The sequence below is a fragment of the Nocardia sp. CS682 genome (assembly GCF_004634405.1).
Lineage (GTDB): Bacteria > Actinomycetota > Actinomycetes > Mycobacteriales > Mycobacteriaceae > Nocardia > Nocardia ninae.
The window spans coordinates 5,436,412-5,667,097 of the sequence record NZ_CP029710.1 but is presented as its reverse complement, the minus strand read 5'-3'; the positions used below and the strand labels follow the sequence as shown (position 1 = coordinate 5,667,097).

Genomic DNA, 230,686 nt, shown 5'->3' with positions numbered 1-230,686 from the left:
CGGATGCCGGTAAATCCACTCGCGCACCATGGGAACCTTGACCACGTCGAGCAATGTGCGCAGGTTCCGTTGCACGGCGTAGAAATCGCTCCCGGCGTGCACGGTGGCGATGTCTTCCGGCGGGATACCACCCTCGAAGTACGTGATCGTCGCGCCGATCGGGTTCATCGGCAGCATGTTTCGCGCTATCTGTCCCGGTGGGATATCCGCGAAAGGTGTCGCCAAGTCGTTGCCGAAGTCGCCGAGCCCGCCCCACCAGTCCGGATCACCCGGGTCCTTTTCTTCCTTTGGTCTGCTGCCTTGTTCGCCGCGCCATTCGGCTCTGGTGGGATCCACCGCATGCCATTGACCGCTGTCGTCTTGCCAGCGGACGAGCAGCAGCCCGGGATTACCGTTGATCCAGCGGCTGGCGGTGCGCTCCATGGCCGGACCGCGCATCGGCACCTGCTGCCACGAACCGTCCGGCTGGGTGACAACCTGCCGGTATTCGATGCGTGGCTGGCGCATCATCGCATGTGCCACAACGGGTTCGGTAAGGATGGCGTGAGCGAGGTCCCGGTCGTGCCCGGCCCGCGGGTTGTCGAACTCCGCGCGCGGACCGAACACGATGATTCGCGGCCGCTCGCCGAAGACGATGCCGACCCGGTCGTTCACCATCCGGCCGCCCTCGGCCGCGATCAAGTCGCGCCACAGGCCGGTGACCCTGGCCATCTCGTCCTGCAGCCTGCCCATGGCGTTGTCGGCCGCGAGCACGTCGCGCGCGGCGTCGTGCAGCGCGTCGAGCAGGCGGTGGCGCTCGACGGACGCGTCGGTGTTGTCCGCGATCCGGTTCCGGTGCTCCCGCAGCGTTTCTTCCAGCTGACGAGGGTGCGGGCCGAGATCCGACTCCGGAATCCCGAGCTCCCGTGCCAGATCGGCCATCATCGAGCGCCGCGCCTGGACGTCGCGGGCGATGTCGGCATGCTCGCGGGCCATCCGATCGAGGTCGCCGGTGAGATCGTCGGCGGAGGGTCGATCGCGGCCCACGCCTTCGTCGTGTAGTTGCGCTAGGCGCGCGTCCTTGTCCGCGACGGCCCCGTCGAGGCGGTTGAACTCCGCGACCGACTCGACCAGTTGGCGGATCGCCCGGTTGTGCTGTTCCACGTCGGCCCGCGAAACGGGTTCTCGCACAAACTGTTCCGGGGAGTCCAGCGTGCCGGGGATCCGGGTCCGCCGCGTCCTGGCCTCGTCGTAGAGTTCGAGCACCCTGCGCTCGAACGCGTCGCCGGACAGCTCCCGGATGCCGAGGGCGGCGGCCCGCTCGTCGCGCCTGGCTCTGGCCGATTCGCGTTCCCGCGCCAACTCACGCCGCTCGTCGAGCAGTCGGTCGTACTCCGCCGACGGGGTCTCGCGTCGAAGGGCCGCTTCGTGGTCCGCGGCCAGCCGCGCCAGCTCGCTATCGATCCTGGCGATCTCGGAATTCCGGTCGACAACCTGGTTGGCCAGCTGCTCCAGCTGGTCGATGCGCGCAAGCTCGCGCGGCATCTCCTCGCGCACCTCCATGGTGCGGCCCCGCAGCTCCTCCAGGGTGCGCTGCAGGTGGTCCGGGTGCAAGGCAATCCAGTCGACCGCCGATGAGACGGTGAGTCGCCCCGCCAGCTCGTTGCGCTGCTGCAGCAATGCGTCGCGTTCGGCGACAACACGATCACGCTCAGCGTTCAGCGCGGCCTGACGCGCCTCGATCGCGTCTTCCGGTCGCGGTGTGCCCTCGGCCGGTGTCGGCTCCTCGCCGGGACGGCCGTTGTTCGCGCCGTCCTCACCCGGGTCTCCCACTGGCTGTGGTGATTCCGGCGGTTTCTTGCCGCCGCCGGCGCCTGCGGCCTCCGGTGCCGGGGCCGAATTCTCGCGCGGCCATACCTTCACATCGCCCTGATGCGGGACCTCGCTGCTGGGTTCCGGCTTGTTGCCGTCCTCCGGCCGGGCACCCGTCGGCTCGTTGACAGCCTCCGGCGAGGGCTCGGCCGCGCGAGGCAGCACTCCGTCGGCGATGTCGCGGGAGAACTCCGCGCGCATCGCCAGCATCTTCGCCGTCCACTCTGCGTGGTCGGCCCGCATCTGCGAAGCCCAGTCGACGGGTTCGATATCCGCGATCCGCCGCATCTCCACCGCGTGCTCGGCGGCCATCCGCGCCCGCCATTCGGCAGTCTCGGCCCGCATGCGCGCGGACCACTCGTCGGTGGTCTCACGGCGGCCGCTGTCGTCGCCCGTCGCGTCCGGGTCGCGCGGCGGATCGGCCGCCATCCTGGCCGGCGCGTCGGCGGCCGGATGCGGCGCGCCTTCGGGCACCGGAATCCGTTGTGGCCGAGCGCTATCCGCCGGCGGCCCCGTCTCGGCGCCCGGCAACCGTGGGGCCAGCGCGTCGGGGCCCAGCTCCGCCAACTCGGTCAGCAGCTTGTGCATGACCTTTGCGGGCTCGCTCGCGCGGTCGCCGTTCAGTTCGACGTCGCGGAAGGCGTCGGCGACGGCTTCGCCCGGGTTGAAGACGCCGTTCGCGTCGAAGCTGTAGCGACTGAGCTGGCTCAACCAATTGTCGTAGCCCGCTTTGGTATTGGGGAGTTGCGGGTCCTGTGCGGCCAGCTGCTTGTAGTGGTCCTGCAGAACCTGGTCGACATAGGTCAGCGAGTGCGGGTCACTCGGATCGATCGGTCGCAGACTGGCCCGCTGGCCGTGGAAGTCCACCACGTGGCCGTATTCGTGCAGGATCATCTGGAAGACCGGGCGATTCGTGAGGGACTGGTCGAAACGTCCCTTGTTCACGCCCAACTGGACTTCCTGCCGGAAGGTATCCAGGCTGCCGACGAAATCCCTGCTGATCTTTATCGATTGGGCGTACCGCGCGCCGGTCTCCGGGTTGATGGCCGGCATGACCTGAGCCAAGGTCCGGTGACGGAACGGTCCGATGCCGACACTGTCCAGCGCCACGTGCGGGTACTTGGTCCGCATTTCGACGATGCCCCTGGCGATTTCGCGCGCCACTGCGGGATCGACACCGGGTTGGTCGAACCCGTACACCAGCAGGCCAGTGTCCTTGGCCAGTTCCTCGCCGACCTGCGTGGCATCCATCGGCGTCCACTTGTCGACGATGGACGACTCCGGTTGACCGCCGTCGGGACGGTCCGCGTCGTCGATCACGTCGAGCGGGGCCGCCGGATCGCGCGGCGTCAGCTGCGAAGAGGACTCGCGGTCGCGCGCCAGGTGATCGGCCGACATCTTCGCCGGATCGTCCGCTGCCGGACGCAACCTCGGTTCGGAGGGCGGATCTTTCGGCCCGCGATCGCTCGATCCGTTCTCGTCGGCCCGAGGCGGGCGTGAACCCGAATCATTCTGCGCGCCAAGATCTTCAGGGCCACGACCATTCGTCGACGCGGCGTCGACCGGAGCAGCCTCCGCCGGTTTGATTACCAGGTAGCCCTTCTCGCGCGCCTGCTGCTCGCTGAAAATCCCGGCGACATCCTTGACCTTCGGGATCGGGCTCTGTCCCTCGTGCACATCGACGAGCTTCATCAACCCCTCGGGCGTGGTGGCCGCGACGTCGAGATCGCTATCGGCATGGAACGGCGCACCCGACTTCTCCGAGACGCCCGTCTGCCGACTGCCGAAGATCACCAGTGGCTCACCGGTCTCGGCGACCGAGCGCCGTGCGGCGTCCAACATTTCCGGCGTCACGCCGGGACCCGGTTCACCGATCACTTCGACGTCGGGGAGATCCGCATCCTGCCGTCCGCCATCGATCCGGTCGGGTTCGGCGGAATCGGCGGGCGGTGACTTGTCGGCGAGTTCGTGGCGCGGACTTCCGGTGCCGTCATGCTGCCTGCCGTCGAAGGCCTCGCCGATTCGCCGGTCGAGAACGGGCGCCTCGGCCTCGGCCAGCAGGCGGGCTCGCTCCACCGCGCTGAGGCCGTTCTCCGGCTTGCCCTGCCCGTCGAACACGATGGCGCGGGTCCCGCTCAGCTCCCGCGGCACCCGCGGCGGATAGCCGTGGTCCGCCAGCCCGGCACCGACGTCACGGATCACGATCTGGCCACCCTCGTTGACCATCAGGTACGCGTGCGCGCCTACGCCGTGATTGTCCCGGTAACCCGCGTAGGAATCGACCACCAGCGCGGACGCGCCTTCACCCAGGGCGAGCAGCCGTTTCTGAAGAGTGTCGTGCGTGGTGGTTTCCAGACGACCACCCGCTGCGGCCATCAGTTCCCCGGCGGTCATCCCGTCGGGGCCAATTGTGCGCTGCGGCATCTGAATATCGCGGTCGCCGTACATGGCACGAAGTTCTGCCAGCGAGAATTCGCCACACCGGCCGCGGCGGTCGTCCGGGTGATTGAACGCATCATCGGCGGCACGGTGCTCGGATTGGAAGCCGCCCAGATTGTCCATCGGAACGGGAACGCCTTGACGATCCAGATCGAATCTGGTGATCGTTACCTCGCCCTTCATCGAGGTGTGCGCCTTGTAGTACTCGACCTCGAGGGTGCCGTCGCGGTGCGCCTTCAGCAATTCCTCTTTGGCTTTGAGGAAGGCCTTGCCCTCGTCACTGTCGGGGTCGAGGCCGCGCTCGCGCATCTGCTCGGCAGTCTCGTTGAGAATCTGCTTGAGGTTCTTGTCGACGGCGAGCGTGCTCCGCAGATACTCCGGGGAGCCCTGTTCAGCGCGCCCCCAAGGAGTTTCTGCACCCTGCAGATCTGAGCCGACACCCTTGGCCTCGATCACCACCAGCTTGGGCGGGGGGCCGGGAACGAACATGGCACGGTCGACCGAGAAGTTGCCGTCCCAGGCGTCGGTGAACGGGCTGATCTGCACCGCCCCGTCGGGCATTTGGCCGAAGGATTGCGCGCCCAACTCACCCAGCAACTTCGACGTCTTGTTCATCTCGACGCCGAGGTCGTTGTATTTCCTTGCCTCGCTTGCCATTTCGTTCAGGCGCTCGAGCTTGGCCACCTTCTCCGCGTCGGACAGGTCGGAGGCCAGGATGTCTTTTTCCAGCGTGGCGAGCTGGGTCTTGAGGTTGCTTTCCGCCACCTTGTGGACATCGGTCTTGCCGTTCTCATTCCGCAGATCGAACTCGTCCAGGTACGGCTCGAGTACCTTGCGTAAGTCGTCACGTTCTTTGCCCTGCCGTTGCCTTTCAGCAGCAGCATCAGCCAGATCCTTGATGATCTGCGGGTCCGTGGGCGTGTGCGGCTCCGGTTGGCCGGGTTGCGCCCGATGGACGTACTCCCGGCTGGCATTGCTGTTCGGGTCGTGGGTGTAACCCTTGCGATCGCGCAGCTGGTGCGGATAATCATCGCCGCGCCAGGTATCGGCCCGGTCACCGAACTTGTGCAATTTGCCGTCGGGCGTGCGGTAGTGGTCGGGTAGGTCGCCGGGGCGGCGTAGGTAGCCGTCCGAATCGCGATTCATGCCCGCCGGGACCGGCGCATCGGCCGGATGCTGGGGCGGCATGTCCGGGCCGGGCGTATTACCGATCCGGCCCGTATCGGCGAGATCGTCCGGGACGGCGAGCAGTTCGTCCCTGATGCGGGTGGGCACCTTGTCGACCGGCGTGCCGTCCGGCTTGATCATGATGGCGCTGACGCTGTCCAGGTCCCTCGGCGTCAACGGCGGGAAGCCGTGCTCGGCCCCGGTACCGGGGTCGATCACCTTGATCTGGCCGCCCTCGTTCACCATCAGGTACGCGTGCGCGCCGACGCCGTGCTCGTCGCGCGGACCCTGATAGGTGTCGACGACGAGTGCCGTTGCGCCGTCGCCCATTCGCAGCAGCCGCTGCTGGATAGCGTCGTGGCCGCCCTCGAACTGGCGCAGCTGCCCGCCCGCCGAGCCGACCAACTCGCGGGAAGTCATACCGTCGGGGCCGATTGTCCGCTCCGGCAAGCGAATCCGATCGCCGAACATTTCCCGGAGACGACGCAGCGAAAGCTCGGCGCACCTGCCGCGGTTCGGGTCGTCGGGACGCAGATGCCCCGCGTTCTCGTTGTCGCCGTCACGCCGTGGTGTGCCGTCGCCGTCGGCTCCGGGCTGTCGCGGTGCGGCGCCATCGGCACCCGAGCGCGGGTGTGCGGGCGCGTTGGTGTCGACGACCGGGATGATCTGCACATCGTCGGGGCGTGGGCGGCCGTCGGCGTAGTCGTCGGAACGCGGGCGATCGTCGGCGTCGGGACGCTGCGCCGGATCCGCATCACCCGGCTTGTTCGGCGAATCAGCTACTGGATCAGCGTCATTCGCCCGCGGGCGACCCGCATCGTCGCCACCGCGCGGTTCGGCACCTACTCGCGACCGATCCGATTGCGGCGCATCGTCTTCCGGCTTGTTCCTGGCGTCTGGGTCGTCCGAATCCGTTCGTGGCGACGAACTTTCGTCCGCATCGGCACGCGGACGCGGATTATCGTCCGAATCGGTTCGCGGAGACGGGCTTTCGTCTGCATCCATCCGCGGACGCGCGCTATCGTCCGAATCCGAACGCGGCGGCGAACTTTCGTCCGCATCCGGTCGCACCGGGGCGCCTTCATCCGAACCCGGGCGGACCTGAACATTCCCGTCGCCCGCGCCGACGACCCGCTCCGGCGACCTGGGCACCTCGGCACCGCTGGACTCCGCTCGAATACCCGGAGTCGAATCACTGCCTGCCCGAGCAGGATTCGCGTCGGAAACGCCTGCGCGCGAATCCCCCCGCGGACGATCGGCACCGGGCCGGTTGTCCGACGTCGCTGCCCGCGAATCGCCCGCCTGCGGCCGAGCCTCGCTACCGCGCACCGGATCGGCACCGCCCGGACGACTCGCCGCGTCACTACTGGGCCGCGCCGTCGAACCATCGCTGCTGGACCGAGCCGCTGAACCGTCCGCACCGGGCCGCGCCGCCGCACCGTCGCCGCCGGGCCGGGCCGTCGCCGCCTCGCCGCCGGTACGAGCCGCAGGGGCGTCACCACCGGTTCGGCCGATATCGCCCGAACTATGCACTGGCGCAACACTTCCCGGCTGCGTACCGGTGTTCTGCGGCGACGTCGTCGATCGATCGGTGCCGCTTCCTGTCTCATTGGTACCGCTGTCGTGCGCGCTGCCACCGTCAGCAATACTGGCCCGGCCACGGTCGCCACCGTCGGCCCCGGCTGTGTCGACTCCGGCGCGCGGCTCCGAGCCGCCCCGGCTCTCCGAGGCGCCGCTCTGCTGCTGCCCGGCATCACCGGACCGGCTCTCCGAGCCGCCGTGCTGCTGTCCACCGTCGGTACCGCGACTCTCGGACCCGCCCTGTTGCTGGCCGGCGTCGCCCGCGCGACTCTCCGATCCACCCTGCTGCTGCCCGGCATCGCCCGCACGGTGCTCCGACCCACCCTGCTGCTGTCCGCCGTCGGCGCCGCGACTCTCCGACCCGTTCGTCTGCTGCGCGGCGGGGTCGGCACTACTGCGCGGCTGGTTCGGATCGCCTGCGCGAGAAGAGTTTTCGTCGCCGCGCGCGGTGCCGTCGTCGGGACGGGCGGAGGAGCCGTCCCCGGCGCCACGGTTACCTGCACCGCCACCTGCAGCGTTCTCACCGCCGGTCCCGGTGCCGCTAGTTCCCTGATCTCCTTGTCCCACAGCACCATTGGGCTGCGTACCGACGCCGTTGACGCCGGCGGGTTGCATACCGGGGCCACCGTTTGTCGTGCCGGGGGTGCCGAGTCCGTTCTGCCCGAGGCCCGCGTCTCCGATCCGCGGCCCGTTGACCGGACCGACGCCAGTCGGTATGCCCATGCGGTTGAAGTGAAAGCCGGTGGCGCGCCCCTTATTTCCGCCCGACATCGCGCCGTTCGACAGGCCTGCGGTGATCATTCGTGGATCGAAGTTGCTGAACGCGGCGCCCCAGCCGTTGTTCATCACGTCCATCGCGAATTGCGGGACGAACCCAGCGACCGAACCGGCGAGGCCCGCGCCGACTCCGGTGATCATGCCGTTCATCCCGCGGCCCAAATCGAAGTGCTTCAGACCGGCGCCGACCAGCTTGGCGCCACCGGCACCGCCGAGCGCGCCTGCTGCCGAAGAGATCGCGGTCGTCCTGACCTGATCCCAGTTGATGTCCTTGCGGTTGCCCTGTTCCTTCTGGATCCACTGGATCCCCAAGTCCTGGATGGTTCCCAGCGCGAGGTCGAGGGCGATGTGGCGGAAGATGAACTTGGCGGTGGCGGTGATGGCCATCTTGATGACGTGCTTGGCGGCCGCCATCAGCGAGGTCCGCGCAATCATCCGGATCGCTATTCGGGTCGCGGCGATGGCCGCTAGCTGGACGGCGGGCGCGGTGGGCGGAAACAGCCACGCCGCAGCGAGTTCGATCGCCAGCAGCCCCAGCGAGGACCACATCATCCACTTGGCGTACTCGATCTCGGTACCGAGGCCATCCGCGGATTCGGCGATCTTGTCGAAGAATTCGGCGAGCTTCTTGAGATTGTTGTTGGCCTGATCTCCGCTCGCACCGGTGCCGTCGCGCATCTTGTCGAACGCGCCGGCGATCTCGATGCGCGCAACGCCCTCGGGGTACGCATTGAGCGCAGCCTGTTTCGCCGCGTTGATGTCGGCCATGATGCCGCGCAGCTCTTCGGCGCCCTTGCGCCAGTCGTCGGCCAGCCCTCGCATGCCGGTCTCGGAGCCCTCGGGCCAGTCGCTACCGGCGACCCACCCGAGAGTTTCGAGCAGTCCGTCCCAGAAGTCCACCTAGATCACCAACCGGAATCGGTGACCCCACGCTTCCGGGACTTCACATTGTCGAGCGGCTCGACGTTGCTGAATGTCATGGCGGCGCTGTCGGTGTCGGCAGCGGTGGCGCGCTCCAACGAATCGGGTTTGCTCATCGGGGCGTGGGTCGGCGCGGGCATGTGGCCGCTGAGGTCCGGCATTCCTTCCACCAGATCCGACAGCTTCGGCAGTCGCGCCCGCTCCTGCTGGAACGGCGCGAGCAATTCTTCGGACTGGCGTCGCACATCGGCGGTGGCCTCTTGCGCCGCCTGGGTGACAGCGCGCGCCAATTCCGCGTACTCCAGGTCTTCGACGCCCCGACCGAACTTGGTCTCGATGACGGCGCCGTCGGCGTTGACCACGACGGTCACCCGGCCACCCCTTACCGAGGCCTTGCCGATCAGCGCGGTGCGCTGTTGTTGCAGTCGCGCGATGGACTGGAGCTGCGACTGCACCTCTTCCATCAGGTCGGCGACGTCTCCCCGCGAAAAATCGTGTGCCACGGTTACCGGCCCTTACTCACTTCTTGAAGCTATCGCCGTTGCGCTTGTCCAGTTCGGTCTGCAACTGGTCGGCAACCTTGCGCTGAGCTGTGGCCGTGTCCTTGAAGGTGGTCCCCATGCCGGTGGTGCCGTCGATGAGGTTCTTCCTGGACGACAGGTATCCGTCGGAACCTCCGGGGCCGTTGGCGAACTGGTTACCCATCTTGTCGTCACCCCAGGGGGCGCCGCGACCAGCGATCGCCGCGGACAGGTTGCTGACCGCAGTGCTGATCCGGTCGCCGACGTGGGCCGTCTTACCCGCGGCCTTGCGGAACTCGTCGGGATCGACCTCGAATTTCTCCGCCACAATGCACCCTTTCCCGCAGTGCGAGGGACGCCAACCCCCGGCTCGATCCTGAAATCATTGGCGGAGTTCATGATCAATTCACCCGGTCTCCGCCGCCAGTCAATAAACCGTAACACCATCGCTACTGGTGGACCACTCCAACCGAGCACCCCAGTACTGGGGGCACGCGGGTGCGTGTGGTCCGCCCGCAACCACTGTGATCAGGCGTCTACCTGGCCATGTCGCCGCTGGAACCGCTGCTCGAACTCGGCGATGTACAGCGACGGCGCCACCGAGGACGACGACTGTTCCAGCACACCATCGTCGGCGATGTAGAACAGCGCCCGGCCGATAGCTATCTCACCCGGCGCGGTCGGCACGTACACCATCCACCCGATGCTGAGCCGATCCGCGCGCAGGCCGTCCACCGGGTAGCGGGACACGTCCATGCCGCTGTCGACGATGAACTGCCGCACCCGGGCGATCGCGTCCTCCTGCGGCATCGGCTCGGGCACCGTCATCGTCACCCCGGCCATGGTCAGCTGGTAGAGGGCGCTGTCGATGTCGAAGGTGCCGTCATCGCCGAAGACATCGACCAGGGTGGAGCGGGTGACGACGCCGATCTCCGCGGCGGACACCAGGTTCGCGACCGCTTGGCGCTGGCGCGGGCTCGGCGATTCCGCGATCAGCCCGGACACGATGTCGGTCACGGAGTCCGGCGACCACATGCCGGGTACCGCGGCGCTGAGCTCGTCGGCGGGCGGCGACATGCCGCGATACCAATTGCCGCCTTCCCACCAGTAGCAGAACGTCAGCAGGCCGTTCGCCGCCCGCGGGTTCAGCACCGGATCGGCTACCCACTCGGGTGCACCCGCGTACAAGGCGGGCATCGGTACCCCCCGGTTGTAGACCGCGTTCAACTCCGGTGCGTTCCACACCCCGCCCGACAGCACGGCCCGGCCACCAGGCAGCGCGTACAGGGTGGAGCCGCTGCGCTTGGAACCTTCGAACACGCTCAGTGCGGGCAGAACTCGCGGGCCGAACGACGATCCGGCCGCGACGAAGCCCGCGGCGATCACCGCCCAGCGGGCCCACAGCAGCGGGAACGCCGGGAAGTCCGTGGCCGCCAGCGCCCCGCGCCTGCCCGCCTCCCGATCCGCGCGGGCCTGGATCGCGGCTTGCCGCGGTGCTCGCAACTGTCGGTCCCCGTGCCCGATGTAGGCCGCCAGCCACACCGGCAGCACCTCCCGCGGATACACCTCTAGGTCGGCGCGGTAGATCTCCGGCGCGAAGAGTTGTTCATCGGGGAACGGTTCGTCGCCGTAGTCGTAATCGACCTCGACCTGACCGGTGTTGGTGAGCGTCATGATGTAACGCCACCACGGTCCGTCGCTGAGCTGAGCCGACAGGTGCCGGTGCTGACGGACCAGGGCCAGCACCTCCTCCGTCGGGTAGGCCCGCGCCATGCGGTCCTCGTCGTCGACGAAGACGGCCAGCGCTACCTCGGCCGTGACGGTCACCGCGAAGACCGCCTCCATCCGCGTCCAGCCTTCCGGACCGTCGGCCGCCAGCACCCGGACGATCTGATGGCTGATCGCCGTGGCGAGCTCGGCGGGATCCTCGATCGGCGGCGGTTCGGCGCCGGCGAGGGTGAAACCGACATCCGGCTCGTCCGCCGCGGATTCGTGGCCGACCTGCTCGCCGGGTTCGGCGCTACCGGCCGACTCGTCGAAGGGGGCCAGGAACTGCTTCATGAAAGCCGTTTGGGCAGCGGTGGTCTCGTCACCGGGCTGATCGGGATCCGGGGCCGACTCGTCGCGGGGCCTGTCGTCCGGAGCCTGGTCGTCTGGACTGGTCACGTCGCGGAAATCTCCTCATCTGCACACCCGGACGGCGGCTCTACCCACCGAACAGCGACCTGCCCGAAATGGGAAGACCGCCCGCCACCATCCTGGCACAGCGGGCAGCGTGGCGAGCGGCGAACATCAGGGCGGTCGGCGGCCGCGGAACGGGATGCTTGCGGTGGGTCCGGTCAGTCCAGCGGGGGGATACCGAGCAGCGGCAGATCCAGCTTGCGGTTACCCGCGTTGCCGTTCCATGCCTCGTAGTAGAAGTCGGCGAGGTCGGTGACCCGGAGGGCGTCGCGCAACCCGGTCACCACCATCGATGCGAGCCGCTGGTAGGCCGCCGAGTCGATCGGCCACGCCGAATCGAACCACCAGTTGCCGCTGTGCGCGTCGTCGGGCTGATGCCAGCCCGCCTCGGCGAGCAGTCGCTCTCCCGCCTCGCCCGCGCCCTTGTCCTCGTCGAGCCAGTCGTCCCCGACCACTTCGGCGAACAACTTGGTGTCGGACTGGAGGAACTGCGCATACCTCGGCACCTCGGCCGACTCGTCGGACTCGATAATTTTCACCACCGCGCCCGTGGGCAGGGTGGCCAGATGCTGCGCCAAGCCCTCGGCGAACTGATCCCAGTCGGTCAACTCTGCCCCTGCTCCAACGCGACCGCTTCGTCATGAGCGGTGAGCCACGAGTTGGCGACCAGCGCCAGCTCAACCGAGACCGCCAGGTCTCGGAGCACGAGCGAGGATTGTTCTCCTGCCCAGCGGATCTCGGGAGACGCACCCGGAATGCGCGTGGTGGGTTCGCCGATCGCACCGGTCAGCGCAGTGGTTATCCGGACGAACTCGTCGAGTATCCGAGTTTTACCGGCCGCGTCCTCGGCCACGAAATCGGTGACCCGGACCATGAGCTCCATCGCCAGGCCGTCGCGGCCCTGCACCTTTCCACTGCTCAAACCGAACCCGGCATCGAGCATGACCCACTCCGGCCGCGCGGTGATGACCTTCCAGCCGAAAGTCGCCGCCAACTGCGGTACGTCGTCCAGGGGCGAGGGCCAGGTCAATGACCGCAACCGGGTAGCCAACTCGACAATCTCAGCGTCGGTCAACGCGCGCCATTCCGTCATGCGATCACCCTAGCCGTGCGGTCGGACCTCGTCTTTTCTGCGCGATCGACTGTGCCACAACACGTAACCACGCACAACAAGCCAGGGGCGGTCCCAGCTAGGCCGAGAGCGGGTCCCGCTCGGCCTCCGCACGCTCGATATCGGCGACGAACCGCGCGACCTCGGTCAGGGCGGCGCGGGCCTCCGGCATGACCCGATGGCCCACCTGGAAGACGTGGAACATGCCTGGCCACAGTTGTACCTCGCAGCGGCCGCCTGCGGCGCGTTGCGCGGCGCCGTAGTGCTCGGCGTCGGCGCTGAGCATTTCGCTGGCGCCTGCTTGCAGGAGCATCGGCGGCAGGTCGGGGCCGACGTGGGCCGCCACGTTCAGTCGGGGGTCGTCGAAATGGGCTGTGCCGGTGTAGAGGCCGGTCATTCGGGTGGCGAGGGTGAAGGACATGAATGCGTCCCTCACCTCGGCGCGGCGGGCGTCGGCCAGTGCCCAGGTCGAATCGACCAGGGCCGAGAAGCCGACAAGAGCCTTGGGTTGGGGTAGGCCGAGTTCGCGCAGCTGCACGCACAGGCCGAGGGCCATGTGGCCGCCCGCCGAGTCGCCCATGAGCACGATGTCCTGGGCGGCGTGGCCCTGTTCGAGCAGCCAGAGGTAGCCGTTGAGCACGTCGTCGTGGGCGGCGGGGAATCGGTGTTCCGGAGCGCGGCGGTAGCGCAGGGTGAATGCGGAACGGTCCAGCCGCCGGGCCAGCTCGGACACCAGGCCCCGATGGGTGGCCGGGCTGCAACCGACGTAGCCGCTGCCGTGCAGGTAGTAGATCAGTGACTGACCCGGCCGTGGCACCGCACCGACCCACTCCCCCATGGCGCGGCCACGCGGGCCGGGGACATCGACCGGTGTGGTCGGCAGTGTGCGGTCGAACCAGATCCGGCAGGCAACGGCCAGACCGAGCCGCGCGCCGGCGACTCCGTACCGGTTGGCGGGCAGTCGGGCGCCCAGCGGGCGGAGCGTGGACTGCATCGCGAAGATCACGCCACGACTGGCCATGGACACCGGATCACCTTTGATCATCTATAGATTGAAGCAATATCGGTGGTTGCTGGCAATAACGGTTACAGCAACTCGGCAGAGTGCACAAAAGCGGGCGCTAACTGCTGTGTTGTGGCACATGACGGGCGTATCTTTTCGGCCGTCATGTGCCCCGGTAAGTCACGCGAAGATGGTGGCGCGGCGGGTCGGATCGGCGACGATGTCACGGACCAGCAAGCCGAGATCCATGTCGGCGGGCAGCGACCGGTAGGTCGATGTGGCGGCCACGATGCCCGCGACGCTGACAACGAATCTGGTGTTGCGCTGATCTGCGGGGTACCAGTCGACGGTGACCGGGTCGTCGAGATCGATGTCGCGGTCACCGATACGCAGGGCCAGCCTGCCGTGGTGGCGGTACAGCACCACCGGGACTTCGCCCAGATCGCCGTAGACGCCGCCGAGGCGACTCATGTCGGCGGGGGTCGCGCGCAGCGCACCGGTTGCCGGATCGAACTCGGCGAACACGCCGTAGCCGACGTAAGGACGCACGACAATCGTTGTGCCGCTGCGGTTGTCACTGATGTACGACCGCCGGCCATAGCCGTTACGACTGCCGTTGCCACCCGCCTGCGGTGCACCACTCATGGGCGGCAGCGGAGCGAAGGGTGGCGCTGGCGGCAGCGACGATCCGGGTGGAATCAGCTCGGCCGGTGTCGGATTCGATGACCCCGGTGGCCACGGTGGCGGGGAACCAGGCGGGGCGGATAGATCCGGGGACGGGGTCGACGGGTGCGGAGATGTCGTCGATGGTGGTGCCCACGCTTGAGGAGGCCCGGGTTGCTCCGGTGCCTGCGGCAGGTTCGGCAGCTCGGGCGGCACAGGCAGGTTCGGTCGATTCGACAGCTGCGGGCCGGCAGGCGAATCCGTTGGCAGCGGCACCTCGTACGGATTCGGCGAACCGGATGGCTGCGGTGGGTGCGGCAGATCCGACGACACCGGAGTCTGGGGCGGCACCGGCAAACCGGGTAGGCCCGGTACCTGCGGCGACACAGGCGAACCCGGCAGAAACGGTACGTCCGGCAGCTCATGCGGCAATGGCAAACCCGGCGGCAGCGGCGGGCGCGGTACCTCAGGCGGCACCGGCACCTGAGGCGGCGATGGCAGGTCCGGCGGGGCAGGCAAATTCGGCGGCACCGGCGGCGGCACAGGCAGACCCGGCGGCACCGGAACCTGCGGCGGCAACGGCAAATTTGGCAGGCCCGGTACCTGCGGCGGCACAGGCGAACCCGGTGGCAACGGCAGATCCGGCAGCTCCGGTACCTCAGGAAGCACCGGCACACCCGGCGGAACAGGCACATGAGGAGGCAGCGGCAGGTCCGGTGGGACAGGCAAATTCGGCGGCACCGGCAAATTCGGCGGCGCAGGCAAATCTGGCGGCACCGGCACCTCGGGAGGTGACGGCAATTCTGGCAGTTCTGGCAACTGCGGCGGCACCGGCAGATCCGGCGGCACCGGCAAGTCCGGCGGCAGCGGCAGATCTGGCGGGTCAGGCAAATTCGGCGGCACCGGTGGCCACGGAGGCAGCGGCGGGCGCGGAGGTTCGGGCGGTACCGGTGGACGCGGAGGCACCGGCGGCTGCGGAGGTTCGGGCGGTACCGGTGGACGCGGAGGCACCGGCGGCTGCGGAGGCTCCGGCGGTACCGGTGGACGCGGAGGCACCGGCGGCTGCGGAGGCTCCGGCGGTACCGGCGGACGCGGAGGCTCCGGCGGTACCGGCGGACGCGGAGGCACCGGCGGACGCGGGGGTTCGGGCGGAGTTGGTGGTTGTGGTTGCGGGTCAGGGACGGGCCATGGTTTCGGGGCCGAATTCAACGGCTCGGGGAATTCGAACTCGTAGTCCCTGGGCGGGTGCGGGATGTGCGACCTCAGTGCCCGGCCGGGCAACTGCGGAATGGGGCGCGAATCTCCTTGGCTGGTATCGGATTCCGGGGGTTCGCCAGCGTCTCCGCGATTCGTACGTGGATCGCCCCCGGCGGGTTCGGGTCTCGGAGCGGATTCGTCTGCCGATCCTGGCGTGCGCTGGGAGGGGGCGGGATCTGTCGCGGATTCACGGTTGGCGGTCGGGTCAGTGTTGTCGACCGACGGATCGCCGCCCGCAGCAGGATCCGGGTGCTGCGACGGAACTCGGGTCGTTGCCCCGTCCGGGTCGGTCTCGGGCTCCCGGCTAGCTGACGGCTCGGAGTTGGTGGCCGAAGGATCCTGGCCCGCGGCGGGCTCCGGATGCACCGGTGGGACGCGGCCCGCCGATCCCGTCGGGTCCGGCGGCGGGTCCTGTGGTGGGACGGCGGTTGTGGGTGGTTCTTCCTCAGGTCCATGGGAGTCGCGCCGCGCGAGTTCGTCGAATTTGGCGGATATTTCGCGGTGTGCGTCCTCGAGGTCCGCCATCAGGCGCTGGTGTTCCCCCTGGGCAGCGAGGTCGTTGCGGATCTGTTCCAGGTGGTCCAGGACTCGCCGCAGTTCGGCATCGGCGGCGTCGGCATGACGCCGGTAGGCCTCGTCCACCTTCGCCAGCTCACGCGCCAGCGCCGCATCGATTCCGGACTTCGGGTCGGCTGAATCAGGCTCTGGCCCAACGTTATGGGTATCGAGTTGCCCTGCGAGCTCGCGACCGATTTGCTCCAGATGATCGAGCACCCGCTGCAACTCGGCGTCGGCCTCCGCCGCGTGACGCCGATACGACTCATCGACGGCGGCCAACTCACGCGCCAACGCCTCATCGATCCGCGACGGCGGGGCAGCCGAATCCGACTCCGGCACAACGTCATGCCCGTCGGTGCGACCGGATATTTCCCGTCCGACCTGCTCGAGACGATCGAGTACCCGCTGTAATTCGGCGTCGGCTTCATCCGCATGACGCCGGTACGCCTCGTCCACCTTCGCCAGTTCACGCGCCAACGCCGCGTCGATCCGCGACGGCGGGGCAGCCGAATCCGTCTCCGGCACAACATCACCCGCGTCGGGCCGACCTGCCAAATCGCGACCGACCTGCTCGAGATGGTCCAGTACCCGCCGCAGCTCAGCGTCGGCATGCTCCGAGTGACGCCGATACGACTCATCGAGGGCGGCCAACTCCCGCGCCAACGCTTGATCGATCCGCGAGCGCCCGTCCGGTTGCGTGTCCGAACCGGATCGGTCGTCGCGTACTTCGGGTTTGCTGGTGGGCGGGTCCTCGGGTGCAGGCAGCGGCGTCTCCGCCGGACGATCGGGGTCGCTGGGTGGACTCTCCGAATTCGGCTGTCGCGCAGCGCTATCAGCCGTTGCGTCCGCTTTCGTCCCGGGTGCCTCTACGAGTGGCTGACCGTTGCCACCCGGTCGTTCGCCGGCACCACCTGATCCGGGTCGGCGGGGCGGCGGATCACTCGGGTTCGAGGTCGGGGCGGGCCCGTTCTCGCCAGGTCCACCCGACGGAGGCGGCGTGGTGGAACCGTCACCGGGACGCCCGGTCTCGTCGCTCGACCCGAGGGACTCCGGTGCTCGGTAGAACTCCGCTGCCAGGTCGGCGAGATCCCGAATCTGCGCCGCCCGCGCAAGCACCTCGTCTCGCATCTTCGCGATTTCCGCGGCCAGCTCGGTGGGGCTCAGCCCCTCGTGCTTCTCGATCTTTCCATCGCGGTACGCCTCGTACACCTTGCGGAATGTGGCGTCATCGGCACCGGCGAGATCGACGCCGACCAGCCGGGCCCAGTCCCGGTTGGGGTCGGGTCTGCTGCTCGCGGGGTCGCTGTCGCGATCCCAAGCACCGTCGCCGTCCCGTTGTCCCGGGTGGTCCGCGAGCGTCTGCCCGAAGTCGAGCGGATCCCCGGAACTCAGTGCGTCGCGGATGATGTCGCGCAGCGCGTGGATCGCGTCTGGGTCGTGCACCGGCGGCTCGCCGGTCACCCGCGGATCGGCGGACAGGTCACCGCGCGGCACGTCGGAGTATGGGTCGCTCCTGATCAGTGCGTCCGCGTACTCGGTGAGCGCGTCGGTCAGCAGCTCCTGTTTGCCGTCGCGTTCCATCCGGGCGAGCAGCTTGCGCAGCTTCTTCGGATCCAGGCTGTTCGAGTCCAGCCCGTGCACCAGGCGGCCGGCTTCGTTCTTGGTGTACTTCGGCGGGAACAGCTCCGACGGCGCCACGCCGAGCCGCTGCGCCAGCTGGTCGCGGGCGGCGACGAAGGCGGCCGGGTCGAGATCGCGGAGTTGCTTGGCGTAGGCGACGAGGTCGGCTACCTGCTGTGCCCGCAACGCATTGCGGAAGTCGCTGTCGGTCAGCCCTTCCGCGAGGCGCTGCGGGGTCAGCTCCGCCTCGGGAATGCCGAGGCGCAGGGCCAATTGGCTACGCGCATCACTGACGTCGTTGAAGGACGCGATGTCGTTCATCGAGCGCGCGAAGTCGGCGAGCGCCTCGATCTGCCCGGCGCGAACGGCGTTGTCCAGCTTCAGATCCGCGATCGTCTGCGCGAGCCGATCGGGGTGCAGCGACTCCGGGCCGAGCCCGAGTGTCCGCGCCAGATCAACGAGCTCCCCGAGGATTTCGGCGCGGGGTCGCGGCGGTGCTTCCGGAGCATCCCCGACGGTCGGTTCACTGCGCGGTACGTCGGCCGGGTCGAGCACGACGGGCCGCCACTGACCGTCGCTGTCGCGCAACAGGGTTACCGCGAGCTCGCGGCCATCGATGGTTTCCCGATGGTGGTAGACGTCGGGAGTATCGACCGGGTCGAGGTAGATCCGACCGGACCGGTCCGTGCGCGCGGAGTGGTAATCCACTTGGACTTCACCGCGATCGAGCGCCTGCGCGAGGTCCGGGTTCTCGGCGAGCGCTCTGGCCAGTGCGGCGGAGCGATCCTGCTGCCCATCGATGACGACGAGCCGATCCGGCACGCCCTCGCCGACCGGGATGCGGACGACCTGGTCGCCGTACGGCTGCCCGATGGGCGGCTGATCGTCCGATCGGGGATACAGGCGGAACTCGGCGGCATCGGCGAATTCGGCGACCCGCTCGGCGCGTGCCTGGTTCTCAGCTCGCAGTTGGTCGAAGAGCTGCGTGCTGAGCGTGTCCAGGTCGAGCCCGAACATCTGTGCCCAGGTAGACAATTCGTCCCGGAGCTGATCGCGGCGCAGCGCATGCTCGAAGAACGCACGCGGTCCTTGGTCACGACCGAGTTCGTCGTCCTCCGGCCCGATATCACCCCATTCCTTCAGTGGGTCCGCGCCATTACCGACCGGAGTGTAGTTCTGCACGCCGGGCGAACCGTTGAAGGCCGCATTGATCTCTTTGAGGAACCGGCCCATCGGGTTTTCGTCGAAGAAACTGACTTCGTCGGCATAAGGGACGGGCTGACCGGCTGGGTCCGGCTCGCCGCGTCGGACAGGACGCTGGTCGGACTCGTCGAAATCGTCGTCGTCGAGAAGGAAGTCCTCGTCGTCGTCCTCGTCGCGCCTGCGGGCGTCGGGCCCCTCGAGTTCGCCGGGCGGCCGATTCCGCTGCTCACCCTCGCCGAGCGCCGGTCGCGAATCTCGGCCTGCCACATCCGCTGTGGTGTACGGACGAGTCTGTTCCTCGTTGTAGCGCCGGTACGCGTCCGCGAGTCCTTCGATCGCCGCGGCTTCGCGCAGCGTGCGGTACTCCTGCTCGTCGATGAGCCTGCGGACCGTCGCCGGATCCTCGTCGGGCAGATCGAAGCCGAGCCGAGCCGCCAGCTCGGACAGCGACTCGTTTTCCGGTGGCGACCCATCCGGCTCGGCCACCGGCTCCGGCGGCGGGGGCGGTTCCTGCTCGAGTGCTCTGGCCTCCTCCTCGGAGATCAGCCCCAGCCGTTCCATATCGTCGACGATCCGCTGACGCTGATCCGGATCGGCAACGGTGAGTGCGTCTTCGAGGACGGATCTGGCTTCCTCTGCCGAAATCCGTTGCACTTCATACAGATCGGTGATGGTCTGCCGAACCAGCTCAGGGTCGGCGTCGCTGACCCAGAACCGGTACTCCGCACCGTCAGCAGTGCGCGGCGCTACGTAGTCACCCGCCGCGTCGGGAACGCGTCCCGACAGCTGTCCCAGAATGGGGACGTGTTCCCGGTTCAGCCACATCGTCGCGCCCTCTTTGAGGATGCGAGCGACGTTGGGTGCGCCGCCCGATCCTTCCGGAGAGGGGGCGGGCCCCATGGTCGGGACGTCCGGGTTGGGCAGCGGGGTCGGGGCGGGGGCCGGGGGCGGCGGATCGAACAGGCCCGGCGCGGCGACGGCGCCATCACGCAGGGCCGTTTGTCCGCGACCGTCCTCACCGGAGCCGGACGGGTATTTGGGGTTGTCGCCCTGATAGCCGCGTACGTAGGTCCGGTCCCGAAAGCGTTCCCACGCGTTGCGAACTCGGGATTTCTTCTCGACTTCACCCGAGGCCTCATGCCGAGCAGGCGGGTCACTCTCGTCGGCGGGTACTGCGCGCCAACGATCTTCGCCGTACGGATGCAGCGCCAGCGGCACCGGTTCACCGTTGATGTCGAGGGTGAGCGGATGGGCGTTGTCGGCCACCACCACCGAGTCCGGTTCCAGCACGGCGGGTTCACCGGAGTCGTTGTCGTGCTTCGGTTTCGATGACGAGTCGTCGCCGGGGTCACCGGGAGAAGCGGGCGGTTCGATGGGTGGCTTCCGCCCGCCGCCGTTCGAGCCCGAGGCCGGTTCGACGGGTCCGCCGTCCGGCGCGGGGGGCCGTTGCCCGACGTCGACGTTGCGCAGTGCCGGTTGCCGTGGCGGCACCTCGGCATCCGCGCGCTGCTGCGGAATTCCGTTCTCATCGAACAGGATCGTGCGCGTGAGCTGCACCGGATAGTCGGAGCCCGGCAGGATCGGCGGGAAGGGGCGTGGAAGTCCGACCGTCGGATCGTGCACCACGATCTCGCCGTTCTCCTTGACCAGCACGTAGGCGTGCGCGCCGACATTATGCTCGTCGACCTTGCCGTACACGTCCACGACCAGTGCGGCCACCCCGTCGGGGCGCTCGATCAGGTTGCCGTCGGAGTCGAGAACGAAACTTCCGTCCGGCCTCGTCTCATACATCAGCGCGTCACGAATCTCGTTGTGATTCGCTACATCTAGCAGCGGCGCTTGAGCCGCCTGCTCGATTTCACGCTGGGACACGCCATCCGGGCCGATCTCCCGGGTCGGCACTTCGATCACCGAGCTGCCGGTGAGCCTGCGGATCAATTCGAGACTGCGCACCGCACAGTCGCGCGGATGGTCGGCGTGCGACGGATCAGGTTGCGCGGCGTCGCCGTCGTCGTCGGAGCGTGCGACGGTCTCGGGGTGGGCGGTCCGATCCGATCGCGGCGCGGACTCCGCGCCCGCGACCGCCGCCAGCGGCAGCAGGGCGATCGCGTCGAGAGCCGACGGATCGCCCGCATCTCGAGGTTGCGGACCATCGGCGGGTACCGCGGACTCAGGGTCGACCATCTGCCGTATCGGCGCGGAGCCGTCCGCCTCGGCGCGGAGGCGCGGGGGCAACTGACCGGTGGACTCGGACTGCAGCGCCGACCGGTGGTCTGTGCCGTGCGCCGCCGTGTCTGCGAGGCCCGTGCGGCTCGACTCTGCGGCGGAGTCGGTGCCGTCCGCGCGGAGGTCGCCGGCCCGAGGTCGATCGCCCACCGGGCGGGGCTCGCCGGCAGGGCGGCTGTCCGGGGCGCCAGCCCGCGGTTCCAGACCCGATTGCGTGCGCGGTTGCTCGACCCGAGGTGCGTCGGAACCGGTCTGTGCGCGTAGGTCCGGCGATGCCGTGCGAGGAACATTGGACGATGCTGGGGTGCTCCGACTTTCGCCACCACTGGCGGGATTCGCCGTGGTCGGCTGCGCGGGAGTAGCTGCTGGGTTTGCGGTGGGTGCGGCATGGGCCGGTGCGGTGGTGGCCAGGCCGTCACCGACGTTGTTGTGCACCGAAACCGGGTCATTGCCGGTAGCTGCCGCGTCGATCAGACCGTCGGAGCCTGCCCCGCGCACGGCATCCGCCTCCGGCGCAACTCCTGCCCGCTGCGTTCCCGCGTCGGCCGAATCCGACTGTGCGGCAATATGGTCGACACTCGCGGGTGCGCCATCGATGGATCGTGTACTGCCATCGCCAGCCCGCGGTTGATGTTCACCGGCGGAACGGGTGTCCGATGTCTGATCCCCAGCGGCGCGGTCTTCTCCCCGGGATGTGTTGTCGCTCGACCGATCTGCGGCATCGTTCGGTGCGGCATCGTCGGTCGATCCCCTGCCGTCGCCCGACCTATCGGTTGTTCCGGTGGCCTCGCCCGAGTCCCGGCCGTTGGCCGCGTCCGCTCCAGCCTGCCGCGCACCGGCATCTCCCTCGGCGCCCCTGCCGTCGGCATCCGAAGTTCCGGCGGGCCGGATCGTGTCGTCACCCGCGGCACTGCGGCCATTGTCACCCGCCGATCCCCGGCCGTCGCCACCTCCGGCGCCCCGGCCGTCGCTGCCGGCCCCAGTCCGGCCATCGTCACCTGACGTGCCTCGCCCGCTGCCATCCCCAGCACCAGCTGGCAACCCGGCACCGTCGGTCCGAAGCCCCACGCGCGCACCGTCATTCGAGCTCGAACCGTCACTGCCCGCCGTGGTGAAGACATCGTCGAACCGGGACCCGAAACTGGACCTGTTGAACATCTCCGGCCGCATGTTCCCCCAAGCATGCTGTGCCCCAACCTTGTTCACCGCCGACATCGCGCCATTCGAGGCGCCCGCAGTGAACATCCGCCAGTCGACCTGCGTGTTCTTCAGGTTGTCCCACGCATCCCCCCACCCGTTCTGGGCGGCGTCTATCCCGAACTGCGTGGCGGTCGCGGCGACGAAACCCGCTCCGGCACCGACCAACCCGGCGGCAGGCCCGGTGATCGCGGCACGCATCCACGGCTTCATTTCCGCGCTGAGCTTGTTGCCGAGCCAATCGCCGAATGGGCCTGCCGCCGCACCGCCCGCGGCCGAGCTGACGGCGGTGACCGCCACCTGCTCCCAGTTGATCTCCTTGCGATTCCCCTGCGATACCTGCCACTGCTGGACGCCGAGCTCCTGCAGTGTGCCGAGCACCGTATCGATCGCCACGTGCCGCAGCATGAATTTCGCGAACTTCGACGCGACGAGCTTGCCGACGTGCCGGATGATCGCGGCCACCACCCGCTGGCCGATGATGCGCACCGCCACCCTGGTGATGCCGATCGCGGCCGCCTGCACCGCGGGCGCGGTGGGCGGAAACAGCCACGCGGCAGCGAGTTCGGCGGCCAGCAGGCCGAGCGAGCTCCAGTACATCAGCTTCGCGTACTCGATCTCGGTGCCGACGCTGTGCGCGGATTCACCGATCTGGTCGAAGAGTTCGGCCAGCTTCTGCACCGACTGGTCCTGGTCCGATCCATCGCCGGACCGCATGCTGTCGAAGCCCTTGATCATCTCTTCGACGCCCTCGCCGACCGGGTAGGCGGTCAGCGAGGCGCTCTTGGCCGCGTCGATATCGAAGAGCACGGCGCGCAGCTCGTCGGCGGCGGTGTGCCAGTCCTGGGCCAGCGCCCACATCTGGTCCTCGTTGCCCTCCGGCCACTCCATGCCGACGATCGGCTCTAGCCATTGCAGCGCGCCAGGTAGTTCGATCATGTTCGGTTATCCCGCTGTCAGCAGCGCGACACGGTATCCGGGCCGCCGCAGGCGACGATCTCGGCGACCGGACGCGCTTCGGCTTGCCCGGTCCTCAGCTGCGCACGAAGCGTGGGTCAGCTGAAACCATCGCGGTTGCCGCGCTCCATCTTTTCGAGCAGCTTGGCGCTCTTGGTCTGGCCGGTGGAGAAGTTGCCGAGCGAACCTGCGATGTTCTGCGCGCCCATGATGATGTTGTCCCGCGACGAGGTGTAGCCGCCGGAGCCATCCGCCCCGTTCGCGAAGCTGCGGCCGAGTGTGTCGTTGCCCCAAGGGTTGCCACGGGAGTTGATCGAGGACTGCAAGGTGTTCAGTACCCCGTTGATCCGGTCGCGTGCGTCTCCGGTCTTCTTGGCCGCCTTGAAGAACAGCTCCGACTCGTACTGGACTTTGTCCGCCACCGCGTTCCCTCCGCGTACGTGCGGTCACCCGCACCCACTTCAGCTCGTACGCCTCCGACGATGACAGTCGATAGCAACTCCCCTGTTGCCCGCACATGAACGGAGAGTGCCGCGACAGTTACATGCAACAGGTGGGTACACCTAGCCGTCGATCCAGCGAAATGTGCTATACGCGTTGATGTTCGGCGAGCGGCCGCGGTGGGCCGAATAGTGCGGGTAGCTGCCGAGGTCAGCGGAGGAATCGAGTTCACGGCCCGGTTAATTGCCGCATGCGCTGTCGACTTGGCCGGTGGCCCTGCCGAAGCGTTGGCGCACAAGATGTTGCGGCCCGCTGAAGTGGCGTCGCGCAAGACGTTGCAGCTGCTCGACCCGACAAGCGAATACTCGGTCATCGGAAGAGTTATCAGTTGGCACTCGAGAACCGGCCGACGACGGCGCGGTCACGTAATCATTAGGAGCGCCGGCGAGCGCGGCACGCCGCAGCCGGAGAGCGGACACTCGCGCGAGCGGCCCGGCCATAAGGTTCCGGGGGCATGCTCAGCTTGGCGTCGCTTTGCGCATGCCCCCAGATCCCAACCCCGACGCTACATTGAACAACGTACCGCTGTCCAGCGGCAAGTTATAGGCGCGCTAGAGCCCTCGGGTAAGCCCGCTTCTTCTCACTGACCCGGGAACTCGTCAGCCAACTCGGGGATATCGCGCTCGAGATATTTGGCGACGAATCGATCGACCAGTTCGGCCGCCACCTGACCAGGCACAACCCGAACGGCGGCAACACGCTCGGCGAGTTCGGCCCGATCCGCCGACGTGCGCCCCGATTGCCGGAACGCCCGCCACGCCGTGCGCTCGAACCCGTCTACGAAACGACGCGCGATCCGGTCGCAATCGCCGCGCAACCGCTCGACCTCGTCGAGCACCTGGGCCGGTGGCGCACCCGACGCCGCCAACTGCTGAGCGATCCGAACGAGCTGATGATCCGCCACGCGATAGGTGGCGGCGTCGAGCGGCTCGTACATACCGGACGCGACGACCCGCGCGAGCCCCTGCGGAACATCACGGTACAGATCCGCGAGTTCCGTTGCGGCAATGACCATTTCACTGACCGCAGGAGGCGCATCGGGGTGGATCGGCACCGCGGTCTCGGTCGGCATCGCGACATGCGCGAGGGCCTCCGGTTCCGGAACGCCGAGGATGTCGCCCAGGTCGTCGCCGCGATCCCACGCCTCGAGCAGTTCCCTGATGCCGTTCAGCTTGATGCCCCGATCCAGCAACCGGCCGATGGTGCGCACCCGGTTGAGATGGTCGGACCCGTAGAAGCCGGTGCGCCCCTTCACCTGCGGGGGCGGCAGCACCCCACGCTCGTGATAGACGCGCAGGCTCCGCACGGTCGTACCCGCCTCACGCGCCAGCTCGTCGATCGTAAACTCCGTACCCGCTGCCATATCTCAAGGAAACCACACCGAAACGTGGGTTGATCCCTGGTCCGAGGGTGCGGTACTTCACCATTACGCCACAGCCATGGACCGCAGGCCGTTCGCTGAGCCCGCTCTCCCGAGCCGATGTGCCGAGCGAAGCCGTCCGAAACAGTTTGCCCTCCGATAGCCGTTAGCTCTCGCCAGATGACGATCTCGTGTCCTCAGATGACAATCATGTACGTCTATTGAACGTGCCGTTATTTAACGGTACGTTATTGAGCGCTATGACTGCCGTCACAGGAAAGGCCACGCATGACTATCGTTCGACCTCCCTCAGCGACGCAGGAGCAGGCCGCGCGGGCGCTACACGCCGAGGATGTGGGATATCACAGGGCGCTACGCCCACGGCAGCTACAGATGATCGCCATCGGTGGCGCGATCGGCACCGGGCTCTTCCTCGGCGCGGGCGGGCGGCTGAAGGAGGCCGGGGCGGGGCTTTTCCTGGCGTACGCGGTGTGCGGCGTGTTCGTGTTCTTCATCCTGCGGGCGCTCGGTGAGCTGATCCTGCATCGACCGTCCTCCGGTTCGTTCGTCTCCTACGCCCGCGAGTTCTACGGCGAGAAGCTGGCGTTCGGGGTCGGCTGGATGTACTTCTTCCACTGGTGCATGACCGGCATCGTCGACATCACCGCGATCGCCACCTATGTGCACTACTGGGGCAGCCTGCAGGTCATCCCGCAGTGGACCATCGCGCTCATCGCGCTGGCGCTGGTGGTGAGCATCAACATGGTGTCGGTGCGGTGGTTCGGCGAGATGGAGTTCTGGGCGGCGCTGATCAAGGTCATCGCGCTCATGGGCTTCCTGATCGTCGGCGCCTTCTTCCTCGCGGGCCGGTTCCCGATCGAAGGCAACAACACCGGCATCAGCGTGATCAGCGACAACGGCGGCCTGCTCCCGAACGGCCTGATTCCGGTCGTGCTGTGCACCACCGGCGTCATCTTCGCCTATGCCGCAGTGGAATTGATCGGCACCGCGGCCGGTGAGGCGGAGAACCCGGAAAAGATCATGCCGCGCGCCATCAACTCGGTCATCGCCCGGATCGCGGTGTTCTACGTCGGCTCGCTGGTGTTGCTCTCGCTCCTGTTGCCCTACACCGCTTTCAAGCCCGGCGAGAGCCCCTTCGTCACCTTCTTTGCCAAGATCGGCATCGACGGTGCGGGCACGATGATGAATCTGGTGGTCCTGACCGCGGCCTTCTCCAGCCTCAACGCCGGGCTGTACTCGACCGGCCGGATTCTGCGGTCGATGGCCATGAACGGCAGCGCGCCCAACGTGGCGGCGCTGATGTCCCGGCGCGGCGTGCCCTACGTGGGCATTCTCGCGACCGGCGCCGTCGCGCTCGTCGGTGTGGGACTCAATGCCCTGGTCCCGGAGAAGGCCTTCGAGATCGTCCTGAACATGTCGGCTCTCGGCACCATCACGGCGTGGGCGGCGATCGTGCTCTGCCAGCTCAAGCTGTGGCAGTGGTCCCGCGAGGGACGGCTGGTACGACCCGCCTTCCGCCTGGTCGGCGCGCCGTACACGAGCATCGCGACGCTGGTGTTCCTCGCCGCGGTGGTGCTGCTCATGCTGTTCAGCAACAGCGACGTGCAGCGCGGCGCCGTCATCGCGATGGGCGTGATCATGGTTCCCGCCCTCGTCGGCGGCTGGTTCCTCGCGCGGCGCCGGGTCTTGCATGTCGCGGCGATCCGCGTCGGCTTCACCGGCGCGTTCCCGGTGCTGGCCGAGCGCCCACTGGAGCACCGCGACCACCGCATCGCCGATATATCCGGCGCAAGCAACGGCACGACACCGCACGATGAGGCAGAATCGCGCTAAGGCCGACCTGTCCCGCCCCGCTCCGCAGCTCGGCGACCCACCGGGGCTGCGGGGCGTGGCGGTGTCGGCCCGATGTTGTCTTCGTGGGTGTTGAGAGGGTCGAATGCCGGACTTCAGTGGCTCCGACGATCCTCTCCCCGTCGCCCGCTCCAGCACACTGATTCGCGACCCCACCGAAATGGCGTACCGAGCCACCTTCCCCTGGGCGACCCGACGGGTATCGGCGACCGAGGCGTGGTCATCCGACGACGAGGATTCGATCTCCTCGGAGGCCGAAACCCGCTCCAGCCGCAGCGTTCGGTCCCGCAGTGTGCGCAGGCTCAGCGCGGGGCTTGTCGAGCTACCGCGGGTGTCGCTGGTCGACCCGGCCACCGCGATGCTGCGCAATCCCGAAGTGCCCGAGGACAAGCGATTCTGCTGGAAATGCCAGAAGGCCGTCGGCCGCTCGGCCGACAACGGTGACGGCGCAACGGCGGGCAAGTGTCCCCGCTGCGGCTCACCGTTCAACTTCCGGCCGCTGCTGGCCCGCGGCGATCTGATCGCCGGTCAGTACGAGGTGCAGGGCTGCCTCGCCTACGGCGGGATGGGCTGGATCTTCCTGGCCCTCGATCGCAATGTCAGCGACCGTTGGGTGGTCTTGAAGGGGTTGCAGAACCCGCTCGACTTCGAAGCCCACGTGGTGGCGCTGGCCGAGCGCCAGTTCCTCGCGGAGATGGCGCACCCGGGGATCGTGAAGATCTTCAACTTCGTCAAACACCGGTCCGCGGAGGGCATTCCGTGCGGGTACATCGTGATGGAGTACGTGGGCGGGCAGTCGCTGAAGACGATGCTCGATCTCCGTGCGCCGGAACGCATTCCCGTCGCCGAGGCGATCGCCTATGTGATGGAGGTGCTGCCCGCCCTCGACTACCTGCACTCGTTCGGCCTGGCCTACAACGACCTCAAACCCGACAACATCATGGTCACCGAGGACGAGGTGAAACTCATCGACCTCGGCGCGGTGGCGGCCAGGGAATCCGGCGGCAGCCTCTACGGCACGCACGGGTACCAGGCCCCGGAGTTCACCCAGACCGGCCCGACCGTGGCCTCCGACATCCATACTGTCGGACGAACATTGGCCGCGCTGACCCTGGATATGCCCACCGAACCGCGCGGCCCGAAACTCCCCGGCATTCCGTCGGCGGACGAAGAACCGGTGCTGCGTCGTTATCCGTCGTTCGAACGGCTGTTGCGGCGGGCCACCGATCCCGATCCGGCACAGCGCTTTCCCTCCGCGTACGCGATGTACCGCCAGCTCGCGGGCGTGCTGCGCGCGGTCCTTGCCGAAGACACCAACCGCGAGTATCCGCAGACTTCCGCCGTATTCGGTTCACCGCGTGGCGATTTCGGTATCGACACGCTGATCCGGCAGAACGTCGGCTTCGTCGACGATGCCCATCGCCTGCCCGTGCTCGATACCGCGAGCGTCGTCGCCGCGCTGCCGGTGCCGTTGATCGACAGCGAGGATCCGAGTGCGGAGTTGCTGTCGCCGTTGTTGCACGGTGATCCGCGGCAAGCGCTCGACACACTGCGCCAGAGCACCGCCGACATGAGCGCGGGAGTCGTCGGTACACCCGAAAGCTTCGACCTCGAAGGGACATTGACCGCGGTGCGGGCGCACCTCGACCTCGGGGAGGTCGAGCAGGCGCGGGAAAGCCTGGCGCGCTTGCGGGCCGACTATCGCACGGACTGGCGGATCGACTGGTACACCGGCATCACCGAACTGTGTAGCGCCGAGTACGAACCGGCGTACGAGCATTTCGATCGCGTGCACTCCATGGTCCCCGGTGAGATCGCGCCGCTGCTCGCGCTCGCCGCCACCGCCGAGCTCCTCTTGCAGACGCAGGAGAACCCCGGCGAGCCGGATCGGTGGCACCGGGCGGCGACGGAGCATTACCGCTCCGTCTGGCGAAATACCCGCGGTGTGGCGAGTGCCGCGTTCGGTCTGGTGCGACGGCTGGCCGTCGACGGGGATATCGCCACCGCCGTCGCGACGATGCAGCAGGTGCCGGATTCCTCGCGGCACCACAATGCCGCCCGGATGACCGCGTGCCTGTTGCTGGTCACCAGACCGGTGGACGAGCTGACCCAGGCCGACCTCGATGCGGCAGCGGCGCACCTGCACGCGCTACCGGACGAGCCGCGCCTGATGCAGTTGCGGGCGATAGTCCTCGGCGCCGCGCTGGCCTGGTTGAACAGGGGTGGGCGACCGGAAGCGCCCCCCACCACGATCCTCGGCTTCCGCTATACCGAGGCGGGTCTGCGCGGCGGACTGGAGTCGGTGTTGCGCGCGGTAGCGCGCACGACACCGAATCGGCTGCATCGCTATGCACTCATCGACTTGGCCAACGAGATTCGGCCTCGTTCCCTGTGGTAGCCGAGGCGCACTGCTGCCACTGCCCCGCCGCGCGGCATGATCAATGGCTGTGCGCGTCCTACTGCAACGAGTGACCTCAGCCCAAGTGAGCGTCGACCACGACATCGTCGGCCGGATAGATCCGACGGCCTCGGGAGTTCCGCACGGGCTCGTCGCCTTGGTCGGCGCCACGCACGGCGACACCGAGTCGACCGCGAAGGCACTCGCCGACAAGGTATGGCGGCTGCGGATTCTCGACGGCGAACGCTCCGCCGCCGACCTGGCCGCGCCGATCCTGGTGGTCAGCCAGTTCACGCTCTACGCCGATACCGCGAAGGGCCGCAGGCCGTCCTGGAACGCGGCCGCGCCGGGTCCGGTCGCCGAGCCCCTCGTCGAGGCGTTCGCCCGAGCGCTGCGCGAACTCGGCGCGACGGTAGCCACCGGTCGATTCGGCGCGCACATGCATGTCGAGCTGGTCAACGACGGCCCGGTCACACTGCTGCTGGAAGGTTGAGCGACACCACCGGTCCGAAGCACACCCCACCCACAGCACCCGCAGAAGATCCTCGTGCGCCGAGCCGGTAACCGTGACAGACTCGTGCGCAGAAGGTGCGGGTGGCGCGATGCCGCCGGTTAGCGGAGGATCATGCTGGAAACGAGGGACGCGATGGATCTGGACGCGCTGGAGCGTCGGGTCGCCGCGGATCGGTATGCGGCGCTTGATCGTTCGATCGAGGCGGATCTGCGACTTGCCACCTCGCTCGCCGATCTGGCGAAGGGCTTCATCGCCACCAAGACCGACGGGTCGGTACGAGACCGGACCAGGGACGCGCTGGCGCCCGCCGAAGAGGCGGTCGGTATCCGGCTGCGTTTGCTGTCCACCGGACAGGTGCTGAACGCACGCCTGGCGGGCGAGTTGAACGAGGCGTTGCGGTCGGTCGAGCTCGCGGCCAGGCACAGCGGTCGCCGGGAACTTGCGACCACCACCATCCGGCGCGCGTGTGACGCGTACCGGCAAGTGGCACGCATCCATCCGGAGGTCGCGGGACTGTGCGCCGACGGGCTGTCGAAGTGTGGCGTGTGGCTCGGGCGCCTCGATCAGGACGCCGCCGTCGCGGCCACCGAGGAGGCGGCCCGGATTCGCGCGGCGCTGGCGGCGGCGAATCCGGAGCTCTCGGGCAAGTACCTGGCCAGCTTGAGCACGCTGCTGCGGACCCTCATGGTTGGCCGGTCCCGCAAACAGGCCCTCTCGATGTATCGCGAGCGGTATTCCGCATTCACCTCGATGAGCATGTCGATCCGGTTGCGCGCGTGCGGGATTCAAGATCTCGATCTGACCCCGAAGTCGTACAAGGCGCTCGCGGAGCTCGGTTGCCGCACGCTGGAGCAGGCCGGACGGCTGACCCAGCAGCAGATCCTGTTCAAATCCTCGGGCGATCTGTCGACCGTCGAGGAACTCAACTGGAAGCTGGCCCTCGTCGGTCTGCGCCCGCTGCTGCCCGGCGCGGAGCCCGACCCGCCGTCGATGCCGGTGCAGATCGGCACCAGTTTCGGGGCGCTGAGCGTGTACTGCCCGGTGCCGGATGCGATCGCGCAGATCCGCGCGGCGATCATCGGCGCGTACGCGACCGACGACGCCTATCCGATGGATCGAGCCAGTTACCTCGGTGAGCACGAACAACATTGGAAGATCACCGACGCGGAGGTCAACACCGCAGAGCAGCTCGGCGACGACGTGGTGCTGATCGATCAGCCCTACGGCGGCTGGGTGACGGTGATGAGCCTGAATTGGGAGCTCACGCCGGTCGGCAAGCATCCGCTCGCGATGCGACTGTCCCAGGACTGGCCGGTGGCCGCGATCACGGTGACCGAGCACGTCGCCTACGAGCTGTGCTGGTACGAACACGGCGCGGCGACCCAGTACGCCGCGCTCGGCCGGCCGGCCGGGCAGGCGCCGCTGGATAAACCGTTGGCGCCGTTGGACTTCAAGATGCTGGCCGATCTGAACGCCGACCGCGCCAACGAGACGAAGCTGCGTGCGGCGTTCGGCAACACCCAGATGTTCGCCAACCTCACCTATCTTCCGTCGAGCGGTCTCCGGCAGATCAGCGCGACCACCCCGCTCGCCGAGCACGGTGATCGCGTGTTGTTCTTCCGTACGACGCCGTGAGTGGTCAGCGGGCGGTGTTCGGCCGCATCGGCTGAATGGTCGAGTTGCGGCCCCAGATGAACCACACCACCGGGCCGAGGAATGGGAACGCGAGCATCAGCAGCACCCAGATCGCTTTGCCGGCGGCCTCGTAGTTGCTGGACCGTAGCGCGCTCACCACTCCCGCGATGAACAAGACGAGGGCGCCGATCGCGACGGCGACGGCGAAAGCACCGAGGGCGATAGAGCCCGCCATCTCGGCGGTGCTGGCCAGGGCCGGGGCGGAAGCTAGAGCAATCGTTGTCATGCTCATCAGCGTAGGGACGAGCTCTCCGCAGCGCATCGGTGACTAACCCTGAATTTGCTACGCCCTCCTGGATCACGGTGTACGCCTCGGGGATGACTCGGGGTGCGACGTCGGGGTGGGTGCATGCCCGCTTCGGCATCAGGGTCGCCCGAAAATCAAGGATTAAAGTACCTCGGGTTCGCAATCTTGCGCCGCGCGCCGACGCCGGGAATCCAGTGGCGGCGGGCAGCTCCGTGCATCTGCACGTCAACCTGGCAGACGGCGCGAAACTCCTAGGCAAACTTCTCGAGAACTAATTGAACGGAACGTTTATGCCCTGCCATGGAGTGCTCTACTGAGATCACGTCCGAACGGTGTTGTAGGTCACCCTCAGTGTCCATAACGCACCAGCTCGGGCGGCTTCACCAGACACACGATGCTAGTCGAGGCTCTTCTCATGGACCAACTGGCGTTGGCGGAAACCCCAGCCGCCCGATGCGCCTATTACCGACACACCTGCGACCTCCCTGCCGGATTCCTTCCGGAGATCGGCCGGATCATCGTCCGCGCCGGATTCGTCGGCGCGATAACCATGCCCGCCGCGCTCGGTCAGCAGGTCCACGACGATTTGATACATCATCGAAATCCATTGGGCCCCGTCATCTCTCATGTCCGCTCGAAGCGCTGGACCTTCCTGGTCCGGCCGGATCTACCCGACGACGTACGGCTGTTCGCGGAACTGTTCCGGCTCAACGTCTCGATCGTGCCGATCGGTGGTGAGATCGCGCTGCCCTCGCCCGCCGATGTGCACGCCGGGTATCGCGAGTGGATTGTGGCGCCGGAGAACCGCTTTCGGCCCTCCGGCACGTCGATCGTGGACACCGTGCGCTCGTGCCGGAACACGGGTATCCGATGACGACGGGCCAACTTCCCGCGAAACATCAAGTGCTGCAAGCGTGCCGAGGTGAGCACCCGGAGAACAACCCACTTTTGCGGTGCGCGCACGAACTGACCACGCTGCACGAACGCAGGCTGGGCGCGGGTCGTGAGGTCACCGACGAAATCGACGCGCTCCGAGCGAGTTTGGTGCGCGACATCGACCGCTGGATCACCGTCCAGCTGCCGCCCGCGCACGGTGCCGCACACGTGCACACCGAGACGGTCGGTGCCGTGATCGACCGACTCGCCCAGTTCACCGCCAACGCCTACGCCGCGCTGGCGAGTGCCTCCGAGTGGGACCTGTGGGACGCCTGGCAGCGGCTCGCGGAATTGGCCGTCGGCTACGACGACCTGGCCGCCGAGGTGTCCGCGGGCGTGCGCCGGTTGCCAGGCGCGTCGTAAATCTCGCACGCGCGGCGGCAGCCCGGACTTAGGGTGGGCGCATGGGGAATACGACTGATCGAGATGCGAGCAAGCGTGCCCTGCATGCGCGGCGGGCCTCCTCCTTCGGCGCCCACGCCATGGACTACGCCGAACACCGGCCGGACTATCCCCAGGCGGCCATCCGGTGGGCGCTGGAGGCGGTGCCGACCGTACCGGCGCCCATCGTCGTCGACCTCGGGGCCGGCACCGGCAAGCTCACCGAGGGGCTGCTCGCCGCAGGCGTGTCGGTGATCGCCGTGGAACCCGACGACGGCATGCGCGTCGAGCTGATGCGGCGACTGCCGGGGGTGCGTGCGCTGGAGGGATCGGCGGAGGAGATTCCGCTCCCGGACAGGTCGGTGGACGCGATCGTCGCGGGGCAGGCCTTTCACTGGTTCGATCAGCAGCGCGCATTTCCGGAGTTCGCCCGGGTGTTACGCAAGCGTGGGACCTTCGCGGCGCTGTGGAACACCGACGACATGCGGGTGGACTGGGTCGCCGAATTGGGGCGGGTCGCCCGCTCGGACGCGTCCGCCCCACCGCCGGAACTCGGCGACGCGCAGCTACCCGAGCACGCACTGTTCGAGATCTTCGAACGCGCCGAGTTCCCGCATACCCAGCGGCGGACCGCGGAGTCGCTGACCGCGACCATCGGCACCCATTCGCACACCCTGGTGGTGTCACCGCAGCAACGAGCCGAGGTGCTGCGCCGCGTCACCGAATACCTGCGCAGCAGGCCGGAGACGGCGGAGGGCGAATTCGACCTTCCCCTAGTGACTTTGGTGCTGCGCGCCGAACTTCGCGACAACTGAGCGACTTCTGACGATCTTTCGCGCCGCCGGTGTCGCCGCCAAGCGACTACCTGCCGCAAGGGAATTCGCACACCACACACACTTTCCCGAGGCGCGTGCTCGTCGCGCTGCGGGTGACGCGGGCCCGAACCGCGTGGTGCGCCAACCGTATTCGAGTAGTGGCCTACTCGCGTCGCCCCCACCCGCCCGGACATACGCTTTCAGCAGAGTTCAGGTACCGGAGAAAGTCAGAGTTCAGGTACCGCGGGATCAGGCACAAATGTCGACCTGATTCGACACCGAGCAACGCCGCTCGGCACAACGTCACGGTCGAGCGCAGCAGGCGCAAGGAACGACGACACCGATCCAGCGACGCAGCTGGGTATCGTCCACGATTCGGTAGCGGCAGCAATGTGCCGCAGGCGAATCACGAGGCGAGATCGTCCAGCGGGGGCCGCCACCCCCGCCGGCGTCGGTGCGCATCGACTCCTCGCCGCGCGTGTCACCGGCCGCCAGTGTCTGGCGCAACTGTTGCGCCGCCCGACCTTCCGCGTGGAGGGGCAGGAGTCGAGCGGCGCCTATAGTCGGCGCGCCCGCACTCCGCCTACTCCGGGCGGAGGGTGAGGATGCGTGGGCCGTTCTCGGTGACGGCGACGGTGTGTTCCCAGTGGGCGGCGCGGGTGCCGTCGACGGTGACCACGGTCCAGTCGTCCTCGAGCACCTGGGTCTGTGTGGTGCCGAGGGTGAGCATCGGTTCGATCGCGAGGACCGAGCCGACCACGAGTTTCGGTCCCTTGCCCGGGTCGCCCTCGTTGGCGAGGAACGGGTCGAGGTGCATTTCGCGGCCGATGGCGTGCCCGCCGTAACCGTCGACGATGCCGTAGGCGCGGCCGTGCTCCTGCTCGGCGGCGCGGGTGCCCAGTTCGATGGCGTGGGAGACATCGGAGAGCCGGTTGCCGGGCAGCATCGCCGCGATGCCGGCCTCCATGGAGAGCTTGGTCGCTTCGCTGAGCAGCCGATCGGCTTCGATGATGTTGCCGACGCCGAACGTCCACGCCGAATCACCGTGCCAGCCGTCCAGAATGGCGCCGCAGTCGATCGAGACCAGGTCGCCCTCGGTCAGGATTTCATCCGCGGTCGGAATCCCGTGCACCACACGGTCGTTCACCGACGCGCAGATCGAACCGGGGAAGCCGTGGTAGCCCTTGAAGGACGGCACCGCACCCGCATCGCGGATGAGCTGCTCGGCGACCTCGTCGAGTTCGAGGGTGGATACCCCCGGCTTGGCGGCCGCACGCACGGCGACCAAGGCGCGACCGACGATCGCGCCCGCCGCGGCCATGGCATCGAGCTCGCCTGCCGTGCGGAACGGCACGACCTTCTTTTTACGGTTGAAGACCATTCGGCCTCAGTGTCCCAGCGCACGCAGTGCGCGCGCGTTGACCTCGTCGACCTCGCCGACGCCGTCCACCGAGACGACCAGTCCGTCGTAGTGCTCGAGCAGCGGCTCGGTCTCCTCGCGGTACACCCGGAGCCGGTTGCGGATCACGTCTTCGTTGTCGTCGGCGCGCCCGCGGGCGAGCATCCGCTCGACGACGGTGTCCTCGGCCACGACGAAGCACAGCACCGCGTCGAGCTTGGTGTCGATGTCCTTGAGGATCTTCTCCAGCGCGTCGGCCTGGTCGACCGTGCGCGGGTAGCCGTCCAGGACAAAGCCGTTCGCGGCGTCGGGCTCGTTGACCCTGGCCTCGACCATGCGGTTGGTGATGTCGCTCGGCACCAGATCGCCTGCGTCCATGTACTTCTGTGCTTCACGGCCGAGCAGCGTCTGCTGGCTGATGTTCGCGCGGAACAGATCCCCGGTGGAGATGTGCGGGACGCCCAGTTTTTCCGACAGGAGGACGGCCTGGGTGCCTTTGCCGGCACCCGGCGGACCGAGCAGTACAACTCTCACTTGAGGAACCCTTCGTAATTTCGATTCATCAGCTGACTCTCGATCTGCTTCACCGTGTCCAGGCCGACGCTCACCATGATCAGCACCGCGGTGCCGCCGAACGGGAGGTTCTGGGTATTACCGGAGGCACCGATGTCGAGGAACAGATTCGGCAGGACAGCTACGAGACCGAGGTAGATCGAGCCGGGGAGGGTGATGCGACTCAGCACATGATTGAGGTAATCCGCGGTGGGCTTGCCGGGGCGGTACCCCGGGATGAAGCCACCGAACTTCTTCATCTCGTCCGCGCGTTCCTCCGGGTTGAAGGTGATCGCGACGTAGAAGTAGGTGAAGAACACGATCAGACCGAAGTAGATCGCGATGTAGACCGGGTTGCCCGGGTTCACCAGGTATTTGGCGATGATCTCCTGCCACCAGCTCGGGTCCGGGTTGTTCGTCGAGGACGTGAGCTGGGAGACCAGGTTGGGCAGGTACAGCAGGGAGGACGCGAAGATCACCGGGATGACACCGGCCTGGTTGACCTTCAGCGGCAGGTAGGTCGAGGAGCCGCCGTACATCTTCCGGCCGACCACGCGCTTGGCGTACTGCACCGGAATGCGCCGCTGGCCCTGCTCGACGAAGATGACCGCGGTGACGATCGCCAGCGCGGCGACACACACCAGCCCGAAGACCAGACCGCCGCGGCTGTCCAGGATGGACTTGCCCTCGGTCGGGATGCGGGCGGCGATACCGGCGAAGATCAGCAGCGACATGCCGTTGCCGACACCCCGCTCGGTGATCTGCTCGCCGAACCACATGACCAGCGCGGCACCCGCGGTCATCACCAGCACGATGATGATCATGGCGAAGATGCCGTTGTTGGAGATGATCTCCTTGTCGCAGCCCTGCAGCAGCTGGCCACGGGAGGCGAGCGCGACGAGGCCGGTGGCCTGCAGGACCGCGAGCGCGATCGACAGGTACCGGGTGTACTGCGTCATCTTGGTCTGGCCGGACTGGCCTTCCTTGCGCAGTTCCTCGAACCGCGGGATGACGACGGTCAGCAGCTGGATGATGATGCTCGCGGTGATGTACGGCATGATGCCGATCGCGAACACCGACAGCTGCAGCAACGCGCCACCGGAGAACAGGTTGATCAGCTGGTAGATACCGGCGTCTTCACCGCCGGACACCTGCTTGACGCACGCCTGCACGTTCTTGTAATCGACGCCGGGGGACGGCAGCGCGGCACCCAGACGGTACAGCGCGATCAACCCCAGCGTGAAGAGAATCTTCCGCCGTAAGTCCGGAGTCCGGAAGGCCGATACGAAGGCGGAAAGCACAGATCCTCCTGGCGAACGACATGGTCAGGACATGGAAATTTCAAGCAAACCCCAGATCCGACGAATCGGCATCTGGGGACGCTGAAAACCATGACGAGGCTTGGCAGACAACAACTTGAACTCTAACAGTGGCACCGGACGAGCTTTCACTCGTCCGGTGCCATTGATTGTCAGAGTACCGTCAGCCCAGCTCGGTGACGGAGCCACCGGCCGCGGTGATCTTTTCCTTGGCAGCGCCGGTGACCTTGTCGACGGTCACCTGGACCGCGACGCCGATCTCGCCGTCGCCGAGGACCTTCACCAGCTGGTTCTTGCGAACCGCGCCGGCGGCCACGAGCTCGGCCTTGCCGACCTCGCCGCCCTCGGGGAACAGCTTGGCGATGGCACCGACGTTCACGACCTGGTATTCCGTGCGGAACCGGTTCGTGAAGCCCTTGAGCTTGGGCAGCCGCATGTGCAGCGGCATCTGCCCACCCTCGAAGGCGGCCGGGACGTTCTTGCGTGCCTTGGTGCCCTTGGTACCACGGCCCGCGGTCTTACCCTTGGAACCCTCACCACGGCCGACCCGAGTCTTCTCGGTCTTGGCACCGGGCGCGGGGCGCAGGTGATGCAACTTGATGGTCATGTCAGACCTCCTCAACTGTCACGAGGTGGCGCACGACGTTGATCAGGCCACGGTTCTGCGGGTTGTCCTCGCGAACCACGGTCTGCCGGATCTTGCGCAGGCCGAGCGTGCGCAAGCTCTCACGCTGGTTCTGCTTGGCGCCGATCGTGCTCTTGATCTGGGTTACCTTGAGATCCGCCATTACCTGGCACCTCCCGCAGCCTGGGCGCGCGCACGCAGCATGCCCGCAGGGGCAACGTCCTCGAGCGGCAGGCCACGGCGAGCCGCGACCTCTTCCGGACGCTGCAGCATCTTGAGCGCCGCAACGGTCGCGTGCACGACGTTGATGGCGTTGTCGCTACCGAGCGACTTCGCCAGAATGTCATGGATACCAGCGCATTCCAGCACGGCACGCGCCGCGCCACCGGCGATCACACCGGTACCGGGCGAGGCCGGACGCAGCATGACGACACCGGCCGCCGCCTCACCCTGAACCGGGTGGACGATGGTGCTGCCGATCATCGGGACGCGGAAGAAGCTCTTGCGAGCCTCTTCGACACCCTTCTGGATGGCCGCCGGAACTTCCTTGGCCTTGCCGTAGCCGACGCCGACCAGACCGTTGCCGTCACCGACGATCACGAGGGCGGTGAAGCTGAAGCGACGACCACCCTTCACGACCTTGGAGACGCGGTTGATCGCGACTACGCGCTCGAGCTGGTTCTTCTCGGCCTGCTGGTCGCGGCGGTCGTTGCCACCGCGGCGGTCGCGGCCGCCACCACGCTGGTTGTCGCCGCCACCGGCGGCACCATTCTGCTGTCCGGCGGGTCCGTTGCCGCCGTCACGCCGTTGACGTCCCGGCATCAGACGTTCCTTCCGTTGGTCTTGATCATCAGAACTTCAACCCACCTTCGCGAGCAGCGTCGGCGAGCGCCGCGATGCGGCCGTGGTAGTCGTGACCACCACGGTCGAACACGACGGCCTCGACGCCGGCGGCCTTGGCACGCGCGGCCAGCAGTTCGCCGACCTTCTTGCTCTTGGCCGACTTGTCGCCGTCCAGCGCACGCACGTCGGCCTCGATCGAGGACGCGGCGGCGATGGTCTTGCCGATCGAATCGTCGACCAGCTGCGCGTGCAGGTGCCGCGAGGAGCGGTTGACCACCAGGCGCGGACGCTCGGTGGTGCCTTCGACCTTCTTGCGCAGACGGAAGTGACGGCGGGTCTTCGACAGACGACGCGTCGTGGACACGTCCTTGCCGCGCGGCTTGCGCTTGGCGATCTGGTTTTCGGTTTGCGCCATGATCACTTACCCGTCTTTCCGACCTTGCGGCGAACGACCTCGCCGGCGTAGCGGATGCCCTTGCCCTTGTACGGGTCGGGCTTGCGCAGTCCGTGGATCACAGCGGAGATCTGACCGACCGCCTGCTTGTCGATACCGGACACGGAGAACTTGGTGGGCGACTCCACCGCGAAGGTGATGCCCTCCGGCGCCTCGATCGGCACCGGGTGGCTGTAACCCAGAGCGAACTCCAGGTTCGAGCCCTTGGCCTGCACGCGGTAACCGACGCCGAAGATTTCCATCTTCTTCTCGTAGCCCTTGGTCACGCCTTCGACCATGTTGGCGACGAGGGTACGGGTCAGGCCGTGCAGCGAGCGGTTCTGGCGCTCGTCGTTCGGGCGGACGACCTCGAGCTGGCCGTCTTCACCCTTGGAGATGGTGATCGGCTCGGCAACGGTGTGCGACAGGGTGCCCTTGGGCCCCTTCACCGACACGCGCTGGCCGTCGATGGTGATCTCGACGCCGGCCGGAATTGCGATGGGCTTCTTGCCAATACGCGACATTTGTCCTACCTCCCCTTACCAGACGTAGGCGAGGACTTCCCCGCCTACACCTTGCTTGGCCGCCTGGCGATCGGTGAGCAGACCGGTCGACGTGGAGATGATCGCCACGCCGAGGCCGCCCAGGACCTTGGGCAGGTTGGTGGACTTCGCGTACACACGCAGACCCGGCTTCGAGACGCGGCGCAGGCCCTGCAGGCTGCGCTCACGGCTGGGGCCGTACTTGAGGTCGACAACGAGGGCCTTGCCCACGGTCGCGTCCTCGGTCCGGTAATCGGCGATGTAGCCCTCGCGCTTGAGGATCTCGGCGATGTTCGCCTTGAGCTTCGAGTGCGGAGCCTTCACCTGATCGTGGTACGCCGAGTTGGCGTTGCGCAGACGAGTCAAGAAGTCCGCGATCGGATCAGTCATGGTCATGGTTAGACCTCGACACCTTTCTCGCTACGGTTCCCATGCAACACCGGCGAGCACAAGGCATACCGATCGTGGGCCTACAGCAATTGGGCTGGTCCGGTCGACGCTTGTCGACCGGAGTGAGTTCTCTGAACGAGTTCTCGGTGCCAGGGCGGGCCACACGTCGATGCAATGCACCAAGACATGCAGGCACAGTTGTGCCCAGGCAACCGGTCTAGTGTAGACAACGCCCAGCTGAGACCCAAATCGGGGTGGAACTCGACTCACCAGCCCGTGATACGTTCTCACCGTGCGCAGCAGCCCTGAGCAGATGCACACCACCGCGGACCGGATGGCGGCGAGAGCCGAAGAGTTCTGGACGGACATCGACGCGTTGTCCAAGCAAGCCGCCACGCTCATGGCATCGGACTGGATCGGTGAGGCGGCCGAGACCCACGCTGCGTTATGGACCGAGTGGGTGGATTCCGCTCGTAAAGTCGCGGTCGCGCTGAGCGAGGACGCGGTCCTGATACACCAAGCCGCGAACGCCCTCACGAAGGCGGATCAGGCCAACGCGGACGACCTGACGTATATCCGATTCAACCTGGATGATGCGTAATGGCGTCATACAGGGTTGACACCGACCAGATCCTGGCCCTCGTCGCGAAAGCCCGGCTGATCGGCCAGCAAATCGAGCAACGCATCGCCGACGTCGAGCACGAAGTGGCCGACCTGCATATCGAGTGGCAAGGCAGTGCCGCCGAAGCGCATCGCGCCAAACACGACACTTGGCAACGCGAAATGCAGGACATGAAGTCGGCTCTCGCGGACCTCGAAACAGCCGCCAGAGCGGCACGCGCCAGATACCTGGCCAACGTCGAGCACAACAAGGGGATGTGGCCCTGATGGCGCCCATCACCATGAATGCGAACCTGCTTTTCGACGCTGCACGGCTGTACGAAACAGCCCGAAACAATGCCGACAGTGTGGTCAAGACCCTCGCCGCGGCACTCGACAAAGACTGGGGCTGCGCGGGGAGCGACAGCGCTGGCCGCACCTGGGCGAGTAGCTACGACCCGGCCGCCTTCAGCGGAGTGAGCGGCGGAACAAATATCGTCAACGCCTTCGGCAAGTTGCACGATCTTCTCGCCTTCACTGCGGTAAATCATGCCAACACCGAGAAGCTCAACAAGACGCCGCCAGAGACACCCGATCCCGATCCCGCAGTTCTTCCCGCCGCAACCTCTCCGACGTTCAAGGGCGCATTCGGCGGTGACACCGATCCTCCATTCGGCTGGGAGATGATCAGCAGTTGGCTGCAAGGCCATACCTGGCCGAACGGCGATCCGGACAAGTTGCGCAGACTCGGCACCGCGTGGCGAACCGCAGCCACAGGACTGCGCGAGGCCAGCGATGGGACCGGGCAAGCCTGGGTGAATCTGGAAGAGAACGCATCGGAAGAGCTGCCCCAGGCGCTCGCCCAAATGGACGCGGTATTTACCGCCGCCGATAACGTCGCAACGCAATACGAGAATCTCGGTCGTGCATGTGACGATTGGGCACAGCAGATCGAGGACGCCCACCGCAAGATCCTTGCCATCCTGGCCGGGGCTATCGGTGTCGGCCTCATCGCCGGCGTGGTGGTCGGCTTCTTCACTGCCGGCACCGGCGCAGTGGCTACGACCGCTGCTACCGGTAGCTCCGCAGGCGCTGCCGTCGTCACCGTGTTGATCGCGTTCGATGCTGCAGCGGCTCTCGCAACGGGCGTCACCGTCGCGGCAGGTGCCGCAGCCATCGGCGTCGCCACCGACCTTCAGCCCCTCCTCGAGGCCAATCCGACCCAATTCAACGCCAGCACAAATGCGGGCGGGAACAGCCACAAGTATGTGCCGCCACCGAAAGGTGGGCTGCCCGGGTTTCCCAACGCACGCCCGGTCAAGAAGGTCGGGCCGCGGTACAGACAGCGATGGAAAGACGACGAGGGCAATCTCTACGAGTGGGACTACCAGCACGGTGCCGTCGAGAAGTACAGCAAGAACGACAAGCACCTGGGCGAGTACGACGCCAATTCGGGTGCGCAGAATAAACCCCCAGAGGCCGGCCGCAAGCCCGGAAGGTAAGTTATATTTCGGCTGGAGAATGCGATTGAGCCGCAACCCTTGGAGAGCATGTGAACTACCTGGAAGCCTACGACAAGAAGACCGGGACGTTGGTCGTCGAGTATCCTCTACACGATTTAGAACTTCCGACCCTGAAGAAGATGCTAGGCATAGAAGAGGGCATAGAAATATTCGGCTACGACGTTTCCCCCGCACAGGCAACAGCACTCGGAAGATATATACACGAGCCGTTCACGGTAGACGAAACATGTGATTATCAAGTCGGTTTCTATCGAGAGTGATGCGGAAAGCCTATCCGGATAGGTCGGAACTCAGGAGCCATCGTGGATTACTTGGACCAGTGGAACGACGAGCAACGTCGCGCAGCAGCCGAATGGCGCAGCAAAAATGAAGCTCTTCAACACTCTCTAGCACAGATCGCGGTCCGCACCGCATCACGCAACGGTGAGCTCAGCGCCACAGTTGACGGACACGGCAACGTCACCGATCTTCGCCTCACGCCGCAGGCATTGCGGCTAGGTGAGGTTCAACTGCGGCGACTACTCCTAGATGCGATACAGAACGCCCAATCCGACGCACGGAGGCAAGCCGCAGCCGCTGCACGCCCCTACACCGACGACCCAGCCAACGCAGACGCAATGACCTTCATCCGCAAGATACTGGACGGCGACGCACCGTCACTTTGATCCAGAGCCAGTACTGGGACGAATCAGCTGTCTAGATGAGTGTTGATCACCAGGCCCACTCGCGCTGTCAACTCGTCCAACGACTCCGACGGCTTGCCTCCCGCACAAGATGACCGGACCGGCGCTCGGGGCTCGACACGAAGCACGTCGGCCACGGGCGCGAGGAAATCGGCCGAGGCAACCTCATGGCCTTTGCCGCTCGATCGGCGCCGAGCTTTGCGCCGGTCACCAACACGGGTCTACTGGCAATCTTGCAGCTCATTGAGCGCAACAAGATCGCAATGCACCAGCACGCGGGCAGCTTGCTGACCAGCAGCGCCACGGATACGGGATCCAGCAACCTCTAGAGGACACCTCAGCGAACGTCACGTGACCTCTATTGCGCAGAGATGGAGCTGCGCACACTGGTTGAGTACTCCCGACTGGCGTAACACTCCGAACGCGGGTCACGGTGTACCGACCGAAAGATCTGAAACATCGTTGAGGAGGAACCGCGGGTGAACGTCATGGTCGAAATGACTGCCCTGACTCTGAACCGCCCCACCGCCGAGGCCGGCGATATCGAACGCGCCGCCTGGTACGAGGCGAAAGCCAATCTGCACACCTACCTCGCCGGGCAAGGCGGCTCCGATGCTGCGCGGGAGACCGCACTGGCAGTCAGCGCGCACCAGCGCTCGCTGGAACTGCTGGGTCAGCAGAACTGAGTCCCCTGCCGTAAATCGCCAGCGGTCGCCACGCGCAATCAGACGTCCAGATGCGTCTTGATCGCCGGGGCGACTCGGGCGATCAACTCATCGAGGCTTTCCGAGGCGATGGGCTCTACCCGCAGGATGTAGCGCAAGTAGGCGATGCCGAGGAGTTGGGCCATCGCCAGGTCGATCCGCAATTCCGCATCCGGGCTAGGTAGTGCCGCCGCGATCTGGGCGTACACCTGGCCTTGGATGAATTGCCGCACCAGGTTGGCGGAATCCTCATGTGTGGCTGCGCCGCGCAGGATCGCCGACAGCGGGGCGCGGGTTTCCGGGCGGTCCCAGGCTTCGAAGAACACCCGCGTCAGCCGCTCCCCTATCCCGCGCGGGTCACCGGCGGTGATCCTGGCCGCGAGGTCCGCGGGCTCGAACGGCCAGCCCATCGTCGCGCGGAACAAGTCCGCTTTGCTGCCGAAGTAGTGCCTGATCAGCGCCGGATCAACAGCGGCTTCCGCAGCGATCTCACGCACCGTCGTCTTGTCGTAGCCGGCTTCGGCGAATCGGCGGCGCGCCGTCGCCAACAGGACTTCCCTGGTATCGGCCTTGCCGGGCCGTCGTCCAATCGGAGGCATGGTGCCAGAAACTCTACAAGCGTTGATTTCCAGTCGCCCGCAGAGATACGCTGAGAGCAGTAATTCCACAACTGAGGAGTTCCTGGAATGCCTGCTCCACGCTGGCTCGCCCGCGCCAACCGGGTAGGGCTCAACCGGATCACCAGGTTCATCGCACCCTGGCCGCCGGGCTGGGCAGTGGTGATACATCGTGGACGCAAGTCCGGTCGAACCTTCCGGACACCGCTATGGGCCTTCCGGCGCGACAACAGATACGTCATCGCACTGACGTACGGCCCCGAATCCGATTGGGTACGAAACGTTCTCGCCGCCGGAGGATGCCAACTCGAGTCCAGACGGCGCTCCTACGAGGTCGACAACCCCCGCGTGTACCGCGACGAAACCGCCACCGACATGCCGCCATTCATCCGCTTCATGCTCCGCCGAGTACTTGCAGCCCCACACTTCCTCAGCGTCGACATTCGCCGTGAACTGAAACGCTGAACATCCGCGCCACAGCAATCAGCAACTACCCCTCCGGTTCTGCCCGATTCACCGAAGCGGCCATACCGCGCCTCATCGAGCCATCGACAATCTGAGCGCTCTATCGCAAAACTCTCGTTGTTCGTCAGTGTCGGCGAAGATTTCCTTACCGCCACGCTCGAGCAGGACGATAGAGGGAGCCAGGACACCTTCGACCAGAATCTTGAACACCTGATGCCCCGTGCTGATGTATGTTTCAAACATTAGCTTCACAAGTTTCTCAAAGGCATCGATGTCGACATCCCACATATCAGAAGAAACCGGATTGAGCCCGGTAGGCACCCCCAAAACGATTCCCACATCCTCAAGCATTCGGACGTACAGGTCGCCCACCCGCAGGGACGGACTCCAAACCGTCTCACCATCGATATCGAAAACGTAGCTCAATACGGCCTCTCGAATCTATGTGTGTCACGCTATCCACCCTCGGCTCAGCGAGCCAAGGATACATCGGTAATCCGAATCGGATACACCTCGACCGTAAGTTCTCCAGTCAGATCAGTTCCCGAAGTGGATATTCTGATGATCCCGGCGCTCTCGACGGATATCCTGGTCACCTGTTCACGAAAAAAGTCAGCAAGGAGCACCGAGTCCTGAGCCCATCGCACACGGGCAGATCGGGCTATAACGTCGTAGGATAGCTCCAGCCCGTTCCGGTCGTCGACGACAATATCCACTACAAAAGAAGCGACTGTTCCCGCAACAGCTACGCGCTTTGCCCCGAAGATTTCGAGAAGTTCCGACTCCTCCGGTTCGATGAACTCATAGTCGGACATCTATCATCCTCTCATTTTCCGCAGCGTTGAGATTCGTCGTCAATCGAGACGCTGAGCCTAGAGCCACCTTCCATAGCCTATGGGACGCGGATTCAGTCGGTCTCAGAGATTCGAAACTCCGGCTCTGCACTGCTGTGAATCTGCACTCTTCCCCAATCGCCTATCGCCGTATATACGCCATCCGAGCGGGTCAAGGAATCGATGTTTCCAAGGTCCATGGTACCGGTTGCATCCTTATATTTCTGGAACGAGCGATCGACCCACTCGACACCGCGCACTTCGCTGAAAACTAGATCGCCGTCCGCGTAGCAATACTGGTCACCGGCCGCAGGCGGATGATAGTGCGGATGTTCAGGCGCCAAGACCGCTTCGAGCACAAACCTGAACTCGGAAGCACTCTCGACAATGTCCATAACGTAACTATCCTCCAGATAGAGGCCAGCAAGATTTGGAAAGTCTACATATTCTTGCCCCACGGCAGTTCCCCCGATAAATCGATGTTTGGCTAGCTTCTGGACTCAGAACTCTGCTGTTCACCGAATAGCTACGATCTATATTCGTGGAACTCCCACCTGGCGAGTTGACCAATCGCCAAGGCCAACTCCCGCCATGTTGGTCGTTCGATGTCCTTCAGAAAGTCTTCTACGTAGCGCTTGATCAGTGCGGGATCGATTCGCTCGAGCACCAACAAGTAGCGACTCGAGTCCGGATCGCTCGGATCTACGACCGAGTCACGTGCCTCCGGTGTGCACACCATGAGATCAAAAGATTCTTCGCCGGGGCCGCCCGCTGGGCCGACCATCAGCTGCACGAACAGCACGTCGGAGGGCACCGGGCCTTTCTCCAGGTCCGCATCCGGACTGTGGAGGTGTTTCAGTTCAGCCTTCACGGCATATTTGTGCGGTCACGGGGCCCACCCTTTTGAATCTCGAAGGCCTGTCGCAGGAAGTCGACGAACGAGTTCGCCAACCGTTGAGTTTCCGGGAGTCCCTCTTGGTATGCGTACACAGCTTCCGAGCCCAGATCGAAATAATACACCTTATAGCCCTGATGGTGTCCGATAAAGAAGCGATTCTGCAAAGTCAGCGCCTCCGCCGGCCCGCTGCTTATATCTGCTGCCGCCTCGTTAGCCTCCAGCAATGAGGGAAAGAAAAGGTCGGTTCCCATGAAAAAACTTCCAGCACCCCTGCCCAGTTTCTCCAGGAATGCCAGATATTCGTCCGGAATCGGAAATCCGTCCGGAGCACTTGATATAACCTCAGCGACCTCTTCAGTGGTACAGCCAGCGATCTGGTCAACCGTTGCGAACCCGGATCCGATTAGGTCCCGACATAGATCCAAGACGGCTTCAGTGACTAGCATATGACTTCCACAATTGTTCTGAGGATTCTCGCTGTCGCTCATTTACCAGCACCTAAAGGAGCGAGTGCACTGCGGCGTTTTCTCGTCCTCTGTTGGAGCTCAGATCGCGGACTGTGACCAGGATGGTAAATCTCGAAAAATTCCATGCCATAGTCATTCTCGTATGCATGCGAAGACTCAACTTCGATAACCGCAGAGTCCGTCACTGCCCGATAGAGCAGAACGGCATTCGCCGGTGATTCGGGTGCAAGTTCAATCCCGACGGCTTCACCGACATCTTCAACCGCACTCAAGGTAAATCCTTCCAATGGCCAGTTGACCTTCCGCCCGCCTCCACAATTCGGGATAATTTTCATATTGTCAATCAGTATCAACTGAGGCTGTCGGCAATGCTTGAAAGAATCTGCGCAAGCAGAAAGTCATTCGAGCAGGTCGATCTCATGTGCGAACCACTCGGACGGCAAGCCTGCCTTGAAAGTAGACTCGATCTGCTGATAATTCATCACTAACGGATGCGAGAATCTGACTGCGTCAATTTCTCCGAGATGCCCCCGATCGACGACTTCGTCATCGACGTAGAGAAGTCTATCCGAATATTCGAGAGTCGGATCTACCTTTTCGAGCCGCACACGGGGATGAACGCCTTCCCGATACCATCTTGTACCGGGCGCCTCAGCGCGGAGCCTTCCAACGTAAGGCACTCCCCCCATCAAGCACAGGAGATATTTCTCCATGTCGGCGAAGCTGCGAAGCTCACCGACCGGGCTAGGGAGATTGCGCTCATCTTTCGTCAGAAGCCAGCCATCTCCAGAACCAGCAACAACCCAGCTGAGTCCACCGATGTCTAGATACAGTCGAGCGCCTTCGGATCGCGGCGTGTTGGCAAGCCAGAATTCATACTCTGGATCAGCTCCCGGGATTCGAGTTCGACCGAGATCCTTGCCTTGACTGCGTACCGAGGCAGCCTGCCATTCGTACCAACTGCGCACTACTCGCCGCATATCCGACGGGAATATCCGTAGATCAATCGCTGCGTGCGTCAAAACATTTGTCCTTTTCTGCTATAAACTCGAAGTCACACGACCGCTCATCAGATCAGATATCCACAAGCTATTAGATCCGCCACGCTTCCTTCGACCTCGGGACTCTTCGACTTCAGGATCCGATATTGGATCCCGCCGCCCTCCTCGCCGAACCATGAAGCTACCTTCGATTCCTCGATAGTCCACCCCGGTGGGAGCTTTGCACCGGGTGCCACTTCGTAGGTGTTGTATGCCTTGGTTGCGAGCGTGTCCGGCGGCAGCGAACGTGCGGTCAGCGGGGTCCCCTCCGGCGACAGCCAAGACCCATATTCCGATCCGTATCGATCGATCTTCATTCCTGCAGGAAGATCGACATCCTGTTTTGTCCCGGGAACAGCATAATCTTTCCCTGGATACTTCCAGTTGCCCGGCTCGCCATACTTTGCAACGTACTCCGCATCCGTGAGATTCTCTCCGGAGGGATAGGTCTTCCTTGCTCCTGCCTTGCTTGGCAGCTTGGATCGCAAGCGTTCATAAAGGTCTTTGACGGCTTGCTTGCCCTTTGCGAGAGCAGCCTTCGCATCTTCGGCCAACCCCTTGAGCTGCAATGCCTTCCGTGCTCGCCAGGCGGTAACAGTTGCTTTGATCTTCACTGCCCAGCGTCGAGCCGACTCGACAGCTTTGGCGCCTGCGATCAGGCCGCCGACGCCGGTGAGGCAGGTGGCAACTACGGTGACCGCTACGTTGATCGCGGCTTCTTGGATGATGGCTTCGATGAAGCCCTTGACCTCGTTGCGTAGTTCTTCGATCGATTGCTTGTAATCGAGGCAGGTCTTGCTGATCTGCTTGCATGTGTCGAGTAGGGCTCCGATGGAGGTCTCTAGGGTCTTCAGGTCTTCGCGGACCTGCGCCGCGTCCTTGGAGGTCACTCCGTCGAAGAGGCTGGCCGAGATCGTGATTTTGTCTTTGGCGTTGGTGTTCTGGTAGATCGTGCCGAGCCGATCCCAGGCGTCGGCCGCTTTGGTGAGTGTGTCGGTGTTGCCGTCGGGGAGGGGGCAGTTGATGGCGTCTAGTACCTCGATGGAGGTTTTTGCCAGGCCCTGGGGGGTTCCGCCGGCGGCTGATGCGGGGAGGGCGTAGGGGCCGAAGGTCAGTGTTGATGGTGCGTCGGCCGGGCGGTCGGGCTGGGCTGTACCTTTCAGCGCGGCATCGGATTTGGCGTGTTCGAAACCGAGGTCGTTGAGGGCGGTGCCGTAGGCGCGCAGGGTCGAGAAGGTTTGGTCGAAGAAGGATACGGTTTCGCGGGCCGACTCGTCGTAGGAGGTGGCCCAGGCTCGGCCGTCTTCGTCTCGGCCTGCCATTTGCCCGCAGCTGTTGAGTTCGGCGAAGACGTATTTGAAGCTGTCGTTGAGGGCGGCGGCGGCGTCGAAGCAGTTGGTGGCGGCCTGGTAATAGACCTTGGGATCCACCTCGAGTTTCTCGGTCATATGCCGAGAATCCGGAGGGTTTGGGAGGCGGCGTTGGTGTAGCTTTCGTGGGCTTTCTTCAGCGCCTCTTCCAGGGTCGCGAGCCCGTCTTGCATGTCGGTGACACCTGCGGCCCACTCGGTATGCGCTTCGCTATAGGCCACTGCCGCCGCGCCGACCCACACTCCCTCGACTTCCTTGGCCTTCGCCTCCAGCTCGGCCAAGCGATCGGCGACGGCCGCCTTGTATGCGCGCATACGAGCGGCCAACTCCTCGATTTTGGCGAGGTCGACCGAGAATGCTGGTGTCTCACCGGTCATCAGATGCCCCGATCAAGGCAGGTCCAGGGAGCTGAGGCCGGCGGCGTAGGACTGGTCGGTCGTGCGGAGGGTTTCGGCGGTGACCCCGAGCTTCTCGGCCAGCTCGAACAATGCGTCCCACACCTGGTCCGCACCCTCATGGAACTCATCCCACGCGGCGGTGAAAGCGCCTGCGTTGTTCCCCGCCCAGCTGTCGATCGTGACCTTCGTGTCGGTGACCAGCGACGAATACCCGGACTTCAACTCGTCCGCGATCTGGTAGGCCATCCGCCCCAACGCTTTCACCTCTTCGGGCTCGACCGACAGCGACGATGGATCTCCCATGGGCCCACTCCTCTCGATGGTGACGCAGGCGGCGGTTTGTCCCCCGTTTCTTATCTGACGCACCAGGCGTCGCCGCGGTTCCGTTGGATTCGTCCCACACCGCGAATAAACGCGCAAAGGCACGGCCTCCAGCGGAGGCCGTGCCTTTGTACAGGTTCCCGCTTACGCGGGCGCACTCACGAAGAGCGCAAGCTCACCAGGAGCTCTTGTGCACGCCCGGGAGCTCACCGCGGTGCGCCATCTCACGAAGGCAGACGCGGCAGAGGCCGAACTTGCGGTAGACCGCGTGCGGACGACCGCAACGCTGGCAGCGGGTGTAGGCGCGAACGGCGAACTTCGGCTTGGCCTCAGCCTTGATCCGCAGTGCTTTCTTGGCCATCGTCAGTTCTCCTTGAACGGGAAGCCGAGGTGCTTGAGCAGGGCGCGGCCCTCTTCATTGTTCGTCGCGGTGGTCACGACGGTGATGTCCATACCGCGCGGACGGTCGATGGAGTCCACGTCGATCTCGTGGAACATCGACTGCTCGCTGAGGCCGAACGTGTAGTTGCCGTTGCCGTCGAACTGCTTCGGCGACAGGCCGCGGAAGTCGCGGATACGGGGCAGCGCGATGGAGACCAGGCGGTCCAGGAACTCCCACATGCGATCGCCACGCAGGGTGACCTTCGCACCGATGGGCATGCCCTCACGCAGCTTGAACTGCGCGATCGACTTGGTCGCCTTGCGGATCTCCGGCTTCTGACCGGTGATCAGCTCCAGGTCCTTGACGGCACCGTTGATCAGCTTCGCGTCACGGGCGGCGTCGCCGACACCCATGTTCACGACAACCTTGACCACGCCGGGGATCTGCATGACGTTGGCGTAGTTGAACTCGCTGTTCAGCGCGTCCTTGATCTCGGCGCGGTAGCGCGCCTTCAGACGCGGCTGGGTCTGCTCAGAGGTAGTCATGTCAGATGTCCTTCCCGTTGTTACGGGAGATCCGGACCCGCTTGCCGCTCTCCTCGTCGGTCCGGTAACCGACGCGGGTCGGCTTGCCATCGGAGTCGACGATCATCACGTTGGACACGTGGATCGGAGCTTCCTGGGTCACGATGCCGCCCGAAGAGGCGCCGCGCTGGTTGGCGGAGTTCGCGACGTGCTTCTTGATCCGGTTCACGCCCTCGACCAGGATGCGGTTGCGCTCGGGGTAGGCCTGAATGACCTTGCCCTTGGCGCCCTTGTCCTTACCCGAGATGACGAGCACGGTGTCGCCCTTGTGCACCTTCATGTCAGAGCACCTCCGGGGCCAGCGAAACGATCTTCATGAACTTCTTCTCGCGCAGCTCGCGGCCGACCGGGCCGAAGATGCGGGTGCCACGCGGGTCGTTGTCCGCCTTGATCAGCACGGCCGCGTTCTCATCGAACTTGATGTACGAACCGTCCGGGCGACGGCGCTCCTTGGTGGTGCGCACGATGACGGCCTTGACGACCTCACCCTTCTTGACGTTGCCACCGGGGACAGCGTCCTTCACGGTAGCGACGATGATGTCGCCGATACCGGCATAGCGACGCGACGAACCACCGAGAACGCGGATGCAAAGGATTTCCTTCGCGCCCGTGTTGTCGGCGACGCGCAGTCGCGACTCCTGCTGAATCACTTCAGCTCCTCCTGGACCTGGATGTATACGCACGCCGGATTGCCGACCCGACGGGCATGGTCAGTTGCCCTCCGGACGCGCGCCTGCCAGCGGTTTCGTGGCTCTGAATGTGCAACTCGAGAACCAACCACTGGGGGTTCACTGCCGGATTGCGGGCATAGCTCCCGCAGGCAACCGGTCTAGTGTAGGTGAATCCCCAGGTCGTTCCCAAATCGGGGGTCGGTCGGGAATCCAGGGGGTGCGGACGCGCACCTGGAAACTCGGGCTAGCAGGCGGGCGCCACTACCCTCGGATCGAGCAAGATCAACGAAGCACCGTTCGGCTCGACCGTACCGAAAAGGGGATGCTCTTGAGCTCGTCCGCTCGTCTCGATCGCCGCGCCTTCCTGCTCGCCCTGGCGGCCGCGCCCGCGGCGGCGGCGTTGGCCTCCTGCTCCCAGCAATCACAGGTCTCGGATGTTCGGCTCACCGGCGTCGATCTGGCGGGCGCGAATCCGGCGGTCCGTCCCCAGGACGACCTTTACCGCCACGTCAACGGCGCTTGGTTGCGCGACTATCGGCTGCCGCCGGACAAGTCGTCGTTCGGGTCGTTCGACGAGGCCAACGACCGCACCGAGCAGCAGTTGCGCGGCATCGTCGAGGGCATCCGCGATCCCCAACCGGGTTCGACACAGCAGCAGATCCGCGATCTGTACGACGCCAGGCTCGATCGTGACGAGATCGAGCGACTCGGCACAACGCCTGTGGCGGATCTGCTCGCGGCGATCGACGGCGCGGCGACGAAGGCGGACCTCGCTCGCGTGATGGGCTCGCTGCCGATCGCGGGGCTGATCGGGTTGCAGGTCGTGGTCGACCAGAAGAACTCTGCCAACTACATCGCCATGGTCAGCCAGTCCGGCATCGACATCAATCTGGACGAGCAGTACTACCGCAAGCCCGAGTACGCCGAGCAGCTCGCGGCCTACCGCACCTATCTGGAACGCATTGCCGCGGGCGCGAAACTCACCGATCCCACCGGTACCGCGCAGCGGGTGCTCGACCTGGAGACCCGGATCGCCGCCGGCTACTGGGACAGCGTCCGCGATCGGAATCCCGACACCACTTACAACCTGCTGAGCTGGGCCGAATTGACCAGGCTCGCACCACAATTCGACTGGGATCCGTGGCTGGCGGGCAGCACCGACCGACCCAAGCAGCTCTTCGACAGCATTGTGGTCCGGCAGCCGTCGTTCGTCACGGCCGCAGGAAACCTGTGGGCCGAGGTCGACATCGATCGGTGGCGTGAGTACCTGCGCATCAGTGTCGTCAAGGAATTCGCCCCTTACCTGCCCAAGGCAATTGCCGACGCCGCCTTCGATTTCGTCGACAAGGCACTGCAAGGCCGCGATCAACGCCAGGAGCCTTGGAAGGACGGCCTCGCGACGGTCAGCCTGTATCTCGGCGAGCCCTTCGGCAAACTGTATGTGGAGCAACACTTTCCAGCGCAAGCCAAGGATCGGGCCAAGGCGCTGGTGGCCGATCTGATGGACGCCTACCGGCAAGATTTCACCAACTCGTCGTGGATGTCGCCGCCGACCAGGCAGGCGGCGCTGGCGAAGCTGGACAAGATCGTCGCCAAGATCGGCTATCCGGACAAGTGGATCGACTACTCCGGGGTGAAGATCACCAAGGGCAAACTGGTCGAATCTTTGCGTGCTGCAAGGGCTTTCGAGGTCAACCGATCTCTCGGCAAGCTCGGCACACCGGTCGATCGGGCCGAGTGGGGCTTCCCACCCCAGACGGTCAACGCGATGTATGACCCGACCGCGAACGAGATCACCTTCCCCGCCGCCATCCTGCAGTCACCGTTCTTCGACGCCGATGCCGCATCCGCGGTCAACTTCGGCGGCATCGGCGCGGTGATCGGACACGAGATCGGGCACGGCTTCGACGACCAAGGCGCCAAGTACGACGGCGACGGCAATCGACGCGACTGGTGGACACCCGAGGACATCGCCGCTTTCGAAGCCAAGACGAAACAGCTGATCGAGCAGTACAACGCGCTGGTGCCCGACGGCTTGGATCCGAGCAAGCACGTCAACGGCGCACTGACCGTCGGGGAGAACCTCGCCGACCTGCGCGGTTTGCAGATCGCGCTCGCCGCATACCGTGCTGCCGCGCAGCGCGACGGTATTGAACAGGACCTGAAAACCGTGTTCCTGTCCTGGGCCAGGATCTGGCGGCAGCAGGCGACCAAGCAGACCAAGGAGCGGCTGCTCACCATGGACGTGCACTCGCCCAACGAGTTCCGCGCCAATCAGGTGGTCCGCAATATCGCCGACTTCTACAGCACCTTCGGCGTCGTGGCGGGCGACAAACTGTTCCTCACGCCGGACCAGCGGGTCACCCTGTGAGATGGGGCAGCCGGTAGCACCGCGGGCGGGTAGCCTCGGGCGAACAAATTGCGCCTGACGAGGATGCGGCGGACCGCATCGGGAGAGGAATCCGCGTGACACGTCTCGGACAGCTGGACCGTCGTGCCTTCCTGATCGCGCTCGGGGCGGTGCCGGCCGCTGCCGCGCTCGCGTCCTGCGCGAGCGATACCAAGGAGACGAGTAAAGCGCTCACCAGCGTCGACATGGGTGGCGCGGACGAGGCGATCCGGCCGCAGGACGATCTGTACCGCCATGTCAACGGGAAGTGGTTGCGCGAGTATCAGTTGCCGCCGGACAAGACCTCCTTCGGCTCCACGAGCGAGGCCTTCGAACGCACCCAGCAGCAACTGCGCGAGATCGTCGAAGGCATCAAGGATCCCAAGGATGGATCCGAGGAGCAGCAGATCCGCGACCTGTACGACGCCAGGGTGGACTGGGACACGATCGAGCGGCTCGGCATGACGCCGCTGGCCGGGCTGTTCGCCAAGGTGGACGGCGCGGCGACCAAGGCCGACCTGGCGAAGGTGATGGCCGAGTTGCCGATCAGCGGTTTGATCGGACTCGGTATCGGCACGGACCGGAAGAACTCCAACGCCTACATTCCCTCGGTCGGCCAGTCCGGGCTAGGGCTCGGCGAGCAGTACTACCGCAAGCCCGAAAACGCCGAGGTGCTGGCGCAATACCGGGTGTTCCTCGAACGCATCGCCGCAGGAGCGGGTTTCGCCGATCCCGCCGCGATGGCGCAGCGCGTGTTCGATCTGGAGAAGCGCATCGCGCCCGCGCATTGGGACAATGTGCGCAACCGCGATGCCGACGCGACGTACAACCTGTACAGCTGGAAAGACATGGTCGCTCTCGCACCGGGATTCGACTGGGACCCGTGGCTGGCGGGCAACACCGACCGGCCGAAGCAGCTGTTCGACACGATGGTGGTCGGCCAGCCGTCCTTCATCACCGCGGCGGGACAGCTGTGGACCGAGGTCGACATCCCTACCTGGCGTGACTATTTGAAGCTCAGCGTGCTGCGCGAGTTCGCACCGTTCCTGCCCAAGGCGATCAACGACGCGAACTTCGAGTTCAAGGGTCGCGTGCTCAACGGGCAGGAAGAGCGACCGGAGCGCTGGAAGTACGGTGTCGGCATCGTCGATGAGAAACTCGGCGAGCAGCTCGGAAAAGTGTACGTGGAGAAGTACTTTCCCCCCGAGGCCAAGCAGCGCGCGAAAGAAATGCTCGACGATGTCATCGCCGCGTATCGGGAGAACTTCACCAACTCGTCCTGGATGTCGCCCGCGACCAGGGAGGCGTCCCTGGCGAAGCTCGACAAGATCGATCCCAAGATCGGTTACCCGGACAAGTGGGTCGACTATTCGAAACTGAAGATCACCAAGGGCAAGCTGATCGAATCATTGCTCGCCATCAATGAATTCGAGGTCAAGCGCGCGTTCGCCCGGCTCGGCGGTCCGGTCGACAAGACCGAATGGGGAATGTCGCCGCAGACGGTGAATGCCTACTACTCGGCAAGCTCCAACCAGATCGTCTTCCCCGCCGCCTACCTGCAGCCGCCGTTCTTCGACAAGGACGCCCAGGCCGCCGTCAACTTCGGTGCCGTCGGGGCGACCATCGGCCACGAGATCGGCCACGGCTTCGATGATCAGGGCTCGAAATACGACGGCGACGGCAACCGGCGCGACTGGTGGACCCCCGAGGACCGGGCCGCCTTCGACGCCAAGGCCAAGCAGCTCGTCGACCAGTACAACGCATTGGTGCCGGAGGGGCTCGAGCCTAGCCAGCACGTGAATGGTGAACTCACCGTCGGCGAGAACCTCGCCGACCTGCGCGGTTTGCAGATCACCTTGGCGGCGTTCCGAATCGCCGAAAAGCGGCGCGGCATCGACGATCCCGACTACCGCACCATGCTGCTGTCCTGGGCCCGCAGCTGGCGCGAGAAGCAAACCGAGGAACTCACGGTCCGCTACCTCTCGATAGACACCCACTCCCCCAACGAATTCCGCTGCAACCAAGTCGTGCGTAACCTGGATGAGTTCTACCGCACGTTCGGCGTCAAGGAGGGTGACAAACTCTTCATGGCGCCGGATCAGCGCGTCACCTTCTGATCGCCGACCGACGTGACCATTGGTCCGGCACGCGGCCGGGGGCGGCAACATTTCGACTTGTTCGCCGCCCCCGGTTCAGACAACGTCAGAAGCATCCGGTGCTGGCTGTGCTCCAGCTTTCGTGGCAGCCAGAGCTCCACGTAGACCAGGCTTCTTGAATCGTCGGGTCAGTTCTGTCGGCCTTACCAGGGGTTTCCAGCTTCTGAAGATCAAGAATGTTTTTCATCACACCTCCTCCCAGGTGTCATAATTTCCTCCTCCACACCGACAACGGACTTTTCGTTGTCGCCTGCGGTATCCGGGCCGACCGATCGTCGCTTCTTCGGTCCAGGCCAACGCGTTTGTTCAGACTTTGTCCGGATGCGCGATCGGCAACCAGCTGTGCATCGTCAGGTCGGGGGCCAGTGCCGCCAATACGCCCGCGGACCCGGTCGAGTAGTCGGCAACCAGTCGCCGAGATCCATACCCCGATGTCAGCATTCCGCCTCCTGCATCGATGAAGGTGAACATGTCGAACTTCGCCGCTGGGGCCATGCCGACGGGCATCCCTAGCGCAGCAGCCATCTGTCGATCCGCAAGCACCAGGCCTGCCATCCCATCCAGCAAGCCAGGGCACAGGCAGGTACGCACCGCACACGCCAGTCGGATCCGCTCTAGTACCGAGCTGAACGAATCATCCAGCTCGACGCCTGCTTTCGCACACATGGCCACCGCCAGTCCGACGCCTGCGGAACCGGAACCGAGATACGGGTAGAAGTTGCCATTTTCACGCACCTGCAGTGATCCATCCGGCGCTTCGACCAGTTGCGCTATTGATCTGTCGAGCAGCCGTACAACGAGCTTGCGATACTTCTCCCCGTCTCGCCCTGATTGTTTCAGGACGAGCGCAAGCGCCACCGCGGCGCCGGCAAGTCCATCGAACAGGCCTGGCCTGGGCGCCTCACTGTCGAGTTGGCCATAGCTCGCAGCCTCCAAGTGCTTCATCGCACGTGCCGCAGGAGCGTCTGCAGTGGTGTAGCCGGTGCGGCACAGAGAATGGAGCCCCAACGCAATTCCCGCCAATCCGTCACCGAGGCCCACGTCCAGGGAATCCAGGGCCACATCGGCAATCAAATCGCCGACCAGTTCCCGATGGCGCCCCATCTCATGCAGCGCGCATGACATCCCGAGACGACCGAACAACAGGCTGTAATCCGAAGTTTCCAGCACCGCAGCAACATTCACAGCTGAGGTATGCGCTTGCCTGCCGGGCCGTGCCATGTGCCTACTCAGCATCAGTTCGACACCGAGCGAGCCACTGGCAATGTTTACACCGCCGTTCTCATCGAATTGGTGGGGGCCGCCCGGGTACGGGTGGTCGCCGTCGAAGCGGTGGGATCGAACGATCCCGCCGATGAGTTCATTCGTCAGATGCTGTGCCGAATCGGCACCGGTGCTGGGAATCGAGACCCGCAGAAATTCTCTATCATGTGCCACTGATGCACTCAACGGCCCACCGAGATTTCCATCGAGCAGGTCCACCCACTCAGCGATCTCTCGCCCGAACACCTGCAGAATGTATGCGCGCTGCCGAATCCATATCTCATCGGTGATGGCGGGCAACGGCGTCAGCGGGCTGAACATATGGACAATAGTCCGCATCAGCGCGTACCGATCCTGCTGTTGCCTGGAGCAGCGCAGTCTAGGGATGAATCCCGGCGTTGCCATTGTCCGGATATTGTCACTGAACAGCGGCTTGGCAAGTTCGAAGTCGATGAGCGAAACCGCGAGGTCGTCGCCGATCATGATGTTTCGCGGCTGTAGGTCTGTTATCGCGATTCCGACCTCGTGTACCCGCTCCACTATCGAAGTAAGTGACTGACCGATTCGTACCGCCTGAGCCGCATAGTCGGCGACGTCGAAACGCTCCGAGTACGGATAGTGGGCCGCAACCCACTCATACAACGAGACTCCGTGTACGTATTCCATTTCCATGAAGGTGTGGTCGCCGACCGTCAGCAGCCGGTACGCGTCGGCAACTCCGTCGACCGACGCGAGTGCTGTTAATGCACGGTATTCATTCCCGAGTCTGGCGACCGCATCGTCTCCATTGCGGTCTACCGCTACGTGTGCGCGAGCCTCCTTCAATACCACCTCGGTGAGATCATTCGACCGACGTGCCACATAGACCCCGCCGCAGTTCGAGAAATGCAGCGCGGTATCGACGATAAACGGAAAAGCTTCATTACCGGCGTCGACGCGTTTTGAAATCGATTTCTTCAGGAATTCTGGTATGCGACCGGCTACGGGTGGCACGAAGTACGGCAGTCGCTGGTCCTCCGCCAACCCGCCGCCAGCGTCCGTTATCGTATGCACTACGGCACCATCGACCGTAGCCATTCGGCTGACAAATCCGCCATATCTAAGAAACACCGGCGCCGAGTCCCACCTGACATCGGACAATATATACGGGCCGTCGAACGAACTCAGCATGGATTCGAGATCATTCAGTATTGCGTGCAATTGTGACGGACGCGGATAGATCGTAATGAATTTTCCCGACGAATTACGTGGCGCATATTTGGCATTAGCCTTCGAGAACGCGCCTCGATCGGGCAAGTATTTGAAATGAATATGCGCTTCCATACAATACGCCGAGATTATTCGAAGTACATCTTCGCACTGTTCCGGAACAGAGCTGATGTGGATCTTCCACCCCTGGTCCGGCGGCCGGGGGGCAGTATCCGGAGGCGGACTGCAGTGAGTCCATCCGTTACTGTAGTTCGTCCGCCAACCCGTATCGACACTGGCGACGAAAGCAGTGTCACCATTGAGTTCGTGCGGATCCGAGTAGTACAGCCCATCTGCATCGCCGCAGAAGGCTTCGATGTTTCGCAGGTAGTTGCCGTGCGGCACCGCGAGCCCCTCCCCCTGGATCCGTCACCGAATCCATCGTGAAATGTCTACCGTCGGCGAGGCCGTTCTCGCGCCAGGCCTCGCCGACGGCCTTTGGTCATCTTTTCGGCGCCGACAGCGTAAAGGTCGACTCGAGATCACCGTTTGTCGCCTCGGTGGTCTTCAGCAGCCCGATCTCACGGTCACCGAAGACACTCATTTCGGATAATGTTGATGAATCGTAGAAGAACATCGAAGCAGCCACTATTGCTAGCATCAGCGCTTCTAGAGAATCCCGGCCCGACGATGCGGACTCGATGTCACGTGCCCCAGCCATGCCGCTGATCGAAAACCGGCAATTCCATGTAGCCCCCGAGCAAGTCGGCCGGAAGAAGACCAGACTGACCGGGCCGGAGCTCGTGTCAACGACCCGCTCGGCGATAATATCGGCGAGCCGATCCGGATTCTCATCCATCATTTCCTATCCTTTCAGACACTCCCGCAAATTTCCAAGGGCAGCGTGATAGCAAGGCGCGGGATCGCCGCCGTTGGCCGCGATCGAGTCACAGGTTGCCAAAGTACTTTCGTAGAGAGCGTAGCAGTCATCGTCTCGCGAAGCAGCCGACGCAGTAGGCGCCGACATTACCAGTGTCGCAGGTACCGATAACGTCAATGAAGCTGCTCCCAGCACAGCAGCCAAAAGCATCTTGATTCGATTATTCGATCTCATGATTCGGATATTCCCATCTCGTCGTCAAGCATAGATGCGGCCAATTTTCATAGCCAGATTCCCCATTCAGGTATCAGAACGCAGTAGCTCCACCCCCCTGGAAATATCGCCGGATCAGCTTTTTTGGCGCTACACCGTAGTCGTCGACAGACAACTTCATCAGCATGACTGACAGTTGCCTGAAACGGCTCCGCGGCAGGCGGTTCCAAAAAAGCGCGCGCTAGCCGGCCAAGCCGCCGATCGTTGAATCCAAGTAGTCCCCTCCGATGAACACGACCGATGGCCGATACCGTCGAACGCCCCACGTTCGATATGTTTCTTCGACCCCCGTCTTTACATCGAACTCTATCAGACCTCCGCCAAACTTCAAGCAGGACAATGCCTTCGAGCTCCCGCGATCCAGGGACACCATTCAAGATCAACGGATCTGCGGTCTAGCTGCGAAAGCTGCCCCAGTTGTTGTGCACTCCTTGCAATTTCGTGAAGATGACGTACGCTGCAGCCAGTAGCAAGCGCACCTGCCGCTCAGCAGCGGGACAACGCGCGAGGGGGCCGAACATGAGCTACAAGTCGACGCTGCGATGTACGGATTTGTCTGTTGTGTCCACCATCGTCCCGATCGACCTGTGCCATGGAACAAAACAGGTCGGAGGGGAATGTCATGCGGAATCTGTTGTGCCTCTTGGCTATGAGCGGCGCATTTAGTACTGTCGGGCCCGACCCGGCGGCAGTCGAGTCCGAGGTCAGCCGCGCCGAGTGCGAAAACAACGGCGGCGAAGTGGTTCCCGGCGCGATGACGCCCGGTTTCTGCCTCGGAGGTACCTACGACACGTGGCCGATAGATCCATCAGATCATTCGCTCTGACAACACGTCCATGCACCGACTCCGGCAACCGCGCGGATGGAGGTACCGATGAGGCATGCCACGTCGACACGATTCGACAGACGGACCCTGCTGATCGCCTTGGCGGCAATCCCCGTGTCGGTCACGCTGATGACGGGATGCTCCGGAAGACCACAGAACGGCTCCGGCTCAGATCTGGAAGAAGTCGACACCATGGTCCGGCCCCAAGACGACCTCTATCGACATATCAACGGCAGGTGGTTACGGGAGTATCAGTTGCCGCCCGACAAGAGCGCCTACGGCACCGGGTTCGAAGTCGCCGACCGCGTCCAGCAGCAACTCGAGGCGATCATCGATACGATCCGAGATCCGGCACCCGGGTCCGACCAACAAAAGATTCGCGACTTCTACGACGCATGCCTGGACACCGAAGCCGCTGAACGCCTCGGCCTCACACCCATCGCGGACCTACTCGGCAGCATCGACGGTGCTGCCACCAAAGGCGACCTGGCGCGGGTCATGGCGTCGATTGCTTTAGAGCTTCCGTACGACAACGCACTCGCTGCGTGCAGCCTCTTCGCCATGGTGGTGTTTCCGGACAGCAAGGACTCGGCCACCTATCGTCCACAGCTGGGCCAAGCCGGCTTGCGATTCAAGGCTTCGTTCTACCAATCGCCCGCCATGGCCGACCAACGCTCGGCGTATCGGGTTTTCCTCGAGAAAATCGCTCGATCAGCTGGCTTCGCCGATCCATCGGGGATGGCAAGGCGAACTTTCGACCTAGAGGATCGGATTGCCGCAGCGCACTGGGACGAGGTGCGCAACCGCGACGCGTCCGCGACCTATAATCCCCGCAGCTGGCAAGAACTCATCGAGATGGGCCCCGGTTTCGAGTGGGACTCTTGGCTAGCCGCCTACTCGGACAAACCCAGCCTTTTCAGCAAGATCGTGATCGCTCAACCCTCCTACATTACGTCCGCAGCGCGTCTATGGTCAGAGGTCGATATCGCCGAGTGGCGCGACTACCTACGCCTGGGGGTTGTCCGAGAGTTCGCCCCACACCTGAATCAGGAATTCTCGGATGCGAGTTTCGACTTCTTCGAGCGGACCCGCGGCGGTCAGACCCAGCGGCCGAGGGACGAGGAGACGGCGCTGGCCACGGTCTCCACATATCTCGACCAGCTGCTCGGCAAAGAGTATGTAGGACAACACTTCCCACCCGCGTCCAGGGCGCATGCCGATGAGCTGATCGCGAACATCGTGTCGGCATACCGAGAGAGCTTCGCGCGCGCCGACTGGATGTCCCAAGCCACCCGCGATGCCGCCATAGCAAAGCTGAACAAGCTCACCATCAAGACCGGATACCCCGATACCTGGCGTGACTACGTCGAGCTGAGCATCACCGCAGGCCATCGAGTCGCCAATATTCGAGCGACGATGCGGCACGAGTGGAAACAGATGTTCGCCAAGCTCGGCGCCCCGGTCGACAAGTTTGAGTGGAAGATGGCGCCGCAGGAGGTAAATGCCTCCTACGACTGGAACAACAACGCGATTCTGATCCCCGCCGGCATGCTCCAACCGCCGTTCTTCGACCCTGACGCAGAGCCTGCGATGAACTACGGCGGAATCGGCGCGATAATCGGACATGAAATCGGACACGGTTTCGACGATCAGGGCTCCAGGTTCGACGGCGACGGCAACCTGCGGGATTGGTGGACGCCCGCCGACCGCGCCGCATTCGATGAGCGTGCTGAAGCTCTAATTGCGCAATATGACTCGTTGGTGCCGAGCGGGCTCGGACCTGAGCACCACGTCAACGGCGCGCTCACCGTCGGCGAAAACCTCGCCGACCTACGCGGACTCACGATGGCACTGGCGGCATTTCGCCGAGCCGAACGTTCGCGCGGCAACGAGACACCGGACTACACGAATGTCTTCCTCGCGTTCGCCCGAGCCCGGCGCGCGAAGCTTCGGCCGGAACAGCAGATTCGCCAATTGGCAGCGGATCCGCACGCGCCCAACGAATTTCGCTGCAACCAAGTGGTCCGTAACATCGACGAGTTCTACACGGCCTTCGACGTCAAAGAAGGAGACGGGTTGTTCCTCCCCCCTGATCGGCGCGTTATCCTCTGACACCCGACTGCCAAATGTGATCGTCGTGTGCGACCAGGTGTCCTGCGGCTCCGCGAAAGCAGTGTCCGATTAGCGCCGGTCCCGGCCGCCGGACCTGGACACACTGGGCGCATGACGCGATCCACCACTGCTCCGATGACCGTGTTGACCAGCATGTATGCGGCCGAGGCGCAGTACATGGCGGCGGGTGGACCGGGCAGTGCCTCGTTCGAGCTGCTCGCCCCGTACTTCGCCACCGACGTGGTGCTGCATCAAGCTGCCGGATTGCCTTACGGCGGAACATGGCATGGGCATGCCGGGATCGAGCAGTTCTTCCTCGCTATGGCGCGCACTTGGGAGATCTTCGAACTGCGGGAACAGCAGTTCCTGGCAACCGGCGAGAGACCGGTGGTGCACACGCTGGTCCGCGCCCGCGCACGCACCACCAGGCGGGAACTCACTTTCCCTATCCTGCAGACGATTACGATCACCGAGGGCCGGATTTCGGAGGTCCACCCGTTCTACTGGGATACGGCGGCTATCGCAGCGGCCTGTACGCCCTAGTCGAAGGACCGCGCCCTTCCGCGTAGAACTGATTGCGCCCGACAGGGTTTCATCTTCGATGAAGTTCGATCAGTGCGCGGGTACCGGCGCAGCCTGGGCGAGCTCGTCGGCTTCGGCGAGTTCGGCTTGCTCATCGTGCACGTACTTGTCGCCCGCGCAGAACGAGGCCGCGGCGGCCAGGAACATCATGATGGCGGCGGCGACGAAGACGACCACCAGACCGGTGTGGAACGGCCCGGTGAGCAGATGCGGGAAGAATTCCTGGCCGGTGAGGGTGTCGGCGTGCACGCCGGGTTTGGTCAATTCGCCGGTGGGGCCGAGCAATTCCTGGATCGGGTTGAAGCCGAGGAACGCCGCGAACATGCTTGCCACCGGCGGCATCGCGGCGACCTCGGCGGCGGCGCCCACGGAAACACCCTGGGCACGCAGGCCGGCGTCCAGGGCCGAGGGCAGGCTGGCGGCGAGGCCGACGACCATGAGCGAGAAGAAGATTCCCATGGACAGCGCGTTGCCGCCGTTGAACAGGGTGCCGCGCATGCCGGACGCCGCACCGCGTTGCGCGGCGGGCACGCTGGACATGATGGCCGCGGTGTTGGGCGAGAAGAACAATCCGCTGCCGACGCCGTTGATCAGGATGATCGCGGCGAACACCCAGTAGTTGAAGTCGACGGGGACGATCAGCAACAGCAGGAAGGTGAGTCCGGCGAGGAACGCACCGCCGGTGGTGAACGGACGTGAGCCGTAGCGATCCGACAGCCAGCCCGAGAGCGGCCCTGCCGCAAGGAATCCCACGGTCAGCGGCAGCAGATAGATACCTGCCCACAGCGGGGTCGACTCGAAGTCGTAGCCGTGCAACGGCAGCCAGATGCCTTGTAGCCAGATGATCAGCATGAACTGCATGCCGCCGCGGCCGATGGAGACCATCAGATTGCTGAAATTGCCGAGCCCGAAGGCCCGATTACGGAACAGCGCGAGGTGGAACATCGGGTCGGCGACCTTGCTCTCCACCACGCAGAACACCCCGAGCAGCGCGATGCCGCCGAGCACCGACCCGAGCACCCACGGACTGGACCAGCCGGTGGCCTGCCCGCCGTAGGGCTGTATCCCGTAGGTGATGCCGGTGAGCAGCGCGGTGAGCCCGAGTCCGAAGGTGATCGTGCCCGCCCAGTCGACCTTGCCCGCCGTCCGGATGCCGACCTCGTGCAGCGAGCGGTACGACCAGAACGCGCCGAACAGCCCGATCGGCACGCTCACCCAGAACACCGCGCGCCAATCCCACTCCGACAGCACGCCACCGATCAGCAGTCCGAGGAAAGAACCGGCGACGGCCGCAACCATATTGATGCCGAGCGCGGTTCCGCGCTGCTTCGCCGGGAAGGCGTCGGTGAGGATCGCGGCGGAATTGGCGGTCAGCATCGCGCCGCCGACGCCTTGAATCACCCGCCAGACGATGATCCACATGGCGCCCGCGCCGCCGTGGAACGGATCGAAGGACAGCGCGAGCGCGCAGAGCGCGAAGACCGCGAAACCCAAGTTGTACACGCGAACTCGGCCGAACAGGTCGCCGAGCCTGCCGAACATGACGACGAGCACCGCCGTCGCGAGCAGGTAGCCCATCAGCATCCACAGCAGGTATCCGACGTTGCCCGCGTCGAGCGGATTCAGCCCGATACCGCGGAAGATCGCGGGCAGCGAGATCAGCACGATGGACGAGTTGATCGCGGTGAGCAGCACCCCGAGCGTGGTGTTGGTCAGCACGATCCACTTGTAGCGCGGGTGCTCCCGGTCGTACCGCAGCCTGCGGCGGATGGTGCTGACCTCGCCCAGATCGAGATCGGTGGATGGAAGCGTCACGGCGGCCCCTCGCAGATCGTTATCTCCGCAAACTATATAGTTAGCCGATCTAACCATCAAGAGGGCCGGGGTCGGCCGACGGGCTAGATAGGTTAGCCTTGGCTGAATTACGCTGGCGGTAGCTCTACCGAACCGGCTGAGATCTTCCTCGAAGGGGGCCACATGATGGAGTCTGTTCGGACCTCACGCTGGGCCAGAGCGACGATGGCCACCGTCGTCGCCGCGCTGACGCTGGGCCTGGCCGCCTGCGGTTCGTCGAACGACGAGGCCGGTTCCGGCGGTGAGCCGGTCACCATCACGCACGCCCGCGGCTCGACCACGGTGCCGGGCACTCCGAAAAAGATCGTCGCCCTCGGCAATCAGTGGCTCGACACCACGCTGGCGCTCGGCGTGACGCCGGTCGGCTACGTGGACAATGTCGCCGCGGTATCCAAGAGCACGCCGCCGTGGGCGCCGAAGACGTTGGACGCGGCGAAGGCCCTGAACACGGTCGGGAATGTGGCCGAACAGGTGGCGGCGCTGGAACCGGACCTCATCCTCGCCGACCCGTTCATCGCCGATCAGAAGACCTATGACGAGCTCTCCAAGGTGGCCCCGACGCTGCCCGCGCTCGGGAAGGACGCGGTGACGCCCTGGCCGGACCTGGTGACTGCGCTCGGCAAGGTGCTGCACAAAGAGGACGCCGCCACCAAGGTGATCGCCGACGTCGACAAGAAGATCGAGACAATCGTGCAGGCCAATCCGGGACTGAAGGGCAAGACCTTCGCCAGCACCTGGCTGGCCAGCGCCTCGCAGCTCATGGTGCTCACCGATCCGAACGACGGCTCCAGCAAGCTGTTCACCCAGTTGGGCATGAGCATCCCGAAGAACCTCACCGACCTGCCCGCGAACCAGGGGCGACTGGCGCTGTCCCCGGAGCGGGTCGACGAGATCACCGCCGACCTGGTGCTCGCCGGCTACTCCCCCGGCCTGGACGAGAAGTACCGGCAGCTGCCCGGCTACGCCGACCTGCCCGCGGTGCGGAAGGGCTCGATCGTGTTCCTCACCACCCAGGAGATCAGCGCGATCAACCAGCCGACCGCGCTGTCGGTGCCCTACATGCTGACCAAACTGGAGCCCGCCTTCGCCACCGCGGCGAAATAGTAAGCGCTACCAGCACATCGGATCGACAAGCGGAGGTCAGCGGTGTTGTCCGCCGTCACTTATCCCGAACAGACCAGATACGCACTGCGCGAAGGCGTCACCTGCCTGACGACCCCAGCGGGGGCGCTGCTGCTCAACCCGCCGCGCAACGAGAAGCTGTCCGGTCTGGGCAGTGGACAGCTGCAGGCACTGCGCACGCTGAACCAGGGGCCTGCGACGGTCTCGGAACTGTCCGCCGGTTCGGGCACCGAGGATGTCGCCGGGCTGATGGGCAGGCTGACCGACGGCGGCTGGCTGTCGGTCACCGTGCGCGACGGCGGCCGCAATCTGTACAGCATCCGGCCGTTCGGACAGCCGCCCGCGCGGCCCGCCACCCGGCTGCCGTGGCGCGCGACCCTGTCGAAATTCGCCGTGCTGCACCGTGACTCGGATGGTTTCGTGCTCGAGCACCCGCTGTCCTGGTGTGATGTGCGGATCCACGATCCGAGGCTGCTTTCCCTACTGGACGGTTTCGGCGCGGCCGAGTCGCCGCTGCCGGTCTCGATCAAGTCGCAACTCGCGGCCGATCTGCACTGGTGCGGGTTCCTCGTCGCGGATCCGGAGGACGAGGAGCGCGACTTCGCCACCCGCAGTTGGAACGCCGCCGACCTGTGGTTCCACCGGCGCAGCACGCTCGGCGAGCGCACCGTCACCTGGGATCAGTTCGGCCCGACGAAGTGGGCCAAGGACAGGTACCCGCAGCCGCCCGCACGCAAGCCGGACTATCCCGGCGAGCCGGTGCCGCTCGCGACACCGGACCTCGCCGCGCTGCGGGCCGCGGATCCGACGCTGACGGCGGTACTCGAGGACCGGCGATCGACCCGGGCGTTCGACGACGCCGACCCGATCACCCGAGATCAGCTGGGCGAGTTGCTGTATCGGACGGCACGCACCCGCGGTGTCCGAAGTGCCGGTCCCGGTGAGGAATTGGCGTCGCGCCCCTATCCGTCGGGCGGCAGCGTCTACGAACTCGAGCTCTACCCGATCGTGCGACACGTCGACGGGCTCGCGCCGGGCATGTACCACTACGACTCGTTCGACCATGTGCTGCGGCCGGTCGCCGACCTGGATTCGCCTGCGGTGCAACGGTTGCTGCGCGCCACCTCGGCGACCCTCGCGGAAGGCGCCGAACCGCAGCTGGTGCTGCTGCTCGCCGCGCGATCGGGGCGCGTCATGTGGACCTACGAGCAGGTGGCCTACGCCAGCATCTTGAAGCACGTCGGCGTCGTCATGCAGACCGTGTACCTCGCCGCGACGGCGATGGGGCTCGGCGCGTGCGCCCAAGGGTTCAGTGACACCGCCGCTTTCGCCGTCGCGGCTGGGGTGGACGAGCTGACCGAGTGCGCGGTCGGCAGCATCATCGTCGGCTCGCCGGCGCGGGATCGCTGATCGCGGCGCGAGCCCGCGGCCACTGGCGCGCCAGGTCGAGCAGGTGGGCGAGCTCAGATCGCATGTCCCGCGCCGATATCTGGGGGAAGCGCGCTGGTCGCGCGCCCGTCGGCGCGATCCCGTCCATGCGGGCGCGGGCCGCTCGGGCGATCTGCATCGCGTAGGTCTCCTCGGATGCCCCGGGCAGCTCGTCGGCCGACAGATGCGGTTTGAGATGCAGCAACGCGTCCCTGATCTCCACCGTTGTCCGGTACAGCCGCGACTCGGGCTCGCGCGGCCCCGGCCCGGCGGGCAGTACCACCTCGGGCACCGCCGTGGTGAGGTCGCGCCACAACGGCTCCAGCCTGCGCAGCTCGCGGCCGGTCCGGTCCCAGCCGATGCGCGCCAGTATCGCGTGGACCAGCGGTACCCCGGTCACCAGCGCGAGAAGCACACAGAACAGGCATGACACCGGACTCCACTCGGTCGATATGTAACCCGGTGGTTTGCCGTCGAAGGCGCGCAGCACGGCCAGGCCCGAGCCGAAGAACCACCCGGTCGTCAGCATGAGCAGACCGATGTAGGGAATGCGCTTCAGCAGCGAGTTCTCTACGCGAAGATCGCGCACACAAGCACGCGTGATGTATGCGCCGGACACGAGCAGCGGCACATTGAACACAGCCAAACTGACTATCGCGCGCAGCCAGAAGCCCGCGTCGGTACCTTCCGTCCGTCCGACGAGCGCCGTCGCGATACCGGCTACCACGGCGGCCGCGTCGTAGATTCGCTGGCGCTCGCGCGCTTTAGCCGGATCGGCGTCGGCGAATAGCCTTGCCAGACCGTACAGATCGGCGATGGCCAGCACCGTGCAGCATAGATAGAGGTGAATCGCCAGCTCTTCGTAGCCGATGGCGTCGAGGCACTGGTGCACCACCGAGCCGATCGATATCCACGAGATCGCCCGATTGACCCGCCGCGAGGCGGGCGTCGGCTCGATGACCAGCCATCGAGCCAAGGTCACGGCACACAGCAGTGCGATCGCCGTGATGATCATCGGCGTCGGTGCCGGCGCTGTCACCGGCGCGGGCAGTGTCATCGGTGCGCTCCATTCAAGTGCGGCACACCGATGCGAGCGCCCGGCCACACCCTTGCCAATTCCAGCATTCGCTCGAGGTCGGTGGCCCGGTCCCGCGCGATCGGTTCGTTGCGATCACCGACCGATACCGGCACCACGGGTTCGTGGCCGCGCAGCTTGTTGTCCGCGGCATGCGCTATCCGCGCGGCATAGCTGTCGACGGACTGCGGCGGCTCCTCCCCCGGCGGCATGTACAGCTTCAAATGTTGCAGTGCGTCCTGAATCTCGATCAGCCTGCGATACAGCCGCGACTCGAAATCCCGGCGCACGGGGCCCTGGTCCAGCACGACGCCGGGCACGGCCGTCGTGAGGTCGCGCCACAGTGGGAACAGGCGACGGTAATGACGACCGGTGCGGTCCCACCCTGCCCTGGCCAGCAGCGCGTTGACCACCGGGACGGCCAGCAACGTCGTGATCACGAACATGCTGAAGCACGAGGCCAGCGTCCAGTCCGCGCTCGGACTGTCCGACGGTTGTCGGGCGAGGACCTGCACCCCGGAGGCGCCTGCACAGTAGAGGCAATACACCGCGACCAGGAAAAGTGCTGAGAACACAAGACGTTCGCGGGTTGTCGCCGTCGTCACCCGAAGATCACGCACGGTAGCGCGAATGATGTTGATCGACAGCGCGGCGACCGGGATGTTGAACATCGCCCAGAGCAGCGGTGACTTCCAGCCGAAGCCCGGTGCCGTTGGGTCCACCTGCCGACCGAGGAACACGACGATCACAGCACCGACAACCGCGACGGCGTCATACCCGCGCTGTCGATGGCGGGCGGTAGCCGGATCGGCACCGGCGAGCAGGGCCGCAATGCCGTAAGCACTGGCGACCGTGACCGCACCACAGGCCAGAAACACCCGATACGTCAGGTCCGCGAAGTCGGTGCCTTCCCCCCACTCCACAATGGCTGCAGCCCCGGTCTGCCAACTCAGCATCCGGTTGACCAACCGATTGGTCATCGACTCCCGCACCAGCAGCCAACGGGCGACCACCACGACGAACCCGAACCCGATCACCGAAGCCGCGAACCAACCCGGTACCGGCGGAGTCATCGGTACCTCCTCGACCTCTACCTCGGATAGCTCAGCGGCAGCCGATCTTACGGTATTCGGATTGCGGGGTTGATCTAGCTGAAGCGGGCGCTGATCAGGTCTCCAGCGCGTCTGCCAGGGCGATTACGGCGCGTTGCCAGAGGGTGGCGAGGTGATCGGCTTCGGCGGCGGTGAACAGGGCGGTGCTCCAGCGCCAGTTGGTGGACAGCTGTGGGCCCTCGGGCGTGGTGCCGATGCCGGAGATGACGTCGAGGGCGTAGCGCAGGGGTAAGTCGGGTTCGGGGTCGAGGGGTAGGGCGTCGTTGCGAGCGTCGGTGATCACCGACCACGACTGAGTCGCGTTGCCGCTCAGGTCCACTCGGCCCAGGTAGTTGAACTCGATCTGCGGCTCCGGGGCGGCTACCAGTTCCGGTGTTCGGGTGCTGTACCGGAGCAGGCCGTAGTCCGAGCCTGCGGCGGGAATCGAGGCGAGTTGTGCGGCAACCGAATTCAACAGCGCACGGGCCGCGGCCGGATTCGCCGCTGCCTGGGCGACATCGATCGAGACGGCGCCGACGCCGAGGCGCACCGGGAAGACGCTGGTGAACCAGCCGAGGGTATTCGTGGTGTCGGTGCCGAGCAGGTCGTCCGCGCGACCATGCCCCTCCAACGCGATCAGCGCGCCTGCGCTCGCATCCTGATTGCGCTCGTTGCGCCAGCTCGCCACCGTGATGGTCAGGGCCGTCAGCAGGAATTCGCGGACGCCTTCCTCCTTCGACAACGAGGCGAGGATGCGCGCGGTGACAGGGACGGGCGTGACCGCCGGCGTGACGCGCAGGGTAGACCAGGTGTCGGCGGTCGGCTCCGGAAGTCGTTGCCCCAGTACCGGATCGGGTGCGCTGACCTGATTCACCCAGTAGTCCTGCTGCGCGAGCACCGCAGGGTCGGTCGCGCGCTCGGCCATCAGCTGCGACCACCGGAGATAGGAAGTGAACTCGGGAAACGGCTTCGGCGTGGCCCCGGATTCGATGGCGGCCCACGCTTCGCCGAGGCCACCGAGCAGGATGTGCCAGGAGACCACATCGACCGCGAGATGGTGCACGGCCAGCAGCAAAATGTCGCCGTCGTGCGTACCCGTGAACCACACGGCGCGGACGAGAGCGCCGGTACGCGGGTCGATCCGGTCCACCGCGGCGCGGGCCGACGCCGCGATCAACGCATCGAGCTCCGCGTCGGACGTCGTCGGGCAATCGACGCGGTCGACGACATCGGCCGCCGCCACGACGCCCGGCGCCCGGGTCACCAAGCGGGGACCGTCCGCGGTATCGACGAGTTGTGCGCGAAGCGTGTCATGACTGTCGAGCAATGCCTGCAACACCGATTCCACTGCCGTGCACGGGATCCCGGTGGGCAGCCGCAACAGCGCGGTCTGGGTGAACCGGCGGAAGTTGCCGTACTCGTACATCCACGACACCACCGGCAGCGGCGGTACCGCACCGTAGTCGGCCGCCTCGGTGCTCGCCGACTCGGCTGTCGCGGCATCGATAGCGGCGCCCAGCTCACGAATCGTCGGGGTGGCCAGCACCATGCGCGGACTCACCGCGATGCCGTGGCGCCGCGCCTTGTTGACGAGAGAGATCGCCACGATGCTGTCCACACCGAGCGCGAAGAAGTCCTCGTCCACGCCGGGCGCCCGGCCGTCGAGCAACTCGGCGAAGACCTCGCACAGCGCGTGCTCGGTCTCGGTGACCGCGGCGCCACCATTGTTCGGCCCGCCGGACAGCGCCGCTTCGGCGAGCCGGTTCAGTGCATGACCGTCGAGCTTGCCGTTCGAGTTCACCGGTAGCCGATCGAGCACGACGATCCGCGCCGGAATCATGTACGCGGGCAGGCGTTCCGCGAGAACGACCCGCATCCGAGCCGGATCGAGATCTCGGTTCGGTCGGCCGACAACGAAACCGGCGAGACTCGCGCCACCGGCGCGGCGGACGACGGTGACCGCGGCGGTATCCACACCGGGTAGCTGACGCAGTGCGGTGTCGATCTCGCCGATCTCGATGCGATAGCCGCGGACCTTCACCTGCGCGTCGGCGCGGCCGAGGTAGCCGAAGCCGCCGTGCGGCAGGCGACGGACCAGGTCGCCGGTGCGATACATGCGCTGCCCCGGCCGTAGCGGGTCCGCGACGAAGCGATCGGCGGTGGTTCCCGCCCGGCCGACATAGCCTCGGGCCAGCTGGCTTCCGGACAGGTACAACTCGCCGACGACACCGCGCGGCACCGGCCGCAGCATGGAATCGAGGACATAGCCCGACATTCCGGCGGTCGGCCGGCCGATGGTCGGCGTCTCGGTGGCCGCGACGGCGGCGACCACCGCCTCGACGGTTGTCTCGGTCGGCCCGTAGCAGTTGTATACGGCGGTCCCGGTGAGCGCCCGCAGCCGAGTCCAGAGCGCCATATCGATGGCTTCACCGCCGAGTGCCAGGACCGGAAGTTCCCTTTCCAGCAGGCCCGCCGCACTGAGCTGCGCGAACATCGACGGCGTCGTGTCGATCATGTCGAGGTCGTGGCGAGCCATACCCTCGACGAGCAGGTGCGCGTCGCGCATTTCGTCGGCGTCGAACAGGTGGATCTGCTGACCCGCCAGCAGGCCCACCATCGGCTGCCACGAAGCGTCGAAGCTGAGCGACCACGCATGCGCGATCCGCAGCGGACGACCGAGCCGTGCCATCGCGGGGCGGTAGCAGCGGTCGTGGTGGTCGGCGAAGTAGCCGGTCAGCGCGGCATTGGTGCCGACAACGCCCTTCGGCTCGCCGGTGGAACCGGAGGTGAAGATCAGGTACGCACTGTGCGATGGCGAACGGTACACCTCCGGCGCCGCCGCGGGACGTTGCGAAATGCGTTCCGCCACTGCCGGATCATCGAGCACCAAGGTGTCGACCGAGTATCTGTCCACCAGGTCGAGGGTGCTGCCGACGACGAGAGCCGACGCGGGACGCGCCTGACGCAGAATCGATTCGATCCGCACCGTTGGCAGCGAAATATCCACCGGCACATAGGCCGCGCCGGCAGCGAGCGTCGCGAGGATGCCGACGATGGACTGGGCCGATCGCGGCAACGCGAGCGCCACAACAGCTTCCGGCCCGACGCCGCGTTCGGCCAGCTCGCCGGCCAAGCGGCAGGCCGCTGCGTGCAACGCGCGGTAGGTGTACTGCTCTCCTGCGCCCGTGGTCAGTGCCGACGCATCCGGCGTGCGTTGGACCTGCCGCTCGAACAGTTCCCACACCGTCGACTCCACGGCCGGCGCGGAATGGGTGGTAGACGAACAGAATTCGTCCCGTTCGGCGTCGGTCAGAATGTCGAGCGCGTCAGGTGTCGCGTCGCCGATATCCGGGAGCTGCCGCAGTACCGAGAGCAGCCGGTCGCCGATCTCGGCGGGACTCAGGTGCGGCAGCGCCGCAGGCACCGCCTCCACCAGCACCACCAGGTCACCGTCGCTGAGATGCGAGACCACCGTCAACGGATAGTGGGCCAGACTCTCCATCTCGATCGGACGGAAACACGTGCCGTCCGACGCCGTCACGGTGTTGATCGCGTCGCCGATCGGCGCGTTCTCGAATACGAAAAGCGTGTCGAACAGCGCACCGTGGCCCGCGATGCGCTGCACGGACGACAGGCTGAGATAGCCGACGTCGCGCATGGCGGCGGATTCCCGTTGCAGCGCCGCGCATTGCTCGAGCACACTCGTCGAGCGATCCAGCCGGTGGGCGACCGGAACCGTATTGATGAACAGGCCGACCATGCCCTCCACACCGGTCAACTGTTCCGGCCTGCCGGAGATGGTGGTGCCGAACACCACGTCGCGGCGGTCGGTGAGCCTGCCGAGCACGACCGTCCAGGCGAACTGCACGGCGGTGTTGAGTGTCAACCCGTGCGCGCGAGCCCACTGCTGAAGGCGCGCGGTCTGTTCGGGTGGCAGCGTGAGTCGCGTCGTCGCCGGTACATCGGTACCGGCGACGGTACCCTCGGCAATCATCAACGGGCCACTGACTTTGCGCAGATACTCGGCCCAGCGGCCCAGCGCCGCGGCGCTGTCCTGGGCGGCCAGCCACCCGATGTAATCCCGATACGGCCGCGGCGCGGGCAGCGAATCCGCGGACCCACCTGCCTGATACACCGCGAGCAGCTCGGTGAAGAACACTGCGACCGCCCAGCCATCCATCAGGATGTGATGCGCGGTCAGCAGCAGCCGCCGGCGGGGCGTGCCGTCGCCCGGCACGGTGAGCAGCAGAATACGCAGTGCCGGACCATGATTCAGATCGAACGGCCGCCGCCGCTCCGATTCCGCGATCGCATCGAATTCCGTTGGTAGCGCCGCCTGTTCGGCCCATGGCAGCTCGGCCCGAGTGGGCACGATCTGCACCGGCTTCGGCACCTCCCGATCCCAGAACGAGACACGCAGGTTCGGGTGCCGGTCGAGCATGGCCTGCGCACTCGCGCGCAACAGCGCCACGTCCACCGGTCCGTCGATGTCGACGACGAATTGCATGGTGTACAGATCGATCTCAGCACCGGTCAACCGCGACAGCGAGTAGAGCCCCTCCTGCAGCGGGCTGAGCGCGAGGATGTCCTCGATCTGCGGCGGCGCCGTCACGACCGGGCCTGCCACGACGCGGTCAGTGCGGCCAGCGCCTCCGCGTCCAGACCAGACGCACTCATCGGCGCGTGCGCCACCTGCCCGTGCTGCGCCGGATCAGTGTCCTGCGCAGGTTGTTCCGCGGCCGCGTCGAGCGCGGCGGCCAGCTCGGCAATGGTCGGATGCTCGAATACCAGCTGCGGCGTGAGCGGCACGCCGAGCGCCGCCGCGCGGGCGGACCACTGAATGGAGATCACACTGTCACCGCCCAGTGCGAAGAATCCGTCGTCCGCCGCTACGTCGGTGATCTCCAGCAATTCCTCGAGCAGCGCGATCAACGTCTGTTCGGTCTCCGTCCGCGGCCCATCGCCCGTTGTGCGCACCGCTGTCGCCGCGGCCGGTACCGCGGCGACCGGCGGCGCGAGCAGCCGCGCGAGGTCGGACTCCGGCAGTATTCGCAGGTCGGCGACGGCGGTGTCCGCAACGGTGGCGTACGCGTCCAGCGTCGCGGCTACCGCGTCGGCGATCAGCTGGGCGGTCTCCGGGTCGTAGAGGTCCGCATTGACAACGACCCGGACAGCCAAGCCGCCGCTCGGCGTCACCGTGAAACTCAGATTCAGATCCAGGAACGAGATGTCGAAGTCCACCGGCAGGACGGTGGCCGTGGTGCCACCGGAGCCGGTGAGGTCAAGGGTCGCCGGTGCCCAATCCGCGCCGCGGAAGTGGATCATGCTCTGGAACAAGGGATTCCGTGCGCGCGACCGTGGCGGGTTGAGCGCCTCGACGAGTCTCTCGATCGGCAATTCCTGATGCCCGTGCGCATCCAGCACGACATCACGGCTCCTGATCACCGTGTCGCGCAGGGTCGGCCGGCCGGACAGGTCGTTGCGCAGCACCACCATGTTCGCGAAGAGACCGATCAGGTCCTCGATCGTCTCGTCGACCCGGCCCGCCACCGGGGTGCCGAGTGGGATGTCGCTGCCGCCGCCGAGCCGGTGCAGCACCGTCGCGACCACCGCCGAGTAGACCATGAATTCGCTGGCGCCGCACTGTTCGGCGAGCGCCGTCAATCCATCCCGGCGCGCCGGCGGCACCGTGAACGTCACCACCTCGCCGCGCTTGCCGAGCACCGGCGGACGCGGGCGATCGTGCGCCACCGCGATCTCGTCGGGCAGACCCGCCAGCGCGCTACGCCAGTAGTCGAGCTGGGACTGTCCGAACGCACTCGGGGTGCCTGCCGCGCCCGGGTCGAAAGCATCCCGTTGCCACAGTGCGTAATCGGCGTACTGGACCGGCAGCGGTGCCCACTCCGGCGCCCGTCCGGCGTCGATGCGCGCCCGGTACGCGGTGACCAGATCCGCGAGGAAGACGCCGAACGACGCATGATCGGCGACCATGTGATGTACCAGCAGGGACAGCACGTGCGTTTGCGCATCGACCTCGAGCAACCGCACCCGGATCAGCGGCTCACCGTCCAGCGCGAACCGATACCGGGCGATCTCGGCCAGCTCGGCATCGATGCGATCCGCGTCGATCCGCGTGATCGGCACCGGCACCTCGGCCGCCGGGTGCACGAGTTGGTGTGGCACACCGCCACTTTCGGGGAAGGTGGTACGCAGTGCCTCGTGCCTGGCCACCACGTCACCGACCGCCGCGGTCAGCGCAGCATGGTCCAGCGGTCCGTCCAGCCGGACCGCGAAGGGCAGGTTGCCTGCCGCACTCGGGCCCTCCATCCAGCACTGGAACCACATCGCCAGTTGCGAGTACGACAACGGAAGCAGGCCTCGGCGCGGTCGTCGCTCCAGCAGCGGCCGGACCGAGATCGTTGCCGCCGAGCGGCTTTCGGCGGGTTCATCGAGTTCCATGGCATCGAGATCGATGTCGAACTCGGCGCGGAACTGTGCGACCAGCCGCTCCGCCAGACCCGCCGACGTCGGGGTGTCGAAGGCGACGCGCACATCGAACTCGACCCCGAATTCGGCGCGGATCTGCGCGACCAACCGGGCGGCCAGCAACGAGTGGCCGCCGAGTTCGAAGAAGGAATCGTCCGCGCCCACTCGGTCGAGCTTGAACAGTCGCGCGAAGATCGCGCACATGCGCCGCTCGGTGGCCGTGGCCGGTTCCCGGTAGCGGCGCTCCACGGCAGGCGTCGGGTCGGGCAGCGCGCGCTTGTCGAGTTTGCCGTTGATGGTCAGCGGAATCTCGTCGATCACCGCGAACGCGCGGGGCACCATGTATTCCGGCAGTACGGCCGCCGCATGCAGCCGCAGCTGCTCCAGATCGATACTCCCGCTGCCGGTTTCGGCGGGCGCGGGAACCAGGTACGCGGCGAGCATGGGGCCGACCGCGGGATCGGCCACCACCGTGACAACGCAGTGACCGACCGCCGGGTGGGTACTGATCGCGGCCTCGACCTCGCCGAGCTCGATCCGGAAGCCGCGCACCTTCACCTGCTCGTCGGCCCGGCCGACGAACTCGATCTCGCCATTGCTGTTGCGCCGGGCCAAATCCCCGGTGCGGTACAACCGGGCACCCGGCGCGAACGGATCCGCGACGAATCGTTCGGCCGTCGAGCCGGGCCGGTTCAGGTAGCCGCGCGCGAGTTGCGCACCGCCCAGATAGATTTCGCCGACCACGCCGGTCGGCACCAGCTGCAGCGCCCGGTCGAGCAGGTACACGGCGACGTTCTGATTGGGCACGCCGATCGGCACGATCCGGGTGCCCTGCGGTCCGTCCACCGGCATGTGCGTCGCGCACACCACCGCCTCGGTCGGGCCGTAGTGGTTGCGCAGCTCGGCGTCGAAAACACCGGCGAACTTATCGGCGACCTCACCGGGCAGTGCCTCACCGCCGACCGGAACATGGCGCAGCGCCCGCCATTCGCTCACGTCGGGCAGCAGCAGGAAGGTGCTCAGCATCGACGGCACCATGTGCAACACCGTGACACCGCAGCGGGTGATCAACTCCGCAACGTAGGGAATGTCGCGGAAGGCATCGCGTTTCGGGATCACCAGCCGCGCGCCGAGCGTCAAGGTCACGAAGATGTCCAGCAGGGACGCGTCGAAGCTGACCGACGACGACTGCAGCAACCGATCGTCGGCGGTCATGCTCCATTCGGCGACGAAGGCCGCGAGGTGCTCGGCGATGGCGGCGTGCGCGACCGGGACACCCTTGGGTTTCCCGGTCGAGCCGGAGGTGTAGATGACGTAGGCGAGGTTGCCGGGGCGCAGCGGCCGCACCCGGTCCGCATCGGTCGGATCGGTATCCGGCAGGCCGGTCGCGGCCATCTCTGCGGCATCCAGTTCGACCCGGCCGAGCACCAGGCTCGGCGCGGCGTCGGCGACGAGGTAATCGATGCGCTCGTCCGGATAGGCCGGGTCGATCGGCAGGTAGGCGGCGCCCGCCTTCAGCACACCGAAGACCGCGACGACGAACTCGACCGAGTTCGACAACCGCAATCCGACGGTCTGCTCGGCACCGATACCTTGACCGATCAGCCAATGCGCCAAGCGATTCGAGCGCCGATTCAATGCGGCGTAGTCGAGTTCGAGGTCGGCGCCGCCGCGCGCGCCGGGCGCGACGATTGCCAGCGCGTCCGGGGTCGCGCGCACCCGTTCCTCGAACAGCGAAACGAGCGTGGTCTGCGGGGTCGGCACGATCGCACCATGCGAAAGCGCCAAGATCGTGGCGCGATCGTTCGGACCGAGGATATCGATGTCGCCCAGGCTGCGGTCCGGGGAAGCGAGCGCGCTGTCGAGCAGCTGCACACAGTGGTCGAGCAGCTGCTCGACCAGCATCGATTCCAGCACGGCCACTTGATATTCGGCCTCGAGGTAGGCGCCCTCGGGTTCCAGCACGACGGTCAGGCCGAGCGGTACCTGCGCGACCTGGCCGGCCAGCTCCAGCTGGGTCGAGTCGATGCCGTCGAAGGCGAAGCCATCCGCGCTCTTACGCACGCTGAAACCCAGACGCACCAGCTGCTCCAGCCCGTCGCGGCCGCTGACCCGGTCCGGGTTCGCTTCGCGGACAACACGATCGATGCCGATACTCTGATGCGCGAACGCGCCCGTGCAGGCCTCGCGCACCGCGGCAACGAAGGTGGCGAAGGTTGTATCGGCGCTGATCGTAGCGCGCAGCAGCAGGGTGTTGCCGAAGTAACCGATGAGCGCTTCGGCCGCCGCGGTCTCGCGCACCGTGACTGGGACCGAGACCAGGAAATCCGTTGCGGCGGTGTACCGATGGATCACCGCGTCGAAGGCGGCGAGCCACACCATGAACGGGGTGGCCGCATGCGCCCTGGCAAAGGCCTCCACCCGGTCGACCAGCGCGCCCGGCAGCGCCAGGGTACGGCGTTCGGCCTGCTTGGCCGAGCCGGAGCCGGCCCGCGCGTTCCCGGGCAGCTCCAAGGCTTCCGGCAGCGGACGCAAGGTTCGGCGCCAGTATTCGAGGCCTGCGTCGTCGCCCGCGGACACGGCGGGCATCGCGACATCGACGAACTGCGCGCCGAGCTCGGGCAGCGGCGCAGCACCGTTGTATGCGGCGTTGAGCTCGGCGAAGAAGACAGCCCACGAGTTGTCGTCCCAGGCGATGTGATGCACCACCAGGACCAGAGCGAACTCTGCGTTCCCGGTGCGTACCAGCGACATTCGCAGCGGTGGCTCCGCGGTCAGGTCGAACGGCCTGCTGAACTCCCGCCGCGCGAGCACCTCGAGCCTGCTCGCCCGGCCGATTTCGGGCAGGTCACGCAGATCGTGCACCTGCCACGCCATTTCGAGGTCCGGACGGACAACCTGATAGGGCTCGCCGTCGGCGTCCACGCCGTAGGTGGTGCGCAGCACCGCATGCCGTCCGACGACCGTCGCGACCGCGGCGCGCAGCCGCGCCTCGTCCAGCGCACCGCTCAGCCGGTAGGCGACACAGATGTTGAGGGTGACGTCGTCGGGATCGCGCGTCTGCAGAAACCACATGCGCCGCTGGCCGGGCGAGAGTGGCTGGGGTACGCCGGGTTCCGCCCGCCGCACCGGGGCGGCGGCGACCGGCGCCGCGGCAAGGCCGCTTTCGGCGAGGCGCCGGCGCAGCAGCTCCTTGCGCCGGTCCAGCGCTGTCGTCAGCTCGTTGTTCGACATGCAATTCCCTCGCTCAGACGTTGCTATCGGCCATCAGGCGCACGACGTCGTCCAGCGACGCACCGCCCAGGATCGCGGCCACCGGAAGATCGCGGTTCAGTTCAGCCTGCACCCGCTTACGCAGATCCAGTGCTTGCAGGGAGTCGAGGCCGAGGGCGATCAGCGGGACGGATCCGTCGATCACGTCGGAATCCGCTGCCCCCATTACTTTTTCGAGTTCGATGCGCATCTGTGTGGCCAACGATGGGGCGTTCGCCGCCACGGTGGCGACCGGTGCCACGGCGGCGACCGGTGCCGCAGGCTCGACCGGCGGTGCGGCGGACAGCGCAGGTACCAGCCCGGCCACCGCCGAACCGTGTCCGTACACGCTCAATATCTGGTGCAGCAGCGACCAATCCGCTGAACAGACCACCGCGTCGCCCGGCTGATCGGACAGCCCCGCCGCGACGGCGGCAGTCGGTTCCATCGGGATCACGCCCGCGCTCGACACCCGGGACGCACCGGCCTCGTCCAGCTGGCCCACCACCTCCCACAGGCCCCACTGCAACGAGACGCAGTCGATGCCCTGCGCCCGCAGCCGGCGCGCGGTCACGTCGAGCATCCGGTTCGTCACCGCGTAGAGGATCTGCCCGCGCCCGCCCATGGTGGCCGCGAACGACGAACACAGCACCACCCGGCAAGCCTCGATCCGGGCTACTTCAGCCAGCACGTGATCGAGGCCGACGAGCTTCGATCGAGCGGCAGTCGCCACCATTTCCGCAGTGATGTCGGCCAATTCGGCGTCGACATAGTTGACCGCAGCATGGATCAGCAGGCTGACGGGTCGGCCCGCGCTGTCCTCGGCGTACCGGCGGACAGCCGCCGCATCGCTGATGTCGCAACGGGCGACGACGATCTCGGCGGTACCGAGACCTCGGATCCGGTCCAGCTGGCCTGCTACCGCCTCGGACGCACCGGTGCGGCTCAGCAGCGTGATCCGCGCGGCCCCGGCGCGGACGTAGTGTTCACAGAACCGCAGCCCGAGTTGCCCGGTGCCGCCGACGATCAACACGTGCTCGAGGTCCGCTGCGGCTCCCGGCGCGGACGTATCGGGCCGCAGCCGCTTGACGTAGGTGCTGCCCGCGCGCAAGGCCAGCTCGGGCTCGCCTGCGGTATGCAGCGCGCCGATGATCCGGATCGCTTGCTCGGCAGCCGCTTCCGTGGCCGCGAGGTCGAGGTGGCGCAACCGCACCTCGGTGTACTCGGTAGAGACGGCGCGGAATCCGGCGCTGACCGACCCGTGGAACAGGTGCGGCGCCGGATCATTCGGCACGACGGCTTCACCACCGACCGTCACCAGCCAACATTCGGTACCGGGCCGCAAGCTCGGCAAGCCGTGCGCCCATGCACTGCCGGCGAAGAAGTCGGTGAGGTCGGCGACCGAACCGGCGCTGTCGGTCTCCGGCATCGGTGGCAGCAGCACCACCGCGGTATCGAACTCGCCGAGCGCTGTGCCGTCGACCGCGGCAGCGGTCGCACCGTGCCGGTCTGCCGCGGAAACCATGGCGGACACCAGCTCTGCGCACCGGCCGGTGTGGTCGATCAGCGCGATGCTGCGTGGCGGAACCAGCGATCGACGGTCCAGCCGCGCCCAGTGCTCGACCAGACGTAGCGGCTTCGGCGGCTCGTTCGGCACCGATGGCTCGGCTCGGGCGGCCGGGTCGGCTGGGTACGGCGCCCACAGCTTCTTGGGATTCATCCGCGTTGCCGGGAAGTCCCGCAACGGCAGCGAGACCGTGGTCGAGGTGCGCAGCGCCGCCCACCGGTAGTTCAGATCGTGCACCGCGACGGTAGCCAGATTGCGAGTGAACTCACCGAGTCCCGTCGCGGTGCGCCGCGACGTGCCGAGCACCTGCACGTCGCGTGGGGGCAGCATCGGATCGCGCGGAACCAGAGTCAGGTTCTCCTGGACGGCCAACTGCAACATCGGGTGCTCGGAGATCTCGATGAACATGTCGATGCCGTCGGTGGCCGCCGCGACGATGGCCCGGTCGAACCGGACCCGGTTGCGCAGGTTCCAGTACCAGTACTCCGCCTGGGCCAGATCGGGGGTGATCGGCTCGCCGAGTGTGGCTCCGTAGCAGGGGATCTCGGCGGGGGCGAAGTTCGGGCTGCTCAGTTCGTTCCCCATGAAGTTGCCGACCTTGCGGCCGATCTCGACCACCATGGAGGTGTGCGCCGGGTAGGCCACCCGGATCTCCTTCGCGAACTGCCCGCGCGCGGTCGCGGTGGCCACCGCGTCGACGATGGTCGCCCGGTCACCGGAGATGGCCAGGATGTGTGGCGAGTTGACCACGGACAGCTCAGCCCAGCCGGAGTGCCTGGCCAGCAACGCTTCACAGGCTTCGCGATCCATCCCGAGCACGGCCATCGAGTAGCCGTCCGGCCCGAGCTGATCCACCAGCATGGCCCGATGGGTGACCACCAGCACCGAATCACGCAGCGTCATCACACCGGAGACCGCGCCGGCCGACAGCTCGCCCTGGCTGTGGCCGATCGTCGCGGCCGGGCTGACCCCGGCCGCCTGCCACATCGCGGCGAGGCCGGTCATCTGAAACAACAGCGCAGGCTGCACCACCTGGACGGTGTCCTCGAACCGGCCCTCATCGCCGAGCAGGTAGTGCAGCGGCTGCGCGTGGCCGTATCGGTCCTCGAAGATCGTCGCGCATTCCTCGATGGCCGCGCGAAACGTGGGCGAGCAGTCGTAATAGAGCCGCCCCATGCCGGGGCGCTGACTGCCCTGACCGGGAAAGATGAAGCCGATGCGATGCGCGCGAGCCGCCCCTGCCGTCGCAACCACTGCCGGATGCTCGGCTCCGATGGCGATCGACCGCACCGCGTCGCGGAGTTCCTGGTGGGTGGTCACCATGGCGAGCGCGCGCCGTCGCCGGGCGACGCGAGTGCGAAATATCATGTCCGCCACCCGATCCGGGGACACGGCGGGGTGTTGCTCGAGGTAGGCCAGCAGCGCCGCGGCCTCGGCGCGCAACCCGTCGTCGGTATCGGAGGACAGCAGTACCGGGATGGTGCCGTCCGGCAGTCGATAGTCAGACATCGGTTTCCTCCAGCACGGGCATCGCCAGGATGGCGTGCGCGTTGGTACCCGCGACACCGAACGAGGAGACGGCGCCGTAGCGGACACCGGCTACCGGTTCCCAGGTCTCGACGTCGGTGGCGAGTCGCAAGCTCGTTGCCGCCCAATCGATCTCGGTGGTCGGACGGTCCGCGTGCAGACTCGGCACGACGGTGCCGTTCGCGCCGCACAGCAGCACCTTGATCAGGCCGAGCATCCCCGCGGCCGCCTGGGCATGCCCGGCGTTCGACTTGACCGAACCGAGCCACGGCCCGTCGGTGCCGCGCTCAGTGGTCCCATAGGTTTTCGCCAGCGCGGTCAGCTCCAGCGGGTCGCCGACCGGGGTGCCCGTGCCGTGGCCCTCGATCACCCCGACCGCGTCCGCCGCGATCCCCGCCGCGGCCAAGGTGTCGCGGATCAACCGCTCCTGTGCCTGCGCGCTGGGCACCGCGATCGGCGCACCTTTGCCGTTGTGATTGATCCGCGAGCCGAGCAGACGCCCGTAGACGCGGTGGCCGAACTGCCGTGCCCGCGACTCGCGTTCCAGCACAACCACCCCCGCGCCTTCGCCCCAGAGCGTGCCGGTCGCGTCGGCGGCGTACGAACGGCAGTGGCCGTCGGCGGCGAGGGCGTTGTTCTTCGAGAATTCGTAGAAGGCGGCGGGCGAGCCCATCACGCAGACGCCGCCCGCCAGTGCCCACTCGCATTCGCCCGCGCGGATGGCCGCGGCGGCCTGATGGACTGCGGTCAGCGACGACGCGCAGGCGGTGTCGACACTGATCGACGGGCCGATCAGGCCGAGCGAGTGCGAGATTCGGCCTGCCACCGCACCGAGCGCCGAGCCGGTGACCCGATACCCGCTGAAGTCGTTGACCTCCGCCGCACGCGGGCCGTACTCGCTGGCGGATACGCCCATCCAGCATCCGGCCGAATCACCATCCAGCGCACCGGGATTGATCCCAGCGTGCTCTAGCGCCTGCCAGGCGACGCGCATCGCGACCCGCTGCTGTGGATCCATCGCGACCGCTTCCCGTGGCGTGATGCCGAAGAACATGGGGTCGAATTCCGTTGCACCGGTGAGAAACCCACCGGCATCACGGACATCGCTCCAGCCTTCGATATTTCCCAGCGCGAGAACTTCCGCTATCGGCCATTCCCGATCGCGCGGAAATCGTCCTATCAATTCACGGGACTCGACAAGTACTTCCCACAGCCCGGACAGGGTATCGATACCGCCCGGCGCCTCTACTGCCATTCCGACGACGACGATCGGATCATCCGTGCTCGAGGTACTCATCATGTCCTTCGTTCGACCGCTAGGCGATCGCGCTGGTAGCCGACACAAGCAATTCAGCGATGCCGTCGATATGGTCGTTCAGGTAGAAATGTCCGCCGGTGAACACGGTCACCTGGACATCCGCGCGGCTATGGGCCGACCACGCATAGAGATAGCGCGGCGTGATGAACGGGTCCTCGTCACCGCCCAGCACCTGGATCGGCGCATCGATTCGCACGTCCGCCGCACAGGAGTAGGCATCGAATGCCCGGTAGTCGGCCTTCATGACCGGCAAGGCCAATTTCATGATCTCCCGGCTGGCCAGCACCTCACCGCCGGTGCCGTTGAGCACGGCAGCATGGTCGAGCAATGCTTCGTCGTCGTCCGGATGGTCGGGCAGTTCAGCGACCTTCGCGGGCGCGGCCGTCGCCGAGGGCACCAGAAGCCGGACATTCATGCCCGCGGCCTCGGCCAATCGGACGAACTCGAATCCGACGATCCCACCCATGCTGTGCCCGAAAACGGTGATCGGCAGGCCACGGTTGTGCACCGAAGCCCGAAAGGCCTCGAAGGCGCCGGCCGCGATCTCCGGCAAGGTCGCCAGCGCCGCCTCACGGGCGCGATCCTGACGACCAGGGTATTGGAAGATCACCACATCGAAATGTGCACTGAGCCGCTTGGCCATCACTCGATAAGCAGAGGCGCCGGTACCCGCGTGCGGAAAGATCAGCAGTGGCGGTAGTGAATCAGAGCTCGGCGCCTGGAATTGCCGCAGCCAACCGAGTTCCCGTGCCATGCCCTACTCCTACCCATCGCGGATATTGCACCGGCGGTCGTTACCACGCGACGCGCACACGACCCGAAATGGCCGCCACGCATTAGCGAGACGTCCGATGCTGCCGAAATACTCGGTACGCCAGAGAAATCGCCAGTTCGGTGCGATATGGATGACGCCGCGTGCCCGGCCGGCCCAATCTTGCAGCGTCAGCTTAGCGTAGGCTACCCTAATGGCGATAGTGACTTAGGTAACGGACGAACGGAGCACCATGCCGAGGAATGGAACGGGGACGCCGTACGTCTTTCCCCGCGAGCTGACCGACATTTCCGACAGTGTTCGCGAAGCTCCCGAACCGGTGGTGCCGAGTTTCTCCGAGCCCTATTCGCTGCGCCTGATCGACCCGGACAGCGCCGACCCCGAGACGCTCGCCGAATGGATGGCTCGCCCGCATCTGCTCGAGACCTGGGAGCAGCCGTGGTCGGCGGACCGGCGGCGGATCGACAGCAGGGCGCAGCTGGCCGGAACCTACTCGCGGCCCTGCATTCTCGGCTTCGATTTCGCCGCCGTCGATCGACCCGACCTCGGCCGTAGGGATGTCGCGTATGTCGAGCTGTACCGCGCCGCGAAGGACGAGATCGCCAAACTGTACGAAGCCGACGCACTGGACATGGGCTTCCACATCGCCACGGCGGACCCGAGCCTGGTGGGCCGGGGCGTCATGTCGACGTGGATCGGCCGGCTGGCCACCGAGGTGTGGCGCGCCGAGCCGCAGTGCCGACGGCTGATGTGCGATCCCGACTATCGGAACCTGCCGATGCGTAAAGCGTTGCAGAAGAACGGCTGGAGCCATCTCGGCGAGTTCGACATTCGCCCCGATCGCCGGATCTCGCTGCACACCCTCCCGCGTGAACCCGGGGATATGCCGGCCCTGCGGCGCTGACCGCGTAGGCACGGCCGATCCTTACCGAACCACCAGGCGCCGGGCACCGGATCCGGCACGAGCCGGCTCCGGGCTCAGCACCCGATCCGAAAGCTCCCCCAGGCAGCTCAGATTCGGAAACCCCGGCCCCTGCGCGAGTGCCGCGAGGTTGGGCAGATACAGCTTCGACGCCAGCCCGGACACCGCCAGGTCGTAGCCGATGGACGACTCGAGCCGCGACTGGGTGAGCGGGCCGCCGACGGCGAGCTCGAGTAGATCCGTTGCGTAGGAGTCGAACAGCTCGAGGAACCACAACGGCTGGCCGCCGGTGGCATCGATCGCCAGGTCGAAAGTGTGCACCTGATCCGCGCGCAGTTCGTTGCGCAGGGTGACGGCGACCCCGTCCGCGTGGTCGGCGACGCGCACCACTCGGCCCTGCAGATGATGGACTCGGTTGTCCCCCAGCAGGTTTTCCTGCACCCGCACCGAGAAGACGCCGCGGTCGGTGCGGCGGATGACATCTCGGCGCTCCTGCATGCTCAGCGCCGCCCATTTGCTCGGATCGCTGAAAAGCGCGTTCTCGAAATAACTTTCGCCCCGGGTATAGATGGTCGCCATCGGCGAGATCACCGAGATGGTCAACATTTCGTGCCGGACCAACTCGTCCAGGGCGGACCCGGCCGTCTCGCCGCCGCCGATCACTGCGGCCCTGGACGCCGCAGGCAGTGCGCGACGCCCGGCGAGTTCCCAGAACTCGGCGATACTGAGGATGCGCGAGTGCTCGGCCAGCGTCCTGGTGCTGCGCCCCGGCCCGGTGATCATCAGCCCGTCGGCGGTCAGCTCGGTGTCGCGACCTTCGGCGTCGGCCACCGAGACCGACCATCCGTTGTCCCCCTGCCGGATCGACCGCACCGTGCCGATGACCAGGTCGAGGTCGATCGCGCGGGCGACCCACTGCAGGTACCTGGCCCAGGTGTGGTGGTGCGGACTCGGGCGCCCTCGATCGATCCACTCGGCGAAGGTGCCGTGCTCGACCAGGAACGAGGTCCAGCTGAACTCCTTCATAGCCGCGTTGATGGCCTGGTTGCGACCACGTGCCCAGGTCGAGCGATACGGGAAGCCGATGTCCTTTTCCGGGCTGGTGCCGAGCCGGTGCTGCCCGTCGGTCCAGCCGCCGCTGGGGAGCCAGTTGCCGCCGACGGCATGCGCCTCGACCACCACCACCCGCGGTGCAGGCAGTCCGAGATTCCGTAAGACGTGCGACTTCGCCGCCACCGCAAGGGCTTTCGGCCCCGCGCCGACTACCAGAAGTGTTTCCACCGGTTCTCCACTCTCGCGCGCAGTGTCATTGAGGTTGCGTTCGCGCCCACAACGACAATCCCCACCCAGCTATGTTTGCGTAGGCTTACCTTATATTGCGAGAGGGTCGGCCGCACAGTGGCATCACACGAAACGATTGGATGGACAGAATGCTCCGCACCACAACAAAGAAGTCTGCGTCGTTGATCGCGCTCACCGCAGCAACTCTCATCGGCGCCTTCGGCTCTGCCGCGACCACGGTCCCCGCAGCCGCAGCGCCGATCGTCGCCCCGATGCATGCCAGCGCACCCGGCCCGGGTGAGCTGAAGGCGAAGCTGCAGGTCGTTCTGAACACCGGCGCGGGGCGGGCCGCCCGTGCCGCCGAACTCGAAGCAGGCGAGGCAGGCCTGCCGCTCGCCGATCAGGTCGGCACCGCCATGGCGGCCACCCCGCCCAGCTTCCGGTGGACCATCCTCGGCCCGGTGACCGTCAACGGCGATATCCTCGGCGCCACCCTGCAAACCGCGGTCGATGGCTATGACCCCTTCCATTTCGATCTCACCTGGAAGAACATCGACGGCACCTGGAAGCTGACCCGCGAGGCGCAATGCACCATCGCCAGCGTCGCTTTCCTGCCCTGCACCGTGTAAATAACTGCGCTACAACGGAAATGGCCTCCCGCGCACCGGAGGCCATTTCCGGCTGCCGCAGTGTGGCCTACGACACACGAGATTACCCGATATTATTAGGTTAGCCTTACCCACATGGGTAGAGGATTCGAAGGCTTGATGCTGAAGGCGTGGCGCGCCGAGGACTACCGACTCACCGTCACGTCGACCGAGACCATCACGGACAAGTTCGTGCGGCTCGGCTTCTCCGCCGGGGGGCTGCTGGAAGACCACGCCGTTCATCCGACGCAGTGGGTCCGACTGTGGATTCCCAACGGTGAGAAGGAACACCAGCGGGGCTACACGCTGGTCGACCCGGATCCCGCGGGTGACCGCTTCTGGATCGACTTCGCGATACACAACGGCCCGGCCGCCGTCTGGGCGCAGAACGCGACTGTGGGCACCCAGATCGATGTGTCGGTGCTCGGTTCGGACTTCCAGCTACCGGATCCGATGCCGAGCGAGTTCGTCGTCTTCGGCGACACGGCGTCGCTGGCCGCGATCAACTCGCTGCTGGACGCGATCGGCGACACCCCGGCCCGCGTGTGGCTGGAATGGCAGTACGAGTCCGACACGACGCTGCCGGTACGGAACAAGCCGCAGCACCAGGTGACTTGGCTGCAGCGCGTCGACAACGGGCGACTGCTGCGCGAACAGGCGCAGCGGCTGGAGATCCCGAAGGACGCGTTCGCCTGGGTGGCCTGCGACGGCCACACCACGCGTTCGATCGTCAAGTCGCTCAAGACGACCCACGGCCTGCCCAAGACCTCGATCAAGTCGCAGGCCTACTGGAAGTAGATCGCCGGCGGTATCCGACGGGGTAGCCACTCATCCCCGAGGATGACCTCGATCGCGACCAGCTGTCGACGCGCACGCGGCAGTAGTTGCCGCACGCTGGTACTCAGGGCCGGTCCCGCGGACATCCGCACGACCGGCGCCGGAGTGGAGGTCAGCGACGCATGTCGATCATGGATGTTCTGCTGGCGCTCGGTGCCATCGCATTCGCGGTGACGGCGGTCGCGTCCCGGCGGGTCGCGCGCCGGGTGGCCCCGGTGGTGGTGCCGGTGCTCGTCGTCGGCTGTGTCGTCCAGTGGTGGGTCGAGGAGTTCTACTGGCAGTTCGCGCCGACGTATGTGCTGATCGCGGTGACGGGCGGACTCGTTGTCGCGCAGGCGAAGTGGCCGGGCGACGCGACGGCGACCCGTGCGCGGCGGTTACCCCTGGTACTGGCGCGCGGTGGTGTCGGGGTACTCATGGTGCCCGCCGCGCTCGCCTGGTCGGTGGTTCCCATCCCCGACCTGCCGCGACCGACCGGGCCATATGCGGTGGGTACCGAGATCTTTCGCTGGGTCGACCGGGACAGGCCGGAGCCCGCAACGGCTTCGGCCGACGATCAGCGCAATGTCATTGTGCAGGCCTGGTATCCGGCGGATCCGGCGGGCAACGGTCGACCCGCTGTGTATCTCGACGGGCTGAATCAGCTGCCGGAGCAGGTCACGGTGCTGCCAGGCCTACTCATGCGCGGCTATCACCGCGTCGATACCCATGCTCGGCTGAACCTGCCGGTCAACCCGGACCGGGCCCGCTGGCCCGTCGTGCTGTTCTCGCCCGGATACGGTGCGCCGCGCGCCTTCTACACCGGATTGATCGCCGATCTCGCGAGCCGGGGCTTCGTGGTGCTCGCCGTCGATCATCCCTACGAGGTCGCGATCACCGAACTCGCCGACGGCACCATCGCGACGCCACGGCAACAGTTCCCGGACAACGACCCGGACGGATCGCGCTATATGAGCGGTCAACTCGATGTCCGAGCGGCGGATCTGCGCTTCGTGGTCGATCAGCTGCGGCGCCCGGATACGTGGGGGCCGCGCCTGTCCGGCCGCCTCGACACCGAACATGTTGCCGCCGTCGGTCACTCGTTCGGTGGCGCGGCCGCGGCGGCCGCGCTGGCCGGCGACCCCCGCTTGGCGGCCGCGGCGAATATCGACGGCACGTTGTACGGCACGCTGCCCCAACGGTCGCTGCGGAAGCCTTTTCTGTTGGTGCAGAGCGATTATGCGGAGACGGACCACTCCGAGCAGTTCCTGGACGGCAACGGATCATTGCTCGCCCGGTCCACCGCGCCTGGCTTTCGGTTCGAGATCGCCGAGGCCAACCACTACAGCTTCACCGACGCACCGCGCTTCCTCGCCGATCCGGCCCGGTTCCTGGCGGCGCAGTTGATCGGCGGCGCGCGTGGGCCAAGGGAAACTCAGCGGGCCACCAACGACATTCTGGTGGCGTTCCTGCAGGAGCCGCTCGGGGCGGGGCGTGCCGATCCCGGTGCTGCGGCGGCACGCTACCGGGACATCCACGGCGGGCCGGTGCGCTGAACGCCAGAACCCTTGCGCCGAAATCGAGTCCGAGCGGTTGGCGTCGGCGGCGGCTCAGACCCCCGCGGGTTCCAGCCGCCATCCGGCCGCGCGGGAGCGTTCGTTCCAGAAGTCGGCGTAGCGACCACCAGCGGCCAAAAGCTCACTGTGCGTGCCGCGTTCGACTATCCGACCGCCGTCCAGGAACAGGATCTGGTCGGCGTGCGCGATGGTGGCGAGCCGGTGCGCGACGACGATGACCGTTCGGTCCCTGGTGAGTTCGTGCATGCCGCGCACCACCACCGCTTCGCTGTGCGGGTCGAGCGCGCTGGTCGCCTCGTCCAGCAGCACGATCGGGGCGTCCTTGAGCAAGGCGCGGGCGATGGAAACCCGTTGCCGCTCACCGCCGGACAACGCCGCACCACCCTCACCTACCAGCGTGTCCCAGCCGTCCGGGAGCCGTTCGACGATCTCGTCGACCCGCGCGGCTTCGGCGGCCCGGCGCACGTCGGCGTCGGTGGCGTTCGGTTTGCCGATGCGGATGTTGTCCGCCACCGACTGGTCGAACAGGTACACATGCTGAAAGACCAGCGACAGCTGGTCCAGCAACGTCTCCGAGGGTTGTTCCCGCACATCGTGCTCGCCGACCACGACTCGGCCGGCGTCGACGTCGTAGAACCGGGCCACCAGCCGCAGCAGGGTGGTCTTACCCGCACCGCTCGGGCCGACGATCGCGGTGGTGGTGCCGGCGGGCACGCTGAACGTCAGGTCGGTGACGACCGGCTCCCCTGGCCGGTAGCCGAAGCTCACCTCGTCGAACACGACTGCCGCAACGCCGGGCGTCACCGCGGTCTTCGCCTCGGGCAATACCGGTTCCGCGAGCAGCGTGCCGACCCGATCCGCGGCCGCCGCGGCGGAGCGCAGCGCATTGGCAAGCTGCGCAGCCTGATTCAGCGGTTCGATGAACCGGGAGCTCACCGCGATCAACGCGATGGCGGCGGCCGCTGAGATCGCGCCCTCGGTCATCCGGCCCACGGCGACGTAGACCAGGATGAGAAAGACCGCCTGCACGAACAAGCCGAACACGATCAAGCCGGGCACCGTCGCGAACATGAGCCGCGAGAGCGCGGACCGCTGCCCGAGCAGCGCCGCCTCCAGCGCACGGTTGCCGGCCCCGACCGCACCGAAGGCCCGCAGCACCGGCTGTGCCTGCGCGAACTCCAGCACCCGCGCGTCCGCTTCGGCCGCGGCCGCGTGCATCCGCGCATCGGAGCGGGTGTAGGCCCGGTTGGCCAGGCTGTTGATCGCGTACAGCACGGGCGCCGCGAGCAGCATGGCGACCGAGATGCGCCAGTCGATGAACAACATGCCCACCGCGACACCCAGTGGCACCAGGATGCTGGTGATCACCTTGGTCAGCAGATAGGCGACCAAACCCTGGATTTCCCGGACATTTTCGACGACGATCCGGGACAGCACGCCCGCACTCTGCGACTCGAACCAGCCGAGCGGCAAGGCGTTGAGGTGATCGCCCAGCCGGGTCTGCAGTCCGCGCTGCATGCCGACGCCGATGCGCAGGCCGATCACGGCCTGCACGAAGCCGAACACGACGACGGCCGAGACCGCGGCCACCATCCACAGCGTCCACATCCAGGCGCGGGCCAGATCGTCGTCGAACAATGCTTCCAACACCGGCACGAGCAGCAGATAAGCCGCCGCCTGGCTCAGCGCCTGTGCGACGATCGCGGCGAGCAGTTTCGGGGTCAGCGGATCGAATTCGGCTGGTACCAGCCCGAGTACCTTGCGAATCATCAGTGCTCCTCCGTCTCGGCGAAGGCGATCGCACCGAGGGCCGCCTCGTTGATTTCCCACAGCCGCTGATAGGTCCCGCCCGCGTCGCGCAGGGTGCGATGGTCGCCCTGCTCGACGAGTCTTCCGTTCTCCAACACCAGGATTCGGTCGACGCCGGTGATGGTGTGCAGCCGGTGCGCGATGACCAGGACGGTGCGCCCGGCGACCAGCACCGCGAGCGCGTCCTGCACCGCCGCTTCGGATTCCGGGTCGGCGAAGGCGGTCGCCTCGTCGAGCACCAGCACCGGTGTGTCGGCCAGCAGCGCGCGAGCGATCGAAAGCCGCTGCGCCTCACCGCCGGACAGGACGGCGTCGACCCCGATCTCGGAGTCGTAGCCGCGCGGCAGCGCCGTGATGCGGTCGTGGATCTGGGCGGCGCGGGCCGCCCGGGCCAATGCCGCGTCGTCAGCGTCCGGCCGGGCCAGCAAGAGGTTGTCGCGGACGGTGCCGCCGATCAGCCGAACGTCCTGGAAGACGAAACCGACGGTGCGATACAGCTCTTCGGTCGAGTAGTGCCGGATATCCCGGCCGCCGATGGTGATCCGGCCGGAGCCGACGTCATAGAACCGGGGCAACAGCTTTGCCAGCGTCGACTTGCCCGACCCGCTCGGGCCGACCAGCGCCGTCAGGGTGCCCGGTGTGAGTTCGATGTCGATGTCGCGCAGGACATCATGGTCTGTGCGATAGCCGAACGTGACGCCCTCGAAACGCACGACACCGGCCGGGCCGGCTGCCGGCTGATCCGAATCGGGTGCGTCCGTGGGCAATTCGGGCGTCTGCTGTAGCTCGTGCAGCCGGACGGCGGCGGCACCGGCGGTGCGCAGCGCCTGCGTGCCGTACCCGAGCCCGAGCAGCGCGCTGCCCAAACCCAGTCCGACCAGCAGGAATGGCAGCACATCCACCGGTTCCACCCAGTGCAGGCCGACGCCGACGAGGCCGGCCAGCACGATCACCAGCATCACGAAGACCGGCGCGACCACCAGATCGGAGCCGGATTGCAGCCGGATCATCGGGGTCTTCAACCGGTCGAGGCTGGCTGCCTGACCGTCCACCGCCTCCTGGAATACGCTGTGCGCCTTGCCCGCCTGGCCGAACGCCCGCACCACCTGGATGCCGTCGACGAACTCGATGGTCGCCTCCTGGGTGCGGCGCTCCCAGCGGTTGTAGACCGTCAATCGGTCGCGGGCGTCCTGATCCAGCATCCTGCCGTAGGTCACGGCATACGCGACCAGCGGAACGAGCAGCACCAGGGCGAGCCGCCACTCGACGGTGAACAGGTAGCCGAGGGTGACGAGCGGGACGGTGAGCGCACCGACGAACTCCAGTCGCGCGTGCGCCACCAGGTAGTGCAGCGCCTCGACGTCGTCTTGCAGCAGCTTCTTCACCGCACCGGCAGAGCGATCGCCGAACCAGCCCAGCGGCACCCTGGTCAATTTGGCCGCGAGCAGCCTGCGCAGCGACAGCTGGTAGTCCGCGTCGACCAGATGCGACCAGGTCAGCGCCGCCGCTTGCAGCAGGCCACGCACGACGAGCACGACAACGGCAACAAGGAGCAGCCGCCAGACCCGATCGGTATCGACCTGGTCGGCCAGCAGTTCCCGGCAGGCCTCGACGATCAGCACGAACGGCAGCACGGTGCACACCGAGGCGATGGCCACGATGACGCTCGCGAGGGTGAGCGCCCGTCGCACGGGCGCCAGGATCTCCTTACGCGCCAACGCTTCCGCCTTCTTGCGCGCTTGCTGTGCCGCGCGCGGCGGCCGGTTCCCCGTCTCCGCCACGGGTAGCGGCGCGACCTCCACCGTCATAGTTCGTTGCCTCTCGCCATCATCAGTGCCTCCCCCGAACCGGCTCATCGTCACACAGCACGAGCCAAGAAGATAGGTTAGCCTAACTTTGCTGGAATGCGGGTTTGCCGACGGTCGGCTATCGCATAACCGGCAGCACCGTGCTCGGACTCCGCCCGGTCGCGGCCTCGATGAAGTCGACCGGGTCGGGCACGGCGGCCAACACCTGCGCGACGCCGCGCAACGTGGCCTGCGGCACCGGCGGGCCACCGATCGCCGCGATCAGATCGAGCAGGTGCACGGTGACGTCGACGATGGCCACCTCGAGCAATGCCTGATAGGTCACGGCACCGAGGTGCGGATGCGGCAGCACGGTGGCCGGGTCGATAGCGCCGAGTTCCGCCAGCGCCCGCGGGCCGTCCTCGGCGAAGCGGCGCAGCAGTGCGTCGGTGTCGATATGCTCCGCCGTTTCACTGGCCTGCACGGCGATGTCGTCGGCTGCTGTGTGCGCTAAACCGCCGGGGGCGTTGAAGATTCGCAGGATCTCCGCTCCGTTTTCGGCTGCGGGCGGGCCCGTCACCCTGGCGTCCCGCATCGTTGCCATGATCGCGGGATCGGGCGCTACATGCGCGAACAGCGCGCGCACCGACCAGCCGGGCAGTCGTGTCGGCGTCGCCCATTGTTCCGCTGTCAGAACGGCCCCACGTTCGGCCCATGACCGCCAAAGTTCGTCCAGCATCTCGGTGTTCATTCGACCTCTTTCAGAAATGCGCGCGTTTTATCGCCGAATAGCTTGTCGCGCTGCGGACTTGCTCCGGTTACCTGCGAAAACGGTTTCGTACACAAGGCTTTCCGATGCCCATCGCCTCGGGGAACGCTCCATGAACAGCGGCTCGACCAGGCCCGATAGCGCGGATACATGGCTAGCTTTCACCATACGGAAACACCACATTGGAGTCGTGAATATGTTTGTTACACGGATCATTTCCACAATTTCGCCGTGTTCTGCCGACCCGGGCGCGCTGACACCGGATCAGGCCCACCGCGCCATGCAGGTGCATTTGAACTGCAGCGTGGATATGTGCCGAATGCGCCGCCGAGCACGCCGGACGTTGGTGGAAGCCCGGCGGATGGTCCTCGACGAGCGAGCGACGCCGTAGCCCGATTGCGCACCCACCCGGGACAGTCCGGGACCGCGACGGCCGAAATGCGCCGATCAGGAATCGTCCCGGCTGTCGCGGCGTTGTCCCGAGCATGACCACAACGGCCTCCGAACGATCCGCTGCCGCCCCCGTCGTCGACCCGAGCACCCCCTTCGGGGCCAAGGTCGCCGAGCGCCTCGCCAAAGAACCCGTCATCTGGCTGACCACCGTCGGGGCGTCCGGCACACCGCAACCCAACCCGGTCTGGTTCCAGTGGGGCGACGACGAGTTCCTGCTGTTCAGCAAGCCGGACCAGGCCAAGCTGCGCAACCTCGCCCGCAACCCGCGCGTTTCGCTGAACTTCAACGCCACCGAGTGGGGCGGCGATGTCGTCGTGTTCACCGGGACCGCCCGCATCGATGACGTGGCCGCCACGCCCGACGAAATCGCTACGTACACAGCGAAATACACCGACGGCCTGAAGGACATCTCGATGACCGCCGAGCAGTTCTTCACCGAATACTCCGCTGTGGTCCGGATTCGCCCGGATCGCCTGCGCGGCTTCTGAATTCGCGCCGGTCATGTTCGAGCCCGCACCGCCGTCGGCCGCCTGGCAGCATCGCGGCGCGCGCACCGGTTTCGAGATCGCCTACTTCAAGGTGACCGAGAGCGGCGTGCAGATCGACGGCTGCACCACGGCGGTCGAGGACGGCCGCGCATGGGCGGTGGACTATCAGCTCACCCTCGACCCGTCGTGGCACACCCGGCGAGCCAGGGTCGCGACCCGGCGCCCCGGCGGCTGGCACACGGTCGCGCTGGACACCGATGGTGCGGGCAATTGGACGGTCGACGGTTTGCCGCAGGCCGGCCTGAGCGGTTGCCTCGATGTCGACCTGGCGGCTTCGGCACTGACCAACGCGTTCCCGGTGCACCGCCTCGGCCTCGACGTCGATGCGACGACCGATGCGCCGGCGGCCTACGTGCACGCCGTCGGATTGGAAGTGACCCGGCTGGAGCAGGTCTACGGCCGGATCGCCGACGACGGTCCGCACCAGCGGTTCGCCTACCAGGCACCGCAGTTCGATTTCCGTTGCACGCTCACCTATGACGAGTCCGGTTTCGTCCTCGACTACCCGGGCATCGCGGTGCGCGCCCACTGACCCGGGAGCGCGCGGCGAAACCCCCGGCGACTAGGGTCGATGCCGATGAGAAGGCGGCAGCAACCGCCGTTGCCGAAGCGGCACGGCCTGGACCCGGCCCGGCTCCGGCTGCCGGAGGACGGCGACTGGGCGACGATTCGCGACCATTTGGTCGAGCGACTGCCAAGGGTGGATCCGGCCCGGATCGATGAGTTGCTGCGCGACGGCGGGATCGTGGATCTCGACGGCCCGATCGGGCCGGACGCGCCCTACGTTCCCGGCGGCGCGGTGTGGTTCCACCGCGACCTGCCGGTCGAGACGCCGGTGCCGTTCGACCTCACCATCGTGCACCGCGACGACGACCTGCTCGTCGTGGACAAACCGCACTTCCTCGCGACCATTCCGCGCGGCCAGCACATCCTGCAGACCGCGCTGGTGCGGTTGCGCCGCGACCTCGAGCTGCCGGACCTGATCCCGGCGCATCGGCTGGATCGGGTGACGGCCGGGCTGGTGCTGTTCATCATCAACCCGGCGCGGCGCGGGGCGTATCAGACGATGTTCCACAAGCGGACCGTCCGTAAGGAGTACGAGGCGATCGCGCCGTACGATCCCGCGCTGAGCCTGCCGCGCGTCGTGCGCAGCCGGATCGTGAAAGAGAAGCACGTGCTCGCGGCGCAGGAGGTCGACGGCGAGCCCAATGCCGAGACCTCGATCGAGTTGGTCGAGCACCGCGACGGGCTCGGCCGGTATCGGTTGCGCCCGTTGACCGGTCGGACCCATCAGCTGCGGCTGCACATGAACGGCCTCGGCGTCCCGATCCTCGGCGACGACTTCTATCCGGTGCTGACCGACAAACCGGTCGACGACTTCACCCGACCGCTCCAGTTGCTCGCCGCGTCGCTGGAGTTCACCGATCCGATCAGCAACCTGCCGCGCCGGTTCGAGACCACCCGGAAGCTGCAAGCCTGGACCGATCCAGTGGGATGGGCCGGCTGACAAGCACTGGCAGTCAGCCGGCCCGGGGCGCCCGCCGCGGTGGCTCAGGCCACGTCGAGCGCGGCTCCTGTAACTGAAACAAGTTCTAGTCACAGTAACCGGTGCGACGCGCCACCACATCGAGACCGATGAAACCGGCCGATTCGGGTATCCCGACCACAAATGACCGACCACGCGGCGGGACCCGCGCCCATCCGTACACTGGGCGGGATGCTCGCACAGGACCTCGCGGAAACCACGCCGCCCCGCCACAAATTGCATGCATATGCCGACGTGGCCGTGGTTGTCGTAGTCCTGGCGGGGACCAATCTGATCGCGCACTTCACCACCGCCTGGGCCAGCATTGTGACCGTCCCCGTGGCCGCCCTCGTGCTGCTGGCGTTGATGCGCCGCCGCGGCATGAATTGGCATGAATTCGGCCTCTCCCCCCGGCACTGGCGACGCGGCACGCTCTACGCGCTCGGCGCGGTCGGCGTGGTGCTCGCAGCGGTGGCCATCGGGGCGGCGCTGCCGATCACCCGGCCGTTCTTCCTGGCCGATCGCTACGCCACCATCTCCGGCGCGCTGATCGCCTCGATGATCGTGATCCCCTTGCAGACCGTGATTCCCGAGGAGCTCGCATTCCGTGGCGTACTGCACGGCACACTCGATCGGGTCTATGGCGCGCGCGGCGTCTTCGCCGCGGGATCATTGCTTTTCGGGTTGTGGCACATCGCCTCGTCGCTGGGTTTGACCAGTAGCAATCGCGGACTTTCCGGATTCGTCGGCGGGGGTGTCCTCGGGCAGATCATCGGCATTCTGCTCGCCGTGGTCGCTACCGCGGCCGCCGGTGTCGTCTTCACCTGGCTGCGCCGGCGCAGCGGCAGTTTGCTGGCGCCGATCGCGCTGCATTGGTCGGTCAATGGTGCGGGCGCGCTGGCTGCTGCCATCGTTTGGCATACAACTATGAATTGAGCAGCTGTGCTGGTCGATCGGGTGCACACCCTTCCCATCACACGCGCTGACGAAATCGCGCACGTCGCTTAGGAATTCCCCACCCTGCGTGCCGCCGTTTTAGACCCCATTTCAGCCCGAACCCAACGGCGTGTTGCTTCAAGCGGCGTGTCACGCGAACGTCCGAGATATTCGCACTGGTTTTCGAGCGTCGGCATTGACCTCGGCCGGTGGCCGGTTTAGCCTCATTGCGATCACACATACGTTCGAGCAAGTAGGTCTGTTGACGATCTGCTCCGGGAAGGCTCGCGATGCGCGACGAACAATCCACCGGTAGTTCCGAGATCGCCGCGTTGGCGCAGCGGGTCGAGACGGCCCGTGGCAAATTGCCGCTGCAGCACGACACGGCGCTGTTCGAGGTGTTGTCCGAGAGGGAGATCGGGGCGGAACGCGAGCTCGCGGAATGGGTTCGGGCGCAGCGGCGTAAGCAGCGACGACGGGCGGTCGAAGCAGAGCTGGCCGCGGAGAAGCGAGATCGCCGGACGGCGGCCAAGATTCGGCGGGCCGACGAGGCGGACGAGCGGTGGCATCGGCGGGCGCTGGCCGCACGCAGGCGGGTGTCGAGCGAGGACGCGCGACTGGCCCAGCTCTACCGGCGCGCCGAATGGTCGTCGCGGGCGCTGATCGCCGTCGTCGTGCTCGGCATGGTGTGGGCGGGTGTGAACGTGCAGCACAATCTGGTGCCCAGCGGCGACATGTCCGATCCGCTGTACTGGTTGAGCTACGGGATCGAGGCGATGATCTCGATTCCGATCATCACCATCATGGTCGCCGCGACCACCGCCGCCCGCTGGGGACGCGAGCTCGCCCGCGGCAAGGTGATCTTCTTCGAGACCGCGCTGCTCGGCACCACCATCGCGTTGAACGCCGGGCCGCATCTGGCCACGGGTTCGTTCGGGCGCGCCGCGGAATACTCGATCGCGCCCATCATGGTCGGCGTCGTGATCTGGTTGCACGCGTGGGTTTCCGCGCGCTATGCGCTGCTCATCGATGGTGCGCCGGTGGTGGACCGGGACGTGCCGGTTCGGCACCGCGTCAGCGAACGGGATTCGCGCGTCGGGCTCACCGTCGATGCGCCGGATGATCGGCGGTGGTTGCTCGGGGGAGTCGATTCCTACGAGGCGACGGTCGCTGCTCGCGTGCCTGGAGCCGAACGAGTGGACGCGGGATCGATGGGTGTCGATCGGCAGTCGGCGGAACCGCGGAGCGCTGAGCCGGAGCCGGCGACCAGCAGTCATGCGGTGTCGTCGTTCTCGGCCGACACTGCCCAGCGTGGGCCGTATGCGCCCGCTGAAGGCTCTGGGCCCGCGCTCAACGGGCACGCCCCGCGCTCGGTTTCGGCTGAAGATCAACGCGAGTCTGCTCCGGCACCGGTAGCGAACCATTCCGCCACCAACGGCCAAGTCACCACCAACGGCCGTGTCGCAGCGCCGTTCTCGGCTATCAACGGCCATCCACTGCCCGTCGAGTTGCGCGACCCGCGTACCGCACCGCCCATCAACACTGCAGGCTCCGCGCCCAACAGGTCTGTGCTGCACGCCGATTCGGCCGACAGCGCACCTCGGGACGCGGTCACCGACGACGAGCGCATCACGTCAACGCATGGTCGGCCGGTCAACGGCGCCACACCGCCCAACGGCACCGCACAAACCATCGACCACTCCGCTGACGGTGGTCATGTCGCACGGCCGAACGGGCACACCCCCCAAACCAGCGGCCATGCGTTGACCAACGGTCATGACGCCACCGACGGTCACGCCATTCCCGACGACGGCCGGCCCACGTCAACGAATGGTCGGCCGGTCAACGGCACCGCCCGCACCACACCCCTCAGCGGCGACACCGCACACGTCAACGGCCGCACCGTCGACGGCGGCCGGACGCCGACGAACGGGCAGGCCACGCACAACGGGCACGCGATGCCGCTGTTTCCGATCGACGATATGCCGCGTGAACCCGCCGATTCCGGACCCACCGCGCCGGCACCCGGCCCCATCGCGGACGCGTCGCTCGGCGACGAGCCAGAAGAGCCTCACCCTGGTGACCCCATTCGGAAGGCCGCAGCAACGATCGCCGACACTGTCGCACAGGCGATCTCCGGGGAAACGGTTTCTCGCCCCACGACCAGCCGCCGAAAGTCGGCCTCCTCCAGCATCTCCGATGTCGAGATCGAACAACTCGTCTTCGAGGAGAACCCTGAACCGCCGCGCCCCAGCCAGCGCACCGAGCCTGCCAGTATTGTCGGGCGCGCTCCCTTCGCGGACATCGAGCCGGAGCTCCCCGACGATGCGGACGAGATCGATGAGGACGACGAAATCACCGCTCTCGCACACGAGATCGCACGTCGCGGAATGTCGAATCTCTCCGTCGAGCAACTCGCCGAGATCCTTCGTCTCGCCGACGAATCCTGGTTGACGCCGGGCATCGCCAACGAGGTCGGCGTCTCCCGTGCGGCCGTAGCCCGCGCGGTGGAGGCGGGGATCAAGGTCCGCCGTCCCTTCGCCATCAGCGGCTGATCTCGCGCGGGTTATTCTCGCTGGACAGCAGCAGGGCTGCCCTCCGGAGTTACCAGAGGGCAGCCCTTTTCGTTGCGGTTACCGGTGCTCGACCATTTCAGGCACTGCTCGGCACGGTCAGCGTGCGGTCGGTGCCGTCACCTCGTTGGTGTCGTATGCTCCCCGCTCCGCAGACGTACCGGGCTTCTCGTCACCATGCCCCGGCCACCACGCTCGGTGCCCGAGCAACGCCGTCAGCGCCGGGGTGAAGAACATCGCCATCACGAAGGCGGCGATTCCGATGCCGACCGAGATGGCGAACCCCATCTGCGAGAGAACGTTGTTGCCCGCCAACATCATCGAGGCGAAGGTGCCGGCGAGGATCAGGCCTGCGGCCGCGACCGTCGGACCGGTGTGCTGCACACCGAGCGCCGCCGCTTCCCGCGTATCGCGCCCCTCCCTGGCCTCTTCGCGCAACCGGGCCACCATCAGGATGTTGTAGTCCGTGCCGAGCGCGACCACGAACAGGTACATGATCACCGGCAGCGTGAAGATCAGGCCGGTCTCCCCCTGGATGTGCTGGAACACCAGCACCGCGGCGCCGAGCGTGGCGGCGAAACCGAGGAACACCGACGCCATCAGATACCACGGCGCGACCAGACTGCGCAGCAGCAAGGCCAGCACGATCATGATCAGGATCGCCGCCACCGGGAACACGATCGCGTAGTCGTGGTTCATCGCGTCCTGGAAGTCGACGAAGATCGCCGTCATCCCGCCGACGGCGGCGGTCGTGCCTGCCGGCGCGGCCGCGTGCGCGGCGTCGCGCAACGGATTACGGACCGTCTCGATCGCGGCATCCGATTCCGGTGCGGAGGTGAGCGTCACCTGGAAGTTGGCGGTCGCCTTGTCCGCGGACAGCAGCGGCTCCGCCACCTGGCCGACGCCGGGCACCGCGATCAACGCCGTCCGGTAGGTCGCGAGCTGATCGCTGGTCAGCGCGCCATTGTCGGCCCGCAGCAACACGTCCGACGGCTGGGTGGCGCCGGCGGGCATGCCCTTGAGCAGTTCCTTGTTGTAGACCACCGATTCGGACGCATCCGAGGTCGAGCCCGAACTCAGATCGAAGGTCGGATTGAAGCCGACGGCCAGGATGCCCAGCGCGACGAGCACACCGCCGGAGACCACCGCGAAGGCGGCGGGACGACGGCCGAGAGCCGCACCGAGCGCCGCGAAACGCGCGCCCTTCGGCTCCGCCTGCCACGCCTTCGACGGCCAGAACACCTTGGTGCCCAACAACGAAACCACGGCGGGCACCAGGGTGAGACCGGCCAGCAGCGCCACCGCGACCGCGATGGCGAGCGCGGGACCGAGCGCCCGGAACATGCCCAGCGTGGACAGGGTCAGTGCCATGAACGCGATGATCACCGCGGCCGCCGCGGAGGTGATGGCCTCGCCGACCCTGGTGACGGCGCTGACCATGGCGGTCTTCGGATCTTCCCCCGCGCGCAGCCGTTCCCGGTAGCGGAACATCAGGAACAGGATGTAATCGGTGCCGACACCGAACAGCACGACCAGCAGGATGGCGTTCACCGAACTGTCCACCTTGAGGTCGAAGGCCTCGGCGGTCATCGCGATCAGCCCGCCGACCAGACTGGAGACGGCGCCGATGGTGACGATCGGCAGCAGCGCGATCACGGGGCTGCGGAAGATGATCAGTAGCAGCACGAGGATCAGGACGATCGTCGCGACACCGATGATGGCCATGCCCTTCTCGCTCGACTCCATCTGATCCAGCATCTGCGCCGCCTGACCGGTGACGCCCGCCTTCAGCTCGCCGCCTTGCACTTGCGTCTTCAGCGCGTCACGCAGCGCCTTGACCGCGTCGCTCTGGGTCGTGTCGCCCGCGCTGGTCACCTTCGTCAGCTGCACCGCGATGACCTGGATCAGCCGGTTCTCCGACGGCGGAATCGGCTGTAGCCCGGTGACATCCTTGATGTTGGCCGCGGTGAGTTTCGCGCCGATGGACGCCACCGCGGCGGTGTCGCTATCGCTCAACTGTGCTCCGTCGGAGCGGGCGAAGACAATCAGCGCCGCGGGCGCCGCACTCTGCGGAAAAGCCTGCTGTTGCATGTCGAGTGCCTGAATCGACTCGTAATGCGAAGGCAGGAAGTCGGATTGGTCGGTGGTCGATTTGAGCTGCGGCGCCGTCGCCACCACACCGACGATGATGAGCAGCCACAGGCCGATCACCTTCCACGGATGGTGCACGACCAACTGCCCGAGTCGAGCAAACATGGGAATGCGTCCTTTCGGTATCCGAGCCGCCGCTCAGATGTCGAGATCCTCGATAGGGGGGTGCGCGGAAGTGTCGGCGAGTGTGCGGAAGATCTTGGCGGGCACCCGCTCCCGCAGTTCCTCGAACGAATCCACCACCTCCAGCGTGCGGTCGCCCCAACTCTGATTGTCCAGGTCCACCCCGCCACGCCAGTTCTTCTTCTGCATCTTCTTCAATTCCTTGACCCAATCGGCCACCACCGAAAAATCGGTCCATTCCGCACTTTGCTTGTGCACCACGTACTTCCCCTTGCGGCTCGAATAAACCCGAACCAGTTCGACCCCCGCCTTGGTGATCTGCGTCGACTCCCCCAGCCGCCGCCCGACAAATCGCTGCACCCGCCCACTCCCGGGACCCACCTTCACTACGACTTCCCGAAACCCCTCCGGGTCCGCCTTCTCGAAGTCGACACCCCCCTCGACCACAACCGCCTGCACCGATTCGTTACTCATGACGACTCCATCCATACGTAAATGCGCATGCACGCATCGATCCAGAACCGGCGGACCCCTCATTCGCCCCGTCGGCCCAGATCCTCAGTCTCGATTTCCCCGGGCCACTGCGCATCAGCACCCGTCGCGACCACTATATGTAGATGTATACGTATAACGCAAGACCCGGTGCAAACCTGACCTCACCACCGATCACCACAGGGCAGCGGGACCTCGCTCCCCCACGGCACGGGGGCTACCGCAGCGGAGCGGAAGATACGCGAAAAATGCTTGCGACCAGCGAATTTCGGACGACGGACCACTGGAACCCCCACGCTGAGACGGGCATTCAGCCACTCATGGCCGAACTACCGGCAGTCACAACGGTTCAGCCGAACAGCTCCGATCGGAGGCACAACTCGACAGCGGCCGCTGAGCGCGACCTCATGCCCACCGGCCGAGATTCAGGCGCCGACTCGACTCGGCTGTTTGTCGACGGCTGGGTGGCGGCGGTGGTGCAGGGCGAGCAGGAGCGGGATGCCGAGGCCGATGCCCAGGCCGAGGGCGGCTGCGGCGCCGAAGCCTGCGGGGAAGCCGCCCGCGTCGATGGCGATACCTGCCATGGAGCTGCCGATGCCGTTGCCGAGGGTCAGGGCGGCGCTGTGCCAGCCGATGGCTTCACCGCGGCCGCCCTCGGGAACTATTCGGCTCATCTGATCGATGGAGGCGGTAATCGTTGGGGCGCAGAATAATCCGGCGACCAGGCCGGTGATGGCGAGGGAGACGGGGCCGACAGCGAAGGCCATCGGGAGGGTGACGGCGCCGAGGGCCGCGAGCAGCAGGTAGGTGGAGATCTTGCGGTGCAGCGCACCGTAGGTGAGGCCGCCGACCACCGAGCCGAAGCCCCAGACCGCGAGGACGACGCCGAGCCATTTCTGCGCGTCGAATTCGCGGATGGCCGAGACGAAGGTCAGTTCGGAGCCGGCCAGGACGGCGATCGCCGCGCTCGCGCCGACGCACAGGGCGACGAATTCGAGGCGGAACCAGCTGCGGCGCGGGACGGCGACGGCGTTCGCGCGGTCGGTGTCCTTGGCGGAGCGCAGTGGTGGATTGCGCACCCAGAGCAGGATGCCGGCGAGCACCAAAGTCATTTGCACGAAGAACAACACCATCGTGGTCGACCAGATGCTGGCGGCGGCGACACCGACGATCGGCCCGACCATGAAGGCGCACTCGACCGACACCGATTCCAACGCGAGCGCCGGCTGCCGGTTCTGCTCAGTCGTCGCGGCGATGACCGCCTGCCGGACCACGGTGAAGATGGGGACGTCGAAGAGTCCGGCGATCGCGGCGAAGATGAGCAGCGGCACGTAGTCGACGAACGGCGCGATCGACCAGCACACCGCGCCGACCAGAATGGACGGCGCGACGGTGCGGCGCAGTCCGAATCGATCGAGCAGCCGCCCGCGCCACGGACCGCTCAGCGCGATGCACACGGTGGCGACGGTGCTGAGCACACCGGCCTGCACGTAGGAGCCGTGCAACGTCTGCACGACGTGGAGTGCGAGCAGCACGGCCCCGGCGAAGAACGGGATGCGTACCAGCGCCCCGAGCAGCAGTACGTTGCGCACATCCGCACTCGCCAAAACCACCCGATAGGACCGCACCGACCGAGCTTGTCACGCCGCACCGACAAGCCGCTACCGATTTATCCCATGAATTCCGCCGCTGCTGCGTGCTGCCCAATGGTCAAGCGGTAGTTCACCTTTGCGCTCGGCCGTCGAGTGGGTTCAGCCGGTGAGACCCGCGCGGTCGAGCAGGTAGTCGGTCATCGGTTCGTAGTATTCGGGGAAGACGCCGTCGTCGAGCGGGACGGTGACGGCGATCTTGCCCTCGGCGCGGCCCGCGAACAGGGCTGGGTCGTTGGAGTCGGCGAACCCGACGGTGTCGATGCCCGCTTCGCCCGCGGCGCCGGCCCAGCCGTGGTCGGCGATGACGAGGTCGGGCCAGGGGTGCGGTTCGCGGCGGTCGCGCAGTTCTTGCAGCATCGCCTGCATGGGGTTCGGGTCGTGGGTGTGCTGCAGTCGGCCGCCGGTGCTGAGCGCGGCAACACCTGAGCTGTAGACGATTTCGCGAATCCGCGAGCCGTTCGCGGTGATGACGGGGTACGACCACCCCGCGGCGGGGGTGAGCACCTCGCATCCGGCGGCGCGCAACGCGTCTTCGACTGCGCGGTAGACGCCCATGAGCGGCCCGGGGTGTCCGGTGGCCAGCAGCACTGTCTCTCGAGCGCGCGCGGCCTGCCCGATTCGGGCACCCATCTCGTCGAGCGCCTCGATGGTCAGGTCCACGCCGATGGTGTCGGCGCCTTGCCGGTGCCGCGGGTCGGGATTGACGCCGCACAGCCGCGCCATCATGTCCAAGGTCTCGTCGAACGTCCAGTCCTTCAACGCCAACCCGAATTGGTAGCCGGGATCCTTGGCGACCATTCTTCGGTAATGCGCCAGGTTTCCCTCGCGTGGCGTCGCGACATCGCCCGCTATCCGAGTCTGTAGCAAATGCTTACGCAGCAGCGCCCGGTCGTATGGCTGCACCAACAATCCCACCTCCGCATCGGCCGGCACTGCTACCGAGGCCAGGTGCTTCGACGCAGTGTTCGCCGTCAACACGACACTACAAGGACGGGCGCGACCGGCAACCGCAGTACGCGCCCTCCTGACTGTCCAACCCTCGCCGCGATCTCCTGCGGGTCCGGATCTGAGCTAACCCGCTGGTTCGAGGAAGGGGTTGCGCACCTCTAGCCCGAGGAAGCTGCGGCCGTGTTGAAGATCTTCCGACAGTATGTATTTCGCGCCGGACCGGGAAGCGGCCTCGATGATCAATGCGTCCCACCACGACACCGTGTGCGTCTCGGCTAGAAATGAAGCGTTCATGATCACCAGCGGGTCGGTGTCGCGCGCGCACCATTCGCTGTAGGTCGCAATGACCCGGCGGGCCTTCGCTGGACTCATCCGTGGCGTCAACTTGCGCGTCGCAACGTTGTAGAACTCCTGCAGCACCTGGGTGCTGAGCAAACCGACGCCGCGACGCCACAGGTCCGTGAGGACGTCTCGAGCGATCCGGTGCCGTTCCCCGGCCTCGATATCGTGAGCGTAAATGAGGATGTTGGTGTCGATGAAGGTGCGCTCGACCGCGATCACGCGTACCTCCGCTCCCCTCGGTCGTACAGCTCCTCTCGACTCCAGGTGACACGCCCTCCGTGCCCTTCGGCCTCGGCCATCAGCTGGAGCGCCTGCTGTTTGGCGTACTCGTAGCGCTCAGCGTCCTGAGCGATCTCGCGCAGGTACTGCGTCACCAGCGCGCTGACCGACGTGCCCCGTTGTACCGCAATCACCTTCGCGGAGGTGATCACCTCTTCATCGAGCTGGATCGTCAGATTGCGTTTGGACATGCCACATGTATACCACGTGGCCCACGTGAAAGTAACGTGGAGATCGAGTTGCCCGGGAAACGACGAAGGCCCGCCTCCCAACCGGGAAGCGGGCCTTCGCCTGACAGCTCGAAAAGGCCTACTTGGCCTTCTCCAGCACCTCGACCAGACGCCAGCGCTTGGTCGCCGACAGCGGTCGGGTCTCCATCAGCTGGACGCGGTCGCCGATGCCGGCGATCTCGTTCTCGTCATGCGCCTTCACCTTGGAGGTGGTGCGAATGATCTTGCCGTAGAGCTTGTGCCGGTTACGGTCTTCCAGCTCGACGACGATCGTCTTGGTCATCTTGTCCGAGACAACGTAGCCAACTCGAACCTTGCGGCTGGCGCGCTGCTGCTCTTTCTGTTCGCTCATGCCGCATCTCCCTTGTCAGCGGGTCCGGAGGCCAGACCGAGCTCGCGCTCGCGCATGACCGTGTAGATGCGCGCGATCTCGTGACGAACCACGCGCAGCCGACGGTTGTTGTCCAGCTGACCCGTCGCCATCTGGAAGCGCAGGTTGAACAGCTCTTCCTTGGAGTCGCGCAGCTTCTGCACCAACTCTTCTTCGGTGAGCTCGCGGAGCTCTGCGGCCGGTGTTTCGGTAGCCATCAGAACTGCTCCTCCCTGGTCACGATCCGGCACTTCATCGGGAGCTTGTGCATCGCGCGGCGCAGGGCCTCACGAGCGATCTCCTCATTGGGGTAACTCATCTCGAACATCACGCGGCCGGGCTTGACGTTCGCGATCCACCACTCCGGCGAACCCTTACCGGAACCCATGCGGGTTTCGGCAGGCTTCTTGGTGAGCGGGCGATCCGGGTAGATGTTGATCCAGATCTTGCCGCCACGCTTGATGTGGCGGGTCATCGCGATACGTGCCGACTCGATCTGCCGGTTGGTCACGTAAGCAGGCTCCAGCGCCTGGATCCCGAACTCGCCGAACGCCACCGAGGTGCCGCCCTTGGCCATGCCGGAACGACCGGGGTGGTGCTGCTTGCGGTGCTTGACCTTACGAGGCATCAGCATTGCGTCAGCCCTCCTGTGTCTCTGCCGGAGCGTCCACCACCGCGGTGGCGGCGCGCCCGGCCTCGGTGCTGGTCGCCGTGGTACCGGCGGATCCGGAGCGACGCGGGCGAGACGGACGCTCGCGGCGCGGGCGATCACGATCGCCTGCCGGAGCGGCCGCGGCGGCGAGCTCACGCTTGCCACCGACGATGTCGCCCTTGTAGATCCAGACCTTCACGCCGATGCGACCGAAGGTGGTCTTGGCCTCGTAGAGGCCGTAGTCGATGTCGGCGCGCAGCGTGTGCAGCGGCACCCGACCCTCGCGGTAGAACTCCGAGCGCGACATTTCGGCGCCACCGAGGCGGCCCGAGCACTGCACGCGGATGCCCTTGACGTTCGGCGAACGCATGGCCGACTGGATGGCCTTACGCATCGCACGACGGAACGCCACGCGGTTGGACAGCTGCTCGGCCACGGCCTGAGCAACGAGCTGCGCATCCGATTCGGGGTTCTTGACCTCGAGGATGTTCAGCTGCACCTGCTTCTTGGTGAGCTTCTCCAGCTCGGCCCGGATGCGATCGGCCTCGGCGCCACGGCGGCCGATGACGATGCCCGGACGAGCGGTGTGGATATCGACACGGACGCGATCCCGCGTCCGCTCGATCTCCACCTTGGAGATGCCCGCCCGCTCCATGCCGGTGGCGAGGAGCTTACGGATGGCGACATCTTCCTTGACGTAGTCCGCGTACTGCTTGTCCGCGTACCAACGCGACTTCCAGTCGGTGGTGATACCGAGGCGGAAGCCATGGGGATTGATTTTCTGTCCCATTTACTTTGCCCCTCCCTTCCGGCGGTTGCGAGTTGCTCCACCGGCGGTGGGGATGCTCTCGACCTCGATGGTGATGTGGCTGGTGCGCTTGCGGATGCGGAACGCACGACCCTGGGCACGCGGCTGGAACCGCTTCATGGTCGCACCCTCGTCGACGTAGGCCGTCGAGATGACCAGGGTGGCCGGGTTCAGGCCGAGGTTGTTCTCGGCGTTCGCCGCGGCACTGGCCACGACCTTGGCAACTGGCTCGCTCGCGGCCTGGGGCGCGAACTTCAGGATCGCCAGGGCATCCTCGACTCGCTTGCCGCGGACCAGGTCCACGACGCGACGGGCCTTCATCGGGGTCACGCGAACGTGCTTAGCCGTCGCGCGTGCAGTCGGATTCTGAGTGTCAGTCGTCATCGCCGCTTGCTCTTCCGGTCGTCCTTGACGTGGCTCTTGAACGTCCTGGTCGGCGCGAACTCACCGAGCTTGTGCCCGACCATGTTGTCCGAGACGAACACCGGCACGTGCTTGCGACCGTCATGGACGGCGAAGGTGTGGCCGATGAAATCGGGGATGATGGTCGAACGACGCGACCAGGTCTTGATGACCTGCTTCGTGCCCTTTTCGTTCTGCACGTCCACCTTCGCGAGGAGGTGGTCGTCGACGAACGGGCCTTTCTTGAGGCTGCGTGGCATTTCTTACCTCCTCCTTCAGCGCTTGTTCTTGCCGGACTTGCGGCGGCGGACGATGAGCTTGTCGCTCGGGCGGTTGGGCTTGCGGGTACGGCCTTCCGGCTGTCCCCACGGCGAGACCGGGTGGCGACCACCGGAGGTCTTACCTTCACCACCACCGTGCGGGTGGTCGACCGGGTTCATCACGACACCACGGACGGTGGGGCGACGGCCCTTCCAGCGCATACGGCCGGCCTTGCCCCAGTTGATGTTCGACTGCTCGGCGTTGCCGACCTCGCCGACGGTGGCGCGGCAGCGCACGTCGACGCGGCGGATTTCGCCGGAGGGCATACGCAGCGTGGCGTAGGAGCCTTCCTTACCGAGCAGCTGGATGCTGGATCCGGCCGAACGAGCCATCTTCGCGCCGCCACCCGGACGCAGCTCCACCGCATGGATGGTGGTACCGGTCGGGATGTTGCGCAGCGGCAGGTTGTTACCCGGCTTGATGTCGGCCGTGGGGCCGGACTCGATCGGGGTGCCCTGCGCGATGCCCTTGGGCGCGATGATGTAGCGCTTCTCGCCGTCCACGAAGTGCAGCAGCGCGATGTTCGCGGTGCGGTTCGGGTCGTACTCGATGTGCGCGACCTTGGCCGGGATGCCGTCCTTGTCCAGTCGACGGAAGTCGATCAGACGGTAGGCCCGCTTGTGGCCGCCACCGCGGTGCCGGGTGGTGATGCGACCGTGCGCATTACGACCACCCTTGCTGTGCAGCGGACGGATCAGCGACTTCTCGGGGGTCGACCGAGTGATCTCAGCGAAGTCCGAAACGGACGACCCGCGGCGACCCGGGGTTGTCGGCTTGTACTTACGAATTGCCATGAGTTCTTCTCTTCTTTCTGGAGTCCCAGGCGCTTACGCGACCGGGCCTCCGAAGATCTCGATGGGCTTGCTGTCGGCCGAGATGGTCACGAGCGCGCGCTTGGTGTTCTTGCGCTTGCCGTAACCGAAGCGGGTCCGCTTGCGCTTGCCCTGACGGTTGGCGGTGTTGACGCTGGTAACCGTGACACCGAAGACCTTCTCGACGGCGATCTTGATCTGCGTCTTGTTGGAATCCGGGTGCACGATGAAGGTGTAGGTGCCTTCCTCGATGAGTCCGTAGGACTTCTCCGAGATGACCGGCGCCAGCAGGATGTCGCGGGGGTCGGCGATGGTGGTCACTTGCTCTCCTCCTGTGCCGCCTCGGCGGGGCCGTGCACGAAGGCGTTGAGGGCCTCCACGCTGAACACGACCTCGTCGCTTTCCAGCACGTCATAGGTGTTGAGCTGGTCCGGCGCGATCGGGTGCACGAACTCGAGGTTCTGCACGCTCTTCCAGGCCGCGATGTCCTCACGTCCGAGGACGAGGAGGAACTTCTTGCGGTCCGACAGCTCCGCGAGGAAGCTCTTGGCCGTCTTGGTCGACGGGTCCTGCCCGGCAACCAGTTCGGTGATCACGTGGATGCGCTCGTTACGCGCCCGGTCCGAAAGTGCTCCACGCAGTGCGGCGCGGATCATCTTCTTGGGGGTGCGCTGGCTGTAGTCGCGCGGCTGCGGGCCGTGCACGACGCCACCACCGGTGAACTGGGGCGCGCGGGTCGAGCCCTGACGGGCGCGACCGGTGCCCTTCTGCCGGTACGGCTTCTTGCCACCACCGCGGACTTCACCGCGGGTCTTGGTGGAGTGCGTGCCCTGGCGGGCCGCGGCCAGCTGCGCGATGACCACCTGGTGCATCAGCGAGATGTTCGCGGTCGCGTCGAAGATCTCCGCGGGGAGATCGACGGTGCCATTGGTCTTGCCGCCCAGTTCCTTGACCGGCAGGGTCAGGTTGGCCTTCTTTTCGAGGCTGGTCATGCGTGCGCACCACCCTTCACTGCGCTCTTGACGATCACGACATTGCCGCGACGACCCGGGATCGCACCCTTGATCAGCAGCAGGCCGTTTTCGGCGTCGACCTTGTGAACCGAGAGGTTCTGCGTGGTGACGCGGTCATTACCCATGCGGCCCGACATACGCATGCCCTTGAACACGCGGCCGGGGGTGGCGCAGCCACCGATGGAGCCGGGGCGACGGTGCACAGCCTGCGCACCGTGCGAAGCGCCCTGACCGGCGAAGCCGTGCCGCTTCATGGTGCCGGCGAAGCCCTTGCCCTTGCTGGTACCCGTCACGTCGACGTAGGTGCCCTCTTCGAAGACGTCGGCGTTGATCTCCTGGCCGACCTCGAAGGTGGACGCGTCGGCGACGCGGATCTCGGCAACGTGGCGACGCGGGGTGACACCGGCCTTGGCGAACTGGCCGGAGACCGGCTTGTTCACCTTGCGCGGGTCGATGGCGCCGAAGGCAACCTGGACGGCGCTGTAGCCGTCGCGCTCCACGGTGCGGATCTGGGTGATCACGTTCGGTCCGGCCTTGATGACGGTCACGGGAACGACGCGATTCTTCTCGTCGAACACCTGGGTCATCCCGAGCTTGGTGCCCAGGATGCCCGCCGCGGGCCTGTTCTTGTTGTCAGTCATATCTCCAGTCCCCGTCACTGAATGTTGACGTCGACGCTGGCCGGGAGGTCGATGCGCATCAGCGCGTCGACCGTCTTCGGCGTCGGGTCGAGGATGTCGATAAGCCGCTTGTGCGTACGCATCTCGAAGTGCTCGCGCGAGTCCTTGTACTTGTGCGGCGAACGGATGACGCAGTACACGTTCTTCTCGGTCGGCAACGGCACCGGCCCGACGACACGGGCCCCAGTGCGGGTCACCGTCTCAACGATCTTGCGCGCTGACGCGTCGATCGCCTCGTGGTCGTAGGCCTTGAGCCTGATGCGGATCTTCTGTCCCGCCACGCTAAGTGTCCTTTTCTCCGCTTATACCTTCGTGATCCGGAAGCTGGCTTCCGTACCACCCTCAATTTGCACAGCCCGAACACACGAAGACGTCTCACGTGAGACCACGACCGAGCACGCATGCTTCGGTCCTCGCCGCTGTTCATCTGTCATGGTTCTCCGGTCCACGCGGTCGGGCGTGTCGCCCATCCGCTCATTCTTCGGCACTGGATCGAACTTCATCTCAGGCCTGGAATCGTGTTCCCGGACGTACCCACACCGGATGAACCGGTGAGGTACACGATTGGTACTGCTCGCCTTCCCTAGCCATCCCGTCTCAACTCGGAAACAGGCACGGCCCGGTGCAAGGCAACCCGAACAGTATGCCCGACGCGCTCGGCTACTTCAAATCCGGCCCCCGGGAACGGCTCCGCCCAGGTCATCGGCGTGACGGCCAGGCAACAACGGCGGCGGCCGTGCCGATTCCGAGGAACCAGCACGGCCGCCGCCGTTCGCCTGTTCGACCGATCCGACCCCACCCGCCGGAGGCGGATCAGGTCAGCGCAGCACCTGGACGATCACATACTTCGAGCCGTCGTAGAGCGCCGGATCGACCACGGCGAGCGCGATCGAACCACTGCGCGTGGCGGCCGCCTCCGCGGTGACGCCCGAGAACTCGAGGTCGTCGCTGTACTGGATGCCGTCGATCAGCTCGCCGCCCTGATAGACGGAGTCCTCATCGAGGTAGAACAGCCCGTCGGTGGTCAGCGGGCCGTTCAGCACACCCATGAGCGGACTGCGCTGCAACGCGACCGTCTCATTGTGATCGAGTTCGAGGCCGAGATAGATGCCGTCCTGCGGCGCGATGACCGGCGTGACGGCGGCAGCCTGGCCCGCCCCTGCGGATGTCGCGATGACCGCGCCGCCGAGCGCGATACCCAGCGCGGCGACGATTGTGCGGATACCCATGCTCGAGAACTCCCAGTTCCCCTCTACGCCAACAGGAATGGCGTCGGCCCCCAGTCCCGTCACCGATCGACGCAACGGATAAACATAGCAATTCGGACAGGCGACCAGATAGCCCCCGAGCCCGCTGTCACAGTGATTTGGGGCACACTCGACAGACCGAACTTACTCAGCAGTAAGATGAGCGCATGACGAAAGCGACCGCGACCTACCGCAGCTGGCAGAAACTGCCGGACAATCGGCTCGGCCACACGCTGTTCTCGCTGGGCATGGTGGCGCGGGTGCCGTACTTCGGCACGGTGCTGCCGAGCGTGGTGCGACTCGAGCCGGGCCTGTGCGAGGTGACCTCGCCGAAGTGGTTCGGCATTCACAACCACCTCGGCACCTACCACGCCATCGCCGCCTGCAACCTGGCCGAGGTGGCCATGGGCATGCTGAGCGAGGCGACCGTGCCGGAGACGCACCGCTGGATCCCGAAGGCGATGAACGTGCAGTACCTGGCCAAGGCCGAGACCGGCCTGCGGGCCGTCGCGAAGCTGCCGGAGGTCCCCGACTTCGCGGCGATCACCGAGGGCCGGGACCTGATCATTCCGGTGTCGGTCTACGACAAGCACGGCCTCGAGGTCGTGCACGCCGACATCACCACCTGGATCACACCGAAGTAGCCGCACCAATTTTCAGCAGGGCAGCGGCCGGTTGTCGTTCGCCAGCGCGCTGAGCACCGCCGCGGCGGCACGCGGATCCCCAAGCAGCCCACTGTGATTCGCGATGTCGGCCGGGCAGCCGTCCTGCAGCCAGATATTGCGGTTGGCACCGGTGGGCGCGGTGAGCAGCGCGGTCTCCTGCGGGGTGATGATCTCGTCGGCGCGGGAGGCGAGGGCCGTGTACCGGACACCGGGCACGGTCTCGCCTCCCGCGTTCAGCCGGTTCAGCAGCGGTGACCCAACCACCTGCTGCTGACCCGGAGTTCCGAAGACCTGGGCGGCGATCTGCGCGTTCTCCAAACCGATCGAGGCCAGGTCGGGGTAGTTGTCGCGGAGTCCGGCCCAGGTAGAGCCCCGATACGGGGTACCGAGCGTGATCACCTGGGTCACCGCGGCGGGGCCGTGCGAGCGCAGGTACTGCCGGATCACGTTGCCGCCGGTGGAGTGACCGACCAGCGCCACCTGCTGCGCGCCGGTGGCTTTCTGCACGGCCTGCACGACGTCGCTCAACTCGGTCGCCATCCGATCGATGTCGGCGACGCCGTAGATGGTGCGGCCGAGCACCGCGGCGCCGACCGGGCCGATACCCACTGCACTGGAACCGGCTTGGCCGCTGACCACGTCACGCAGGCCCGGGGTAGGGCCGAGATTCGCCGCGAAGACACAGTGGCCCTCGGCCCGCAGCAGCGGTGCCAGCATCGCGAAACTGTTGGCCGCGTCGGTGCCCGAACCGTGGACGAGCACGACCGGCTGCGGGTGCACCGCCAACGGGCGGCAGGCCCAGTCGTTGGCGCCGGCGAAGGCCGGGATCGGCGGGGCGGCCGCCGCGGCGGGCGCGTGCAGCACCGCCGCGCAGGCGGCAGCGAACATCAGGCCGGCGATGCGCGCGGCCTGTTTGCGAATCCACATCTCAAATTCCCAACGGAGCAGACAGCGCGGGCCACGAGTTCTTCAACGCGTCTTCCCAATATCCCCAGGAATGGGTGCCGTCCGGGTGAATGTCATACGTTGCCGGAATACCCAAAGTATTCAGGCGGGTCTGCATATTGCGTGAGCAGTAATTGGTCGCCGCCTCGATGGCGCCGCCTTTGATGAGCTGGGCCGCGATACCGTCGACACCGGGCAGCGAATACTTGCCGTTCAATTCATCGTATTTTCCGGGGATACCGCCGCCGCTGGAAATGTAGATGGACTTGCCGCGTAGCCCCTCGGCCTGCACGTACGGGTCGTTGGCCGCCCAGCGCGGATCATTGGCCGCGCCGTACATGTTGGCCAGCTTCGCCCAGCCCCAGGTCTCCACGGTGAGCTTCATGAACTCCTGGCCGACCGGGTCACTGATCTGCGCGCAGCCGCTGTAGGCGGCGACGCTGGAGTAGAGGTCGCCGGTGGTCGCGGCGAGCGCAAGCGTGGTGGTGCCCGCCATCGAGAGGCCCGCGATGGCATTGCGCCCGCTGGTCGCCAGATATTTATCGATGAGGGGCGGCAATTCGCGTGTCAGAAAGGTCTTCCACTTCTGCTTGCCCAGGCGCGGATCGTCGTTGATCCAATCCGCGTAGTAGCTGAACATGCCGCCGATCGGCGAGACCACGTGCACATTCTTGGTCGAAAGGAACTGCAGCGCATCGGTTTCCGTCTCCCAGGTGACGCCGTCCTCGCCGCCGCCGGCACCCTGCAGCAGGTAGAGCACCGGCCGGGGCACGCTGGTGTCGGCCGCCCGCTGCGTCTCCACCTGGATATCGCGGTCCATGGCCGCCGAGTGAATTGTCAAGGTGAGCTTTCGCGCATCGTGCTCTTGCACCGCAACAATTGCGGACTCCGCGGGCGCACCGTGCGCCGATGCCGGCATAACCGCGAATACAGCCGCACCGGCTGTGACCGCGAGCACACCAAGCCTACGGAGGGTATTGCCACTCATGATTCCCCTTCTCCTGAACGCGGAAACCACCCGCGTCCGGCACCGAGACTACGGTGTGACACAGCACTTTTTCATCACTGAAGTTGCAGGGCCACCAATTCTGGGGGCACCGTGAAACACAATTCTCGGACTGCGCGCTTTCACCGTGTTCGGTTTAATGCGAGACCCGATTTCCGGGGGCTCGATGCGCGCGGACAGTTGCGTCGGCCCGGCCGCAGCGGATTGAATGCCCTCATGGGTGTCAGCGCGGTCCGAGATGTCGACGTGTGTGTGGTCGGGCTCGGTCCGACCGGCCGGGCGCTGGCGCATCGTGCGCTGCGCGCAGGGCTCAGCGTGACCGCGGTCGATCCGCGGCCCGATCGGCTGTGGCCGCCCACTTACTCCTGCTGGGTCGACGAACTGCCGGACTGGCTGCCTGCGAGCGCGATCGCCAGCACCATTTCGCAGCCCACCGTCTGGACCAAAACCGCACTGCGCATCGATCGCCCCTACTGCGTGCTGTCGAAAACGGGCCTGCGCGAGGCACTCCCGCTCGACGGGGCCACCGTACTGACGGGGCGCGCCACCCAGGTCGACGCGCACGTCGTCACCCTCGCCGACGGCACGACGGTGACCGCGGCGACGGTTTTCGACACACGCGGCCTGCCCACGCTCGGCCGGCGCCGGGCCGCCAGCGCGCACGGCATCTTCGTCGCCGCCGAGACGGCCGCGCCGATGGTGGCCGAGGGCGAGGGACTGCTGCTGGACTGGCGACCGGAGAACGGCGCGGGCCCCGACGAGCCGCCGTCGTTCCTCTACTCGGTGCCGCTCGGCGACGGCACGGTGATCTTCGAGGAGACCAGCCTCGGCCTGCGTGGCGGCATGCCGCAGCACGAGCTGCGCAAACGGACCCTCAATCGACTTGCCGCGCACGGCATTCGGCTCACCGGCACGGAGCCGACGGAGGCCGCGCACTACCCGCTCGATCAACGACCGCCGAAAAAGGGCGTCGCCCAGGCCATTCCGTTCGGCTCACGCGGCGGCATGATGCATCCCTGCACCGGCTACAGCGTCGCCGACTCGCTCGCGCTGGTGGACACCGCGATCACCGCGCTACAGCAGGGCCGCGACCCGGTCGCCGAACTGTGGCCGCGCCGCGCCCGATTGGTGTACTGGATGCGGATGCGCGGGCTGTGGGGACTCGGCCGGCTGACCACCGAGCAGTCCATCGCCATGTTCGACGCGTTCTTCAACGCCTCGCCGCGCGGACAGCGCGCCCTGCTGTCCGCACACGACGACTACACCGCCCTCGGCGCGGTGCTGTTCAACACCGTCGCGCACACCTGGCCGTTCCACTGGCGCTACGACCTGGTCGGCTGGACCAACCGCAATCGCTGGCTGGACTACGACTTCGATCAGGCGCCGGTCTCGGCCGCCCGTCGATAGCCGCGCACCGCGGGGTAGGCGAACACCACGATCAGGCCGAGCGTCCACAGCACGGTCTTCATCAGCGGCTCGGCGACCGGCCCGCCGTAGGACAGGCCGCGCATCGCGTCGATCGCACAGCTCATCGGCTGGTTCTGGATCGTCGATCGCAACCAGACCGGGTAGGCGAATGCCGGGGCGAAGCCGGTGTTGAAGAACATCAGCAGCGTGTTGATGATGCCGATGATGTTCACCAGCATCACGCCCTCGGTGACGGTGGCCAGCGCGGTGACGAGCACGGCGAAGGCGATACCGAACAGCACCGGGATGCCGATCAGCGCGAGACCGGCGAGCGGGCCCTGGTTGAACCGGAAGCCGAGCAGCAGCCCGACACCGACGACGAACAGGGTGGTCACCAATACCCGAACCGCTTCGGCCAGCAGGCGTCCGGTCAGCCCCGCCGCCCGGTGGATCGGCATGGTCCAGAACCGGCCGAGCAGACCGGACATCTTCTCGCCCTTGAAACCGAGCGCGCTCACCACCGCGCCGGACATCGCCGCGACCAGCGTGAGCAACGCCATCTGCGCGTAGATGCTCGGCTGGCCGGTGTAGTTGGTGATCGACTTGCCGAGCACGATCTTGAACATCAGCAGCGTGAGCGCCGGGTACACCAGCGTCTGGATCGTGGTCGCGGGATCGCGCGCCCAGACCAGCAGCAGCCGCTTGCACTGGATCAGGCTGTGCGTGAACCAGTTGCGCAGCGAGTTCTCCGGTGTCGCCGCGACCTCGGGAAGCGGTGTCTTCCAGGAGATCTTGTCGGTCTCGTCGATGGGCGCCATGGTGGCCTCTACCGAACTCATGATCGCCTCACGCTTGCCCAGATCGACAGTGGGATGAACACGAGCGCGAGCCCGATCACCCAGGTCAGCGGTACCCACAACACCTGCCACGTGACACCGCCCGCGGCCATGTCACGCAGTGCGAAGGAGAACTGGGAGATCGGCTGATTGCGCACGAATCCCTGAATCCAGTCCGGGAAGCTGCGTTCCGGAACGAACCCGCAGGACAGCATGCCGAAGATCAGCGTGGGCAGGGTCAGTGCCTGACTCAGCGATTCCGGGCTCTTGGTCAAACTGCCGAGCGCGTCGGCGCCGAGCGCGAGCGTGGTGCCGACCGCCAACGAGAACACGCAGAACAACACGGCCTGCCCGAAGCCTGCGACGAAGCGGAAGCCGATCAGGTAGCCGAAGATCAGCGCTGCGGTCAGCGAGGTGACCGAGCGAACCAGCCCGGCGGCGATCCGCGCGGACAACGGAACCAGCATGCCGATCGGCATCGTCTGCATTCGGGTACTCAGCCCGGTCAACGCTTCGAACGCGGCCAGCTGTGCATTGGACATCATGGTGAAGGCCATCGTTTGCAGCACGATGATCGGCATGACGTACTGGGCGTAGTCGATGCCCTGGAACTTCATCACGAAGCGCAACGGCAGATAGAACCCGAGTGTGAACACCAGCGGCGTCACCACCGCGACGATCAGTTCGCCCTTGGTGGCCATGGTCCAGACGATGCGGCCGGACAACGCGCGCCACTGCGCGAGCGAGGACAGCCGAGCCTCGGGTAGGTCCGCGAACAGTGCGGCCGCGTCCGCGGCCCGATCAGGGGCGGTAGCCGTTGTCACGCCGTCCCACCCGAACGTCCGGTGATGGACAGGAACACGTCGTCGAGCGACGGTCTGCGCAGCGCGATGTCGGCCAGGTCGATGCCCGCGCTGTCCAGGCGACGCAGCGCCTCGGTCAGCGTGGCCGCACCCTCGGGGGCCGGGATGGAGAGCCGGTCGCCGCCGTTGATGTCGGCGAGTACCGCGGCGGGGACGAGGTCGCCGAGGGCGGCGGCGGTCGAGCGCAGCTGCGTCGGGTCCAGCGGGACCACCTCGCAGTAGCTGCCGCCGGTCTTCTCCTTGAGCTCGTCGGCGGTGCCCTCGGCGATCACCGTGCCCTTGTCGATGACGATGATGTTGTCGCTGAGCACGTCGGCTTCCTCGAGGTACTGCGTGGTCAGCAGGACCGTGATGCCCTGGGCCTTCAGCGCGTTCACCAGATCCCACACCCCCTGACGGCTGCGCGGGTCGAGGCCGGTGGTCGGTTCGTCGAGGAACACCACCTCCGGTCGCACCACCAGGCCGCACGCGATGTCGACCCGGCGGCGCATGCCGCCCGAGTAGTGGCGCACCGCCCGGCGGCCCGCGCTCACCAGGTCGAACTCCTCGAGCAGGGTGTCGGCGCGCTTGCGGGCGGCGCTCTTGGTCAGGCCCATCAGGCGACCGAACAGTTCCAGGTTCTCCCGGCCGGAGAGGTTCTCGTCGAGGGCGGCGTACTGACCGGTCATCATGATCGACCGGCGCACCCCCGCCGCGTCCTTGAGCACGTCGTGCCCGGCGACCACGGCGGTGCCGGAGTCCGGGCGCAGCAGCGTGGACAGGATCTTCACCATCGTCGTCTTGCCCGCACCGTTCGGACCGAGGATGCCGAGGACGGAGGCGCGGTCGGCAACGAAGCTGACCCCCTGCAGTGCATGCACATCGCCGAACGACTTCCGGACGTCCGTCACCCGGACCGCTGGCTCACTGGCATGCAGATCTGCTTGGTTCAAGCTCGGCATCAACTCTCCACTATCGGCAATTGCGACGACTCGGGGCCGCCGGAGCGCGCGCGTATACGTCCCGATAAATGATCCGTAGCGCTTGGCGTGATGTTACCGGCATGCAGGATTCACACCGGGCCGCCCGCGCGGTACCCAACAGGACCGCGGAATAATTGTGTCCTTACTCACACTCGCCGATATCCGTCCGGCGCGGCGCAGATCGGCGCTGGTGGACCGTGTCAAGGGCAGCGTGGCGGCAGCGGACGAGCCTTGTCGGTCCGGCGCGGCGACCATAGTCTGCTAATCGGGGGAACACTCACTCGTCCGCGGCGGCCGCTCCACCGGTGGCCCGCACGCCGATTTCGACACTGCGAGAGGTGATCATGGCCGAGTCCGCGCAGCCACGAGTGGCGGCGCAGCCGGGAGGATCTGGCCGATCGAACGTGCTGACGTCCTACGACCCGCGCACCGGCGAGACCGTCGGCAACTACGCCGTCATGGGCGCCGGTGAAATCAATCGCACCGTGCGCGGCGCCCGTTCGGCCGAAAAATGGTGGGCCGAACTGGGATTCAGTGGGCGCAAGCGCTTGCTGCTCGACTGGAAGCGCGACATCACCCGCCGCGCAGGCGAATTGGTCGAGATCCTGTCCGAGGAGACCGGGAAACCGGAGGCGGACGCGGCGATCGAGGTGATGCTCGCGGTGGAGAACCTGGACTGGGCGGCCCGGAACGCGGCGCGCGCGCTCGGCAGGCAGAAGCTCGGCTCCACCTGGCTGACCCGCAATCAGCGTGCCTCGGTGGGTTACCTGCCGCTCGGCGTGATCGGCGTGCTGGGCCCGTGGAACAACCCGGTGTTCACCCCGATGGGGTCGATCGCCTACGCGATGGCCGCGGGCAACACCGTGGTGTTCAAGCCGCACGAGCTGACCACCGGCGTCGGCGTCTGGCTGGCCGACAGCTGGACCAGGCTGGCGCCGAATCAGCCGGTGCTGCAAGTGGTTACCGGCGATCAGGCGACCGGCGCCGCGCTGTGCCGGGCCAAGGTGGACAAGATCGCCTATGCCGGTTCGGAGTCCGGCGCGCGCGAGGTGATCGCGCTGTGTACCCAGACGATGACGCCGGTGGTCGTGGAGCGCACCGGCAAGGGCAGCATGATCGTGCACGTCGACGCCAAGCTCGACGACGCCGCCGAGGCCGCGGTGTTCGGCGCGATGGCCAATGCCGGGCAGAACGCCACCGGCATCCAGCGGGCCTACGTGGCGGAGTCCGTCTTCGACCGGTTCCTGGAACTCGTGGTCGCGCAGGCGGCCAAGCTGCGGCCCGGCGCGGACAAGCGCGCGTCCTACGGTCCGATGATCCTGGAGTCGCAGGTCGAGGTGGTGCGCAAGCAGATTCGCGACGCGCTCGCCCGCGGCGGTCGCGCGGTGGTCGGCGGACTGGATTCGATCCGCGAGCCGTATATCGAACCCGTCGTGCTCGCCGAGGTGCCCGAGGAGAGCCTGGCGATCACCGGCGAGGGCATCGGGCCGGTGCTGGTGGTGAACAAGGTGACCAGCATGGCCGAGGCCGCCCAGCGCATCAACGCGGTGGGCAACGATGTCGCGGTCTCGGTGTTCACCAGGGACGTGCACGAGATCGAGGCCTTCGCCGAGCACCTGCGCGTCGGCGTGGTGACCATCAACTCCTCGACCGCCTACGCGGGCATCCCCGCGCTGCCCTTCGGCGGCGTCGGCGAGTACGGGCAGGGGCACAGTCACGGCGATCAGGGGCTGCGGGAGTTCAGCCACACCTTGGCCATCGCCCGCAAGCTTTATCAGGCGCCGGTGAACCTGTCGACGTTCGATCGCCATCCGCGCCATCTACGTTTGGCCAGGACCATCTTCCGCATCCGACACGGTCGCCGCGCCTGAATTGCCGCGCAGTCCTTGACTTTCCGCACCGCGACTCGATGTGCGGGACGTCGGCAGGTCTGCGTTTACGCCTTGGAACCGAGCAGGACGGCTTGCATCAAGGCGGTGACCCGAGCCAATTGCGCTGGGCGGGAGTCGAACCGGAGCAGACGACCTACGTCGATCACCTGACCGATGGCGGCGTGCACCCGGAACCGAGCCTCGACCGGGTCACCGTCGAGCAGGTTGGCCCATTCCAGCACGTTCTGGCGTTGAATGGCGCGCAGCTTGTGCTGCTCAGCTTGCGGCAGATTGCTGAATTCGGCGTAGTAGACCGGCATGATCTCCGGCATCGCGAAGGTCAGGCGGGCCTGCCGCTCGGCGATCCGGCGTACCGCGTCCTCGCGACTGGTGGCCTCGGCCAGCGCCTCGGTGATCGCGAGGGCGACCCGATCGCCGGTCCGGTAGAACGCGGCGGCGAGCAGGTCGGACTTGCTGGCGAAGTAGCGGTACACGCTGGAGGCGTTGATGCCGACGGCCGCGCCGATCTCCTCGATGCTGGCCTCGTGATAGCCCTGCCTGCCGAAGATCCGGATCGCCTCGGTGAGCAGTTGTTCGCGCTTCGAGGACACCGGCAGGCCCCGCGTGACGGGTCCGGGATCCGGTTCCGGCGGGGCGGGCGGCAACTCGGCGCGCAGGATCGCCCACGACATGTCGTGCAACAGCGGCAGCAGCCTGGCACCGGAGAGCGCACTGCGGTGCGCGGAGATGCTGGCGATCGCGCTGAGCACCGCGGCCGCCAGCATGGCGACATCCGCGGGCGGCGCCGCCGGGCGCAGCAGTGCGATGGGCTCGGCGAGCGTGCCGTTCAAGTCGTCGTAGATCTGCCGGATCCGGACTCGATCTTCGCGTTCCAGGTAGCGCCGCTCCCAGCGGTACAGCCCGGCCTCGCGGCGGATCTCGATGGTGTGTTCGCTGATCGCCCGGATCAGTGCGTCCAGCCGTTGCTCCGGCGCCAGTTCCGTGTCGTCCGCGGCGCGGGCCACGTTCAGCAGGTGGCGCGCGCCCTCTTCGGCGGCCGCGACGAGCAAGGCGTACTTGTTCGTGAAATGCCGGTACAGCGCGGGCCCGGAGATCCCCACTTCGGCGGCGATCTCGTCCACGCCGACCGGGTAGTACCCGCGATCGCTGAACGCGCGCGCGGCTGCTCGGATGATCTGTACCTTGCGATCCTTGGGCCTGCGGCGCACCGGGCTCGCCGCGGTACGACCGCCGCCACCTGCCGGATCGGTGCGCGATGTCGTCCCGCCCGTCTCCCGGCCACCGCCGCCCACGGAATCGCTGCGCGATGCCGGCACGTCGGCATCCGGCCGCGCGGAAGCGAGGCCGACCTCGCTGCGATCCGCGACCATGCACCTCTCCGTTCTCCGGCGGCGCCGCTGGTTGACAGCGCCCGACAATGGAACCTAAGTTAACCACAATTCGCAAAGTTAACCAGTATTCATGGCAGGGTAACCGCTGAGTTCCAGCGTAGGAGCAGACATGAACAACACCGATTCTGCGGCATCAGTCGCGTCCTCCGCGCCGGCAACGGGCTTTTCGGCGGTGCACGACGGCAAGGTGCTGCGGGTGACGATCACCAACCCGAAGCGCAAGAACGCCGTCGACTACGACACCATGGTCGCGCTCGGGGACACCTTCGTGGCGGCCGCTGCGGACCGCTCGGTGCGGGTGATCGTGCTGACCGGCGAGGGCGGCGATTTCTGCACCGGCGCCGACCTCTCGGCCACCGCGCGCGAGGCCCAGCGCGGCATCACCCCCGACATGACCATGGATGCCGCGAACCGTTTGGTGAAGGCCATCGTCGACGCCCCGGTCCCCGTGATCGTCCGCGTCAAGGGCTCGGCGGCGGGTGTCGGCGTGGCCATCGCGTTGGCCGCCGATCTGGTCTACGCCAGCGAGGACGCCTACCTCCTGCTGGCCTTCATCAACATCGGCCTGATGCCCGACGGCGGCGCGGCCGCCATGATCGCCGCAGCGGCGGGCCGCCCGCTCGCCGCGGAGATGGCGCTGCTCGGCGAACGCCTGCCCGCCACCGCCGCGAAGCAGGCAGGCTTGTTCACTGCGGTGGTCCCCGAAGCCGAACTCGACGCGAAGGTCGAAGCCGCCGCCGCCAAGCTCGCCGCAGGCCCCCGCCGCGCCCTCGAACTCACCAAGAAGGCCCTCAACCAAGCGACGCTGACCTCCCTCGACACCGCCCTGGCAGCCGAAAAGTCCGGCCAGACCGAACTATTGACCTCCCCCGACTTCATCGAGGGCGCCACCGCCATGCTCACCAAGCGCAAAGCGGTCTTCACCGACTGACCCACCCCACTTCGCACTCCCCCACCGAGCACCGGACGTACGAACATCGGATCCCCTCCAGAGCAACTGATTTCGCAAGCACACGGGTAACTCCCCGGGCACCGGCCAACCCAACCCACACCCAACCGCCGGTCGCCGACGCGACATCCAACGCGCACGTGTCCGGCCTGAAGTCCCGGAGAGGCGGACAGAGCTAGGCTCTTGCCTCATGGGCTACCTGGTTACCGGGGCAACTGGGTTCATCGGTCGGTTCCTCATCCCCGAGCTGCTGAAACGCGAGGGTGTCATCCACGTGCTGGTACGGCCGGGCGCCGAGTCCGCCGACCGGTTCGCCTGCTGTGCCCGCGAATGGGATGGTGCGGATCGGGTGCTACCGGTGCCCGGCGACCTCGGTGCGCCCGGGCTGGGTATCGACCCGACGTGGCTGGCCGCGCATCGCGGCGCGATCGACCATGTCTTCCACCTGGCGTCCAGCTACGACCTGGCGGAGCGGGCCGACGGCACCCGGCACGTGGTCGATGTCGCGGAAAGCTTGAAAGCCGGTCTGCTCCATCATGTCTCGACGGTGGAGGTGGCCGGTTCGGCCGAGGGCCTGTTCACCGAGGACATGTTCGACGTGGGTCAGGTGTTGACCACGCCGACGCAGCGGGCCAAGTTCGAGGCCGAGCGGATCGTGCGCGCGGCCGCGCTGCCCTGGCGGATCTACCGGCCCTCGATCGTGATCGGCCACTCCCGGACCGGTGAGATCGACCGGATCGACGGCCCCTACTACTTTTTCCGGCTGCTGCGCATGGGTGCGCAGTTGCCGCGCATCCTGCCGGTTCTGGTACCCAAGCTCGGCGAAACCAACATGGTCCCGGTCGATTTCGTGGCGCGGGCGCTGGACCACATTGCGCACCAACCGGGCTCGGACGCGACGACCTATCACCTGGTCGATCCGCGCAGACAGAGCGTGGCCGAGGCATTGAACCTGTTCGCCGACGAGGCGGGCGCGCCGCACCTGGTCGAGGTGATGCCCAAGCGCGCGCTGGACATGGTGTTGCAGGTGCCGGGCGCGAGCTGGGTGCTCCCCCGCGTCGGCGTTCCGCAGGATGTGTTGGAGCACAGCGAGTTCAGCTGCTGGTTCGACTGCCGCAACACCACCGCCGCCCTCGCGGGCACCGACATCAAGGTGCCGCCGCTGGCCGGTTACGCGCCGCTGATCTGGAAGTACTGGATCGAGAACTGGGTCTGACGCTCGACGCCGAATGACCCGGCGGCCGTGCGGCTTTCAGGCGCCGGTGAGGGTCAGATAGATCAGCGCGACATTGAGCGCCGAGATGATGGCGGCGATCAGCCAGGCCAGTGCGGTGGTGACCCGATGGTTGACGTCGTTGCCCATCAGGACTCGATCGCTGGTGAAGCGCACCAGCGGAATCAGCGCGAACGGGATGCCGAAGGACAACACCACCTGGGAAATGATCAGCGCCCGAGTGGGATCGATGCCGACGGCCAGGATCACCAGGGCCGGGATCAGGGTGACCAGGCGGCGCACCATCAGCGGGATCTGCTTGCGCAGCAGGCCCTGCATGATCATCGCGCCCGCGTAGGCGCCGACCGAGGTCGAGGCCAGGCCGGAGGCGAGCAGGCCGATGGCCAGCAGCAGCGCCGCGACCGGTCCGAGCGCGTCGCCGACGGCGGTGTGCGCGTCCTGCAGCGTCTCGATTTCCCGGTCGCGCAACGTATTCGCCGCCATCAGCAGCATGGCCAGGTTCACCGTGCCCGCCAGCACCATGGCCAGCGCGACGTCCACCTTCGTGATCTTGAGCAGCCGCACCCGCAGCGGGCCGGGCGCCGGGTGTCCGTGCCGGTCCCTGGCCAGGCCGGAATGCAGGTACACCGCGTGCGGCATGACCGTCGCGCCGATCATGGCCGCGGCGAGCAGCACGCTCTCGGCGCCCTGGAACCTGGGCACCAGTCCGCCGAGGGTGCCGCCGACCGAGGGCGGTGAGATGAACACACTGGCCAGGAAGCCGATGGCGATGACCGCGAGCAGCCCGGTAATCACCCGCTCGAACGGCCGCTGGCCGCGGCGGTCCTGCACCAGCAGCAGACCCATCGACACCACACCGGTGATCACGCCGCCGACCAGCAGCGGCAACTGGAACAACAGGTTGAGTGCGATCGCGCCGCCGACCACCTCGGCGAGGTCGGTGGCCATCGCGACGGTCTCGGCCTGCCCCCAGTAGCCGAGCCTGGTCCACTTGCCCGACCGTTCCCGCACCGCTTCCGGCAGCGACATGCCGGTCACCAATCCCAGCTTGGCGGAGAGGAATTGGACGAGACCGGCCATCACGTTGGCCATCACGATGACCCACACGAGAAGATAGCCGAACTGCGCGCCGGCGCTGATATTCGACGCCACATTGCCGGGGTCCACATAGGCGATCGCCGCCACGAAAGCCGGCCCGAGCAGGAGGCTGGCCGCACGGGCCCGCTGGGACACAGACTTAGCGGACTCGACCGTCGTTGCACTCACGGAACAAGATTTTACGGGTTCCCAAACTTTTTGGTTAGCCCTACCCTAAAAGCCGACCGCCTGGTCATACCCGAAGGTATAACCAGGCGGTCAGTCCGTATTCAGTTGGTGAAGCTGAAGCCTCAGATGCCCAGGCCGCGGGCCAGCACCGGCCACGACAGCTGGAACTCGTCGCGCCAGTAGCCCCACGAGTGGGTGCCGCTGTTGCGGAAGTTGTAGGTCGCCGGGATGCCGAGCGAATCCAGCTTCCCCTTGAGGTTGTTCGTGCAGAAGTTGGTGCCCGCCTCGATCACGCCGCCGATGATGATCTGGTTCGCCAGACCGTAGGCGCCGGGCAGCGCGTACTTGCCGTCGAGGGTGTCGTACTGGCCGGGCAGGCCGTTGCCGGTGGAGATGTAGAGGTCCAGTCCGCGCAGGCCCTCGGCGTGCACGTACGGATCGTTGGCCACCCACTCCGCCGAACCCTGCGGGCCCCACATGTTGTCGGTGTTGCCGCCACCCCAGGTCTCGACGGTCAGCTTGACGAACTCCGAGCCGACCGGGTCACTGGTCTGCGCGCAACCGCTGTAGGCCGCGGCCGCCTTGTACAGGCCCGGCTTGGCGATCGGCAGCGCGAGCACGGTGGTGCCCGAGGTGGACAGGCCCGAGATCGCGTTCACGCCGTTGGTACCGAGCGCGCCGTCGATCAGCGGCGGCAGCTCCTCGGTGAAGAAGGTCTTCCACTTGTTGCGCCCGAGCGCCGGGTCGTCCTTGATCCAGTCGGTGTAGTAGCTCCACTTGCCACCGATCGGCTGCACCACGTTGACGTTCTTGTCCGAAAGGAACTGCAGCGCATCGGTCTTCGCCTGCCAGGAGGCGTCGTCCTGGCCGCCGCCCGCGCCGTTGAGCAGGTAGAGGGTCGGGCGCGGCACCGAGGCGTCGGCCGGGCGCTGGACGTCGATGATGACCTTCTGGTCCATCGCCGCCGAGTACACGTACAGCCGGATGTTGCGCGCATCCTTGTACTCGGCCTTGGTGATACGTGATCCGTCCGGGGCGGTCGGGTTGGCGAGCAGACTCTTACCCTCGATGATCGGGTCGGCTGCCGACGCGGTGGTCACGCCGAGACCGGTCATCACTCCCGCAAGGACCGCCGTGGCCGCGATCGCCGCGGCGGCACGTAGGCCGCTGCGCCGGGTCTGTCGACGTATCAATTTCGCACCTTCGCTTCGTCTCGAGATTCCATCTGCATTCCCCACGCGCCTGCGGTGGATGCCCTGGACACACCACGGCAGACCATACGGCTTATGTAGTCGCGGCAAAAGAGGTGATCGTTACCGCAGGGTTGCCCCATCATGCCTGAACTACCCCTGTTCCTGCGCGTCCGACCCACCTTCGCACATACCTAGTGCGCCCGCGGGTCGAGCAGCTCGGATAGGCCCGGACCGATCTCGGCCAGCGCCTCCGGCGTGGTCATCTGATCGTGTGCGACGCCGACCGGGTGATCTTCGACACGGCCGTCGACGAACGGTTGCCAGTTGGCTGCCGCGGTCTCGTGCCCGGCCGCGCTGTAGTAGTCGAGCCTGCCGCGGAACACCTCGGGGCGATGCTCGGCGATGAGCTCGGCCGACCGCACCGCGCTGCGGTAGATCCGGCGCACCCGCTCCGGCGTGAGCACGGCCATGTCCGGCGGGATGGTGGCGTGCAGCGCGGCGAGCGCCTCGTCGCTGAGGTCGTGGATATCGCCCTCGGTGGGCAGCAGCGCGTCGGCGCCGATACCGAGCTCGCTCAACGCCTCCCGGATCGCGGCCCGGAAGTCGGTGACATCGATGTCGGGATGGCTGTCCAGCATGGCCAGCAGCGCGACCTGTTCGCCTGCGGCTTGCAGTTCGGTCGCGACGGCGTGCGCGAGCACACCGCCGAGCGACCAGCCGAGCAGCCGGTACGGCCCGGCAGGCTGAACGGCGCGGATCTCCGCGACGTACCGGCTCGCCATCTCGGCCAGCGACGCGGGCAGATAGCCGTCTTCGGTCAGCGCGGGCGACTGCAGACCGAAGATCGGCCTGCTGGCGGGCACGTAGCGGGCCAGACCCGCGTAGCACCAGGACAATCCGTACATCGGGTGGATACAGAACAGCGGCTCGGCGGCCGCCGTGTCGTGCGGCACCCTGGTGCGGATCGGCAGCAGCACACCGAGCGCCGCGTTCGAGTCCAGGTCGTAGTCGTGGTCCCCGGCCAGCGCCGCGAGGATGCGGGTGGCCAACGCGCCGGGGGTGGAATCGGTGAAGAACCACTGCACCCGGACCTCGGCGCCGGTGAGCGTGCGCAGCCGGCTGACCGCGCGGGTGGCGACCAGTGAATTGCCGCCGAGATCGAAGAAGTCGTCGTCCAGGCCGACCCGTTCGACGCCGAGGATCTCGGCGAACACCTCGACGATGGTCCGCTCCAGCGGGGTCGTCGGCGGCCGATACGGGCGGGCGGCGAGTTCGGGGACCGGCAGCGCCTTACGGTCGAGCTTTCCACTGGCGTTGAGCGGCAGAGCATCCAGCACGACGAACGCCGACGGCACCATGTACGACGGCAGCGCGCCGCGCGCGTGCAACAGCACCGCGGTCTGGTCGACGGTCTCCCCCGGCATGGCGACCAGGTAGGCGACCAGCCGATCACCCGATGGGCCGCCGACGAGGGAAACGGCGGCGTGGCGCACCGATTCGTGGCCGAGCAGCACGGTCTCGATCTCGCCGAGTTCGACGCGCTGACCGCGCAGCTTGACCTGGAAGTCGCTGCGCCCCAGGTACTCCAGCGCGCTGTCGCGCCAGCGGACGATGTCACCGGTGCGATACAGGCGCGTACCGCCCTCGTGCGCGACGAAACGCTCCGCGGTGAGGGCAGGAGCACCGAGGTAGCCGCGGGCCAGCTGTACGCCCGCGATGTACAGCTCGCCGGCGGCGCCGGGCGGCACCGGGCGCAGCTGCCGGTCGAGCACGTAGACCTGAGTGTTGGCCACCGGCGTCCCGATCGGAACCGCCAGTCCAGCAGTGCCTTCCACCGGGTAGTCGGTCACCACGGTCGCCTCGGCCGGCCCGTACCAGTTCACCAGCCGGGTGTCCGGAATGGTGTCGGCGAAGGTCGTCGCGGTCTCCGCGGACAGCGCCTCACCCGCGGCGAACACCCGGCGCAGGCTCGGGTAGTCCGCCGCCGAATCCGGCACGAGGAAGGCATCCAGCATGGACGGCACGAAATGCACCGTGCTGACCGCGTTCTCGGCGATGACCTTCGCCAGATACACCGGATCGCGGTGGCCGTCGGGCTCGGCGACCACGATCGAGGCACCGGTTTGCAAGGGCCAGAACAGCTCCCAGGTGGAGATGTCGAAGGTGATCGGCGTCTTGTGCAGCACCACGTCGCCGGTGTCGTGCGGGTAAGCCCGCTGTGCCCAGCGGAACTGGTTGACCATCTGCCGGTGCGTGATCACCACGCCCTTGGGGCGGCCGGTGGAGCCGGAGGTGTAGATGACGTAGGCGACGTTGTCCGGGTGCACCCCGATGTCCGTGCGCGCGACCGAATCCAGCGGCAGGTAGAGGGTATCCACCGCGACGACCGCGATATCGGTGTCGGTCACGAAGGCATCGCCGGTGGTCAGCACGCAGGATGGGGCGGCACTGGCCAGCACGTATTCATTGCGCTCGGCCGGGTGATCCGGGTCGATCGGCAGGTAGCCCGCGCCCGCCCGCAGCACGGCGTAGATGGCGACGACCAGCTCGACACCGCGCCGCATGGCCACGCCCACCAGCGATTCCGGCCCGACGCCCCACCGGGCGATCTCCGCGGCCAGCGCGCGGGAGCGCAGGTCGAGCTCGGCATAGCTGAGCGTGACGTCGCCGTAGCGCACCGCGACCGCGTCCGGCGTGCGGGTCACCTGAGCGTCGAACAGCGACAGCAGCGTCGCGTCGTCCAGCAGCTCCGGCACCTCGGTGGCGTTGCGGGCGGCCAGCTCGGCCCGCTCGCTGTCCAGCAGCACGTCGATGTCGGCGACGCGCGCCTGCGGGTTGGTCACGAAGCGGCGGATCAGCGCCGAAAGCCGTTGCGCGAGCGCCTGTGCCGCCGTCTCGTCGAACAGGTCGCGCAGGTACTTCACCGAGACCCGCAGCTGACTGTCCAGCACCACCATCACGGTGAGCGGGTAGTGCGTGCCGTTGACCGCGCCGACGCTGGTGACGCTCATGCCGTCGATGGCGCTGGCCTTGTCCAAGCCGTCCCGGTCGACGGGGAACGATTCGAACACCACCAGGGAGTCGAAAAGCCCTTCCACGCCGACGGTTTCCTGAATATCGCTCAGCCCGAGGTAGTGGTGGTCCAGCAGCCCGGCCTGTTCGGCTTGCAGCTGGCGCAGCAGCCCGCCCAGGGTGTCGGTGGCGCCGAGGCGCACCCGCACCGGGATCGCGTTGAGGAACAGCCCGACCATGCTCTCGACGCCGTCCAGCTGCGGCGGCCTGCCGGAGACGGTGGCGCCGAAGACCACATCGTCGCGATCGACGCTGCGCCCGATCAGCAGACCCCACGCCGCCTGCACGACCGTGTTCACCGTGACGCCGAGACCCGAGGCGAGCCGGGTGAGCGCGGTGGTGTCGGACTGCGCCAACTCGAAGCCGACTTCGCCTACCCCGGCCGAGATTTCGCGGCCCGGATCGACCGGCGCCAGCGGCGTCGGCTCGGTGATCCCGCTCAGCGCGGCCCGCCAGGCTTCGCGCGCGGCGTCGGCCTTCTGCGCGACCAGCCAGGCCAGGTAGCCCCGGTAGGACGGCACCTTGGGCAGGTGCCGGGAGTTGCCGCCGAGCGCGTAGAGCGTCAGCAGGTCCTTCATCAGCAGCGGCATCGACCAGCCGTCGATCAGGATGTGATGGCTGGTCACCAGCAGGTGGTACGTGCCGGTGGCGGGGCCGTCCGCGGTCGCGGGATCCGCTGCCGCGGAACGGATCAGCGCGAACCGTAGCAGCGGCGCGGTGCGCATATCGAAGTGATCGGCCAGGTCGGCCGCCTTGATCCCGGCCAGTTCTTCGGCAGCGGCCTCGGGGGCGAGCTGACCGAGATCGATGTAGCGCCACGGCACTTCGAGCGAATCCTGCACGACCTGCAGTGGATTGCCCGCGTCGTCCTCGGCGAAGGCGACGCGCAGGTTGTCGTGCCGGTCCAGCACGGCCTGCGCGGCGGCGTGCATCCGTCCGGTGTCCACCGTGCCGCCCAGGTCGAGGACGAACTGGGTGGTGTAGACGTCGACCGAGGACTCGGCGAGCAAGGCGTGGAACAGCATGCCCGACTGCAGCGGCGTCACCGGCCAGACGTCGGTGAGGGTCGGGTAGGCGGCGGCGAGCCGGTCGATGGTGGGCTGCTTCAGCCGAACCAGCGTGAAGTCCGACGGCGTGTAGGTGACCCCGTCCGCCCGCAGCCCGTGCTCGGCCAGCCCGCCCAGCGCGTAGATCCAGTGCTCGGCAAAGGTTTTCACCTCGTCCGCGGCGAATACCGAGGCGGCGTAGTCGAACCGGGCCACCAGGCCGTCGTCGGCGGCGTCGACGGTGAGGTCGAGCAGCAGGTCGTCGGCCGGGGTGTCGGTGTGCACCCTGGCCGGGCGCAGATCCCGGTAGCGCACCGCGAATCGGCCACGGCCGAGCTCGCTCAGTTCGGCGGCGGTGTCCGCGTTGAGGTAGCGCAGCAGCCCGTAACCGACACCCTGCGAGGGCACCGAGCGGCGCAGCTCCTTGATCTGCGCCAGCGCGGCCCCGGCGGCCGGACCGCCGACGAGCGCGTCGTCGGCGTCGATCCTGGTGAGCCGCAACGGAAGCGGGTACTCGGTGGTGAAGCCGCCGACCATGCTCTCGTCGGCATCGGTCGCGGACCGCTCGTCGGCGGACAGCCGGATCACCGAACCGAGTGCCCGGGTGACGGATTCGCCCGCCGAGGTCTGCAGCGCCAGCGCGACCGCGGTCAGCAGGACGTCGTCCACGGTGGCGTGGTAGGCCGTCGCCGCGGCGACCACCGCGGCGGCACCCTCCGCGGTGATGGCCAGCGAGACCCGGCTGCGCACCCGCAGGTCACGCCCGTCAGCAACGTTCCCCTCGGGGACGGTCGTCAGAATCCGCTCCCACCAGCCCAGCTCGCCGACGGTGCGCAGATCGTGCGCCTTGGTCGAGAGCGCGCGGATGAGCACGCCCAGACCGGATTCCGGCGCCGCGGGCGCGGCGTGCCTGCCGCGGCTCCAGGCCGCGGTGAGCTGATCGACCATGGTCCGCCACGAGATGTCGTCCACGACAAGGCCATTGGCGACGACGATCAGCGTGGACCGGCCTTCGGGGCCACCGGTCAGCACGAAGTGGATATTGCGGCCTTGTTCGGGATCGAGCGCCGCGGCCGCGGCCTGCACTACATCGTCGATGGGCAGTGTGGTTTCGCCGTGCTGCGCGTCGAGCCTGCGGAACGCCTCGCCGGTGCGTTCGTCGGCGGGCGGAATCCGCAGCACCGGGGTGTCGCCCGAACGGTCCAGCCGCACCCACAGCATCGGATGCTGATCGAGCACCTTGCCGACCGCGGTGTGCACGGCTTCGACGGCGCAGCTCTCCGGCACGTCGAGCGCGATGGCGCGTACCTCGACGCCGGTGTCGAGCAGCCGGGCCGCGTGCGGCGTCAACGGCAGATCGCCGGACTCGTCGCCCGGCCCGTCCTCGACCGTGGCGGCCTTGGCCAGCGCCGCGACGGTGCGCAGCTCGAAAACGTCACGCGGGGCGAAGGTCACGCCGCGGCCGCGCGATCGCGACACCACCTGGATGGAGACGATGCTGTCGCCGCCGAGGGCGAAGAAGTCGTCGTCGAGGCCCACCCGGTCGATGCCGAGCACCTCGCCGATCACCTCGGCGATGGTCAGTTCGGCGTGGGTCTGCGGAGCGCGGTACGCGGTGGTCTCGAGTGCGGGTTCGGGCAGTGCGCGCCGATCCAGCTTGCCGACCGGCGTCAGCGGGATCTCGTCCAGCACGACGATGGCGGTGGGCACCATGTACTCCGGCAGGACGGCGCCGAGTTCTTCGGTCAGGTCCGCGACATCGAGCGTGACGCCCGTGGCGGGCAGCACATAGGACACCAGCATCGTCGCGCCCGAACCGGATTCCCGGCCGAGGGTCACCGCGAACTCGACGCCGGGCTGCGCGGTGAGCGCGGCGTCGATCTCGCCGAGCTCGATCCGGAAGCCGCGCACCTTCACCTGGAAGTCGTTGCGGCCCACATACTCCACCACCGGCTCGCCACCGGAACGGGCCCAGCGCACCACATCGCCGGTGCGGTACAGCCGCTCGCCGGGCGCGCCGTACGGGTCCGCGACGAACCGGCTCGCGGTCAGCCCCGGCTTGGCGTGGTAACCACGCGCCAGCTGGATACCGCCCAGATACAGTTCGCCCGCAACACCTTCGGGCACCGGGCGCAGCCTGCGGTCCAGGACCAGCGACCGCATGCCACGGATGGGACCGCCGATGGTGACCGGCTCCCCCGGTCGCAGCGGGTCGCTGATGTTGGTCATGATCGTGGTCTCGGTGGGGCCGTAACCGTTGTAGAACCGCCGGTTCTCGGCGCCCGCCCACCTGGCGACCAGGTCGGCGGGCACCGCTTCGCCGCCCGCCACGATCGCCTGCATGCCCGCGAGCGCGTCCGGGTCGAGCGAGGCGAGCACCGAGGGCGTGAGGAAGGCGTGCGTCACCCCTTCGGCCCGGATGAGGTCGGCCAGTTCGCCACCGCCGAAGGTCAGCGGCGGCGCGACCACCAGTGCGCCCGCCGAACCGAGCGCGAGCAGCAGCTCCAGCATCGAGGCGTCGAACGACGGCGAGGCGAAAGCCAGTGCGCGGGTCGACTGGTCGAGTCCGTACCGCTCCACCTGTTCGGCGCTGAAGTTGGCCAGGCCCGCGTGCGTGACCACCACGCCCTTGGGCAAACCGGTGGAGCCCGAGGTGTAGATCACGTACGCGGCGTTGCTGCTCCGGATGGGGCCGTGCCGTTCGGTGAGGCTGATCGGGCGGTCCGAGCGGGACGCGACGTCGAAGGTGAAATCGCGATCGTCGAGCACGAACCAGGGACGTCCACCCGCCATGGTTGGCAGCGCGCCGAGCTCGGCGGTGAGCGTCACGCCCAGTGCCGCACCGGAATCGGCCACCATGTGCGCGATGCGCTCGGGCGGGTAGGTCGGGTCGATCGGCACGATCGCCGCCCCGGTCTTGGCGATCGCCCACAGCGCGAGCAGGGATTCGACCGAGCGCCGGACCGCCAGCGCGACCAGCACATCCGGGCCGGCGCCGCGATCGATGAGTGTGCGCGCCAATTGCGAAGAGGCGGCGTCGAGTTCGACGTAGCTGAAGGACCGGCCACCGACGACCAGGGCGGCGCCGGTGGGATTCCTGGTGACCGCCGAGGCCATCAGTTCCGGCAGGCTGCGCGGCGCCACGGCGTCGCCGCCCGAGCGGGTCACCAGCTCGGCCCGCTCCGACTCGTCCAGGATCTCCAGGTCGCCGACGGCGGTGGCCGGATCCTGCGCGACGGCGGCGAGGATGCCGCGGAAGCGGCGACCGAACTCGGCGACCGTGTGTTCGTCGAACAGGTCACGGGCATAGGTGAATTCGGCGGCCAGGCCGGCTTCGGCGCCCGCCTCGGTGCGCTGTTCGCGCACGGTCAGCAGCAGATCGAACTTGGCGGTGTCCGCGGCCGGGTCCAGCGCGGCGAAACTCAGGCCGGGCAGCTCGAAGCTGGTGGCGGCGAGGTTCTCGAAGGACAGCGCCACCTGGAACAGCGGGTGGCGACCCGCGGACCGCTCCGGATCGAGCACCTCGACCAGCCGCTCGAACGGGGTGTCGGAGTTGGCGAAGGCACGCAGGTCGGTCTCCCGGTTGGCCCCGAGCAACTCGGTGAAGCCGAGATCGGCCGCGACCCGGGTGCGCAGCACCAGCGTGTTGACGAACATGCCGATGAGATCGTCGAGTTCGGGCTCGCCGCGGCCCGCGATCGGGGTGCCGATGGCGACGTCCTCGGTGCCGGACATCCGCGCCAGGAACACCGCGAGCGCGGTGTGCACGACCATGAACAGCGTCGCGTTGTGCTGCTTGGCCAACCCGACCAGCGCGGCGTGCACATCGGCGTCGACGACGAAATCGGTTTTGCCGCCCGCGAAACTCTGTGCTGCGGGCCGCGGTCGATCGGTCGGCAGGTTCAACTCGCCCGGCAGATCGGCGAGTTCGGTTGTCCAGTAGGCGAGTTGGGCGCCCGCGAGGGACTCGGGGTCGTCGTCGCTGCCGAGCACGCTGCGCTGCCAGAGCGCGTAGTCGGCGTACTGGATCGGCAGCGGCGCCCAGGAGGGTGCCTCGCCACCGCTGCGGGCGGCGTAGGCCAGCATCAGATCTCGGGTCAGCGGACCCATCGACCAGCCGTCCGCGCTGATGTGGTGCGCGACGAACACCAGGACGTACTCGGTGGCCGCGAGCTGGAACAGCCTGGCGCGGAACGGCACCTCCATGGTGACGTCGAAACCGGCGGCGACGATGCGCTGCACCTCGTGCGCCACGCGCTCCTCGCCGATCTGCGCGGGGGCCAGATCCACCGAGACCTCGTGCGGCGCGAGGACGCGCTGCTCGGGGCCGTCCATCGTCTCCGGATAGACGGTGCGCATGATCTCGTGGCGCGCGACAAGGTCGGCGACGGCCTGCTGCAACGCGTCGACATTCAGGTCGCCGGACAGCCGGATGGCGGCCGGGATGTTGTAGACGGCGGCGGAGGTGTCGAACTGGTTCAGGAACCACATCCGCTGCTGGGCGGAGGACAGCGGAATGTGCTCGGGGCGCGGCTGGGCGACCAGCGGAGTGCGGGTGGTCTCGGCCGTCGTGTGCTCGACCTTGATCGCGAGTCCGGCCACGGTGGCGGCCTCGAACAAGGCGCGCACGGGGACGCGGGCATCCAGCGCGGCCCCGATGCGCGCCGCGACCTGAGTGGCCAGCAGGGAATTACCGCCGAGGGCGAAGAAGTCGTCATCGGCCCCGACCCGCTCGACACCGAGCACCTCGGCATACACCGACGCCACGATCTCCTCGATCGGCGTCGACGGAGCACGGAACACCTGAGCCTCGAACTCCGGCTCCGGCAACGCCTTCCGATCCAACTTGCCGTTCACATTGAGCGGCAACGCATCCAGCACCACGAACGCCGACGGCACCATGTACGACGGCAACGCCTCGCCCAGCACCGACTTCACCTGCGCCACATCGAGACCGGCGTCCTCGGACGCCTCGCCGTCGGCGGCTTGGGCGGCGAAGGCGGCGGCCTGGACGGCGAACGAGCCGGCGGGCCCGGCCGGAGCGACCGGCTCGGCCCGGCCGACCAAGTAGGCGACCAGACGATCACCGGTCTTGGGATCGGACTTGGCGACCACCGCGGCCTGCGCGACCTCCGGCAACGCCAGCAGCGCGGCCTCGATCTCGCCCAACTCGATGCGGAAACCACGGATCTTCACCTGGAAGTCGGTGCGGCCCTGGTAGTTCAGCTCGCCGTCGCGGTTCCAGGCCACCAGGTCACCGGTGCGGTACATGCGCTCGCCGGGCTGGAATGGATTGGCCACGAACCGATCCGCGGTCAGATCGGCCCGGCCGAAGTAGCCGCGGGCCAGCTGAGCGCCCGACAGGTACAGCTCACCGAACACGCCGACGGGCACCGGGCGAAGTCGCGAATCCAGCACGTAGACCTGGCTGTTCCACTCGGGCGCACCGATCGGCACGGAGCCGTGGTCGGCCTCGGCCACCCGATGCTGGGTGACCGACACCGCGGCCTCGGTGGGGCCGTACAGGTTGAACAGGTCCGCCTCCGGCCGCGTAGCCAGGAACCGCTGCGCCAGCGCGGCGGGCAGCGCCTCGCCGATGGCGAGCACGCGCCGCAACGGCGACGGTGCCGGCGCGGACTCGGTGCCGGTGTGCACCAGCAGCGCGTCCAGCATGGACGGGACGACATGCAGCGTCGTCACCGCTTCCCGGGTGATCAGCTCGTTGAGGTAGGCCGGATCGCGGTGCCCGTCCGGCGCGGCGATCACCAGCTTGCCCGCGCAGGCCACCGCCGACCAGAATTCCCAGACCGAGAGATCGAAGGTCGCCGCCGTCTTCAGCAGCACGGCGTCGCGCTCCGACAGACCGAATTCGGCCGTCTTCCACTGCAACTGGTTGGCGATCGCGGCGTGCGAGACGGCAACACCCTTCGGGCGACCGGTCGAGCCCGACGTGAAGATCACGTAAGCGGTGTTCGCGGGCCGCAGCGGCGCGCGGCGTTCGGTGTCGGCCAGCGGTCCGCTGGGGAAAGAGCTCAGCACGAGCTCATCGATGGGCACCACGGGCGCGACCTCGGTGTCGAAGTCGGCGTCCGCGTTGGTGAGCACGCACACTGGTGCCGCGGTCTCCAGGATGTAACCCGTGCGCTCGGCGGCCTGATCCGGGTCGACCGGCACATACGCGCCACCGGCTTTGGCGACCGCGTACATGGCGACGACCAGGTCCACCGAACGGCGGAAGGCGAGCGCCACCCGCGATTCCGGCCCTACCCCGATCGAGATCAGGTAGCGGGCAAGGCGATTCACCCTGGTGTCCAGCTCGACGTAGGTCAGCTCGTGCCGGGCGCCGTCGGGCAGGTCGGCCACTACGGCGACGGCCTCGGGCGCCGCCGCCAGCACCGCGCGCTGCAGGAACCACGGCAGCGTCACGGCCGCGTCGACCTGGTGCGCGGTGTCGTTCCAGTGGGACAGAACCGCGTCGCGTTCGGCGGCGGCGAGCAGGTCGATGTCGCCGACGGGGATCGTGGCGTCGGCTACGACGGCGGCGAGGATGCGCGCGAGCCGCTCGGCGAAGCCCTGCACCGTCGCGGCGTCGAAAAGATCGGTGGCATAGGTGAAGAACCCACCCAGGCCGGTGGGCGTGCCGGACTCGTCGTAGCTGTCGCCCACGATCAGGTGCAGATCGAACTGCGACACATCGAGATTCGCGTCGACGCCGGTCACGGCCAGGCCGGGTAGCTCCAGCGCGGTGCGCGCGATGTTCTGGAACGACAGGCCCACCTGGAACAGCGGGTGATGGGCGGTCGAGCGGGGCGGGTTGAGCACCTCGACCAGCCGCTCGAACGGGATGTCCGCGTGCGCGAACGCCTGCAGGTCGGTATCACGCTGCCTGGCAAGCACATCGGTGAACGCCGCGCCGCCGTCTACCGTGGCCCGGAAGACCACGGTGTTGACGAACATGCCGATCAGGTCGTCGAGTTCCCGCTCGCCGCGGCCGGCCACCGGGGTGCCGATCGCGATGTCGCCGGAACCGGACAACCGGGCGAGTAGCACCGCCAGTGCGGTGTGCACGACCATGAACAAAGTCGCACCATGCGCGCGAGCAAGTTCCACGAGACCGGCATGGGTGGCGGCATCGATCTGCACGTCCACCCGGGCACCGGCCATCGACGCGATGGCAGGCCGCGGCCGATCCGTCGGCAACTCCAGCAGGTCGGGCAACCCCGCGAGCTGCTTGCGCCAGAACAGGATCTGCTGCGCGGCAATCGATTCCGGGTCGGCCTCGGCGCCGAGCACCGCCCGCTGCCACAACGCGTAGTCGGCGTACTGCACCGGCAACGGATTCCACCCGGGCGCCTCGCCCGCGGTCCGTGCGGCGTAGGCGACCATCACGTCGCGCACCAGCGGGCCCATCGAGGATGCGTCCGCCGCGATGTGATGCACCACCACCGCGAGGACGTGATCGGATTCCGCGGTGCCGTCGGTGATCTGGAGCAGGCGCACACGCACCGGCACCTCGTCGGTCACGTCGAACGGTGTCGACGCGAGGGCATACACCTCGCCGGGCACCTCGGCCGCGGCGACGGGATGCGCGGTGACGTCCAGCTTCACCCGGCTCGCGGGCAGCACCACCTGGATCGGGCCGTCCGCGTTCTCCGGGTACACGGTGCGCAGCACTTCGTGCCTGCTCACCACGTCGTCGAGGGCCGCGCCGAGGGCCGCGACGTCCAGCGCACCGGTGAGCCGCAAGGCGAACGGCAGGTTGTAGGCCGCCGATCCCACCGCCGCGTCGCCGTCGGACTGGTTGAACCGATTGAGGAACCACATCCGCCGCTGCGCGAGCGACAACGGCAACTGGTCGGGGCGGGCGATGCTGCCCAGCGGCACGCCGCGCGCGCCGTGCGTCTGCGAGTCGATGGCGGCGGCCAGCGACTGCACCGTCGGCGTCTCGAACAGCGTCCGCACCGGGACCCTGGCGTCGACCGCGGCACCCAGCCGGGCCACCAGCTGGGTGGCGATCAGCGAGTTGCCGCCGAGGGCGAAGAAGTCGTCGTCGGCGCCGACCCGGTCGAGGCCGAGCACCTCGCCGAAGACCTCGGCGACGATCTCCTCGACCGGCGTTGCCGGCGCCCGGAATTCGCGCGCGGTGAAGGTCGGCTCGGGCAGCGCCTTACGATCCAGCTTTCCGCTCGGGTTCAGCGGGAAGGCATCCAAGGCGACTATGGCGGTCGGAATCATGTAGGCGGGCAGCGTTTCCCCGATCGCGGCGAGCAGTTCGGCCTGCTCGACCCGCTGTCCCGGCACGGCGACGACGTAGGCCACCAGCTGATCGCCCAGCGTGGACCGGCTGACCAGCGCCACCGCCTGGTTCACCGAAGGCTGGGCCAGCAGCGCGGTCTCGATCTCGCCGAGCTCGATGCGCTGGCCGCGGAACTTGACCTGGAAGTCGGTGCGGCCGAGGTATTCCAGCCGATGGGACCGACCGGCGGTGCGGTCGCGCCACACCACCAGGTCGCCGGTGCGGTACATGCGCTCGCCGAAGCCGAACGGGTCGGCCACGAACCGATCCGAGGTCAGATCGGCGCGCCGGACGTAGCCGCGGGCCAGCTGATCACCGGACAGGTAGAGCTCGCCGGGCACCCCGGCCGGGACCGGGCGTAGTCGCCCGTCGAGCACGTACACCCGAGTGTTCCACTGCGGCAAGCCGATCGGCACCGAGCGGGTATCCGACCCGTCGGCGGGCCAGTAGGTCACCGATACCGCGGCCTCGGTCGGGCCGTAGAGGTTGTGCACCCGCGCGTCCGACACCGCGGCGAACGCGGCGACGGTCTCCGGCGGCAAGGCCTCGCCGATCACGAAGACGTCCCGCAGGGTCGGGCAGGCACCCGCCGCCGTGTGCGCGGCGAACACGGTCAGCATCGACGGCACGAAGTCGGTGACGGTGACCCGTTGCGCGGCAATGGTTTCCGCGACATACACGGGGTCACGATGCCCGTCGTGGGTAGCCACGACCAGCTTCGCGCCGACACGCAGCGGCATGAAGAAGCCCCACAGCGACACGTCGAAGGTCGTCGCGGTCTTCTGCAGGTAGACATCATCGGCGCCGAGCGGGTACTCCGCCAGCATCCACTCGATCTGGTTGTTGATCGCCGCGTGCGAGACCGCAACGCCCTTGGGGCGTCCCGTCGAGCCCGAGGTGAAGATGACATACGCGGGATGCTGCGGCAGCACCTTGCGCACCAATTCGTCGTCGCGGACCGGTGCGCTGTCGAAGGCGTTGGTATCGACCGTATCCAGGGTCAGCACCGTCGTGCCGGCGGGCACCTCGACCGCGTCCTTCGACGTGGTCACCACGCAGGCGGGTTGCGCCGTATCGAGGATGTGCGCGATCCGCTCGGCCGGGTGATCCGGATCCAGCGGCACATACGCGCCGCCCGCGGTCACGATCGCGTACATGCCGACAACGAGGTCGAGGGACCTCCGAATCGCCAGTCCTACCAGCGACTCCGCACCGACGCCCTGCGAAATCAGCAGCCGGGCAAGCTGATTGACCCGCTTGTCGAACTCCGCGTACGTCAGCGTCGCGGAGCGACTCGATGAGGGGTGTTGGCCGGGCGACGGGTGGGCGAGCTCGGTGCCCTCGTAGGCCAGCGCGACAGCGTCGGGATATGCCGCTGCCGTCCGCCGGTATCCGTCGAGCAGAAGTTCGGGCGCGACCGCGTGCCGAGTCTCGTTCCAGCCGACGAGAATCCGCGCCAGCTCATCCGGCTCCAGCAGATCGATCTCCCCGACCGCGCGATCCGGATCGGTGCCAACGGCCGCGAGCAGGCGCTCGAAGCGTTGCGCGAACTCCGCGACGGTCGTCTCGTCGAACAGATCCGTGGCATAGGTGAACTGCGCCGAGAACCCGTCCTCGGTCTTGGGCACCACGGTCAGCTGCAGGTCGAACTTGGCCACCGCGCCGTCGAATTCGACCGCGTGCGCGGACAAGCCGGGCAACTCGACGTGCGCCTTGCTCATGTTCTGGAAGAACAGCGCCACCTGGAACAGCGGGTGGTGGGCCTGCGAGCGCACCGGATCGAGCACCTCGACCAGCCGCTCGAAGGGTAGCTCCGCATGCGAGAACGCGGCCAGGTCCGTCTCTTTGGTCGCGGCGAGCAACTCCGCGAACGAGGCGCCGGGAGCGATCGGCGTGCGCAACACCAGGGTGTTCACGAACATGCCGATGAGCCCGTCGAGCTCGCGCTCGCCACGGCCTGCGACCGGGGTGCCGATGACGATGTCGTCGGTGCCGGTGAGCCGGGCGAGCAGTGCGGCGAACGCGGCGTGCACCACCATGAATTCCGAAGCGCCCGCCCGCTGGGCCAGCTCGGTGAGCCCGCGATGCACCTCGGCGGACACCTCGAAGGTGTACTCAGCTCCGGCATTCGAGGCGATGGCCGGGCGGGGCCGGTCAGCGGGCAGGTCCAGTCGATCCGGGATGCCGGCCAGCGCCGCGCGCCAGTAGGCGATCTGCGCGGCGGCCACCGAGTCCGGATCGTTCTCGTCGCCGAGCACCTCCCGCTGCCACAGCGTGTAGTCGGCGTACTGCACCGGCAGCGGCGGCAATGCGGGCGGTGCGCCGTTACGCCGAGACAGGAAGGCGCCGAGCAGGTCCCGCAGGAACGGGGCGACCGAGGCGCCGTCGGCGGCGATGTGGTGCACGACCACGACGACCACGTGTTCGCTGGGCGACAGTTCGGCCAGTGCGACGCGCAGCGGCACCTCGGCGGCCACATCGAACCCGGCCAGCGCGAGGCCGCGCAGCCAGTCCGCCAGCTCGTGCTCGGCGAGCGGCTTCGGCGCCAGGTCCGGAACGGCCTGTGCCGCAGGGAGAACCACCTGGTAGCCGGTGCCATCGATGGCCGGATACACGGTGCGCAGCGTCTCGTGCCGTTCGATCACATCCATGATCGCGGCTTGCAGCGCCGATACGTCCAGCGCGCCGGACAGCCGGACCGCGATCGGAATATTGTTCGCCGCCGACGCGGTGTCGAACTGATTCAGGAACCACATCCGCTGCTGCGCCAGCGACAGTGGAATGTGTTCGGGCCGTTCCATCGGCGCGAGCGCGCGCCGGTCCCCCGCACCCTTCAACGACTCCATCCGCTCGGCAAGGCCTGCGACGGTGGGTGTCTCGAAGATGAGTCGCGCGGGCACCCGAGCGGACAGGGCGGTGCCGAGCCGGGCCGCTGCCTGGGTGGCGATCAGCGAATTGCCGCCGAGTTCGAAGAAGTGGTCGTCGGCGCCCACCGGGGCGCCGGGCCCGAGCAACTCGGCGAAGACGTCGGCGACCAGCTCTTCCAGCGGGCCGACCGGTGCGCGGAATACCTTGGTCTGCAGGCGTGGTGCGGGCAGCGCGGCCCGGTCGAGCTTGCCGACCGGCGTCAGCGGGATCGCGGCGATCACCATGACCACCGTCGGCACCATGTGCGCGGGCAGGCGCTGCTCGGCGACGGCGGCCAGCTCGGCGGCGTCGGCGGCCATTCCTGGCGCGGAGTGCACGTAGGAGACGAGAATCGTGGCGCCGCTGTCCAGTTCATGGCCGACGGTGACCGCGAAGTCCACCGTCTCGTGGGCGGCGAGCACCGCGTCGATCTCGCCGAGCTCGATGCGGAAGCCACGAATCTTCACCTGGAAGTCGTTGCGGCCCAGATACTCCAGCTCGCCGTCCGCAGTCCAGCGGACCAGGTCGCCGGTCCGGTACAGCCGAGTGCCGTTCGCGTCGAAGGGATTCGCGATGAAGCGGGCCGCCGTCAGCCCGGCCCGGTCGTGGTAGCCCCTGGCCAGCTGCGCGCCGGTGATGTACAGCTCGCCGACCGTCGCGCCGGTGACCGGCACCAACTGCTCGTCCAGCACGTACTCGGTGACCGCGCGGATCGGCCCGCCGATCGTCACCGGCGCGTCCGGGGCCAGCGGCGCACTGATGTTCGTCATGATCGTGGTCTCGGTGGGCCCGTACCCGTTGCAGAACTCCCGGACCCGCTTGCCGGACACCGGTACCACCCAGCGCCGCACCAACTCCGGCGGGCACGCCTCGCCACCCGCGACGACCACCCGCAGCTCGTCCAGCCCGGCGGGATCCACCGAAGCGAGCGCCGCGGGCGTGATGAACGCGTGCGTCACGCGTTCCCTGCCGATCAACGCCGCGAGTTCCTCGCCGCCGAACACGGTCGGCGCCACCACGACCATGGTGGCCGCGCCGCCGATCGCGAGCAGCAGCTCGAGCACCGACGCGTCGAACGACGGCGACGCGAAATGCAGCGTCCGCGAATCACTCGTCACCTGGTAGCGCTCGCGCTGCTCGTCGCAGAAGCCGGACAGGCCGGCCTGGGTGACGACGACACCCTTGGGCGTCCCGGTGGAGCCCGAGGTGTAGATCACGTAGGCCGGATGCTCGGCGCGTAGGGGGCGTACCCGGTCGACATAGGTCACCGGGTCCGCGGGGAACTGCTCTAGCCACCTGGCGCAGTCGGCGGTGTCGATGGCGAGCCAGTCGACCCGGTCCGGCAGTTCGTCGCGCACCTCGGCGACGGTCAGTCCGCAGACCGCGCCGGAGTCGGCGACCATGTGCTCGACCCGGTCGGCCGGGTAGTTCGGATCCACCGGCACGAAACCGGCGCCTGCCTTGGCCACCGCCCAGACGGCGACCACGGACTCGATCGAGCGCGGGATGCCGACGGCCACCAGGTCCTCGGGGCCGACGCCACGGTCGATCAGCAGCCGTGCCAGCCGGGTGGACCGCTCATCGAGGTCGGCGTAGCTCAGCTGCGCCAGCGTGCCGGTGGCGTCGGCGAGGACGACACCGATGCCGTTCGGGTTCGCCTCGACAGCCGTGGCCATCAGCTGCGGCAGCGTGGTGACCCTGGCTCGTCTGGTTCGGGTAGGCCGAACTCTGGCTGGGCGGGTCATGCGCACACCGCTGCGCGCGCGTCGTCATACCACTGCCCGACCGACCGAACCATGGAGATGCCTCACCCTGCCTGTTGTCGCCGCACACACGCCTCGCTGGCCCCACCCCCATGGACATCGAATGCGCGCATACCCATCGTTACCGACCGCACCGGCGCACACCGAACACAGCCCTCGCGATCTGTGCCACAGACCGCTCCCCGACCGCGCGAAACGAGCGCCGGGAACGATTATTCCCTGCCGAGGCGCGATTGGTGATCTCACCTCGGCAGGGGCCGCTCAGCTCGAGGTATCGAGCAGAACGGCCAGCTGAGCACCGATGTCGGCCAGCGCCTCCGGTGCGGTCATCTGCGCGTGCGTCACCCCGATCGGCCGGTCGTGCACCGCACCCGTGACGTGCGGAGCCCAGTCGGTCGCAGTGGCGCGAAGCACATCCGCGGGATCGGCCACGGCGGCGCTGAAGTACTCGAGCGCGCCGTGGAATACCCCTGGACGGTGCTCGGCGATCAATTCGGCCGAGCGGACCGCACTGCGGTAGATACGACGCAACCGGTCGGGGGTCAGGGCGACCAGTTCCGGCGGGATCATCGCGTGCAGCGCGGCCAGGGCCTGGTCGCTCAGGTCGTAGATGTCGTCCTCGTCGGCGATCAGGTCGCTGCCGAGCCCGAGTTCGGCCAGCGCGCCGCGCACCGCCGCGCGGAAGCCCGCGACGTCGGGGTTCGGGTGGCTGTCCATCATGGCCAGCAGCGCGACCTGCTCGCCGTCGGCCTGCAGCTCGGTCGCGATCGCATGGGCGAGCACGCCGCCGAGCGACCAGCCGAGCAGCCGGTACGGCCCGTGCGGTTGCACGGTCCTGATCTCGCTGACGTAGCGGTGCGCCAGCTCGGCGATCGAGGCGGGCAGGTCGCCGTCCTCGGCCAGCGCCGGTGACTGCACGCCGTAGATCGGCTGGTCGGCGGGCAGGAACTGAGTGAGCCCCGCGTAGCTCCAGGCCAGGCCGTACATCGGGTGCAGGCAGAACAGCGGCGCCGCGGCGCCGCCGGTGCGGATCGGCAGCAGGACCTGCATCGCGGCGTCGGCATCGGACTCCCCCGCGGTGTCGACCCGCGCGACGAGGCCGGCCACCGTGGCGTCGGTGAAGAACCACTGCACGCTGACCGTGGCGCCGGTGGCCTCGCGCAGCCGGCCGACCGCCTGCGCGGCCAGCAGCGAGTTGCCGCCGAGTGCGAAGAAGTCGTCATCGAGCCCGACCGTCTCCGCGCCGAGCAGATCTTCGAAGACCTGTGCGACCGTCTGCTCCAGTGGCGAGCTCGGTGCCCGGAAGACGGTGCCGCTGACGAATTCCGGAGCGGGCAGGGCCTTGCGGTCGAGCTTGCCGTTCGGCGTCAGCGGGAGTGCGTCGAGCGCCACGATCGCATCCGGCACCATGTAGCCGGTCAGGAACTGCGCGGCCTGGGCACGGACGGTCACCGGGTCGATGGCGCTGGCGGCGACCACGTAGCCGATCAGCCGATCGCCGTTGCCGTCCGAACGGACCAGGGCGACAGCCTGATGCACGCCGTCGCACCGCAGCAAGGCCGCCTCGACCTCGCCGAGTTCGATCCGGAAACCGCGCAGCTGCACCTGCTGGTCACTGCGACCGGCGTATTCGAGCTGCGCCTTGTCGCCGCAGTCCCGCCAGCGGCCGACGTCGCCGGTGCGGTACATGCGCGAACCGGGCGCGCCGAACGGATTTGCCACGAAACGGGTCGCGGTGAGGCCGGGCCTGCCCAGGTAACCGCGGGACAGTTGCGCACCGACGACGTGGATCTCGCCGGGCACGTCCAGCGGGGTCGGATGCAGGCGCGGGTCGAGCACGTAGGCGTCCAGACCGGGAATCGCGCGGCCGATGACGCTGGCCGGATTGTGCCGGTCCCGCTCGTCCAGCGGCAGGAACGACACGTGCACCGTGGTCTCGGTGATGCCGTACATGTTGACCAGACGGGTTGCCGCGCCGTGCCGTTCGTACCAGCGCTCGAGCTTGCGCAGATCCAGGGCCTCACCGCCGAACACCACGTAGCGCAGCGCCAGCGCGTCCGGCTCGGCGGCCCGGTCGGCCTCCACCAATTGGTAGAAGGCGGACGGGGTTTGGTTCAGCACCGTCACGCGTTCGCGAATCAGCAACTCGCGGAACTGTTCCGGCGACCGCGAGGTCAGGTAGTCGACCACGACGACGGCGCCGCCGTGCGCGAGACCACACCACAGCTCCCACACCGAGAAGTCGAAGGCGAACGAGTGGAACAGCGTCCAGACGTCGTTCTCGTCGAACCGGAAGAGAGTCTGGGTGTTCGCGAACAGCTCGACGACATTGCGGTGCGCGACACCGACGCCCTTCGGCACGCCGGTCGAGCCCGAGGTGTAGATGACGTAGGCCAGATTGTCGGGGTGCAGCGGCGCGAGCCGGTCCGCGTCGTGGATGGGCGCGTCGGCGAACGCCGCTGTCTCCTCGAACAAGACGACGGGCAGGTCACCGGCGGGTACCGCGGCGCGTTCGTCCAGCGTGGTCAGCACGCAGACCGGGGCGGCGTCGGCGAGCATGAATTCCAGCCGCTGCGCCGGGTAGGTGGAGTCGATCGGCAGGTAGGCGGCACCGGTGGCGAGTACACCGAGCAGCGCGACCGGGAGGTCCTCGGTGCGCGGAACGGCAACGGCCACCAGCGATTCCGGGCCTGCGCCCTGGGCGATCAGTGCGCGGGCCACCTGGTTGGCGCGGCGTTGCAACTCACGGAAGGTCAGTGTGCGGTCACCGAACCGGATGGCGATGGCGTCCGGGCGACGCCACACCTGATCGGCGATGAGGCCGGGCAGCGTGGCGCCGGGCACCCAGGCGCCCAGCGAATTCCATTCGTGCAGGACCAGTTCGCGTTCACCGGCGGCGAGCAGGTCGATATCGCCGATCACTACCGCGTCGTCGGCCGCCACCGCCGCGAGGATGCGGCGGAAACGGTCGGCGAAGTTCTGCACGGTCGCGGCGTCGAACAGGTCGGTCGCGTAGGTGAGGACCGCCGAGATGCCTTGTGTGTCGGGCTGTTCCGCGACCGTCAGTTGCAGGTCGAACTTGGCGGGCTGAACCTGCGGGTCGATGCCGGACACGGTGAGTCCGGGCAGCTCGAGCGAGGTCTGCGCCAGGTTCTGGAAGACCAGCATCACCTGGAACAGCGGATGCCGCGCCGCGGAGCGAACCGGATCCAGCAACTCCACCAGGCGTTCGAACGGCAGGTCGGCGTGGCCGAAGGCGGCCACGTCGGTTTGCCGGACGTCGGCGAGCAACGCGTCGAAGGTGGCGCCCGGCTCGATCTCGTTGCGCAACACCAGGGTGTTGACGAACATGCCGATCATGTCGTCGAGTTCGGCCTCGCCTCGACCGGCCACCGGGGTGCCGATGGCGATGTCGGTGCTGCCGGACAGCCGCGACAGCAGGACGGCCAGCGCCGCGTGCACCACCATGAACAGGGTCGAGTTGTGCTGCTGGGCAACGCGTTCGAGGGCGGCGTGCAGATCCGCGTCGATGTCGAAGTCCAGCGTCGCGCCCCGATAGGACGCCGTGGCCGGTCTCGGGCGGTCCGCGGGCAGGGCCAGTTCGTCGGGCAGCGCGGCCAGCGCGGTGCGCCAGTATTCGGCCTGCTGGGCGATCAGGCTCTGCGGGTCGTCCTCGGCGCCGAGCACGTCGCGCTGCCAGATGCTGTAGTCCGCGTACTGGACCGGCAGCGGCGCCCAGGCCGGTGCCTGGCCGCCGGTGCGGGCGGCGTAGGCCAGCACCAGGTCGCGGGTCAGCGGGCCCATCGACCAGCCGTCGGCGCTGATGTGATGGGCCACGAAGACCAGGACGTGGTCGGCGGTGTCGGCGACATCGAACAGCTTCGCGCGGAACGGCACCTCGGTGGTGACGTCGAAACCCGCTGCGACGACGCGATATACCGCGTCCGGCACGTCGGCCGCGTCGATGCGCGCGGGCGCGAGATCGACCGGTACCTGCTCGGCGATGGACTGGACCGGGCCGTGCTGGGACTGCGGGTAGGTGGTGCGCAGGATCTCGTGGCGGGCCACCAGATCGCGCACCGCCGCTTGCAATGCGGCGACGTCGAGGTCGCCGGACAGGCGGATGGCGGCCGGGATGTTGTAGACGGCCGAGGCGGTGTCGAACTGGTTCAGGAACCACATGCGCTGCTGCGCCAGCGACAGCGGAATCTGCTCCGGACGCGGCCCTGCGACCAGGGCTTTGCGACCGCCGGTGCCCGCGTGCTGCTCGACCTTGGCGGCCAAGCCCGCGACGGTCGAGGCTTCGAACAGAGTACGAACGGGGACACGGGAGTCCAGCGCGGCACCGATTCTTGCGGCGACCTGCGTGGCCAGCAGCGAGTTACCGCCGAGGCCGAAGAAGTCGTCGTCGGCCCCGACCTGCTCGACGCCGAGCACCTCGGCATACACCGAGGCCACAATCTCCTCGATCGGCGTGGAGGGAGCACGGAAGACCTGAGCCTCGAACTCCGGCTCCGGCAGTGCTTTCCGGTCCAACTTGCCGTTCACATTGAGCGGCAACGCATCGAGCACCACGAACGCCGACGGCACCATGTACGACGGCAAACCATCGATCAGCGCCGACTTCACCTGCGCCACATCGACGGCGGTGGTCGCCGGGACCAGGTAAGCGACGAGGCGGTCACCGGTGCGCGGGTCGGACTTGGCGATAACCGCTGCCTGGGCGATCTGTGGCAGTGCCAGCAGCGCGGCCTCGATCTCACCCAACTCGATCCGGAAACCACGAATCTTCACCTGGAAGTCGGTGCGGCCCCGGTACTCCAGCTCACCAGAGGCGTTCCACGCCACCAAGTCACCGGTGCGGTACATCCGCTCACCGGCCTGGAACGGATTGGCCACGAACCGATCCGACGTCAGATCCGCCCGGCCGAAGTAACCACGCGCGAGCTGCGCACCGGCCAGATAGAGCTCACCGGAGACACCGACCGGGACCGGCCGCAACCGCGAATCCAGCACGAAGACTTGGCTGTTCCACTCGGGCGCACCGACCGGCACCGATGCCTGATCGTTGCGGGTGACCCGATGGCTGGTGATCGACACCGCGGCCTCGGTCGGGCCATAGAGGTTGAACAGCTCGACGCGGGGATAGTCGCGCAGGAAGCGTTGCGCCAATCCACCGGGCAGGGCCTCGCCGATCGCCAATACCCGCCACAGGGAGGTCGGGAAGTCCGCGGTCGCCAATGCATCGAGCATGGAGGGAACCACGTGCAGCGTGGTGACCCACTCACGAGCCATCAACTCGTTCAGATACGCCGGATCCTGATGACCATCAGGCGCCGCGATCACCAAACGACCACCGCACACCGCCGCCGACCAGAACTCCCACACCGAAAGATCAAACGTCGCAGCCGTCTTCAGCAGAATCGCATCCGCCGCATCCAACCCGAACTCAGTGACCTTCCACTGCAACTGATTCGCAATAGCCGCATGCGAAACCGCCACACCCTTCGGCCGACCCGTCGAACCCGACGTAAAGATCACATACGCCGTATTCGCCGGACGCAACGGCGCAATCCGATCGGCATCGGTAACCGGGGAAGAATCCAGTCCCTCGAGGTCGAGCTCATCGATCCGCACCAAAGGCGCTACCGGGGTATCGAACTCGGCCGAAGCGTTGGTCAGCACACACACCGGTGCCGCGGACTCGAGGATGTAGCTCGTACGCTCGGCCGCCTGCGCGGGATCCACCGGCACATACGCGCCACCGGACTTCGCCACCGCATACATCGCCACGATCAGATCGATCGAACGCGGGAACGCCAGCGCGACCCGCGACTCCGGACCGACACCGATCGAAACGAGATACCGGGCAAGGCGATTCACCCGAGCATCCAGCTCGCCGTAGGTCACCTTCACACGACCCGCAGGCAGATCCGCCACCAGCGCCACGGATCGCGGATCGGCCGCCACAGCGGCGTCCAACAGCGAGACCAGCGTCGCCGACTCGTCGACCTGCTGCTCGGTCACGTTCCAATGCGCCAGTACCGCATCGCGTTCGGCCGCATCGAGGATCTCGATATCACCGACCGGCACCCGCGCGTCCGCCACCACGGCGGCGAGAATCCGCGTCAACCGCTCGGCGAAGCCCTGCACCGTCGCGGCGTCGAAAAGATCTGTCGCATAGGTGAAGAACCCACCCATGCCGGTGGGCACACCCGACTCGTCGTAGCCGTCGCCCACGATCAGGTGCAGATCGAACTGCGACACGGCCAGATCCGCGTCCAGCCCAGCGACCGTGAGCCCGGGGAGTTCGAGCGCGGTGCGCGCGATGTTCTGGAACGACAAACCCACCTGGAACAGCGGGTGATGCGCGGTCGACCGGGGCGGGTTGAGCACCTCGACCAGCCGCTCGAACGGGATGTCCGCGTGCGCGAACGCCTGCAGATCGGATTCCCGCTGCCTGGTCAGCAATTCGGCGAACGACTCGCCCGACTCGAACCGGGTCCGGAACACCACCGTGTTCACGAACATGCCGATCAGGTCGTCGAGCTCGCGCTCACCACGGCCGGCCAGCGGCGTGCCGATGGCCACGTCCGTGGCGCCCGAAAGCCGGGCCAGCAGCACGGCCAGCGCGGTGTGCACGACCATGAACAGCGTCGCACCGTGCGCGCGAGCGAGTTCCACGAGACCGGCATGGGTGGCCGCATCGATCCGCACGTCCACCCGGGCACCGGCCATCGACGCGATGGCCGGGCGCGGCCGATCCGTCGGCAACTCGAGCAGATCCGGCAGGTCGGCCAGGTGCGCGCGCCAGAAGCTGATCTGCTGCGCGGCAATCGATTCGGCGTCTGACTCGGCGCCGAGCACCGCCCGCTGCCACAACGCGTAGTCGGCGTACTGCACCCGCAGCGGCGCCCAGCTCGGCGCCTCGCCCGCGGTCCGCGCGGCGTAGGCGATCATCACGTCGCGCGCCAGCGGGCCCATCGAGGAACCGTCGGCGGCGATGTGGTGCACCACGACGGCCAGCACATACGTGTCCGCCACACCGTCGACCTGCAGCAGCGCCACCCGGACCGGAACCTCGGCGGTCACGTCGAACGAACTCGACGCCAGCGCGTACACCGCGCCCGCCACGTCGGCTTCGCTCAGTACCCGCGGCGTGACATCGAGGGCAACACCGTTGGGCGGCAACACCACCTGGATCGGGCCGTCGGCCGTTTCCGGGTACACGGTGCGCAGCACCTCGTGCCGCGCCACCACGTCGTGCAGCGCCGCGCCGAGCGCGGCCACATCCAGCGCACCGGTCAGCCGCAGCGCGAACGGCAGGTTGTAGGCGGCCGATCCGGCCGTCTCGTCGTCCTGGTCGAAGCGGTTGAGGAACCACATCCGGCGCTGCGCCAGCGACAGCGGCAACTGGTCCGGTCGCGCGATGCTGCCGAGCTCGACACCGGGGCGTCCGTGCACCTGCGAGTCGATCACCGCCGCCAGACCGGCCACGGTGGGCGCCTCGAACAGCGTCCGCACCGGCACCCGGCCGCCGACCGCGGCACCGAGCCGCGCCACCACCTGGGTGGCGATGAGCGAGTTGCCGCCGAGGGCGAAGAAGTCGTCGTCGGCGCCGACCCTGGCCAGGCCGAGCACCTCGCCGAACACGCCGGCAATGATCTCCTCGACCGCCGTTGCGGGCGCTCGGAATTCACGCGCGGTGAACATCGGCTCCGGCAGCGCCTTGCGATCGAGCTTGCCGCTGGGGTTCAGCGGGAACGCGTCGAGCGCGACGATGGCGGCCGGAACCATGTAGGCGGGCAGTGTTTCCGCGACGGCGGCCCGCAGCTCCTGCGGATCGAGGTGCGCGCCGGGCGCGGCGACCGTGTAGGCGACCAGCTGGTCACCGAGCGACGACTGGCTGACCAGTGCGACGGCTTGGCTCACCGAATCGTGGGCGAGCAGGGCGGTCTCGATCTCGCCGAGCTCGATGCGCTGGCCGCGGAACTTCACCTGGAAGTCGGTGCGGCCGAGGTAGTCCAGCACCATCTCGTCGTCGGCGTCGGCACCGGAGGCCTTGCGCCACACCACCAGATCGCCGGTGCGGTACATGCGCTGACCGGCGCCGAACGGGCTCGCCACGAAGCGATCCGCCGTCAGGTCCGGCCTGCGGACGTAGCCGCGAGCCAGTTGATCACCGGCCAGATACAGCTCGCCCGCCACACCGTCGGGCACGGGGCGCAACCGCGAGTCCAGCACGTAGACCTGAGTGTTCCACTGCGGCAACCCGATCGGCACCGAGCGGGTATCCGACCCGTCGGCCGGCCAGTAGGTCACCGACACCGCGGCCTCGGTCGGCCCGTAGAGGTTGTGCACGTCCGCGTCGATCACCGCGTGCACCGCGGTGACCGTCTCCGGCGGCAGCGCCTCGCCGATCACGAAGATCTGCTCCAGCGTCGGCACAGCGCCCTTCGCGGTGTGCGCCGCGAAGATCGTCAGCATCGACGGCACGAAGTCGGTGACCGTCACCGACTGCGCGGCAATGGTTTCCGCGACGTAGGCCGGGTCGCGATGGCCGTCCGGGGTCGCGACGACCAGTTTCGCGCCGACGCGCAGCGGCATGAAGAAGCCCCACAGCGACACGTCGAACGTGGTCGCGGTCTTCTGCAGGTAGACGTCGTCCTGGTTGAGCGGGTACTCCGCCAGCATCCACTCGATCTGGTTGTTGATCGCCGCGTGCGAGACCGCGACACCCTTGGGGCGACCGGTCGAGCCCGACGTGAAGATGACATACGCGGGATGCTGCGGCAGCACCTTCCGCAGCAGCTCGTCCTTGCGGACCGGGGCACTGTCGAACCGCGCCAGATCGGCGGTGTCGATGGTCACGGTCGCAACGCCGGCGGGCACGGCGGCCGCGTCAGTGGAAGTTGTCACGACACAGGCGGGTTGCGCGGTATCGAGGATGTGCGCGATCCGCTCGGCCGGATGATCCGGATCCAACGGCACGTAAGCGCCACCGGCCGTCACGATCGCATACATGCCGACAACAAGATCCAGCGAACGCCGAATCGCCAGTCCTACCAGCGACTCCGCACCGACACCCTGCGAAATCAACAGCCGGGCAAGCTGGTTCACCCGCTGATCGAACTCACGATAAGTGAGCTCGGTGCCCTCGTAAGCCAGCGCGACAGCATCCGGGGTCGTGGCCACCATCTGCCGATAGCCGTCGAGCAGCAGATCCGGTGCCACCCGCTGCCGGGTGTCGTTCCACTCGAACAGGATTCGATCCCGCTCGACCAGCGACAGCAGGTCGGCATCGCCGAACGCGCGGTCGGGATCGGCGGTGACCGAACGGAGCAGCCGGCGCAGCCGGGCGGCGAAGCGCGCGATCGTCGCCTCGTCGAACAGGTCGGTGGCATAGGTGAACGTGGCCGACATGCCTGCGTCGTCGCCCTCGTGCGGGGTGACGGTCAACTGCAGGTCGAATTTGGCTGCCGCGCCGTCGAGATCGAGCGCCGCCGCGGACAGCCCCGGTAGTTCCAACGCGGGCTTGTCCATGTTCTGGAAGAACAGCGCCACCTGGAACAGCGGATGGTGTGCCTGCGAACGGGCGGGATCGAGCACCTCGACCAGCCGCTCGAACGGCAGCTCGACATGCGAGAAGGCCGCCAGGTCCGCCTTTTTGGCGGCCTCGACCAGCTCACGGAACGACTTGCCCGGCGCGGTGTCGGTGCGCAGCACGAGCATGTTGACGAACATGCCGATCAGTCCGTCCAGCTCGGCCTCGCCGCGGCCCGCCACGGGAGTGCCGATGGCGATGTCGGCGGCCCCCGACAACCTGGCCAGCAGCGCGGCGAAGGCCGCGTGCACCACCATGAACAGTGAGGCGCCCGTGTCCAGTGCGATCGCCTCGAGCTTCGCCCGGATCTGGGCGTCCACCTCGAACGTGTAGACCCCACCGCGACCGGAGGCCAGCGCTGGCCTTGGTCGGTCCGTCGGCAGCTCGAGCCGGCCGGGCAGACCCGCCAAAGCGGTTCGCCAGTAATCGATCTGGGCGGCGGCCACCGACCGCGGATCGTTCTCGTCGCCGAGCATCGCGCGCTGCCACAGCGCGTAGTCGGCGTACTGCACCGGCAACGGCGCCCAATCGGGCGCGGTGCCCCCGGCGCGCGCGAAGTAGGCGACGGTCAGGTCTTGCACCATCGGCGCCATCGAGGTGCCGTCGGCCGCGATGTGGTGCACGACCACCGCGAGCACGTAATCGTCGCTGCCCACCTGGAACAGCGCCATCCGCAGCGGCACCTCGGCCGCCACGTCGAAACCGGCCAGCATGAACTCGGCCAGCGTGTTCGGCAGCGCCGACGCCGCGAGCTCGGTCACCACCAGCTCCGGAATCGCCTGCGCCGCAGGCAACACCACCTGGTAGCCGGTGCCGTCCACCGCCGGGTAGACCGTGCGCAGGGTCTCGTGCCGCTCGACCAGGTCGGCGACCGCCGCCTGCAACGCGGGCACGTCCAGCGCGCCGGACAACCGGATCGCGAACGGAATATTGTTCGCCGCCGACGCGGTGTCGAACTGGTTCAGGAACCACATCCGCTGCTGCGCCAGCGACAACGGAATGTGTTCGGGGCGCGGCATCCGCGTCAAGGCCTGCCGCCCGCCCGATCCCGCGATCGGCTCGAGCCGGGCCGCCAGACCGGCGACCGTCGGTGCCTCGAAAACCGTCCGGGCCGGGACGCGCGCGCCGATCTGCGCGCCGAGCCTGGCCACCACCTTGGTGGCGATCAGCGAGTTGCCGCCGAGGGCGAAGAAGTCGTCGTCGGCGCCGATCGCGGTGTCGGCATCGAGCAGCTCCGCGAAGATGTCCGCGACCAGCAGCTCCAGTTCGCCGCTGGGCGCACGGAATTCCTTGGTCTGCAACTGCGGTGCCGGTAGCGCGCGCCGGTCCAGCTTGCCGACCGGGGTCAGCGGGATCTCGTCGAGCACCGTGATGCTGGTGGGCACCATGTGCGCGGGCAGCTTGCGCTCGGCGAGCGCGATCAGCTCGTCGGTGGCCACCGCCGCACCGGGGGCCGCGAGCACGTAGGAAGCCAGAATCGTGGCGCCGCTGTCGAGCTGGTGGCCGATGGTGACCGCGAAGTCCACGCTGTCGTGTGCGGCGAGTACCGCGTCGATCTCGCCGAGCTCGATGCGGAAACCACGCACCTGCACCTGGAAGTCGTTGCGGCCCGCGTACTCCAGCCTGCCATCCGCCGTCCAGCGGACCAGGTCGCCGGAGCGGTACAGCCGAGAACCGGTGGGGTCGAACGGGTTCGCGATGAAGCGCGTCGCGGTGAGCGCAGGGCGCTCGTGGTAACCGCGCGCCACCTGGGAGCCCGAAATGTATAGCTCGCCGACCACGCCGTCCGGCACCGGCGAGAGCCGCTCGTCCAGCACGTATTCGGTGACGCCGCGGATCGGCCCGCCGATGGTCAGCGGCGCGTCCAGCTCCAGCGGCGCACCGATGTTCACCACGATGGTGGTCTCGGTCGGCCCGTAGATGTTGAACAGCGCCCGCATCCCGCCGGACACCGGAAGCAGCCAGCGCCGCACCAGATCCGGCGGCCACGCCTCGCCGCCGACCGCGACGACCCCGAGGTCGTCCAGACCGGCGGGATCGATGGAGGCCAGCGCGGCGGGGGTGATGAACGCGTGGGTCACCCGTTCCCGGCGCAGCAGCTCGGCCAGATCGTCGCCGCCGAACACCGTCGGCGCGACCACGACCATGGTCGCCGCGCCGCCGAGCGCGAGCAGCATCTCCAGCATCGACGCGTCGAACGACGGCGACGAGAAGTGCAGGGTACGTGCGGTACTGGTGACGCCGTAGTGGGTGCGCTGCTCCTCGCAGAAACCGGCGATCCCGGCCTGGGTGGCCACGACGCCCTTCGGCGCGCCCGTCGAACCGGAGGTGTAGATCACCCAGGCCGGATGCTCGGCGCGCAGCTGACGCACCCGATCGGCGTTGGTGATCGGCTCGGTCGAGTGCTGTTCGAGCGAGTGCAGCGTCGAATCACCGTCGATGGCAAGCCATTCGACCTGCCCGGGCAGCTGGGTCGCCGCCTGCCTGGTGGTCAGGCCGAAGACCGCGCCGGAGTCCTTCACCATGTGCTCGACCCGGTCGGCCGGGTAGTTCGGGTCCACCGGCACGAAGCCTGCGCCGGACTTGGCCACCGCCCAGACCGCGAGCACGGACTCGATCGAGCGCGGAATGCCGATCGCGACGAGGTCTTCCGGGCCGATACCGCGGTCGATGAGCAGCCGCGCCAGCCGGGTCGACCGCTCGTCGAGCTCGGCGTAGCTCACCTGCGCCAGTGTCGCGGTGGCGTCGGCGTAGCGCAGGGCGATGCCGTCGGGGTTCGCTTCGACAGCCGTCGCCATCAGCTGCGGCAGCGTGATGACCCGGGGCCGCCGGGTTCGGGCCGGGCGGACACGAGCGGGACGCGTCATGCGGTCACCAGTGCCAGGGTCTTGCTTCCCCGTCGCCGAGCCGACCGCACGTCCCCCACTACACGAACCATGAAACTCTGCTCATCCTGCCTGTCGAACATGTTTACGCCACACTTGCAACGGCTGCCCTGATTCGGCAAACCGGTCCCGAGTGACCCTAGTCATGTTTTTAGGGGCTTGCACCCGGTACTTGACGGGTTTTACCCCGCACGCAGCAGATCGGACAGGGCGACCAGGGTCGCCACCTGCGTCCATGCGCTGTCGACATCGGCGCCGTCGGCGAGCGCCACCGCCCGCAGATCCTCCAACGCCGCCGGATCGAGGGTACCGAGTCCCGCTCGGTCGGTCAGCAGGTGGCTGACCCACTCGTCGGCCAGCGCCTCGGTCAGGTCGGCGTCGGCCGGGACGAGCACCATGGAGGCCCCGCACGAGCCCGCGGCCACCACCTCGATCAATGCCAGCTCCGCCGAACCGCCGAACTGGAAGGTCCGCGATTCGAAGGTCAGCTCGGTGTCCGTGCGCAACCGGTCTGCCGCACCGGCCAGTTGGTCGTAGTCGAGCGTGCGCGCCCCGACGAAGGCCGGGTCGGTGCCGCGCAGCACCCGGGTGCGGTGCGCGTAGGTGACCGGCCGCGGCGATTCGGCCGCGATCTGGGCGGCCACCGCGGGATCGTCGAGCACGAGCCAATCGACCTCGCCCGCCACCGGCGCCGTGACACTGGTGAGCCCGGTCTTCACGACCGGCCCCGCCGGAATCGGCGCGTCGAGCGAGGCGACCGGTACCACCGCGGCACCGGCTTTGAGCACGGCCCAGGTCGCGACCACGGCATCGACACCGCGGTCGAACCGCACGGCGACACCGTCACCCGGGCCGCAGCCACGGGCGGCGAGCACGCGCGCCAGGCGGGACGAGCGGGCATCGAGTTCCTGGTAGCTCACCGCGTCCTCACCGAAGACCAGCGCGGGGCCGTCGGGGTCGTCCTCGACCACGGCGGTCAGCGCCTGCGTCAGCGCGGTTCCGGTGGTGGCGGTGCCGCCCTTGGGTGCGGACTCCTGCGCGGACTCCGCGGCCGACTGCACCCGCTCGCGCTCTTGCGCGTCGAGCAGGTCGATATCGCCGACCCGCACCTGCGGATCGGCCACCACCGCGGTCAGCACCCGCTCCAGCCTGCGGCACAGCGCCTGCACCGTCGACTCGTCGAAAAGGTCTGTCGCGTAGGTGATCGCGGTGATCAGCTCGTCGGGCGCACCGTCGGGGCGGTGCCGCGGGTCGACGTTCACCTGCAGGTCGAACTTGGCCGCGATCTCGCCGCCGTCCAGCCCGGTGACGGTCAGGCCGGGCAGTTCCAGCGACGGCTGCTCGTTGTTCTGGAACGAGAGCACCACGCCGAACAGCGGGTTGTAGACCGAGGCGTGACCGGCGGCGACGACCTCGGCGACCCGTTCGAACGGGATGTCCGCGTTGGCGAAGGCGGCCAGGTCGGTCTCGCGGGCCCGGTCGACCAGTTCGGCGAACGTCACGCCGGGCTCGACGGCGGTGCGCAGCGTCAGCGTGTTGACGAACATGCCGACCAAGTCGTCCAGCGCGCGTTCGCCGCGGCCCGCGATCGGGGTGCCGATGGCGATGTCGCTGCTGTTCGACTGCCGGGCCAGCAGCACCGCCAGCGCGGCGTGCACGACCATGAACAGCGTCGAATTGTGTTCGCGCGCCAGCCGAACCAGCGCGGCGTGCACATCGGGCGCGACAGCGAAGCCGGTGGACGCACCACGCATCGACGGAATGGCGGGGCGCGGGCGGTCCAGCGGCAGGTTCAGCTCGCCGGTCAGCCCGTCGAGCTGACTGCGCCAGTAGGCCAGTTGCCGTGCCGCGATGGAGTTCTCGTCGTCATCGGTGCCGATGACCGTGCGCTGCCAGCTGGCGAAGTCGGCGTACTGCACCTCGAGCGGCGACCAGCGCGGCGAATTACCGCCGATGCGAGCGAGATACGCGGTCACCAGATCGCGCGCCAACGGGGCCATGGAGGCGCCGTCGGCGGAGATGTGGTGCACGACCAAGGCGAGCAGGTGCTCGTCCTGGCCGACCGCGAGCAGCAGCGCGCGCACCGGAACCTGTTGCGTCACATCGAAGCCGGTGGCCATCAGCTCGGTGATGCGGCCGAGCGGATCCGCGGTGGTGACCGTCTCCAGGCCGCCGGGCAGCGCCTCGCCGACCGAGAGGATCTCCTGGTAGGCCACCCCGGACGGGTCCGCGGGGTAGCGGGTGCGCAGGGTCTCGTGCCGCTCCAGTACGTCGGCGACGGCATTGCGCAGCGCGGGCACGTCGAGCACGCCGGACAACCGGATCGCCAGGGGGATGTTGTAGGCGGGCGAGTCCGGATCGAACTGGTTGAGCACCCACATCCGTTGCTGGGCAAGGGAGAGCGGCACCCGATCCGTGCGCGGCATCCGGGCCAGCGGCGGCCGCGCGCCTGCCGCCTTGCCCGCGCCGGGCACGACGCGCGCGGCCAGCGCCGCGACGGTGGGCGACTCGAACAGCTCGCGCACCACGAGGTTCGCGTCCAGTGCCTCGTTGATCCTGGCGACCACCCTGGTGGCGAGCAGCGAGTTGCCGCCCAGGCCGAAGAAGTCGTCGTCCAGGCCGATCTCACTGGCGCCGAGCAGTCCGGCGAACACCTCGGCGACCGCCTGCTCAACCGGCGAGCCGGGTGCGCGGAAGGTGGCCGTGCTCAGGAACTCCGGTGCGGGCAGGGCCTTTCGGTCCAGCTTGCCGTTCGGCGTGAGCGGCAGCGCGTCCAACGCCACGAGCGCGTCCGGAACCATGTAGCCGGTAAGGAATTCGCCGACCTGACCGCGCAATTCGAGCGGGTCGAGCTGAGAACCGGTGTCGGGCACCACGTATCCGATGAGCCGGTCGCCCGCGTTCTCATCGGTGCGCACCAGCACCACCGCCTGGCTCACGCCAGGGCAGCGCACCAGCGCCGACTCGATCTCGCCGAGCTCGATGCGGAAGCCGCGCAGCTGCACCTGCTGATCGCCGCGACCGGCGTATTCGAGCGTTGCCTGCCCGCCGAAGCCGACCCAGCGGCCGATGTCGCCCGTGCGGTACATCCGAGATCCCGGTGCGCCGAACGGATTCGCGACGAACCTGGTCGCGGCGAGTCCGGGACGGCCGAGGTAACCGCGCGACAGCTGCGCACCGGCGACATAGATCTCACCGGCCACGCCGACCGGCGACGGGTGCAGCCGGTCCTCGAGCACGTAGGCGTCCAGGCCGGGCAGCGCGCGGCCGATGACGCTGGCCGCGTTGTCGACCATCTGCTCGTCCAGTGACAGGAACGACACGTGCACCGTGGTCTCGGTGATGCCGTACATGTTGACCAGCCAGGGGGCGTCCACCGCGTGCCGGTCGTACCAGCGCTGCAGTTGGCGCAAGTCCAGTGCCTCACCGCCGAACACCACGTAGCGCAGCGCGAACTTGGCCTGGTCGGCGGTCTGCGCGGCCCGGTCGGCCTCGGCGAGCTGATAGAACGCCGACGGCGTCTGGTTGAGCACGGTGACCTGCTCGCGAATCAGCAACTCACGGAACAGTTCCGGGGACCGGGAAGTGAGGTAGTCGACCACCACGACGGTGCCGCCGTTGGCCAGCGCGCACCACAGCTCCCACACCGAGAAGTCGAAGGCGAACGAGTGGAACAGGGTCCACACGTCGGTCTCGTCGAACTCGAACATGGCCTGAGTGTTCGCGAACAGCTGCACCACATTGCGGTGCGCGACGCCGACGCCCTTGGGCACGCCGGTGGAGCCCGAGGTGTAGATGACGTAGGCCAGGTTGTCCGGCCGCAGCGGCGCGGTCCGCTCGGCGGAGCGGATCCGGCCGTCGGCGAACTCCGCCGTGTCCTCCAGCAGAATCACCGGAATGTCGCCCGCGGGAACGGATTCCAGTTCGCTCGCGGTGGTCAGGATGCAGGCCGGGGCCGCATCGGTGAGCATGAATTCCAGCCGCTGTGCGGGGTAGGTCGTATCGATCGGCAGGTATCCGGCACCGGCGGTGAGCACCGCGAGCAGCGCGACCGGCAGCTCCTCGGTCCGCGGAACCGCGACGGCGACCAACGATTCCGGGCCGACGCCCTGCGCGATCAGTGCCCGCGCCACCTTGTTGGCGCGACGCTGCAACTCACCGAAGGTGAGCGTGGTGTCGCCGAAACGGATCGCCCCGGCGTCCGGGCGCCTGCGGGCTTGAGCGCCGATCAGGTCCACCAGGGTCACCTCGGGCACCGCGGCACCGGGGCTGTTCCACTCGTGCAGCACCAGCTCGCGCTCGCCCGGGGCGAGCACATCGATGTCGCCGATGGTCACGTCGGAGTCGTTCGCGACCGCGCGCAGGATCCGGCCGAAGCGATCGGCGAAGTCCTGCACGGTGGCCTCGTCGAACAGATCGGTGGCGTAGGTGAACGCCGCCGAGATGCCTTCGGCCGCACCGTGCCTGTCGATCCGTTCCACCAGCGCCAGTTGCAGATCGAACTTCGCCAGCGGCATCGCCAGATCCACCGCCGACACCGAGAGACCGGGCAGTTCCAGCTCGGTGCGCGCCAGGTTCTGGAAGGTCAGCATCACCTGGAACAGCGGGTGCCTGGCCGCGGAGCGCGCCGGATCCAGCAGCTCGACCAGCCGCTCGAACGGCACATCGGCGTGGCCGAACGCGTCGACGTCGATCCGGCGCACCTCGCGCAGCAGGTCGTCGAAGGTCGCGCCGGAGTCGATATCGGTGCGCAGCACCAGGGTGTTGACGAACATGCCGATCAGGTCGTCCAGCGCGGCCTCACCACGGCCTGCGACCGGGGTGCCGACGGCGATGTCCTTGGTGCCGGACAGGCGGGCCAGCAGCACCGCGAGGGCGGCGTGCACGACCATGAACAACGTCGAATTGTGGTTGTGCGCAAGGCGGCTCAGCGCGGCGTGCACCTCGGGGCCGATCTCGAAGCCAAGGGTGGCGCCGTGGTTGGAGGCCACCGCGGGACGCGGCCGGTCCGCGGGCAACTCCAATTGCTCGGGCAGCGCGGCCAATTGGGTGCGCCAGTACTCGATCTGCTTGGCCAGCACCGATTCCGGATCGTCCTCGGCGCCGAGAATCTCGCGCTGCCAGATCGCGTAGTCGGCGTACTGCACCTCGAGCGCGGGCCATTCCGGTGCGCCACCGCGCATCCGGTCCAGGTAGGCGGCCATCAGGTCGCGGGTCAGCGGCCCCATCGAGAAGCCGTCGCCCGCGATGTGGTGCACCACGCAGACCAGCACGTGCTCGGTGTCGCTCAGTTCGAGCACCCGAACCCGCACGGGCGGTGCGACGGTCACGTCGAAGCCCTCGGTCACCACCGCGGCGACCCGTCCGGGCAGCTCGGCCTCGGTGGCCTGCTCGACCACGAACTCCGGTACCGCGCGCGGATCGCCGGTCGGCAGCACCCGCTGGTAGCCCTCGCCGTCGACCTCCGGGTACAGCGTGCGAAGCACCTCGTGCCGCTCCGCGAGATCGCGCACCGCGGCACGCAGCGCGTCGAGGTCGAGGTGTCCGGACAACCGCACCGCAGCGGGAATGTTGTTGACGGCACTGGCCGGATCGAACCGGTTCAGGAACCACATCCGCTGCTGCGCGTAGGACAGCGGCACCCTGGCCGGACGCGGCCGGGCGTGCAACGCCTGCCCCGCGGCCGAACCCGCATGCTGCTCGACCCGTTCGGCGAGCGCGGCCACGGTGGTCGCCTCGAACAGCAACTGCACCGGCACCCGCACCTGCAGCGCCGAGCCGATCCGGGCGGCGGCCTGCGCGGCCAGCAGCGAGTTGCCGCCGAGTTCGAAGAAGTCGTCGTCCACGCCGACGCGACCCTCGTCCCCGGACATCAGCAGCGCCGCGAACACGTCGGCGACGATCTCCTCGACCGGCGTGGACGGCGCACGGAAAGCCTTGGCGGCGAACACCGGAGCGGGCAGCGCCGCGCGGTCCAGCTTGCCGACCGGGGTCAGCGGGATCTCGTCGAGCACCATGATGGCCGCGGGAATCATGTACGCGGCCAAGGACTCCCCGAGGAACTCGGCGAGTTCGCCGGTGTCCACGGTGGTTCCGGGTCGCGGCAGCACGTAGGACACCAGCGCGGTCGCGCCGGACGGCAGCGTCTTGCCGAGCGTGGCCGCGTAGTCGATGTCCGGGTGCGCGGTCAGCGCGTTGTCGATCTCGCCGAGTTCGATGCGGAAACCACGGATCTTGACCTGGAAGTCGGAGCGGCCGAGGTACTCGATCACCCCGCCGTCTTCGGATTCGGTGCGGCGCACCAAGTCTCCGGTGCGGTAGAGCCGCGCGCCAGGAGTGTCTGTGTCGGCACCGAACGGACTGGCCACGAAACGCTCCGCGGTGAGCCCCGGCTTGCCCAGATACCCCTGGGCAAGCGCCGGACCAGACAGGTACAGCTCGCCGACCACACCGGCGGGCACCGGCCGCAGCCGCGAATCCAGTACGAAGGCACCGACTCCCGGAATCGCCGAGCCGATCGTGATGACGTCGCCGGGCAGCATCCGCGCCGAGCTCGTCGCGAGAATGGAGGCCTCGGTCGGCCCGTAGCCGTTGTAGAACTCGCGGTCGGCGGCCCAGCGGCCCACCAGTTCCGGGCCGAACTTGTCGCCGGCCACCACCACGACGCGCAGGTCGTCGAGGCCGGTCGGGTCGACCGACTCCAGCGCGCCCGGCGTGATCAGCATGTGCGTGACCCGTTCGCGGCGCAGCAGATCGGCGAGTTCGTAGCCGCCGAACACCGATGGCGGCGCGATCACCAGCGTCGCCCCCGTGGAGAAGGCGAGCAGCAACTCCAGCACCGACACATCGAAGTTCGGCGAGCACACGTGCAGCACGCGCGAATCGGCGGTCACGCCGTAGTGGTCACGCTCGGCGGCCACCAGGCCGGCCAGGCCGGTGTGGGTGACCACTACGCCCTTGGGCCGCCCGGTCGAACCGGAGGTGTAGATGACGTAGGCCGGGTGCCGCTCGTCCAGCGGACGCACCCGGTCGGTGTAGGAGATCGGGTGCTCGGGTCGGGCGGCGATCCGCGCGGCCTGCACCGGGTCGTCGAGCTCGATCCAGTACACGCCGGTGCCGAGCACCGGGCGGTGCGCCGAGGTGGTGAGACCGACCACGGCCCCGGAATCGGAAAGGATGTGGTTGATGCGATCGGTCGGGTAGGCCGGATCGACCGGCACGTACGCCGCACCCGTCTTCGCGATGGCCCACACGGCGACCACGGACTGCAGGCTGCGGGCGATGCCGATGGCGACCACGTCGCCCGGTCCGACACCGCGCTCGATCAGTTCCCTGGCCAGCCGCGAGGAGGCCGCGTCGAGCTGGGCGTAGGTGAGCTGTCGTTCGTCGTCGAGCTGGCCCGACGGATTGAAGCGAACGGCGACCTCATTGGCCTCGGATTCGACGGCGGCGGTCAGCAACTGCCCGAACAGCGGGCTGCCCGACCTGCGGCGACGGCTACCACGAGCGGAACGACGGGCAGTTTCCATTCGAGTGCATTCACCTCTCGCATCGAGCTAGGACCCGGCCCAACCCCCATATCAAGGGCGTATCGTCCGGGGCCAGCGCGGTCCGAGCAATCATATAAGGGACTGTTCGGTGTCCACGCAGTGCTGTCTTGGATTAATACGGCCCGCTGACAGCGGTCCGCCCCCTAGTTCGGCTCCTGTTCTCACGTCGTACATCCGCCGCTACCCCCATGGAAGCGGTGTCTTGCCAGATGCCAGGGTTTATATCGGTCTCGAGCCGGTCGCGTTGCAGGAGTACCCGGATCGGTGAACTAGTTCACAACCAACCACGCCGGGTTGCCTGCACCCCGGCCTGGAATCGGGTGCTCGCGCCGAGCCGCTCCAGCAGTCGCGCGGTCCGGCGGACCACAGTACGCCGCGACATACCGAGCCTGCGCGCGATGGTGTCGTCGGTGGCACCGAGACCCATCAGGGTCAAGATCGCGCGGTCACGTTCGTCCAGCGCCTCCGCCGTCGGGTTCACCGAGATCGGAGCGGCCAGTGACCACAGCACGTCGAAGGTTTTGATCAGCAGATCCAGCGCGGGTGAGCCGGTGATCCGCAAGCCCATGGGGTCCGGGCGGCGTTCGTCGACGTGCAGCACCAGGCTAGCGCGTTCGTCGTCGCTGATAATCATTTTGAACGGCGGCTCGGGCAGCGTGCGCGCCTGTGCCCCACTGGCATTGGTGGACAGCGCGTGCCGCAGCCGTTCCGGATCCTGATAGATGGTGTCCTGGTAGAGCGTCTGGTAGCGGATGCCTTCGCCGAGCCGGCCGCGCTTGAGCAGGAACAACTGCCGCTCACGCTCGACGTCGCTCAGGTACGGCCCGCGCTCGATGACCTTGACGCCGCTGCGCGCCGCGGTCTGCATCTCCTCGAAATCGGCGAGCATCTCCAGCCGTTCGAAGACCGGCACCACGGCGCCGTTGCTGCGCGGCGAGCGGCGCACCGAACGGAACGTCTCACTGAGCCGCGCTGCGGCCGTGTGCATCTGGTTGATCTGCTGCTGTCTTCGCCGAGCCTCGGCCTCCGACAACGACTCCGGGGCGTGGGCATCCCACACCGCGGGCGCGCCGTCGGAAGTGCTCACGCGCACGGCGGCGCGCAAGTCACACAGCACGTCCAATGAGGCCGCGGCCGCCTCCTCCGAAACGCCCAGATACTGCGCGATATCGGCGAGACTCGATCGCGGATGATGCACCAGCACGGCATAGGTCCGGCCGTGTGGTGATCCAGGCTCGAAGATGTCGCCCAGCTCGGTCACGGCCCGAGCCTATCGACCGACCGGTCCTTGTGGGGAGCCCTGCCCGCAGAGAGGCGGGGGGATCGGCGGAATATCAAGCCCGGCAGCGAAATCAGTGCGCCGAAGGGCCCCACTGCAGCGGCACACCCTTGGCCGCGAGGTAACGCATCGGGTCGATCTTGTTGCCGCCCTGGTCCCAGATCTCCAGGTGCAGGTGCGGACCGGTGGAGTTGCCCCGGTTGCCGACGGTGGCGATCACGTCGCCCGCGTTCACCCGCTGGCCCGCCCTGGCGAGCATCTCGTTCACGTGGCCGTAGACGGCGATGGTGCCGTCGTCCTGCTGCACGCGGACCCAGAGGCCGAAGCCGGACGCGGGGCCCGCCTCGATCACGGTGCCGCTGCTCACCGAGTGGATGGGGGCGCCGATCTGGTCGGCGAAGTCGAGGCCGTAGTGGAATTCGCCCCAGCGGCTACCGAATCCGGAGCTGATCTCGCCACCGACCGGGCGCACCGCACCCGACGGCGCGGGCGCGACCTGCTGCTGCACACCCTTGAGGATCTGCTCGGCCTGGGCCAGCGGGCCCGCGATCTCCGGCGGCAGGTTCGGCAGGCCGAACGGGGCGGCCACCGGCGCGGCGACCTGGGTGGCGACCGGCGCCTCGGGGGCCGGGGCCTCCGGCGCGGGGGCGATCTTGGTCTGGGCGACCGGCATGATGCCGGTGCCACGGAATGTCATGGGGGCGTCGGCCTCGTCGCCGTCGTGCGCACCGGGCAGCAACGGGCTGGCGACAGCCGGGGCGATCTGGGTGACGGTGCCGATCAAGGCGCCCGCGGCGACCGCGACACCGGCGGCGGCCTTCACCCGCTCGGTCGCGGTGGACTCGACGCGATGCCGCGTCGGCCGACCCGAAATTTCATCGCCGATAAGGCTCATGACGGTAATGGAACTGGGGCCTACCCGATGGTGCGACAAAGCTGCGTCCTTGCGTCCGAAGAACAGGTGGTTCAGCGGTGCCGGGCCGCTCACGAGCCGGTTCGGTAACGATCCGATCAAGCTTGCGATGTAACGGTTTGGCATCCGTTGTGATGGGAACTCTACGCCAGCGTGACCATTCCGCAACCTTCTGCGCAAAGACGCAGGTAAACACTGGGTCGGGCGTCCAGTAAGCCACACTGGAGCCGTGATCATCGATGATTTGGCCGTCCCCATCGTGCTCGCGCCGATGGCAGGCGGACCCTCTACGCCCGAGCTGACCGTCGCCGTCACCGAGGCCGGTGGCTTCGGATTGCTGGCCGCCGGTTACCTCAGTGCGCACGACACCGCCGCCCGGATCACCGCGACCCGCGCCGCGACCGACGCACCGTTCGGCGTCAATCTCTTCGTGCCGGGCCCCGCGACCCCCGCCGACCACTACGCCGGATACCTCGCCGAGCTCGCGCGGGCGCATCCGGTCGGCGAGGCGAAGTACGACACCGACGACTGGGCCGCCAAGCTGGACCTGCTCGTCGCCGACCCGGTCGCGGTCGTCTCGTTCACCTTCGGCTGCCCGACCGCCGAGGAGATCAGCCGGCTGCGCGCGGTCGGTTCGGAGAGCTGGGTGACCGTGACCTCGGCGGCCGAAGCGCGGATCGCGGTCGAGCGGGGCGCCGACGTGCTCATCGCGCAGGGCGCCGAAGCAGGCGGGCACCGCGCCACCTTCGTCGACCGGCCGGAGGACGACGCCTCCGATCCGCTCAGCGTGCTCGCCTTGTTACAGATCCTGACCGCGACGACGGATCGACCGGTAGTGGCCACCGGCGGCATCAGCACCGGCGCGGGCATCGCGGCAGTACTCGCCGCGGGGGCGGCGGCCGTGCAACTCGGCACGGTGTTCCTGCGCTGCCCGGAGGCGGGCACCAATCCGGTACACCGCGGCGCGCTGGCCTCAGAAACCCCGACCATGCTCACCCGCGCCTTCACCGGCCGCCGGGCCCGCGGCCTGCGCAATCAGTTCATGGTCGAGCACAGCGCGACCGCGCCCGCCGCGTACCCGGAGATCCATTACGCCACCGCGCCTTTGCGGGCCGAGGCCCGAGCCGCGGGCAACCCCGACAACGTGAATCTCTGGGCCGGGCAAACCCATGCACTGGCACCGGAGCTACCGGCCGGCGAACTGGTCCGCACGCTGGCCGCCGATACGAAATCCGCACTGAACGCAGCACTTTCGCGGCGAATCCAGGTTTGTTGACAACGACTTTCGATTAGAATCGAGACGCATCGCATCGGCCATCCACTCTGGAGGAGCGCTATGTCTCTCGATGTCCCCACCGCACTGCTCGAACGCGCCGAACGCGGCGAAGTCGACGACGCCGACTTCGTCGAGGTCGTCCGCACTTCGTTGCCCTACGCCTGGGAAGTGGTGAGTCGGGTGGCCGGCGAACTGCGTTCGGGCACCGCCGAATACGCCGACAACGTGGTTCCGCCGCCGGACGAGGTGGCCCGCGGGCAGCTGCTGCGCGCCATGGCCTCCGACGCGATCCGCGGCGGCCTGGAACGGCACTTCGGCGTGAAGCTCGCCTTCCAGAACTGCCACCGGGTGGCCGCGTTCCCGCTCGCCGCGGTCGGCGGCGAGACCTACAGCACGTTCATCGGCACCAGGGCCCAGCTGCTGAATCAGAGTCCGGAACTGCGTAACTGCTGATCGTCGAACGCAACGGCCCGGCGCGGCAAGGGTTTCCGCCGCGCCGGGCCGATGCGTCGGCCGAGTCCGATCAGGACAGCGTGGTGACCGTCAGGTCGCCGTCGGCGTACTGGGCGCGCAGGCGCTTCTTGTCGAACTTGCCCACGCTGGTCTTGGGCACCTCGGCGATGAACGTCCAGCGTTCCGGCAGTTGCCATTTCGCGAACTTGTCGGCGAGGAACTCACGCAGCTCGTCGGCCTTGGCCTCGGCCCCCTCGGCGAGCACGATCGCCACCAGCGGCCGCTCGTCCCACTTCTCGTCCGGCACGCCGATCACGGCCGCCTCGGCGACGGCGGGGTGACCCATCACGGCGTTCTCCAGGTCCACCGACGAAATCCATTCGCCGCCGGACTTGATCACGTCCTTGGACCGGTCCACCAGGGTCAGGTAGCCGTCGCTGCTGATCTTGCCGACGTCACCGGTGCGCAGCCAGCCGTCGTCGAACTTGTCCGGGTCGACCTCGGCGCCGTCCGGTGCGTAATAGGAGCCGGTGATCCACGGACCACGAACCTCCAACTCGCCCAGCGCTTCCCCGTCGTTCGGCAGCACGGTGCCGTCGTCGCCGACCAGCCTGGCCTGCACGCTCGCCGGGAATCTGCCCTGGGTGTAGCGGTACTCCCACTCGTCCTCGCCGGTCGCGCCGGTCGGCGGATGCGCGACGCTGCCGAGCGGGGAGGTCTCGGTCATGCCCCACGCGTGCAGAATCCGCACGCCGTGCTTTTCCTGGAAAGTCCGCATCATCGACGGCGGCACCGCCGAGCCACCCACCACCGCGGTGCGCAGATGGGTGATGTCCTGCGGGTGCGCGGCCAGTCCGGCCAGCACGCCGCCCCAGATGGTCGGCACCGCCGCGGCGAACGTCGGCTTCTGCGCCGCCATCATCTCCAGCAGCGGGCCCGGCTGCAGGAACCGGTCGGGCATCAGCACATTCGCGCCCGACATCAACGCCGCGTACGGGATGCCCCACGCGTTCGCGTGGAACAGCGGGACAATGGCCAGGATCGAGTCCCGGCCGGTGAAGGCCATGCCGCTCGGCGAGCACACCTGCATGGCGTGCAGCCAGTTCGAGCGGTGAGAATACACCACACCCTTCGGGTCGCCGGTGGTGCCGGAGGTGTAACACATTGCCGCGGCGGAGCGTTCGTCGATCACCGGGAAGTCGTAGGTGTCCGGCTGTGCGGCAAGGAGTTCGGTGTAGGCGTGCACCTGCACACCCTCGGGTGCCTCCAGCGTCGACGCGTCGCCGTTGACCACGATGACGTGGCGGACCGTCTTCAGGTTCGGCAAGTACTGGGCGAACATCGGCAGCAGGGTGCCGTCGACCAGCACCACCTTGTCCTCGGCGTGATTGGCCACGTAGACCAGCTGGTCCGGGAACAACCGGATATTGAGCGCGTGCAGCACCGCACCCATCGCGGGTGCCGCGATGTAGGCCACCATGTGCTCGTTGTTGTTCCACATGAAGGTGCCGACGCGATCGCCGATACCGATTCCCAGCTCGCGCAATGCGTTGGCCAGTCGGGCGGCGTCCGCGCCGAGTTCGCGATAGGTCATGGTGCGCACGCCTGTACCGGTCCAGGTGGACACGGTCGAATCGCCGACAAACGTCGATGCGTAGCGCAGCAACGTCGCCAGCGACAACGGCTCGTCCTGCATAGTGCTCAACATCGGAACTCCTTTTTCTTCAGTGACTTCCACTCAGAAAGCCAAGTCTGTTTCGGCGACCTTCGGTGTCTCCGAGGTGATCCCGTAGAGCAGTCCGACCCAGCGGACCAGTTCGGGATACAGGATCGGTTTCCCGCTGGTGAGCACGGCGCAGGAGAGCGCGCGCTCGGGGTCGGCCAAGGCCGCGTTGTTGGTGAAACCGAGATGGCCGAAGGCCCGGCGGGTGTCGGGCCCGAACAGGCTCACCACCCGCCCGCCCAGCATCGGGCCGTAGCCGAAGCCGAAGTTCATGCCGAGCGACAGGTCGGGCTCGATCCTGGACTGCGGAACGAGCGCGGCCGCAATGGTTTCCGGCCGCATCACCCGGACCCGGTCGAGTTCGCCACCGCGCCGGAAGATCTCGTAGAAGCGCGACAACTCGTTCGCGGTGCTGACCACGTTCGCGGCGGGCGCGATGATGCTGAGATAGGCGGGGTCGTTGCCGGTTTCGACGGCCTCGGCGAAGGACACGCCGAGCAGCCGCTCCATCGCCAGCGACAGCGGCGGCAGCGGGGCGAGGCCGGTCCGGTAGTTCCGCGCGAGGGCGGGGAAATCTCGAGGTGCCACACCGTAATTGGTCCAGCGGAACCCCAGCGGGTTCAGTATCTCCTCGGCGAGCACGGTGCGGATGTCCTTGCCGGTGACCCGGTGGACCACCTCGCCGAGGATGAATCCGCCGGATAACGCGTGGTAGGACTGGAATCGGCCGGGTGCGACGGACGGCCGCACCGCGCACAGATTCCGTACCAGCAGTGCACGATCCGCGACGGCTTCGGCGGTGAGCGCTTCCCTCGGCAGGTTCGCTACCCCGGAGCGGTGCGCGAGCACCTGCCCGACGGTGATGGAATCCTTGCCGTGGCAACCGTATTCGGGGATGTACCGGCAGATCGGCGCGTTCAGCTCGATCAGGCCACGGTCGACGAGCAGGTGCACGACGAACGCCGTAACGCCTTTCGAGGCCGAGTAGGTGACGAACGGGGTGCTCGGAGTGGCGAGCACCTTCGGTGTCTCCGGGGGATCGTCCGGGCCGTTGCCGTGCGCGTGACCGAGTGCTCGATCGAAGACGACGACTCCGTGCCGACGGACACAGACCTGGATCGCTGGATGGACGCCGCTGCGATACACGACCTGCATCCGCCGCCAGATCCGCTCGGCGTAGTCGGGCGGCAGCCCTAGCTCGGTCGGTTCCGCCTCGGCACCGATGCTGGCGACGGACTCGATGTCGTCCGGAATCCGGCTGCGATGTAGCAGGTCAGGCAGCTGCGAGAGGTTCCGGACGCGAGTCAGCATCGTTCACCCCACACTGACCATGAGCCACATCACATCGCGAATGCTACCTGTCCCGCCTCTCCGCGTATTCAGGCCAGATTCAGGTGCCTCGATAGTTGCGTCGGCGACCGGCGGTGGCGCTAGCGGGCAAATTAGCCCGTACCCGGCGAGTTACCCATGTGCCCACGAAATCAGTCGGCATGAGGGTGTGACGTTGATTCAGCCCGCGTGCGCCGGGTAGGCGTGCACGACGGCGGTGTTCAGCTTGGGGACGACGTGGGTGAGGGTGTGCTCGGCCTCGTGCGCGACGCGGTGGGCGTCGGCCAGGGTGCTGGTCGGCGCGACGTCCAATTCGACGTCGGCGTGCAGCCGATGCCCGATCCAGCGCATGCGCAGGCTGCGCACGCCTTGCACACCCGGTTCGGCGGCGAGGGCGCGCTCGGCGGCGATCACCAGGCCCGGCTCGACCGCGTCCATCAGACGACGCAGCACATCCCTGGCCGCGGTCCGCAACACGGCGAGGATGGCGACGGTGATCAGCAGGCCGATGATCGGGTCGGCCAGCGGGAAACCGAGCGCGATACCCGCCGCGCCCAGCAGCACCGCCAGCGAGGTGAATCCGTCCGTGCGGGCATGCAGGCCATCGGCGATCAGGGCGGCCGAGCCGATGCGCCGCCCGGTCCGGATGCGGTACAGCGCGACCGTCTCGTTGCCGAGGAAACCGATCACGCCGGCCAGCGCGACCCAGCCGAGATGCTGGATCGGCACCGGCGCGATCATTCGGCGAACCGCCTCGTACCCGGCGATCAGGGCCGACAGCGCGATCATGGCGACGACGAACAGTCCCGCGAGATCCTCGGCGCGACCGAATCCGTAGGTGTAGCGCCGGGTCGCCGCGCGCCGCCCGAGGGCGAACGCGATCCACAGCGGCACCGCGGTCAGCGCGTCGGAGAAGTTGTGAATGGTGTCGGCGGCCAAGGCCACCGAGCCGGACGCCAGCACGACCAGCACCTGCAATACCGCGGTGGCGCCGAGTACGGCCAGGCTGATCTGCACCGTCCGGATGCCGACGGCGCTGGCTTCCAACGCGTCATCGACGCTGTCGGCCGCGTTGTGGCTGTGCGGCACGAAGATTTCGCGCAGGACCCCACGCAATCCCTCCGGATGCTCGTGGGTGTGCGCGCCGTGCTCGTGCACTCCGTGACTTCGGTTGTGCGCGTGGGGTTCCGAGTTCCCATGTCGGTGCCCGAATCCTGCGGCGTTGTTGTCATTGCCGCCACCGAGCTCCAGGCCGGGTTCATCCGCCGCACTCGCCGCGTCACACTTCGAGATACGTTGTCCAGTCCCATGTTTCGTGCAGCTCATTCCGCCGCCCGCCGTCCCGGTAGCGCGCGAACGGGGCCCTCGTCGCGGTGATGCGGCGGCACTCCGGGGCCGGCGTGCTCGGCGTTGTAGACCGCGTCCACCACCAGTTGCCGGACGTGCTCGTTCTCCAGGCTGTAATAAATCGTGGTGCCGGAGCGGCGGGTGCTGACCAGCCGCGCCATCCGCAGTTTGGCCAGATGCTGGGAGACCGAGGGTGCGGGTTTGCCGACGCAGCCCGCGAGGTCGTTCACCGAGAGTTCGCGGTCGACCAGCGCCCACAGCACCTGGACCCGGGTCGCGTCGGCCAGCATCCGGAAGACCTCGACCACCAGACCTACCTGGTCGTCCGCCAGCCGGCGGGCTTCCTGGTTATCTGCATTCATACGCAGATAGTAGAACAGACGGATGGGCGCGGCTACCCCGAATCGCACGCGCCCGTTCCCCCTCGGACCGGAATGGCGGCGACACCCCCTGCGTGGCCGCCGACATGCCGGTCCGTCCCGATCGAACCATTCACATACTTAGTCGCTATGGCACTACTGCGCCAGGCGACCTGCCGAATATCATCCCGAATGAGACAAAACCAGCCGGTCGGCCAGTACTGGCTACCCCTTGGCGACCGCTGTGACCTGCGCGAATTCGGCCACGCGCCAGCAAAGTTCGAGCCTTCGATATGCACTCACATCTGCACGTGCATCGCGGGCCGACCGGTCGGCTCGGTCCGATTTGCGTCGGATACTCAGCCGCAAGCCTGGCGCGGACCGCCGAGCCGGTGTGCCAGTAGGAAATTCATCAGGTCGCGTTGCAGGCCGAGACCGCGCTCGGACTGCATCAGCAACCCGCCGCCGATGTGATCGGGCCCGATGGGCGTACGGAATTCGGCGAGGACGCAACCGCCCGCGTCGTACCGCTCGATGGTCGTCGGCACCGGATCCGCGCTCGCCGTGACCACGCTGGGCACGGCGGGTACCGCGAGATCGCTTGCGCGGCGGTACGCGCCGAGCCACTGCACCAGGTTGGTGCGCCCGATCGGATACAAACTCGTCTGATCGGCCAAGTCCTGCAGGAAGAATCCGGGCACCGGCCTGGCCCGCTCCCCCATCGCCGCCACGATCGACGCGCCGCTCAGGTCGGCACGGAACGTCTGCGGATCCAGTCGGTACGGCCCGCCTGCCATCGGCGCGATGGCCGCGTACAGCTCCGGGTAGGTCGCGGCCAGCACGGTGGACATCGCGCCGCCCGCGGAGTATCCGCCCACGTAGACCCGCGACCGGTCCAGCCCGAACTCGCCGATCAACGTGGTGGTGAGGTCGGCGATGATCGACGACTCCCCTTGCCCGCGTGCTTGATTCGCCGGATCGAACCAGTTCCAGCAGTACCGGTCGTTGGCCTCTTTGGTTTGGATCGGGTAGGCGAGCACGAATCCGAGTTCGTCGGCGATTCTGGTCAGCGAGAATCCGGTGTCGGCGAGCTGGCGCCATGGGTCCGTGCAGCCGTGCAGGTAGATCATCAGCGGCTTGCCTGCCGGGTCGCCGGGCGGGACGTGCAGGTAGTAGTCGCGGGTGCCCGCCGCAGTGGCAAAGCCGCGCTCGAGCACCGCTGCTCGCGCCGAGGACGGCGCGGCCAGCAGGAATTGCATGCTCAGCGCCGCCAGGGCGAGCACGACGATGAGCCTGCCGCGACGAGAAGTACCGCGCACCATCGAATTCCTTCCAGCGAGGGTCACGGTCGAATGTACCGACCGCCGGATAATAAACGGGCACAGTGGATTCCGCGCAGTCCGAATGAGCGTCGGCAACCCCGGCGCCACCTGCCGTGCCGGTTACCCGATCGATGGGGACGACCTGGCGCCCCGGACGGCGGCGGACTCGCTAGCGTAGGGGCATGCCAGTGGATCGAATGCTGCCGACGTCCGAGGCTCGGGACCTGCTCGAGCTGACCCGCGATATCGCCGACAAGGTGCTCGAGCCGCGGGTGGTCGAGTGCGAGAAGACCGGGACTTTTCCCGACGGCGTCTTCCCTGCCCTCGGCGCGGCCGGCCTGCTGAGCCTGCCGTATCCCGAGGAATTCGGCGGCGGCGCCCAGCCCTACGAGGTGTACCTGCAGGTGCTCGAGGAGCTCGCGGCGCGCTGGGCGGCGGTCGCGGTGGCGGTCAGCGTGCACAGCCTGTCCTGCCATCCGCTGTTCACCTTCGGCACCGAAGCGCAGCAGCAAAGCTGGCTCGCGACCATGCTCTCCGGCGAAACCATCGGCGCGTACAGCCTTTCCGAGCCGCACGCCGGTTCCGACGCGGCCGCGCTGCGCTGCCGGGCGACGAAGGTCGACGGCGGATACCGGATCAACGGCGCGAAGGCCTGGATCACCAACGGTGGCCGCGCCGATTTCTACACGCTCTTCGCGCGGACCGGCGAAGGCTCCCGCGGCATTTCGTGTTTCCTGGTGCCGCGCGACACCGAGGGGCTGAGCTTCGGCAAGCCCGAGGAGAAGATGGGCCTGCGCGCCGTACCGACCACCACCGCCGCCTATGACGATGCGTTCCTGCCCGTCGAGCGGCTGATCGGCGAAGAGGGACAGGGGCTTTCGATCGCCTTCAGCGCCCTGGACTCCGGTCGGCTCGGCATCGCCGCCGTGGCAACGGGTTTGGCGCAGCGCGCGCTCGACGACGCGGTCGCCTACGCCAAGGAGCGAGAAGCCTTCGGCCGCCACATCATCGACCACCAGGGCCTCGGCTTCGTGCTGGCCGACATGGCCGCCGCCGTCGACTCGGCCCGCGCCACCTACCTCGACGCGGCCCGCCGGCGCGACGCCGGACTTCCCTACTCGCGCCAGGCGAGCGTCGCGAAACTCATCGCCACCGACGCCGCCATGAAGGTGACCACCGATGCCGTCCAGGTCTTCGGCGGGTACGGCTACACCCAGGACTTCCCGGTCGAGCGCTACATGCGCGAGGCCAAGGTCATGCAGATCTTCGAGGGCACCAACCAGATCCAACGCCTGGTCATCGCCCGCCAGCTCGCGGGCAGCTGACCGCCGTACCCGTCGTCGGTATCGCACCGGCCGCGGGTCCGCAGACCTGGAAAGCATCCGGACTTCCGCGTCAGATATGGCCGAAAATGCCGATTCATTGACCGCGGATCTCTTCGGACCTGCGGGTTCGCCCCTTAGGCTCGGGTCATGACAACGCCGTCCATCATCATTATCGGAGCCGGATTCGCGGGGCTCGGAGTGGCGCTCGAGCTGCGGCGGGCCGGGGTGGAGACGTTCACCATCCTGGAGCGTGCCGCGGATCTGGGCGGGGTGTGGCGGGAGAACACCTATCCCGGCGCCGCGTGCGACGTGCCTTCGCCGCTGTACTCCTGGTCGTTCGAGCCCAAATCCGATTGGCCACGGCGGTTTTCGGAGCAGCGCGACATCCACGAGTACATGCGTGGTGTCGCAGGCAAGCACGACCTGGCGCGGTTCATCCGCTTCGGCACCGAGGTGACCGACGCCGAGTTCGATGAACAGACCGGCCGCTGGACCGTAACCACCGCGGACGGTGCCCAGCTCACCGCCGATATTCTCGTGCCCGCGGTCGGCCAGCTGTCCCGGCCCGCCATGCCGAACATTCCCGGCATCGACACCTTCGCCGGCCCCGCCTTCCACTCCGCCGAGTGGGATCACGACGTCGAGCTGAGCGGCAAGCGGATCGCCTGCATCGGCACCGGAGCCAGTGCGATCCAATACATTCCGCGCATCCAGCCCGAGGCCGCGCACCTCACGCTGTTCCAGCGTTCGGCGGCGTGGGTGCTGCCCAAGTTCGACACCGAATACAGCACCACGCACAAGGCGGTGTTCAAATATCTGCCGCCGACCCGGCTCGCCGAGCGGTTCGCGATCTGGTCACTGTTCGAGGTGCTCGCGCTGGCCCTGACCGATATCCCGGCGATGAAGACGCCGGTGATCGCGCTGGCCGACCGGCACCGGGCCAAGCAGGTCCCCGACGCCGACCTGCGCGCAAAGCTGACACCCGATTACGCGGCGGGTTGCAAGCGTGGCCTGTTCTCCAACGAGTACTTTCCGGCGCTGGCCCAGCCGAACGTCACCGTGGAGACCACCGCCATCGAGGCCATCACGCCGACCGGCATCCGGACCGCCGACGGTGTCGAGCACGAGGTCGACGTGATCGTCTACGGCACCGGGTTCAAGGGCACCGAGTTCCTCGCGCCGATGAACATCTACGGCATCGGCGGCCGCAAGCTGACCGACGTCTGGGGTGCCGAAGGCGCACGGGCCTTCCTCGGCCTGTCCGTGCCCAACTTCCCGAATCTGTTCATGATGTACGGCCCGAACACCAACGTGGGCTCCGGCTCGATCATCTACATGCTGGAATCGCAGGCGCGCTACATCCGTCAGGTGGTGCAGTACCTCACCGACCGGCCCGGCCGTTATCTCGCCGCCCGCGCGAACGCCGAACAGCAGTGGGACGACTGGCTGCAGCGGCGGCTGAAAGATACGCCGTGGAACTTCTGTTCCAGCTGGTACCGCAACGCGGCGGGCCGGATCACCAACAACTGGCCGGGCGCCACCGTGCTCTACCGTTGGAAGACAAAGGCTTTCGACCTGGCCGACTTCGACGAAGCGCAGGCCGAGGTGCGCTGACCCGCGCCTCCGTTTTTCAGCCAGGTCTCAGCAAGCGCCCAGTAAACTGGACACCAGTTCGGATCCCGGCAACGGAAGAGGTGCGCGGTGTTGTGGCTACTGATCGTCGTGGTGATCGTGGCGGTGGGCGCCTTCGTCCTCGTGCTGGCCCGGCAGAGCAAGCAGCGCACGGCCGACGCGCTCGCGGACGCGCTGGCCGACGCCCGCCAGGTCAACGAGCGCCTCGGCGGTCAGATCTACAACCTCAGCGGCAGCAACGAGGCGGCGAAGCAGGCGTTGGTCGACGCGTCCGAACGGCATCTCGCCGCCGGGTCGCAGCTGGATCAGGCGCGCACACTCACGCAGGCACGGCTGGCCAAGCAGACCGCGGTGGAAGGGCTGTATTACATCCGGGCCGCGCGTAGTGCGATGGGCCTGGATCCCGGGCCCGATGTGCCCGTTCTCGACGGGCAGGACGCTGCGGGCAAGGTCACTGAGCGGCGGGTGATCGAGCACGAGGGGCGGGAGATCGCGGCCTCGCCGAATCCCTCGTCGGCGACACCGAACTACTACCCGGGTGGCCGGGTGGCTGGGCGGCCGGTGCCCGCGGGCTGGTACTCCGAGCCCTGGTGGAAGCCCGCGCTGATCGGCGGGGCCTGGGGGATCGGGTCGGCGCTGCTGTTCTCGGCGCTGTTCTCCGGGATGGCCGGGGTCGGGTATGACGCGCAAGGGTTCGAGAGTGGCTACGGCGACGGGTATCAGGACGGGTTGGCAGCCGGGGACAGTGGATACGACGCGGGTGGCGACGGCGGTGCGGTCGACTCGGGTGGGTACGAGTCCAGCGGTGACACAGGCGGATTCGATGGGGGTTGGGACAGTGGCGGGTTCGACAGCAGTGGTGGATTCGATGGTGGCGGCGGGTTCGATGGTGGGGGCGGGTTCGACGGCGGGAGCTTCTGAGACCCGTTGGCGAACTGACGGCAAATTCGCTGTGCGTGCCGCGTAGTACGGTTAGCCCCACCCTCGTTCGACCTGCCTCCCCGGTTGCCACCACGCCGACTCATGGTGAACCGTGGACGAATGACCATGCAGCGCAAGCGAACCGCAGCCATCGCCGCCGCACTGGTGGCCGTCGGCACGATCACGGGCTGCGGAAACTTCGCGGACACACCACCCGCAGCCGACTTTCCGTCCGGCTTCTGGCAGGTAAACGATTACGGCAGCGTGCTTTCCGTGCACGCCGACGCGCTCGAGACCTACCAGCTGACCGCGCTCAGCTGCCTGAAGGACGACACCGCAGTACGTTCCGGAAGCCAGGGCCGTTACGTCACCGAGGGCAAAGACGTGCTCACCCTGCGTCCCGGCGGCAGTCCGGACCAGGCCACGCTGCACATCGACGGGTCGCCCGGAGACCGCACGCTACGCCGCATCTCCGCCTTACCGCTCTCGTGCACCAGCTCGGTCGTGCCCGCCGCCTTCGACGTCTTCTGGCAGACCTTTCTGGAGCACTACCCTTTCTTCGCGGCGAAAGGCGTTGACTGGCAGCAGGTTCGGGATACCTTCCGCGAACGCGCCGCCCGGGCCGAGCAGCGCGGCGATGATGACGCGCTCTTCACTGTGCTGCGGGACATGGTCGCGCCACTGCACGACGCCCATGTAGTGGTGTCGGCAGGCGACGGCAGGTTCTTCGGCACAGTGCGGCCGGGGACGACCGTCCCGAGTCCGCAACTCGACCAACAGGTCAAGGAGTACGTCCAGCGTCGCGACCTCCAGCAACACTCGCTGACCGAATACGCCAACGGCCGCATCGGCTACGCCGACGTGCCCGGCCAGAACTACGGCTACCTGCGGCTCTCCGCGTTCAGCGGCTACACCGCCGAACGGACCTTCGCCGCCGACAGCGCCGAACTCGACCGCGCCCTGGACGCGATCTTCACCGAGGACCGGCGCATCCGGCTGCAAGGACTGATCCTGGACCTGCGGATCAACGGCGGTGGCTCGGACAGTCTCGGCCTGCAACTGGCCGCCCGGCTCACCGACCGACCGTATTTCGCCTACGCCAAGAAGACCCGCACTCTCGAACCCCAGCCGCAGCGCGTCGAACCCGCGCACGGCGCGTACGCAGGCCCCGTCGCGATCCTGACCAGTGGCTCCACGGTCAGCGCCGGCGAGACTTTCACCCAGGCGATGCTCGAACGCCCCTCGCGGACAACACGAATCGGGCAACCGACGCAGGGCGTGTTCTCCGATGTCATGCAGCGCAAGCTGCCCGGCGCCGGCCACGAAGACTGGTGGTTCGGCGTCCCGAACGAGGAATTCCTGACCTCCGACGAGCGCACCTTCGACGGCAGCGGCATCCCACCCGAACTGACCGAGCCGGTCTTCACCGACGAGGAGTTCGCCCTGCATCGGGACTCCGCCTTCGATCGCGCGGTCAGCTGGCTGACCAGCGGCTCTTGACGGCTCAGGGAAACTGTCTGAGACTGTCAGCATCGGGAATCCGAATCGACTGGCGGCAACTGGTCGAGCGAGCATCGGGAGAGCTCATGACGCTGACCACCGCCGACATTCCGGTCGAGGATTTCCGGACGCGAACCCTGCGCTGGGCCAAGGAATGCTACGAGTGGTCCCGAGTCCCGTTCCTGCCCTCGGGCGAGCGAGTCGGCCGAGTCTACGACGTAGTCGGCCCGCGAAACCTGTTCGGCGAGGACTCCCTGTTCATCAATCTCGGCTACTGGCGCGACAACCCGGCCACCCTCGACGAGGCGAGCCGGGACCTGGCGCGACTGGTCGCCCGCGAGGCCGAACTCGGCCCCGGCGACATCCAACTCGACGTCGGCTTCGGCTACGGCGACCAGGACTTCCTCTGGGCCAAGGAGTTCGAGCCCGACCAGATCATCGGCGTCAACGTCGCGGTCGAACAGATCGAGATCGCCACCCGACGCGCCGCCGAACTCGGACTCGACCACCGCATCCGCTATCAGTACGGCTCAGCAGTAGACCTCCCCTGCCCAGACGAGTCCTGCACCAAGGTGACCGCCCTCGAGTCAGCCTTCCACTTCCCCTCTTACCCAAAGTTTTTCGCCGAGGCCCACCGAGTCCTCCGCCCCGGCGGCAAACTCGTCACCGCCGACATAGTCCCCCGCACGACCCCCACCACCCGCACCCTCCTCCGCCTGACCGACCGCCCCAGCCCCCTACCCAAAACCAACGTCTTCGACATCCACCACTACCGCCGCGCCCTGACCGCCGCAGGCTTCAGCAACGCAACCACCTACTCCATCCGCCGCCACGTCTACACCCCTCTCGCCGCCTACCTCACCAAACGTCTCCGCGACCCCGACATGCGCCGCGTAAACCCAGCCCTCCGCCTAGCCTTCAGCCATCCCGCCCTCACCCTCTGGGGCCCCTGGGCCGACTACATCATCGCCGTAGGCACCAAGGCCCCCTGAATCCGTTTCGGTCCAAACGCCCCCGACCCGGTAGACTCCCCGACGTCCCGGTGGAAACCGGGCCAGCCCTCGTAGCTCAGGGGATAGAGCACCGCTCTCCTAAAGCGGGTGTCGCAGGTTCGAATCCTGCCGAGGGCACAGTGTTCGTGCAGGTCAGCGTCTTACCTTCTGAAGGCTGACCACCTTTGAAGCCGCTTCGGTACGCAGTGAGTACGCAGTAGCGAAATTGGCGCGTGCCGAGTCGAGTCTGTTCGCCAGTTCCTCGAGGTCGTCGTCGAACAAGTCGGCGTAGAAGTCGAGTGTTGTGCTCGGCTTGTCGTGCCCGAGAAGCCGCTGGACGCCCAGCACCGAAGCACCCTCCGACACCGCCAAGGAGGCCGCGGTATGCCGCATCTCCTGTGGGGTGAGTCCGCCGAGGCCGGCCGCGAGAGCGGCGTTGTTCCACCAGGCACGTCTCATGTTCCGGACGCGCAGGACCGCACCACGGCGTGATGTGAAGACCTCAGCGTCCGGGGCCTTTCCGGCAAGGTGTGCCGCCATCGGCTTGGCAAGAAACGCCGGGAACGGCACGCTGCGTCGTTGGTGGTCCTTCGGGGCCTTGATGACGAGGACGCCGTCGACCTCGGTGATCGTGCGTTCGATCTGGAGCCGTCGCCGAAGCATGTGCACGTTCGCGGCCTGCAAGCCCGCCAACTCCGCGAATCGCAGTCCGCAGTAGGCCAGCACCATGACCAACAGCCAGTCCTCCCCGCGCATTCGGCCAGCCGCTCTACTTCGACTCCAGAGAGGTAGCGGCGTTTTGCGAGACGTTGCTTGGGCCGCTTCACCTTTCGGCATGGGTTGACCCCGATACGCTTGGAAGTCACTGCGTAGTCGCATATTTGGGACAGCACGCCGAGGTTCTTGCGCACTGTTCCTCCGGCGACGCCGCGTGCAACCTGATCGGTAACCCACTTCTGAATGTCGTCGTGCGTCAGGTCCGACAACCGGACCTGCCCGAAAGTCGGTTCGACGTGCTTGCGGACGATGGACTTGTAGCGGGATCTCGTGGACTCTTCCCAGTCCGGGTTACCGGCAAGCCATGCTTGGGAGACCACTTCGACGAGGACGCGTCCTGCGGACGGCGGGGCATGCACGCCGGTAACGACCGCTGCGGTCTGCCCGTCAAGCCACTCCTGGGCCTCGCTCTTGCGGGCGAATCGTTTGGTGTGCTCGTCGCCCTGACCGTCGACATAGCGGGCGCGCCAGCGCTTTCCCTTACCGTCGAGTTTGGAGGGAACGCGCCGGGCCGTGCCGTCCTCGTCGCGCTGTTCTTTGGTCCAGAGGTCTTCGACTCCGGAGCGGCGGTTCCGTCGTGCGGGCATGGCTACGCGGCTCCGCCGGTTTGAGTCTTGGCTTCCTGTTCGGTGATCCAGGCCTCGATGACGCTTTGCCGCCAGACGCGGCGGCGGCCGAGTTTGAAGCTACGGCGGCCGATGTCGGAGCCGATGTGTGCCCAGTACCGCCATGTGGCGGCGGGGATGCCGGTGAGTTCTTCGCAGTCGGTTGCTTGCAGATAGCGGTCAGTGCTCATGATCGTTTCCTCAGTTCTTGATGGTGCGCACGGTGGTGCGCTGCGGGTCGGAGGTGGTGCACGCCGGTGCGGGTGTTGTCACGGCCGGTGCACCACGTGAGACATGGGAGGTGGGCAGTGGGTCGAGGCGGTGCACTGGGTGGTGCACCGTGAGACAGGGGTGGTGGCGGCCGGTGCGCGGGCTGGAACATGTCACGCCATCTATCGCGTGCGTGGATGCCGCGAGTAATCTGAAATTCATCGCGTTCACCCAGCCAACTTGAGTCGCCGACCAGTACAGATAGTGCGGATTGCGGTCGGTCCGTCCCACGTGAGCGCGGTGAGGGTGACAGCTGAGACAGCCAGTGAGACAGGCAGTGCCGCCTTGTCACAGGCGGTGCGCACCGCTGGCAGGTCGGCGGGCTGGTGGTGCACAAGCAGCAGTTCCGTGCACCCGTCCTCGGCAGCGAATCGGCCCGCGCGGGAGACTTGGTGCACCAGGTCCGCACCGCTGGTGTCTCGGTGTCCCAGCACGAGCACGGCCCGTGAGACAGCGTCGGTGCGCACGGTGCGGCCGTCGTAGGGGTAGCGGCGTGGGTGGTGCGCGCGGTAGCTGAGTTCGCGTTCGGACTCCCACGCGTCGAATGCGGTGGCCCCCAAGGCGATGCGAGTGCGGGTGATCGCCCGGCCGCGCACTGACCACAAAGGCGAGGGCCGCCAGTCCGGACGCGAGGTACCGAAGAACCGGGTCACCGCGGGCCGGGTCGGCACGACCCATTTCGGGCCGGGCCCGACGCGCATCAGCGGGTGCACGAGGCCGGCCGCCTCTAGGTGCTCGCGGAGTTCGTAGACGTGGTTGCGGCCGGTGCCGAGGAACTCGGCGAGCAGGTCGACCTGGATCGCGCGTTGCTGCACGAGTGCGTACATCGCGCGCGCTTCCCGGTCGGTGCGGACCTCGTGGTGTCCAGTTTTCTGGACAGATGGGGTGGTCATTTCGGCGTCTCCTTCGTGCTCGCGCCGCGCCGTGGGCGCCGGTGGTTCGGGTTGGGGGTGCGGGTGGCCGCGCGCATCGCGGCGCGGGTGGCGAGGAATTCGGCCCATTCCTCGTCGATGTCGCCGTCGACGAACTGGAGCACGCCTCGCAGTTCGGCGGGCAGCCTGGCGAACGCGGCGTCGAGGGTGCGGGCGACCTCACGGCCCCGGTAGAGGTAGATCAGCCCGATCATCGGTTCGGGTTCGGCGTCACGGGCGGCATAGAGCGCCCCGCGCAATGCCTTGTCCATGTTCTTGGCGCTCTTGGCGGTGAGTTCGACCTCCAGTGCCCACCACCCGTACGTGCCGCCCACCACGCCCAGGAACCGGCCGTCATGGATGTGGCCGACCGAACGTGAACCGCGAGAACGGGATTCACGGGCTGCGACTGCGGCATCGTGTCGTAGCTGGCGTTCGGAGATCCATACGCCCGGTTCGGCACCGACGAGCAGCGCACGCGCCATCGCAACGGCCCGGTAGTGCTCGGCGTCCTTGACCGGTGGCTTCCACAACGTCGCGGGCATCCACCCCAGATAGCTGCCCGAAGTCTCACGGGTCGGCACGAGCCACTTCTCCCCGGGCTGGACCTGGATCAGCTTCGGCAGCATCAACCGGTCGGACCGCAGCTGCTTGGCCAGCGTGCGCGCATGGCTGATGTCAATACCCAGCAGCGCCGCGAGCACGTCGATTTGCAGCCCATACATCTCGACAACCAGCGCCGTGGCGGTATTGACCCGTGCGTTCACCTGGGTCACGCGTTTGTCGCCGAGCAGGCGGCGTACTGTCGTGCGCGGTAGACCGACCGCGTCGCCGATATCGGCGTACGTGCGACCCTGCTCGTAAAGAGTGGCGACCTCACCGAGTACGGATTCGACTGCGCGCGCGTTGATTCCGAGCGTTTCGCGGATCTGGTCGTAGGTCGCGCCCTCGCCGCGCATGGCGGTGATGCGTCGCTCCAGGCCGGCCGCGCGGGCCTTCTTCTTGTGGTCCTTGCGCGGACCAGCTGAGGTTTCGTGTCCTCGCGTTGTGGTCATTGGTTACGCCCGCTTCCTGCGTGTAGCAGCGAACTGTGTTGCCTACCAATGGAACTGGATATCCGCAGACGGCAGTAGGACACAGGCGACCAACTCGGGACGTCTACGTAACACCGGAGAAGTACCTTGAGGTCCCTCATCGGCTGCGCCGCCGATCGGCTCGAACGGGCCGTAGATTGCGGTCGACGGTCGGCTCCTCCTCCGCGACGACGGTGTAGGCGCTGGGCTTCTTGTCCCAGCTCACGTGGTAGTCGTGCCAGCCGCTCGACCAGTGCCCCTCGTCCGTCACGGTGAATCCGGGGACAACCTCTCGCCTGCGTTGGATCTTCGGCGCGACCAACGCCAGCCCGTAGGCGCAGTCACAGCCGCGGTGCTGTCCGCCCTTGCACAGTTCGCCGGTGCCGTCGCAGCCACGGCAGATGTCCCACTGAGACTGCTCATGTAACCGAGCGCAATCGCTTGAGCGGCAACCACGTTCACCACACCACAGGCACGACCCCGCGAACGTCAACCGAGGCGGCCGCAACGGATCCGGCGCACGCTCGGGCATCTCCACCGGCTGTACGCCGACAGGGTCGAAGCCAGGACCGCCGACGATTCGCATGCTCGCACTGACCGTGTCTGCCGGTTCCGGCACCGGGCGCAACCGCCGACCTGGCTCGCTAATCGGTCCGGCGCTCATCGCGAACGCTCCACGCCGCGCCGGACGCGTTCCGTGATCGGGGCGGATGCGTCGACGGCGGCCACAATCTCGGACAGCTCACGAGAATCGTTACCCGCCAACCACTTTGCAACGGCCGCACGCTCGGCGAACCCTCGCTCACCACGCCGAGGAGCATCGCTATGCGCGGCAGGCCACTCATTGATGTTCATGTAGGCGTCGCCGCCGAGGCCGGTACCGGCCCATGGATTTACACTGGACATGCTTCGGGACTCCGTTCCTGAAGTGCGGAAATGCTGAAGCAGCTACGAACTGCTTTGGCGCTGGCTTCCCGGCGGACTGCAATCCGCCGGGAAGCTCTTGCTGGACTTGTTTATGCCCCCTAAACAACTTGGCCGATGTTGATCCTTGCTGTTTAGTGGGTATAAACACAGAGGGTACGGCGGTGCCCCTCGCCGAGTCAATACCCCCTAAACTCGCAGCCATGACCGAACGAGACGAGTTTGATGCTGTGCGCTCCGACCCGGACCCTCTCCGGCGCGGCCGCCGCGCAGCCGAGCTGATCACGGTCTACCAGCAGCGGGCCGCAGAGCTGGCCCGACTGCGGCGAGCGGCCATCGATGAGGCTCACCAGACACTCGGACTCAACTACACGGACATCGCCGCGCAGCTTGGGATCACCAAGGGGCGTGTCACGCAGATCAGGAGCAGCGCGCCGCCCCAAGAGCGGGCGTTCTTCGGTGTCGGTCCGGTGTCGGTCGGTATCCCCCGCAGATACGGGGTGGAAGAGGGCCGCGAGCGACCCTTCTTCGACGCGGTAGACATGGCATCGCAAGCGGCCGTCGAGGACACTCTGAGTCGGTTGGCGCTTGCAACCACTCCATTCGCGATCGAACCCACAACAGAAACCGTCCCGGAAGGTGATTCGGTCCTGATCTGCGGCCCGAAGTCGGCACCGGTAGCACGCGTTCTACTGGCCGGTGACCCGTATCTTGACTTTGAGCAGGACGGTGGTGGGAGGTGGTGGATTCATGGAAAAACCCCTGGTAAAAGCGTTTGGCTCGACTCACCGTACAGACGCGCCAACCCAGAGCGGTCCGACGTCGGCTACTTCGCTAGGCATGTGTCATCCGGAGGTGTAACCGTCCACATTGCTGGAATTACTAGCGTGGGCTCCCTCGGAGTGATCCATTGGCTGATCCAAAACTTGCGGACGCTCTTCCTTGGCAACGAAGACGACTCGATGTGCGGAGTAGTTCGATGCGACTTCGACGAGCAGTTTGCCGTCCAGTCCAGCCGCCTCGTCGCTGGTCCTCACACCTGGTAAGCGCCTCATGGCCGCCGGACGACGTTTGCGCACTGCACAACTCGCAACACAGTCTGACGAGGACCGCTGTTTCATCGCGAAGCACGGAGTTGTAGTTCTCGACGGTGCGACAGCGCATCGTGCTTCAGCTGGGCCGAGCGGTGGGGACTACGCGTCGGTGCTCGGCGCCATCCTTGCGGAAGCCTTGGACCATGGACCTCACCAACTTTCGCTGGTCGAGATTCTGGAGCGGGCGATTGCTCAGGCTATTGAGGTGCTTCAACTTGAGAAGGGCGCACGCGATTCAGCATCGTGCACAGTGGCGCTCGCTCGGTTCGGCGAAGCCGACACCGTCGACCTCCTGGTCCTGGGCGATTCGACAATCGCTGTCGGTTCGGCCGGCGGTTCGGTGGAAGTCATAACCGACACCCGCCTAGACGAGATCGGCCTACCCGAAGCTGATGAGTACAAGTCACGGCTGGTCAGAGGCTGCGGCTACGACGAGATACATCGGCACATCTTGTCGAACCTTCAGAAGCGACAGCAGCGCTGGCGCAATCGAGCTGGTGGGTATTGGATCGCAGCGACCGAGCCCGCGGCCGCGCGGCACGCGATGATCATGAGGCGGCTGGACGTGCAGTGGCTTGTGTTAGCGACCGATGGCGTGTCCGATTGCCTGGAAACCTTGGGCATTTCGTGGCAAGACCTTGCGGATGCGGATTACACAGGGTTGGCGAATTATCTGCGGCGGTGCCACGCCTGGGAAGCCGGTGTTGACCCCCACGGAAGCCTGCTCCCCCGCGCCAAACGTCACGACGACAAGACCGTCGTGACAATGCGTAGAACGCAACTGGAGGGGTAGAGCTCCGTGTCTCGGAGCGCCTGTTGAGGCCGAACAGAGGCCGAACAGAGGCCGAACAGGTTTAGTCCCGTGTTCTCGCAAAATGTCCACTCGAAAATAGGGTCTGACCTGCGCCTTCGGCGCAGGGCTCTCGCTCTCACTGTTCCCGATTCTCTATGGCTTCGCTGTTCATAGAGAATCGGGAACAGTGAGAGCGAGAGCCAAGGTGGTTGAGTCAGTAGATGTAGTGATGAGTTGAGATGTGGTGCAAGGGACCATAAGTGAGAGCTGGGTGGGTGGTTGTGTCAGGTGCGGATGCTGCGGTTTAGAGCGTCGGTGGTCGCGTGGAGTGCGTGTGTGGCGGTTTAGCGCACGCGAGCCGAGGAAGCCGGAGTCGTGTAGCGCGCATGACGATCAGTCGGGCCACAAGGAGAGACCACAAGACAGGGCGTTTGAATAGTTACGTTTTGATGCCTAGGGATCAAAACGTAACTAGGAAGGTTGAGCTACGTTGCGTGCGTGTCGGTTTGGTCGACCTAGCCTGCGGTGAGCCAAAATGAAGGCTGGGGAGCTTGCTGGCGGTTGATTCTTAGGCATCAACTTCGCCCCTCATACGCGGTAACTCCGAGGGCGGCCTTCCACCAGACGTGCGCGTCGGGGCTCTGTTAACGCTCGACTAGATTGAGGGTGTATGACGACTGTTCAAGTCGAATGGCGGTACGAGCTGGATTCAGCGTTCGTCAGTGAGTCTGCGATCCTGAGTTCGCAATTCAGTACCAAAGTGGCTGGTCACGCGGCAACCGTCCACCTACCATCGCTTCCTGATCCTGGTTCTGAGAGCCATGTGCTGGGCCCGCCTAGTGCATCAGCGGTTCATTCCGAGCCGTCGGATTTCTGGGGAACCATCACAGCGACGAGTGGCGGCACCCCGATAGGTGTTGCGTGCCGACGCTTAGTGTTCGTTGGACAGGTGACCGGCAACGCCGCCGAGCGGCAAGCAGCAGCCGAAGCCATCGTTGCTGCGATGGACAGCTGGTGGGAGGCTGCGAAATCGTGGCTGGAGGTGGTTACAGGGCAAAAACTGACGCAGGTTGCACACCAACCAGTAATGGCGCTGGGCAACAAGACTCCTGTCTGGCCTATTGACTCTGATGGCACAGTCGGCAAACCGTTCAGTATCGGATCGCGCCACGCCTTGAGTATGACTCCAGTCAACGGGGTGACGAGTGACCTACTGCGCGAAAGTTTCAAACTCGCAGGCGAAGATTCTCCCGCGCCCCTCGCCTGGTTGATGCTTCGAGATGCTCGATCGTTGCAGGCCTCGGGCCACTATCGTCGATCAATTATCGACGCTGGTGCTGCAGCGGAAGTCGCAGTGAACAAGTTATTGGATGACCAACACGCACGCGGCCTGGTCCCAGTCGGTACGTTTGGGCGAACTCTCGGAGGACGGGCTCGAGCACTAGAGTCGACTGGTTACGCCTTGCCAATCGCCAATTTCCAAGGTGGATTCGTGGACGTCCGAAACGACGCCGTCCACGTGACGGTAGGAGCCCCGCCGGCCACTGCTGCGGATGCGAAGGCCATGATCCCGATCGCGGCAACCTTGGTGGAGGCGGCGTATCCGCTTCCGGGTGGGCTTTCGCGCATGTGGTGAATGAGCCGCTAAGCGCCCATCGCCGATGTCGAGGCTGCAGAGTACGCAGCCGGTACGCAGCACGCCTTACGACAGTAAATTCTGCAAACGTCAGCATCGGTAATAAGCGCTGGTAGGTCGCTTGGGTCCTATCTGTCATCAACTGCAAACGTCGAGAGCCGTCTTCATCATCAACATGGTCATCAGCGGCCTGCACAGCTACGCCGGACTCAGCTAAACGGCTTCCACCTGCGTCTTCTCTGCCCTACATCGGTTCAACCGATTGGACCTCCGTCGGCCCGCCGATGCGGCTACATTTAGCTCGTGAACATCTTACGTCGGTCTGGAATCTTTGTAATGCTAACCGCGCTTTCGTTTCTTCTTGCACTGGGCGGTTTGTGGAGTGATTTAAATTTTACAAATCGCCCAGTAGTAGACGGTGCGGATATTTCTTATCTGACCGGCGAGGCCAACGTGCGGACCTGTCCGTCGGTTGATTGTCAGTCGAGTGAGGTATTCTTCCCCGGCCAGCAGGTAACCGTTATTCGAGGACCCGCCGACAATTCGGAATGGTCAGAAATAAAGTATGGTGACACTACTCGCTTCGTTAGTAACAAATTCCTGGAACCTGTGCAGGCCACGCCGTTGGCGAAATGGTTCTTCTTGGCGGTGGCTGTCGCGGTCGGTATCACTGCGATGGTGCTCATTGCAAGCGCATCATGGTTTCAGAAATTGGCCGCAAAGGTGCCGCGGAGGTTCGATATCGGTTTAATATACTTCACGCTCCTCGCTGCCGTTGCTTCATGCATTTTGGGATTCTTCTATGCTCAAGCGGGAGAAAAATCCCTAGACGAGTTCTTGGGAGATGTATTCACTAATCTGGGGGCTGGGTTCGCTGGAGCTGCAATGACTTTTGCTCTATTTCAATCTCTGCTTAGTAAACGAAATGTCAGCATAGATCAGATAGATAGTGTAGGTGAAAAATTGGGATCATTGGAAGAGCGTGTGGTCGACATGCGACGTGCGGTGGATCAAATGGAGGCTCGGCGAGAGCGCGTTAATAGGGATCCCCGAAATAGCTCCAGATCGCCTAGCCTGCCGCACAGGCCGGGCCGAGGTCTGCCAACTAGGCGCCGTCGGCCGACGACATAGGGTACGCACGGAGTACGCAGCACCACCCTGGCTGACCGAATGCGACAAACGCTGTCAATTGCATATGCGCAGTTCAGGGCGTCGCACTCAACAGCTCACGCATCCACAAACACGACAAACCAGGCGTAAACCGCTCTCCTAAAGCGGGTGTCGCAGGTTCGAATCCTGCCGAGGGCACTTCCACTTACGCTGTTCACGCCGGTTTCTTGGTGAGGTCGACGACCTCCGCACCCGGTTGGGCGCCAGAGAGTACGCAGTAGCAAATTCGCCGAACAACAAAGCTGTCAATGGCGACGGGTTCCAAGGCCCGGAACGCGACAGTGCCCGCAGCGAAATCCTCTCCCGCTACGGGCATCGTCCGTAGCGATCACTACCAATCGTGGTCTCGCGCGATTTCCATTTTGGCCTGCGACAGCAACTCGCATTGGAGCAACTGACAGTGAGCCCACCAATCTGGATACGTCGCAGGATCGCGGACGACATCGTGAAGGCCGCGAGCATGAGCAATGACACGGTCCCGCAAAACGTCCGAACAGATGATCTCGACACGCTTCTCTGCCAGCCACACGCGCTCAATCAGTGGCTTCAAATTCTCCGGTGTCTCTCCACGCTCGCGGGCATCGAGCTCACCCTGCAATCGTTGCGCCGTCTCGAAGTAGTCGAGTATCGCGGACTTCATCTCCTCACGGTGGGCGAGGCGACTCTCGGCCCGAAACCTCATCTTGGCCTCGCGGGCCGAATTTCGTTGTACGAGAAGCGTTACAGATGCGCCAAGGCCAGCACCCACTAGGGGAAGCAATCCCGTCACCAACGTCGAGACCACGCCAGATGCCATAGCCTCATTCTCCAGATCTGAAGGCGATCCGTGTACCGATCGCCTTCCATGCTTCCTCTCATGGCCCCGAGTGTCTGACTTCAGCACGGGAGGGTAAAGGGCGCTACGCGATGGCCACGGCCCCGGCCACCCTTGGCTAGCCCTTGCCTCAGCACAGGACGGCCAGTACGAGGAAGCTGGGAGAGGGGAAGTTGCCGAAGAGTAACAGCGGATAGCTATAGCCGATTTGTATGTAGGACACAAAGTTGTCGACGGCGCCGACGAGGAGCCGAGGCAGATCTATTCGGAGGTGCACAATGGCGCGCAAGAGGTATTGGGTAGTCCCTGACGGCGCGGATTGGTCGGTCAAACACGAAGGAACGGTGGTGTCTACTCACAGCACCAAAGCCCAAGCCGTCGAAGCGGGACGCAAGGTGGCCTTGGCCAACCTCCCAAGTCAACTCACCGTCAAGCTCAAGAACGGGACGATCGAGCAAGAATGGACCTACGGCAACGATCCGTACCCGCCTCGGGACTGACGTCTCGCAAAGTGGGTGTCGCAGGTGCGAATCCTGCCGAAGGCCATCGAAACAGCTCGCCCGCGTACGGGCATGAGCCACTCAATTTCACCGATTCTGGGCAGCACTTGGCGTGCTGTCCGTTCTGGTCTGAATCAGCGGGTCAGGAGTTCGCGGATGGCTTGGGTGACGGTGGCGGGGGATTCTTCGGCCATGAAGTGGCCGGCGGTGACGGTGGTGTGGGTGAGGTTGGGGGCCCAGGCTTTCCAGAGGGCGGGGGCGTCGAAGCCTAGGGCGGCGCCCCAGTCTTGCTGGAGGACGGTGACCGGCATGCGGAGGTGGTTGCCGGTGGTGCGGTCGGTGCGGTCGTGGTCGAGGTCGATGGTGGCGGAGGCTCGGTAGTCGGCGACGATGCTGGGGATGGCGGCGGCGGAGGCGCGCAGGTAGGCGGTGCGGATTTCGGGTGGGATGGCGGCGGGGTCGTGGGTCCAGGTGTCCAGGAAGTGGGAGAAGAAGAGGTCGGGGGTGGCGGCGATCATCTTTTCGGGGAGGCCGGGGGGTTGGGCCATGAGGTAGAGGTGGAAGCCGACGGCGGCGGTTACGCCGTGCATGACGTCCCACATGTCGCGGGTGGGGAGGACGTCGAGGGAGGCTAGGTGGGTGATGGTGTCGGGGTGGTCGAGGCCGGCGCGGATGGCGACCAGGGCGCCGCGGTCGTGGCCGGCGAGGGCGAAGCGGTCGTGGCCGAGGGTGCGGGCGACGGTGACTATGTCGGCGGCCATGGTGCGCTTCGAGTAGGTGGTGCCGTCGGCGTCGGCGGGCTTGTCGCTGTCGCCGTAACCGCGCAGGTCGGGGCAGATGACGGTGTGGTCGGCGGCGAGGTCGGCGGCGACGTGGCGCCACATCAGGTGGGTTTGCGGGAAGCCGTGCAGCAGGACGATGGGGCTGCCCGAGCCGCCGACCGCGACATTGAGTTCGACCTGGTCGGCGACGGCGATCCGCTGGTAGTCGAATCCGGTAATCTTCGGTGCCATGAGGTGTCCTTCCGATGTTCGTTGGTGACGTTGGACAGTCTTTTCTCGCGCACTCAGCAACTGGTCAGCAGCGACTGAGTACGGCGTCGGCGGGCGCATGGCGCAGCTGAACTTCGGTGTTCTCGGGCCCATCGGTGCCGAGCGCGCCGGGACGCCACTGCCGCTGAAGGGGCCGAAGCACCGGGCGTTGCTCGCGCGGTTACTCGTCGCGCGGGGGCGCATGGTCACGGTCGATCAGTTGATCGACGATCTGTGGGAACGGCCGCCGCCCGGTGCGGTGGGCGCGATCCAGACGTTCGTCGCCGAGCTGCGGCGGGTGCTGGAACCTGACCGCGCACCGCGTACACCGGCACAGGTGCTGGTGACCGTCGCGCCCGGATACTCGTTGCGCACCGAGCCGGACGCGGTGGATGCGGACCGATTCGAGGCCGCCGTCGCGCGGACAGCGGAACTGCTCGCCGCGAAACACTTCGAGCGGGCGTTGACGATGGCCGACGTCGCGGCCGCACTGTGGCGCGGACCCGCCTACGCGGAGTTCGCCGAACAGGGTTGGGCGCGTGCCGAGGTCGACCGGCTCGACGGGCTGCGACTGCTGGCCGTCGAACATCGGGCCGCCGCGCTGATCGAGCTCGCGCGGCCTGCCGAGGCCGAATCGGCGCTGAATGCCCTGCTCGCCGAACATCCTTTGCGCGAACACGCCTGGCAGTTGCTCGCCGTCGCACTCTATCGATCCGGCAGGCAGAGTGACGCGCTTGCCGCTTTGCGCCGCATCCGGCACCTGCTGCGCAGCGAGTTGGGCACCGACCCCGGCCCTGAACTCCAACGGGTGGAGGCGGACATCCTGGCGCACGCTCCGCACCTGCTTGCCCCGACCTTACCCGCCCGAACATCGCCGCCCGGAAAGGATTTCGTCGGGCGCAGGCAGGAGTTCGCCGCCATACAGCACGTTGCGAACGACGTTGCCCGGCACGGCCGTACCCGGCTGGTGCTGCTGGCGGGCGAAGCCGGTGCCGGTAAAAGCGCTCTCGCCGAGGAGGTTTCGTCCGCGCTGACCGACGACGGTTGGCTCGTCGCGCGTGGCGAGAGCCCGGCTGACCTCGGCGTTCCACCGAGCTGGGCCTGGACCAGGATCCTCGCGGCACTGACCGCCGCAGGGGCGGCACACGATGACGAGCGTCCTTCGGCGAATAGCGACGAACGATCGAACAACGAAGGCGCACCCACAGATCCGGTCGAGGCGCGCTTCCTGTTCCATCGCGCCGCGGCCGACTATCTGGCGTCGGTGGCGCAACGCGCGCCGGTCCTGCTGGTGTTCGACGACGTACACAACGCCGGTTCGGAAACCCTGGACCTGCTTTCCGTGCTCGTCACGGGCGGTATCGCGGCACCGGTATTGATACTGGCGACCTACCGCAGCACCGACATCACCACCGAACTCACCGCCGCACTGGCCAAGATGGCACCCGCCGAGCCGGTTCGCGTCTACCTGAGCGGTCTGCCCGAAAACGACACCGTCGCCCTGGTGCGCGCGATCGTCGGACCGGATGTCGCCGAGCGCGACAGCCGCCGAATTCACCGGCGCGGCAACGGAAATCCGTTCTTCGTTCGCGAGCTGGCCCGGCTGCTCCGCGACGAAGGTTCCGACGCACTCGACACCGTCCCGGCCGGTGTCCGCGAGGTTATCCGGCATCGTATGGCGATGCTGCCGCAGTCCGCGCAGACCCTGGTCCAGCAGGCCGCGGTACTCGGCGAGGAGGTCGACCGCGAGATTCTCCTCGAGCTCGCGGATGACACGGCTCGTGCCCTCGACGACCTCGAGATCGCACTGACGGCAGGGCTGTTCACCGAATCGCCCGACGGATCACTGCGTTTCACGCACGCGCTGGTGCGCGACACCGTGTACCGCGATATCAGCGGCCCGCGCCGGGCCAGGTGGCATGGTGAGATCGGTGCGCTACTCGAAAAGGTAGGCATCGCAGACGTTTCCGTCTTGGCACATCATTTCGTCCGCGCGAACAGCCGGGCCACCGCGGCGAGCGCAGCCCGGTACGCGGGTGCCGCGGCGGTGGCGGCGGAACGAGGCTTCGCACTCGCCGAGGCAGTGCGGCAATGGCGCGCGGCCCTCGAAGCCTTCGACCGGATGCCCCGGCCCGATCCGGCCGCGCGACTCGACGCGATCACCGGACTCGCTCGGGCGCTCGCGGTCACCGGCAACCTGGCCGAGGCGAGGCATTACCGCGGTCTGGCCATCACGCAGGCCGGACAGTGGGCCGATCCGGTACAGGCCGCGCGAGTGATCAGCGCTTTCGACGTCCCCGCTATCTGGACCACCAACGACGACCCCGACCTCGCGCGCGACATCGTCACCGCCGCCGAGCGCATCCTCGCGATCCTGCCCGCCGAACAGCGTGAGCTGCGCGCCAGGCTGTGCACGACGGTCGCCCTCGAACTGCGCGGCGCAGACGACGACCGAGGTCTACGCGCCGCCGAGGAAGCCGAGGCAATCGCCAGGGAGCTCAACGAACCCGCCCTGCTGGCCTTCGCCCTCAACGGTCGTTTCATGCATACCTTACAGAGCACCGGCCTGAGCGCGGAACGCGCTCGCATCAGCGAGGAACTCACCGCTGTCGCACGGCAGCATCGGCTGGTCACCTTCGAGGTGCTCGGCAACTTGATAAGCATCCAATCAGACTGTGCTACCGCCGATCTCCCGTCCGCAGACGTACACGCAGCCGCAGCCGACCAGCTGGCCACCGAATACGAGCTACCGATGGTCGGCGTCTTCACCCACTGGTACGCCGCGCTGCGCACCGCACTCACCGGGAGCCACCACGCCGCCGAGACCGCTTACCGCACCGCCGCCAGGATGCTCACCGGCAGCGGCATGCCCGGCGTCGAACAGGGCCTGCTCCCCCTCGCACTGCTGTGCCTGCGTCTCCAGCACCGACTGCCGCCCGGCGACGACACGGCGGCCTGGGGTCCATACGAACCATGGGCCCGCCCGATCATCTTGTTGGACAAAGGCCTTCGAGACGAAGCCGCCGCAGCCCTACAAGCAGTCCCCAATTCCCCGCGCGACCTGCTGCTCGAACTACGGACCTGTCTCGTAGCCCGCGCCGCCCACGCCCTCGGCGACACATCGACCATGCAGCGCTGTTACGACCAACTCCTTCCGGCCGCAACCGAACTCGCCGGCGCGGGCAGCGGCCTGATCACCCTCGAACCTGTCGGTTACTACCTGGCCGAACTGGCCACCGCCCTCGGCAACCCGGAAGCCGCCGCAACGCACCGGCAGCAAGCACTCACCCTCGCCCGCCGAGCCCACTCCACCCATCTCATCGCGGCAGTGAGCGCGCCGCTACGCACCCACGAATAGTCCTCACATACTCGACGCACGACCATTCGACTCACCTCGACGACCGAGAACCCCGGGAGCCCAACCGTCTTGCTCGACTGATGCCGAGGACTTCACGGAGTAAGCAGAAGATCCTGCTCGACAGGCGGCTTCCCGGAATACCAGGGCACCACCTGACCGAAGCGAATCAGTTCGCCATACAGCGCCGGATCAACGCCCGGCGTCAGCACCAGATCGAGCACAGCGCGAGCCGCCTCGGCCGGTGTCTGCGCATGGCTGAAATCGCTGAACCACGGCCGCGATGTCGCGGTGTCGACCATGCCGGGGCACACCGCGGCGACCAAAGTGCCACTGACCAAGTCACTGTCCCGACGCTCAGCGGCCACCGCGCGCACAGCGGCAACCTGAGCCACCTTCGACGGCACGTTCAGCCACCGCGGCCATCCTGCCTCCTGCGCGGTCTTCGAATGTATTGCGCTGCGCCAAGTTTCGACAGCCTCCTCGACCTGGTCGAGAGTGGCACCGTCGAACAGTGGGCGCAGTCGCTCAGGCAGATGCCCCAGCGCACCCAATGTGCTTGCCACCACGAGCAATCGCCCGCCGGGCCGCAGTATCGGGCCGAAGCTGCGCAGGATGGCATGCGTCGCGGCGTTGGAGACATCGATGAATTCATCGGCCATCGCCGATTGCGACCGATCGGGGGTGAGCCGAGTGATGGCGTTGGAGAACACGATGTCCACACCGCCGTAGCTGTCCCGCAGTTCTGCGGCGAAATCAGCGATGCCCGAAGTATCGGCGACATCGAGCACCCGGCCCTGCACCTGACTTCGGGTGCCGGCTGCCTCCGCCACTTCGGCTGCGGCATCCGCAACTCGCTGCGCATTGCGCCCGGTGAGCAACACCAGATCAGCCGGGTCCATCCGGGCCGCCAGCCCTTCGGCCAGCGCCCGCCCCAAACCTTGATTCGCCCCGGTCACCAGGGCAATACGTCCGACGTTCATGACTCCAAGCTAGGAACGCCACAGCCATGAGTCCAACGAAAGTCAGGCACACCTGGTATGCGTAAAACTCATGGACTTCACCGCCGTCACGCTGACCGCGCTGCGCGTCTTCCGCGCCGTCGCCGAGCAGGGCACCTTCACCGCGGCAGCGGGCTCACTCGGTTACACCCAGTCCGCGGTCTCCCGGCAGATCGCGTCGGTCGAGCGGATGGCGGGCACCGAACTGCTCGAGCGCCGCCGTGACGGCGTAAGACTCACGGCGGCAGGACATCTCGTGTTGCGCCGAGCCAGCACGGTGTTAGCGCAGATCGACGCGACCGCCCGCGAACTGTCCGGCCTGCCCGCCCAGACAGCGAAGGTGCGGGTGGGCTGGTTCCCCAGCGCGGGCGCCGCTCTGCTACCGAAAGCTATTGCGGCACTGCGCCGAACCCATCCCGGCATCACCGTACTGAGCCGGGAAGGCAGCACACCGGCACTGGTCCGCGCCTTGCGTGCAGGCAGCGTGGACCTCGCTCTCCTCGGCTCCGAGCCACCGTTTCGGCCACCGGATACCGAGTCTCCCGCGCTCATCCTGCAAACCCTCACCGAGCGCGGCCTGTGCGTAGCCGTCCCCACCACGCACCCACTCGCGCGCGGCGACTACATCGACGTCGGCGACCTGCACGGCCAGCAGTGGATCGCCGGGCCGAACACCACGGACGACCGGCTGATGGGCGTCTGGCCCGGACTGGACGAGCGCCCCGAAATCACCCACACCGCACGCGATTGGCTGGCCAAACTCCACTTGGTCGCCGCAGGTTGCGGACTCACCACCCTCCCCGCCATCCTTGCTCCCGCCGCACCACCCGGCGTGCGCATCCTGCCGGTTCGCGGCGGCCCACAGGAACAGCGGCGTTTGCTGCTGGCTCACCTTCCGTCCCCGCTCGGCGACGCGGCGGCCCGGACCGCCGAAGCACTCCGGGCCGCCGCGATCGAGTTGGATATACCCCGCTGACTACCCGCGGCGACTCGACCCCACGGTGTACGACGACCCGACGCAGGGCGGAGTACCGTGGATTTGCTTGTAGTTTGCTTTCGCTCGTCGCAGTACCTGCGTCACCCGTCCTGAGCTGCTCTTCACCTGGTCGTCGGCCCAGCACAAGGAGAAGTCTTCGATGCGCGTTATTCGTGGTTGGAAGAGTGCGGTGGCCCTGGCCGCGGCCTCGGCAAGCATCCTGCTCGGTCTCCAGGCCGCACCGGCCACCGCGGAAACTCCGGGGACGCTGATCGACTCGATCCCGCAGGCCGACGGCTGGCGGCCGATGCCGAACGGGTCGGTCATCACCTACTGGATGGCCGGGTCGGACGGCACGCCGCAGCAAGCCAGCGGGGCCCTGTTCGTGCCGACGGGCACGCCGCCGCCGAACGGATGGCCGGTCATCGCGTTCGATCACGGGACCACGGGCCTCGGGCGCGGGTGCGGCGGCGAATCGGATCCGAGTACCGCGCCGCACTCACATTGGCATACCGAGGAAGACGACATCATGCTGCGGCTGATCGACCAGGGCTTCGCGGTGGTAGCCCCCGACTATCTCGGGCTCGGCCTGTTCGACACCGGTCCGCACCCGTACCTGGAGCTGAAGACCGAGGCGACGGCCACCATCGATCTGCTGCGCGCCGCCCGCTCCGCGCACCCTGAACTGTCCCGGACCTGGGCGGCGATGGGCCCCTCCCAGGGTGGCCAGGCCGCACTGGGCACCGGACACCTCCAGGCGAGTTACGCCGCGGACCTCGACTACCGCGGCACCATCGCGATCGACCCGGAATCCGATGTCGAAAAGGTGCTGCCGATAGCGGGACCCGCGATTCCGACGGTGCCGGGGACCTCGGAAACACTTGGCTTCGTGTCGAGCATTTTCGCCGGCTTCCGAGCCGCTCGGCCCGACATCGACTTCGACCAGTACCTGAGCCCGGCCGGGCGGACGCTGCTCGATGAGATCGGCACCATGTGCAAGCCGGAGATCGAGGCGCGAGTGGAGGGTGTCGGCATCGGCGAGTTGTTGTCGAAGCCGTTGTCCGACAGCCGTGTCCGGGCCGCTTACGAGTCTTACCTGACGGTGCCGACCAGCGGCTACGACGCCCCGATCCTGTTGCTGCTCAACGTCACCGATACGACGGTCCCGTCTCCGCTGCACGCGGCACTGGCCGCTCAGTTCGCCGCCAACGGGGTCGACTTCCAGACCGTCACGGGCACCGGGACGCATACCCAGCTCAACCCCCAAATGTGGTCCGCCATCGACGCTTTCCTCACTCGCGTCAGGTAGTAGGCCCACCTGGCGAGAATCCGTCGGAACCTGACAAGCGAGCTACTTCTCGCGGACCGGCGCTGCACTTAGCGTCGTAAGCACCGACGAGAAGGAGACTTTCGATGCTCGCACAGTTCGTACTGTTCGACGGATTCGATCCGCTGGACGTGATCGCGCCCTACGAGGTGCTCGGCGCGGGCGGCACGGTCACCGGTGGAGCGCTCGAGGTCGAACTGGTCGCCGCAGCGGGCGCGCGGGAGGTCCCCAGCGGCGTAGCCCCGGTGTCGCTGCGGGCCACCGGGCGGCTTGATCCGGAACGCGCGGACCTGGTCATCGTGCCCGGCGGGATGGGCCGGATGCCGACGGACGCGGAGGATCACCGGGAGGACAGCGTGCTGGCCGTTCTCGTCCGAGCCCTCGACACCGAACTGCCTGCTCTGCTGAAGCAATCCATGGATCGGCCGGGGCTCACCGTCGCGAGCGTCTGCGGCGGCTCGCTGTTACTCGGGTTCGCCGGGTTGCTCACCGGCCGCCCGGCGACCACGCATCCCCTGGGCATGGCGGCACTGGCGCGAACCGGGGCGCGGGTGGTGGACGCCCGCGTCATCGACGACGGTGACCTGATCTGCGGTGCCGGCGTCACCTCGGGCCTGGACGTCGGCCTGTACCTGCTGGAACGCGAACTCGGTCCGCAGGTCGCGCACGCCGTGGAGCAACTGATCGCCTACGAACGTCGCGGAACCGTCTGGCGCAATACGGGTTCCGTGCCCGTCGCCGCCTGACCCGGCACCGATCGGTCAGCGCGCGACCACGCGGATCGTCTTCAGTTCGGGGTCCGCCGGATCGGGGACGTTCATTCCCGCGTCGACGCCGGAACGCAAGTACTCGATCACCGCCTCGTCGATCTGTTCGCCGGGCACGATCACCGGTATGCCCGGCGGGTACGGGGTGACCTGCTCCGCGGCTATCCGACCGGCGGACTCCGCCAACGGCACCGTATCGATCGACGCGAAAAAGGCGTCGCGGGGCAGCATTACGGACTCGAGCTGCAACTCCTCAGGCGAGGGCAGGCGGAGGCGCGGACCCGGCTGCACCTCATGTTGTGCACGCCAAGCACCGAGTGCTTCGACCAGGGTGTCGATCGTCGACTTGTCGTCGGAGATGGACAACGTGGCCTGGATCCGGCGGTGATCGCACAGCCCCATATCGATACGCCGGTGCTCGCGGAGCCAGTCCGCGACCTGGTAACCGGTTGCGCCGGTGGCGGATACGTCCATCAGGACCTGCATGCGGTCGAGGTCGTGGGATGCCTCGACACCGCACAGCGCCTCGTCCATCACCTCGATGTCCGCGATGGCGGCCAAGTCGGTGCGTGCGTGCTCGGCGAGTTGCAGTGCGCTGTCGAGCAATTCGTGACCACGCTCGACCATCTGCCTGCGCCAGCCGTCGATCGCCGAGTACAGCAACACATTCGGACTCGTCGTCATCAGCAGGTCCGCGCAAGAACTGAGGTGTTTCGAGTCGATGAGGTCACCCTGATGGTGAAACACCGAGCCTTGCTCGAAGCCCGCGCCCATCTTGTGCACGCTGACCACGCAGACATCGGCACCGACATCCATCGCCCAGGTCGGCAGGTCGGGGTGGAAGGGCAGATGCGCGCCCCAGGCTTCGTCGACGATCAGCGGCTTGCCGCGCTCGTGGCACACCTCGGCGATCCCCGCGAGGTCCGCGCAGGTGCCGTACGGGCTGGGGCTCACGATCAGCGCACCCGCCGCGTCCGGATGCTCGTCCCAGGCCTTGCGCACCTGTTCCGGCGATGGCGGGTGCGAGAAGTGCCGCTCGGCATCCCATCGCGGCGTTATCCAATGCGGCTGCACGCCGGAGAAGATCAGGCCGGCGACGATCGATTTGTGGCTGTCCCTGGCGACGAGCAGGCCGCCCTTGCTGCCGCCTGCGACCGACATCATGGCGGCCTTCACCGACAACGAGCTGCCGCAGGTCGAGAAGAACGCAGTCTCCGCGCCGACGGCGTCGGCCATCAATTTTTCAGCATCCTTCAGATATCCGCCACGCGACAGGCGATCATCGACCCCCGGCGTGGCCAGCACGTCGGAGCGGAACGCGTCCGCGCCGAGCGCGTCGAGAACGCGCTGGTCAGTGCCTCGTCCCTGCCGGTGTCCCGGCGGCGTGAAGCCGTAACGGCCGAGTCGGTGGTACTCGGCCAGTGCGTCTACAAGCGGTGCCTTCGAGTGATCCACGACGGTCGAGTACCCACGGCCCAGCACAGCACACTCCGGGCTACGCCCCCGTTTTTCGGTAACCACGAAAGGATGGTCTCGCCGGATCGGCCGCGACGGACGACGATAGGAATGTGGCTGGACAATTTGTTCCCGTCCCGGGGTGGTTCGCCTGGGAAAACCAGGATTGCGGCGTCGCGGTCGCGGATATCGACGGCGACGGAAACACCGATGTCGTGGTGTTCATGGTGGACAACCCGGAGGGGCAGAACGCCGGTTTCTACCGGGTCGGCTCGGGGTTCGCGGCCGACGGTTCGGTGCCCACCTGGGGGCCGTGGCTGGAGGTGCCGGAGTGGTTCGGCTGGGAGAACCAGGGCGCGGGAATCGCCCTCGCCGATCTCTCCGGCAACGGACAGCTGGACCTCGTCATCTTCCTGGTCGACAACCCGCCGGGCCAGAATCAGGGTTACTACCGGATCGGCCGCGACCTGGCCGCCGACGGCACGGTGACCGGTGGCTGGACGCCGTGGTTGCCGGTGCCGGACTGGTTCGGCTGGGAAAACCAGGGCGCCGACATCTGCCTCACCGTGCTCGACGGACAACCGGTGCTCGTCCTGCTCACCGTGGACAACCCGCCTGGCCAGAACAGCGGCCAGTTCCGGCTGGCCAAGGGCTTGGGGGCGGACGGATCGGTGGCCGAGTGGACGCCGTGGCTCGCGGTGCCCGACTGGTACGGCTGGGAGAACCAGGGCGCGGGCCTCGCTGTCGCGGATCTGGACGGTGACGGGCGGCCCGAGCTGATCGTGTTCGCGGTGGACAATCCGGTCGAGGGCAATGTCGGGGTGTACACCATCGGCTGGGGGCTGGACGGTTCCGGTCACGCGGTCGACGGCTGGAGCACGTGGTCCACGGTGCCCGACTGGGGGTTCACCGAAAATCAAGGCGCCGCAACGGCTTTACTCACGCACCCGGGTGCGCCGCCGGAGCTGGTCGTCTTCACCATCGACGCGCTGCCCGGCCAGAACGCGGGTTACCTGCGGGTGGTCGAGCTGGAGACCGACCTGATGCACGCCGCGCACATGGGCGTGTGGCGGATCCTGGATTTCGGTACCGAGATCAATCCGGTGCACGCCGCGCTGCTGCACACCGGCGACGTGTTGTTCTTCGCCGGCTCGGGCAACGACCCCGATCGCCACCACGCACACGACTTCCGCACGCGCGTATGGCATTACCCGAATCCCGGCCTGGACTCGGTGGACACGCCGATCGACCTGTTCTGCGTCGGCCAGGCCATGCTGCCGGACGGCAGGCTGCTCGCCGCGGGCGGCACCGAACGCTACGACCCGTTCTACGGCCTGCCCGACGCGCTGATCTTCGACCCCGCCGCGCTGTCCTGGAACCGCATGCCGGACATGGCTTTCGGCCGCTGGTACCCCTCGCTCGTCACAATGCCGGACGGCAACGTGGTCTCGGTGTCGGGCCTCGGCGCCGACAACTTCCTTTCGGTGGTGCCGGAACTCTTCGACACCGCGACCCAGACCTGGTCGCAGCTGCCGGTTCCCGGCCCCATCCCGATGTACGGCCATCTGGTGCTGCTCGCCGACGGCCGCCTTTTCTATACCGGCGGCCAGTACGGCGGCAACAACGGTATGCGGCCGTCGATCTGGGATCCGGCGTCCGGCGCGACCACCGAGGTGCCCGGCCTGGCCGATCCGGGCTCGCGCAACCAATCCGCCAGCGTGCTGCTGCCACCCGCACAGCAGCAGCGGGTGATGATCCTCGGCGGCGGCGGCTTCGATATGCACAGTCCCGCACCGGCTTTGGCCGACACCCGGATCGTCGACTGCTCCGGCCCCACCCCCGTCTACCAGCCGGGCCCGCCGATGGACCACGCCCGCATGCATCTGAGCGCGGTCATCCTGCCGGACCGGACCGTGCTGGCCACGGGCGGCTCGGGCATGGAGGAGATGGCGCACGCCGCGCCGCCGCACGCCGAGATCTTCGACCCTGCCGCGGGCCGCTGGATGCACACCGCGAAGTGCCGCGTCCCCCGGCTCTACCACTCCGTCGCCCTGCTCACCCCGGACGGCAAGGTGATCACCGCGGGCTCCAATCCGGCCCGCAAAACCGAAGAGCTGCGCATCGAAATGTATTGGCCGCCCTACCTTTTCCAGGGTGACCAGCCCGAGCTCCAGCTCGGCGCCGAGTCCGCGACGTACGGTGCGACCGTCACCGCGACCAGCGCCGCGACGCTGCGGGAGATCAACCTCGTCCGCCCCTGCGCGTGCACCCACTCCTGCGACAACGAGCAACGCCTCGTCGACCTCGAATTCACCAGCACCGCACCGGATTCGGTGACCATCACCTTGCCGGACAACCCCGCACTCGCGCCGCCGGGCTGGTACCTGATCTTCGCCGTCGACACCGGCGGCGTGCCCTCGCTCGGCCGCTGGCTGCGCCTCGGCTGACACGCGGTCAACCGTTCCCGGGACACGCCGACCGGGCCGCCCGCTGTGAGGTGGCCCAATGGTGGCGGTGTTTGCGGCGAGTAGCGCCACGGTCGTCGTAAGGTACGGGCATGGTGCCCACCGAGAAGTCCGAGTTGGTGCAGTCGATCGTCGAGTCGTATCTGCTGGACGGGGCCAGGCAGTACAGCCGCACCGACGTCGCCGATCAGGCAGGCACCACCACGGCGCTGACCAAGCGGCTGTGGACCGCCCTCGGCTTCCCGGCCGGGCTGGACGACGACGCCGTCGACTACACCGACGCCGACATCGCGGCCCTGCGCAACTTCCGCGACCTGAACGTGCTGGCCTCGGCCGACTCGCGGCAACAGGCGGCGACCGCGCGCACCCTCGGCCAGGGCATGGCGCGGCTCGCGGAGTGGCAGGTCGACCTGGTGCTCGCCGAGATCGGCGAGCGCATCGCCGCGGCCGACCCCGGCGCCGACCCCGAGGAGACCGTGCGTACCGCCACCGAGGGCACCATCGCGACCCTCGAACAGCTCAACACCTACGCCTGGCGCCGCCACCTCGCCGCCGCGCTCTCGCGGTCGCTCGATCCGGGCACCTCCGCCGGGGACACCGTGCGCGAGCTGGCGGTCGGCTTCGCGGACATGGTCGGCTACACCCGGTTGACCAGGCACCTGCACCCCGACGAGCTCTCGCTGCTGCTGGAATCGTTCGAGTCCACCACGACCGCCGCGATCACCGAGAACGGCGGCTGGGTGGTCAAGAATGTCGGCGACGAGGTGATGTTCGCCGCGAACAGCGCGGCCAATGCGGCACGTATCGCGCTGGCCATCCAGGAGTCCACCATGATGGTCGGCGGCACACCGGAACTACGCGTCGCGGTGGCCTACGGCGCGGTGCTGCAGCGGTTCGGCGATCTGTACGGCTCGGTCGTGAACATCGCGTCCCGGCTCACCGGTGTCGCCCGGCCCGGCACGGTCCTCATCGATGACGAGGCCGCCGCGGCGCTGGACGGCGAGCCGGAGTTCCTGATCAAGAACCTGCGCAGCGTCCGCGTCCGCGGCTTCAATCGGCTGCGCCCGCACATCCTGCGGCGCAACGAGAAGAACCACTGAGCACCGCTTCGAGCGCGGTGCCGGCCGCGACCTAAGCTCATTCCAGTGGAAATGGACTGGTCCGAGCTGCGCGCGCGATTCCTCGTCGAAGAAGACGAGGCGATCCTGGCCTTGCACAAGCCCGCCGGTATCTCCGTCACGGGCGAGCGGCACGACACCGACCTGGTCGAGATGGCCGCCGCGGCGGGCGAAACGCTCTATCCGGTGCACCGCATCGACAAGGTGACCTCCGGACTGGTGCTGCTGGCCAAAGAACTCGGCGCGCACGGCCAGTTGACCAGGCAGTTCAACAAGCAGACCGCCGAGAAGGCCTACCTCGCCATCGTGACACCGGGCGAGCTGCCCGACACCGGGACGATCGACCTGCCGCTGAGCGTCGGACGCAAGAACCGGGTCCGCATCGCGGCGCCGCGGGAGAGCATTCGCCGCGACGCGGACCGATGGTTCGTCGCCGACACCGATCTGCTCGATACCAAGAACTATCCGTCGCGCACCGAGTTCGCCACGGTGCTGCGCCGCGACGACTACGCGGTGCTCGCGCTGCGCCCGATCACGGGTCGCCGCCACCAGATTCGGGTGCAGCTGGCCTGGATCGGCCACCCCATCGTCGGCGACCCGCTGTTCGACAAGTCGGGCGCACATGAGCGGACCTACCTGCATTCGTGGCGGCTCGGCCTGACGGCGGACTGGCGTACCCCGCCGGAACTCGCACTGGCGGCGACACCCGACGCGGACTTCTGGCGGCCGATCCAGGCCGAGCCGAACGAACCCGCGGACCTGCTGCGCCGTGCGGGCGAGCTGCTGCGCGGCGCTTAGGTCAGTGCGGCCATTCCGGCGACCGACCGAGCATCGCGACGATCCGGTCCAGCCGATCCGCACTCGATGACGGCACCACCGGGCCGAATGCGGCACCGGGCGCCAGCCGGATCTCGCCGCCGGGAACCGCCTCCGCCACCGGGAACGCGGCATCGAGAAGGTCGTCGTCGAAGTGCACCGGCAACCCCAAAGTCTTTGCCACATCCCAGGAATGCACGACATAGTCGATGAAGTGGAAGCTCACCGCCTGAGCTCCGGAGAACTCGAAGTCGGTACTGAACTCCACCAGTGGAACCTTCCGGTCGAGCACGCCGGGTTCGGCGAACGCCGCGATGACGTGCTCGGCGGCGGCGCGATAACTCGCCACTGGATCCGCACCGAGCGGACGTAGCTTCCACTGGATCGGGTCGGCGTCGCCACGGGACGCGGCGGCGAATCCGTAGTGCTGAGCGATCATGTGCGTCAACAGGCCGTGCAGCGTCCAATCGGCGCACGGCGTCGGCTTGCTCAGGTCCGCACTGGTCAATTGCTCGACCAGGCCGATGCTCGTCCGCACCGCCTGCTCGTTCAACGCGATGAGATCGACGTCGCTCATCAGCGCGTCGAGGGTGCGCAGTTCCGCGCTGGTATCCGAATCGGTCGCCATCTATGGCTGCTCTCTACTAGGCCCAAATAGTACGTACACGCCTATCATAGGCTCATGCTTATCATCTGCCAAGCAGTATTTTCTTCCCATGCCGCAACCTCATCGTCCCGATCTCGCCGCGATGATGGCCCCACTCATGCGGGCGCTCATGGCGGCGGAACTGCCTGTGCTCGAACGATATGAACTGTCCATGTGGGGCTACGCGGTGCTGCTCGGGCTCGGCAAGGAACCCGTGTACACCCAGGCCGCGCTGGCCAGGTCGATCAATGCCGACAAGACCCGCATCATCCCGGTGCTCGACGAGCTGCAACAGGGTGGGTTGATCCGGCGCGAACCCGATCCGGCGGATCGGCGCGTCAATCTCGTGTCGATCACCGCGGCCGGGCGCAGCCTGCGCGACCGGGTGCAGGCCGATATCCAAGAGGTGGAGAATCGCCTGCTTTCGGAGTTGCCCGCGGCGGATCGGCGCGTGTTCCTGCGCTCGCTGCAGACCCTGGCGACGCACGTCGAAGAACAGTCGCCGTGAGCACGCACACAGACCGCCGCGCAGGTTTTCGCTGGTGGTGAGCCTCATGGCGACGCGTAACACGCAGGTCAACTAGCCTTATTACGTGCCGCGCACGGGAGGCGGGCACACTCTGACGCAACGGAGCGATCCCCCAGAGAAAGCGAACGCCGATGATCCTGGTGGCTCAGGTCAGCGACACACATTTCGATCTCGGCGCCCGCAACGCCGAACGGGTCGAGCAGGTCATGACCTTTCTGAGCGGCCTGCGCCGCAGGCCGGACGCGATTCTGGTGACCGGCGACGTCACCGACGGGGGCAAGCCCGATCAGTACGCCCAGGCCAGGCTCGCGTTCGACATCGACATTCCGGTGTACGCCATCCCCGGCAACCACGACGATCGCGCCGCCTTTCGCGGCACGCTGCTCGGCGAAGCGGCCTCGACCGCGCCGATCAACCACGCGCACCGGATCGGGGATCTGACCGTCGCACTGCTGGATTCGAGCATTCCGGGTGAACCGAGCGGCCGGCTCGCCGACGAGACCTACACCTGGCTGCACGACGTGCTCGCCACCGCCCCGGCCGACAAACCGGTGCTGCTCGCCCTGCATCACCCGCCCGCGTACCTGTTCAGCCCAATCGTCGACGAGATCTCGCTCCAGGAACCGGAGAAGTTCGCCGAATTGGTCGCCGGCGACAAGCGGATCGTCGCGGTGCTCACCGGGCACGCACACTCCGCGGCGACAACGACATTCGCGGGGCGTCCGCTGCTGGTGGCGCCGAGTACCGCGTCGGTGCTCGGTGGCATCTGGGAGCTGGACCTGCCCGACCACGTGATGGACTACGCGCCCGACCCCGCCGTCGCGCTGCACATGATCGATGAAAGGCACAGCCTGACAACACATTTCCGCAGCATCCCGATGGGCGGCTGGCTCGGCGTCGCGCCGAACTGAGCCGGGCCCGGCCGTTTAGCCGCCCGGGCTCCGGGCAGTCGAGGGATGACAGTTCCCCTCGATGCGAAGGAACTCCGATGACCGATCTCGCCGCTTCAGTAGTGCGTAGTACCTTCGCCGCTGGAGCCAAGCTGCGCCATGCCAGGGTCTTTCACCCCGACGGCCTGCACCTGTCCGGGCGGCTACATGCGGAAAGCGAGTACGAGCACCTGTTCGGCACGGGCGAGCGGGCCGTGATCGCGCGTCTGTCGAAGGGCGCGGGCACGCCGGGCAGCCTGCCGGATGTGCTCGGCTTGGCGTTCCGGGTGCTGGATCGCCACGACGAGCCGTGGGATTTCGCGCTGGCGACCACCGGCGGCGGATCGCTGAGCAAGTTCCTGATCACGCCCGCTCGTGGTTGGGTTCGCGCCAGGTACGGCAGTCTGATGCCCTATCGGGTCGGCAAGACCGCGCCGCTGTGGTTCTTCGCGGAACCGGACACCGGCCAGCCCGCCTCCGCGTCGCTGGCGGAGATGACCGAGCACCTGCGCGAGCAGCCGATCTCGTTCACCCTGCTGGCGAGCGGCGTGACGGGGGCGACCATGCGCCTCGCCGAGCTGACGCTGCGACTCTCGGAGTCCGCGGACCATCGGACGGACTACTTCGACCCGATGCTCAATCATCCGGACGGCGTGGAACTGCTGCCCAAGATCGTCGGCAAGGTCAGGGAATTCGCCTACTCGGGCAGCCGGAGCGGACGCGGCGAAGGCGGGTAACCGCTCAGCGCCGCACGGCCTGTTCGCGGCGATAGGCGGCGGGCGTCGCGCCGGTCCAGCGCTTGAACGCGTAGATGAACGTCGACGATTCCGCGTAGCCGAGCCGGATCGCGACATCGCTCACCGAAAGCGGTGTCGCGGTGAGCATCTCCTCGGCCAGCGCGCGGCGCACCTCGTCGAGCAGCGCGCGGTAGCTGGTGCCCGCGGCGTCGAGGTGGCGGCGCAGCGTGCGCGTGCTCATATTGAGATCGCGTGCGACGGAGTCGATTCCGGGCGGTGCGGCGAAGCCGTCGGCGCCGCCGGGGACCAGGCGTTCGCGCACCTCGGCGGCGATGCCGGTGCGGGCCCGGCGGCGATCCACCAGCTCCCGGCACTGGGCCAGGCACATGGCCCAGGTCTGCTCGTTCGCCTGCGGCAGTGGCTGATCCAGCACCGCGGGCTCGATCGCGAAAAGGTTGCGTGGCTGCCCGAAGCGCGGGCGCACACCGGTGACCTCTTCGAGCCGGTCGGCGTAGGCCGGTTCCGCGAAACGGAACTCGGCCCTGGCGAGCGGCAGCTGCCTGCCCAGCAGGTCGCTCATCACCTGATGCATGGCGGTGACGTCCCGTTCGACCAGGAACTGCCGGACATCGGCCGGAATCAGCTCGTCGTGCACCCAGGCCACGAACTCCCCCGCCCGCCACTCCCCGACGGGCAGGCAGAAGGTGAAGCTCAGCTCCAGGTAGCGCAGCGCGAAGGAGATCGCCTCGCCGAGGGTGGGGCTGCTGACGCAGGCGAAGCCGAAGATGCCGAAGGTGGTGATCCGGTAGCGGCGGCCGACCTCCACGCCGAGCGCGGGCCGGTCGGCGAGTTCGCGCACCAGATTGCGGACCACGGCCAGTTCGATATGCGCGTCGATCTGCCCGTCCGGGTCGCGCAGCAATGACTCGGACAACCCCGTTCCGGCGAGCATGCGCCCGGCGGACACGCCGTGCTCGGCGGCATAGCCGACCATCAGCGCCACGCTGGCTATCCCGCGCGGAAAGTTCCAGTCACGGATCCCCGGATCCTGCACCCGCTCCACAGCGGACAGTATGCGGCCTCGCGCATCCGCGACTCGCAAGCGCTCCAAGCGGCCTCGCGCATTCGCGACCCGCAAGTGCTCTATGGCCGAATTTCTCGATCGGTTATCCGGACGCCCCCTACAGTGGAACTAACTTGGGTGTTGTGAGGAGTGTCACATGACAGCGGGCAACCGGCCATCGGTCCTCATCATCGGCGCGGGCTTCGGCGGCATCGGGATGGCGATCGAGCTGCGCCGCAACGGTTTCGACGACATCACCATCCTGGAGCGGGCCGCCGACCTCGGTGGCGTGTGGCGGGAGAACACCTATCCCGGCGCGGCCTGCGACGTGCCGTCCCCGCTGTATTCCTTCTCGTTCGAGCCGAAACCGGACTGGCCACAGCGCTACTCCGGGCGCGCGTCCATCCACGCCTATCTGCGCGGCGTCGCGGAGCGCAACGGCGTGTTCGACACGATCCGGTTCGGCGCCGAGGTGACCGATGCCGAATTCGACGACACCACCGGCCGCTGGACCGTCCGCACCGCCGACGGCACCGCCAGGACGGCCGACGTCTTGATCTCGGCGGTCGGCCAGCTGTCGCGGCCCGCGCTGCCGAATATCGCGGGCCTCGACACGTTCGCGGGTGCGGCGTTCCATTCGGCCGAGTGGGACCACAGGGTCGAACTGCGCGGCAAGCGCGTGGCCTGCATCGGCACCGGCGCCAGCGCCATCCAGTACATCCCGGAGATCCAGCCGAAGGTGGACCAGCTCACCCTGTTCCAGCGCACGCCGGCGTGGGTGATCCCCAAGTTCGACACCGACTACTCGCCCATCCAGCACCGGCTGTTCGCCCGGCTGCCCGGCGCGCTGCTGGTCGAGCGCTTCGGCTGGTGGTCGATCGCCGAGTTCGTCTCGCTCGGCCTCGTCGAGTTTCCGGCAATCGCCAGGCTGGTGGCGACGCTCGCCACGCGTCACCTGCGCAAGCAGGTGGCCGACCCCGCGCTGCGGTCCAAGCTCACCCCCGACTACCCGATCGGCTGCAAGCGCGCCCTGTTCTCCAACGACTACTACCCCGCGCTGACGCAGCCGAACGTGCGGGTGGAGACCACCGCGATCACCGAGGTGGTGCCGCAGGGCGTGCGCACCGCCGACGGCACCGTGCACGAGGTCGACGTGATTATCTACGGCACCGGATTCAAGGGCACCGAGTTCCTCTGGCCGATGCACATCTACGGCCGTGCGGGGCGCAAGCTGTCCGACGTCTGGGCCGACGGAGCGCACGCCTACTACGGCGTCACGGTGCCGGAGTTTCCGAATCTGTTCCTCGTCTACGGGCCGAACACCAATCTCGGTGTCGGCTCGATCATCTACATGATCGAATCGCAGGCCCGCTATATCCGCCAGGCGGTCGAGCTGCTCGGTCGGCACCCAGGGCACACGCTGGAGGTTCGCGCCGATCAGGAGGCACGGTTCAACGAGGCCCTGCAGCAACGCCTCGCCCGCACGCCGTGGAACTTCTGTGCCAGTTGGTACCGCAACGCCGCGGGCCGCATCACCAACAACTGGCCCGGCTCGCAGACCAGTTATCGCCGCAGGCTGCGCAGGCTCGACCCGGCCGACTACACCCTCACTCCGGCCGCATGACGGCCACCGAATGGGGTGCCCCCGGGACGCGCCCGCACCCTGACCGCCCGCGCGCACTGGCAGACTTGTGCCGTGACTGGACGCCCGATAGCTGACGGCACGGCCGAACACGGGCCGCTGCGACCGATCGAGCTGGCGTTCGGCGCCGTGCTGGGCGGTGCCACCGTCGGATTGGTCACCGTCGGCTCGGTGATCCCGCTGGCGGCCGCGCTGAACCTGGTCGCCGCGGTGCCGATGGGGCTGCTCGCGCAGCGCTACCGGCTGCGCGCGCTGGTCACCGCCGCCGTCGCGGCGACCGTGGTCGCCTTCGTCGCGACCGGCCTGCTGGCCACCACCGGGCTGATGGCGACGGCCACCATCGCGGGCATCATCGGCACGACGAAACGACGCGGCGGCGGGATCGGCGCGGTGCTCGGGCTTTCCACCCTCGCCGGCCTGGTCTGGGCCGGCTTCGCGGTCGGCATGCTGCAACTGCTCTCCGCCACCAGAAACCTGCTGTTCGACACCGTCCGCAACACCTCGCGCGGCATCCAGGAACTCGCCGACCGCCAGGAACAGCTGGCGCCGCTCGGGCGCGCGGCCGTGGACGTCACCGATTCCGTGCTGCGCTGGTGGTGGATCTGGGTCGGCGGCGGAGTGGTGACGGGCATGGTGGCGACCGCGCTCTTCTCCTGGTTCGTGCTCGGCTCGGTGCTGGATCGGCTGACCTGGCTGCCCGGGCACGACCGGCTCGACGCGCCGCCGGACGATCGCGCGATCGCGCCGCTGCCGGTCACCCTGCGCGGGGCGGGATTCCGCTATCCGGGCGCGGTGCGCGACGCGCTGCGCGACATCGACCTCACCGTGGACCTCGGCGAGTTCGTCGCGGTCGTCGGGCACAACGGCTCCGGCAAGTCGACGCTCACCCGGCTGCTCGCCGGACTGCCGCCCACCACCGGAACGGTGCAGCGCCCCGGTTCCGCGGGGCTCGGGCACCTCGGCGGCACCGCGCTGGTGTTGCAACGGCCGGAGAGCCAGACCCTCGGCGTGCTCGTCGCCGACGATGTGGTGTGGGGGCTGCCCGCGCAACTCGCCGCGGACGTCGACGTCGCCGGACTGCTGCGCGAGGTCGGACTGGACGGCATGGGCGACAAGGAGACCGCCGCCCTGTCGGGCGGCCAGCAGCAGCGGCTCGCGGTCGCCGCGGCCCTCGCCCGGAAACCCGCACTGCTCATCGCCGACGAGGCCACCTCGATGATCGACCCGCAGGGGCGCCGCGAACTCGTCGAACTGCTTGCGGCACTGCCGAAACGCCACGGGATGGCGGTGGTGCTGGTGACCCACCACGAGGCCGACGCGGCCGCGGCGGACCGGGTGGTGCACCTGGCGCAGGGCCGCGCGGTCGACCGGTTGGCCGCCTGGCCGCGGCCGGTCCGGGACGTGCGGCGCAGGCCAATGGGTGAGCCGCTGCTCGAACTGCGCGACGTCGGCTACACCTACAACCGCGGCACACCGTGGGAAGCCGCGGCCCTGCACTCGGTCGACCTCACGGTGCGCCGCGGCGAGGCGCTGCTCATCGTCGGCGGCAACGGCTCGGGCAAGTCGACGCTGGCCTGGATCATCGCCGGACTGGTCGAACCGACTTCGGGCCGTTGCGAACTCGACGGCAAGGCGGTCACCCAGCAGCTCGGCCGGGTCGGGCTGGCGTTCCAGCATTCCCGGTTGCAACTACAGAAGCAGACGGTCGGCACCGAGATCGCGGATTGGGGCGGGCGGGCCACCGGGTCCGGGGCCGTCGGCCGGGCACTGGACGCGGTGGGGTTGGATCGGTCGCTGGCCGCGCGGTCGATCGAGGAACTCAGTGGCGGGCAGGCGAAACGAGTGGTGCTCGCCGCGATCGTGGCCAGCCATCCGCAGGTGGTCGTGCTCGACGAGCCGCTGGCCGGGCTCGACCCCGAAGGGCGGGCGGACATCGTGGAACTGCTTGCGCGGCTGCGCGATTCCGGTTTGACGTTGATCGTCATCTCGCACGATGTGGAGGACATGTCCACGGTGTGCGACCGGACGGTGCACCTGCGGTCCGGCCGGATACTCGCCGACGGCGCGGTGCCCGACGCCGCACCCGCAGCCGATAACCCTGCGCCCGAGCGTGATTCCCGCACTGCGGCACCACCGCCCCGGCCGGGCGAACCCGCATGGCGGATCGAGCACGGAGGTCGATCATGAGTGAGCGAGTCGTGTCACCGCGTATTTCGGAGTCGAGCGTCAGCGAGGTGCAGGCATGAGTGTTGTGCTGTTCCGCCGGGTTCCGGTGCAGAGCCCCGTGCACGACCTGTGGGCCGGCACCAAGATGATCGGCGCGTTCCTGATCAGTCTGCTCATGTTTCTGCCGACCTGGCCGGTACTCGGCGTGATGGTCGCGTTTCTGGTGTTCATCGGTGTGCTGGCGCGCATTCCGCTCGGCACCCTGCCGCGCCTGCCCTGGTGGTTCTGGGGGTTGCTCGGGATCGGCGGGCTGGTCAACGCCGCGGTGGACGGCCAAGCGGTGCTGCGCTACGCGCAGACGGTGGTGCTCGGCCTGCTGCTGGTCGCCACGTCGTTCCTGGTCGCCTGGACGACGCCGATGAGCGATATCGCCCCCGCGCTGGCCAGACTCGGTGCGCCACTGCGCAAACTCAAGCTGCCCGTGGATGAATGGGCCGTGGTCGTCGCACTTACCCTGCGGGGCTTGCCGCTGCTGATGGAGGAGATCCGGGTGCTGCGCGCGGCCCGCAAACTTCGCCCCAAGAACACCCTGGTCGCCCTCGCCACGGAGAACCCGCTGATCGACATCCTCACCGCCGCCATGGCCGTATCCACCCGGCGCGCAGGCGAACTCGGCGAGGCGATCACCGCGCGCGGTGGCACCGGCGAACTCGCGGCCTACCCCAGCTCGCCCGGTCGCCGCGACGCCGTCGCATTGATCGTCGTCGTCGCAGTGTGCGCGGGTGCCTTCACGCTCGGCTTCGCGCTCCTGTAGCCGAACGCCGACGCTGCCAGGATCGGGCCGAGGCACGGTGCGGCTCTGACGGGCACGGTGTTGCCGGATGGATTCTTACCCGAATCTGAATGGTTGCTGCTCCGGGTTGCGGCACTGCTTTCGGTGCTCGATGACGGATGCCGACCCGGTGCGCGTCGAGCGGAACGAGACGCCGGTAGGCGCACGGCTCATCGTGCGCGTCGATCATGGTCCTGCACCGGAGGACATGAATAGCCAACGGCTATAACCTGTTTCGCGGTATTTAAAAGGATTGTTGCCCCCTATTTCATGGGCTGGAGCACCGTCGAGGCAGTAGAGTTATCTGCGGAGTAGCTGTCCGTTGAATCACGTGGCCGCGCACCGCAGTGGGGGAAAGGAAATCGGACGTGCGCGCCGTTCTCCGATGCTTGAAAACCTGATGAAGAATGGAACACCCGAATGATTTTCCGCAAGATCACCGCGGCCGCAGTGCCTCTCGTCGCCGCGGTCGCGGTCGGCGCGGGCACCGCCCATGCGCAGCCCACCGCCGCGCCGACTCCTGAGATCGGTTACTCGGCACAGCTGGTGGGCGACACGATCATCACCACGCTCACCGGCGGATCTTTCGAGCTGGCGGGCAATGTCGTCGACATCAAGGACCAGGCCGGGAACACGGTGGTCACCATGCCGCTGGCGTTCCGGCAGGACGGTCTGGAATTCCCGCTCCCGCACGCGGTGCGCGACGCGGGCCGCGTGCTGGAACTGACCGTGGTCAAGGACCTCACCCAGGCGCGGCCGGCGGCGACCCCGATCGCCTCGCCGTTCGAGAACCAGCGCGCCCAGGACGCCTTCCTGACCCAGTTCGGCATCGCCACCGCGGTCGGCGGTTTCATCGGCACCGTGATCGGTGCCGTGGTCGGGCTGACCGGCATCCTCGGCGGGCCGACGGTGATCGCCAGCGTGCTGGCGGGCGCGGCCATCGGCGGGGTCATCGGCACCATCGTGGCGGGCGGTCCCACGCTGATCGTCGCGGGCATCGACCTGATCAACACCCTCGCCGCGCCGCCGGGGACCACGAAGTGGATGGACGACACCGGTCGCGGCAAGAACTGACCCGGATCGACCGAGCGCGGCCCGCACCGAATCCTCGACGATTCGGTGCGGGCCGCGTCATTGTCTGCGTGACAAGGGACTTGGTCCCGGACTGCGCTACCTCGCGCGGCAGCCGGGCGCGACCGGCACACCCGCCACCCGGTCCGCGAGATAGGACATCGCGCCGAGCGCCTCGCCGACCGCGGCCGGGTTGTGGCCGGGCAACGCGGAATGCACGGAGGTGACCGTCGCGCCCTGGGCGCAGTAGCGGCCGAGGATGTCGGTGAAGCCCGCCACGGGGACCACATCGTCAGTGGTGCTGTGGTACAGGTACATCGGGACCGTCGGCGCCGGGTTGCCGAGTTCGTGCGGGTCGGTCGCCGCGCGGAATGCGGGGTGCGCCAGCAGGTTCGGCACCGCGGCGTAGTCGTCGACGCGCGCGTTCATGTATTTCGCCACCAGGTCGGGGCCGCAGGCGGCACCGTCGGCGGCGATCATCGCGCGGCCACGGTCGTTGAGCAGCTCCCTCAGGCCCGCGTTCGGATTGTCCCGGACCGCCGCGATCACGATGAGCATGGCCAGACCCGCCTGCATGGTGCCGTCCACATGCTGGGCGATGGCGGGCCAATTCGACGGGACGCCACCCGCGGCGATACCGGCGAATCGCACGTCCGGCGCGTAGTGCGGCTGCATCTGGGCGGCCCACAGGGTCGCGAAGGCGCCGCCCGAATAACCCCACGCGGTAACGGGAGTCGCCGGTCCGAGCCCCGCGGCGGGCAGGGCGCGGGCGGCCCGAATACCGTCCAGCACGCCGCGCCCGGAGTTGACGCCGTCGAGGAACCGGGACTGCGGACCCTCGTAGTCGCTGGTCACCACGGCCCAACCGCGGCGAAGCGCGTCCGCCATGAACGGGGTGTCGATCAATGCCTGCGCACCGCCGGGGTCGCCGCCGCCGCGCAGCGCGTAGGAGGGCGCGCATCGGGTGCCGAGGCTGTCTTCGGCGATCTGATAGGACAGCAGCGGGCGGGGGCCCGGGCCGAGCCACGGCAGCATCGGCACCATGACGGTGGCCACGTCGGCCACCGGGCTACCGCCCGCGTCGGTGCTCCGGTATTTCACCTGCCACGTCGAAATCGGTAACGGCAGACCGAACAGCGCACTCTGGCGCGACTCCACGATCGCGCCCTCGGGGTAGGCGGCGAGGTCGGCGGGCGCCGCGTAGAACGGGTCCGCGTCGGGCGGCAGCACCTGTGCCCGCGCGCTGCCCGGCGCCATGATCAACGTCGAAGCCAGCGCCAGCACCGACAGGATGATCGCCGACGAGCCGACCCGAGCCACTCTCCTGACCAGGCCCAGAGCCGGCGGACCGAAGTCCGTTGTGCTGAGGAGTGAAGTCCCCCTACCGATTCCATGCGGAGTCGCCATGGCAGGCAACCTACCTTGCGCGTGGCCGAACCGTTCGGCACTCGCACGACGTTTCCCCGACACCCCTAACTTGTTGCCGGAACGAAATACTCGGCCGACCAGTATCGATAGCGCGGGCACACCGGCTTCGGCCGGTTCATGGCTGCTGCGCATGGGGACCTCCCCTGTCCGGTGCGGCCACGACGCCGTGCGCCGGATACGGGTCCGCGCCGACGCACTCGGGCCTCGAGGCCATTCACGGTACTGACCGTTCCGGACCCCCGGCAACGGTCAACCCATGGTCAGACCCACCGCCGCGAATGTCCGGCGCGGCCGGTCCTGCGTGTCGAAAGTGCCTCAGGCGCAGGCGAGCCGGGTCACTTCTGCTCGCGCAGGGCCTTCTTGGCGGCTTCCTGGGCGGAGTCGACCTGGCCCGCGTACTTGCCGCCGGTCTTCTGATCGACCAGGTCGCCCGCCTTGTCGATGACGGTTTCCACCTTGTCCGCGTGCTGCTGGGCCAGGTCGACAGCCTTGTTCGCCAGGTTCTTGAAGTCCACTACGCACTCCTCGTTCGAGATGGGTCCACCAGCGGATCACTGTAATGGGCGCTGCCGACGGGAGTACGCGCCGATACACGTCAGTCCGTGGCGCCCAACCACGCCGGATGCCACAACCGGCCGGTCTCGGTCCAGTTCATGAAGCGCACCGTGCCATGGATTTTCGGGGTCACCCAGACCGCTTCCTTGCGCTCCTCGGCGGTCAGGTCGTTGTCGAACGGGCTGGTCTTCCGCTCCGACGGGCTCAGGCGGTTGGCCAGCTCCCGCATGTCGGTGTCGTTGAATCCGGTGCCGACCCGGCCGACGTAGATCAGCCTGCCCTCGTACGGGATGCCGACGAGCAGCGACTTGAAGTCCCGCGCGTCGCTGCGCCGCCAGCCGCCGATGACCACCTCCTGGGTGCGCCAATTGCGCTGCTTCACCCAGGAGTGACCGCGCTTGCCGGGCAGGTACACCGAGTCCTTGCGCTTGGCGACCACGCCTTCCATGCCTTGGTCCTGGCTGTAGCGCACCGCGTCGGCCCCGGAACCGTCCAGCCGCGGCGGCACGAGCAGCGAGGGCGCGGTACCGGCGAGCGCCTCCAGCACCCGGCGCCGATCCGAATACCGTTTGCGGACAAGCGAAGTGCCGTCCAGATACAGCACGTCGAAGCCGACGAACACGGCCCGCGCCGCATCCGCTTGGAGCAGGCCGAGATTGGCCACCCCGTGGTCGTCGAAGACCACCGCCTCGCCGTCCAGGACCACACTGTGCCCGGCCAGCTCTTCGCCGAGCACCGCCATCCCCGGGTAGCGGTTGTTCACCACGATGCCGTGCCTGCTGCGCAACGTGACTGCGCCGGACTCGATTTCAGCGATCAGCCGGAAGCCGTCCCACTTGGTCTCGAAGCACCACTCGTCGGCGGTGAGATCGGCGACGTCACCGGGGGTCGCCAGCATCGGCGCCAACCCTCTCGGGAAGGGCGAGGGCCCGCTCGACACCCGGATGATGCGGCCGGCCGGCTTGGCGGGCTCTTCGCCGAGACTGCTCGCAGCCTTGTCGCTCGGATCGGCACCGTCGGGATGCTGCTCGCGCATCAGATGCATCAGCCACTGGTTGCCGTTGGTCTGGATGAGCGCGTAGCGCCCGTTGAGCCGCTCACCGTGGAATCGGACGATCACCTCGTCGTCGCGCCACTTCTCGGTCTCGTAGGTGCCGGAATCCCAGATCGTCATCTCGCCGGCGCCGTACTGCCCCTTCGGGATGGCGCCGTGGAAGTCCAGGTACTCCAGCGGATGGTCCTCGGTGTGCACGGCGAGCCGGTTCTGATCCGAGGTGGTCGGCGGGCCCTTCGGTACCGCCCAGGACACCAGCACGCCGCCGCGTTCGAGCCGCACATCCCAATGCAGCCGCCGCGCATGATGTTCCTGCACGACGTAGCGGTTACCCTCGCCCGGTTCCGGCCGCTCGGCGGGCACCGGCTCGGGAGTTCGCGCCGGGTCGCGCATCGACCGATACTTGGCCAGCGCGTCGGCACCGGACTCCGGCGACGCGGTATTGCCCTGCGGCAGTGGCGGATCGAGCTCGGCGAGCAGGTCGCCGTCGGCCTGCCAGCGCGCGAGGACCTCGTCGAAGCGCAAGTGCCGCAGCTTCTTCCGGTGCTCGATTTCTTTCCAGGTGCGTGGGGCCGCCGCGGTGGGCTCCGCGCGGCCGCGCATGGAGTACGGCGCGATCGTGGTCTTGGCGGCGTTGTTCTGGCTCCAGTCGAGGAAGATCTTGCCGCCGCGGGCCGCCTTCGCCATCGTCGCGGTGACCAGATCCGGATGCAGCCGTTCGAGATTCGTGGCCACCTGTTTGGCCACCGTGGACGCGCCGCTCGAACTCACCTCGCGATCCAACGGGACGTAGATGTGAATTCCCTTGCTACCACTGGTGACCGGGAACGCGCGCAGGCCGATGTCCTCGATCATGTCGCGCACCGCGAGCGCCACCCGAGCGCAATCCGCCAGCTCCATATCGGGACCCGGATCGAGATCGAAGACGATGCGGGTCGCCGGCCCGACCGAGTCGCCGTCGAAACGCCATTGCTGTACATGCAATTCCAGCGCCGCCTGCTGCCCGAGCCAGGCCAGCCCGGCCTCGGAGTCGATCAGCGGATAGGTGACCTTGCGGTCGGAATGCTGGATGGTATGCCGTTCGATCCACGACGGCGCGTGCGCGGGAAGATTCTTCTCGAAAAAGGAAGGCTCGTCGACCCCGTTGGGCCAGCGCTTCCTGGTGACCGGACGACCGGCGATATGCGGCAGCATCGCAGGCGCGATCGCCGAATAGTAGGCGATGACTTCGCCTTTGGTGGTGCCGGTGGCCGGATACAGCACTTTGTCGAGGTTGCTGAGTTCAACCTCGATACCCCCGAATCGCCGGCGGGACGCCATGAGAACGATTTTAGAGGCGGGGACCGACAAAAAGCGGGCCCCCGCCGCTCGTCAGACCTGCGTGCCCGGCTGATCCGGGGTGCCGGGCTGATCCGGGGTGGTGCCCGGCGCGCCCGCACCGCCCGGCTGACCCGGCGCACCCGGCTGATCCTCCGGCGGGACCACCTTCTTGGCGGCCTCCTTACCCTTCGCGATCTTGTCCGAGTACTTGCCCTGGGTCTTCTGGTCGATGAAGTCGCCACCCTTGTCGATGGCGTCGTTGATCTTGTCCGCGTTCTTGGCCGCCGCGTCCTTGCCCTTGCCGACGAGGCCCTTCAAAGTATCTACCAAGCTCATAGCTTTCCGATCCTTCCTCTAGCCCACTAGCAGGATGTCAACCCACATCTTCCCACCATGAATCCCGTACTGGTACACCACCGGGGTCGACCCGCTGCCCGGGCATCGGAATCGCGATCGCGGTGCCCGCCGCCTCGGCCGCCGTCACCATCCGCCGTACCGGCTCGGACCACCCATGAAACGCCAGATTGAAGGTGGCCCAGTGGATCGGCACCAGCAGGCCATGGCCTGCGTCGCCCGCGCACAGATCGGCGTGCGCGCGCACCGCCTCCTCCGGATTCATGTGCACGTCGCGCCACCGCTCGTCGTAGGCGCCGATCGGCAGCAGCGTCAGATCGAACGGGCCAAGGGCCGCACCGGCTTCCGCGAACGCCTTGGTGTAGCCGGTGTCGCCGCCGAAGTACGCCCGCCTGGTCGGCCCGACGATCGACCAGGACGCCCACAGGGTGGTGTTGCGGATCAGCCCGCGACCGGAGAAGTGCCGCGCCTCGGTACAGGTGAGCACCAGATCGGAACCTTCGTCGGCCCGGCCCAGCGCGGACAGCGAAACCGAACCGCCCCAATCCAATTCGATGATCCGGTGCTCCGGCACACCCCAGTGCCGCAGGTGTGCGCCGATACCGATCGGCACCAGGAACGGCGCGGTTTGGCGCAGCACGAGCTCGCGGACGGTGTCCTTGTCCAGATGGTCGTAGTGGTCGTGCGAGATGAGCACCGCGTCGACGGCGGGCAGCTCCGCCAGCGGCGTCGGCACCGGATGCATCCGGGTCGGCCCGACCAGCGCGGACGGCGAAACCCGTTCGCTCCACACCGGATCGGTGAGCACCCGGTAGCCGTCGATCTCGATGAGCGCGGTGGCGTGGCCGTACCAGGTGACGGCCAGGTCGGCCGCCGACTCCGGCAGCTGCGGCGTCTGCAGCGGGATCACCCCGGTCGGACGGCCCACATTGCGCTTGGTGAACGCCGAAACCAACAGCGACGGCGCCGATCCCGCGGCCAGCTGACTACTCGGCTCGGTGTTGTGGAACTGGCGGTCGCGGTAGGTGGTCGCGCCCGCCGCGTACGGCTGGATGGCCGAGATCGAGGCGCCCATCGCGGACGGGATGCCCCACGCCGCCCGGACCACCCAGGTGAGGCCGAGCGCGCCCGCCGCGGCACCGGCGATGCTTCGAATGTTCATCATCGCCCCATGAATTTCGCGGCGCGCTTCTCTTGTCTGGCCAGCCTGCCCTCCTGCGCGTCGGCGCTGGACCACGCCGCCTCGAGCGCGTCGCGCTGCTGCGCGGTCTCCGGCTCGCGGGTGCCGTCGTCGTTGAGCACCAGCTTCATGTGCCGCAGCGACAGCGGGGCGAGCTCGGCGATCTGCTTGGCCCAGGCCTGTGCGTCGGCCAGTGTGCCGAGCCGGTTGGCGAAGCCGAAGGTGTAGGCGTCGGCCGCCGTCACCGACTCCGCGCCGATCAGAATTGTCCGGGCCGGGCCACCGCCGATCAGCGAGACCAGCCTGCGCATCGTCCACCGGTCGACCGAGATGCCCAGCTTGGCCGCGGGAATCGCGATGTAGGCGTCCGGCGCGATCACCCGCAGATCCGAGGCGATGGCCAGCTGCACGCCCGCGCCGAGCGCACCGCCGTTGATCGCCGAGATCACCGGCACCGGCACGGACTCGACGGTGTGCAGCATCTCCATCAGCCCGGCCAGGAACTCCTCGGAGTAGACACCGGACAGATCCGCGCCCGCACAGAAGATGGGGCCGCGGCCGGTTACCACGATCACCCGTGCGCCGTCCGCGACAGCGGCGATGACGGCTTCGCGCAGCAGCGTGATGAGCTCGAGGTTGAGCGCGTTGCGCCGCTCCTCCCGCTGAAGTTCGATGGTCACTACGTCACCGTCTCGGCTAACTCCGAGCATGCGACCTCCCCAACTGAGCGCTCCGTCTGGTTACATTCACTTTGCCACAGCCGACGGCGCAGACCGCTCAAGCGGATACGATCTCCGGCTGTGCCGACAGACTTCGAAATCCTGGTGATCGGCGCTGGTCAGGCCGGACTGTCGGCCGGGTATCACCTCCAGCGCCTCGGGCTACGCCCCGAACAGGACTTTCTCATCGTGGACCATGCACCCGGCCCCGGCGGGGCCTGGCAGTTCCGCTGGCCCTCGCTCACCCTGACCACCGTCAATCGGGTGCACGACCTCCCGGGCATGTCGTTCGCGGAAACATTGCCACCGGGCTCGGAATCGGCGCCCGCGGCGACCGCGGTGCCGCACTACTACGAGCTATACGAGAAGCGATTCGACCTGCGGGTGCGCAGGCAGGTGTCGGTCACCGTGGTCTGCGATCGGACCGAGGACGGTAGCCCCGCCGAGCACGGGCCGATCCTCAATGCCGAGACCGACGCGGCGGGCACGATCCGGGTGCGCGGCCTGATCAACGGGACCGGCACCTGGGAACACCCCTTCATCCCCCGCTATCGCGGCGCGGAGACCTTCGCCGGACGGCAGCTGCACACCCACGACTACCGCACCGCGGCGGAGTTCGCGGGCAAGCATGTGGTGGTGGTCGGCGGCGGTGTCTCGGCGGTGCAGTTGCTCGACGAGATCTCCCAGGTCACCGCCACCACCTGGGTGACGAGAACCGAACCGATCTTCCGCGACGACTCGTTCGGACCGGAGGACGGACGCGCGGCGGTGGCCAAGGTGGAAGACCGGGTGCGCCGGGGTTTGCCGCCCGGGTCGGTGGTCTCGGTGACCGGGCTGCGGCTCGACGATCGCCTGCGGGCCGCCAAGGCACGCGGCGCGCTGCACCGGCTGCCGATGTTCGACCACATCGAGCCGGACGGGGTGCGCTGGGCCGACGGTTCGTTCCAGCACGCGGAGGTGATCCTGTGGGCCACCGGATTCCGCAGCGCACTGGACCATTTGGCGCCGCTGCGCCTACGCGGGCCCGGCGGTGGCATCACCATGACCGGGCGACTCGCCACCCAGGTGGCCGCGGATCCGCGCATCCACCTGATCGGTTACGGACCGTCCGCGAGCACCATCGGCGCGAACCGCGCCGGGCGCGCGGCGGCCACGGAGCTCACCCGATATTTGAACGCGGGGTGACCCTCAGTCGTCCAGGCCCGCGTTGAACGTTTCCGGGTCGCCGCCGGTGCGGGAGCCGGTGTCCAGCGCGTTGATCGCGTCCATCTGGTCACGGGACAGTTCGAAGCTGAACACGTCGAAGTTCTCCGCGATCCGGGACGGGGTGACCGACTTCGGGATGACGATATTGCCGAGCTGCAGGTGCCAGCGGATGATCACCTGGGCCGGCGTGCGGCCGACCGCGGCGGCGACCGAGGTGATGGTCTGATCGTCGAGCAGGGTGCCCTGGCCGAGCGGGCTCCACGCCTCGGTGGCGATCGCGTGACCCGCGTGGAACTCGCGTAGCTCGCGCTGCGCGAGCCGCGGATGTAGCTCGATCTGGTTCACCGCGGGGATCTCACCGGTCTCGCCGATGACCCGCTCCAGGTGCGCGGGGTTGAAGTTGGAGACGCCGATCGACTTGACCCGGCCCTGGGTCTTGAGCGCCTGCAACGCGCGGAATGTGTCCACGTAGCGGTCGGCCCTGGGCACCGGCCAGTGGATCAGGTACAGGTCGAGGTAGTCCAGGCCCAGCCGCTGCATGCTGGCGTCGAACGCGCGCAGCGTCGAGTCGAAGCCCTGCTCGGAGTTCCAGACCTTGGTGGTGACGTAGATTTCGTCGCGCGGCAGCCCGAAATCGCGGATCGCGCGACCGGTCCCCTCTTCGTTGCCGTAGACCGCCGCGGTGTCGATACTGCGGTAGCCGACCTCCAGCGCGGTGGTGACAACCGAGGTCACATCCTCCTCGGGCACCTGGAACACACCGAAGCCGAGTTGCGGGATCACGTTCCCGTCGTTGAGGACGATCGAGGGGACGGCGGAGGTCTCGCTTCTGAAGGTCACCCTGCGACGGTAGAAGTGTGGCGGCGAGCCGTCAACGCTGCCCCTTGGCGTGTTGGCCCCCGGTTTACCGCTCGACCTGCACTTTCGTGCCGCCCGACAGTGATGGTGATGACTCGATGGCCGCTGCGGGCGCGGATCTAGCCGTCCGCCTGGTGGTCGACTGTGCCCGGCAAGCCGAGCCTGCGGTAACGCTGCTTGCGGAGCGCGCGTAGTTCGGCGGCGGGTTTGCTGCGCAGCCGGGCGAGCTCATCGGAGATAGCGGCGACCATGCGGCGGGCGAAGTCGACCGATTCGTCGGCGGCGTCGGGGAATTCGGGGACGATGCGGTCGACGACACCGTCGTCCAGCAGGTCGGCGGCGCGGATGCGCTGGGACTGCGCCAGTTCGGCGGCGTGCTCGGTGTCGCGGTAGACGATGGCGCTCGCGCCCTCCGGTGGCAGCGGGGCCAGCCAGGCGTGGGTGGCGGCCAGGACGCGGTCGGCGGGCAGCAGGGCCAGTGCGCCGCCGCCGGTGCCCTGACCGAGCAGCACCGAGATGGTCGGCGTGTTCAATGTCACCAAATCCGCGATGCAACGGGCAATTTCGGGGGCCAATCCGCGTTCCTCGGCCTCCTTCGACAGCGCGGCACCCACCGTGTCGATGACCAGAACGAGGGGCAGCCGCAACTCCTCAGCAAGCGCCATGCTGCGGCGCGCCTCGCGCAGTGCGGCGGGACCCATGGGGTATCCATCCTGCTGCCCGGAACGGTCGTGGCCGAACACCACGCACGGCTGGCCGCGCAAGCGCGCCAGCGCGTGCACCACGGTTCGGTCGGACTCACCCTGCCCGGTTCCGCTGAGCGGAACCCGTTGCGTCACATGACGTAGCAAGTCACGAATGCCCGGCCGGTCCCGGCGCCGGGAGATCTCCACGGATTCCCATGCCGAGACCGGCCCGGCGGCCGTCCGTCGGACAGGGATCGGATCTTGTTCACCCACAGTCGAATCCGGCACCGGGATACCACTGAAGACGCTGAGTGCGCGGTGCGCGATGCGGCGAAAAATGCGTACCGTGACGGCGCCGTCGATAACACCGCGGCGGTAGAGGTTTTCGGCGGTCTGCACGCCCTCGGGAAAGGGCTCGCCATACAGGGCCTGGTAGACGCGCGGGCCGAGGAAGCCGATCAACGCGCCGGGTTCGGCAAAAGTCATGTGCCCCAACGATCCCCACGACGCGAAGACGCCGCCCATGGTGGGGTTGCGCAGGTAGACCAGATAGGGATGGCCCGCGCTCTTGTGCGCGGCGACCGCACCGGCGATCTTCACCATCTGCACGAAGGCGACGGTGCCCTCCTGCATCCGGGTGCCGCCGGAGGTCGGCGAAGCGACCAGGGGCAGCCCGAGTTCGGTGGCGCGCTCGACCGCCGAGACGATCCGTTCCGCCGCGGCGACGCCGATCGAGCCCGCCAAAAAGCCGAACTCACAGGCGATTACGGCCACTCTGCGGCCGCGCAACAGTCCCTCGCCGGTGAGCACCGATTCATCGGTGCCCGCCGCGACCGCCGCCGTGCGTAACGTCTCGCGGTACCGCGGGGTCGCGGCCACCGTGATCGGTGACCGGTCCCAGCTGACATACGAGTCGGTGTCGAGCAGTTGCCCGAGCAGCTCGCGCGCCGAAATCTTCACCGAGGGAGCTTATCCACACGGCGAACCGGCGGGCGGGACGCTGACCGCTCCGAGCGACCGGCAAACAGTCGCTCCGTGCGCGAACGGTCAGTAGCCCTGCATCACCTTGCGCAGGGCGTACTCGGTGAGCGCGACCAAGGCCTGCTTGGCCGGCTCGCGACGCCGAGCGTCGATGGACAGGATCGGCACATCCGCGGGCACCGCGAGCGCCTGCCGGATGTCCTCGATCGGGTACCGCGGCGCGTCGTCGAATTCGTTGAGCGCCACCAGGAATGGTAGGCCGCGCGCTTCGAAGTAGTCGACAGCCGCGAAGCTGTCCTCCAGTCTGCGGGTGTCGACGAGCACCACGGCGCCGATGGCGCCGCGGATCAGGTCGTCCCACATGAACCAGAATCGGTACTGGCCCGGCGTACCGAAGAGGTACAGCACCAGATCGTCGGCGAGGCTGATCCGGCCGAAGTCCATCGCCACCGTGGTGGTCGACTTCATCGGAATGCCGGTCAAGTTGTCGATTCCGGTACTGGCATTGGTCACCAATGCCTCGGTGCGCAGCGGAACGATCTCCGAGACAGCACCGACCATCGTGGTCTTTCCGACACCGAAGCCACCCGCGACGACGATCTTCGCCGACGTCGGCTTGCTGGTGCGGGTGTCGACCTGCGCCGTCGAATCAAATACGCCGGAGTCCACTGAGAACCCTTTCGATCAGCTCGCGACGTTCATCGTCGCTGGAATCGTCTTTCAAAGTCGCCGAAACGCGTACATGCCCGGCCTCGATCAGGTCGGCGACCAGCACGCGTGCCACCCCGATGGGGATACCAAGTCGGGCTGCTACCTCGGCAACGGACGGCGATTCTCTGCACAACTCCACGATTGACGTCTCGATGTTGGTCAGTTCGAACTGCCGCTCCAGGGCGACCGGATGCGATGCGACGAGAGCCTCCAACGCCAACTCGACCGCGGGCCTCGTTCGGCCTGCGGTCAACGAGTATGGGCGGACGAGACTGGGCTCGGCGCTCCCCAAGCGGTGATCTTCTATGTCCATCCCACCATCAGGAACCCATCGTGACGCGTGGCGTGGCCTGAACTGTCTGGCCAACCCGCTCGACCAACAACGCCATCTCGTAACCGACCTGACCGATGTCGCACGACGTGTTGGTCAGCACGGCAAGGTACGAGCCGTCGCCGACCGCCATGAGTAGCAGGTAGCCGTGCTCCATCTCGACGACGGACTGCAGCACGGTGCCGCCCTCGAACAGGTTCGAGACACCGACCGAGAGGCTGGCCAGTCCGGCGGTGACGGCCGAGAGCTGCTCGGCACGGTCGACGGGCAGCTGAGCGCTCGCGGCCATGAGTAGGCCGTCAGCCGAGACCAGGACGGCATGGGCTACGCCAGGAACCTCGTTGGCGAAGTTCGAAACCAGCCAATCCAGCTGACGATTCGTACCACCTAGATCGGGGTTCATCGGTCTCCTTTATCTCCGGTTAAGTTCATTGCTCTCATTGCGCGGCCATCCCGGACGCCCTGCTGATGACGACTCAAGCTGGACCTGATCGTTTCTGGATCACGGCTCGGTGCCCGTTCCACCGCACCGTTGACGGCGCCCGGGACCAGCCTTCCGCCCGGATTGCGTTGCGGCAACCCAGCCGCCGTCCTCGTCTCGGATTGTGCCTCGCTGGCCCGGCGAGCCGCCTGCCAACCCTCGTCACCCGGTGACTCGAAGGACGCGGCCACTTGGGACCTGTCCATATTCGGGTCTGAGAGCCACGCCGACATCATTTCCGCGAAAATCGGTGTTCCGCCCATGACGGAGTCGCCGGTTTCGACCGCGGGCTGGAGCCTGGTCTGGAAGAACGACGCCGTCCTGGACGGGTTGGCCCGGTAGCTGTGCCTACCCGGGTCGGCGCCGGCTGCTTCGGTGTCCTTCGGCTGCTCGTCGCTGCCGGGCAGCGTACCGCGTCCCCGCTGCGAAAGACCAAGTCCCGGCGTGGAATCCCGCTGGGGCAGACCGTCACCCGGTTCCCGCTGCGGCAGATTCGGCGGCACCTGGCTGCCCGGCTGCCGCTGTGGCAACCCGGTCGGCGTCGCGTCCCGCTGCGGCAGGCTCGACGCCGCCGCGTGGCGCTGGGGCAGACCACCGGCGCTGGGATCCCGCTGGGGCAGACTCGAATCCCGCTGCGGCAAACCACTGGCACCCGGATCACGCTGCGGCAACCCACCGGACGCGGACTCCCGCTGCGGCAGACCGTTCTCGCCACGCTGACGCTGCGGCAGACCACCGGCACCCGGATCACGCTGGGGCAATCCACCCGCGGTCGGATCACGCTGCGGCAGACCACCTGCGCTGGGATCACGCTGCGGCAATCCACCCGCGGTCGGGTCGCGTTGCGGCAACCCACCGGACGCGGACTCCCGCTGCGGCAGACCGTTCTCGCCACGCTGACGCTGCGGCAGACCACCGGCACCCGGATCACGCTGCGGCAGACCACCCGCGCTCGGGTCACGCTGCGGCAATCCACCGGCGCTCGGATCTCGTTGCGGCACACCACCAGCGTTGGGATCCCGCTGCGGCATCCCGTTCTCGCCACGCTGACGCTGCGGCAGGCCGCTGGGTGGCTGGGCGAGGCCGCTGATGCTCGGCTGCGGCACGCCGTTGTTGCCCGGCTGCCGCTTCGGCAGTTCACCCGAGTTCGCGTCGCGCGGCGGCAGACCCGTCACGGTCGGCTCGGCCGGGGCACCCGGCTGCCGCGGCGGCGGACCGCCGGGAGCGAGGTTGCGCTTGGGTAGGTTCGCCGCGGCGAGCTTGCCGCGCTGCGGTCCGCTCGACTGCTGGCCCGGTGCGGGTCGCAGTGTCGGGCTCGCCTGCTGCGCGTTCGATTGCAGGCCGGACGCCATGGTGTTGCCCGGCTGCCGCTGCGGCAAGCCGCCACCGGCCGGAACGGGCCCGCTCGGATTCGCAGTGGGGTTGGTGATCGGAATCGGCCCGCTGACACCCGGATCGACGGTAACCATGACATTGCCGCCGGGGGTCCGGGTGATCGCCCGCATCTGCATCGAAGACGGGGCGGTCGGCCGCTGCCGCTCGGGGGCCTGCGGGGACGGGGTGACCGGCTGGGCCGTGATCGGCTTGCCCGCCACGATCAGATTGCCGGGCACGTGCACGGTCACCGTGACGCCGGGATCGCGCGCGGTGTCGAAGGTGGGGCGCAGCCGCACGGTGAGACCGTGCCGCTCGGCCAGCCTGCCGACCACGAACAGGCCCATGTGCCGGGCGGTGTCGGGGCCGGGCTCGGCGGTCTGTTCCAGCCGCCGGTTGATGTCGGCCATCTCACTGGGCGGCATACCGATGCCTCGGTCGGCCACCTCGATGAGCATGCCCTGGTCGTGCGCCTGCGCGAAGGTGAACTTCACGTCGGTCTCCGGCGGGGAGGCGCGCAGCGCGTTGTCCAGCAGCTCGGCGAACAGGTGCGCCATGTCGGAGGCGGCGGGCTCGACCAGCGAACCACGCGGTGTGGCACCCAGTTTCACCCGCTCGTAGTCCTCGACCTCGGAGATCGCGGCGCGCAGCACGTCGGCGATCTCGACCGGGGCGGACTTGGCGCGGCGCTGCCTGGTGCCTGCGAGGATCAGCAGGTTGTCACCGTTACGGCGCATGCGAGCGGCGAGATGGTCCAGCCGGAACAGGTTTTCCAGCAGACGCGGGTCCTTCTCGTCGTACTCCATCGCCTCGATCAGGCTGAGCTGATGGTCGACCAGGGACTTGGACCGCCGGGCCAGCGTCTCGAACATGTCGTTGACCTGAGAACGCATCTGCGCCTGGTCGCTCGCGAGGCGCAGGGCCTGGCCGTGGATGTCGTCGACGGCACGGGCCAGCTGGCCGATCTCCTCGGTGCTGCGCACCGGCATCGGTTCCAGCGGCACCTCTTCCGGCGAGGCGCCGTTACGGAGCTGGGCCACCTCGTGCGGCAGGTCGCTCTCGGCGACGCGCAGCGCGGCGAGGCGCAGCCGGTGCAGCGGCACGATCATCGAGCGCGCGACGAACACGGCGAGCAACAGCGCGGCGAGGATGGTCGCGACGACGACGCCGGTGTAGGTCCACGCATCCCGCTGGGCCCTGGACACCAGCGCGTTCATCGCGCTGTCGATGTCCTTGGTCGCCCGGGTTACCACGAGTTCGTAGACCGCGAGACTGTCGGTCAGCGACTTCTTCAGCTCGCCGACCGGAATTCGACCGGCCTGCGCCTCCGGGCTGTTCAGCAGCGTCACCCGAGTGTCGATGCCCGCACGGAGATCGGCGATCGAGGTGTCACCGTCGGAGAACCGGTGCGACAGCACGCCGAGCAGCGAGCGCTCGGTGTTGGCCGCGGTGAGGAAGCCCGGTGTGCCCGCCTTCGGGTCCTTCAATACGCCTGGGAACGCCGCGACTTCACCGACCAGCGTGGCTCGGGTGTTGAGCGAATCGACCAGGCGGAGCTTCGCCGTATCCACCGCGGTGTCGCTGACCTGGCCGACCGTCGTCTCGACGATCCGCACACTGTCGTTGCGTACCCGGTCGATCAGACCGATGGCATCCTCGCTCGACCCGGTGTTCACCGCTTTGCCTTGCTGGCGAACGGCTTTTGCCTGGTTGAGCATGCTGTCCAGCGACGCGCGGGCACCGGCGACACCACTGAGCTTGTCGGCTGCCTTCTCCGCGTTGGCGATCGCCTTGTCGAGATCGGCAAGGTTCTGATCCGTCACCACGGACACGTTCGGCGCGACGGCGATCATCTGCGAACCGACGGTCGTTGCCGTCTGCGCACTCAGCGCCGTGACCGCGGGGATGGCCCCCA

The 230,686-nt window shown here is 67.2% G+C and carries 168 protein-coding genes, 1 tRNA gene and 2 pseudogenes (2 of these 171 running past the window's edge); 62 read left to right on the top strand and 109 right to left on the bottom strand.

Annotated elements, in window-relative coordinates; genetic code table 11:
• From DMB37_RS25455 to DMB37_RS25410, 10 genes are all read right to left on the bottom strand, one after another.
• Window positions 1–8,715, bottom strand: partial view of a hypothetical protein gene (locus DMB37_RS25455; RefSeq protein WP_135234825.1) — the start only. The gene continues 9,708 nt to the left of window position 1, outside the view; 8,715 of the gene's 18,423 nt are visible here — the first part of the coding sequence; the start codon lies at window positions 8,713–8,715; its stop codon lies off the left edge, out of view.
• Window positions 8,716–8,720: 5 nt separating this feature from the next.
• The gene (locus tag DMB37_RS25450; protein ID WP_240771651.1) at window positions 8,721–9,239 is read right to left on the bottom strand and encodes a YbaB/EbfC family nucleoid-associated protein; all 519 of its coding nucleotides are present in this window, start codon (window positions 9,237–9,239) and stop codon (window positions 8,721–8,723) included.
• A 16-nt stretch (window positions 9,240–9,255) separates the two neighbouring features.
• Window positions 9,256–9,585, bottom strand: coding sequence for a hypothetical protein (locus tag DMB37_RS25445; RefSeq protein WP_135234824.1), 330 nt, complete (start codon window positions 9,583–9,585; stop codon window positions 9,256–9,258).
• 200 nt (window positions 9,586–9,785) lie between these two features.
• Window positions 9,786–11,423, bottom strand: a complete 1,638-nt coding sequence (locus DMB37_RS25440) for a hypothetical protein (protein ID WP_135234823.1) — start codon at window positions 11,421–11,423, stop codon at window positions 9,786–9,788.
• Window positions 11,424–11,596: 173 nt separating this feature from the next.
• Window positions 11,597–12,046 carry a hypothetical protein gene (locus DMB37_RS25435; protein WP_135234822.1) on the bottom strand — a complete coding sequence of 150 codons (450 nt, stop codon included), beginning with the start codon at window positions 12,044–12,046 and terminating at the stop codon, window positions 11,597–11,599.
• Window positions 12,043–12,531: a DUF6301 family protein gene (locus DMB37_RS25430; RefSeq protein WP_135234821.1), complete on the bottom strand. Its 489-nt coding sequence runs from the start codon at window positions 12,529–12,531 to the stop codon at window positions 12,043–12,045. Before DMB37_RS25430 ends, DMB37_RS25435 begins: the two co-directional genes overlap by 4 nt.
• A gap of 97 nt (window positions 12,532–12,628) precedes the next feature.
• Window positions 12,629–13,594 carry an alpha/beta hydrolase gene (locus tag DMB37_RS25425; RefSeq protein WP_135234820.1) on the bottom strand — a complete coding sequence of 322 codons (966 nt, stop codon included), beginning with the start codon at window positions 13,592–13,594 and terminating at the stop codon, window positions 12,629–12,631.
• A 138-nt stretch (window positions 13,595–13,732) separates the two neighbouring features.
• Window positions 13,733–23,215 carry a hypothetical protein gene (locus DMB37_RS40660; RefSeq protein WP_167768933.1) on the bottom strand — a complete coding sequence of 3,161 codons (9,483 nt, stop codon included), beginning with the start codon at window positions 23,213–23,215 and terminating at the stop codon, window positions 13,733–13,735.
• Window positions 23,216–23,331: 116 nt separating this feature from the next.
• Entirely contained in the window at window positions 23,332–23,655 is a 324-nt protein-coding gene (locus DMB37_RS25415) for a hypothetical protein (RefSeq protein ID WP_135234819.1), read from the bottom strand.
• A gap of 659 nt (window positions 23,656–24,314) precedes the next feature.
• Complete coding sequence (locus DMB37_RS25410; protein WP_135234818.1) at window positions 24,315–25,097, bottom strand: MerR family transcriptional regulator; 783 nt, start codon at window positions 25,095–25,097, stop codon at window positions 24,315–24,317.
• 285 nt (window positions 25,098–25,382) lie between these two features.
• Here DMB37_RS25410 and DMB37_RS25405 point away from each other — a divergent pair, with 285 nt between their 5' ends.
• The 4 genes from DMB37_RS25405 (at window position 25,383) to DMB37_RS25390 (ending at window position 31,513) form a co-directional block, all read left to right on the top strand.
• Window positions 25,383–26,948: an amino acid permease gene (locus DMB37_RS25405; RefSeq protein WP_135234817.1), complete on the top strand. Its 1,566-nt coding sequence runs from the start codon at window positions 25,383–25,385 to the stop codon at window positions 26,946–26,948.
• Between the two features lie 103 nt (window positions 26,949–27,051).
• A complete protein-coding gene (locus DMB37_RS25400) occupies window positions 27,052–29,364 on the top strand; it encodes a serine/threonine-protein kinase (RefSeq protein ID WP_135234816.1) in 2,313 nt (770 codons plus the stop codon).
• 49 nt (window positions 29,365–29,413) lie between these two features.
• On the top strand, window positions 29,414–29,857 hold the full coding sequence (gene dtd / locus DMB37_RS25395) for a D-aminoacyl-tRNA deacylase (protein WP_135237824.1): 444 nt from the start codon (window positions 29,414–29,416) through the stop codon (window positions 29,855–29,857).
• Window positions 29,858–29,989: 132 nt separating this feature from the next.
• Window positions 29,990–31,513: a hypothetical protein gene (locus tag DMB37_RS25390; RefSeq protein ID WP_240771650.1), complete on the top strand. Its 1,524-nt coding sequence runs from the start codon at window positions 29,990–29,992 to the stop codon at window positions 31,511–31,513.
• A gap of 4 nt (window positions 31,514–31,517) precedes the next feature.
• Here the strand turns inward: DMB37_RS25390 and DMB37_RS25385 are convergent, their stop codons facing one another.
• A complete protein-coding gene (locus DMB37_RS25385; protein WP_240771649.1) occupies window positions 31,518–31,799 on the bottom strand; it encodes a PLD nuclease N-terminal domain-containing protein in 282 nt (93 codons plus the stop codon).
• A gap of 436 nt (window positions 31,800–32,235) precedes the next feature.
• Here DMB37_RS25385 and DMB37_RS25380 point away from each other — a divergent pair, with 436 nt between their 5' ends.
• The 3 genes from DMB37_RS25380 to DMB37_RS25370 are packed head-to-tail and all read left to right on the top strand — an operon-like array spanning window position 32,236 to window position 33,952.
• Window positions 32,236–32,694 (top strand): DNA-directed RNA polymerase subunit beta, encoded by a 459-nt coding sequence (locus DMB37_RS25380; protein WP_135234815.1) that lies wholly within the window; start codon window positions 32,236–32,238, stop codon window positions 32,692–32,694.
• Window positions 32,691–33,119 (top strand): DUF4254 domain-containing protein, encoded by a 429-nt coding sequence (locus DMB37_RS25375; protein ID WP_107654166.1) that lies wholly within the window; start codon window positions 32,691–32,693, stop codon window positions 33,117–33,119. Before DMB37_RS25380 ends, DMB37_RS25375 begins: the two co-directional genes overlap by 4 nt.
• Before the next feature lie 41 nt (window positions 33,120–33,160).
• Entirely contained in the window at window positions 33,161–33,952 is a 792-nt protein-coding gene (locus DMB37_RS25370; protein ID WP_135234814.1) for a class I SAM-dependent methyltransferase, read from the top strand.
• A 583-nt stretch (window positions 33,953–34,535) separates the two neighbouring features.
• On the opposite strand, the gene map is transcribed toward DMB37_RS25370, so the two are convergent.
• The 9 genes from map to rpsH all read right to left on the bottom strand — a co-directional run bounded on the left by map (window position 34,536) and on the right by rpsH (window position 40,061).
• Window positions 34,536–35,333: a type I methionyl aminopeptidase gene (map, locus tag DMB37_RS25365; RefSeq protein WP_135234813.1), complete on the bottom strand. Its 798-nt coding sequence runs from the start codon at window positions 35,331–35,333 to the stop codon at window positions 34,536–34,538.
• Window positions 35,334–35,339: 6 nt separating this feature from the next.
• Window positions 35,340–35,885, bottom strand: a complete 546-nt coding sequence (locus DMB37_RS25360; RefSeq protein ID WP_135234812.1) for an adenylate kinase — start codon at window positions 35,883–35,885, stop codon at window positions 35,340–35,342.
• The gene (gene secY / locus DMB37_RS25355; protein ID WP_135234811.1) at window positions 35,882–37,204 is read right to left on the bottom strand and encodes a preprotein translocase subunit SecY; all 1,323 of its coding nucleotides are present in this window, start codon (window positions 37,202–37,204) and stop codon (window positions 35,882–35,884) included. The genes DMB37_RS25360 and secY overlap by 4 nt, the downstream gene beginning before the upstream one ends.
• 181 nt (window positions 37,205–37,385) lie before the next feature.
• Window positions 37,386–37,829 (bottom strand): 50S ribosomal protein L15, encoded by a 444-nt coding sequence (rplO, locus tag DMB37_RS25350; protein WP_107654161.1) that lies wholly within the window; start codon window positions 37,827–37,829, stop codon window positions 37,386–37,388.
• A 1-nt stretch (window position 37,830) separates the two neighbouring features.
• Window positions 37,831–38,010 carry a 50S ribosomal protein L30 gene (rpmD, locus tag DMB37_RS25345; protein ID WP_135234810.1) on the bottom strand — a complete coding sequence of 60 codons (180 nt, stop codon included), beginning with the start codon at window positions 38,008–38,010 and terminating at the stop codon, window positions 37,831–37,833.
• Window positions 38,010–38,669 (bottom strand): 30S ribosomal protein S5, encoded by a 660-nt coding sequence (gene rpsE, locus DMB37_RS25340; RefSeq protein WP_107654159.1) that lies wholly within the window; start codon window positions 38,667–38,669, stop codon window positions 38,010–38,012. Before rpsE ends, rpmD begins: the two co-directional genes overlap by 1 nt.
• A gap of 28 nt (window positions 38,670–38,697) precedes the next feature.
• Window positions 38,698–39,105, bottom strand: a complete 408-nt coding sequence (rplR, locus tag DMB37_RS25335) for a 50S ribosomal protein L18 (RefSeq protein ID WP_135234809.1) — start codon at window positions 39,103–39,105, stop codon at window positions 38,698–38,700.
• 2 nt (window positions 39,106–39,107) lie between these two features.
• The gene (gene rplF / locus DMB37_RS25330) at window positions 39,108–39,647 is read right to left on the bottom strand and encodes a 50S ribosomal protein L6 (RefSeq protein ID WP_107654157.1); all 540 of its coding nucleotides are present in this window, start codon (window positions 39,645–39,647) and stop codon (window positions 39,108–39,110) included.
• A 15-nt stretch (window positions 39,648–39,662) separates the two neighbouring features.
• Window positions 39,663–40,061: a 30S ribosomal protein S8 gene (rpsH, locus tag DMB37_RS25325; RefSeq protein WP_069161946.1), complete on the bottom strand. Its 399-nt coding sequence runs from the start codon at window positions 40,059–40,061 to the stop codon at window positions 39,663–39,665.
• Between the two features lie 286 nt (window positions 40,062–40,347).
• Between rpsH and DMB37_RS25320 the strand changes: the two genes are divergently transcribed.
• From DMB37_RS25320 to DMB37_RS25295, 6 genes are all read left to right on the top strand, one after another.
• Entirely contained in the window at window positions 40,348–40,656 is a 309-nt protein-coding gene (locus tag DMB37_RS25320; RefSeq protein WP_135234808.1) for a WXG100 family type VII secretion target, read from the top strand.
• Complete coding sequence (locus tag DMB37_RS25315) at window positions 40,656–40,943, top strand: WXG100 family type VII secretion target (RefSeq protein ID WP_135234807.1); 288 nt, start codon at window positions 40,656–40,658, stop codon at window positions 40,941–40,943. Before DMB37_RS25320 ends, DMB37_RS25315 begins: the two co-directional genes overlap by 1 nt.
• A complete protein-coding gene (locus DMB37_RS25310) occupies window positions 40,943–42,157 on the top strand; it encodes a colicin E3/pyocin S6 family cytotoxin (protein ID WP_135234806.1) in 1,215 nt (404 codons plus the stop codon). The genes DMB37_RS25315 and DMB37_RS25310 overlap by 1 nt, the downstream gene beginning before the upstream one ends.
• 50 nt (window positions 42,158–42,207) lie before the next feature.
• Window positions 42,208–42,438 carry a hypothetical protein gene (locus DMB37_RS25305; RefSeq protein ID WP_135234805.1) on the top strand — a complete coding sequence of 77 codons (231 nt, stop codon included), beginning with the start codon at window positions 42,208–42,210 and terminating at the stop codon, window positions 42,436–42,438.
• A gap of 42 nt (window positions 42,439–42,480) precedes the next feature.
• Window positions 42,481–42,843 carry a YbaB/EbfC family nucleoid-associated protein gene (locus DMB37_RS25300; protein WP_167768932.1) on the top strand — a complete coding sequence of 121 codons (363 nt, stop codon included), beginning with the start codon at window positions 42,481–42,483 and terminating at the stop codon, window positions 42,841–42,843.
• 506 nt (window positions 42,844–43,349) lie between these two features.
• Window positions 43,350–43,547, top strand: a complete 198-nt coding sequence (locus DMB37_RS25295) for a hypothetical protein (protein WP_240772574.1) — start codon at window positions 43,350–43,352, stop codon at window positions 43,545–43,547.
• 38 nt (window positions 43,548–43,585) lie between these two features.
• Here DMB37_RS25295 and DMB37_RS25290 read toward each other — a convergent pair whose 3' ends face one another.
• Entirely contained in the window at window positions 43,586–44,164 is a 579-nt protein-coding gene (locus tag DMB37_RS25290) for a TetR/AcrR family transcriptional regulator (RefSeq protein ID WP_135234803.1), read from the bottom strand.
• 87 nt (window positions 44,165–44,251) lie between these two features.
• Here DMB37_RS25290 and DMB37_RS25285 point away from each other — a divergent pair, with 87 nt between their 5' ends.
• Window positions 44,252–44,647 (top strand): nitroreductase family deazaflavin-dependent oxidoreductase, encoded by a 396-nt coding sequence (locus tag DMB37_RS25285; protein ID WP_135234802.1) that lies wholly within the window; start codon window positions 44,252–44,254, stop codon window positions 44,645–44,647.
• Window positions 44,648–44,719: 72 nt separating this feature from the next.
• On the opposite strand, the gene DMB37_RS25280 is transcribed toward DMB37_RS25285, so the two are convergent.
• The 14 genes from DMB37_RS25280 to rplN all read right to left on the bottom strand — a co-directional run bounded on the left by DMB37_RS25280 (window position 44,720) and on the right by rplN (window position 51,590).
• Entirely contained in the window at window positions 44,720–45,073 is a 354-nt protein-coding gene (locus DMB37_RS25280; RefSeq protein WP_135234801.1) for a DUF6086 family protein, read from the bottom strand.
• A gap of 44 nt (window positions 45,074–45,117) precedes the next feature.
• Entirely contained in the window at window positions 45,118–45,462 is a 345-nt protein-coding gene (locus tag DMB37_RS25275; RefSeq protein WP_135234800.1) for a hypothetical protein, read from the bottom strand.
• Between the two features lie 92 nt (window positions 45,463–45,554).
• On the bottom strand, window positions 45,555–45,875 hold the full coding sequence (locus DMB37_RS25270; RefSeq protein WP_135234799.1) for a hypothetical protein: 321 nt from the start codon (window positions 45,873–45,875) through the stop codon (window positions 45,555–45,557).
• Between the two features lie 131 nt (window positions 45,876–46,006).
• Window positions 46,007–46,351: an Imm8 family immunity protein gene (locus DMB37_RS25265; protein WP_135234798.1), complete on the bottom strand. Its 345-nt coding sequence runs from the start codon at window positions 46,349–46,351 to the stop codon at window positions 46,007–46,009.
• Entirely contained in the window at window positions 46,348–46,866 is a 519-nt protein-coding gene (locus DMB37_RS25260; RefSeq protein WP_135234797.1) for an SMI1/KNR4 family protein, read from the bottom strand. Before DMB37_RS25260 ends, DMB37_RS25265 begins: the two co-directional genes overlap by 4 nt.
• Complete coding sequence (locus DMB37_RS25255; RefSeq protein ID WP_135234796.1) at window positions 46,863–47,117, bottom strand: hypothetical protein; 255 nt, start codon at window positions 47,115–47,117, stop codon at window positions 46,863–46,865. Before DMB37_RS25255 ends, DMB37_RS25260 begins: the two co-directional genes overlap by 4 nt.
• 126 nt (window positions 47,118–47,243) lie before the next feature.
• A complete protein-coding gene (locus DMB37_RS25250) occupies window positions 47,244–47,867 on the bottom strand; it encodes a hypothetical protein (RefSeq protein ID WP_135234795.1) in 624 nt (207 codons plus the stop codon).
• 47 nt (window positions 47,868–47,914) lie between these two features.
• Complete coding sequence (locus DMB37_RS25245; RefSeq protein WP_135234794.1) at window positions 47,915–49,333, bottom strand: TNT domain-containing protein; 1,419 nt, start codon at window positions 49,331–49,333, stop codon at window positions 47,915–47,917.
• A complete protein-coding gene (locus DMB37_RS25240) occupies window positions 49,330–49,632 on the bottom strand; it encodes a WXG100 family type VII secretion target (protein WP_135234793.1) in 303 nt (100 codons plus the stop codon). The genes DMB37_RS25245 and DMB37_RS25240 overlap by 4 nt, the downstream gene beginning before the upstream one ends.
• 12 nt (window positions 49,633–49,644) lie before the next feature.
• Window positions 49,645–49,956 carry a WXG100 family type VII secretion target gene (locus DMB37_RS25235; RefSeq protein WP_135234792.1) on the bottom strand — a complete coding sequence of 104 codons (312 nt, stop codon included), beginning with the start codon at window positions 49,954–49,956 and terminating at the stop codon, window positions 49,645–49,647.
• Between the two features lie 193 nt (window positions 49,957–50,149).
• Entirely contained in the window at window positions 50,150–50,335 is a 186-nt protein-coding gene (locus DMB37_RS25230; protein ID WP_040731429.1) for a type Z 30S ribosomal protein S14, read from the bottom strand.
• Window positions 50,336–50,337: 2 nt separating this feature from the next.
• Window positions 50,338–50,901, bottom strand: coding sequence for a 50S ribosomal protein L5 (gene rplE / locus DMB37_RS25225; RefSeq protein ID WP_107654148.1), 564 nt, complete (start codon window positions 50,899–50,901; stop codon window positions 50,338–50,340).
• Between the two features lies 1 nt (window position 50,902).
• Window positions 50,903–51,220, bottom strand: coding sequence for a 50S ribosomal protein L24 (gene rplX / locus DMB37_RS25220; protein WP_107654147.1), 318 nt, complete (start codon window positions 51,218–51,220; stop codon window positions 50,903–50,905).
• Between the two features lies 1 nt (window position 51,221).
• Window positions 51,222–51,590 carry a 50S ribosomal protein L14 gene (rplN, locus tag DMB37_RS25215; protein WP_107654146.1) on the bottom strand — a complete coding sequence of 123 codons (369 nt, stop codon included), beginning with the start codon at window positions 51,588–51,590 and terminating at the stop codon, window positions 51,222–51,224.
• A 349-nt stretch (window positions 51,591–51,939) separates the two neighbouring features.
• On the opposite strand from rplN, the gene DMB37_RS25210 reads away from it, so the two are divergent.
• Both DMB37_RS25210 and DMB37_RS25205 read left to right on the top strand, forming a co-directional pair.
• Window positions 51,940–53,982 carry a M13 family metallopeptidase gene (locus tag DMB37_RS25210; RefSeq protein WP_370465205.1) on the top strand — a complete coding sequence of 681 codons (2,043 nt, stop codon included), beginning with the start codon at window positions 51,940–51,942 and terminating at the stop codon, window positions 53,980–53,982.
• Window positions 53,983–54,077: 95 nt separating this feature from the next.
• The gene (locus tag DMB37_RS25205) at window positions 54,078–56,117 is read left to right on the top strand and encodes a M13 family metallopeptidase (protein WP_135234790.1); all 2,040 of its coding nucleotides are present in this window, start codon (window positions 54,078–54,080) and stop codon (window positions 56,115–56,117) included.
• 345 nt (window positions 56,118–56,462) lie between these two features.
• Here the strand turns inward: DMB37_RS25205 and lanKC are convergent, their stop codons facing one another.
• Window positions 56,463–59,012 (bottom strand): class III lanthionine synthetase LanKC, encoded by a 2,550-nt coding sequence (gene lanKC, locus DMB37_RS25200; RefSeq protein WP_135234789.1) that lies wholly within the window; start codon window positions 59,010–59,012, stop codon window positions 56,463–56,465.
• 97 nt (window positions 59,013–59,109) lie between these two features.
• Complete coding sequence (locus DMB37_RS25195) at window positions 59,110–59,469, bottom strand: hypothetical protein (protein ID WP_135234788.1); 360 nt, start codon at window positions 59,467–59,469, stop codon at window positions 59,110–59,112.
• 1,165 nt (window positions 59,470–60,634) lie between these two features.
• Between DMB37_RS25195 and DMB37_RS25190 the strand changes: the two genes are divergently transcribed.
• Together DMB37_RS25190 and DMB37_RS25185 are read left to right on the top strand one after the other, a co-directional pair.
• A complete protein-coding gene (locus tag DMB37_RS25190) occupies window positions 60,635–62,698 on the top strand; it encodes a M13 family metallopeptidase (RefSeq protein ID WP_135234787.1) in 2,064 nt (687 codons plus the stop codon).
• Between the two features lie 111 nt (window positions 62,699–62,809).
• Window positions 62,810–63,241 (top strand): nuclear transport factor 2 family protein, encoded by a 432-nt coding sequence (locus DMB37_RS25185; RefSeq protein WP_206055015.1) that lies wholly within the window; start codon window positions 62,810–62,812, stop codon window positions 63,239–63,241.
• Window positions 63,242–63,310: 69 nt separating this feature from the next.
• Here DMB37_RS25185 and DMB37_RS25180 read toward each other — a convergent pair whose 3' ends face one another.
• Window positions 63,311–65,095: an MFS transporter gene (locus DMB37_RS25180; RefSeq protein WP_135234786.1), complete on the bottom strand. Its 1,785-nt coding sequence runs from the start codon at window positions 65,093–65,095 to the stop codon at window positions 63,311–63,313.
• 162 nt (window positions 65,096–65,257) lie between these two features.
• Here DMB37_RS25180 and DMB37_RS25175 point away from each other — a divergent pair, with 162 nt between their 5' ends.
• Both DMB37_RS25175 and DMB37_RS25170 read left to right on the top strand, forming a co-directional pair.
• Window positions 65,258–66,238 carry an ABC transporter substrate-binding protein gene (locus DMB37_RS25175; RefSeq protein WP_370465203.1) on the top strand — a complete coding sequence of 327 codons (981 nt, stop codon included), beginning with the start codon at window positions 65,258–65,260 and terminating at the stop codon, window positions 66,236–66,238.
• 45 nt (window positions 66,239–66,283) lie between these two features.
• Window positions 66,284–67,666, top strand: a complete 1,383-nt coding sequence (locus DMB37_RS25170) for a SagB family peptide dehydrogenase (protein ID WP_135237819.1) — start codon at window positions 66,284–66,286, stop codon at window positions 67,664–67,666.
• On the opposite strand, the gene DMB37_RS25165 is transcribed toward DMB37_RS25170, so the two are convergent.
• The 7 genes from DMB37_RS25165 to DMB37_RS25135 form a co-directional block, all read right to left on the bottom strand.
• Complete coding sequence (locus DMB37_RS25165; RefSeq protein ID WP_135234785.1) at window positions 67,635–68,741, bottom strand: MAB_1171c family putative transporter; 1,107 nt, start codon at window positions 68,739–68,741, stop codon at window positions 67,635–67,637. The two genes, DMB37_RS25170 and DMB37_RS25165, sit on opposite strands and share 32 nt — an antisense overlap.
• A complete protein-coding gene (locus tag DMB37_RS25160) occupies window positions 68,738–69,832 on the bottom strand; it encodes an MAB_1171c family putative transporter (protein ID WP_135234784.1) in 1,095 nt (364 codons plus the stop codon). The genes DMB37_RS25165 and DMB37_RS25160 overlap by 4 nt, the downstream gene beginning before the upstream one ends.
• A 94-nt stretch (window positions 69,833–69,926) precedes the next feature.
• On the bottom strand, window positions 69,927–74,477 hold the full coding sequence (locus DMB37_RS25155) for a non-ribosomal peptide synthetase (RefSeq protein ID WP_135234783.1): 4,551 nt from the start codon (window positions 74,475–74,477) through the stop codon (window positions 69,927–69,929).
• Window positions 74,459–79,570 (bottom strand): non-ribosomal peptide synthetase, encoded by a 5,112-nt coding sequence (locus DMB37_RS25150; protein WP_135234782.1) that lies wholly within the window; start codon window positions 79,568–79,570, stop codon window positions 74,459–74,461. The genes DMB37_RS25155 and DMB37_RS25150 overlap by 19 nt, the downstream gene beginning before the upstream one ends.
• Before the next feature lie 13 nt (window positions 79,571–79,583).
• The gene (gene nbtC / locus DMB37_RS25145; RefSeq protein ID WP_135234781.1) at window positions 79,584–82,664 is read right to left on the bottom strand and encodes a nocobactin polyketide synthase NbtC; all 3,081 of its coding nucleotides are present in this window, start codon (window positions 82,662–82,664) and stop codon (window positions 79,584–79,586) included.
• Window positions 82,657–83,979, bottom strand: coding sequence for a polyketide synthase (locus DMB37_RS25140; protein WP_135237818.1), 1,323 nt, complete (start codon window positions 83,977–83,979; stop codon window positions 82,657–82,659). The genes nbtC and DMB37_RS25140 overlap by 8 nt, the downstream gene beginning before the upstream one ends.
• A gap of 19 nt (window positions 83,980–83,998) precedes the next feature.
• Window positions 83,999–84,754: a thioesterase II family protein gene (locus tag DMB37_RS25135; RefSeq protein WP_135234780.1), complete on the bottom strand. Its 756-nt coding sequence runs from the start codon at window positions 84,752–84,754 to the stop codon at window positions 83,999–84,001.
• 250 nt (window positions 84,755–85,004) lie between these two features.
• Between DMB37_RS25135 and DMB37_RS25130 the strand changes: the two genes are divergently transcribed.
• On the top strand, window positions 85,005–85,676 hold the full coding sequence (locus DMB37_RS25130) for a GNAT family N-acetyltransferase (protein WP_135234779.1): 672 nt from the start codon (window positions 85,005–85,007) through the stop codon (window positions 85,674–85,676).
• 21 nt (window positions 85,677–85,697) lie between these two features.
• Here the strand turns inward: DMB37_RS25130 and DMB37_RS25125 are convergent, their stop codons facing one another.
• A complete protein-coding gene (locus DMB37_RS25125) occupies window positions 85,698–86,975 on the bottom strand; it encodes a SidA/IucD/PvdA family monooxygenase (RefSeq protein ID WP_135234778.1) in 1,278 nt (425 codons plus the stop codon).
• Between the two features lie 149 nt (window positions 86,976–87,124).
• On the opposite strand from DMB37_RS25125, the gene DMB37_RS25120 reads away from it, so the two are divergent.
• The 3 genes from DMB37_RS25120 (at window position 87,125) to DMB37_RS25110 (ending at window position 89,994) form a co-directional block, all read left to right on the top strand.
• Window positions 87,125–87,604, top strand: coding sequence for a hypothetical protein (locus DMB37_RS25120; RefSeq protein ID WP_135234777.1), 480 nt, complete (start codon window positions 87,125–87,127; stop codon window positions 87,602–87,604).
• A gap of 114 nt (window positions 87,605–87,718) precedes the next feature.
• Window positions 87,719–88,420, top strand: a complete 702-nt coding sequence (locus DMB37_RS25115; RefSeq protein ID WP_135234776.1) for a siderophore-interacting protein — start codon at window positions 87,719–87,721, stop codon at window positions 88,418–88,420.
• Window positions 88,421–88,581: 161 nt separating this feature from the next.
• Window positions 88,582–89,994 carry a hypothetical protein gene (locus tag DMB37_RS25110; protein ID WP_135234775.1) on the top strand — a complete coding sequence of 471 codons (1,413 nt, stop codon included), beginning with the start codon at window positions 88,582–88,584 and terminating at the stop codon, window positions 89,992–89,994.
• Between the two features lie 54 nt (window positions 89,995–90,048).
• Here the strand turns inward: DMB37_RS25110 and DMB37_RS25105 are convergent, their stop codons facing one another.
• The 3 genes from DMB37_RS25105 to DMB37_RS25095 form a co-directional block, all read right to left on the bottom strand.
• On the bottom strand, window positions 90,049–91,785 hold the full coding sequence (locus DMB37_RS25105) for an ABC transporter ATP-binding protein (protein WP_135234774.1): 1,737 nt from the start codon (window positions 91,783–91,785) through the stop codon (window positions 90,049–90,051).
• Window positions 91,785–93,632, bottom strand: a complete 1,848-nt coding sequence (locus tag DMB37_RS25100) for an ABC transporter ATP-binding protein (protein WP_135234773.1) — start codon at window positions 93,630–93,632, stop codon at window positions 91,785–91,787. The genes DMB37_RS25105 and DMB37_RS25100 overlap by 1 nt, the downstream gene beginning before the upstream one ends.
• Before the next feature lie 118 nt (window positions 93,633–93,750).
• Window positions 93,751–94,362, bottom strand: coding sequence for a maleylpyruvate isomerase N-terminal domain-containing protein (locus DMB37_RS25095; protein WP_135234772.1), 612 nt, complete (start codon window positions 94,360–94,362; stop codon window positions 93,751–93,753).
• Window positions 94,363–94,865: 503 nt separating this feature from the next.
• Here DMB37_RS25095 and DMB37_RS25085 point away from each other — a divergent pair.
• The 5 genes from DMB37_RS25085 to DMB37_RS25065 all read left to right on the top strand — a co-directional run bounded on the left by DMB37_RS25085 (window position 94,866) and on the right by DMB37_RS25065 (window position 100,397).
• Entirely contained in the window at window positions 94,866–95,321 is a 456-nt protein-coding gene (locus DMB37_RS25085) for a TIGR03667 family PPOX class F420-dependent oxidoreductase (RefSeq protein ID WP_135234770.1), read from the top strand.
• Window positions 95,322–95,334: 13 nt separating this feature from the next.
• On the top strand, window positions 95,335–95,913 hold the full coding sequence (locus DMB37_RS25080) for a putative glycolipid-binding domain-containing protein (RefSeq protein WP_135234769.1): 579 nt from the start codon (window positions 95,335–95,337) through the stop codon (window positions 95,911–95,913).
• A 45-nt stretch (window positions 95,914–95,958) separates the two neighbouring features.
• Window positions 95,959–96,888 carry an RluA family pseudouridine synthase gene (locus DMB37_RS25075; RefSeq protein ID WP_135234768.1) on the top strand — a complete coding sequence of 310 codons (930 nt, stop codon included), beginning with the start codon at window positions 95,959–95,961 and terminating at the stop codon, window positions 96,886–96,888.
• 210 nt (window positions 96,889–97,098) lie between these two features.
• Window positions 97,099–97,842 carry a CPBP family intramembrane glutamic endopeptidase gene (locus DMB37_RS25070; RefSeq protein WP_135234767.1) on the top strand — a complete coding sequence of 248 codons (744 nt, stop codon included), beginning with the start codon at window positions 97,099–97,101 and terminating at the stop codon, window positions 97,840–97,842.
• A 290-nt stretch (window positions 97,843–98,132) separates the two neighbouring features.
• On the top strand, window positions 98,133–100,397 hold the full coding sequence (locus DMB37_RS25065) for a hypothetical protein (RefSeq protein WP_135234766.1): 2,265 nt from the start codon (window positions 98,133–98,135) through the stop codon (window positions 100,395–100,397).
• Between the two features lie 117 nt (window positions 100,398–100,514).
• Here DMB37_RS25065 and DMB37_RS25060 read toward each other — a convergent pair whose 3' ends face one another.
• The 18 genes from DMB37_RS25060 to DMB37_RS24975 all read right to left on the bottom strand — a co-directional run bounded on the left by DMB37_RS25060 (window position 100,515) and on the right by DMB37_RS24975 (window position 112,919).
• Window positions 100,515–102,671: an MMPL family transporter gene (locus DMB37_RS25060; RefSeq protein WP_135234765.1), complete on the bottom strand. Its 2,157-nt coding sequence runs from the start codon at window positions 102,669–102,671 to the stop codon at window positions 100,515–100,517.
• Window positions 102,672–102,704: 33 nt separating this feature from the next.
• Window positions 102,705–103,163 carry an EXLDI protein gene (locus DMB37_RS25055; RefSeq protein ID WP_167768931.1) on the bottom strand — a complete coding sequence of 153 codons (459 nt, stop codon included), beginning with the start codon at window positions 103,161–103,163 and terminating at the stop codon, window positions 102,705–102,707.
• Between the two features lie 443 nt (window positions 103,164–103,606).
• Window positions 103,607–104,809, bottom strand: a complete 1,203-nt coding sequence (locus DMB37_RS25050; protein ID WP_240771648.1) for an MFS transporter — start codon at window positions 104,807–104,809, stop codon at window positions 103,607–103,609.
• 123 nt (window positions 104,810–104,932) lie between these two features.
• Window positions 104,933–105,736, bottom strand: coding sequence for a phosphatase (locus DMB37_RS25045; protein ID WP_135237816.1), 804 nt, complete (start codon window positions 105,734–105,736; stop codon window positions 104,933–104,935).
• Between the two features lie 168 nt (window positions 105,737–105,904).
• Entirely contained in the window at window positions 105,905–106,342 is a 438-nt protein-coding gene (locus DMB37_RS25040; RefSeq protein ID WP_167768930.1) for a PIN domain-containing protein, read from the bottom strand.
• Window positions 106,339–106,593: a DUF6364 family protein gene (locus DMB37_RS25035; RefSeq protein WP_135234762.1), complete on the bottom strand. Its 255-nt coding sequence runs from the start codon at window positions 106,591–106,593 to the stop codon at window positions 106,339–106,341. The genes DMB37_RS25040 and DMB37_RS25035 overlap by 4 nt, the downstream gene beginning before the upstream one ends.
• Before the next feature lie 118 nt (window positions 106,594–106,711).
• Entirely contained in the window at window positions 106,712–106,984 is a 273-nt protein-coding gene (rpsQ, locus tag DMB37_RS25030; RefSeq protein ID WP_107654117.1) for a 30S ribosomal protein S17, read from the bottom strand.
• The gene (gene rpmC, locus DMB37_RS25025; RefSeq protein ID WP_039822417.1) at window positions 106,981–107,220 is read right to left on the bottom strand and encodes a 50S ribosomal protein L29; all 240 of its coding nucleotides are present in this window, start codon (window positions 107,218–107,220) and stop codon (window positions 106,981–106,983) included. Before rpmC ends, rpsQ begins: the two co-directional genes overlap by 4 nt.
• Window positions 107,220–107,636, bottom strand: coding sequence for a 50S ribosomal protein L16 (gene rplP, locus DMB37_RS25020; RefSeq protein ID WP_025347180.1), 417 nt, complete (start codon window positions 107,634–107,636; stop codon window positions 107,220–107,222). The genes rpmC and rplP overlap by 1 nt, the downstream gene beginning before the upstream one ends.
• A gap of 4 nt (window positions 107,637–107,640) precedes the next feature.
• Window positions 107,641–108,444 carry a 30S ribosomal protein S3 gene (rpsC, locus tag DMB37_RS25015; protein ID WP_107654116.1) on the bottom strand — a complete coding sequence of 268 codons (804 nt, stop codon included), beginning with the start codon at window positions 108,442–108,444 and terminating at the stop codon, window positions 107,641–107,643.
• Entirely contained in the window at window positions 108,445–108,846 is a 402-nt protein-coding gene (gene rplV / locus DMB37_RS25010; RefSeq protein WP_107654115.1) for a 50S ribosomal protein L22, read from the bottom strand. It abuts the gene before it with no gap.
• The gene (gene rpsS / locus DMB37_RS25005; RefSeq protein WP_019045020.1) at window positions 108,843–109,124 is read right to left on the bottom strand and encodes a 30S ribosomal protein S19; all 282 of its coding nucleotides are present in this window, start codon (window positions 109,122–109,124) and stop codon (window positions 108,843–108,845) included. The genes rplV and rpsS overlap by 4 nt, the downstream gene beginning before the upstream one ends.
• 15 nt (window positions 109,125–109,139) lie before the next feature.
• Entirely contained in the window at window positions 109,140–109,979 is an 840-nt protein-coding gene (gene rplB, locus DMB37_RS25000) for a 50S ribosomal protein L2 (RefSeq protein WP_107654113.1), read from the bottom strand.
• Window positions 109,980–110,012: 33 nt separating this feature from the next.
• The gene (gene rplW / locus DMB37_RS24995) at window positions 110,013–110,318 is read right to left on the bottom strand and encodes a 50S ribosomal protein L23 (protein WP_040731336.1); all 306 of its coding nucleotides are present in this window, start codon (window positions 110,316–110,318) and stop codon (window positions 110,013–110,015) included.
• Window positions 110,315–110,989: a 50S ribosomal protein L4 gene (gene rplD / locus DMB37_RS24990; protein WP_107654112.1), complete on the bottom strand. Its 675-nt coding sequence runs from the start codon at window positions 110,987–110,989 to the stop codon at window positions 110,315–110,317. The genes rplW and rplD overlap by 4 nt, the downstream gene beginning before the upstream one ends.
• Window positions 110,986–111,651, bottom strand: coding sequence for a 50S ribosomal protein L3 (rplC, locus tag DMB37_RS24985; protein WP_040731331.1), 666 nt, complete (start codon window positions 111,649–111,651; stop codon window positions 110,986–110,988). Before rplC ends, rplD begins: the two co-directional genes overlap by 4 nt.
• 14 nt (window positions 111,652–111,665) lie before the next feature.
• Entirely contained in the window at window positions 111,666–111,971 is a 306-nt protein-coding gene (gene rpsJ / locus DMB37_RS24980) for a 30S ribosomal protein S10 (RefSeq protein ID WP_003938093.1), read from the bottom strand.
• Between the two features lie 537 nt (window positions 111,972–112,508).
• Entirely contained in the window at window positions 112,509–112,919 is a 411-nt protein-coding gene (locus tag DMB37_RS24975) for a hypothetical protein (RefSeq protein WP_135234761.1), read from the bottom strand.
• A 185-nt stretch (window positions 112,920–113,104) separates the two neighbouring features.
• On the opposite strand from DMB37_RS24975, the gene DMB37_RS24970 reads away from it, so the two are divergent.
• Entirely contained in the window at window positions 113,105–113,581 is a 477-nt protein-coding gene (locus DMB37_RS24970; protein WP_135234760.1) for a hotdog fold domain-containing protein, read from the top strand.
• 12 nt (window positions 113,582–113,593) lie between these two features.
• On the opposite strand, the gene DMB37_RS24965 is transcribed toward DMB37_RS24970, so the two are convergent.
• Together DMB37_RS24965 and DMB37_RS24960 are read right to left on the bottom strand one after the other, a co-directional pair.
• Window positions 113,594–114,529 (bottom strand): triacylglycerol lipase, encoded by a 936-nt coding sequence (locus DMB37_RS24965; protein WP_135234759.1) that lies wholly within the window; start codon window positions 114,527–114,529, stop codon window positions 113,594–113,596.
• Window position 114,530: 1 nt separating this feature from the next.
• The gene (locus DMB37_RS24960; RefSeq protein ID WP_240771647.1) at window positions 114,531–115,466 is read right to left on the bottom strand and encodes an alpha/beta hydrolase family protein; all 936 of its coding nucleotides are present in this window, start codon (window positions 115,464–115,466) and stop codon (window positions 114,531–114,533) included.
• 303 nt (window positions 115,467–115,769) lie between these two features.
• On the opposite strand from DMB37_RS24960, the gene DMB37_RS24955 reads away from it, so the two are divergent.
• Window positions 115,770–116,960 carry a lycopene cyclase family protein gene (locus DMB37_RS24955; RefSeq protein ID WP_135234757.1) on the top strand — a complete coding sequence of 397 codons (1,191 nt, stop codon included), beginning with the start codon at window positions 115,770–115,772 and terminating at the stop codon, window positions 116,958–116,960.
• On the opposite strand, the gene DMB37_RS24950 is transcribed toward DMB37_RS24955, so the two are convergent.
• From DMB37_RS24950 to DMB37_RS24940, 3 genes are read right to left on the bottom strand one after another with little or no spacing between them, the layout of a single operon-like run.
• Window positions 116,930–117,799: an ABC transporter permease gene (locus DMB37_RS24950; protein ID WP_167768929.1), complete on the bottom strand. Its 870-nt coding sequence runs from the start codon at window positions 117,797–117,799 to the stop codon at window positions 116,930–116,932. The two genes, DMB37_RS24955 and DMB37_RS24950, sit on opposite strands and share 31 nt — an antisense overlap.
• Window positions 117,796–118,620, bottom strand: a complete 825-nt coding sequence (locus tag DMB37_RS24945; RefSeq protein ID WP_135234756.1) for an ABC transporter permease — start codon at window positions 118,618–118,620, stop codon at window positions 117,796–117,798. The genes DMB37_RS24950 and DMB37_RS24945 overlap by 4 nt, the downstream gene beginning before the upstream one ends.
• Window positions 118,617–119,600: an ATP-binding cassette domain-containing protein gene (locus DMB37_RS24940; RefSeq protein WP_135234755.1), complete on the bottom strand. Its 984-nt coding sequence runs from the start codon at window positions 119,598–119,600 to the stop codon at window positions 118,617–118,619. Before DMB37_RS24940 ends, DMB37_RS24945 begins: the two co-directional genes overlap by 4 nt.
• 365 nt (window positions 119,601–119,965) lie before the next feature.
• On the opposite strand from DMB37_RS24940, the gene DMB37_RS24935 reads away from it, so the two are divergent.
• Entirely contained in the window at window positions 119,966–121,492 is a 1,527-nt protein-coding gene (locus DMB37_RS24935; RefSeq protein ID WP_135234754.1) for an aldehyde dehydrogenase family protein, read from the top strand.
• Window positions 121,493–121,557: 65 nt separating this feature from the next.
• On the opposite strand, the gene DMB37_RS24930 is transcribed toward DMB37_RS24935, so the two are convergent.
• On the bottom strand, window positions 121,558–122,883 hold the full coding sequence (locus DMB37_RS24930; protein WP_240771646.1) for a TetR/AcrR family transcriptional regulator: 1,326 nt from the start codon (window positions 122,881–122,883) through the stop codon (window positions 121,558–121,560).
• Between the two features lie 130 nt (window positions 122,884–123,013).
• On the opposite strand from DMB37_RS24930, the gene DMB37_RS24925 reads away from it, so the two are divergent.
• Both DMB37_RS24925 and DMB37_RS24920 read left to right on the top strand, forming a co-directional pair.
• Window positions 123,014–123,835: an enoyl-CoA hydratase-related protein gene (locus DMB37_RS24925; protein WP_135234753.1), complete on the top strand. Its 822-nt coding sequence runs from the start codon at window positions 123,014–123,016 to the stop codon at window positions 123,833–123,835.
• Window positions 123,836–124,043: 208 nt separating this feature from the next.
• Window positions 124,044–125,069, top strand: coding sequence for an SDR family oxidoreductase (locus DMB37_RS24920; RefSeq protein WP_135234752.1), 1,026 nt, complete (start codon window positions 124,044–124,046; stop codon window positions 125,067–125,069).
• Between the two features lie 36 nt (window positions 125,070–125,105).
• On the opposite strand, the gene DMB37_RS24915 is transcribed toward DMB37_RS24920, so the two are convergent.
• From DMB37_RS24915 to DMB37_RS24885, 7 genes and pseudogenes are all read right to left on the bottom strand, one after another.
• On the bottom strand, window positions 125,106–126,353 hold the full coding sequence (locus DMB37_RS24915; protein WP_135234751.1) for an Nramp family divalent metal transporter: 1,248 nt from the start codon (window positions 126,351–126,353) through the stop codon (window positions 125,106–125,108).
• Window positions 126,354–126,475: 122 nt separating this feature from the next.
• A complete protein-coding gene (locus DMB37_RS24910) occupies window positions 126,476–127,468 on the bottom strand; it encodes an alpha/beta hydrolase family protein (protein ID WP_135237813.1) in 993 nt (330 codons plus the stop codon).
• A 269-nt stretch (window positions 127,469–127,737) separates the two neighbouring features.
• A complete protein-coding gene (locus tag DMB37_RS24905; protein ID WP_370465199.1) occupies window positions 127,738–144,618 on the bottom strand; it encodes a non-ribosomal peptide synthase/polyketide synthase in 16,881 nt (5,626 codons plus the stop codon).
• Window positions 144,619–144,891: 273 nt separating this feature from the next.
• Window positions 144,892–157,053 (bottom strand): annotated as a pseudogene (locus DMB37_RS24900) (amino acid adenylation domain-containing protein); the annotation flags it as partial.
• Between the two features lie 248 nt (window positions 157,054–157,301).
• Entirely contained in the window at window positions 157,302–164,648 is a 7,347-nt protein-coding gene (locus DMB37_RS24895; protein WP_135234749.1) for a non-ribosomal peptide synthetase, read from the bottom strand.
• A 295-nt stretch (window positions 164,649–164,943) separates the two neighbouring features.
• A complete protein-coding gene (locus DMB37_RS24890) occupies window positions 164,944–165,930 on the bottom strand; it encodes a LuxR C-terminal-related transcriptional regulator (RefSeq protein ID WP_135234748.1) in 987 nt (328 codons plus the stop codon).
• Between the two features lie 91 nt (window positions 165,931–166,021).
• Entirely contained in the window at window positions 166,022–166,843 is an 822-nt protein-coding gene (locus tag DMB37_RS24885; RefSeq protein ID WP_135234747.1) for a M23 family metallopeptidase, read from the bottom strand.
• Between the two features lie 247 nt (window positions 166,844–167,090).
• On the opposite strand from DMB37_RS24885, the gene DMB37_RS24880 reads away from it, so the two are divergent.
• Window positions 167,091–168,137: a nitronate monooxygenase gene (locus tag DMB37_RS24880; RefSeq protein ID WP_206055014.1), complete on the top strand. Its 1,047-nt coding sequence runs from the start codon at window positions 167,091–167,093 to the stop codon at window positions 168,135–168,137.
• A 60-nt stretch (window positions 168,138–168,197) separates the two neighbouring features.
• Complete coding sequence (locus DMB37_RS24875; protein ID WP_135234746.1) at window positions 168,198–168,590, top strand: SCO5389 family protein; 393 nt, start codon at window positions 168,198–168,200, stop codon at window positions 168,588–168,590.
• 70 nt (window positions 168,591–168,660) lie between these two features.
• On the opposite strand, the gene DMB37_RS24870 is transcribed toward DMB37_RS24875, so the two are convergent.
• The 5 genes from DMB37_RS24870 to DMB37_RS24850 form a co-directional block, all read right to left on the bottom strand.
• Window positions 168,661–170,298 carry a long-chain fatty acid--CoA ligase gene (locus tag DMB37_RS24870; RefSeq protein WP_135234745.1) on the bottom strand — a complete coding sequence of 546 codons (1,638 nt, stop codon included), beginning with the start codon at window positions 170,296–170,298 and terminating at the stop codon, window positions 168,661–168,663.
• A 30-nt stretch (window positions 170,299–170,328) separates the two neighbouring features.
• Window positions 170,329–171,624, bottom strand: a complete 1,296-nt coding sequence (locus DMB37_RS24865) for a serine hydrolase (RefSeq protein WP_135234744.1) — start codon at window positions 171,622–171,624, stop codon at window positions 170,329–170,331.
• Window positions 171,625–171,822: 198 nt separating this feature from the next.
• Window positions 171,823–172,800, bottom strand: coding sequence for a cation diffusion facilitator family transporter (locus tag DMB37_RS24860; protein ID WP_240771645.1), 978 nt, complete (start codon window positions 172,798–172,800; stop codon window positions 171,823–171,825).
• 164 nt (window positions 172,801–172,964) lie between these two features.
• Entirely contained in the window at window positions 172,965–173,351 is a 387-nt protein-coding gene (locus DMB37_RS24855; protein WP_135234742.1) for a metalloregulator ArsR/SmtB family transcription factor, read from the bottom strand.
• A gap of 356 nt (window positions 173,352–173,707) precedes the next feature.
• Entirely contained in the window at window positions 173,708–174,670 is a 963-nt protein-coding gene (locus DMB37_RS24850; RefSeq protein WP_135234741.1) for a PHB depolymerase family esterase, read from the bottom strand.
• A gap of 182 nt (window positions 174,671–174,852) precedes the next feature.
• Between DMB37_RS24850 and DMB37_RS24845 the strand changes: the two genes are divergently transcribed.
• The 6 genes from DMB37_RS24845 (at window position 174,853) to DMB37_RS24820 (ending at window position 181,178) form a co-directional block, all read left to right on the top strand.
• Entirely contained in the window at window positions 174,853–175,995 is a 1,143-nt protein-coding gene (locus DMB37_RS24845) for an acyl-CoA dehydrogenase family protein (RefSeq protein WP_135234740.1), read from the top strand.
• Window positions 175,996–176,142: 147 nt separating this feature from the next.
• On the top strand, window positions 176,143–177,609 hold the full coding sequence (locus DMB37_RS24840; RefSeq protein ID WP_135234739.1) for an NAD(P)/FAD-dependent oxidoreductase: 1,467 nt from the start codon (window positions 176,143–176,145) through the stop codon (window positions 177,607–177,609).
• 90 nt (window positions 177,610–177,699) lie between these two features.
• Window positions 177,700–178,548 (top strand): DUF1542 domain-containing protein, encoded by an 849-nt coding sequence (locus tag DMB37_RS24835; RefSeq protein ID WP_135237810.1) that lies wholly within the window; start codon window positions 177,700–177,702, stop codon window positions 178,546–178,548.
• A gap of 120 nt (window positions 178,549–178,668) precedes the next feature.
• Complete coding sequence (locus DMB37_RS24830; RefSeq protein WP_135234738.1) at window positions 178,669–180,048, top strand: S41 family peptidase; 1,380 nt, start codon at window positions 178,669–178,671, stop codon at window positions 180,046–180,048.
• An 86-nt stretch (window positions 180,049–180,134) separates the two neighbouring features.
• On the top strand, window positions 180,135–181,040 hold the full coding sequence (locus DMB37_RS24825; protein WP_135234737.1) for a cyclopropane-fatty-acyl-phospholipid synthase family protein: 906 nt from the start codon (window positions 180,135–180,137) through the stop codon (window positions 181,038–181,040).
• Window positions 181,041–181,105: 65 nt separating this feature from the next.
• Window positions 181,106–181,178, top strand: a tRNA-Arg gene (locus DMB37_RS24820).
• A gap of 15 nt (window positions 181,179–181,193) precedes the next feature.
• Here the strand turns inward: DMB37_RS24820 and DMB37_RS24815 are convergent.
• From DMB37_RS24815 to DMB37_RS24790, 6 genes and pseudogenes are all read right to left on the bottom strand, one after another.
• The gene (locus DMB37_RS24815; protein WP_167768927.1) at window positions 181,194–181,796 is read right to left on the bottom strand and encodes a tyrosine-type recombinase/integrase; all 603 of its coding nucleotides are present in this window, start codon (window positions 181,794–181,796) and stop codon (window positions 181,194–181,196) included.
• A gap of 200 nt (window positions 181,797–181,996) precedes the next feature.
• A pseudogene (locus DMB37_RS41990) lies at window positions 181,997–182,404 on the bottom strand (N-terminal phage integrase SAM-like domain-containing protein); the annotation flags it as partial.
• A 2-nt stretch (window positions 182,405–182,406) separates the two neighbouring features.
• Window positions 182,407–182,613 (bottom strand): AlpA family transcriptional regulator, encoded by a 207-nt coding sequence (locus DMB37_RS24805; RefSeq protein ID WP_135234735.1) that lies wholly within the window; start codon window positions 182,611–182,613, stop codon window positions 182,407–182,409.
• Window positions 182,614–182,859: 246 nt separating this feature from the next.
• Window positions 182,860–183,585, bottom strand: coding sequence for a hypothetical protein (locus DMB37_RS24800; RefSeq protein WP_135234734.1), 726 nt, complete (start codon window positions 183,583–183,585; stop codon window positions 182,860–182,862).
• Window positions 183,582–184,658, bottom strand: coding sequence for a hypothetical protein (locus DMB37_RS24795; protein WP_135234733.1), 1,077 nt, complete (start codon window positions 184,656–184,658; stop codon window positions 183,582–183,584). Before DMB37_RS24795 ends, DMB37_RS24800 begins: the two co-directional genes overlap by 4 nt.
• A gap of 136 nt (window positions 184,659–184,794) precedes the next feature.
• Window positions 184,795–185,295 (bottom strand): hypothetical protein, encoded by a 501-nt coding sequence (locus tag DMB37_RS24790; RefSeq protein WP_135234732.1) that lies wholly within the window; start codon window positions 185,293–185,295, stop codon window positions 184,795–184,797.
• Between the two features lie 508 nt (window positions 185,296–185,803).
• On the opposite strand from DMB37_RS24790, the gene DMB37_RS24785 reads away from it, so the two are divergent.
• From DMB37_RS24785 to DMB37_RS24770, 4 genes are all read left to right on the top strand, one after another.
• Window positions 185,804–186,646, top strand: a complete 843-nt coding sequence (locus DMB37_RS24785) for a sigma-70 family RNA polymerase sigma factor (RefSeq protein WP_240771644.1) — start codon at window positions 185,804–185,806, stop codon at window positions 186,644–186,646.
• A 7-nt stretch (window positions 186,647–186,653) separates the two neighbouring features.
• The gene (locus DMB37_RS24780) at window positions 186,654–187,487 is read left to right on the top strand and encodes a protein phosphatase 2C domain-containing protein (RefSeq protein ID WP_135234731.1); all 834 of its coding nucleotides are present in this window, start codon (window positions 186,654–186,656) and stop codon (window positions 187,485–187,487) included.
• Between the two features lie 949 nt (window positions 187,488–188,436).
• The gene (locus tag DMB37_RS24775; RefSeq protein WP_135234730.1) at window positions 188,437–189,123 is read left to right on the top strand and encodes a hypothetical protein; all 687 of its coding nucleotides are present in this window, start codon (window positions 188,437–188,439) and stop codon (window positions 189,121–189,123) included.
• A 303-nt stretch (window positions 189,124–189,426) separates the two neighbouring features.
• Window positions 189,427–190,254, top strand: coding sequence for an SH3 domain-containing protein (locus tag DMB37_RS24770; RefSeq protein WP_135234729.1), 828 nt, complete (start codon window positions 189,427–189,429; stop codon window positions 190,252–190,254).
• A 370-nt stretch (window positions 190,255–190,624) separates the two neighbouring features.
• Here the strand turns inward: DMB37_RS24770 and DMB37_RS24765 are convergent, their stop codons facing one another.
• Complete coding sequence (locus tag DMB37_RS24765; protein WP_135234728.1) at window positions 190,625–191,089, bottom strand: hypothetical protein; 465 nt, start codon at window positions 191,087–191,089, stop codon at window positions 190,625–190,627.
• A gap of 296 nt (window positions 191,090–191,385) precedes the next feature.
• Here DMB37_RS24765 and DMB37_RS24760 point away from each other — a divergent pair, with 296 nt between their 5' ends.
• Window positions 191,386–191,607, top strand: coding sequence for a DUF2188 domain-containing protein (locus DMB37_RS24760; protein WP_135234727.1), 222 nt, complete (start codon window positions 191,386–191,388; stop codon window positions 191,605–191,607).
• 134 nt (window positions 191,608–191,741) lie between these two features.
• Here the strand turns inward: DMB37_RS24760 and DMB37_RS24755 are convergent, their stop codons facing one another.
• A complete protein-coding gene (locus DMB37_RS24755; protein ID WP_135234726.1) occupies window positions 191,742–192,620 on the bottom strand; it encodes an alpha/beta fold hydrolase in 879 nt (292 codons plus the stop codon).
• A gap of 97 nt (window positions 192,621–192,717) precedes the next feature.
• On the opposite strand from DMB37_RS24755, the gene DMB37_RS24750 reads away from it, so the two are divergent.
• Window positions 192,718–195,996 carry an AfsR/SARP family transcriptional regulator gene (locus tag DMB37_RS24750; RefSeq protein ID WP_135234725.1) on the top strand — a complete coding sequence of 1,093 codons (3,279 nt, stop codon included), beginning with the start codon at window positions 192,718–192,720 and terminating at the stop codon, window positions 195,994–195,996.
• Between the two features lie 92 nt (window positions 195,997–196,088).
• Here DMB37_RS24750 and DMB37_RS24745 read toward each other — a convergent pair whose 3' ends face one another.
• Window positions 196,089–196,976: an SDR family NAD(P)-dependent oxidoreductase gene (locus tag DMB37_RS24745; protein ID WP_135234724.1), complete on the bottom strand. Its 888-nt coding sequence runs from the start codon at window positions 196,974–196,976 to the stop codon at window positions 196,089–196,091.
• A 70-nt stretch (window positions 196,977–197,046) separates the two neighbouring features.
• Here DMB37_RS24745 and DMB37_RS24740 point away from each other — a divergent pair, with 70 nt between their 5' ends.
• The 3 genes from DMB37_RS24740 (at window position 197,047) to DMB37_RS24730 (ending at window position 200,043) form a co-directional block, all read left to right on the top strand.
• Window positions 197,047–197,970, top strand: a complete 924-nt coding sequence (locus tag DMB37_RS24740) for a LysR family transcriptional regulator (protein WP_135234723.1) — start codon at window positions 197,047–197,049, stop codon at window positions 197,968–197,970.
• Window positions 197,971–198,130: 160 nt separating this feature from the next.
• Complete coding sequence (locus DMB37_RS24735) at window positions 198,131–199,279, top strand: lipase family protein (RefSeq protein WP_135234722.1); 1,149 nt, start codon at window positions 198,131–198,133, stop codon at window positions 199,277–199,279.
• Window positions 199,280–199,383: 104 nt separating this feature from the next.
• Window positions 199,384–200,043 carry a DJ-1/PfpI family protein gene (locus DMB37_RS24730; RefSeq protein ID WP_135234721.1) on the top strand — a complete coding sequence of 220 codons (660 nt, stop codon included), beginning with the start codon at window positions 199,384–199,386 and terminating at the stop codon, window positions 200,041–200,043.
• 15 nt (window positions 200,044–200,058) lie between these two features.
• Here DMB37_RS24730 and DMB37_RS24725 read toward each other — a convergent pair whose 3' ends face one another.
• Window positions 200,059–201,519 carry an aminotransferase class I/II-fold pyridoxal phosphate-dependent enzyme gene (locus DMB37_RS24725; protein ID WP_135234720.1) on the bottom strand — a complete coding sequence of 487 codons (1,461 nt, stop codon included), beginning with the start codon at window positions 201,517–201,519 and terminating at the stop codon, window positions 200,059–200,061.
• Window positions 201,520–201,632: 113 nt separating this feature from the next.
• Between DMB37_RS24725 and DMB37_RS24720 the strand changes: the two genes are divergently transcribed.
• The 3 genes from DMB37_RS24720 (at window position 201,633) to DMB37_RS24710 (ending at window position 205,900) form a co-directional block, all read left to right on the top strand.
• Window positions 201,633–203,966 carry a galactose oxidase-like domain-containing protein gene (locus DMB37_RS24720; RefSeq protein ID WP_135234719.1) on the top strand — a complete coding sequence of 778 codons (2,334 nt, stop codon included), beginning with the start codon at window positions 201,633–201,635 and terminating at the stop codon, window positions 203,964–203,966.
• A 110-nt stretch (window positions 203,967–204,076) separates the two neighbouring features.
• Window positions 204,077–205,084, top strand: coding sequence for an adenylate/guanylate cyclase domain-containing protein (locus DMB37_RS24715; RefSeq protein ID WP_135234718.1), 1,008 nt, complete (start codon window positions 204,077–204,079; stop codon window positions 205,082–205,084).
• A 51-nt stretch (window positions 205,085–205,135) separates the two neighbouring features.
• Window positions 205,136–205,900: an RluA family pseudouridine synthase gene (locus DMB37_RS24710; RefSeq protein WP_135237808.1), complete on the top strand. Its 765-nt coding sequence runs from the start codon at window positions 205,136–205,138 to the stop codon at window positions 205,898–205,900.
• A gap of 1 nt (window position 205,901) precedes the next feature.
• Here DMB37_RS24710 and DMB37_RS24705 read toward each other — a convergent pair whose 3' ends face one another.
• Window positions 205,902–206,546 carry a TIGR03086 family metal-binding protein gene (locus DMB37_RS24705; RefSeq protein WP_135234717.1) on the bottom strand — a complete coding sequence of 215 codons (645 nt, stop codon included), beginning with the start codon at window positions 206,544–206,546 and terminating at the stop codon, window positions 205,902–205,904.
• Window positions 206,547–206,634: 88 nt separating this feature from the next.
• Here DMB37_RS24705 and DMB37_RS24700 point away from each other — a divergent pair, with 88 nt between their 5' ends.
• The 3 genes from DMB37_RS24700 to DMB37_RS24690 all read left to right on the top strand — a co-directional run bounded on the left by DMB37_RS24700 (window position 206,635) and on the right by DMB37_RS24690 (window position 208,759).
• Complete coding sequence (locus tag DMB37_RS24700; protein WP_135234716.1) at window positions 206,635–207,072, top strand: MarR family winged helix-turn-helix transcriptional regulator; 438 nt, start codon at window positions 206,635–206,637, stop codon at window positions 207,070–207,072.
• Window positions 207,073–207,224: 152 nt separating this feature from the next.
• Complete coding sequence (locus tag DMB37_RS24695; RefSeq protein WP_135234715.1) at window positions 207,225–208,004, top strand: metallophosphoesterase; 780 nt, start codon at window positions 207,225–207,227, stop codon at window positions 208,002–208,004.
• A gap of 77 nt (window positions 208,005–208,081) precedes the next feature.
• On the top strand, window positions 208,082–208,759 hold the full coding sequence (locus DMB37_RS24690; RefSeq protein WP_135234714.1) for a phosphodiesterase: 678 nt from the start codon (window positions 208,082–208,084) through the stop codon (window positions 208,757–208,759).
• Window positions 208,760–208,763: 4 nt separating this feature from the next.
• Here the strand turns inward: DMB37_RS24690 and DMB37_RS24685 are convergent, their stop codons facing one another.
• Window positions 208,764–209,822, bottom strand: coding sequence for an AraC family transcriptional regulator (locus DMB37_RS24685; protein ID WP_135234713.1), 1,059 nt, complete (start codon window positions 209,820–209,822; stop codon window positions 208,764–208,766).
• Window positions 209,823–209,979: 157 nt separating this feature from the next.
• Here DMB37_RS24685 and DMB37_RS24680 point away from each other — a divergent pair, with 157 nt between their 5' ends.
• The 4 genes from DMB37_RS24680 to DMB37_RS24665 all read left to right on the top strand — a co-directional run bounded on the left by DMB37_RS24680 (window position 209,980) and on the right by DMB37_RS24665 (window position 215,536).
• Window positions 209,980–211,446, top strand: a complete 1,467-nt coding sequence (locus DMB37_RS24680; RefSeq protein WP_135234712.1) for an NAD(P)/FAD-dependent oxidoreductase — start codon at window positions 209,980–209,982, stop codon at window positions 211,444–211,446.
• Between the two features lie 72 nt (window positions 211,447–211,518).
• Window positions 211,519–213,651: an ABC transporter ATP-binding protein gene (locus DMB37_RS24675; protein WP_135234711.1), complete on the top strand. Its 2,133-nt coding sequence runs from the start codon at window positions 211,519–211,521 to the stop codon at window positions 213,649–213,651.
• A 55-nt stretch (window positions 213,652–213,706) separates the two neighbouring features.
• Window positions 213,707–214,444: a CbiQ family ECF transporter T component gene (locus DMB37_RS24670; RefSeq protein WP_135234710.1), complete on the top strand. Its 738-nt coding sequence runs from the start codon at window positions 213,707–213,709 to the stop codon at window positions 214,442–214,444.
• Between the two features lie 438 nt (window positions 214,445–214,882).
• A complete protein-coding gene (locus tag DMB37_RS24665) occupies window positions 214,883–215,536 on the top strand; it encodes an ammonium transporter (RefSeq protein WP_135234709.1) in 654 nt (217 codons plus the stop codon).
• 96 nt (window positions 215,537–215,632) lie between these two features.
• Here DMB37_RS24665 and DMB37_RS24660 read toward each other — a convergent pair whose 3' ends face one another.
• From DMB37_RS24660 to DMB37_RS24635, 6 genes are all read right to left on the bottom strand, one after another.
• Window positions 215,633–216,853, bottom strand: a complete 1,221-nt coding sequence (locus DMB37_RS24660) for a lipase family protein (protein WP_167768926.1) — start codon at window positions 216,851–216,853, stop codon at window positions 215,633–215,635.
• 443 nt (window positions 216,854–217,296) lie between these two features.
• The gene (locus tag DMB37_RS24655; RefSeq protein ID WP_107654067.1) at window positions 217,297–217,476 is read right to left on the bottom strand and encodes an antitoxin; all 180 of its coding nucleotides are present in this window, start codon (window positions 217,474–217,476) and stop codon (window positions 217,297–217,299) included.
• An 80-nt stretch (window positions 217,477–217,556) separates the two neighbouring features.
• Window positions 217,557–219,890 (bottom strand): ATP-dependent DNA ligase, encoded by a 2,334-nt coding sequence (locus DMB37_RS24650; protein ID WP_135234707.1) that lies wholly within the window; start codon window positions 219,888–219,890, stop codon window positions 217,557–217,559.
• Between the two features lie 51 nt (window positions 219,891–219,941).
• Window positions 219,942–220,226 (bottom strand): antitoxin, encoded by a 285-nt coding sequence (locus DMB37_RS24645; RefSeq protein WP_135234706.1) that lies wholly within the window; start codon window positions 220,224–220,226, stop codon window positions 219,942–219,944.
• 37 nt (window positions 220,227–220,263) lie between these two features.
• Window positions 220,264–221,406, bottom strand: coding sequence for an MBL fold metallo-hydrolase (locus DMB37_RS24640; RefSeq protein ID WP_135237807.1), 1,143 nt, complete (start codon window positions 221,404–221,406; stop codon window positions 220,264–220,266).
• On the bottom strand, window positions 221,406–222,134 hold the full coding sequence (locus DMB37_RS24635) for an enoyl-CoA hydratase (protein WP_135234705.1): 729 nt from the start codon (window positions 222,132–222,134) through the stop codon (window positions 221,406–221,408). Before DMB37_RS24635 ends, DMB37_RS24640 begins: the two co-directional genes overlap by 1 nt.
• Window positions 222,135–222,224: 90 nt before the next feature.
• On the opposite strand from DMB37_RS24635, the gene DMB37_RS24630 reads away from it, so the two are divergent.
• Window positions 222,225–223,328 (top strand): NAD(P)-binding domain-containing protein, encoded by a 1,104-nt coding sequence (locus DMB37_RS24630; RefSeq protein WP_135234704.1) that lies wholly within the window; start codon window positions 222,225–222,227, stop codon window positions 223,326–223,328.
• A gap of 3 nt (window positions 223,329–223,331) precedes the next feature.
• Here DMB37_RS24630 and DMB37_RS24625 read toward each other — a convergent pair whose 3' ends face one another.
• The 6 genes from DMB37_RS24625 to DMB37_RS24600 form a co-directional block, all read right to left on the bottom strand.
• Entirely contained in the window at window positions 223,332–224,189 is an 858-nt protein-coding gene (locus tag DMB37_RS24625) for an aldo/keto reductase (RefSeq protein WP_135234703.1), read from the bottom strand.
• A 137-nt stretch (window positions 224,190–224,326) separates the two neighbouring features.
• Window positions 224,327–225,853, bottom strand: coding sequence for a carboxyl transferase domain-containing protein (locus DMB37_RS24620; RefSeq protein ID WP_135234702.1), 1,527 nt, complete (start codon window positions 225,851–225,853; stop codon window positions 224,327–224,329).
• Between the two features lie 87 nt (window positions 225,854–225,940).
• Window positions 225,941–226,543, bottom strand: a complete 603-nt coding sequence (locus tag DMB37_RS24615) for an ATP/GTP-binding protein (protein WP_014981574.1) — start codon at window positions 226,541–226,543, stop codon at window positions 225,941–225,943.
• Window positions 226,524–226,898, bottom strand: a complete 375-nt coding sequence (locus tag DMB37_RS24610; RefSeq protein ID WP_040731099.1) for a DUF742 domain-containing protein — start codon at window positions 226,896–226,898, stop codon at window positions 226,524–226,526. The genes DMB37_RS24615 and DMB37_RS24610 overlap by 20 nt, the downstream gene beginning before the upstream one ends.
• A 7-nt stretch (window positions 226,899–226,905) precedes the next feature.
• A complete protein-coding gene (locus tag DMB37_RS24605; RefSeq protein WP_011207200.1) occupies window positions 226,906–227,319 on the bottom strand; it encodes a roadblock/LC7 domain-containing protein in 414 nt (137 codons plus the stop codon).
• Window positions 227,316–230,686: the 3' portion of a sensor histidine kinase gene (locus DMB37_RS24600; protein ID WP_167768925.1), read on the bottom strand. Its footprint extends 175 nt past the window's final position; 3,371 of the gene's 3,546 nt are visible here — the last part of the coding sequence; its start codon lies beyond the right edge, outside the window; its stop codon occupies window positions 227,316–227,318. Before DMB37_RS24600 ends, DMB37_RS24605 begins: the two co-directional genes overlap by 4 nt.

What these genes read in the sequence shown, in the direction of transcription:
- DMB37_RS25430 (WP_135234821.1), bottom strand. Translation starts at nt 12,531, where the DNA reads ATGACGGAATGGCGCGCGTTGACCGACGCTGAGATTGTCGAGTTGGCT.
- DMB37_RS25425 (WP_135234820.1), bottom strand. Translation starts at nt 13,594, where the DNA reads ATGATCAAAGGTGATCCGGTGTCCATGGCCAGTCGTGGCGTGATCTTC.
- DMB37_RS40660 (WP_167768933.1), bottom strand. Translation starts at nt 23,215, where the DNA reads ATGATCGAACTACCTGGCGCGCTGCAATGGCTAGAGCCGATCGTCGGC.
- DMB37_RS25410 (WP_135234818.1), bottom strand. Translation starts at nt 25,097, where the DNA reads ATGGCAGCGGGTACGGAGTTTACGATCGACGAGCTGGCGCGTGAGGCG.
- DMB37_RS25405 (WP_135234817.1), top strand. Translation starts at nt 25,383, where the DNA reads ATGACTATCGTTCGACCTCCCTCAGCGACGCAGGAGCAGGCCGCGCGG.
- DMB37_RS25400 (WP_135234816.1), top strand. Translation starts at nt 27,052, where the DNA reads ATGCCGGACTTCAGTGGCTCCGACGATCCTCTCCCCGTCGCCCGCTCC.
- DMB37_RS25390 (WP_240771650.1), top strand. Translation starts at nt 29,990, where the DNA reads ATGCTGGAAACGAGGGACGCGATGGATCTGGACGCGCTGGAGCGTCGG.
- DMB37_RS25385 (WP_240771649.1), bottom strand. Translation starts at nt 31,799, where the DNA reads ATGACAACGATTGCTCTAGCTTCCGCCCCGGCCCTGGCCAGCACCGCC.
- DMB37_RS25380 (WP_135234815.1), top strand. Translation starts at nt 32,236, where the DNA reads ATGGACCAACTGGCGTTGGCGGAAACCCCAGCCGCCCGATGCGCCTAT.
- DMB37_RS25375 (WP_107654166.1), top strand. Translation starts at nt 32,691, where the DNA reads ATGACGACGGGCCAACTTCCCGCGAAACATCAAGTGCTGCAAGCGTGC.
- DMB37_RS25370 (WP_135234814.1), top strand. Translation starts at nt 33,161, where the DNA reads ATGGGGAATACGACTGATCGAGATGCGAGCAAGCGTGCCCTGCATGCG.
- map (WP_135234813.1), bottom strand. Translation starts at nt 35,333, where the DNA reads ATGGTCTTCAACCGTAAAAAGAAGGTCGTGCCGTTCCGCACGGCAGGC.
- rplO (WP_107654161.1), bottom strand. Translation starts at nt 37,829, where the DNA reads ATGACCATCAAGTTGCATCACCTGCGCCCCGCGCCCGGTGCCAAGACC.
- rpmD (WP_135234810.1), bottom strand. Translation starts at nt 38,010, where the DNA reads ATGGCGGATCTCAAGGTAACCCAGATCAAGAGCACGATCGGCGCCAAG.
- rpsE (WP_107654159.1), bottom strand. Translation starts at nt 38,669, where the DNA reads ATGCCGGGACGTCAACGGCGTGACGGCGGCAACGGACCCGCCGGACAG.
- rplR (WP_135234809.1), bottom strand. Translation starts at nt 39,105, where the DNA reads ATGGCGCAAACCGAAAACCAGATCGCCAAGCGCAAGCCGCGCGGCAAG.
- rplF (WP_107654157.1), bottom strand. Translation starts at nt 39,647, where the DNA reads ATGTCGCGTATTGGCAAGAAGCCCATCGCAATTCCGGCCGGCGTCGAG.
- rpsH (WP_069161946.1), bottom strand. Translation starts at nt 40,061, where the DNA reads ATGACCATGACTGATCCGATCGCGGACTTCTTGACTCGTCTGCGCAAC.
- DMB37_RS25315 (WP_135234807.1), top strand. Translation starts at nt 40,656, where the DNA reads ATGGCGTCATACAGGGTTGACACCGACCAGATCCTGGCCCTCGTCGCG.
- DMB37_RS25310 (WP_135234806.1), top strand. Translation starts at nt 40,943, where the DNA reads ATGGCGCCCATCACCATGAATGCGAACCTGCTTTTCGACGCTGCACGG.
- DMB37_RS25295 (WP_240772574.1), top strand. Translation starts at nt 43,350, where the DNA reads ATGGTCGAAATGACTGCCCTGACTCTGAACCGCCCCACCGCCGAGGCC.
- DMB37_RS25290 (WP_135234803.1), bottom strand. Translation starts at nt 44,164, where the DNA reads ATGCCTCCGATTGGACGACGGCCCGGCAAGGCCGATACCAGGGAAGTC.
- DMB37_RS25285 (WP_135234802.1), top strand. Translation starts at nt 44,252, where the DNA reads ATGCCTGCTCCACGCTGGCTCGCCCGCGCCAACCGGGTAGGGCTCAAC.
- DMB37_RS25275 (WP_135234800.1), bottom strand. Translation starts at nt 45,462, where the DNA reads ATGTCCGACTATGAGTTCATCGAACCGGAGGAGTCGGAACTTCTCGAA.
- DMB37_RS25270 (WP_135234799.1), bottom strand. Translation starts at nt 45,875, where the DNA reads ATGGACATTGTCGAGAGTGCTTCCGAGTTCAGGTTTGTGCTCGAAGCG.
- DMB37_RS25260 (WP_135234797.1), bottom strand. Translation starts at nt 46,866, where the DNA reads ATGAGCGACAGCGAGAATCCTCAGAACAATTGTGGAAGTCATATGCTA.
- DMB37_RS25245 (WP_135234794.1), bottom strand. Translation starts at nt 49,333, where the DNA reads ATGACCGAGAAACTCGAGGTGGATCCCAAGGTCTATTACCAGGCCGCC.
- DMB37_RS25240 (WP_135234793.1), bottom strand. Translation starts at nt 49,632, where the DNA reads ATGACCGGTGAGACACCAGCATTCTCGGTCGACCTCGCCAAAATCGAG.
- DMB37_RS25235 (WP_135234792.1), bottom strand. Translation starts at nt 49,956, where the DNA reads ATGGGAGATCCATCGTCGCTGTCGGTCGAGCCCGAAGAGGTGAAAGCG.
- DMB37_RS25230 (WP_040731429.1), bottom strand. Translation starts at nt 50,335, where the DNA reads ATGGCCAAGAAAGCACTGCGGATCAAGGCTGAGGCCAAGCCGAAGTTC.
- rplE (WP_107654148.1), bottom strand. Translation starts at nt 50,901, where the DNA reads ATGACTACCTCTGAGCAGACCCAGCCGCGTCTGAAGGCGCGCTACCGC.
- rplX (WP_107654147.1), bottom strand. Translation starts at nt 51,220, where the DNA reads ATGAAGGTGCACAAGGGCGACACCGTGCTCGTCATCTCGGGTAAGGAC.
- DMB37_RS25195 (WP_135234788.1), bottom strand. Translation starts at nt 59,469, where the DNA reads ATGATGGATGAGAATCCGGATCGGCTCGCCGATATTATCGCCGAGCGG.
- DMB37_RS25190 (WP_135234787.1), top strand. Translation starts at nt 60,635, where the DNA reads ATGAGGCATGCCACGTCGACACGATTCGACAGACGGACCCTGCTGATC.
- DMB37_RS25185 (WP_206055015.1), top strand. Translation starts at nt 62,810, where the DNA reads ATGACGCGATCCACCACTGCTCCGATGACCGTGTTGACCAGCATGTAT.
- DMB37_RS25175 (WP_370465203.1), top strand. Translation starts at nt 65,258, where the DNA reads ATGATGGAGTCTGTTCGGACCTCACGCTGGGCCAGAGCGACGATGGCC.
- DMB37_RS25165 (WP_135234785.1), bottom strand. Translation starts at nt 68,741, where the DNA reads ATGACACTGCCCGCGCCGGTGACAGCGCCGGCACCGACGCCGATGATC.
- DMB37_RS25160 (WP_135234784.1), bottom strand. Translation starts at nt 69,832, where the DNA reads ATGACTCCGCCGGTACCGGGTTGGTTCGCGGCTTCGGTGATCGGGTTC.
- DMB37_RS25150 (WP_135234782.1), bottom strand. Translation starts at nt 79,570, where the DNA reads ATGTCGAACAACGAGCTGACGACAGCGCTGGACCGGCGCAAGGAGCTG.
- nbtC (WP_135234781.1), bottom strand. Translation starts at nt 82,664, where the DNA reads ATGTCTGACTATCGACTGCCGGACGGCACCATCCCGGTACTGCTGTCC.
- DMB37_RS25140 (WP_135237818.1), bottom strand. Translation starts at nt 83,979, where the DNA reads ATGAGTACCTCGAGCACGGATGATCCGATCGTCGTCGTCGGAATGGCA.
- DMB37_RS25135 (WP_135234780.1), bottom strand. Translation starts at nt 84,754, where the DNA reads ATGGCACGGGAACTCGGTTGGCTGCGGCAATTCCAGGCGCCGAGCTCT.
- DMB37_RS25130 (WP_135234779.1), top strand. Translation starts at nt 85,005, where the DNA reads ATGCCGAGGAATGGAACGGGGACGCCGTACGTCTTTCCCCGCGAGCTG.
- DMB37_RS25120 (WP_135234777.1), top strand. Translation starts at nt 87,125, where the DNA reads ATGCTCCGCACCACAACAAAGAAGTCTGCGTCGTTGATCGCGCTCACC.
- DMB37_RS25115 (WP_135234776.1), top strand. Translation starts at nt 87,719, where the DNA reads ATGGGTAGAGGATTCGAAGGCTTGATGCTGAAGGCGTGGCGCGCCGAG.
- DMB37_RS25110 (WP_135234775.1), top strand. Translation starts at nt 88,582, where the DNA reads ATGTCGATCATGGATGTTCTGCTGGCGCTCGGTGCCATCGCATTCGCG.
- DMB37_RS25105 (WP_135234774.1), bottom strand. Translation starts at nt 91,785, where the DNA reads ATGATTCGCAAGGTACTCGGGCTGGTACCAGCCGAATTCGATCCGCTG.
- DMB37_RS25100 (WP_135234773.1), bottom strand. Translation starts at nt 93,632, where the DNA reads ATGACGGTGGAGGTCGCGCCGCTACCCGTGGCGGAGACGGGGAACCGG.
- DMB37_RS25095 (WP_135234772.1), bottom strand. Translation starts at nt 94,362, where the DNA reads ATGAACACCGAGATGCTGGACGAACTTTGGCGGTCATGGGCCGAACGT.
- DMB37_RS25085 (WP_135234770.1), top strand. Translation starts at nt 94,866, where the DNA reads ATGACCACAACGGCCTCCGAACGATCCGCTGCCGCCCCCGTCGTCGAC.
- DMB37_RS25080 (WP_135234769.1), top strand. Translation starts at nt 95,335, where the DNA reads ATGTTCGAGCCCGCACCGCCGTCGGCCGCCTGGCAGCATCGCGGCGCG.
- DMB37_RS25075 (WP_135234768.1), top strand. Translation starts at nt 95,959, where the DNA reads ATGAGAAGGCGGCAGCAACCGCCGTTGCCGAAGCGGCACGGCCTGGAC.
- DMB37_RS25070 (WP_135234767.1), top strand. Translation starts at nt 97,099, where the DNA reads ATGCTCGCACAGGACCTCGCGGAAACCACGCCGCCCCGCCACAAATTG.
- DMB37_RS25065 (WP_135234766.1), top strand. Translation starts at nt 98,133, where the DNA reads ATGCGCGACGAACAATCCACCGGTAGTTCCGAGATCGCCGCGTTGGCG.
- DMB37_RS25060 (WP_135234765.1), bottom strand. Translation starts at nt 102,671, where the DNA reads ATGTTTGCTCGACTCGGGCAGTTGGTCGTGCACCATCCGTGGAAGGTG.
- DMB37_RS25055 (WP_167768931.1), bottom strand. Translation starts at nt 103,163, where the DNA reads ATGAGTAACGAATCGGTGCAGGCGGTTGTGGTCGAGGGGGGTGTCGAC.
- DMB37_RS25035 (WP_135234762.1), bottom strand. Translation starts at nt 106,593, where the DNA reads ATGTCCAAACGCAATCTGACGATCCAGCTCGATGAAGAGGTGATCACC.
- rpsQ (WP_107654117.1), bottom strand. Translation starts at nt 106,984, where the DNA reads ATGAGCGAACAGAAAGAGCAGCAGCGCGCCAGCCGCAAGGTTCGAGTT.
- rpmC (WP_039822417.1), bottom strand. Translation starts at nt 107,220, where the DNA reads ATGGCTACCGAAACACCGGCCGCAGAGCTCCGCGAGCTCACCGAAGAA.
- rplP (WP_025347180.1), bottom strand. Translation starts at nt 107,636, where the DNA reads ATGCTGATGCCTCGTAAGGTCAAGCACCGCAAGCAGCACCACCCCGGT.
- rpsC (WP_107654116.1), bottom strand. Translation starts at nt 108,444, where the DNA reads ATGGGACAGAAAATCAATCCCCATGGCTTCCGCCTCGGTATCACCACC.
- rplV (WP_107654115.1), bottom strand. Translation starts at nt 108,846, where the DNA reads ATGACGACTGACACTCAGAATCCGACTGCACGCGCGACGGCTAAGCAC.
- rpsS (WP_019045020.1), bottom strand. Translation starts at nt 109,124, where the DNA reads ATGCCACGCAGCCTCAAGAAAGGCCCGTTCGTCGACGACCACCTCCTC.
- rplB (WP_107654113.1), bottom strand. Translation starts at nt 109,979, where the DNA reads ATGGCAATTCGTAAGTACAAGCCGACAACCCCGGGTCGCCGCGGGTCG.
- rplD (WP_107654112.1), bottom strand. Translation starts at nt 110,989, where the DNA reads ATGACCAGCCTCGAAAAGAAGGCCAACCTGACCCTGCCGGTCAAGGAA.
- rplC (WP_040731331.1), bottom strand. Translation starts at nt 111,651, where the DNA reads ATGACTGACAACAAGAACAGGCCCGCGGCGGGCATCCTGGGCACCAAG.
- DMB37_RS24975 (WP_135234761.1), bottom strand. Translation starts at nt 112,919, where the DNA reads ATGGGTATCCGCACAATCGTCGCCGCGCTGGGTATCGCGCTCGGCGGC.
- DMB37_RS24970 (WP_135234760.1), top strand. Translation starts at nt 113,105, where the DNA reads ATGACGAAAGCGACCGCGACCTACCGCAGCTGGCAGAAACTGCCGGAC.
- DMB37_RS24965 (WP_135234759.1), bottom strand. Translation starts at nt 114,529, where the DNA reads ATGTGGATTCGCAAACAGGCCGCGCGCATCGCCGGCCTGATGTTCGCT.
- DMB37_RS24960 (WP_240771647.1), bottom strand. Translation starts at nt 115,466, where the DNA reads ATGCCGGCATCGGCGCACGGTGCGCCCGCGGAGTCCGCAATTGTTGCG.
- DMB37_RS24955 (WP_135234757.1), top strand. Translation starts at nt 115,770, where the DNA reads ATGGGTGTCAGCGCGGTCCGAGATGTCGACGTGTGTGTGGTCGGGCTC.
- DMB37_RS24950 (WP_167768929.1), bottom strand. Translation starts at nt 117,799, where the DNA reads ATGAGTTCGGTAGAGGCCACCATGGCGCCCATCGACGAGACCGACAAG.
- DMB37_RS24940 (WP_135234755.1), bottom strand. Translation starts at nt 119,600, where the DNA reads ATGCCGAGCTTGAACCAAGCAGATCTGCATGCCAGTGAGCCAGCGGTC.
- DMB37_RS24935 (WP_135234754.1), top strand. Translation starts at nt 119,966, where the DNA reads ATGGCCGAGTCCGCGCAGCCACGAGTGGCGGCGCAGCCGGGAGGATCT.
- DMB37_RS24930 (WP_240771646.1), bottom strand. Translation starts at nt 122,883, where the DNA reads ATGGTCGCGGATCGCAGCGAGGTCGGCCTCGCTTCCGCGCGGCCGGAT.
- DMB37_RS24925 (WP_135234753.1), top strand. Translation starts at nt 123,014, where the DNA reads ATGAACAACACCGATTCTGCGGCATCAGTCGCGTCCTCCGCGCCGGCA.
- DMB37_RS24920 (WP_135234752.1), top strand. Translation starts at nt 124,044, where the DNA reads ATGGGCTACCTGGTTACCGGGGCAACTGGGTTCATCGGTCGGTTCCTC.
- DMB37_RS24910 (WP_135237813.1), bottom strand. Translation starts at nt 127,468, where the DNA reads ATGACCGGTCTCGGCGTGACCACCGCGTCGGCAGCCGACCCGATCATC.
- DMB37_RS24895 (WP_135234749.1), bottom strand. Translation starts at nt 164,648, where the DNA reads ATGGAAACTGCCCGTCGTTCCGCTCGTGGTAGCCGTCGCCGCAGGTCG.
- DMB37_RS24885 (WP_135234747.1), bottom strand. Translation starts at nt 166,843, where the DNA reads ATGAGCCTTATCGGCGATGAAATTTCGGGTCGGCCGACGCGGCATCGC.
- DMB37_RS24875 (WP_135234746.1), top strand. Translation starts at nt 168,198, where the DNA reads ATGTCTCTCGATGTCCCCACCGCACTGCTCGAACGCGCCGAACGCGGC.
- DMB37_RS24870 (WP_135234745.1), bottom strand. Translation starts at nt 170,298, where the DNA reads ATGTTGAGCACTATGCAGGACGAGCCGTTGTCGCTGGCGACGTTGCTG.
- DMB37_RS24865 (WP_135234744.1), bottom strand. Translation starts at nt 171,624, where the DNA reads ATGCTGACTCGCGTCCGGAACCTCTCGCAGCTGCCTGACCTGCTACAT.
- DMB37_RS24855 (WP_135234742.1), bottom strand. Translation starts at nt 173,351, where the DNA reads ATGAATGCAGATAACCAGGAAGCCCGCCGGCTGGCGGACGACCAGGTA.
- DMB37_RS24850 (WP_135234741.1), bottom strand. Translation starts at nt 174,670, where the DNA reads ATGGTGCGCGGTACTTCTCGTCGCGGCAGGCTCATCGTCGTGCTCGCC.
- DMB37_RS24845 (WP_135234740.1), top strand. Translation starts at nt 174,853, where the DNA reads ATGCCAGTGGATCGAATGCTGCCGACGTCCGAGGCTCGGGACCTGCTC.
- DMB37_RS24840 (WP_135234739.1), top strand. Translation starts at nt 176,143, where the DNA reads ATGACAACGCCGTCCATCATCATTATCGGAGCCGGATTCGCGGGGCTC.
- DMB37_RS24830 (WP_135234738.1), top strand. Translation starts at nt 178,669, where the DNA reads ATGACCATGCAGCGCAAGCGAACCGCAGCCATCGCCGCCGCACTGGTG.
- DMB37_RS24825 (WP_135234737.1), top strand. Translation starts at nt 180,135, where the DNA reads ATGACGCTGACCACCGCCGACATTCCGGTCGAGGATTTCCGGACGCGA.
- DMB37_RS24815 (WP_167768927.1), bottom strand. Translation starts at nt 181,796, where the DNA reads ATGCGCGGGGAGGACTGGCTGTTGGTCATGGTGCTGGCCTACTGCGGA.
- DMB37_RS24805 (WP_135234735.1), bottom strand. Translation starts at nt 182,613, where the DNA reads ATGAGCACTGACCGCTATCTGCAAGCAACCGACTGCGAAGAACTCACC.
- DMB37_RS24800 (WP_135234734.1), bottom strand. Translation starts at nt 183,585, where the DNA reads ATGACCACCCCATCTGTCCAGAAAACTGGACACCACGAGGTCCGCACC.
- DMB37_RS24795 (WP_135234733.1), bottom strand. Translation starts at nt 184,658, where the DNA reads ATGACCACAACGCGAGGACACGAAACCTCAGCTGGTCCGCGCAAGGAC.
- DMB37_RS24785 (WP_240771644.1), top strand. Translation starts at nt 185,804, where the DNA reads ATGACCGAACGAGACGAGTTTGATGCTGTGCGCTCCGACCCGGACCCT.
- DMB37_RS24780 (WP_135234731.1), top strand. Translation starts at nt 186,654, where the DNA reads ATGGCCGCCGGACGACGTTTGCGCACTGCACAACTCGCAACACAGTCT.
- DMB37_RS24765 (WP_135234728.1), bottom strand. Translation starts at nt 191,089, where the DNA reads ATGGCATCTGGCGTGGTCTCGACGTTGGTGACGGGATTGCTTCCCCTA.
- DMB37_RS24760 (WP_135234727.1), top strand. Translation starts at nt 191,386, where the DNA reads ATGGCGCGCAAGAGGTATTGGGTAGTCCCTGACGGCGCGGATTGGTCG.
- DMB37_RS24755 (WP_135234726.1), bottom strand. Translation starts at nt 192,620, where the DNA reads ATGGCACCGAAGATTACCGGATTCGACTACCAGCGGATCGCCGTCGCC.
- DMB37_RS24750 (WP_135234725.1), top strand. Translation starts at nt 192,718, where the DNA reads ATGGCGCAGCTGAACTTCGGTGTTCTCGGGCCCATCGGTGCCGAGCGC.
- DMB37_RS24745 (WP_135234724.1), bottom strand. Translation starts at nt 196,976, where the DNA reads ATGAACGTCGGACGTATTGCCCTGGTGACCGGGGCGAATCAAGGTTTG.
- DMB37_RS24740 (WP_135234723.1), top strand. Translation starts at nt 197,047, where the DNA reads ATGGACTTCACCGCCGTCACGCTGACCGCGCTGCGCGTCTTCCGCGCC.
- DMB37_RS24735 (WP_135234722.1), top strand. Translation starts at nt 198,131, where the DNA reads ATGCGCGTTATTCGTGGTTGGAAGAGTGCGGTGGCCCTGGCCGCGGCC.
- DMB37_RS24730 (WP_135234721.1), top strand. Translation starts at nt 199,384, where the DNA reads ATGCTCGCACAGTTCGTACTGTTCGACGGATTCGATCCGCTGGACGTG.
- DMB37_RS24715 (WP_135234718.1), top strand. Translation starts at nt 204,077, where the DNA reads ATGGTGCCCACCGAGAAGTCCGAGTTGGTGCAGTCGATCGTCGAGTCG.
- DMB37_RS24710 (WP_135237808.1), top strand. Translation starts at nt 205,136, where the DNA reads ATGGACTGGTCCGAGCTGCGCGCGCGATTCCTCGTCGAAGAAGACGAG.
- DMB37_RS24705 (WP_135234717.1), bottom strand. Translation starts at nt 206,546, where the DNA reads ATGGCGACCGATTCGGATACCAGCGCGGAACTGCGCACCCTCGACGCG.
- DMB37_RS24700 (WP_135234716.1), top strand. Translation starts at nt 206,635, where the DNA reads ATGCCGCAACCTCATCGTCCCGATCTCGCCGCGATGATGGCCCCACTC.
- DMB37_RS24695 (WP_135234715.1), top strand. Translation starts at nt 207,225, where the DNA reads ATGATCCTGGTGGCTCAGGTCAGCGACACACATTTCGATCTCGGCGCC.
- DMB37_RS24690 (WP_135234714.1), top strand. Translation starts at nt 208,082, where the DNA reads ATGACCGATCTCGCCGCTTCAGTAGTGCGTAGTACCTTCGCCGCTGGA.
- DMB37_RS24680 (WP_135234712.1), top strand. Translation starts at nt 209,980, where the DNA reads ATGACAGCGGGCAACCGGCCATCGGTCCTCATCATCGGCGCGGGCTTC.
- DMB37_RS24670 (WP_135234710.1), top strand. Translation starts at nt 213,707, where the DNA reads ATGAGTGTTGTGCTGTTCCGCCGGGTTCCGGTGCAGAGCCCCGTGCAC.
- DMB37_RS24665 (WP_135234709.1), top strand. Translation starts at nt 214,883, where the DNA reads ATGATTTTCCGCAAGATCACCGCGGCCGCAGTGCCTCTCGTCGCCGCG.
- DMB37_RS24650 (WP_135234707.1), bottom strand. Translation starts at nt 219,890, where the DNA reads ATGGCGTCCCGCCGGCGATTCGGGGGTATCGAGGTTGAACTCAGCAAC.
- DMB37_RS24645 (WP_135234706.1), bottom strand. Translation starts at nt 220,226, where the DNA reads ATGAGCTTGGTAGATACTTTGAAGGGCCTCGTCGGCAAGGGCAAGGAC.
- DMB37_RS24640 (WP_135237807.1), bottom strand. Translation starts at nt 221,406, where the DNA reads ATGAACATTCGAAGCATCGCCGGTGCCGCGGCGGGCGCGCTCGGCCTC.
- DMB37_RS24635 (WP_135234705.1), bottom strand. Translation starts at nt 222,134, where the DNA reads ATGCTCGGAGTTAGCCGAGACGGTGACGTAGTGACCATCGAACTTCAG.
- DMB37_RS24610 (WP_040731099.1), bottom strand. Translation starts at nt 226,898, where the DNA reads ATGGACATAGAAGATCACCGCTTGGGGAGCGCCGAGCCCAGTCTCGTC.
- DMB37_RS24605 (WP_011207200.1), bottom strand. Translation starts at nt 227,319, where the DNA reads ATGAACCCCGATCTAGGTGGTACGAATCGTCAGCTGGATTGGCTGGTT.